The organism is Hymenobacter chitinivorans DSM 11115, assembly GCF_002797555.1.
In the GTDB taxonomy this organism is placed as follows: Bacteria; Bacteroidota; Bacteroidia; order Cytophagales; family Hymenobacteraceae; genus Hymenobacter; species Hymenobacter chitinivorans.
This window is the reverse complement of sequence record NZ_PGFA01000001.1, coordinates 2,975,384-3,206,069: the sequence shown is the minus strand read 5'-3', so window position 1 is coordinate 3,206,069 and position 230,686 is coordinate 2,975,384. Positions and strand designations below refer to the sequence as shown.

Annotated in this window: 199 protein-coding genes (1 of these 199 only partly in view); 92 read left to right on the top strand and 107 right to left on the bottom strand. The window is 61.7% G+C overall.

Annotated features, from left to right (window positions below):
• Positions 1-120: 120 nt before the first annotated feature.
• The 3 genes from CLV45_RS13530 (at position 121) to CLV45_RS13520 (ending at position 3,797) form a co-directional block, all read left to right on the top strand.
• On the top strand, positions 121-663 hold the full coding sequence (locus tag CLV45_RS13530; protein ID WP_245882849.1) for a glutathione peroxidase: 543 nt from the start codon (positions 121-123) through the stop codon (positions 661-663).
• A 332-nt stretch (positions 664-995) separates the two neighbouring features.
• Positions 996-1,118, top strand: a complete 123-nt coding sequence (locus CLV45_RS25475; protein ID WP_262496876.1) for a hypothetical protein — start codon at positions 996-998, stop codon at positions 1,116-1,118.
• A gap of 156 nt (positions 1,119-1,274) precedes the next feature.
• Positions 1,275-3,797, top strand: coding sequence for a DUF5686 and carboxypeptidase-like regulatory domain-containing protein (locus CLV45_RS13520; protein ID WP_157807475.1), 2,523 nt, complete (start codon positions 1,275-1,277; stop codon positions 3,795-3,797).
• Positions 3,798-4,006: 209 nt separating this feature from the next.
• Here CLV45_RS13520 and CLV45_RS13515 read toward each other — a convergent pair whose 3' ends face one another.
• Complete coding sequence (locus CLV45_RS13515) at positions 4,007-5,605, bottom strand: DEAD/DEAH box helicase (protein WP_170061867.1); 1,599 nt, start codon at positions 5,603-5,605, stop codon at positions 4,007-4,009.
• 261 nt (positions 5,606-5,866) lie between these two features.
• On the opposite strand from CLV45_RS13515, the gene CLV45_RS13510 reads away from it, so the two are divergent.
• The gene (locus CLV45_RS13510) at positions 5,867-7,036 is read left to right on the top strand and encodes a CaiB/BaiF CoA transferase family protein (protein WP_100336872.1); all 1,170 of its coding nucleotides are present in this window, start codon (positions 5,867-5,869) and stop codon (positions 7,034-7,036) included.
• 162 nt (positions 7,037-7,198) lie between these two features.
• Entirely contained in the window at positions 7,199-8,059 is an 861-nt protein-coding gene (locus tag CLV45_RS13505) for a hypothetical protein (protein ID WP_245882848.1), read from the top strand.
• Positions 8,060-8,307: 248 nt separating this feature from the next.
• Here CLV45_RS13505 and trpS read toward each other — a convergent pair whose 3' ends face one another.
• From trpS to CLV45_RS13465, 8 genes are all read right to left on the bottom strand, one after another.
• Positions 8,308-9,285 carry a tryptophan--tRNA ligase gene (gene trpS / locus CLV45_RS13500; RefSeq protein ID WP_100336871.1) on the bottom strand — a complete coding sequence of 326 codons (978 nt, stop codon included), beginning with the start codon at positions 9,283-9,285 and terminating at the stop codon, positions 8,308-8,310.
• Between the two features lie 15 nt (positions 9,286-9,300).
• Entirely contained in the window at positions 9,301-9,948 is a 648-nt protein-coding gene (locus CLV45_RS13495) for a hypothetical protein (RefSeq protein WP_100336870.1), read from the bottom strand.
• A gap of 29 nt (positions 9,949-9,977) precedes the next feature.
• Positions 9,978-10,724, bottom strand: a complete 747-nt coding sequence (locus CLV45_RS13490) for a queuosine precursor transporter (RefSeq protein WP_100336869.1) — start codon at positions 10,722-10,724, stop codon at positions 9,978-9,980.
• 131 nt (positions 10,725-10,855) lie between these two features.
• Positions 10,856-11,773 carry a ribonuclease Z gene (locus CLV45_RS13485; protein ID WP_100336868.1) on the bottom strand — a complete coding sequence of 306 codons (918 nt, stop codon included), beginning with the start codon at positions 11,771-11,773 and terminating at the stop codon, positions 10,856-10,858.
• 132 nt (positions 11,774-11,905) lie between these two features.
• Positions 11,906-12,280 (bottom strand): STAS domain-containing protein, encoded by a 375-nt coding sequence (locus CLV45_RS13480; RefSeq protein WP_044002696.1) that lies wholly within the window; start codon positions 12,278-12,280, stop codon positions 11,906-11,908.
• A gap of 100 nt (positions 12,281-12,380) precedes the next feature.
• Positions 12,381-13,211, bottom strand: a complete 831-nt coding sequence (locus CLV45_RS13475; protein WP_100336867.1) for a DUF4198 domain-containing protein — start codon at positions 13,209-13,211, stop codon at positions 12,381-12,383.
• A 134-nt stretch (positions 13,212-13,345) separates the two neighbouring features.
• Positions 13,346-15,190 (bottom strand): glycosyltransferase, encoded by a 1,845-nt coding sequence (locus CLV45_RS13470; RefSeq protein ID WP_100337036.1) that lies wholly within the window; start codon positions 15,188-15,190, stop codon positions 13,346-13,348.
• Positions 15,191-15,341: 151 nt separating this feature from the next.
• Positions 15,342-17,159, bottom strand: a complete 1,818-nt coding sequence (locus CLV45_RS13465) for an alpha-amylase family glycosyl hydrolase (RefSeq protein ID WP_245882847.1) — start codon at positions 17,157-17,159, stop codon at positions 15,342-15,344.
• Positions 17,160-17,333: 174 nt separating this feature from the next.
• On the opposite strand from CLV45_RS13465, the gene CLV45_RS13460 reads away from it, so the two are divergent.
• On the top strand, positions 17,334-18,035 hold the full coding sequence (locus CLV45_RS13460; RefSeq protein ID WP_100336866.1) for a hypothetical protein: 702 nt from the start codon (positions 17,334-17,336) through the stop codon (positions 18,033-18,035).
• A gap of 54 nt (positions 18,036-18,089) precedes the next feature.
• On the opposite strand, the gene CLV45_RS13455 is transcribed toward CLV45_RS13460, so the two are convergent.
• Positions 18,090-18,788 carry a DUF421 domain-containing protein gene (locus CLV45_RS13455; RefSeq protein WP_100336865.1) on the bottom strand — a complete coding sequence of 233 codons (699 nt, stop codon included), beginning with the start codon at positions 18,786-18,788 and terminating at the stop codon, positions 18,090-18,092.
• A gap of 75 nt (positions 18,789-18,863) precedes the next feature.
• Positions 18,864-19,586 (bottom strand): DUF421 domain-containing protein, encoded by a 723-nt coding sequence (locus CLV45_RS13450; RefSeq protein ID WP_100336864.1) that lies wholly within the window; start codon positions 19,584-19,586, stop codon positions 18,864-18,866.
• 369 nt (positions 19,587-19,955) lie between these two features.
• Here CLV45_RS13450 and CLV45_RS13445 point away from each other — a divergent pair, with 369 nt between their 5' ends.
• Positions 19,956-20,357: a DUF6960 family protein gene (locus CLV45_RS13445; RefSeq protein ID WP_100336863.1), complete on the top strand. Its 402-nt coding sequence runs from the start codon at positions 19,956-19,958 to the stop codon at positions 20,355-20,357.
• Positions 20,358-20,562: 205 nt separating this feature from the next.
• The gene (locus CLV45_RS13440; protein WP_100336862.1) at positions 20,563-22,044 is read left to right on the top strand and encodes a 2OG-Fe(II) oxygenase; all 1,482 of its coding nucleotides are present in this window, start codon (positions 20,563-20,565) and stop codon (positions 22,042-22,044) included.
• A 179-nt stretch (positions 22,045-22,223) separates the two neighbouring features.
• Here CLV45_RS13440 and CLV45_RS13435 read toward each other — a convergent pair whose 3' ends face one another.
• Entirely contained in the window at positions 22,224-23,570 is a 1,347-nt protein-coding gene (locus CLV45_RS13435; protein ID WP_100336861.1) for a YfcC family protein, read from the bottom strand.
• A gap of 130 nt (positions 23,571-23,700) precedes the next feature.
• Here CLV45_RS13435 and CLV45_RS13430 point away from each other — a divergent pair, with 130 nt between their 5' ends.
• On the top strand, positions 23,701-23,943 hold the full coding sequence (locus CLV45_RS13430; RefSeq protein WP_157807474.1) for a hypothetical protein: 243 nt from the start codon (positions 23,701-23,703) through the stop codon (positions 23,941-23,943).
• A 303-nt stretch (positions 23,944-24,246) separates the two neighbouring features.
• Here CLV45_RS13430 and CLV45_RS13425 read toward each other — a convergent pair whose 3' ends face one another.
• Complete coding sequence (locus CLV45_RS13425) at positions 24,247-25,905, bottom strand: M28 family peptidase (protein WP_100336859.1); 1,659 nt, start codon at positions 25,903-25,905, stop codon at positions 24,247-24,249.
• 310 nt (positions 25,906-26,215) lie between these two features.
• On the opposite strand from CLV45_RS13425, the gene CLV45_RS13420 reads away from it, so the two are divergent.
• Positions 26,216-26,776 (top strand): GNAT family N-acetyltransferase, encoded by a 561-nt coding sequence (locus tag CLV45_RS13420; RefSeq protein WP_100336858.1) that lies wholly within the window; start codon positions 26,216-26,218, stop codon positions 26,774-26,776.
• A gap of 14 nt (positions 26,777-26,790) precedes the next feature.
• Here CLV45_RS13420 and CLV45_RS13415 read toward each other — a convergent pair whose 3' ends face one another.
• The 5 genes from CLV45_RS13415 to CLV45_RS13395 all read right to left on the bottom strand — a co-directional run bounded on the left by CLV45_RS13415 (position 26,791) and on the right by CLV45_RS13395 (position 31,115).
• Complete coding sequence (locus CLV45_RS13415; protein ID WP_100336857.1) at positions 26,791-27,609, bottom strand: hypothetical protein; 819 nt, start codon at positions 27,607-27,609, stop codon at positions 26,791-26,793.
• Positions 27,610-27,722: 113 nt separating this feature from the next.
• The gene (locus tag CLV45_RS13410) at positions 27,723-28,172 is read right to left on the bottom strand and encodes a GNAT family N-acetyltransferase (protein WP_100336856.1); all 450 of its coding nucleotides are present in this window, start codon (positions 28,170-28,172) and stop codon (positions 27,723-27,725) included.
• A gap of 39 nt (positions 28,173-28,211) precedes the next feature.
• The gene (locus tag CLV45_RS13405) at positions 28,212-29,243 is read right to left on the bottom strand and encodes a S41 family peptidase (protein WP_157807473.1); all 1,032 of its coding nucleotides are present in this window, start codon (positions 29,241-29,243) and stop codon (positions 28,212-28,214) included.
• A gap of 156 nt (positions 29,244-29,399) precedes the next feature.
• The gene (locus tag CLV45_RS13400) at positions 29,400-29,759 is read right to left on the bottom strand and encodes a hypothetical protein (protein ID WP_100336854.1); all 360 of its coding nucleotides are present in this window, start codon (positions 29,757-29,759) and stop codon (positions 29,400-29,402) included.
• 48 nt (positions 29,760-29,807) lie between these two features.
• A complete protein-coding gene (locus CLV45_RS13395) occupies positions 29,808-31,115 on the bottom strand; it encodes a PAS domain-containing protein (RefSeq protein WP_100336853.1) in 1,308 nt (435 codons plus the stop codon).
• Between the two features lie 352 nt (positions 31,116-31,467).
• Between CLV45_RS13395 and CLV45_RS13390 the strand changes: the two genes are divergently transcribed.
• Both CLV45_RS13390 and CLV45_RS13385 read left to right on the top strand, forming a co-directional pair.
• The gene (locus tag CLV45_RS13390) at positions 31,468-33,279 is read left to right on the top strand and encodes a DUF885 domain-containing protein (protein ID WP_100336852.1); all 1,812 of its coding nucleotides are present in this window, start codon (positions 31,468-31,470) and stop codon (positions 33,277-33,279) included.
• A gap of 230 nt (positions 33,280-33,509) precedes the next feature.
• On the top strand, positions 33,510-35,480 hold the full coding sequence (locus CLV45_RS13385; protein ID WP_100336851.1) for an ATP-binding protein: 1,971 nt from the start codon (positions 33,510-33,512) through the stop codon (positions 35,478-35,480).
• 108 nt (positions 35,481-35,588) lie between these two features.
• Here CLV45_RS13385 and CLV45_RS13380 read toward each other — a convergent pair whose 3' ends face one another.
• Complete coding sequence (locus CLV45_RS13380) at positions 35,589-36,500, bottom strand: fatty acid desaturase (protein ID WP_100336850.1); 912 nt, start codon at positions 36,498-36,500, stop codon at positions 35,589-35,591.
• A 219-nt stretch (positions 36,501-36,719) separates the two neighbouring features.
• On the opposite strand from CLV45_RS13380, the gene CLV45_RS13375 reads away from it, so the two are divergent.
• The 4 genes from CLV45_RS13375 (at position 36,720) to CLV45_RS13360 (ending at position 40,188) form a co-directional block, all read left to right on the top strand.
• A complete protein-coding gene (locus CLV45_RS13375; protein WP_100336849.1) occupies positions 36,720-37,700 on the top strand; it encodes an aldo/keto reductase in 981 nt (326 codons plus the stop codon).
• Between the two features lie 37 nt (positions 37,701-37,737).
• On the top strand, positions 37,738-38,283 hold the full coding sequence (locus CLV45_RS13370) for a DUF4136 domain-containing protein (protein WP_100336848.1): 546 nt from the start codon (positions 37,738-37,740) through the stop codon (positions 38,281-38,283).
• A 98-nt stretch (positions 38,284-38,381) separates the two neighbouring features.
• Positions 38,382-38,828, top strand: coding sequence for a hypothetical protein (locus tag CLV45_RS13365; RefSeq protein WP_100336847.1), 447 nt, complete (start codon positions 38,382-38,384; stop codon positions 38,826-38,828).
• Positions 38,829-39,072: 244 nt separating this feature from the next.
• Positions 39,073-40,188 carry a glycoside hydrolase family 43 protein gene (locus CLV45_RS13360; RefSeq protein ID WP_100336846.1) on the top strand — a complete coding sequence of 372 codons (1,116 nt, stop codon included), beginning with the start codon at positions 39,073-39,075 and terminating at the stop codon, positions 40,186-40,188.
• Positions 40,189-40,290: 102 nt separating this feature from the next.
• Here the strand turns inward: CLV45_RS13360 and CLV45_RS13355 are convergent, their stop codons facing one another.
• The 5 genes from CLV45_RS13355 to CLV45_RS13335 all read right to left on the bottom strand — a co-directional run bounded on the left by CLV45_RS13355 (position 40,291) and on the right by CLV45_RS13335 (position 45,119).
• On the bottom strand, positions 40,291-41,499 hold the full coding sequence (locus CLV45_RS13355; protein WP_100336845.1) for a Gfo/Idh/MocA family protein: 1,209 nt from the start codon (positions 41,497-41,499) through the stop codon (positions 40,291-40,293).
• 89 nt (positions 41,500-41,588) lie between these two features.
• Positions 41,589-42,029, bottom strand: coding sequence for a hypothetical protein (locus CLV45_RS13350; protein WP_100336844.1), 441 nt, complete (start codon positions 42,027-42,029; stop codon positions 41,589-41,591).
• A gap of 19 nt (positions 42,030-42,048) precedes the next feature.
• Complete coding sequence (locus CLV45_RS13345; RefSeq protein ID WP_100337034.1) at positions 42,049-43,176, bottom strand: SDR family oxidoreductase; 1,128 nt, start codon at positions 43,174-43,176, stop codon at positions 42,049-42,051.
• A 227-nt stretch (positions 43,177-43,403) separates the two neighbouring features.
• A complete protein-coding gene (locus CLV45_RS13340; RefSeq protein WP_100336843.1) occupies positions 43,404-44,225 on the bottom strand; it encodes an aldo/keto reductase in 822 nt (273 codons plus the stop codon).
• Between the two features lie 15 nt (positions 44,226-44,240).
• Positions 44,241-45,119, bottom strand: coding sequence for a pirin family protein (locus tag CLV45_RS13335; RefSeq protein WP_100336842.1), 879 nt, complete (start codon positions 45,117-45,119; stop codon positions 44,241-44,243).
• A 231-nt stretch (positions 45,120-45,350) separates the two neighbouring features.
• On the opposite strand from CLV45_RS13335, the gene CLV45_RS13330 reads away from it, so the two are divergent.
• Positions 45,351-45,833 carry a hypothetical protein gene (locus CLV45_RS13330; RefSeq protein WP_100336841.1) on the top strand — a complete coding sequence of 161 codons (483 nt, stop codon included), beginning with the start codon at positions 45,351-45,353 and terminating at the stop codon, positions 45,831-45,833.
• 1,118 nt (positions 45,834-46,951) lie between these two features.
• Here CLV45_RS13330 and CLV45_RS13325 read toward each other — a convergent pair.
• Positions 46,952-48,061: an acyltransferase family protein gene (locus CLV45_RS13325; protein WP_100336840.1), complete on the bottom strand. Its 1,110-nt coding sequence runs from the start codon at positions 48,059-48,061 to the stop codon at positions 46,952-46,954.
• Between the two features lie 169 nt (positions 48,062-48,230).
• On the opposite strand from CLV45_RS13325, the gene CLV45_RS13320 reads away from it, so the two are divergent.
• Positions 48,231-50,477, top strand: coding sequence for a TonB-dependent receptor (locus CLV45_RS13320; RefSeq protein WP_100336839.1), 2,247 nt, complete (start codon positions 48,231-48,233; stop codon positions 50,475-50,477).
• A gap of 108 nt (positions 50,478-50,585) precedes the next feature.
• Here CLV45_RS13320 and CLV45_RS13315 read toward each other — a convergent pair whose 3' ends face one another.
• The gene (locus CLV45_RS13315) at positions 50,586-51,647 is read right to left on the bottom strand and encodes a hypothetical protein (RefSeq protein ID WP_100336838.1); all 1,062 of its coding nucleotides are present in this window, start codon (positions 51,645-51,647) and stop codon (positions 50,586-50,588) included.
• A gap of 792 nt (positions 51,648-52,439) precedes the next feature.
• Between CLV45_RS13315 and CLV45_RS13310 the strand changes: the two genes are divergently transcribed.
• The 3 genes from CLV45_RS13310 (at position 52,440) to CLV45_RS13300 (ending at position 55,525) form a co-directional block, all read left to right on the top strand.
• Positions 52,440-53,159 (top strand): hypothetical protein, encoded by a 720-nt coding sequence (locus CLV45_RS13310; protein WP_100336837.1) that lies wholly within the window; start codon positions 52,440-52,442, stop codon positions 53,157-53,159.
• Between the two features lie 138 nt (positions 53,160-53,297).
• Positions 53,298-54,410: a sensor histidine kinase gene (locus tag CLV45_RS13305; protein WP_100336836.1), complete on the top strand. Its 1,113-nt coding sequence runs from the start codon at positions 53,298-53,300 to the stop codon at positions 54,408-54,410.
• A 335-nt stretch (positions 54,411-54,745) separates the two neighbouring features.
• Positions 54,746-55,525 carry a LytR/AlgR family response regulator transcription factor gene (locus tag CLV45_RS13300; RefSeq protein ID WP_100336835.1) on the top strand — a complete coding sequence of 260 codons (780 nt, stop codon included), beginning with the start codon at positions 54,746-54,748 and terminating at the stop codon, positions 55,523-55,525.
• 289 nt (positions 55,526-55,814) lie between these two features.
• Here the strand turns inward: CLV45_RS13300 and CLV45_RS13295 are convergent, their stop codons facing one another.
• Genes CLV45_RS13295 through CLV45_RS13270 form a run of 6 tightly spaced genes read right to left on the bottom strand, consistent with a single transcriptional unit; the run spans position 55,815 to position 60,101 of the window.
• Positions 55,815-56,573 carry a LytR/AlgR family response regulator transcription factor gene (locus CLV45_RS13295; protein ID WP_100336834.1) on the bottom strand — a complete coding sequence of 253 codons (759 nt, stop codon included), beginning with the start codon at positions 56,571-56,573 and terminating at the stop codon, positions 55,815-55,817.
• A gap of 44 nt (positions 56,574-56,617) precedes the next feature.
• Positions 56,618-57,085, bottom strand: coding sequence for a DoxX family protein (locus tag CLV45_RS13290; protein WP_100336833.1), 468 nt, complete (start codon positions 57,083-57,085; stop codon positions 56,618-56,620).
• Between the two features lie 14 nt (positions 57,086-57,099).
• On the bottom strand, positions 57,100-58,140 hold the full coding sequence (locus tag CLV45_RS13285) for a sensor histidine kinase (protein WP_100336832.1): 1,041 nt from the start codon (positions 58,138-58,140) through the stop codon (positions 57,100-57,102).
• Positions 58,141-58,191: 51 nt separating this feature from the next.
• Positions 58,192-58,707, bottom strand: coding sequence for a DUF2867 domain-containing protein (locus tag CLV45_RS13280; RefSeq protein WP_100336831.1), 516 nt, complete (start codon positions 58,705-58,707; stop codon positions 58,192-58,194).
• Between the two features lie 29 nt (positions 58,708-58,736).
• Positions 58,737-59,609: a hypothetical protein gene (locus tag CLV45_RS13275; protein WP_100336830.1), complete on the bottom strand. Its 873-nt coding sequence runs from the start codon at positions 59,607-59,609 to the stop codon at positions 58,737-58,739.
• Between the two features lie 36 nt (positions 59,610-59,645).
• Positions 59,646-60,101, bottom strand: coding sequence for an ABA4-like family protein (locus CLV45_RS13270; protein WP_100336829.1), 456 nt, complete (start codon positions 60,099-60,101; stop codon positions 59,646-59,648).
• A gap of 158 nt (positions 60,102-60,259) precedes the next feature.
• Here CLV45_RS13270 and CLV45_RS13265 point away from each other — a divergent pair, with 158 nt between their 5' ends.
• Entirely contained in the window at positions 60,260-60,958 is a 699-nt protein-coding gene (locus CLV45_RS13265) for a hypothetical protein (protein WP_157807472.1), read from the top strand.
• A 93-nt stretch (positions 60,959-61,051) separates the two neighbouring features.
• On the opposite strand, the gene CLV45_RS13260 is transcribed toward CLV45_RS13265, so the two are convergent.
• From CLV45_RS13260 to CLV45_RS13240, 5 genes are all read right to left on the bottom strand, one after another.
• Positions 61,052-61,441: a hypothetical protein gene (locus tag CLV45_RS13260; RefSeq protein ID WP_100336827.1), complete on the bottom strand. Its 390-nt coding sequence runs from the start codon at positions 61,439-61,441 to the stop codon at positions 61,052-61,054.
• A 27-nt stretch (positions 61,442-61,468) separates the two neighbouring features.
• Positions 61,469-63,661: a dipeptidyl-peptidase 3 family protein gene (locus CLV45_RS13255; protein WP_100336826.1), complete on the bottom strand. Its 2,193-nt coding sequence runs from the start codon at positions 63,659-63,661 to the stop codon at positions 61,469-61,471.
• Positions 63,662-63,869: 208 nt separating this feature from the next.
• Positions 63,870-65,009, bottom strand: a complete 1,140-nt coding sequence (locus CLV45_RS13250; protein ID WP_100336825.1) for an AMP-binding protein — start codon at positions 65,007-65,009, stop codon at positions 63,870-63,872.
• Between the two features lie 137 nt (positions 65,010-65,146).
• The gene (locus CLV45_RS13245) at positions 65,147-65,854 is read right to left on the bottom strand and encodes a M949_RS01915 family surface polysaccharide biosynthesis protein (RefSeq protein ID WP_100336824.1); all 708 of its coding nucleotides are present in this window, start codon (positions 65,852-65,854) and stop codon (positions 65,147-65,149) included.
• Positions 65,855-65,930: 76 nt separating this feature from the next.
• The gene (locus CLV45_RS13240; RefSeq protein ID WP_100336823.1) at positions 65,931-66,647 is read right to left on the bottom strand and encodes a DUF1266 domain-containing protein; all 717 of its coding nucleotides are present in this window, start codon (positions 66,645-66,647) and stop codon (positions 65,931-65,933) included.
• A 189-nt stretch (positions 66,648-66,836) separates the two neighbouring features.
• Here CLV45_RS13240 and CLV45_RS13235 point away from each other — a divergent pair, with 189 nt between their 5' ends.
• Positions 66,837-67,052: a hypothetical protein gene (locus CLV45_RS13235; protein ID WP_100336822.1), complete on the top strand. Its 216-nt coding sequence runs from the start codon at positions 66,837-66,839 to the stop codon at positions 67,050-67,052.
• A 99-nt stretch (positions 67,053-67,151) separates the two neighbouring features.
• On the opposite strand, the gene CLV45_RS13230 is transcribed toward CLV45_RS13235, so the two are convergent.
• The 8 genes from CLV45_RS13230 to CLV45_RS13200 form a co-directional block, all read right to left on the bottom strand.
• Positions 67,152-69,338: an eCIS core domain-containing protein gene (locus tag CLV45_RS13230; protein ID WP_100336821.1), complete on the bottom strand. Its 2,187-nt coding sequence runs from the start codon at positions 69,336-69,338 to the stop codon at positions 67,152-67,154.
• Positions 69,339-69,483: 145 nt separating this feature from the next.
• On the bottom strand, positions 69,484-70,545 hold the full coding sequence (locus tag CLV45_RS13225) for an SdiA-regulated/phytase-like domain-containing protein (protein WP_157807471.1): 1,062 nt from the start codon (positions 70,543-70,545) through the stop codon (positions 69,484-69,486).
• Between the two features lie 54 nt (positions 70,546-70,599).
• Positions 70,600-70,734 (bottom strand): hypothetical protein, encoded by a 135-nt coding sequence (locus CLV45_RS25470; RefSeq protein WP_262496875.1) that lies wholly within the window; start codon positions 70,732-70,734, stop codon positions 70,600-70,602.
• Positions 70,735-71,100 carry a DUF6370 family protein gene (locus CLV45_RS13220; protein ID WP_100336819.1) on the bottom strand — a complete coding sequence of 122 codons (366 nt, stop codon included), beginning with the start codon at positions 71,098-71,100 and terminating at the stop codon, positions 70,735-70,737.
• A 127-nt stretch (positions 71,101-71,227) separates the two neighbouring features.
• A complete protein-coding gene (menB, locus tag CLV45_RS13215; RefSeq protein ID WP_100336818.1) occupies positions 71,228-72,052 on the bottom strand; it encodes a 1,4-dihydroxy-2-naphthoyl-CoA synthase in 825 nt (274 codons plus the stop codon).
• A gap of 124 nt (positions 72,053-72,176) precedes the next feature.
• Positions 72,177-74,072 (bottom strand): 2-succinyl-5-enolpyruvyl-6-hydroxy-3-cyclohexene-1-carboxylic-acid synthase, encoded by a 1,896-nt coding sequence (gene menD / locus CLV45_RS13210; RefSeq protein WP_100336817.1) that lies wholly within the window; start codon positions 74,070-74,072, stop codon positions 72,177-72,179.
• Positions 74,073-74,181: 109 nt separating this feature from the next.
• On the bottom strand, positions 74,182-75,414 hold the full coding sequence (locus tag CLV45_RS13205) for a chorismate-binding protein (protein ID WP_100336816.1): 1,233 nt from the start codon (positions 75,412-75,414) through the stop codon (positions 74,182-74,184).
• Positions 75,411-75,854 carry a hotdog fold thioesterase gene (locus CLV45_RS13200; protein WP_100336815.1) on the bottom strand — a complete coding sequence of 148 codons (444 nt, stop codon included), beginning with the start codon at positions 75,852-75,854 and terminating at the stop codon, positions 75,411-75,413. The genes CLV45_RS13205 and CLV45_RS13200 overlap by 4 nt, the downstream gene beginning before the upstream one ends.
• 77 nt (positions 75,855-75,931) lie before the next feature.
• On the opposite strand from CLV45_RS13200, the gene CLV45_RS13195 reads away from it, so the two are divergent.
• From CLV45_RS13195 to CLV45_RS13175, 5 genes are all read left to right on the top strand, one after another.
• A complete protein-coding gene (locus CLV45_RS13195; protein WP_100336814.1) occupies positions 75,932-76,558 on the top strand; it encodes a histidine phosphatase family protein in 627 nt (208 codons plus the stop codon).
• A 210-nt stretch (positions 76,559-76,768) separates the two neighbouring features.
• A complete protein-coding gene (locus tag CLV45_RS13190) occupies positions 76,769-78,535 on the top strand; it encodes a pyruvate dehydrogenase complex dihydrolipoamide acetyltransferase (protein WP_100336813.1) in 1,767 nt (588 codons plus the stop codon).
• Positions 78,536-78,690: 155 nt separating this feature from the next.
• Entirely contained in the window at positions 78,691-81,255 is a 2,565-nt protein-coding gene (locus CLV45_RS13185; RefSeq protein WP_100336812.1) for a TonB-dependent receptor, read from the top strand.
• A gap of 138 nt (positions 81,256-81,393) precedes the next feature.
• Entirely contained in the window at positions 81,394-81,930 is a 537-nt protein-coding gene (hslV, locus tag CLV45_RS13180) for an ATP-dependent protease subunit HslV (RefSeq protein WP_100336811.1), read from the top strand.
• A gap of 191 nt (positions 81,931-82,121) precedes the next feature.
• Positions 82,122-83,093 carry a deoxyhypusine synthase family protein gene (locus tag CLV45_RS13175; protein WP_100336810.1) on the top strand — a complete coding sequence of 324 codons (972 nt, stop codon included), beginning with the start codon at positions 82,122-82,124 and terminating at the stop codon, positions 83,091-83,093.
• 200 nt (positions 83,094-83,293) lie between these two features.
• On the opposite strand, the gene CLV45_RS13170 is transcribed toward CLV45_RS13175, so the two are convergent.
• From CLV45_RS13170 to CLV45_RS13135, 8 genes are all read right to left on the bottom strand, one after another.
• Entirely contained in the window at positions 83,294-84,205 is a 912-nt protein-coding gene (locus CLV45_RS13170; RefSeq protein ID WP_100336809.1) for a DUF3667 domain-containing protein, read from the bottom strand.
• A gap of 114 nt (positions 84,206-84,319) precedes the next feature.
• On the bottom strand, positions 84,320-85,630 hold the full coding sequence (locus tag CLV45_RS13165; protein ID WP_100336808.1) for a cystathionine gamma-synthase family protein: 1,311 nt from the start codon (positions 85,628-85,630) through the stop codon (positions 84,320-84,322).
• Positions 85,631-85,970: 340 nt separating this feature from the next.
• Positions 85,971-86,672, bottom strand: coding sequence for a hypothetical protein (locus CLV45_RS13160; protein ID WP_100336807.1), 702 nt, complete (start codon positions 86,670-86,672; stop codon positions 85,971-85,973).
• Between the two features lie 337 nt (positions 86,673-87,009).
• Positions 87,010-87,744: an ATP-grasp domain-containing protein gene (locus CLV45_RS13155; protein ID WP_100336806.1), complete on the bottom strand. Its 735-nt coding sequence runs from the start codon at positions 87,742-87,744 to the stop codon at positions 87,010-87,012.
• Between the two features lie 35 nt (positions 87,745-87,779).
• The gene (locus tag CLV45_RS13150; RefSeq protein WP_245882846.1) at positions 87,780-88,862 is read right to left on the bottom strand and encodes an N-acetylmuramoyl-L-alanine amidase family protein; all 1,083 of its coding nucleotides are present in this window, start codon (positions 88,860-88,862) and stop codon (positions 87,780-87,782) included.
• A 235-nt stretch (positions 88,863-89,097) separates the two neighbouring features.
• A complete protein-coding gene (locus CLV45_RS13145) occupies positions 89,098-89,952 on the bottom strand; it encodes an SDR family oxidoreductase (protein ID WP_100336805.1) in 855 nt (284 codons plus the stop codon).
• Positions 89,953-90,138: 186 nt separating this feature from the next.
• Positions 90,139-90,354 carry a hypothetical protein gene (locus CLV45_RS13140; protein WP_100336804.1) on the bottom strand — a complete coding sequence of 72 codons (216 nt, stop codon included), beginning with the start codon at positions 90,352-90,354 and terminating at the stop codon, positions 90,139-90,141.
• Between the two features lie 82 nt (positions 90,355-90,436).
• Positions 90,437-91,339, bottom strand: a complete 903-nt coding sequence (locus CLV45_RS13135) for a helix-turn-helix domain-containing protein (protein WP_100336803.1) — start codon at positions 91,337-91,339, stop codon at positions 90,437-90,439.
• 202 nt (positions 91,340-91,541) lie between these two features.
• On the opposite strand from CLV45_RS13135, the gene CLV45_RS13130 reads away from it, so the two are divergent.
• Positions 91,542-91,961 (top strand): helix-turn-helix domain-containing protein, encoded by a 420-nt coding sequence (locus CLV45_RS13130; RefSeq protein WP_100336802.1) that lies wholly within the window; start codon positions 91,542-91,544, stop codon positions 91,959-91,961.
• 77 nt (positions 91,962-92,038) lie between these two features.
• Positions 92,039-92,800: an SDR family NAD(P)-dependent oxidoreductase gene (locus CLV45_RS13125; protein ID WP_100336801.1), complete on the top strand. Its 762-nt coding sequence runs from the start codon at positions 92,039-92,041 to the stop codon at positions 92,798-92,800.
• 144 nt (positions 92,801-92,944) lie between these two features.
• Here the strand turns inward: CLV45_RS13125 and CLV45_RS24965 are convergent, their stop codons facing one another.
• The 4 genes from CLV45_RS24965 to CLV45_RS13110 form a co-directional block, all read right to left on the bottom strand.
• Positions 92,945-93,121, bottom strand: coding sequence for a hypothetical protein (locus tag CLV45_RS24965; RefSeq protein ID WP_157807470.1), 177 nt, complete (start codon positions 93,119-93,121; stop codon positions 92,945-92,947).
• Positions 93,122-93,337: 216 nt separating this feature from the next.
• Complete coding sequence (locus CLV45_RS13120; RefSeq protein ID WP_100336800.1) at positions 93,338-93,802, bottom strand: hypothetical protein; 465 nt, start codon at positions 93,800-93,802, stop codon at positions 93,338-93,340.
• 96 nt (positions 93,803-93,898) lie between these two features.
• Entirely contained in the window at positions 93,899-94,495 is a 597-nt protein-coding gene (locus tag CLV45_RS13115; protein WP_100336799.1) for a 2'-5' RNA ligase family protein, read from the bottom strand.
• A 92-nt stretch (positions 94,496-94,587) separates the two neighbouring features.
• Complete coding sequence (locus tag CLV45_RS13110; RefSeq protein ID WP_100336798.1) at positions 94,588-97,155, bottom strand: outer membrane beta-barrel family protein; 2,568 nt, start codon at positions 97,153-97,155, stop codon at positions 94,588-94,590.
• Positions 97,156-97,728: 573 nt separating this feature from the next.
• Between CLV45_RS13110 and CLV45_RS13105 the strand changes: the two genes are divergently transcribed.
• The 3 genes from CLV45_RS13105 (at position 97,729) to CLV45_RS13095 (ending at position 101,007) form a co-directional block, all read left to right on the top strand.
• Positions 97,729-98,091, top strand: a complete 363-nt coding sequence (locus tag CLV45_RS13105; protein ID WP_100336797.1) for a hypothetical protein — start codon at positions 97,729-97,731, stop codon at positions 98,089-98,091.
• A gap of 9 nt (positions 98,092-98,100) precedes the next feature.
• The gene (locus CLV45_RS13100; protein ID WP_100336796.1) at positions 98,101-98,640 is read left to right on the top strand and encodes a PAS domain-containing protein; all 540 of its coding nucleotides are present in this window, start codon (positions 98,101-98,103) and stop codon (positions 98,638-98,640) included.
• A gap of 177 nt (positions 98,641-98,817) precedes the next feature.
• Positions 98,818-101,007 carry a hypothetical protein gene (locus CLV45_RS13095; RefSeq protein WP_157807469.1) on the top strand — a complete coding sequence of 730 codons (2,190 nt, stop codon included), beginning with the start codon at positions 98,818-98,820 and terminating at the stop codon, positions 101,005-101,007.
• 56 nt (positions 101,008-101,063) lie between these two features.
• Here the strand turns inward: CLV45_RS13095 and CLV45_RS13090 are convergent, their stop codons facing one another.
• The gene (locus CLV45_RS13090; protein WP_100336794.1) at positions 101,064-102,083 is read right to left on the bottom strand and encodes a hypothetical protein; all 1,020 of its coding nucleotides are present in this window, start codon (positions 102,081-102,083) and stop codon (positions 101,064-101,066) included.
• A 116-nt stretch (positions 102,084-102,199) separates the two neighbouring features.
• On the opposite strand from CLV45_RS13090, the gene CLV45_RS13085 reads away from it, so the two are divergent.
• Positions 102,200-102,379, top strand: coding sequence for a DUF2256 domain-containing protein (locus CLV45_RS13085; RefSeq protein ID WP_100336793.1), 180 nt, complete (start codon positions 102,200-102,202; stop codon positions 102,377-102,379).
• A gap of 96 nt (positions 102,380-102,475) precedes the next feature.
• The gene (locus CLV45_RS13080; RefSeq protein WP_100336792.1) at positions 102,476-104,113 is read left to right on the top strand and encodes an amidase; all 1,638 of its coding nucleotides are present in this window, start codon (positions 102,476-102,478) and stop codon (positions 104,111-104,113) included.
• Positions 104,114-104,614: 501 nt separating this feature from the next.
• Here the strand turns inward: CLV45_RS13080 and CLV45_RS13070 are convergent.
• Positions 104,615-105,322, bottom strand: coding sequence for a GAF domain-containing protein (locus CLV45_RS13070; RefSeq protein ID WP_100336790.1), 708 nt, complete (start codon positions 105,320-105,322; stop codon positions 104,615-104,617).
• Positions 105,323-105,542: 220 nt separating this feature from the next.
• A complete protein-coding gene (locus CLV45_RS13065; protein ID WP_100336789.1) occupies positions 105,543-106,178 on the bottom strand; it encodes a PH domain-containing protein in 636 nt (211 codons plus the stop codon).
• Between the two features lie 92 nt (positions 106,179-106,270).
• Between CLV45_RS13065 and CLV45_RS13060 the strand changes: the two genes are divergently transcribed.
• Entirely contained in the window at positions 106,271-108,202 is a 1,932-nt protein-coding gene (locus CLV45_RS13060; protein WP_100336788.1) for an ABC-F family ATP-binding cassette domain-containing protein, read from the top strand.
• Positions 108,203-108,323: 121 nt separating this feature from the next.
• Here CLV45_RS13060 and CLV45_RS13055 read toward each other — a convergent pair whose 3' ends face one another.
• The 8 genes from CLV45_RS13055 to CLV45_RS13020 all read right to left on the bottom strand — a co-directional run bounded on the left by CLV45_RS13055 (position 108,324) and on the right by CLV45_RS13020 (position 116,765).
• Entirely contained in the window at positions 108,324-109,295 is a 972-nt protein-coding gene (locus tag CLV45_RS13055) for an SRPBCC family protein (protein WP_100336787.1), read from the bottom strand.
• 69 nt (positions 109,296-109,364) lie between these two features.
• On the bottom strand, positions 109,365-110,075 hold the full coding sequence (locus tag CLV45_RS13050; RefSeq protein ID WP_100336786.1) for a metallophosphoesterase: 711 nt from the start codon (positions 110,073-110,075) through the stop codon (positions 109,365-109,367).
• Complete coding sequence (locus CLV45_RS13045) at positions 110,047-110,583, bottom strand: hypothetical protein (protein WP_100336785.1); 537 nt, start codon at positions 110,581-110,583, stop codon at positions 110,047-110,049. The genes CLV45_RS13050 and CLV45_RS13045 overlap by 29 nt, the downstream gene beginning before the upstream one ends.
• The gene (locus tag CLV45_RS13040) at positions 110,580-111,014 is read right to left on the bottom strand and encodes a hypothetical protein (protein ID WP_245882845.1); all 435 of its coding nucleotides are present in this window, start codon (positions 111,012-111,014) and stop codon (positions 110,580-110,582) included. The genes CLV45_RS13045 and CLV45_RS13040 overlap by 4 nt, the downstream gene beginning before the upstream one ends.
• A 456-nt stretch (positions 111,015-111,470) precedes the next feature.
• Positions 111,471-111,923 (bottom strand): nuclear transport factor 2 family protein, encoded by a 453-nt coding sequence (locus CLV45_RS13035; RefSeq protein ID WP_100336784.1) that lies wholly within the window; start codon positions 111,921-111,923, stop codon positions 111,471-111,473.
• 425 nt (positions 111,924-112,348) lie between these two features.
• Positions 112,349-114,172 carry a cytochrome-c peroxidase gene (locus tag CLV45_RS13030; protein ID WP_100336783.1) on the bottom strand — a complete coding sequence of 608 codons (1,824 nt, stop codon included), beginning with the start codon at positions 114,170-114,172 and terminating at the stop codon, positions 112,349-112,351.
• Positions 114,169-115,026: a leucine-rich repeat domain-containing protein gene (locus CLV45_RS13025; protein ID WP_157807468.1), complete on the bottom strand. Its 858-nt coding sequence runs from the start codon at positions 115,024-115,026 to the stop codon at positions 114,169-114,171. Before CLV45_RS13025 ends, CLV45_RS13030 begins: the two co-directional genes overlap by 4 nt.
• A 68-nt stretch (positions 115,027-115,094) precedes the next feature.
• On the bottom strand, positions 115,095-116,765 hold the full coding sequence (locus tag CLV45_RS13020) for an alkaline phosphatase PhoX (RefSeq protein WP_157807467.1): 1,671 nt from the start codon (positions 116,763-116,765) through the stop codon (positions 115,095-115,097).
• Positions 116,766-116,952: 187 nt separating this feature from the next.
• On the opposite strand from CLV45_RS13020, the gene CLV45_RS13015 reads away from it, so the two are divergent.
• On the top strand, positions 116,953-118,293 hold the full coding sequence (locus CLV45_RS13015; protein WP_170061853.1) for a type IX secretion system plug protein: 1,341 nt from the start codon (positions 116,953-116,955) through the stop codon (positions 118,291-118,293).
• 266 nt (positions 118,294-118,559) lie between these two features.
• Here CLV45_RS13015 and CLV45_RS13010 read toward each other — a convergent pair whose 3' ends face one another.
• Together CLV45_RS13010 and CLV45_RS13005 are read right to left on the bottom strand one after the other, a co-directional pair.
• Entirely contained in the window at positions 118,560-119,780 is a 1,221-nt protein-coding gene (locus tag CLV45_RS13010; RefSeq protein ID WP_100336779.1) for a hypothetical protein, read from the bottom strand.
• Positions 119,761-120,759 (bottom strand): DUF2157 domain-containing protein, encoded by a 999-nt coding sequence (locus CLV45_RS13005; protein WP_157807466.1) that lies wholly within the window; start codon positions 120,757-120,759, stop codon positions 119,761-119,763. Before CLV45_RS13005 ends, CLV45_RS13010 begins: the two co-directional genes overlap by 20 nt.
• A 320-nt stretch (positions 120,760-121,079) precedes the next feature.
• Here CLV45_RS13005 and CLV45_RS13000 point away from each other — a divergent pair, with 320 nt between their 5' ends.
• From CLV45_RS13000 to CLV45_RS12970, 7 genes are all read left to right on the top strand, one after another.
• Complete coding sequence (locus tag CLV45_RS13000) at positions 121,080-122,534, top strand: M48 family metalloprotease (RefSeq protein WP_100336777.1); 1,455 nt, start codon at positions 121,080-121,082, stop codon at positions 122,532-122,534.
• A 300-nt stretch (positions 122,535-122,834) separates the two neighbouring features.
• Entirely contained in the window at positions 122,835-124,292 is a 1,458-nt protein-coding gene (locus CLV45_RS12995) for a M48 family metalloprotease (protein ID WP_100336776.1), read from the top strand.
• A 209-nt stretch (positions 124,293-124,501) separates the two neighbouring features.
• Complete coding sequence (locus CLV45_RS12990) at positions 124,502-125,767, top strand: histidine kinase (RefSeq protein WP_100336775.1); 1,266 nt, start codon at positions 124,502-124,504, stop codon at positions 125,765-125,767.
• A 384-nt stretch (positions 125,768-126,151) separates the two neighbouring features.
• A complete protein-coding gene (locus CLV45_RS12985; RefSeq protein WP_100336774.1) occupies positions 126,152-126,892 on the top strand; it encodes a LytR/AlgR family response regulator transcription factor in 741 nt (246 codons plus the stop codon).
• A gap of 178 nt (positions 126,893-127,070) precedes the next feature.
• Positions 127,071-127,733: a CPBP family intramembrane glutamic endopeptidase gene (locus tag CLV45_RS12980; protein ID WP_157807465.1), complete on the top strand. Its 663-nt coding sequence runs from the start codon at positions 127,071-127,073 to the stop codon at positions 127,731-127,733.
• A 218-nt stretch (positions 127,734-127,951) separates the two neighbouring features.
• A complete protein-coding gene (locus tag CLV45_RS12975; RefSeq protein ID WP_100336772.1) occupies positions 127,952-128,851 on the top strand; it encodes an ABC transporter ATP-binding protein in 900 nt (299 codons plus the stop codon).
• Positions 128,852-128,861: 10 nt separating this feature from the next.
• Complete coding sequence (locus CLV45_RS12970; RefSeq protein WP_100336771.1) at positions 128,862-132,425, top strand: ABC transporter permease/M1 family aminopeptidase; 3,564 nt, start codon at positions 128,862-128,864, stop codon at positions 132,423-132,425.
• Positions 132,426-132,518: 93 nt separating this feature from the next.
• Here the strand turns inward: CLV45_RS12970 and CLV45_RS12965 are convergent, their stop codons facing one another.
• The 3 genes from CLV45_RS12965 to CLV45_RS12955 all read right to left on the bottom strand — a co-directional run bounded on the left by CLV45_RS12965 (position 132,519) and on the right by CLV45_RS12955 (position 134,829).
• The gene (locus tag CLV45_RS12965) at positions 132,519-132,728 is read right to left on the bottom strand and encodes a zinc ribbon domain-containing protein YjdM (RefSeq protein ID WP_100336770.1); all 210 of its coding nucleotides are present in this window, start codon (positions 132,726-132,728) and stop codon (positions 132,519-132,521) included.
• Positions 132,729-132,885: 157 nt separating this feature from the next.
• On the bottom strand, positions 132,886-133,986 hold the full coding sequence (gene ychF, locus CLV45_RS12960; protein ID WP_100336769.1) for a redox-regulated ATPase YchF: 1,101 nt from the start codon (positions 133,984-133,986) through the stop codon (positions 132,886-132,888).
• Between the two features lie 486 nt (positions 133,987-134,472).
• Positions 134,473-134,829 carry a DUF3276 family protein gene (locus tag CLV45_RS12955; RefSeq protein WP_100336768.1) on the bottom strand — a complete coding sequence of 119 codons (357 nt, stop codon included), beginning with the start codon at positions 134,827-134,829 and terminating at the stop codon, positions 134,473-134,475.
• 271 nt (positions 134,830-135,100) lie between these two features.
• Here CLV45_RS12955 and CLV45_RS12950 point away from each other — a divergent pair, with 271 nt between their 5' ends.
• Genes CLV45_RS12950 through CLV45_RS12940 form a run of 3 tightly spaced genes read left to right on the top strand, consistent with a single transcriptional unit; the run spans position 135,101 to position 136,525 of the window.
• Positions 135,101-136,018: a DUF58 domain-containing protein gene (locus tag CLV45_RS12950; protein ID WP_100336767.1), complete on the top strand. Its 918-nt coding sequence runs from the start codon at positions 135,101-135,103 to the stop codon at positions 136,016-136,018.
• Between the two features lie 3 nt (positions 136,019-136,021).
• Positions 136,022-136,279, top strand: a complete 258-nt coding sequence (locus CLV45_RS12945) for a hypothetical protein (protein WP_100336766.1) — start codon at positions 136,022-136,024, stop codon at positions 136,277-136,279.
• Between the two features lie 30 nt (positions 136,280-136,309).
• Complete coding sequence (locus CLV45_RS12940; protein ID WP_100336765.1) at positions 136,310-136,525, top strand: hypothetical protein; 216 nt, start codon at positions 136,310-136,312, stop codon at positions 136,523-136,525.
• A 1-nt stretch (position 136,526) separates the two neighbouring features.
• Here the strand turns inward: CLV45_RS12940 and CLV45_RS12935 are convergent, their stop codons facing one another.
• The gene (locus CLV45_RS12935) at positions 136,527-137,186 is read right to left on the bottom strand and encodes a DNA-3-methyladenine glycosylase family protein (RefSeq protein WP_245882844.1); all 660 of its coding nucleotides are present in this window, start codon (positions 137,184-137,186) and stop codon (positions 136,527-136,529) included.
• A complete protein-coding gene (locus tag CLV45_RS12930; RefSeq protein ID WP_157807464.1) occupies positions 137,173-137,829 on the bottom strand; it encodes a metallophosphoesterase family protein in 657 nt (218 codons plus the stop codon). The genes CLV45_RS12935 and CLV45_RS12930 overlap by 14 nt, the downstream gene beginning before the upstream one ends.
• Before the next feature lie 206 nt (positions 137,830-138,035).
• Here CLV45_RS12930 and nhaA point away from each other — a divergent pair, with 206 nt between their 5' ends.
• Positions 138,036-139,220 carry a Na+/H+ antiporter NhaA gene (nhaA, locus tag CLV45_RS12925; protein ID WP_100336763.1) on the top strand — a complete coding sequence of 395 codons (1,185 nt, stop codon included), beginning with the start codon at positions 138,036-138,038 and terminating at the stop codon, positions 139,218-139,220.
• Here the strand turns inward: nhaA and CLV45_RS12920 are convergent.
• Positions 139,217-140,257 carry a threonine aldolase family protein gene (locus CLV45_RS12920; RefSeq protein WP_100336762.1) on the bottom strand — a complete coding sequence of 347 codons (1,041 nt, stop codon included), beginning with the start codon at positions 140,255-140,257 and terminating at the stop codon, positions 139,217-139,219. The two genes, nhaA and CLV45_RS12920, sit on opposite strands and share 4 nt — an antisense overlap.
• Positions 140,258-140,372: 115 nt before the next feature.
• On the opposite strand from CLV45_RS12920, the gene CLV45_RS12915 reads away from it, so the two are divergent.
• Positions 140,373-140,675, top strand: a complete 303-nt coding sequence (locus tag CLV45_RS12915; RefSeq protein ID WP_100336761.1) for a hypothetical protein — start codon at positions 140,373-140,375, stop codon at positions 140,673-140,675.
• A gap of 300 nt (positions 140,676-140,975) precedes the next feature.
• Here the strand turns inward: CLV45_RS12915 and CLV45_RS12910 are convergent, their stop codons facing one another.
• Positions 140,976-141,488: a metallophosphoesterase family protein gene (locus CLV45_RS12910; protein WP_100336760.1), complete on the bottom strand. Its 513-nt coding sequence runs from the start codon at positions 141,486-141,488 to the stop codon at positions 140,976-140,978.
• Positions 141,489-141,693: 205 nt separating this feature from the next.
• Between CLV45_RS12910 and CLV45_RS12905 the strand changes: the two genes are divergently transcribed.
• Complete coding sequence (locus CLV45_RS12905; RefSeq protein ID WP_100336759.1) at positions 141,694-142,398, top strand: NUDIX hydrolase; 705 nt, start codon at positions 141,694-141,696, stop codon at positions 142,396-142,398.
• Positions 142,399-142,418: 20 nt separating this feature from the next.
• Positions 142,419-142,901: a hypothetical protein gene (locus CLV45_RS12900; RefSeq protein ID WP_157807463.1), complete on the top strand. Its 483-nt coding sequence runs from the start codon at positions 142,419-142,421 to the stop codon at positions 142,899-142,901.
• A gap of 5 nt (positions 142,902-142,906) precedes the next feature.
• Here the strand turns inward: CLV45_RS12900 and coaD are convergent, their stop codons facing one another.
• The 4 genes from coaD to CLV45_RS12880 form a co-directional block, all read right to left on the bottom strand.
• Entirely contained in the window at positions 142,907-143,383 is a 477-nt protein-coding gene (gene coaD, locus CLV45_RS12895; protein WP_100336757.1) for a pantetheine-phosphate adenylyltransferase, read from the bottom strand.
• Between the two features lie 88 nt (positions 143,384-143,471).
• Entirely contained in the window at positions 143,472-144,371 is a 900-nt protein-coding gene (locus CLV45_RS12890; RefSeq protein ID WP_157807462.1) for a DUF3822 family protein, read from the bottom strand.
• Between the two features lie 89 nt (positions 144,372-144,460).
• A complete protein-coding gene (locus CLV45_RS12885) occupies positions 144,461-144,976 on the bottom strand; it encodes an NUDIX domain-containing protein (RefSeq protein WP_100336755.1) in 516 nt (171 codons plus the stop codon).
• Positions 144,977-144,994: 18 nt separating this feature from the next.
• Positions 144,995-145,582, bottom strand: a complete 588-nt coding sequence (locus tag CLV45_RS12880; RefSeq protein ID WP_100336754.1) for a DUF4126 domain-containing protein — start codon at positions 145,580-145,582, stop codon at positions 144,995-144,997.
• 97 nt (positions 145,583-145,679) lie between these two features.
• Between CLV45_RS12880 and CLV45_RS12875 the strand changes: the two genes are divergently transcribed.
• The 5 genes from CLV45_RS12875 (at position 145,680) to CLV45_RS12855 (ending at position 150,157) form a co-directional block, all read left to right on the top strand.
• A complete protein-coding gene (locus CLV45_RS12875; RefSeq protein WP_100336753.1) occupies positions 145,680-146,117 on the top strand; it encodes a PaaI family thioesterase in 438 nt (145 codons plus the stop codon).
• A gap of 659 nt (positions 146,118-146,776) precedes the next feature.
• Entirely contained in the window at positions 146,777-147,208 is a 432-nt protein-coding gene (locus CLV45_RS12870; protein WP_157807461.1) for a hypothetical protein, read from the top strand.
• 34 nt (positions 147,209-147,242) lie between these two features.
• On the top strand, positions 147,243-148,673 hold the full coding sequence (locus CLV45_RS12865; RefSeq protein ID WP_100336751.1) for an ATP-dependent DNA helicase: 1,431 nt from the start codon (positions 147,243-147,245) through the stop codon (positions 148,671-148,673).
• Between the two features lie 112 nt (positions 148,674-148,785).
• The gene (locus CLV45_RS12860) at positions 148,786-149,448 is read left to right on the top strand and encodes a hypothetical protein (protein ID WP_100336750.1); all 663 of its coding nucleotides are present in this window, start codon (positions 148,786-148,788) and stop codon (positions 149,446-149,448) included.
• A 163-nt stretch (positions 149,449-149,611) separates the two neighbouring features.
• A complete protein-coding gene (locus CLV45_RS12855) occupies positions 149,612-150,157 on the top strand; it encodes a DUF1573 domain-containing protein (RefSeq protein ID WP_100336749.1) in 546 nt (181 codons plus the stop codon).
• A 294-nt stretch (positions 150,158-150,451) separates the two neighbouring features.
• Here CLV45_RS12855 and CLV45_RS12850 read toward each other — a convergent pair whose 3' ends face one another.
• The 5 genes from CLV45_RS12850 to CLV45_RS12830 form a co-directional block, all read right to left on the bottom strand.
• Positions 150,452-150,829: a DUF423 domain-containing protein gene (locus CLV45_RS12850; RefSeq protein ID WP_100336748.1), complete on the bottom strand. Its 378-nt coding sequence runs from the start codon at positions 150,827-150,829 to the stop codon at positions 150,452-150,454.
• Between the two features lie 125 nt (positions 150,830-150,954).
• The gene (locus CLV45_RS12845; protein ID WP_100336747.1) at positions 150,955-151,635 is read right to left on the bottom strand and encodes a YggS family pyridoxal phosphate-dependent enzyme; all 681 of its coding nucleotides are present in this window, start codon (positions 151,633-151,635) and stop codon (positions 150,955-150,957) included.
• Between the two features lie 259 nt (positions 151,636-151,894).
• Positions 151,895-152,944 (bottom strand): vWA domain-containing protein, encoded by a 1,050-nt coding sequence (locus CLV45_RS12840; RefSeq protein WP_170061852.1) that lies wholly within the window; start codon positions 152,942-152,944, stop codon positions 151,895-151,897.
• Between the two features lie 30 nt (positions 152,945-152,974).
• Positions 152,975-153,898 carry a hypothetical protein gene (locus tag CLV45_RS12835; protein ID WP_100336746.1) on the bottom strand — a complete coding sequence of 308 codons (924 nt, stop codon included), beginning with the start codon at positions 153,896-153,898 and terminating at the stop codon, positions 152,975-152,977.
• A gap of 1 nt (position 153,899) precedes the next feature.
• On the bottom strand, positions 153,900-154,748 hold the full coding sequence (locus CLV45_RS12830; protein WP_245882842.1) for a DUF58 domain-containing protein: 849 nt from the start codon (positions 154,746-154,748) through the stop codon (positions 153,900-153,902).
• A gap of 91 nt (positions 154,749-154,839) precedes the next feature.
• Between CLV45_RS12830 and CLV45_RS12825 the strand changes: the two genes are divergently transcribed.
• Positions 154,840-155,193: a DUF4296 domain-containing protein gene (locus CLV45_RS12825; RefSeq protein ID WP_100336744.1), complete on the top strand. Its 354-nt coding sequence runs from the start codon at positions 154,840-154,842 to the stop codon at positions 155,191-155,193.
• Between the two features lie 17 nt (positions 155,194-155,210).
• Here CLV45_RS12825 and CLV45_RS12820 read toward each other — a convergent pair whose 3' ends face one another.
• From CLV45_RS12820 to egtB, 6 genes are all read right to left on the bottom strand, one after another.
• Positions 155,211-155,558, bottom strand: coding sequence for a tRNA-binding protein (locus tag CLV45_RS12820; protein WP_100336743.1), 348 nt, complete (start codon positions 155,556-155,558; stop codon positions 155,211-155,213).
• A 24-nt stretch (positions 155,559-155,582) separates the two neighbouring features.
• Positions 155,583-156,143, bottom strand: a complete 561-nt coding sequence (locus CLV45_RS12815; RefSeq protein WP_100336742.1) for a DUF922 domain-containing protein — start codon at positions 156,141-156,143, stop codon at positions 155,583-155,585.
• A gap of 116 nt (positions 156,144-156,259) precedes the next feature.
• Entirely contained in the window at positions 156,260-157,627 is a 1,368-nt protein-coding gene (locus tag CLV45_RS12810) for an MATE family efflux transporter (protein ID WP_100336741.1), read from the bottom strand.
• Positions 157,628-157,758: 131 nt separating this feature from the next.
• A complete protein-coding gene (locus tag CLV45_RS12805) occupies positions 157,759-158,859 on the bottom strand; it encodes a pyridoxal phosphate-dependent aminotransferase (RefSeq protein ID WP_100336740.1) in 1,101 nt (366 codons plus the stop codon).
• 50 nt (positions 158,860-158,909) lie between these two features.
• Positions 158,910-159,899 carry an L-histidine N(alpha)-methyltransferase gene (gene egtD / locus CLV45_RS12800; RefSeq protein WP_100336739.1) on the bottom strand — a complete coding sequence of 330 codons (990 nt, stop codon included), beginning with the start codon at positions 159,897-159,899 and terminating at the stop codon, positions 158,910-158,912.
• A 59-nt stretch (positions 159,900-159,958) separates the two neighbouring features.
• On the bottom strand, positions 159,959-161,266 hold the full coding sequence (gene egtB / locus CLV45_RS12795) for an ergothioneine biosynthesis protein EgtB (protein WP_100336738.1): 1,308 nt from the start codon (positions 161,264-161,266) through the stop codon (positions 159,959-159,961).
• 301 nt (positions 161,267-161,567) lie between these two features.
• Between egtB and CLV45_RS12790 the strand changes: the two genes are divergently transcribed.
• From CLV45_RS12790 to CLV45_RS12740, 10 genes are all read left to right on the top strand, one after another.
• The gene (locus tag CLV45_RS12790; RefSeq protein WP_100336737.1) at positions 161,568-161,852 is read left to right on the top strand and encodes a KGG domain-containing protein; all 285 of its coding nucleotides are present in this window, start codon (positions 161,568-161,570) and stop codon (positions 161,850-161,852) included.
• A 163-nt stretch (positions 161,853-162,015) separates the two neighbouring features.
• Entirely contained in the window at positions 162,016-163,086 is a 1,071-nt protein-coding gene (locus tag CLV45_RS12785; RefSeq protein WP_100336736.1) for an o-succinylbenzoate synthase, read from the top strand.
• A gap of 222 nt (positions 163,087-163,308) precedes the next feature.
• Positions 163,309-164,442 carry an aspartyl protease family protein gene (locus CLV45_RS12780; protein ID WP_170061851.1) on the top strand — a complete coding sequence of 378 codons (1,134 nt, stop codon included), beginning with the start codon at positions 163,309-163,311 and terminating at the stop codon, positions 164,440-164,442.
• Between the two features lie 130 nt (positions 164,443-164,572).
• Positions 164,573-165,733: a lysophospholipid acyltransferase family protein gene (locus tag CLV45_RS12775; protein ID WP_100336734.1), complete on the top strand. Its 1,161-nt coding sequence runs from the start codon at positions 164,573-164,575 to the stop codon at positions 165,731-165,733.
• A 204-nt stretch (positions 165,734-165,937) separates the two neighbouring features.
• Positions 165,938-166,897 carry an alpha/beta hydrolase fold domain-containing protein gene (locus CLV45_RS12770; RefSeq protein ID WP_157807460.1) on the top strand — a complete coding sequence of 320 codons (960 nt, stop codon included), beginning with the start codon at positions 165,938-165,940 and terminating at the stop codon, positions 166,895-166,897.
• 223 nt (positions 166,898-167,120) lie between these two features.
• The gene (locus CLV45_RS12765) at positions 167,121-167,666 is read left to right on the top strand and encodes a phasin family protein (RefSeq protein ID WP_100336732.1); all 546 of its coding nucleotides are present in this window, start codon (positions 167,121-167,123) and stop codon (positions 167,664-167,666) included.
• A gap of 148 nt (positions 167,667-167,814) precedes the next feature.
• Entirely contained in the window at positions 167,815-169,497 is a 1,683-nt protein-coding gene (locus CLV45_RS12760) for an ABC1 kinase family protein (protein WP_100336731.1), read from the top strand.
• A gap of 191 nt (positions 169,498-169,688) precedes the next feature.
• Positions 169,689-170,756 carry a hypothetical protein gene (locus CLV45_RS12755; protein ID WP_100336730.1) on the top strand — a complete coding sequence of 356 codons (1,068 nt, stop codon included), beginning with the start codon at positions 169,689-169,691 and terminating at the stop codon, positions 170,754-170,756.
• A 473-nt stretch (positions 170,757-171,229) separates the two neighbouring features.
• Positions 171,230-172,174 (top strand): helix-turn-helix domain-containing protein, encoded by a 945-nt coding sequence (locus tag CLV45_RS12745; RefSeq protein ID WP_100337029.1) that lies wholly within the window; start codon positions 171,230-171,232, stop codon positions 172,172-172,174.
• A 92-nt stretch (positions 172,175-172,266) separates the two neighbouring features.
• Positions 172,267-173,019, top strand: a complete 753-nt coding sequence (locus tag CLV45_RS12740; RefSeq protein ID WP_100336729.1) for an SDR family NAD(P)-dependent oxidoreductase — start codon at positions 172,267-172,269, stop codon at positions 173,017-173,019.
• Positions 173,020-173,277: 258 nt separating this feature from the next.
• Here CLV45_RS12740 and CLV45_RS12735 read toward each other — a convergent pair whose 3' ends face one another.
• The 3 genes from CLV45_RS12735 to hppD all read right to left on the bottom strand — a co-directional run bounded on the left by CLV45_RS12735 (position 173,278) and on the right by hppD (position 177,673).
• The gene (locus tag CLV45_RS12735; RefSeq protein WP_157807459.1) at positions 173,278-173,799 is read right to left on the bottom strand and encodes a hypothetical protein; all 522 of its coding nucleotides are present in this window, start codon (positions 173,797-173,799) and stop codon (positions 173,278-173,280) included.
• A 754-nt stretch (positions 173,800-174,553) separates the two neighbouring features.
• Complete coding sequence (locus CLV45_RS12730) at positions 174,554-176,290, bottom strand: phospho-sugar mutase (protein ID WP_100336727.1); 1,737 nt, start codon at positions 176,288-176,290, stop codon at positions 174,554-174,556.
• A 249-nt stretch (positions 176,291-176,539) separates the two neighbouring features.
• On the bottom strand, positions 176,540-177,673 hold the full coding sequence (hppD, locus tag CLV45_RS12725; RefSeq protein WP_100336726.1) for a 4-hydroxyphenylpyruvate dioxygenase: 1,134 nt from the start codon (positions 177,671-177,673) through the stop codon (positions 176,540-176,542).
• A 298-nt stretch (positions 177,674-177,971) separates the two neighbouring features.
• Here hppD and CLV45_RS12720 point away from each other — a divergent pair, with 298 nt between their 5' ends.
• The 3 genes from CLV45_RS12720 (at position 177,972) to CLV45_RS12710 (ending at position 179,870) form a co-directional block, all read left to right on the top strand.
• Positions 177,972-178,370 (top strand): hypothetical protein, encoded by a 399-nt coding sequence (locus CLV45_RS12720; RefSeq protein WP_100336725.1) that lies wholly within the window; start codon positions 177,972-177,974, stop codon positions 178,368-178,370.
• Positions 178,371-178,499: 129 nt separating this feature from the next.
• A complete protein-coding gene (locus CLV45_RS12715; RefSeq protein ID WP_100336724.1) occupies positions 178,500-178,844 on the top strand; it encodes a DUF952 domain-containing protein in 345 nt (114 codons plus the stop codon).
• Between the two features lie 129 nt (positions 178,845-178,973).
• A complete protein-coding gene (locus CLV45_RS12710; protein WP_157807458.1) occupies positions 178,974-179,870 on the top strand; it encodes a hypothetical protein in 897 nt (298 codons plus the stop codon).
• Positions 179,871-179,931: 61 nt separating this feature from the next.
• On the opposite strand, the gene CLV45_RS12705 is transcribed toward CLV45_RS12710, so the two are convergent.
• Together CLV45_RS12705 and CLV45_RS12700 are read right to left on the bottom strand one after the other, a co-directional pair.
• Positions 179,932-181,851 (bottom strand): ABC-F family ATP-binding cassette domain-containing protein, encoded by a 1,920-nt coding sequence (locus tag CLV45_RS12705; protein ID WP_100336722.1) that lies wholly within the window; start codon positions 181,849-181,851, stop codon positions 179,932-179,934.
• 100 nt (positions 181,852-181,951) lie between these two features.
• A complete protein-coding gene (locus tag CLV45_RS12700) occupies positions 181,952-182,185 on the bottom strand; it encodes a hypothetical protein (protein ID WP_100336721.1) in 234 nt (77 codons plus the stop codon).
• Positions 182,186-182,305: 120 nt separating this feature from the next.
• Between CLV45_RS12700 and murI the strand changes: the two genes are divergently transcribed.
• The 10 genes from murI (at position 182,306) to CLV45_RS12640 (ending at position 201,245) form a co-directional block, all read left to right on the top strand.
• Complete coding sequence (gene murI / locus CLV45_RS12695) at positions 182,306-183,139, top strand: glutamate racemase (protein WP_100336720.1); 834 nt, start codon at positions 182,306-182,308, stop codon at positions 183,137-183,139.
• Positions 183,140-183,328: 189 nt separating this feature from the next.
• Complete coding sequence (locus CLV45_RS12690) at positions 183,329-184,177, top strand: hypothetical protein (RefSeq protein ID WP_100336719.1); 849 nt, start codon at positions 183,329-183,331, stop codon at positions 184,175-184,177.
• A 1-nt stretch (position 184,178) separates the two neighbouring features.
• Complete coding sequence (locus CLV45_RS12685; protein ID WP_100336718.1) at positions 184,179-185,519, top strand: DUF4280 domain-containing protein; 1,341 nt, start codon at positions 184,179-184,181, stop codon at positions 185,517-185,519.
• 3 nt (positions 185,520-185,522) lie between these two features.
• The gene (locus CLV45_RS12680; protein WP_100336717.1) at positions 185,523-186,170 is read left to right on the top strand and encodes a hypothetical protein; all 648 of its coding nucleotides are present in this window, start codon (positions 185,523-185,525) and stop codon (positions 186,168-186,170) included.
• Positions 186,171-186,185: 15 nt separating this feature from the next.
• Positions 186,186-186,854, top strand: a complete 669-nt coding sequence (gene nfi / locus CLV45_RS12675) for a deoxyribonuclease V (RefSeq protein WP_100336716.1) — start codon at positions 186,186-186,188, stop codon at positions 186,852-186,854.
• A gap of 144 nt (positions 186,855-186,998) precedes the next feature.
• A complete protein-coding gene (locus tag CLV45_RS12670; RefSeq protein WP_100336715.1) occupies positions 186,999-187,679 on the top strand; it encodes a hypothetical protein in 681 nt (226 codons plus the stop codon).
• 19 nt (positions 187,680-187,698) lie between these two features.
• Positions 187,699-188,877, top strand: a complete 1,179-nt coding sequence (locus CLV45_RS12665; protein ID WP_100336714.1) for a glutathionylspermidine synthase family protein — start codon at positions 187,699-187,701, stop codon at positions 188,875-188,877.
• A 1,869-nt stretch (positions 188,878-190,746) separates the two neighbouring features.
• Complete coding sequence (locus tag CLV45_RS12650) at positions 190,747-193,893, top strand: T9SS type A sorting domain-containing protein (protein WP_100336711.1); 3,147 nt, start codon at positions 190,747-190,749, stop codon at positions 193,891-193,893.
• An 834-nt stretch (positions 193,894-194,727) separates the two neighbouring features.
• A complete protein-coding gene (locus CLV45_RS12645) occupies positions 194,728-199,743 on the top strand; it encodes a T9SS type A sorting domain-containing protein (RefSeq protein WP_157807457.1) in 5,016 nt (1,671 codons plus the stop codon).
• Positions 199,744-200,048: 305 nt separating this feature from the next.
• Positions 200,049-201,245, top strand: a complete 1,197-nt coding sequence (locus tag CLV45_RS12640; RefSeq protein WP_157807456.1) for a T9SS type A sorting domain-containing protein — start codon at positions 200,049-200,051, stop codon at positions 201,243-201,245.
• Positions 201,246-201,346: 101 nt separating this feature from the next.
• Here the strand turns inward: CLV45_RS12640 and CLV45_RS12635 are convergent, their stop codons facing one another.
• From CLV45_RS12635 to CLV45_RS12620, 4 genes are all read right to left on the bottom strand, one after another.
• Positions 201,347-201,673 carry a HesB/IscA family protein gene (locus CLV45_RS12635; protein WP_100336708.1) on the bottom strand — a complete coding sequence of 109 codons (327 nt, stop codon included), beginning with the start codon at positions 201,671-201,673 and terminating at the stop codon, positions 201,347-201,349.
• Between the two features lie 87 nt (positions 201,674-201,760).
• The gene (locus tag CLV45_RS12630) at positions 201,761-202,168 is read right to left on the bottom strand and encodes a hypothetical protein (protein ID WP_100337028.1); all 408 of its coding nucleotides are present in this window, start codon (positions 202,166-202,168) and stop codon (positions 201,761-201,763) included.
• Between the two features lie 105 nt (positions 202,169-202,273).
• Positions 202,274-202,690, bottom strand: coding sequence for a Fe-S cluster assembly scaffold IscU (gene iscU, locus CLV45_RS12625; protein ID WP_100336707.1), 417 nt, complete (start codon positions 202,688-202,690; stop codon positions 202,274-202,276).
• A gap of 98 nt (positions 202,691-202,788) precedes the next feature.
• Complete coding sequence (locus CLV45_RS12620) at positions 202,789-204,003, bottom strand: IscS subfamily cysteine desulfurase (protein WP_100336706.1); 1,215 nt, start codon at positions 204,001-204,003, stop codon at positions 202,789-202,791.
• A 163-nt stretch (positions 204,004-204,166) separates the two neighbouring features.
• Here CLV45_RS12620 and mce point away from each other — a divergent pair, with 163 nt between their 5' ends.
• The 3 genes from mce (at position 204,167) to CLV45_RS12605 (ending at position 206,918) form a co-directional block, all read left to right on the top strand.
• A complete protein-coding gene (gene mce / locus CLV45_RS12615; RefSeq protein ID WP_100336705.1) occupies positions 204,167-204,589 on the top strand; it encodes a methylmalonyl-CoA epimerase in 423 nt (140 codons plus the stop codon).
• Positions 204,582-205,175 carry an L-threonylcarbamoyladenylate synthase gene (locus CLV45_RS12610; protein WP_100336704.1) on the top strand — a complete coding sequence of 198 codons (594 nt, stop codon included), beginning with the start codon at positions 204,582-204,584 and terminating at the stop codon, positions 205,173-205,175. The genes mce and CLV45_RS12610 overlap by 8 nt, the downstream gene beginning before the upstream one ends.
• Positions 205,176-205,487: 312 nt before the next feature.
• Entirely contained in the window at positions 205,488-206,918 is a 1,431-nt protein-coding gene (locus tag CLV45_RS12605) for a CCA tRNA nucleotidyltransferase (RefSeq protein ID WP_100336703.1), read from the top strand.
• 188 nt (positions 206,919-207,106) lie between these two features.
• Here CLV45_RS12605 and CLV45_RS12600 read toward each other — a convergent pair whose 3' ends face one another.
• Positions 207,107-209,794: a PspC domain-containing protein gene (locus tag CLV45_RS12600; protein WP_100336702.1), complete on the bottom strand. Its 2,688-nt coding sequence runs from the start codon at positions 209,792-209,794 to the stop codon at positions 207,107-207,109.
• Between the two features lie 58 nt (positions 209,795-209,852).
• The gene (locus tag CLV45_RS12595; protein ID WP_100336701.1) at positions 209,853-210,212 is read right to left on the bottom strand and encodes a PadR family transcriptional regulator; all 360 of its coding nucleotides are present in this window, start codon (positions 210,210-210,212) and stop codon (positions 209,853-209,855) included.
• 316 nt (positions 210,213-210,528) lie between these two features.
• Between CLV45_RS12595 and CLV45_RS12590 the strand changes: the two genes are divergently transcribed.
• The 3 genes from CLV45_RS12590 (at position 210,529) to CLV45_RS12580 (ending at position 218,538) form a co-directional block, all read left to right on the top strand.
• A complete protein-coding gene (locus tag CLV45_RS12590) occupies positions 210,529-211,641 on the top strand; it encodes a putative type IX sorting system protein PorV2 (protein WP_100336700.1) in 1,113 nt (370 codons plus the stop codon).
• Between the two features lie 77 nt (positions 211,642-211,718).
• Complete coding sequence (gene porU2, locus CLV45_RS12585) at positions 211,719-216,887, top strand: putative type IX secretion system sortase PorU2 (RefSeq protein WP_100336699.1); 5,169 nt, start codon at positions 211,719-211,721, stop codon at positions 216,885-216,887.
• A gap of 406 nt (positions 216,888-217,293) precedes the next feature.
• Complete coding sequence (locus tag CLV45_RS12580) at positions 217,294-218,538, top strand: acyltransferase family protein (protein ID WP_100336698.1); 1,245 nt, start codon at positions 217,294-217,296, stop codon at positions 218,536-218,538.
• On the opposite strand, the gene CLV45_RS12575 is transcribed toward CLV45_RS12580, so the two are convergent.
• The 3 genes from CLV45_RS12575 to CLV45_RS12565 form a co-directional block, all read right to left on the bottom strand.
• Positions 218,510-218,995 (bottom strand): dihydrofolate reductase, encoded by a 486-nt coding sequence (locus CLV45_RS12575; protein WP_100336697.1) that lies wholly within the window; start codon positions 218,993-218,995, stop codon positions 218,510-218,512. The genes CLV45_RS12580 and CLV45_RS12575 overlap by 29 nt on opposite strands.
• On the bottom strand, positions 218,992-219,930 hold the full coding sequence (gene fmt, locus CLV45_RS12570) for a methionyl-tRNA formyltransferase (protein WP_100336696.1): 939 nt from the start codon (positions 219,928-219,930) through the stop codon (positions 218,992-218,994). The genes CLV45_RS12575 and fmt overlap by 4 nt, the downstream gene beginning before the upstream one ends.
• Positions 219,931-220,031: 101 nt before the next feature.
• Positions 220,032-221,267, bottom strand: a complete 1,236-nt coding sequence (locus tag CLV45_RS12565; protein WP_100336695.1) for an exo-beta-N-acetylmuramidase NamZ family protein — start codon at positions 221,265-221,267, stop codon at positions 220,032-220,034.
• Positions 221,268-221,381: 114 nt separating this feature from the next.
• Between CLV45_RS12565 and CLV45_RS12560 the strand changes: the two genes are divergently transcribed.
• The 4 genes from CLV45_RS12560 to CLV45_RS12545 all read left to right on the top strand — a co-directional run bounded on the left by CLV45_RS12560 (position 221,382) and on the right by CLV45_RS12545 (position 226,668).
• Entirely contained in the window at positions 221,382-222,530 is a 1,149-nt protein-coding gene (locus CLV45_RS12560) for an ABC transporter permease (protein WP_245882840.1), read from the top strand.
• A gap of 276 nt (positions 222,531-222,806) precedes the next feature.
• On the top strand, positions 222,807-223,433 hold the full coding sequence (locus tag CLV45_RS12555) for a (2Fe-2S)-binding protein (RefSeq protein WP_157807455.1): 627 nt from the start codon (positions 222,807-222,809) through the stop codon (positions 223,431-223,433).
• A complete protein-coding gene (locus tag CLV45_RS12550; RefSeq protein WP_100336692.1) occupies positions 223,430-224,413 on the top strand; it encodes an FAD binding domain-containing protein in 984 nt (327 codons plus the stop codon). The genes CLV45_RS12555 and CLV45_RS12550 overlap by 4 nt, the downstream gene beginning before the upstream one ends.
• A 14-nt stretch (positions 224,414-224,427) precedes the next feature.
• Positions 224,428-226,668, top strand: coding sequence for a xanthine dehydrogenase family protein molybdopterin-binding subunit (locus CLV45_RS12545; RefSeq protein WP_100336691.1), 2,241 nt, complete (start codon positions 224,428-224,430; stop codon positions 226,666-226,668).
• A 265-nt stretch (positions 226,669-226,933) separates the two neighbouring features.
• Here the strand turns inward: CLV45_RS12545 and CLV45_RS12540 are convergent, their stop codons facing one another.
• Positions 226,934-227,710, bottom strand: a complete 777-nt coding sequence (locus CLV45_RS12540; protein ID WP_100336690.1) for an SDR family NAD(P)-dependent oxidoreductase — start codon at positions 227,708-227,710, stop codon at positions 226,934-226,936.
• A 213-nt stretch (positions 227,711-227,923) separates the two neighbouring features.
• Between CLV45_RS12540 and CLV45_RS12535 the strand changes: the two genes are divergently transcribed.
• The gene (locus CLV45_RS12535) at positions 227,924-229,012 is read left to right on the top strand and encodes a PAS domain-containing sensor histidine kinase (RefSeq protein WP_100336689.1); all 1,089 of its coding nucleotides are present in this window, start codon (positions 227,924-227,926) and stop codon (positions 229,010-229,012) included.
• Between the two features lie 145 nt (positions 229,013-229,157).
• On the top strand, positions 229,158-230,686 hold the 5' portion of the coding sequence (locus CLV45_RS12530) for a carboxylesterase/lipase family protein (protein WP_394338484.1). It continues 184 nt past the right edge of the window; the window shows 1,529 of its 1,713 coding nt (coding positions 1-1,529); the start codon lies at positions 229,158-229,160; its stop codon lies off the right edge, out of view.

The following is a 230,686-nucleotide window of genomic DNA, read 5'->3' as shown; positions in this document are numbered from 1 at the left end:
GCCAGGCCTTCGTGCTCCGAGGGCCGCCATTTTCTCTCACTTCCAGCCGGATTTGCCCGGACCTCTTCGCCTATGCCTTCATTTCGCCAAAAACTCCTCAAAGCGCTATACCCGCTGATTATGCGCCTCTCCAAGTCGGGCGGCCGCGGCAAGGTACTGGCAAGCCCACCCACCCAGGACGCGCCCGTGCCGTTCTACGAGCTGGCCGGCGCGCTCAATACGGGTCAGGAACTGGATTTCTCCCAACTGAAGGGCAAGCGGGTGCTGCTGGTGAATACCGCTTCCAACTGTGGCTACACCAACCAGTACGAGGAGCTACAGCAGCTTTCCGAGCAGTTTGCCGACGACCTGGTCATCCTGGGCTTTCCGGCCAACGATTTCAAGGAGCAGGAGCAGGCCGACGACCATGCTATTCAGCAGTTTTGCCAGGTTAATTTCGGCGTGTCGTTTCCGCTGATGAAAAAAAGCGTGGTCGTCAAACAAGCAACGCAAAACCCGGTTTACCAGTGGTTGACCCAAGCCCGGCAGAACGGCTGGAACGAGCAGGCGCCCGACTGGAACTTCTCCAAATACTTGGTTAGTGCCGACGGCCGCCTGACTCACTATTTTGGGCCGGCCGTCTCACCCCTGAGCGAAACTATCATCAGCCACCTCCAACAGTAAAAAACTGATTTAAACGCTACCCTCTCACCCACGCATATCCCCAACCGGGCTCTCGCTAGTCACTTATAGGACGTGTAGAGCCTCTGCCGCCGAGCCCGCCACCCACCCCCCTGGCAGCTCCCCGGCCCGCCCCCGCGGCTTTCTTCCCGCGGTGCCCCACCCGGGCCAGATTAAGAAATAGCTGATGCAGCCCCTGGCGGCCCCGCGCCGCCCGGTTTCCCGCGTGCTTACTCGCGCCGGGCGGGCTGCCCTTGCAGAAGCGTTTGGCTGCCCTGTTCAGGCCCGGTAGCAAAGCGCTTAGGCTCCCGCAAACTTTCAAGTTGAGCTGTGCTATGCGCCTCGCCTCTGACTCCCAAACAACTACGTTTTACTCAGCCCTGTTCTATGCCACGCTGCTGGGGCTGGCCTTCCTTTCCGTCTATTCTATACCTCTGATTGAGTTTTTGGCCGATTAAGACCTGCGGTTTATCGATTCATTAAGACGGTTCCCGGCAAGCATGCTCAACTTTGTTTGCGGGGACGCTTCACCGGTATATCCAATTTCGCCTTGGCGCGCTGTTCCGAAGGCCTGGTTATTGTTGTGCCCGGCAGCGGCTGTTTTTCGCTACTTCATGAAATTCTTTTTCTCGCTGCTCCTGCTCACGCTGGGCCTGCTCACGCACCTGACGCCTGGCCTAGCGCAGCAGCTGGTCCTTAGCGGCCAAATCACCGAGGCCGCCACCGGGCAGCCCGTGCCGTTTGCCTCGGTCTTCGTGAAGGGCAGCACCGTGGGCACCACCGCCAACGACAACGGCCGCTACCAACTCAGCCTGGCCCAGCCCATCGACTCAATTTCGGCCTCGGCCATGGGCTTCCGGCCCAAGAGCCGGGCTGTGGGGCGGCAGCCCCGCCAAACTATTAACCTGGCCCTGCCCTCGGCGGCCGTGTCGCTGGGCGAAGTGGTGGTGCGCTCCACCGAAAACCCGGCCTTCACCATTCTGCGCCGGGTGCAGCAGCACAAGCGCCAGAACGACAAGGCCCGGCTCGAGGCCTTCGAGTTCGACAGCTACAACCGCATTGAGGCCTCGCTGTCGGATATTACCGACCGGCTGGCCCGGCGCAAGGTTATCCGTGACATGACCGAGCTGGCCGGCTCGATGGGGGAGATGGAGCGTAACGCCCAGGGCCGGCCCACCGTGCCCGTGTTCGGCTCGGAAGTAGTGTCGCGCTACTACGTGCGCCACCGGCCGGTGCGGGAGCGGGAAGAAATCCGCCACTCCCAGCTCTACGGGGCCGCCCCGCGCGACGGTACGGTGTTGTCGCAGCTGCTGGGTTCCTCGTTTCAGGACTACGACTTCTACCCCAACTGGCAGGTGGTGATGGGCAAGGACTTTATTTCTCCCATTGCCGACGGCTGGCGCATTACCTACGACTACGACCTGGAAGACTCGGTAATGGTGGGGCAGGACCGCTGCTACCAGCTCAAAGTGTTTCCGCGCCGGGCCCAGGATCTGGCCTTCACCGGCCGCATCTGGATTACGACCGGCACCTACGCCCTGCGCAAGCTGGATCTGACCGTGGACCCCAAGGCCAACATCAACTTCGTGGACCAGATCCGGATTCAGCAGGAGCTCACGCCCACCGCCGCCGGGCCCTGGCTGCCGAGCCGCACGCAAGTCGTGGTAGGCCTCAAGCCCACGCCCAAGCAAACCGGCCTGCTGGTGCGCTTTACTACCATCAACTCGGCCTTCGTGGTGCAAAAGCCCCGGGAGCTGGCCTTCTACGACCAGCCCCTGGCTACCGCCGCCGACGCGCTGAAGGTGCCGGCTGGCTTCTGGGCCCAAAACCGCCCCGATACGCTCTCGGCCCAGGAAGCCCGCACCCTCACCGTGCTCGACTCGGTGGGCAAGCTGCCCTCGGTCCGCACCTTTCTGGAAGTGGCCGACCTGGTCGTGAATGGTTACCAGCCCCTGGGCAAGCGGGAGCTGGTGGAGTTTGGGCCCGTGGCCTACAGCTACAACTGGAATAACGTGGAAGGCAACCGCCTGCGCGCCGGCCTGCGCACCACGCCCAACCTGAGCCCCGACTGGCTGGCCCAGGGCTATGTGGCCTACGGTACCCGCGACGGGGAATTCAAGTACGGTGTGTCGGCCGACCGGATTGTGAACCGGCCCAACTGGACGGTGCTCAGCCTCAAGCACAGCCGCGACGTGGATCTGGTGGCCCTGCTCGACAACGATATTGCCCTGGAAAGCCCCCTGTTTGAGGTGGCGGCCCGCTTCGGCAACATCAAGCCCCTGCTGCCCCTGTGGCGGGAGGTAACCAGCGTCTCGGCCCAGTCCGACCTGTTTCACAACTTCACCCAGAAGGTGACCCTGCGCCACCAGCGCTTCGACCCGCTCTACAACTTTGCCTACTACACCGGCCCCGACCAAACGCCGGCCGCGCCCACGGCCCACCGCTTTCAGCTCTCGGAAGTGGTGCTCGAGTCGCGCTACGCCCCGGGCGAAGTGCTGGTGCAGAACCAGAACCACCGCACGGCCGTGGGCCTGATGAAGTGGCCGGTGTTTACGCTGCGCTACACGGCCGGCCTCAACAACGTACTCGGCAGCGACTTCGCCTACCACAAGCTGAATCTGGCCGTGAGCCAAAGTCTGCCCCTGGGCCAGCTGGGCCGCACCGAATACGTCCTCGACGCGGGCTACATCCCCAGCACGGTGCCCTACCCGGTGCTCAAGGCCCACCTCGGCAACGAGTCGCCCATCTACACCTCCAACGCCTACAACCTGATGGGCTACTTCGAATTCGTCAGTGACCGGTACGTGTCTTTGCACGCCGAGCACTATTTCGAAGGCCTGCTCATCAACTCGGTGCCCCTGCTCAAAAAGCTGGACTGGCGCCTGGTAGCCACCGGCAATGTACTGCAAGGCAGCCTGCGCGAGGCTAACCGCAGCACCACGCCCCTCATCGACGCCAGCGGCCTGCCCACGCCCACCTTCCGGGCCCTGGGCGCCGCGCCCTACGTGGAGGTGGGCTACGGGGTCGAAAACATCCTCAAGTTCATCCGCGTCGACTTCCTGCACCGCCTCACCTACCGCGACCTGCCCGACGTGCGCACCTTCGGCGTCAAAGTCTGCGCCCAGTTCAAGCTCTAGCGCTTCCGCGGCGCATTCCAACATGCAGAGCGGCCTGCTGAACGTTCAGGGACGCATTCTAAAACGCGGAATGCGTTGCGGAAGCCTTTTTTAGTCATTTCGCATTCCGGAATGGCGGCTCTGGCCGCGGTAACGGGCTTGGATAGCCGGAGTAGAAAACGAAAAAGCCCCTGAGCAATCAGGGGCTTTTTGCGGTGCTAGCGAATGGTCTACTCGGCGCTGGGCGCGGCGGGGGCAGCCTGCGGAGTCGTTTCGGTGGAGCCTTCGGGGCGGGGGCCGCGGCCGCTACGGTTACGGCCGCCGCGCTTGCGGCGCTTGGGCTTGTCGCCGCCTTCCCCCTCAGCCCGGGGGGCACGGGGGGCTTCACCTTCCGGCCGCGGGGCGCGGGGCTCCCGGGGTGGACGGGCTTCACCTTCGGGGCGGGGCGCCCGGGGCTCGCGCGGGGGGCGGGCTTCCCCCTCGGGGCGCGGCGGGCGCTGGTAGGGCACAGCCGGAGCCCCGCCCGCATCAATGGCGGCTAGCGCGGCCTGGGCGTTGGCAATGCGCTCCTTGTGCTTTGGGTCTTTCGGGTCGGCGTCGCGGCGGGGCGGGCGGCCGCCTTCGCCCCGGGGAGCCCCACCTTCGGGCCGGGGGCCGCGGCTGCCGCCGCCGGAACGGCCACCCCGCTCGGGCCGGCCGCCAATCTTGCCGCGCAGGCCGCTGAAGCGTTTGGGGTCAAACTCGGGCGCCTCGCCCAGGCCCAGGGCCTCGGTGATGCTTTGCTTTTCGACCTCGCGCTCAATGAGCTTCTCAATCTTAAGGACGCGGTCCTGATCCTGGTCGGCAATGAAGGTAATGGCCGTGCCCTTGGTAGCGGCGCGGGCCGTGCGGCCAATGCGGTGCACGTAATCCTCGGCGGCGCGCGGGATGTCGTAGTTCACCACGTGGCTCAGCGAGTCGATATCAATGCCGCGGCTGAGTACGTCGGTGGCTACCAGAATCGGGAACTGCTTGTTCTTGAAGTCGCGCATGATCTGCTCCCGCTCTTCCTGGGTGCGGTCCGAGCTGATGCCCTGGGCCACGTAGCCCAGCTTATTGATGGCCCGCACGATGCCGGCCACGGCGGCCTTCTGGGAGGTGAAGAGCACCATGCTCTGTACTTCCTGGGTCTTGAGTAGGTGTTCGAGCAGGTGAATCTTCTGGCGGTCGAAGGCCATGTAGAACTGCTGGTCGATGCCGGCGGCGGGCTTGGATACGGCCAGGCGGATTTCCTCGGGCTCGTTGAGAATCTGCTTCGAGAAGTCCCGGATTTTGTTGGGCATCGTGGCCGAGAACAGCAGCGTCTGCCGCTGCTTGGGCAGCTGGCGCACGATGTTGAGAATATCGTCCGAGAAGCCCATGTCCATCATCTTGTCGGCCTCGTCGAGCACCAGGTACTTGATCTGGTCAAACTTGACGTAGCCCATCTGCAAGTGGGCAATCAGCCGGCCGGGCGTGGCAATGATAATGTCGGCCCCGCTGGTGAGGGCGCGCTTCTGCTGCTCCCAGTTCTCGCTTTTGCCGCCGCCGTAAATGGCAATGCTGCTGGCCTCCACGAAGTAGCCGAAGCCCGTGACCTGTTCGTCAATCTGGGTGGCCAGCTCGCGCGTGGGCACCAGAATCAGGGTGGAGGTGGTGCCGTGCTTGGCGTGGGAAATCTTGTCGAGCAGGGGCAGCAGGTAGGCGGCAGTTTTGCCGGTGCCGGTCTGGGCGCAGGCAATCAGGTCTTTGCCTTCAATAATTTTGGGAATGGCCTGCTCCTGGATGGGCGTGGCATTCAGGTAATTCATGGCATCCACGCCGGCCAGCAGGTCGTCGTGAAGGTTAAAATCGGAAAACTTCAAGGTTCAGCGAAATAGTGGTGAGAAAAGGCTGACCCTGTTTTTCGGCCAGCGAACCGCTTGATTTGGGAGTAAATATACAGGATTTCCTAGGCCTGCTGCCGAGTTCGGCTCCGGCCGTTGGCAACGGGTAAAACCCGGTAGATTTGCCGGCGGAGCCCACCCGGAGTGGGTAAGGCCCTCAGTCAATCGTCACGAGCCCAACAACCGATGCCGCTTTCCAGTTCTGCCGCGCCCCTTGCCGCCCCCTTACCGTTTGCCGACCTACGGGTGCTGGAGCTGGCCAGCGTGCTGGCCGGGCCCCAGGTAGGGCAGTTTTTTGCCGAGCTGGGCGCCACTGTGCTCAAGGTAGAAGCCCCGGCCGGCGACGTCACCCGCACCTGGAAAACCCGCGCCGAAGCCGCCGCCACCGACGTGTCGGCCTACTTCAGCTGCGCCAACTGGGGCAAGCAGTCGGTGGTGCTGGACCTGACCACCGAAGCCGGTAAGGCCCAGGTGCAGCGGCTGGCCGCCCGCGCCGACGTGGTAATAGCCAGCTACAAGCCCGGCGACGCCGAAAAGCTGGGTGTGGACTACAACACTCTCCAACTGCAGAATCCCCAGCTGATTTATGCCCACCTCACCGGCTACGGCCCCACCGTGGCCCGGGCCGGCTACGACGCGGTGCTGCAGGCCGAGGCGGGCTTTATGTACCTCAACGCCCAGCCCGGGCAGGAGCCCCAGAAAATGCCCGTCGCCCTGATTGATCTGCTGGCCGCCCACCAGCTCAAGGAAGGCTTGCTCACGGCCCTCTACCACCGCTGCCGCAGCGGCCAGGGCAGCCTGGTACAAGTTTTCTTGCTCGACAGTGCCCTGGCTTCGTTGGCCAACCAGGCCGCCACCTGGCTCGTCACGGGCCACGACCCCCAGCCCCTGGGTTCGGGCCACCCCAGCATCGTGCCCTACGGCACCGTGTACCGGGCCGGCAACGGCCGCAGCCTGGTACTGGCCGTGGGCGCCGACCGGCAGTTTCGCCACCTCTGCCAGGCCCTGAGCCGGCCGGAGTGGGCCCAGGATGCCCGGTTCCAGACCAATGAAGCCCGGGTAGCCCACCGCGCGGCGCTGGAAAGCCTGCTGCAGGCCCGCATGGCGGAAGTAAACGGCGACGAGCTGCTGGCGGCATTGGAACAGCTCGGCGTGCCGGCCGGGGCGGTGCGCACGGTGGGGGAGGCCCTGGCCCGGGAGTCGGGGCAGGAGATGCTGCTGCCGGCGGGGGAAGCCGGTTTTGCGGGGCTGCGCACGGTGGCTTTTCAGAGCAGCAGCTGGCCCCGGGCTGCGTCGTTGGCCCCGCCGCCCCACCTGGGCGAGCATAGCGCGGCGGCAATTGCAGACCAGGAATAAGAAGTTGGATACAACTGCGAAACCGACTATTTGCGTAGGTAAAAGCAGCGAATAGCCTTGCAACTACGGGTTGCGGGGTGCTAAATTCCCATTTGGATGCCTCAGAATCAGGCGGCTGCCGGTTCTGAAGTAGTCTTTTTGTTCATCGAACTGCTCTGCTCTATGCCCCATACGACCCCGCCACTTGTAACGTCCCTGGTTGAAAATCCGGCCGCGGCCCCGGCCACGTCGGCCCCCGAGCCCACCGCCGAGAAAAGCCTGGAATCTACGGCCGGTGCTACGGCCACCAACAACCTGCCGACCTCGGCGCCCGGTTCGCCGGCCGAGGCTCCCGCCGACCGCCTCGACCAGATTTTCGAGGGCCTGCAGCAGAAGTCTATTGCCAAGCAGGCCATCTTCCGCAACACCCGCGCCGCCTTCGACATGCTCCGCCTCGTCTCGCAGGAGCTGGTCGTGGAGCTCAGCCGCAAGATTACGCCCGTCGACTCGAACGTGCTGATTGAGTACCGGCCCGTAAACGATATGGAGTTTCACATCAAGTTCTCGGGCGACCTGCTCATCTTCGTGATGCACTCCAACATCGTCACCTTCGCCGAGGACTATGGCCCCATGGCCTCGAAATACGTGGAAGAGGACTTCCGGCGGCGGTTTTTCGGCCACATTATGGCCTACAACTTCATGGCCGACAGCATCAAGTACCAGCGCATGAATGACCCGGGCTACCTGGTAGGCCGTTTGCTGATCAACATCGAAAACCACTACTTCCTCGAAGGCGTGCAGCAGCTCGAGCTGCCCGACAACGACATGGCCGATAACCTCGTCACGCCCGACATGATGCGCCTGTTCGTGGAAAGCGCCATGATTGCCGCCGTCAACAATGACCTGATTGCCCCGCCCATGCAGGACATTCAGAAAATCACCGTCAAGCAAAAAGTTGAAAACCAGCAGGTCAGCCGCGGCAGCAAAGTCGGCTTCAGCTTCTCCAGCGAGCAGCACCACAGCGTCGACGGGCTGCTGTATTAAGGTGCTCAGGTGCTAATGTGGGTAATATGCTCAGGTGACTGAATGTGTCATTGCGAGCGAAGCGGAGCCATCCGTCCTCTGAAACGTAGCAAGCTTCCTTAAGCGAAAAGCCCTTTCCCACGCAAGTAGGAAAGGGCTTTCTGGAAAAGGTCAGGTCGTACTGCGCAGAGGACGGCTGGCTTCGGCTCACGCCTCGCAAGGACACGTCTTTTGCATTAGCGCATCAGCATATTCCTCACCTTAGCACATTATCTTCTGCCGTAGCCCACTTTTTCCCGGACTTTGTTCAGCACTTCGCTGCCGTAGGCCTGGGCTTTGCGGGCGCCTTCGGCCAGGCGCTTATCGACTTCGGGCAGGTTGCGGATGTAGAAGGTGAACTGCTCCCGCTCCTGGGCAAAACGGGTGCGGATAACTTCGTAGAGGGCCGTTTTGGCGTGGCCGTAGCCGTAGCCGCCGCGCAGGTAGTTCTGGCGCATTTCCTCTACTTCACTTGGCGCAGCCAGCAGGGAAAACAGCTTGAAAGTGGTGTCGGTATCCGGATTTTTGGGGTCTTCCAGCGGGGTGCTGTCCGAGACGATGCTGCGGATGGTTTTGAGCAAAGCCTTGTCGTCCTGGAAAATGTCGATGATGTTGCCGTAGCTCTTGCTCATCTTCTGCCCGTCAAGGCCGGGAATGGTCATCAGCTCGGCATCCACGCGGGCCTGGGGCAGCACGAAGGTTTCGCCGTAGCGGTTGTTGAAGGTGGAGGCAATGTCGCGGGCAATTTCCAGGTGCTGAATCTGGTCCTTACCCACGGGCACGATGTCGGCGTCGTAGAGCAAAATGTCGGCCGCCATGAGCACGGGGTAGGTAAACAGGCCCGCATTCACGTCCGAGAGCCGGTCCGACTTGTCCTTAAACGAGTGGGCGTTGGCCAGCATCGGGTAGGGCGTAAAGCACGACAGATACCAGGTCAGCTCCGTCACCTGGGGCACATCCGACTGGCGGTAGAACAGGTTTTTCTCGGTGTCGAAGCCGCAGGCCAGCCAGGCGGCGGCCACCGCGTAGGTGTTCTGACGCAGCAACTCCGCGTCGCGCACGGTGGTCAGGGAGTGCAGGTCGGCAATAAAGTACAGGGACTCATTGGCCGCCGATTTCGACAGCTCAATGGCGGGCAGGATGGCGCCGAGCAGGTTGCCCAAATGGGGGCGGCCGGTGCTCTGAATGCCGGTCAGGATGCGGGACATGGGAAAGAAAGGAAATCAGTTGTAGTAGTTGTAAGGGGCCGTAATGGCGTAGGGCTGCCCAGTATTCAACGCGTGAATAAGGCCCACAATATTGTCCAAAGTCACGGTTTTATCTTCCACGAGCTTTATCAGGTCGGGGCGCTGGGTCAGGTAAGGCAGGATGGCGTCCCGAAACTTGGTGCCGCCGCCGGTCAGGCGGTTGCCGGGAATCTGCTTGAGGGTCCGCTCATTGGCCCGGCGCAGCAGAAAAGTCGCGTAGCTCGTGCTGCCGCCCCCGCTCATCCCGCCCGCCGGACTCATAGTCATGGGCCGGTTGAACGATACATCGTAGCGCAGCAGCTGCACGCTGCCACTGTCGAGTAGCTCCACAAAAGCATCTTCCACCGATTCGCCGCCCAGGCCTAGGGAAACGTAGAAGCTGCCCACGCTAACGTACTTGCGCCGGCCGAGCCGAAACGAGGATACGTCGCTGGGCGTGAACTGGGCTGTTTGGCCCGCCGCATTTTTCACCACCAGCTCATCGGAGCCCCGGAGCTTGAGCTTGGGAGCGGCGTGCACCGTCTGGTCGCTGCTGAGCACGTAGGAGCCGGGTTGAAACGAATTAAACTGCGCGGCTGCTACCTGAGGAAGCAACAGCCCGAGAGCTACGTAGAAAAAGCGCATTCGAGGTACATAAGGGAAGAACAGAATACTTACACGCTCACGTCGGCAGCGGCTTCCTGCTGCAGCTCCACGGTTTCTTCCGCGCCCAGGTATCGGTCAATCAGGAAGTGGGCCAGGTAGAGCACGGGCGTGAGCAGAATAGCGGCGGCGAATTTATACCAGTAGTTGGTGTTGGCCACGTCCAGCACCTGGTCGAAGCTCCAGTTGCCGAACACGTAGAAAGCCACGAACAAGACCACGAAGCTGTCCACGAGCTGGGAGACGAGCGTGGAGCCGGTGGCGCGCAGCCACACGTAGCGGCCCTTGGTGGCGCGGCGCAGGGCCTGAAACACGGTGGCATCGAGCACCTGCCCGATGGCAAAGGCCGTCAGCGAGCCGGCAATAATGCCCAGGCCCTGGCGGAAAATCATCTGGTAGGCAAAGTCGATATTGATGGGCTGGCCCTGGGGGTCCTTATTGTTGACCTCGAGCCAGAAAGCGGCCGGGGGCAGCTTGGTGGTGGCATAAATGACTAGGAAGGCAAACAGAATCAGGGCGGCCGTGAGGTAGCTCACCCGCAGCACGCCTTCCTTGCCGAAGTACTCGTTGATGATGTCGGTGGTGACGAATACCACGGGCCAGATCAGGACGCCCGCCGTCAGGTTGTCGGGCCGGCCGATGAGGGGTTCCAGGGAAAAAATCTTGACGCCAATAATTTCGGCCAGCAGGGCATTGACGATAAAAATACCGCTGAGGACTAAGTAGAGCTGGTTTTTCTTATGGGCAAAAGTCTTCAAGGAAGCGGTCTTAAAAGGTAGAGGTGAGAGCTGAGAACTTAGATGCCAGAACTTAGAACTGAGCGCCAAGAGCTCGAATAGAGAATAACAATGTCTGAGTTCTGAGCTCTAACTTCTCAGCTCTGAAAAAACTACTCCGGAATGCTGACCGTTTTGCCTTCGGTGGCCAGTTCCACGGGCTGAAACACCGCTTGAGCTTCGAGCAGGTGGGGCTCTAAGTCGCGGTAGCGGGAGGAGAAGTGGCCGATAAGCAGGCGGTGAACCTGGGCTTTGCTGGCAAACAAGGCTGCCTGCCGGGCCGTGGAGTGGTGGGTGGTAGCGGCCCGCTCCCGCATGTCGTCCAGGAAAGTGGCCTCGTGGTAGAGCAGGTCCACGCCGCGGACCAGCTCGGCTAGGCTTTCGGTGTAGAGCGTGTCGGAGCAGTAGGCGTAGCTGCGCGAGTGGTTGGGGGCCGTCGTCACGGCCTCATTGCTGACCACTACCGTCCCGGCCTCGTCGATGATATCGTCGCCCTGGGCCAAGCGGCCGAGCTGGGCGGGCGTGAGGCCTTCGGGTAGGCGTTCCTTGTCGAGGTGGCGGCGCTTGGGCTTTTCCCGAAACAGGTAGCCGCAGCACGGAATCCGGTGGCGCATGGGCAGCGTGTGTACCGTCAGGTAGCGGTCCTCATACACCAGGCGGTGCTGGTCGGGCTCGACGGCGGTAAACTGCAGGTCGAAGCTGAGCTGGGTATGGGAGTAGCGAAACTGGGTAGTCAGAATCTCGTCCAGGCCGGCGGGGCCGAAAAGCTGCACCGGCTCGGTGCGGCCCTGCAGGTGCATGGTACTCAGCAGCCCAAACAGCCCGAAAAAATGGTCGCCGTGCAGGTGGGAGATGAAAATGGTGTGCAGGCGCTGGTGCCGCACTTTGTATTCCACCAGCCGGCGCTGGGTGCCTTCGCCGCAGTCAATCAGGTACGACTGGTTGCCGACGGTGAGTACCTGGGCCGTGTGGTGCCGATTCAGAAAGGGCGTGGCCGAGGCACTACCCAGGATTTTCAACTCAAACTCCAAAATAAGCTGGTAGCTAGTAGCGGAGGGCCATTCGCTTTTTTAAAGATGAGAAAAAGAAAAAGCTGCTGGCCGTTAGTCGCTAGTTTGAACAACTAACAGCTAACCGCCAACAGCTTACAGCTTCTAGTTAAACTACTCTTTGCTGGTCAGGTCCCGCTCGATGGCGTGCAGGAAGATCCGGTCGATGCCTTCTTCCACGGTGGGCAGAATGTGCAGCACCGACTCCAGCTTGGAGATAGTGATAAGCTTCATGACGTGGTCCTGCAGGCCGGTGAGCACGAGCAGGCCGCCGGTCGAGTTGCACAGGCGGTTGGCAATAAGGATGGAGCTGAGGCCCGACGAGTCCGTGTATTTCACGTTGCTCAGGTCCAGAATCAGGTTGTTGATGCCTTCAGCATTCAGCTTCACGAATTCCGATTTCAGATCGGGAGCTACTGTGGTGTCGAGCTTCTTCTCGTCAATGGTGATAATCGTGTAAGTTTCCTTTTTATCAATCGAGTACTTCATGCCGTCGGTGGTTCGAGTTTAATAGAGTTGCGAAGGTAAGAAAAAAATGTTCGAGTACAGAAGGCCTGTAGGGCACTCAAGGTAGACAAAAAAATAGAAATTATTTTGTGCTCCGCCCGGCAATTCCGAAGGTAAGCGTGGCCCAGGTACTCTGCCAATCGGCGGCCTTCCGGTCGGGGGCTGATTCCATATACACGGAACTAACCATGTAGTTGCCGGGGCTGCTAAGGCGAAACAGCACGCGGCCATTTTTGTTGGTGTACATTTTACTGACCCGCGTCGGTTCACTGCCGGTGCGCTGCCATACCTGCACCAGCGTGGCGGGCAGGGGCTGACCTTTATACAGCACCAGGCAGGTCAGGGAGGCATCGGGCTTGAGGGCGTAGGGATTTTGCTCGGGAATAATTTCCAGGGGCTGGCCCGTAGCTCGGCTATGCACGCGGCTCGGGTCGGGGCGGCTGGGGCCCACTTGCAGCAGAGTTTTGGCGCAGCGCCGGTACAGCTCCCGGCCGGGCTTCCGGGTTTCGCCGTGCTGCTGGCGCAGGTAGCTAACTCGCTCTAAGTCATGTTCTTTCAGGTAGGCGTTAAACTTCTCTGCGTCGAGCTCGACGAAGACGTTGGTGGTGCTGAAGGCCAGCAGGTGCACGCCGGGCTGCGCCACTTCGACTGTTGTGCTGAGCGTATCCTGGCGGGTGGCAATTGGGGTCAGGTCCACGGAGTCGGTGGGGGTGTAGTGCACAAAGCGGGTAAGCCGGCTGGATTTGCCGGGCCAGCGGCGGCCGGTAAAATTTTCACCCACAAATACATGCAGATTAAATCGGGTGCCGGGCACCACAAAAAACTGCGGCGGCAGCAACCAGAATTCCTGGGCCAGGGCCGTAGTGGCAACTACCAGAAAAAAAAGCGTGGTAATTTGTAGTCGACCCGACACAGGCTAAAGTGAGAAAGTAAAAATTAAGAAATAATGAAGCCCCAATAATTGCATTACCGGAATTTTCTGGCAATTAATTAGTGGGGCTTCGGGTAATTAATACGGAGGTATAAATCCGTATTAATCGACTATAATTACTGTCTTTCCAGGGCCAGGGTGTAGGCCCGGTCGTAATGCACGCGCAGGTTTTTCCAGTCGTAAAGCTCGGCGGAGCTTTCCACGTTGTTGCGCTGCATGATTCGCTCCCGGCGGTTGAGCTGCACGAAGTTCCAGAGCATGTCGGTCAGCTCTTCGGCCGACTCGTCGAAGCTGCGTTCCTGCCGCTTGACCACGTAGATGCCCTTGGCCTCGTGGTCGGGCACGGTTTCCATGACGTAGTCGCCGAAGCCCGAGAGGTCGGAGGTAATGGCCGGCACGCCGCGGGCCACGCACTCGAGCGGGGTGTAGCCCCAGGGCTCGTAGTAGCTCGGGAAAATGCCCAGGTGGCAGCCCCGCACAAATTGGCCGTACTCCATGCCGAACAGGGGGGAGGTGGGCGAGACGAAATCGGGGTGGTACACGATTTTAACCCGGTCGTGCTGGTTGTTGACCAGGTTGGCCCGGCGCAGGAAGTTCAGGATGTCGTCGCCGGCATCATCCACCAGGTTGTGGGTGATGACCGGGGGCAGATTCGTCGTTTTCCAGCTTTGCAGGGTGCGGCGGTAGCGCAGCTTCCAGTAGTCGTCGACCATGCTGCTCAAATCGGGCAGGCGGTGGTCGGTGCTGGCGGCGGCGGCGTAGAAGAGCCGCTCGCCCACCTGCCGCTCAATGGCCTCGCAGGTTTCGTGCACTTCCTCCAGAATGGCCCGGCTTTGCAGCACCTGGGGGTTGATGCTGTGAAAGGGCCTTTTGGTAATGAAAAACATGACCACCTGACCTTCCAGGCCGCTTTGCTGCAGGCGGTAATTGAGGCGGGCCAGCGCTTCGAGCGTGAGGTCGAAGCCCTTGTTGTGGTACTCGTAGCGGCCCGAGGTGAACAGGTAGAGCGTGTTATCCAGATCAAACGAGTAGCTCTGGAAGAAGTGCGCCATCACGAACTCGTGGATCTTGGACTTGTAGAGCTGGTGCAGGTTCTGGAACTCGTGCAGGGCCACAAACCGCTCGATGTTCAGGCCGTTGGGCAGCACCGCGTCCGGAATCCGGTCGAGCAGATAGATACACTCGCGCACGGTCAGCTCGGAAACAGTCGTAAATACGTGGCTGCCGTGGGCGGCGGCCCGCTCGATGCGCACGGCGGTTTCAATGTTGAAGTGTACAGCTTCCGCGGCCCAGTTTACCTGCATCAGGTGGTCGTAGAAGTTGGGGTCGTTCATGGCCAGGTAGCGGCCCAGCAGCGTGGCGTGGGTGGTAAACACGATGTGCAGCGGCACCTGCTCGCGGCGCAGATCAGGAATGGCCACGCCGGTCATCCACTCGTGGAAGTGGGCAATGACGCGCTTGGGCGGCACCACGGCGGCCGTGAGCAGCTGCAGAAAGTGCTTGACCTGGTGACCGAAGGCTTCTACCTGGTGGAGCAGGTCGTCGTGGTCGGGCGTCGGGATGCCGTGGTGGTGCCAGAGGTCCGATTTGATCTGGCCGAGCCGGTCGTAGGCCTGGTAGGGGTTGATGAGCACCACCCGGGGCTTGCCCGTCACGAGCCAGTGCCCGTAGTGCACCTCATAGCCCTGGGCCCGCATCTGGCGCACGGCGGCGGCAAACGGGTCATCGGCGGGCAATTGGTGAAAGGCATAGTCTTCCAGGGGCTCAAACTCGCTCTGGGCCTGGTTGGCAAAGTAGGGGCCCAGCAGACAGTACCGGTCGTCCCAGCCCAGCACCGTGGCCGGCACTTTCGAGCGAATCACGGTGTAGATGCCGCCGACCTGATTACAGACTTCCCAGGCAACTTCCACGAGCAGGGCGTCGGGCGAAATGGCTTCGGGGGTGGGGAGCGGAACTTGCATGCGGTGGGTTTTGGCGTGGACTGGCAAGATAGGTTTCTGGCGGAGTTTTGACGTGAAAAAAACGCAGGGCTTAGCCGGGACCGGGCTTTTTACCTCCGGCTTCGGCCAAACCCTGCGCTAGAGTACTACGCAGCGGGGCGGAAAAGTGTCGTTACAAAGCCTGCTGGGAAATAATGAGCACCGAGTACGGGGCCAGGCCAAACGAGGCGTGGAAGGGCAGTCCGTCGTATTCACCCGCGGCAGCCTCGGTGTCCAGGCTTTCGAAATTGCCGAACTGCTCGTCGTAGCCTTCCCAGTCGCTGTTGAAGCGCACCCGCCACTGCCCGCCGGCCGGCAGCCCGATGGTATAGGCCGGGTGGGTCTGGTCGGCGAAGTTGGCCAGGATGATGGTTTCGTCGCCGGCGCCGCCCTGGTCCCAGCGCCGGAACGCCAGGATTTTGTCGGCCTCATTCAGGTGCAGTATTTCCGTGTGCTGGCCCAGCAGGCCGCGGGTGTGGCCGGCCAGGTTGCGGCGCAGCGCAATCAGGTCGCGGTACAGGTGCACCAGGCCGGCGTGTTGTTCGGCGTGTTCCCACTCCAGGGGCTGGTCGTCGGAGAAGTAGCCGTCGGCCAGCATTTCCTGGCCCTGAAACAGCATCGGGATGCCGGGGGCGGTAAAAACCAAGGCCGCCCCGAGCGTGGCGCGCTTCTTGGGAAACCAGCTGTGGGCGTCGCCGGGCATGATTTCCTCGGTTACCCGCGACTTGCCGTTGGCCACTTCGTCGTGCGACTCGGTGTAGATGACGCGCTGGAAGGCGTCGCCGTTGTAGGTATGGGCCAGAATGTCGGCCACGGCCGCGAGGTGGCGGTCCGCATCGTGGGGTGTGGTCAGGGCGTCGCGCACGATGTTGACGAAAGCCGCGTCCCACTGGGCCGAGAAGCCCTGCCCGTCCTGCTCGGTGGCGCGGGTGATGTAGGGGTTGCCCTGCAAATCCTCGGCAATGGTGATTTTCCAGGGCATTTTCTGCTGGATTTCCTCATTGATCCACTTCATCAGGCTCCAGCCCTCGGGCAGGTCGCGGCTGGGGTCGTTGGAGCCGTCCACGTTGCGGATGTGGGAGATGGAGTCGCAGCGCAGGCCATCCACGCGGTAGTCTTCGAGCCACATCAGGGCATTGTCGCGGATGTAGCGGCGCACCTCGGGGCGGCCGTAGTCGGGGCGGTTGTGGCCCCAGGGCGTTTCGGCCCGCCAGTCGTTGTAGAAGTAGATGCCGCCCCCGTCGTTTTCCTGCCAGCCGTCGAACTGCCAGAGGTCCAGATCACCGGGCCCGAAGTGGTTGTAGACCACGTCCAGAATCACGGCAATGCCGTGGCGGTGGGCCTGCTTGACCAGCTCCTTGAACGCCAGCGGCCCGCCGTAGTCGGTTTCCAGCGCAAAGGGATGAGCCGGGTTGTAGCCCCAGCTGCGGCCGCCGGGAAACTCGGTGGGCGGCATAATCTCAATGGCGTTGATGCCCAGCTCGCGCAGGTAGCCCAGCTTTTCCACCACGTCCAGAAAAGTGCCGGGGCGGCTGGGGTCGGGGGCGTTGAAGGTGCCCACGTGCAGCTCGTAGATGACCAGCTCATTCCAGGCCGGCATCTGAAACTGGTCGTCTGCCCAGTCGAAGTCATGGTCGGGCACCACGGAGTTACCGGCCGAGTGGGTCACTTCGCGGGCGTAGGGGTCGTGGCGGGTCAGTTCGTGCTTGCCGTTGCGCAGCCAGAACTTGTACTCGGTGCCGGGCGGCAGGTCGGCTACGTCGGTGGCCCAGTAGCCGTCGGCTTCGTGGGTGAGCGGGTGGGCGGTAGAATCCCAGTCGTTGAAGGGGCCCACGACGGAAACGGCATCGGCATTGGGGGCCCACACCCGGAAGGTGGTGCCCAGGGTATGTGGCAAAGCGCCCATGCCGGCTTGCAGCGTGGGAGTAGGGGATAGTTCGGTTTCGGGCATTGGAAGCAACGGTAAAGCGGCCCGTACAGCTGGGCGCTACCGGCTTCTAACTGATTATATAGTGTTGAGGTTATCGGGTCCAGTCCAACGAATTGAAGCTGAAGCAGAAAGCCTGAAACGGCAACTAACGGACTGCTCGTTGCGGGGCAACGGAAAAATACCGTGCTTGGCTTTATGAACGTACCCGCCGCCGCTGCTCCCGACCGAATTACGCTCTACCCCCAGCGCCACGCCCGGCGGCAGCGGGGCAAGGCCCTCTCGCACATTGTGCCGGCCCTGGTGCTGCTCACCACGGCCATGGGGGCCATGACGGGCCGGGAGCTGCTGACCTGGGTTACCATCCTGGAGTTTGTGGTGGGCGCCGCCTATCTGGGGCTGATGGTGCGCGAGCTGCTGCAGCTGCGGCGCCACGCCCACCACCACGAGCGGGTGGCGTGGCTGGAGCTGGCTGCGGCCGGCATTCTGGCCCTGGAAGGCTACCATATTATGCACCGCCACCACGAGGCCGACCTGGCCCGCGGCACCCACAGCTTCCACGTATTACCGTATCTGTACTTTGCCGTGGCCGGTTTTTTCGTGGTAATGGCCTTCACGATGCACCGGGCCATCGAGCGGCGCCACCTGCACCTGCACCCGGCTGGCTTTGGCGGCCGGACTGGGTTGTTGCAGCCCGCGTTTCGGTTTGATTGGGCCGAAATTGAGACCGTAGAGCCCGTGGGCGCGGCCGACGTGCTGGTGCGCTGCCTCGACGGCCGGCAGCAGCCAATTTCCTTCGCCAGCCTGCACGACGGCCCCGCCCACCGCGACCGGCTCGTGGCCCACGCCCGGCAGCTGCACCGGCCCTCGAGCCAGCAGCAACAAGGCCGGGAAGCGTAGCCTGTGCTACACCGCCCGGCCTGGCCGTAGTTAATTCAGCGCCCCGGCCCCGTATTAGGCCGCCACCACGGCCGGCGACCATTCCTGGTGCTGGCAGCGGGTGCAGGCCGCCGGCTGCTGCTGCCGGGCCGCGTGCTGCACGTTGCCGCAGTGGCAGCAGGCGTAGGTGTCGGGGGCGTGGTGCTGGTCGCGCAGGAAGTCCTCGTCCCAGCTCGGAATCAGCGTCAGGCCGGGGCGGGGTGGGTTCTGGGGCACGATGGTAATGGCCCCGCTGGCTTCCATGTACAGGCGCCGGACCTTGCCCAGGTTGTCGATACCCTTCTGGCGCAGCTCGGCAAAGAGCCGCTCCTGCGAAAGGACCGCGTTTTGCATGGCGTCGTAGCACAGGCAGCCGTCTTCCACCATGGTATCGACGTAGCCCTGGGTGGTGATTTCAAACGTGCGGCTGCGAAACGACTCCCGGAACACGAAGCGCTGCACCAGCACGATGACGGCCGCAATGAGCAGGGCGGGCAGCAAGCCCCGGTCGGGGGCCTGAATGGGTACCCCGACGGCGGCGGCAATGGAGGCAATGGCGGCCAGCTCGTGCCGGCTCAGCTGCGACGACATCCGCTTGCCCATCAGGCGCATCGACACCAGAATCAGGGCGTAGAGAAAGACGGCGCGGATGGCCACTTCCAGCAGAAAGCTCCAGGGCACCTGCCCCAGCAGGATGCGCATGTAATCGGTAATATGGATTTCTTCGGGTTTCATAGCGAAAGAGGATCAGTACTGCCCGGCGGGCGGTTTAAGGTTTCGGCAGATCAGATAAGAAGCTAGCTGGTTGCGTTAGTGAAGCACGGCTTCCTGCTCGACCAGGCTCTGGGGCTGCACGGCGTAGCTCCAGTGCTGGTGGCCGCAGTTGGTGCACTGGGTTTTGGCCGACACCTGGTGCTGCACGTTGCCGCAGTAGAGGCAGGCACTCAGGTCGGGGGCGTGCTGCTCCTCGTCGCGCAGGTGCTCGTCGCGCTCGGGCAGCACGCTCAGGCCCGGCCGCGGCTCCTTGTAGCGAAACACGCTGAAATGCCCCCCCGATTCGAGGTAGACCCGGCAGAGCTGGCCCAGGTGGAGCACATCCTTGGAGCGCAAATGGGCAAATACCTGCTCGTGCGAAATGCCCATCTTCTCCATTTCGGCCGTGTTCAGCACCCCGTTTTTGAGCAGCAGACTCACGTCGCTCTGCACCACGACTTCCACCTTGCGGTTTTTCAACGCCAGCAGGTTGACGCCCCGCTGCAGGAGCAGCACCACGCCCAGCAGCACGGCCGCCGGCAGCAGGCCCCGGTCGGGAATCTGCATGGGCACGGCCACAATGGCCCCCAGGGTGAGCATCACGGCCATTTCGGTGATAGTGAGCTGGGCGCCCATGCGTTTGCCCAGCAGCCGGATTACGACCAGTAGAATGACGTAAATAACCAGGGTCCGCAGGACCACTTCGAGCATGTACTCGCCCGGGGCGTTGCCCAGGATAATGCGTTGCCAGTCACCTAAGTGAATTTCTTCCTTTTTCATTGTTTCCCCGCTCTTTTTTAATGGTTTAACCTGCGCCGGTTCCTCCCTGAGCCGGCGCAGAATTCCTTGAACGACAGGGGGACGGGCGGGAGTTATAGGGAAAAAAGCGGAATTTGACTCCGTAAAAAAACGGGTTGCACGGCGGCGGGAACCTGGGAATAGTCCCGGCGGACTTTGCCCGAAACCCGCCGGGGTTTCACCTAAAATTCCGGTAGTTTTTAGGAAGCGGCCGGGCGGAATAGCGGCTCAAACCTTGCCGGCCGGGAATAAATAGCGGAGTTTTGTTGTTATAATCTGCTGCCGGGTAAGCTGCCGCAAAACGTGGCGCAGCGGCCGGCAAGGCCCTTTCCAATTCGTATTTCTGCATTCATGCCCCGTCCCAAACCCGTCACCTACGGCCTGTATTCCTGGACGCCGGATTTCGGCTTCCGCTACATTCACCCCGCCAACCGCCGCACCTTCGAGTGGCTGGAGCCCATGGGCAAGCTCTTCGAGAAAATCGACGAAACCGAGGACTGGATTCTGCTCCGCTACGACGAGCAGCAGTTCAAAGTCAGCGGCGAGTTGTTCCAGGAGCTCCACGACAAGCCCCCCTTCAGCTTCGGCGACCTGGTGGAGGAAGCCAACCCCGAGCCCGGCCGTCCCGCCCACCGTGGCCTGATTTCGGACGTCTACTGGAACGAAGCCCAGCACCGGGCCAGCTTCCAGCTGGTCGAGAAAAAGCGCAAAGTGAAGCGCGTTTTCGAAGCCGAAGAGCTGCGGCTAAGCTAATGTGGGGAATGTATCCTTGCGAGCTTGCGAAGCAATCTGTCCTCTGAAATGTGCTGAGCTGCCTTTACTCAGAAAGCCCTTTCCTGTTTGTTACGGGGAAGGGCTTTTCACTTTAGAGGGCTCCGCGCATTTCAACGGACGGATGACTTTTTCCTGCCTCCTCCCATAGACGGGTACGCCGCCGGTAATTGTATCATCTTCGGGTATGAAAGCTGCTCTTCACCAGGTGCGCCATTTGCTGCCCGACAGTGACTTAATCTGTTTCATTGTACCCGGGGCCTTTAGTGCCAGCGCCTGTGCGGCGTTGCTTACCGCCGATATACAAGTGGGTTTGCACTCGGCCGCCACACATTACCCCACCTACTACCGCAACAACGAGCGGTGCGTGGTGGATGACGAAGAACTGGCCCAGCAGCTTTTCTCAGTAATTGGGCCGGTGCTGCCCGCGGAATTGCCCGCCGAACAACCGGGTGGGCAGCCCTGGCAGCTCAAGCAGCTCAATACCCGGCTGCGCTTCTGCCGCTACGCCGCGGGCCAGTACTTCCACCGCCACCTCGACGGCGTGTACCACGAATCCGAAACCGTACAGTCGCGCCTGACTTTTATGGTGTACCTGAATGACGCGGCCGAATTCCGGGGCGGCCGGACCCTATTTTACCGCAGCAAGGACGACCCGCAGGTGTGGGCCGAGTATGAGCCGGCCAAGGGCGACTTAATCGTTTTTGACCACCGGCTCTGGCACGAAGGAGAGCAGCTGGAAGCCGGGGAGAAATACGTGCTGCGCAGCGACATTCTCTACGAAACCACGCCGCTGGGTGCGCAAGCGGGGCCCTACGCCCCGGGCCATTTGGGCTATATCTGGCAGGTGCTGCCGTTCGGGGAAGAGGTTCTTAGTGCGGGCCGCGACAAACTAATTAAGGTCTGGAGCCGCCGGGGAGAGTTGCGGCAGCAGTTGGCCGGGCACCAGAACTCCATTCTGAGCTTGTGCCAGCTTAACGCGACGACGCTGCTTTCGGGCTCCCGGGACATGAGCATCAAGGTGTGGGAGCGGGGTCCGAATGGCTTCGTGCTGCGCCGCAGCCTAGCCCTGCACCGGGCTACCGTGCTTTCCCTGCGCCGGCTTACCGACCAGCTGTTTGTCAGCTCGGCCGCCGATGGACTTATCAAAATCAGTGATGAGCACGGGCGCGTGCAGCACACTCTGGCCGGGCACACCGACTGGGTCTGGCAGGCCATTCCCGTAGCCGCCGAGCTGCTTGTATCCTCTTCCGAGGACGGAGCGCTCCGGCTGTGGCACTGGCCCACTCAAGCCAGCCTGGCAGTTATCGGCAACGACTTACCACCGGCGCACACCCTGTTGTTTGAGCCTGGACCTCGGCGGCTATATGCCGGCACCCAGGCCGGGGAAATCCAGGTGTGGCAGGCCGACCACACGCTGCAACATTGGGCGTTGGTGTCGACGCTGGCGGCCCACCGGGGCATTGTCCGCACGCTGACGTTGCTGCCCGGGGGCCGGCTGGCCAGCGGGGGCGAAGACAACCAGGTGAAAATTTGGGATTTAACAACCGGCAGCTGTCAGCAGGCAATGACCCACGACGATTTTGTGCAGTCCACGGCCTGGCTGCCGGAGAGCGGGCAGCTACTCAGCGCCTCGTATGATGGCCGGCTCCGGGTGTGGGATGTATAGATTGAGGACTGAGCGGCGAAAGGCTTGCTACAAGGCAAAAGCCCTTTCTCGTCGCAACGGGAAAGGGCTTTTTAATAAAAGAGCGGGACTACCTGTGCAAATGACGGATGGCCACGGCTCACGCCTCATAAGGACACATTCTCCACATTTCTCACATTCCCCACATTCCACCACATTAGCTACGCCAGCCCAATAGCGACGCCGATAACCACGGCCACGGCGGCCAGGGCCAGCAGGGTGAAATATAGGGGCAGCACGAATTTCCACCACTGGTCGAAGCGGACCCCGCAGGCGGCCACAATGGCCACGAGGGCCCCGTTGGTGGGGGTGATGATTTCGCACAGGCCGGCCCCGTACTGGTAGGCCAGCACCGTGACCTGGCGGGGCAAGCCCAGCAAATCGGAGAGCGGGGTGAGGATGGGCATGGTCAGCACGGCCTGCCCGCTCACGCTGGGCACGGGCAAATGCAGGGCCGTGTGCACCCCAATCATGCTCAGGGCCGAGAGTGTGACGGGCAGCTGAGCCAGGGGTGCCGACAAGCCGTTGACGATGGTATCGACGATATGGCCCTGCTCGAGGACCACGAAAATGGCCCGGGCAAAGCCGATGAGCAAGGCCGAAAACGCCAGGTCCCGAAAGCCGGTGATGAAGGCCTCGGCGGTGCCGTTGAGGCCCAGGCCGCCGATAAGGCCGGCCAGCACGCCCAGCACGAAAAACAGGGCGCCCATCTGCTCAAACTCCCAGCCCAGGTTCAGCACCCCGTAGGTAAACACGGCAAAGGTCAGCAGCAAAAGCAGCAGCACGATGCCGTGGCGGCCGGCCCGGGCAGTGGTAGCGTCGTCGTCGGTGCCTAGCTCCGGAACAACCCGGTTTTTGGCCGCGTAGCGCATCGTGCCCCCAATCCAGACCACCAGGGCCAGGGCTAGAAACGTGAGCCGGAACCAGGCGCCCGAGAGCAGCGGCAGCTGGGCCAGCTTCTGGGCAATACCGACCTGAAACGGGTTCAGGGGGCTGAACGAGGCGCCCACGGCCGCGGCCCCGATGCTGACGGCGGCCGCCGTAATGACGGGGTAGCCCAGGCGGCGCATCAGCACCAGCAGCACCGGCACCAGCGGAATAATTTCCTCCTGCATGTTTTCCAGCGCCCCCATCGTGGCAAACAGCAGGGAAATAATGGGAATGACCAGCACTTCCTGCCCCCGCAGCTTGCCCAGCAGCCAGTCGACGCCCCGGCGCAGGGCCCCGGTCTGGTCGATGACGGTGAAGGCCCCGCCGGTCAGGAAGACGAAGAAGATAACGGCCGCCGCATCGGCCATGCCCTTGGGAATGTCGACCATGGCGTCCAGGGGGGAAACCGGGGTGGCGGGCACGCGGTGGTAGGAGCCGGGCACCACTACGTCGCGGCCGGTGGCGGCATCGGCGTGGCGGGCAAATTCGCCGGCGGGCAGCACGTAGCTTAGCAGGGTAGCCAGCAAAATAAACCCGACGAGCAGCACGAGCGGGTGGGGGAAGCGGAGGGTCTTCATCCAGGAGACTAAGGTGGGAAAGGCAATTATTCGCGAAAAATAGAAGTTATCCGCGAGCTGCTGCCGAACTTTCCGGGGAAGTGCCCCCGGCCGGAACCCGCATTAGGCCGGGCCGGTTGTGTCTGCTCGTATGCGTTTAGTTTCCTTCAAAGAGTTGCCCATGGGCCAGCAAGCCGACGTTCTGCGCCGGAGCGGACACTTCTTGTCCGACCGGCGGCAGGACAGCTTCGAGCTGCAGCTCTACGCCCTCGGCGACTTCTACGCCGAGGTGTGGCGCAGCAAGGGCGAGGAGCACATCCTGTTTATTCACCTCTTCCAGGACTCCCACAACCTGACGCCCTATATCGAGCACATCCGCCTGCCGGAAGTGTAAAACGCTCCAGTCCTCCTGAGGCGCAGCCGAAGGACCTGCCTCACCCACCCCATTACGGGCGGTGCCAACGCGTAAAAGCCCTTTGTCCTCCTGGCTGGCAGGTAGACGACCCTCCGAAAATAGTGAGGGTCTTCTACCTGGTTAGGTAGACGACCCTCCTAAAATAGCGAGGGTCTTCTACCTAGGTTGGTAGAAGACCCTCCTAAAATAGCGAGGGTCTTCTACCTAACCAGGTAGAAGACCCTCTGTAAATCACCCTGGCCTTCTACCTGCGTAGCGGCCAGCAGGGGTGGGAGCAGCCAGCTACTTGCTGCCGAACCGGGTGCCGAAAAAGTCGCCGGGGTTCCAGCGGGGGCGCTGCGCGGCCTGGGCCACCTGGTAGCCGATGAGGAAGTTGAGCTGGACGTATTTTTTGCCCGCTTCGAAGTCGAAGGTGCCGTTCATGTCGTCCTGGGGCTTGTGGTAGGTGGTGGCGCGCCAGGCCTGCACGGTTTTGCTTAGGTCGTTTTTACCGTCGGCGGTTTTGTTGCCGTATTTGATGTGTAAGGCCGGAATGCCCTGGAGCACGAAGCTGTACTGGTCGGAGCGGATAAAGCGGTTTTGCTCGGGCTCGGGGTCGGCCTCCACGCTTAGCTTCAGGTACGCCGCGGCCTTGTTCACCGGCTCGGCCAGGGTCGAGTGCTGGGCGCCCAGGGCCACAATGGACAGCAGCGGGGCAATGATGGTGGGCATGTCGGTGTTAATGTCGGCCACGATTTGCTCCTTGGGCACCGTAGGCCGGGCCGCAAAGTAGGCCGAGCCCAGCAGGCCCAGCTCCTCCCCGGTTTGGAGCACGAGCAGCACCGAGCGTTTGGGCTTTTCACGCTCCGGCAGGCGCGCATAAATCCGGGCAATTTCCAGCACGCTGGCCACGCCCGAAGCGTTGTCGTGGGCCCCGTTGTAAATCGAGTCGCCTTTCACGGGCACCCCTACGCCCAGGTGGTCGAGGTGGGCGCTGTGCACCACGTATTCGTCGCGCAGCCGGGCGTCGGAGCCGGGGATTTTGCCCACCACGTTGTAGCTGTCCAGGTCCTGGTAGGTGGAAACGTTGGTGGCCTTCATCGTGCTGCGCAGCGCTACCGAGGCCGGCTGGCCCGCGCGCAGGGCCGCGTAGGCGGCCGTGGTATCGGTGGCGGCCGTGCGCAGCAGGGTTTGCAGGGTGCCGGCACTCACGGCTCCGAGCAGCTGCACGCCGGGTGCGAAGGAGCGGGAGGCGGCCACTTTGCCCTCGGCATCGAGCACGCTGAATACGCCCGACTTAAAGTTGGGCAGCGGCGTTTTGGGCGTGGGCGAAGCCAACAGCACCCCCACCGCGCCGTGCTGCACGGCGTTCTGCAGCAGGGCCAGCACATCCTGGCTGGCGGCGGCCACGGTGGAGGGAAACGCCTTGGGCGCCCCGCGCAGCACCACTACCACCTTGCCGCGCGCGTCGAGGCCGGCGTAGTCGTCGTAATTCAGCTCGGGGGCGCTGATGCCGTAGCCGGCAAAAGCCAGCGGGGCATGCACGGTTACGCTCGGGGCTTCGGGGTTGGGGTAAAACACGAATTCCTGGGCCGGGGCCAGGGGCACGGGCGCCTCGGAACCAGTGCTGAGCAGCAGCTTGGTGGTGGCCGGATTGCTAAAGGCTTTGCGCAGGCGCACCCGCTGCACGAAGGTGCCCGCGTCGCCGGCGGGCTGCACGCCCAGGCTTTGCAGCTGCCGGCTCACGTAATCCACGGCCAACTGGTAGCCGGGCGTGCCGGGGCGGCGGCCCAGCAGCTTGTCGTCGGCCAGGTACTGAATATGAGCCTTGAGGTCATTGGGCTCGACCTTTTGCAGGGCCTTGGTTACTTTTTTGTCGAGGCGCAGCTCCTGGCCGGTCGCCGAATAGGAAAGCAAGCCGCTGAAAGCCAGCAGCAACAGGCGTGAAGAAGAGGAAAGCATAAGCGGTAAGCAGAGCAGGTGGTACAGTAGCCCGCGTTGCAATACGACCGGCCACTCCCACAAAAGTTGTTTTAAACGGGAAAAAGCTGCCCGCGTCGGAAATTTTCTCGGCAAACCCAGAGTTAGGAAGGAGGCGGCCCGTTTTGCGCTTCAGCTTGGGCTGGGAATTGTTTAACTTGCCGCCAATTGGGCCCGGGCTCAATTACTTCCCCAAACGTCCCGTTTTGTCAGCTCAAGCATACAATTGCTCGTGAGCTTGGCGGTAGCCTGACCGTTAGATTTTTTTTCCGAATTCAAAAAAATACTATTCATGATTAGACTGGAGCAATTCACCCAAGCCGACTTTAAACAGCTGATTGAGTGGATTAAGGATGAAGAATTATTGATGAACTGGTCGGGCTCCCTGTTCTCGTTTCCCCTGACCGAGGAAAGCCTGGCCTGGTACATCGAGGATACCAACGACCCGCTGACTTCCGACGCCTTCGTGTACAAGGCCGTCGATGAGGCTACCGGCGAGGTCGTGGGGCATATTTCCCTGGGCGGTATCAGCCGCAAAAACCGCTCGGCGCGCATTAGCCGGGTGCTGGTGGGCAGCACCGCCCACCGGGGCCGGGGCCTGTGTCAGGAAATGATAAAGGCGGTGCTCAAAATTGGCTTCGAGCAGCTGGACCTGCACCGCATCGACCTGGGCGTGTACGACTTCAACCAGGGCGCCATCGGCTGCTACACCAAGGCCGGCATGACCCTGGAAGGCACCTCGCGCGAGAGTCTGTACTTCAACGGCTCGTACTGGAGCCTGACGGAGATGAGCATGCTGGAAGCGGAGTGGGAAAAGCTCTACGGCCGGCACAAGGCACTGCAGGCCGTGTAGGCAAAGCCGCGCGGTTACGTAGTTTTGAACAGGTACCAGCCCTTGCCCAGGGGCTTGAGCACAATCAGGGACCCGGGGCTCATGGCGGGTACTTTGCTTGCGTCGGGCTCGTAGAGCAGGCCCACGGTGTTGTCAATCAGCCCGCCGATGACGAAGGCAAAGCAACTGTCGCAGTCGGTGCTTTTGCGCGTGACGCGGCTGATAAACAAGGATTTGAGCAAGGCGTTGATGGCCGGGTCGGCGTTGGCCGCGGCTTCGTTGGCGGGCTCGGCGGCGAAGTAGGTGCCGGTTTGCAGCAGGCGCACGGTTTTCTCAAAATCGGCCTGCCGGCGGGTAAAGTGGGCCGCAATGTCGGCGTCGGAGCCCACCCAGAGCCGGATGTTGCCCACGGTGAAGTCGTACTCGGCCTTGGGATGGGTCTGGTTGTAGCGGGCCCGCTCGGCGGGCGGCAAGCCTTCGAGCACCGTGAGCATCTGCCGGCCGAAGTTGGTCATGCCCAGGCCGCGCACGGCCTGCAGCTGCCAGGTGTTTTGCCGGCGGAAGTGCAGGTAAAAATCGTTGCCGCCGAGGGAGTCACGCAGCTCCACGGCCACTACGGCGGTGCTGTCGGTTTGCTGCACCAGCGCGCAGGTGCGGCGCAGGTGGGCCGGAATCTGCTGGCCCAGGGTTTGACTTTTGGCCTGCTGCTGCACTTCGCCGCACAGGTAGTGGTGCAGCTCGGGCCAGCCTTCCCGGGCCACGAAGCGCTGGGCAATATCGAGGGGGAGCAGGTCTTGCTGGGCCCGGCCGGGCCCGGCGCCGAGCAGCAGTAAAAACAGGAAAACGTATTTCATTAGTCAAGGAGCCAACCCCGCGCGCCGCCAACCGATTAGCGCCTTGTTGAACTCCTAAACTTACTATAATCCAGAAACATTCCCGCCCCAGCGCAGGCGCAGTTGCTCCCGAATCAGGGCCGCAGCATGTAAATGTGCGGAATGTCGTCTTCCAGGTACATTTCGCCGCGCTGCTCAAATCCAAAACTCTGGTAAAACTCCGTCAGGTACTGCTGGGCCCCGATTTTGATGGGCTGGGCGCCAAACAGCTGCTCGCAGTGGGCCAGGGCCTGGCGCATCAGCTCCCGGCCCAGGCCGAAGCGCCGAAAGGCCGGCGCCACCACCACCCGCCCAATGCTGACCTGCTCGTAGCACTGGCCCGCGTCGAAGAGGCGGGCGTAGGCGGCCAGCTGGCCCTGGGGCGCGTAGCCCAGCAGGTGGTAGGCGGCCTGGTCCTGCCCGTCGATATCCTGAAACGGGCAGTTCTGCTCCACAATGAATACTTCGGTGCGCAGCTGCAGCAGGGCGTAGAGCTCGGGCAGGGTCAGGTCAGAGAATTTTTTGCTGGTCCAGGTCAGGGTCATGGGAACGGGAGGGAAAGGCGGCCGCGGCGGAAAAAGTGGTTAGCGCACCTTTTTCAGCCACTTCAGCGCGGCCTGAATTTTTTGGTCGGCCGCAAAAGTAGTGAAGTTGTCCCCGCCGATAATCTCCACGTCGGGCTTGACCTGCTCGGTATAGGCTTTGTTGCGGCGGTCCACCTCGTAGGATTCGGCCAGGGTGAGGCCGGCGCCCCCGGGCAGCTTATGGCCGTCGTTGGCGGTGGTGTAGCCGGCCGTGGGCTCCCCGAAGCTGCGGGTGTTGGGCCGCCCCACCAGACTGATGGCCACCACCTCGCCGGCGCTGGCCGTGCGGCCGCTCAGCAGCACCGCAATGGGCACGTTGGGGCGGGGGCTACGGCACTTATCCTGCACCCGCGACACCCGCGTGGTGTCCAAATACAGGTTGCCCTGGCGGATAATCCACAGCGGGCCCGGCGCGGCACTGCCTTCCACGAAGCCGCCCAGGGTGCCCTCGCCGAGCAGGGTGCCCAGGCCGGCCAGCATGGGGTACATATTGCCGCCAGTGTTGAGGCGCAGGTCAATAATCCAGCTCTTGACGGGCTTGCCGGGCAAGGCGCAGAGGGAGTCCCGGATGGCCTGGGCATTTTCGTTGAGGCGGCTCATGCCGAAGTCCGAGTTGCCGGGCAGCAGCAGGTAGCCCACGTCTTTGCCAATGCGCCGCACCCGCACGCCGGGCTTTTTCTTGAGCTCGTCGAGCACCGCGGCGTTGGTGTAGGCCGGGGCGGACTTTTGCCAGCCGTACTTTTTGCCCCGGAAGCTGTACCAGCCGTGGTGGTCGTCGAGCTGCTCGAACAGGTAGGGGTAGAGCGGGGTCAGGGCCTCGTAGGTGGTGGCCCCGGCCGCCCGGGCGTAGGCCGTTTCGCGCAGCTTGGCCCAGTCGACCCGGTCCCGGTGCAGGGCGTGGCGCTGGAATACGTCCAGGCTCTGGTCGAGGTAGACCTTGACGCTGTCGGTGATGTTGTAGGCATTGTGCTGGGCGGTGGCCGAGTGACTTGCCAGCCCCAATAATAGGCCTGTTACTACGCTACGCTGCATAAAATGAAGATAAAAAGCCTATAACTGAGCGGCAAGCTACGCCAATATTTCAGCTTGCGAAAACCAGTTCCGGCGCCGGAGTAGCCCCCTAAAAAAGCCCCGGACTCTCCTCGAATCCGGGGCTTCTGCTGGTGGGGCACCAGGGCGCGCGGCGGGTTATAGCACCACGCCGGACTGCTCAATTTTTTGCAGCAGCTTCTCGATTTGGTCGGAGTAGATGTCGACCTGCTCCAGGCCCGCGCGCGACTCTTCGATGAGGCCCCGCTGGTACTGGGTTACGAGCTTCTGGCTGGCGTTGAGCATGTTCTGAATGACGCGCTCAATCTCCAGCACCTCGGGCCGGGAGCCGTATTTGGGCTTTACCACCGCGGTAAGCCACTGGCCCAGCGGGTTGTCGCGCAGGGAGAAAAGCGACGGTTCGGCCTCGCGCACCCCGTAGAGCACGGAGCGCAGCCGCGACTTGAACAGCACCTGCTTGATGCGGGCCTGTTGAAAATCCAGGGCGGTTATATCCATGGCTGGGGAAGAATGGGGCCCGAAGGCAAATAGAAAGTAGCCACGGAATTAGGAAGCATGCGCCGCGCCCCCCTGACCCTTTTCAATGGCCTTGCGGGCCTGTACCAAGTCGGTTACGTCGTAGGCAAACACGGTGATGCCGGCCTTCTGCCCGTGCTCCGAAAACAGCTGGTAGGTGAAGTTGAGAAACAGCTGCCGGGTCGGCTCCCCGGCGGGGCCTTCGAGCATAATGGAAATTTCGTTGCCGTAGAACGTCTCACCGGTGGCGTACACGTTGTCGAGCAGTCCGATGAAGCCTTGCTCCACCACTTCGGGCAGGGCCTCGGCCACGGAGCTGCCCACCAGCTGCCGGCCCCGGAACAGCTCCTGGTAGCGCGGGTTAACAAACTCGAAGGTGTGCTCGGGGCCGCGTAAAATGCAGATCAGGGCCGGAGCCTGCTCAAACAGGTTGTGGAAGGTTTCCTTCTGGCTCTGGGCCAGCTGATACGCCTGATACGCCTGATCCGACAGGGCCGACTGCTGCTCATTGGCTTCCAGCAGCTCCTGCACCAGCTGTTTCTGGTCGTGAATATCGGTGCCGCAGCCCACCCACATGGTGATGTCGCCCGCGGCGTTGCGGCGGGGCGTGGCCCGCACCAGCACCCAGCGGTAGAGCCCGTCGTGGCGGCGCAGGCGGTATTCGGCCTGGTAGACCACGCCCTGCTCCACGGAATGGGCCCAGTTGCGGCGCACGTTGGCCTGGTCGTCGGGGTGAATGTCCTGCATCCAGCCGGTGCCCAGAATAGCGGCCGGCTCGCGGCCGGTAAAGGTGAGCCAGCGTTGGTTGAAAAAGTCGCGCTGCCCGTCGGGCGTGGCCGTCCAGATCAGCACCGGCAACGACTCCAGGATAAAGCGGGTGCGCTCCTGAGCCTCGGCCAGCTCCCGCTGGGCGGTCAGCCGCTGCTGCTCGGCCCGGTACTGCTCGGTCACGTTTTGGGTGCGCTGCAGAATGTAGAGCAGCTCGCCCTGGTCGTCCAGAATCGGGTAGTGCGTGGCCTGCCAGTAGAGCTCCTCGAAGCCGCCGCCCCGCTCGGCCGGCACTTCCAGGTCGTAGCGAATTACGGGCATGGCGTGGGGCTCCCGGAAGCGGCGCACGTGGTCCTGGGACTGAAAGATGATGTCGCCCTGGTTCTGGTCGACCGAGGGGAAGGCGTCAAAAAAGTCGCGCCCGACAATCTCCTCCCGCTTTTTGAGCGACACCTGCACGTGGCCGTCGGTATTGTCGATAATGGTGACGTCGGGCGTCATCAGCATCAGGTTTTCGGGCAACGAGCGGAACAGCTGTTGGTAATCGACGGGGGGAATAGAGGCAGGCATACGAGAAGAATCAGGGAACGAAGCCGGAAGCCCGAAAGAAGCGGGCTGAGCTAAACTCGGCAGTGGCGGCAAAGTTACGATTCAGCCCCGGAAGAAGCCGAAACCAGCCGAAAATAGAAAGCCGTGGGCGGGGCCCGCCCCAGCACTACAGACCTGGAGAAGTGGATGGTAAGTTGGGTTGGTGGGTAAAACTCTGTTAGTTAGTGCTTTGTGTTGTGTCTGGCTGCTGGTTTACGCCTCGCCGGTAGTTGTGCGGCCGACTGGTTTCGGCCGGGCCGCCCAGGGCGCTAAAGCCCAACCGTAGGGCGGCTAACCCAGTTGCCAAACTGTCAGCAAATGTTGTTCTTGGACCATGAAAAAAATTATCCTGCGAATCCTGGGCGCGGTCCTGCTGGTCGTGGCCGCCCTGGCCGTCAATACCATCTGGTTTAAGCCCGTGTTCATCCGGCTCTTCTATGAGAAGGTATTCGTGCAGTTGGCCTTCGACTCGCCCGAGATGCTGTCTGCCCTGCACCTCGTGGAGGGCTTGGGCATTCAGGGCCACAACCGCCGCCTCAACGACGCCTCCGACGCCGAGGCCACCCGCGTGCAGACGCGCCTGCACAACGACCTGGCCACTCTGCACCGCTACGATACCACCGGCATGCGCGGCCAGGACCGTCTCAACTACCAGGTGCTGGAGTGGTTTATGACCAACGCCGACGCAGCCGCGGCCTTCCGCTACGACAATTACCCGGTCAACCAGCTGTTTGGGGTCCAGAACGAGTTTCCAGACTTCATGGCCAACGTGCACCAGGTGCACAACCGCCGCGACGCGGAGTATTACAACGAGCGGCTGGCGGCGGTGGGCCGCAAGTTTGGGCAGGTACTCGAAGGCCTGCGAATTCGGGAGCAGCACGGGGTGGTGCCGCCCACCTTCGTCATCGACAAGGTGCTGGCTGAAATGCAGGCCCTGGTGGCCCAGGCGCCCGAGCAAAACATTCTTTACACGTCGTTGGCGGAAAAGCTGAAAAAAGCCGAGGACCTGGACGCTGCCGCCCAAGCTGAGCTGCTGGCCGAAGCCAAGCGCCAGATTCAAAGCGCGGTATACCCGGCCTACCAGCAGCTGATTACCTACTTCACCGAGCTGCGCCCCCGCTCCACCACCGACGCGGGCGTGTGGAAATTTCCCAACGGGGCCGCCTACTACGCCTACTGCCTGCGCACCAGCACCACAACCAGCCTCAGCGCCGCCCAGATTCACGCCTTGGGCCGGAGCGAAGTGGCCCGCATTACGGCCGAAATGGCGACAATCCTGCGGGCCCAGAACGTGCCCGGCGCCGACAGTGTAGGACCAACCATGGCCCGCCTGGGCGAGGAACCCCGCTTTCTGTACGCCGATACCGACAGTGGCCGAGCCCAGATTCTGGCCGACTACCGCCGCCTGCTGACCCAGGTAAACGGGGGGCTCGACAAAGCCTTCCGCATCCGGCCCAAATCGGTGCTGGAAGTGCGCCGGGTGCCGGTGTTCAAGGAGAAAACCTCGGCCGGCGCCTACTACGAGCGGGGCACCCTGGATGGCTCCCGCCCGGGCGTGTTCTACGCCAGCCTGTACGATGTGAAGGCCACGCCCAAGTTTGGCATGCACACGCTGGCCTACCACGAAGGTATTCCGGGCCACCACTTCCAGATTGGCATTCAGCAGGAGCTCAAGGGCTTGCCCACGTTCCGTACGCTGGTGCCCTTCACGGCCTACACCGAAGGCTGGGCCCTGTACGCCGAGCGGGTGGCCTCGGAGCTGGGCTTCGAGCAAGACCCCTACGACAACCTGGGCCGCCTGCGGGCCGAGCTGTTCCGGGCCGCCCGCCTGGTAGTAGATACCGGCCTGCACGACCAGCGCTGGACCCGGGAGCAGGCCATCCAGTATATGCGCCGCACCACGGGCATGGCCGAGTCCGACGTGGTGGCCGAGGTGGAGCGCTACATCGTGATGCCGGGGCAGGCCTGCGCCTACAAGATTGGCATGCTCAAGATTCTGGAGCTGCGCGAGCAGGCCCGGCAGCAGCTTGGCTCCCGCTTCGACCTGCGCGACTTTCACGACGTGGTGCTGCAGAACGGGGCGTTGCCGCTGGAAATTCTGGAACAAGTGGTGCAGGACTACATTCGCCGCAAAAAAGCAGCTTAACACGGGGTAAGACAGTTAGGCTGCCCGCCGAAAAAAGCTTGTGGCTGACGGGGTTGGGGCCAGGGGCAGGGCAACGTTGGCACTTCCTGCGGCAGCCCGCCGGGGCCCAATAGTCGGCATAGCGAGGATTACGCTATTTAACCGGATATTCGCAGCTGCAACCGCGGCGCTTGGCCGCTGGTGGTTGGCTTGCCGCGCTATATTGCCTGGGCCCTGTTTCTTACCTGTGCATGTTTTCTTGCTTCCGCCCGCTGCGGACTTTTTGCCTGTTTCTTGTCTTACTCGCCGTTGGTAGTCGCCAGGCCGCCCTGGCCCAAAGTCCGGCCCTGGACAGCCTGCGCCGCCTGGCCCGGCAGCCCCAGCCCGATACGAGCCGCGTGCTACTGCTTTGCGCCATCAGCGACCAGTACTGGGTGCTGCGCACCGACTCGGCCGAGGCCTACGCCCGCCGGGCGCTGGCCCTGGCCCGCCGGGCCCGCTACGTGCACGGCGAGGGCGAGGCCCTAAACCGCCTGGGCGCGGCCCTGCGGGAGCGGAACCTGGCCCAGGCCCTGGAGCTGTTTCAGGCGTCGCTGCACCTGGCCGAAACCCACCACGACCTGCGCCTGCAGGCCCAGAACCTGCGTAGCATTGGCATTATCTACGTGTACCTGCGCGACCGGCAGCAGGGCCTCTCGTACTATTTCCAGGCCCTGCGCATCGGGGAAAAGCTGCACGACGAGCGGCGCATGGTCATTGAGCTAAGCAACATCGGTCTGGCCTACGACCTCTACAACCAACTCGATTCGGCCGGCTACTACCAGCAGCAGGCTTACGCCCTGGCCCAGCGCCTGCACTCGTCTACCAACTACATTCTCTACGGCCTGGGGCAGGTGGCGCGCAAGCAGGGGCGCCTGGCCCAGGCCCAGAGCTACTATCGGCGCAGCATTGCGGAGTCGGCCGCCCTGGGGCACCAGCGTAGCAGCAACTTTGCCTACGTGGGACTGGCCACGCTTTACCAGCAGCAAGGTCGCCTCGATTCCAGCATTTACTACGCCCGCCTCGGCAACCAGGCCGCCCAGCGCAACGGCTTTCTGCGGGGCGTACTCAACGCCAGCACCCTGCTGACCCAGAACTTCAAAACCCGCGGCCCCGCCGACAGCGCCCTCAAGTACCAGACCCTGCTGCTGGCCATGAAAGACACGCTGTTTGGGCAGGAAAAGGTGATGCGTCTGCAAAACATCAACTACCAGGCCCGGCAGCGGGAACAGAAAGCCGCCGCCGACCAGGCCGCCCTCAAAACCCGCTACCACACCTACGGGCTGGTGGGGCTGCTGCTGGGGCTGCTGGTGCTGGTGGGCTTGCTGGTGCGGCACTACCGGGTGCAGCAGCGGGCCAACGCGGCCCTGCAGGCCTCCCTGGCTGAGCTCAAAACCACCCAGTTTCAGTTGGTGCAGCGCGAGAAAATGGCCTTCCTGGGCGAGTTGACGGCCGGCGTAGCCCACGAGCTCCAGAACCCGCTGAGCTTTGTCAAGAAGTTTGCCGAGGTCAGCACCGATTTGGTCGACGAAATCAACGGGGCCCAGCGCCTGGCCCGCGACGGGAAGCTGGAGCGCGAAATTCTGGATGGGCTGAAGCAGAACATCATGAACATCAGCACCCACGGGCAGCGGGCCACGGCCATCATCAAGGGCATGCTGGAGCATGCCCGCACCGGCAGCACCCCGCGCGAGGCCACGGACCTGAACCTGCTCATCGAGGAAAACCTGCGCCTGGCCTACCAGGCGGCCCAAAACCAGCACCCCGGATTTGAGGCCACGCTCACCAGGCAACTCGCCGCGGCCCTGCCCGCGGTGGCCGTCGTGGCGCCCGACCTGGGCCGGGTGCTCCTCAACCTGTGCACCAACGCCCTCTACGCCGTGCGCCAGCGCCAGCAGCAGGAGCCGGCCGCGGCCTACGAGCCGGCCGTAGTGGTCAGTAGCCGCCAATTGCCCGCCGCCGTCGAAATTCGCGTCAGCGACAATGGGGGCGGTATTCCGGCCGCGGTGCGGACCAAGATTTTCCAGCCGTTTTTCACTACCAAGCCCGTCGGTGAGGGCACGGGCCTGGGCTTGTCGTTGAGCCACGATATTATCAGCACGGGCCACGGCGGCACGCTGACGGTGGAGTCGGCGGAAGGGCGGGGCACCGAGTTCATCATTACCCTACCGTGGCCAGGCTAAGAGCCGGCGCTTGGGAAACACCCGAAAAGCCGTAAAAAAGGCTGGTCAACAAGGAGAGTTACTCTTCTTAGTTGACCAGCCTTTTTAGTGAGGGCTACGGGCTGCCGGCTACTCCTGCCAGGGCCAGCGCCAACGGTAGGCCCGGCTTCGGGCGGTGGGTTTCTGGGTATTGGTTTGGCCGGCTACCTGCACGTCCCACACCAGGCCCAACTGGCGTAGGCCCCGAATCAGGTACCAGCCCAGGTCAACCTCGTACCACTCGGTGCCCATGCGGGCCGAGCTGGGGTGGGCGTGGTGATTGTTGTGAAATCCTTCGCCGAACGACAAAGCGCCCAGCACGAAGTTGTTGTAGCCGTGCTCGGCGGCCTCGTCGATGTCGTAGCGGGCGTAGCCGTACTTGTGGGAGATAAAGCCCACAAACCAGTGACCCAGAATGGTAACGCTGATCCGCAGGCAGACGCACACAATCATGGCCTCGAAGCTGAACAGCGCCCAGATCAGGCCGGCCGCGCCGAGCACGTGCCAGTACCAGGTTTTCTGCAGAAACACCAGCCAGGGGTCGTGCAAATCTTCCGGCGGAATGGCGTACACGTCTTCATCGGCGGGGGTAAGGGCCAGGTGCAGGTTCCAGCCGTAGTCCTGCACAGCGGAGTGGTCGTAGCGAAAATAAGCGGGGCAGTCGGCCCGGTTCTGCCAGTAGTCGCGGTAGAAGTGCACCCGAATCCAGGACAGCGGCCCGCCCAGGCCCGAGTGCACGAAGCAGTAGGCCAGCAGGCCCCGGGTAAGGCGCGAGCAGCGGTAGGCGCGGTGAATAATGCCGCGGTGCAAGCCAATGGAGTGGCCCAGGCCCACGGTCACGACCGTGAGAACCACCGAGGCCAGGCTGCGCGACAACGACAGCGACGACCAGCCCCACCACAGGGCCGGGAGCAGCATCAAGTACAGCCAGCCGGATTTCAGCCAGCCTAGGGTCAGCCGGTCGCCGGGGGCCACGCTGGCCGTGGGATTAAATAACTGCATATGGCCTCGGGGCTTACGTAAAATTGTACTTACCGAAGGTAGCTCGCGCAGCTGGCAAGCGCAAGGCCCCGTCTGAAAAAAGCGCCGGCGGGGCCCGTTTGGTTGCCTCCCCCCAGGCGTGACCAGCAACCTCAACTACAGCGTTTGCGCCGCGCCGCGCGTATAGAGGGTAGTTGCTACCGGCCCGCCGGGGCATTTTCTTTCGCTATTTTTTTCAGTATGGACTACGTACGCTTGGGGGCCTCGGGCCTCAAGGTTTCCCGAATCTGCCTCGGTACCATGACCTACGGCCGCCCCACCGACCGGTGGCCCTGGGCCCTGAACGAGGAGCAAAGCCGGCCCTTCATTCAGAAAGCTCTAGAGCTGGGCATCAACTTCTTCGACACGGCCGACGTGTATTCCAACGGGGCCAGTGAGGAGGTGGTGGGCCGGGCCCTGCGCGACTTTGCCCGGCGCGACGAAGTGGTGCTGGCCACGAAAGTATATAACCCGATGGGGCCGGGGCCCAACGCCAAAGGCCTCTCGCGCAAGCACATCTTGAGTGCCATTGACGCCAGCCTGCAGCGCCTGGGCACCGACTACGTGGACCTCTACCAGATTCACCGCTGGGACTACGACACTCCCATCGAAGAAACCCTGGAGGCCCTGCACGACGTGGTGAAGGCCGGCAAGGCGCGTTACATCGGGGCCTCGTCCATGTTTGCCTGGCAGTTTGCGCAGGCCCTGTACCTGGCCGACCAGCACCACTGGACCCGCTTTATCAGCATGCAGCCCCACTACAACCTCGTGTACCGGGAAGAGGAGCGCGAAATGCTGCCCCTGTGCCAGAATCAGGGCATCGGCGTGATACCCTGGTCGCCGCTGGCGCGGGGGCTGCTCACGGGTGGGCGCGGCAAGGAGCGCAACGAAACCGAGCGGGCCCGCACCGACGCCTTTGGCAAAAGCCTCTACGGCCGCGACGACGACTTTGCCGTGGCCGACCGGGTAACGGAAGTGGCCCAGGCCCGGGGCCTGCCCAATGCCCAGGTGGCCCTGGCCTGGCTATTGGCCCAGCCCGGCATTACGGCGCCCATTGTGGGTGCCAGCAAGCCCGGCCACCTCGAAGACGCCGTGGCGGCGCTGGACGTAAAACTCTCGGCCGAGGAAATTCAGCGGCTGGAAGCGCCCTACCAGCCCCACCCGGTGCTGGGCTTTTCGTAAATGCTACGGTAATCTGCTGCACGCGTAATTCCTGATTATGAAAGCCTTCGTTATTGTTTCCCTCTTGCTGCTCGGCGTGGCGGCGTGTTCTCCGGTGCGAGTCGAGTCGACGAGCCAGACGCCGAGCGTTGACTTTACGGCCTACAAAACCTACAACTTTCTGGACGTAACGGCCCGCAACGAAGCCGCCTTTGCCGGGGGCAGCGGCCTGGGCATCGACCACCTTAAGCAGGCTGTGGCTCGTGAGATGGAGCGCCGCGGCTACCAGCGCGCCGACTCGCCCGACCTATGGGTGAATATTGGGGTGGTGAGTGAGCAAAAGACGCAAACCCGGGAAACCACCATCCGGGATGCGCCCCGCTACATCGGGCAGCGCCGCTACCACTGGGAAAGTGAGCAGGTGCCCGTCCGGGAATACACCGAGGGTACGGCCACGGTGGACGTGGTAGATGCGGCCCGCAACGAGCGAATCTGGCAGGGCGTGGCGGCCAGCGCCATCGGCAAGGATGCCAGCAAGCTGGTAGAGCGTATCAACGAGGGTATTGCAGCCATGTTTGCCCAGTATCCCGTGCTGCCCCGGTAGGCCGGGCCGCCCCCACCCGGTGGGCAACTGACCACCGCAGAAGTGAACTACGCAACCGGGAGTTTTGTATTATTGTAGGCATTTTCTTTCCTATCCGAATGACTACAAAATTTGTTTCTACCTGCTTACTGGCCGCCGCTCTGCTGAGTGGCTGCTCGAAAGACGCGCAAGTTGTGCCTTCCGGAATTGACAACTCGAAGACGGAAATAACGGTGCTGGTTTCCGAAAAAGGCGCCCCATCCTACGCCCTGAGTGAAGCCCACGTGTTGTCGGCCAACTACCAGTCGGCGGTTAGCTCGATGACGATTGTCGGTAAGCTCAACAACGGTAAGGCCGTGCAACTCGACTTTTCCCGCAACCCCGGTTCTACCGCACCCAACACTACGACCAACGTGCTGGAAGCTTACCTGGACGGGGCCAGCGGCACCGACGCCAGCGGCACGACCACCTATAATACCACGGCCAAAACCGTGGATGGCAGCTTCACGGCTACTTTTCCCAGCACGGGCACCATCAAGGGCTCCTTCACCAAAGTGCAGCTGTAGGCTAATCTGGCCCGCTGCTTTATCCGCTTCCAACGCCCCGGCCCCTGTGGCCGGGGCGTTGTGTTTTAGGGCCGTCCAGCCCACGGCCGCCAGCTAGCCGGATGGGCTACTATCACAAACGTTTACGGTAGTTTATTTGCTGAAAAGCCCCATTTGCAGTAGTTGAGGCCAGTTGCGGGGTTCTATATTTGACTAGAGCAAGGGTGTTTGCCCCGCTCTGTCGACCCTCTAACCCCACTCTTAAATGCCCGCCCTTTCTTTTCCGTCGGCCCCGGTGGCTTTGCTTGCTGGCCTGGCCTGGCTCGGTGCCTGCCAAAGCAACCCGGCCCAAACCGAAGCCTCAACTGCCGCTGCGGCCCCCACTACTGCCCAACCCGATTCGGCGGGTAAAAAATACCTGGCCCAGCCCCTGATAAAGGACATTTATACCGCCGACCCCTCGGCCCACGTCTTCAACGGGCGCATCTACATCTACCCCTCGCACGACATCGAAACCGGCATGCCGGAAAACGACAACGGCGACCATTTTGCCATGCGCGACTACCATATTCTGTCCCTGGACAGCATTGGCGGCAAAGTCACCGACCACGGCGTGGCCCTCGATATCAAGGATATTCCCTGGGCCGGGCGGCAGCTCTGGGCCCCGGACGCGGCCTTCAAAAACGGCACGTACTACCTGTATTTCCCCGTCAAGGACAAGCAGGACATTTTCCGCATCGGGGTGGCCACCAGCAAGTCGCCCACCGGGCCCTTCAAGGCGGAGCCCAAGCCCATGGCCGGCAGCCTGAGCATCGACCCGGCCGTGTTTACCGACACCGACGGGCAAACCTACATGTACATGGGCGGCATCTGGGGCGGACAGCTGCAGCGCTGGCGCACCGGCAAATACGACGGCAGCAAGCCCAAGGAGCAGGAGCCGGCCGCCACTGAGCCTTCCGTAGGCCCGCGCGTAGCCCGCCTAGGTGCCGATATGAAGCAGTTTGCCGAGCCCGTGCGCGAAGTCAAAATCCTGGACAAGGACGGCAAGGAGCTGCTCTCGGGCGACAACAAGCGCCGCTTCTTTGAGGGCGCCTGGATGCACAAGTACCAGGATAAGTACTACCTGACCTACTCCACCGGCGACACCCACTTTCTGGCCTACGCCACCGGCACCTCGCCCTACGGCCCCTTCACCTACCAGGGCACCTTCATGAACCCCGTGCAGGGCTGGACCACCCACCACTCCATCGTCGAAATCAAGGGTAAGTGGTACATTTTCTACCATGACACCCAACTGTCGGACAAGACCTGGCTGCGCAACGTGAAGGTGACCGAGCTCAAGCGCGGCGCCGACGGCAGCCTGGCGCTGATTAATCCGTAACGCCTATTTGCTAACGAAAAAAGCCGCCTGAATCATGGTTCAGGCGGCTTTTTTCGTTTTGGGAAGTAAGACGGGCTACTGCCAACAACTACCCCCGCTTGGTTACCGGCTGTTGGTTTTATCCAGCACGGCTACCACGTCCTTGGTCGAAACTTTCTGGCCGGTGGCGGCGGCGCGGTAGATGGCCTGCAGCAGCTGAATGTCACGCAGACCCATTTCGCCGGGTACGCGGGTGGGCTTGTTGTTGAGGATGCAGTCGGCAAAGTCGTCCATCTGCCGGGCTTGCTGGGGCACGTTCTGGATGTTCATCGGGCCCTGGCTGGTGCGGCCCTCGATGCCACCGTAGCCGAAGGCGGGCTGCAGCTCCAGAAAGCCCTTGCTGGTTTCGGCCCGCAGGCGGCTGTTCAGGTTTTCGGCGTAGCTCGTGCGGCAGTCGGCCACCGAGCCGTCGGCAAACTGCATCTGCCAGCTGATGCCCGCCTCTACTTCCTTGAACAGGCCCTTGGGGTCGGGGTTAGGAGCCAGCTTGGCCGTGACGGACACCGGAAGTTCGCCCTTGGTGTACACCACGCCCTGCAGGCAGTAGATGCCCATATCCATCAGCGGCCCGCCGCCCGACAGCTCTTTATCCACCCGCCAGGGCGTGTCGTTGTTGAAGCGGAAGCCGTTGTCGGCCACCAGGCTTTTGATGGGTCCCAGCTCCTTTTTCTGGCCCAGGCGCATCATTTCCTGGTGGTGGGGCTCGAAGTGCAGGCGGTAGCCGATGCTGAATTTCTTGCCGGCTTTCTGCATGGCCGAAATCATGCGGCGGCAGTCCTCGGCCGTGGGAGCCATGGGCTTTTCGCAGATGACGTGCTTACCGGCCCGGGCGGCCCGCTCCACGTACTGGGCGTGCAAGCCCACGGGCAGCACCACGTAGACGATGTCAATGGCGGGGTTGTCGATGATCCGGTCGAAGGTCTGGTAGTCGTAGACGTTCTGGTCGGGGATGTTGTACTGCTTTTTCCACTGCGCGGCCTTGGCCGGCGTGCCCGTCACGATGCCGGCCAGCTTGCAGAGCTTGGTTTGCTGCAACGCCGGGGCCAGCTGCCCGCTGCTGTACTTGCCCAGGCCCACCAGGGCCACGCCCAGCTGCCGGCCGGCTTGCAGTGCCTCGAGGCTGGCCGGGCCGTACGAGAGGTCTTCGAGCCAGCCCAGGGGGCCGCCCAGCGCCGAGGAACCCACGAGTGTAGCGCCCAGGCCCAGGGACAAGGTGCGGATAAACTCGCGGCGGGAAGCCGGGGATAAGGAGGTAACGGATTTGGATTTCATAGCGCAGTAGCTTAGTTTCCAGATACGTACCGCGCAAAGCAGCGGCGGGTTGCGAAACTACCCCGGTGGGGCGCCTGACCCGCCGCTGCTTACCGACCCGCTGGCGCCGGTTCCACCGGGTTGCTCAAGCTGTTCAGCACGATGGGGAGCACGCCCAGGCCCAGCACCACGGCCCGGCGCGGCCCCGGAATGCCCGGCACCAGGCTGCCGACGAGCAGGTAGAGCGGCGCCCCCAGCAGTCCGATGCGGATGTGCTGGCGGAAACTGAGGCGCGGAAACGGCCCCGGGGGCGGGAAGTTGGTAAACGCCGCCGTGGTGCCTTCCAGCAAACCATTGGCGGCAATGAGCAGGGCCGCTTTACGGTTGCGGGGCCACATCCAGGCCGCCAGGCTCATAATGGCCGGAAACGCCAGCAGGTCGAAGTAGGCGTGGGCCCGGGGCGAAACGGGCCGGGGCCAGTGCGGGGGCACCAGGCGCTCCGCGGCCAGCCAGGAGCCGGCCGCGGGCTGCCGTGACGAGTTGGTAGCCATTTTGAAGCTGCATCCGAGCCTAATACTCCAGCACCGGAATTTCCACCGGTGCGGGGTGGGCCGCCGCCACATCATTGGTGTGGGCCTGCCCGTCGGCTTGAGAACTGGCAGCTTGGCCATTGGCGCGGCCGTTACCGTTCCCCGACTTAGTCAGCAGCCAGGCGGCAGTGCCCACGCCCGCCACGGCCAGGGTAGCCAGCCAGGGCTGCTTCTGGGCTTTCACGTACAGGCTGCGGGTGCGGAACCAGCCCTCGTGGGAGCCCCGCTCGTGCAGGCCGTAGCCGGCGTGGTATAAGGCGCTGGTTTCGGGGTTGCGCGAGGGGCGCTTGGGGTCTACCTGGCCGGGAGGGGTGAGGGCCTCCATTACTTTATCCATGATGCGGGGGGCAAAGTCGCCCAGCATTTTCAGGATCTTGGCCTGCACGCCCACGTACAGGTCGCGCTTGGGGTGGGCGGCGGCAAAGAGGATGGCTTCGGCCACGGCCTCCGGCGGATACACCATGCCCCGGTGCGCCACCTGGTGCTGGTAGTAGCTTTGGGCGTGCTCGTTGTAAGGCGTATCGATGCGGCCGGGGTGAATGAGCGTTACCGACACGGGCGCCTTTTCCATTTCCAGCTCCATGCGCAGCGCGTCCGTCCAGCCGTGCAGGGCATGCTTGGCGGCGCAGTAGGTCGACTGCACCGGCGTGGCCCGGTCGCCGAAGAAGCTGCCGGTGTTGATGAGGGCCCCGGCTATGCCGCGCTGCTTGTAGTGCGCCACCGCCAGCCGGGAGCCGTACACCGCCCCCCAGTACACGGTGTCGAACATGCGCTTCATGTCCGGAATGCTGACCTCGTCGCAGTACCCGAAAATGGAAACGCCGGCGTTGTTGACCCAGGTATCGAAGCCGCCGAATTCGTCGATGGCCGCGTCGGCCAGGCGCCGCATGTCTTCCTCCCGGCCCACGTCGGTGGGGACGGCCAGGGCCTGCCCGCCCTGGCTGTTGATTTCGGTGGCCAATTCCCGCAGGGCCTCGGCGTTGCGGGCGGCCAGCACTACGGCGGCGCCCTGCCGGGCCGCCATGCGGGCCGTGACCAGGCCAATGCCGCTGGAGGCCCCCGTAATGACAATAACTTGCTGGTCGAGGGGCTTGAGACGAAGATTCATGCTATTCATAAGCGTAGAAAATGAGGAGGTAGGATAAGGAAAATACCGAACAGGCCGGCCCCGGCCTATTCGGTGGTGAATAGGTTGGTACGGCTTGATAAACTGAGTGTTATAGCCGAGTAACGATAAAAAGAGCCGTAGCTGGGCGGTGGCCAGCGGCTAGGGCAGCGCTTGGCGCCACGGCTACTGCCGGGCCGGCTGGGCCCCGCGGGGATGGGCCGCTGCCGCTACAGGCCGCGCACGTAGGCCGCCATCTTCTCGCGCTGGGCGGCGTCGGGTAGTACCCCTGAGGCGGCGGCCAGGTTGTCGGCCAGGTGGCCGGGCTGACTCGTGCCGGGAATGACGCAGGTGACGGCCGGGTGGGAAAGAATGAACTTGAGCAGGAACCCGGCCCAGCTCGTGATGCCCAGCTCGGCGGCCCAGGCCGGCAGGGGCTGGCTCCCGAGCTTGCTCAGCAGCACGCCTTCCGAAAAGGGCCGGTTGATGAGCGTGGCCACGCCCAGGTCGGCGGCGGCGGGCAGCAGGCGCTGCTCGGCGTGCCGGTCGAGGATGGAGTAGTTGAACTGCACGAAGTCGAAGGGCTCCTGGCGCAGCACCCGCTCCAGCTCCTCGTGCCTAGAGTCGGTGTAGTGGGTGATGCCCAGGTAGCGGATCTTGCCGCTGGCCTGCCAGTCGCGCAAGAGCGGCAGGTGGGTTTGCCAGTCGAGCAGGTTGTGAATCTGCATCAGGTCAACCTGCTGGCGGCCCAGCTTGCGCAACGAGTCCTGCATCTGGCGCCGGCCTTCTTCCCGGCCCTGGGTCCAGACTTTGGTGGCATAAAAGAAGCCGTCGGGGTCGGGCAGGCCGGTCGTAATGGCGCCCACTACCGCTTCGGCCCGCCCGTACATGGGGGAGGAGTCGATAAGGGTGCCGCCCCCGGCCCGGAGCGTTTCCAGGGTCTGAACGTGGCGGGAAGGCGGCACGTCATCGGCCACGTCGAAGGTTTGCCAGGTGCCCAGGCCCACGACGGGCAGGGCTTCCTGGGAGGAGGGAATCAGGCGGGTCAGCATGCGGGGGGCGAGGCGTTATTCGTCTTCGGGGAAGGTGCCCATACCGCCGCTTTCGAAGTCGGCAATGGCCTGCATGAGCTCCTGGTTGGTGTTCATCACGAAGGGCCCGTAGGTGGCCAGGGGCTCCTCAATCGGCTCCCCGGCCAGCACCAGCAGCACGGTGTCCTCGGTGGCGCTGAGCTGCAGCGTGGGCGAGTCCCAGCCAAATACTACCAGCTGCTTGGTGGTGGCGGCCCGGTTGTCGTGCAGGCGCAGGCCGCCTTTTACCACGTAGATGCCCACGTTGAACTCGGCGGGCAGGCGCAGCTCGATTTCGGCGCCGGCCGCCAGGTGCACGTCGAGCAGGATGATGGGGGAGAAGGTTTCGGCCGGACCCACCACGTCGGCGTAGCTGCCGGCAATGACGCGGATCTGGCCCCGGCCCTCGGCCACGGGCACGCTGGGAATGGCCGCGGCCCGGATGTTCTGGTAGCGGGGCGGGGCCAGCTTGTCGCGCCGGGGCACGTTTACCCAGAGCTGGAGCAGCTCCAGGGTGCCGCCCCGCCGGGCGAATTCGAGCTCGTGGCGCTCCTCGTGGAGCAGGCCCGCCCCGGCCGTCATCCACTGCACGTCGCCGGCCCCCAGGGTGCCGCTGTGGCCGGCCGTGTCGCGGTGCGAGAGGGCGCCTTCGTACACCACCGTCACGGTTTCGAAGCCGCGGTGGGGGTGGGGCGGGGTGCCCAGGGGGTGCTCAGTAGGGGCTACCGGCATGGGCCCGGTGTGGTCGAGGAGCAGGTAGGGACTCAGCTGGCGGATGCGGGGCCCGGGCATGGGGCTGGTCACGTCGAAGCCGTCGCCGACTTGCTTTTTGTTACCGTCAATGATCTGGAAGATGCGGCGAAAGGAGGTTTCCATAGAAAGTGAGGAGCTGGTCCGGAAGGGCGAATTCTAGCAATACGAAGAAATAGCCGGGGCGAATTGTTTTCCGGGTTGCCGAATAGGCCCCCGGCCCCGGGGTGGGACTTGCACGGTTCAGCTATTCGCCGCATCTTACTTCCCTTACTATCCTATCTGATTATCCCTCGCTTAGCACACCGAAAGAGGGCCGTGCCTTTTCCCTTCTTTCATCCTTTATTCCCCTACCCCATGCTTAACCGCATTTCCGTTACCATCCCCGCCGACGTTAAAAAGAGGGTCGAGGCGGCCTTTGCCATCATTCAGCAGGAGCTGACGCCCTACCTGCACCCGCTCACGCCCGAGCAGCGCCAGGAAATCCCGAAAATGGGCGACAAGTCGGTGGCCTTCATGCAGAAGATTGAGGAGTACGCTACGGCCACGGCCGGCTTCGTGCCCGCCTTCGTGAGCCTGCCCGACCTGCGCGCCGACATCCAGGCCACCGCCGACCTGGGCGACATTCTGCGCCCCCTGCAGCAGGTGACTACCGACCTGGAAAGTACCATGATGCAAACCGGCGGCGAGGCCTACACCGATGCTTTAGCCGTGTACCGCACCATTCAGAGCGCGGCCAAGGCCAACGTGCCCGGTGCCCAGGTGGCCCAGGATGAGCTCAAGCAGCGCTTTGCCGGCCAGGGTCGCAAGCCCGCCGCGCCCGGCAAGCCTAAGGCCTAGGCCCGTCCCGGACTACTACCGCGGCCCCATCCGGTATTACCGGGTGGGGCCGTGTGGCTTCGGAGGATAACCAGTTGGCTTCGGAAGCTACTGCGGTACCTTCCGAAGGTATATCGGTGGGCTGGAAACCCAATCAGGTAGCTTGCGAAGGTATATTGGTGGGTTCCGAAGCTACTTGGTTGGGTTCGGGAGCTACAGCGGTAGGTTCGGAACCTAATTAATTAGCTTCGGAAGGTATATCGGTGGGTTCGGAAGGCAGTTGGGTACCTTCCGAAGGTATATGGGTCGGTTTTGAAGGTAGTCCTCTACCTTAGCACACTGAATTTACCCTATAAACCCTATAAAGATACCTTGGACATGCTTTCTCCCTATTCCGAGCAAACTCTAGCCGTTCTTGTAAAGGCGCTACCTGATTTGGCCCCGCTGGTTACCGTAGTGGATGATACGTTTCTAATAGAGCAGGTTAGTCCGGCCGGCTGGGAATTCTGGGTACATTCAGATGACATAGACCGGCTCACCGTTGGCTTTGCCGAATACCATTGCCACTTTGGAGGCTACGCGAATGATACGCCGGCAAGGGACGCCACAGCGGCAGTTGATTTTATTCAGGCACTACGAAGAGGGAAAACGTGGTTGGCAGCCTGGTATAGAGGGGAGGAATACCACCAATCCTGCCCATTTGAGTCGACGGCAGCGTCGTTACCCGAGCCGTGGGTGTATGAGCATGACTCCCGACCGGCCCCGGCATTACCTCTCACGCTACGAGTCAGAAAGTGGGCGGAGTAAGGAAAGAACAAGTACCGTTGTCTATACTGTAGGGACTCTGCCCAAGCAGTCGCTCGGCTATGCCGAGTGACCCCTACGCCGGAGGGGCTCTGCCCCGAGCGTCCCGCGCCAGTTGGGCTGCTGGTATCCATACCCTTTAAACGCTGTAGAGACGCATATTTGCGTCTCGTCGTTGAATGACTCGCCCCGCCACAAATCAGAATAAACAACGATTGAGACGCAAGTATGCGTCTCTACACGCAGGCGGCGTGGACCATATTCGACGCTTCATCCCCTGATCCGACGCTTCGGTAACCTTTGGTTTTCGCCGGGCCGGCGGCCAGCCCCGGGCCTTACGCGCCCCGCCTGATAACCCGGTGCAAGGGCAGTTCCACGTACTGATACAGCGCCAGGGAAAGGCCGAGCAGGGCTATAAACTGCAGGCCCGGTTTGGTGGTGACGTAGCGCTGCAGGGCCAGGCTGAAGATGCCCATGTGCACCAGGTAAAAGGCGTACGAGGACTTGCCCAGCCGCTGCGCCACCGGGGTAGCCAGGAGGCGGGAAAGCCAGGTGCGCTCGGTCAGCAAGCCGTAGAACAGGCCTCCGATGCCAATGGGGAGCAGCAGATTGTTAAGGGCAATACCGGACCAGCGGTTCCAGCTAAAGGTCTGCTCCGTGGACAGCAGGGCCAGGCCCAGCACACTAGCCCCGACCCAGGCCGCTCCCATACCCGTGAAGCGGAACCCCGACCGGGCAGCCGGCGGCCGGCGCATAAAAACGGCCAAGCCGACACCTACCATAAACTCGAAGGTCCGCCCGAAAAACGTGCGGTACGCCATAAAGCGGTAGTCGGCGAAGAACCCGTACCGGCCCGCAGGGGAGCCATAGACCAGCGCGATTCCCAGGCCTATACTGACCAGAGTCGCGGCTAGTAGCAGCCGGTAGGGGGCCCGGCTCCGGGCCAGGGCCACGAGCAGCAAGGGGGCCAGGCAGTAAAATGATTCTTCCACCGTGAGCGTCCAGCCCTGCATAATGCCCGAGCTCAGAAACTCGGTGAACAAGCCACGCGTCAGCGTCAGGTTGGTCAGCACCGCCGCGGCCTTGTCGGCCGGGGAGTAGCCCGGCCAGGCTCCGGTGCCGTCCAGGGCCGGGTTGAGCTCGAAGGCCAGCAGCGTGATGACCGTCAGCAGGCAGTACAGGGGATAGATGCGGGCCAACCGGTTGCGGAAGTAGCGCCCGGCCCAGGCCCGGGTAACAGAAGTCAGCCCGAAGTAGCGGGTGGTAATCAGAAAGCCGCTGAGCACGAAAAACATAGTAACCCCCATGTGGCCCTCGTTGGCCAGCCGCCACGGCCCGCTCCAGGCCGGGAAGGGGTTGAAGTGGTGGGCGTACACCAGATAGGCCGCCAGGGCCCGGATTCCGGTCAGGGCAGGATAGTACAACGGGGCTGGGCGGTGCGGCATGGGCGCTGGGGCGGGCAGTAGACTGCAAATAAAGGCGGCCGAAAGTTGGAACCGGACCTAGCGGGGCCCCAGCCGACGCTTCATCCCCCTGATCCGACGCTTCGGTAACCTTTAGTTTCAGCCGGGCCGGCGGCGGCTCACCTTTGAGCATCACTTCGCCGCTACCCCCATGAAACGCCTGCTACCTTTTCTGCTCCTGCTCCTGACCACGGCCTTTACCACGCAGGCCCAAACTGCTACCACCCTCAGCGGCACCGTCCGGGACCAGAGCGGCCAGCCCCTGCCGGGCGCCAACGTATTTCTGAAAACCACCTTCGACGGGGCCAGCACCGACTCGCTGGGCCGCTTCCGCTTCAGCACCCGCAGCACCGGCACGTTGCCGTTGGTGACTACCCTGCTCGGCTACCAGGCCCAGGAGCAGCCCGTAACCCTGAGCGGCACCGCCCAGCGCTTCAGCATCACCCTGAAAGCCGTGCGCAACCAGCTCGGCGACGTGGTCATCACCTCCGGCACCTTCGAGGCCGACGACAGCAAGCGCAACACCACCTTCTCGGCCCGCGACGTAGTCACCACGGCCGGCGCCTCGGCCGACGTGGCCGGGGCCCTGAACACCATGCCCGGCACCACCCGCAACGGGGAAGAGGGCAAGCTGTTTGTGCGGGGCGGCGGGGCCGGCGAAACCCGGCAGTACCTGGATGGGGTGCCCCTGCAAAGCCCCTACAACGCGGCCGTGTCGGGCATGCCGGCCCGGGGGCGCTTCTCGCCCATGCTCTTCAAGGGCATGGCTTTCAGCACCGGCGGCTACTCGGCCGAGTACGGGCAGGCGTTGTCGGCGGTGGTGGCCCTGACCTCGGAAGATTTGGCTCCCGAAACCCAGACCGGTATTTCCCTGCTCTCGATTGGCAGCCTGAGCCTTTCGCACCAGCACCGCTTCGAGCGGGCCTCGGTGGCCGTCACGGCCGATTACATGAACATGAAGCCCTACTTCGGCCTGGTGCCCCAGCGCATGCTCTCGGCCTATGCGTCGACGGGCGGCTCGGTGGCCCTGCGCCAGAAAACCGGCGAAATGGGCATGCTCAAAGTGTACGGGGCCTACACCCGGCAGCGCATCGGGGCCCGGCAGCCCAGCGCCGAGTGGGAAGGCGGCCAGCCGGTGCACCTGAACTCCGACAACTCCTACCTCAACACCACCTTCCGCAGTCCGCTGGTCCGGGGCTGGTCGGTGCAGACCGGCGTGGCCGCCACCCGCGACTACCAGGCCTCCAGCATCACGGTGCGCACCGACAACGTTGGCACTACCCAGGAGCAAGGCTTGCGGGAGCTGGAGCAGAGCCTGGTGGGCCGGCTGATGCTCACCAACGACTCGGCCAGCGCCTACTGGAACCTGAAGCTGGGCCTGGAAGGCCTGGTGCAGCGCAACGAGCAGCGCCTAGTGGCCGAGCCCTACAGCCGCCGCTTCGCCGTGGATGAGCAGCGCCTGGCCGGCTTTGCCGAGTCCGACATTGCCTTCAGCAACAAGCTCGTGGGCCGCGTCGGGGGCCGGGGCGAGTACTCGGCCGTGCTGGGCCGCTGGAACGCCGCTCCCCGCCTGGCTTTGGCCTACCAGGTGAATGAGAAAACCCAGCTCTCGGGCGCCTGGGGCTACTTTTTCCAGAACCCCGGCACCGACCTGCTCCTGCGCGCCGCCGACCCCGCTACCCTGCGCTTCGAGCGGGCCCAGCACCTGCAGGCTACCTTCCTGCGCAGCCACGACAACCGCACCCTGCGCGTGGAAGCCTACGCCAAAACCTACGCCCACCTGGTGCGCTACGACTTGCAGGGCGTGTACAACCCCCAGCAGGCCACCTTCGCCGACCCGGCTTCCTACCGCAGCACCGGCACCGGCTACGCCCGCGGCCTGGACGTGCTCTGGCGCGACAAGAAAACCGTGAAGAATGCCGACTACTGGGTGAGCTACGGCCTGATTGACACCCGCCGGCAGCAGCGCTTCGACCCGGTGCTGGCCGTGCCCACCTTCGCCGCCCGCCACAATCTGGCCGTGGTAAGCAAGTACTGGGTGGCTAAGATGCACACTCAGTTTGGGGCCACCTACACCTACAACAGCCCCCGGGCCTACTACAACCCCAACCGCACCGACGGCTACAATCAGGACCGCCTGCCCAGCTTCCAGGACTTCAGCCTGAACGCCAGCTACCTGACCAAGCTCTGGAACAACTTCACCATTGTGCACGTGAGCTGCACCAACGTGCTGGGCCGCCAGAACGTGTACGGCTACCGCTACAGCAGCACCAAGGACGCCAGCGGCCAGTACGCCAGCACGGCGGTGCTGCCCTCGGCCCCCCGCATGGTGTTCGTGGCCCTGCTGATTTCCATCAACAAGAAAAACCCGGCCGATACCAACGTGGCCCCCGAGTAAGTCTGGCCCTGCATGAGCGTGAGCGGCACGCAAACAGCCCCGCGAAAAAGCGTTACCACATTCGGCAACGTTCTTTCGCGGGGCTGTTTTGCGGCGCGGCCTTAGAGTTTATAGCGGTACGGCGTTGGCGTCGCAGATCTGGCTGTGGGTGTTCAGGCAGCGGGAAATCAGCTCGGCGTCGGCCCGCAGCTGGGTGTGGGTAGCGTCCTTAGTGCGGTCATTATTGAGCGAGGTGGCGTCCTGCTTGGCCTTGCCGGTAAAGTAGGTGTTGATGCGGGCCAGGGCCGCCAGGGCGCCGTAGCACTCGTCGCCGGGCTGCATGGCGCCGAGGATGGCCGCCAGGCTGGGGTTGTTGTCCAGGCTGAGCTGCAGGGCCGTGCCTTGCAAGAAGGCCTGCTTGGCGTCGGTTTTGCCGTTTTTGTTGGAAGACGAGAAAATAGCCCGGGCCTCGTCGCGGCTGTAGCTCTGGCCGCCCATGTTCACGCTGCCGCAGCTGGCGTAGTTGTCGGGGGTGCAGCCGGGCCACACCACGTTGGGCTTGGCAAACCAGTAGCCCTGGGTGAAGAGGCAGGAGCTCGTGGGCGGAGGACCGTCGCAGCGGAAGGTGAAGGTAAAGTACCGGTCGAAGGGGTATTTGCCGTTCAGGGTCAGGTTGCCGGCCCAGCTCTGCCCGCCTACCGTGCCGCTGCTACCCGTAATCTGGGCTTCGGCCGTCATGTAGAGGGTTTGCCCGTTCAGGGGCACATCGGGGAAGAAAGCGGCAATATCGGCCAGCGGAATGCACATTTCCGCCGTAGCCGTCGACTGGTGTTCGGTTGCGTAGAACTTGGTGGGCGAGGGGTTGCTGTAGTTGGCAATCATGTCGGCTTCCGAGGTAAAGAGGCCAATCTTGGTGGAGGTCAGCTTGCCTCCGGCCGCGGCAAAGCGGCAGCAGAGCCCGTCGGCCGTGGCGCACACCTCGACCGTGCCCAGCACCACGGGCTTGCCGGTGCGGTCTTCCCGCTTGATCAGGTCCAGGGGCTTGTCCAGGCAGTTATTGCAAACGATGTCACCATTGGTAGCCTGGCTGGCGGGCAGTGCCTGGTCCCCGCGCAGGTTTTCCTTGGCGCAGGAGGCCAGCAAAATGCCGAAGAGCAGGGTGAGCAGCGGGAGTTTGGGTAAATGTTTCATGTGCAGGTAGGTGTGTGGGTAAGAAGGTTGAAAAAATGACCCGGGCGCGGAGCCGGGGCAAAGCCGAAGCAGCAACTGGCCAAGCGGCCCACCTGCTGCCGATGAAAGGACATGGCTCCGCCAGCGCGGCGGCCGCGCGGGCAGCGGCAAACCGGTAGCTGCCAAAGCTTAGTGGTCTGGCGACAGTACCGGGCCGCAGATGGCTGGAGGAAGGAAGTAGGAGCCGGTCAAGGGAAGACCTCGGGCATAGGGTCAGTGGGGACTACAGGTGGGGAAAGCCAAAGCGGGGCCGCCCGCCGTGGCCAGGCGGGGCTGCGCGCAACGTGCGAAGCGGGCAAACTGGGCCATTGGCGGTACGGGCAGTGCTTGCTGCCCGGCCAAAGCAGTACTGGTGCTACCGGGATGATATCCTGTCCCGTACCCGCGGCCTTTGCTGCAGCAAAAGCCGGCCCTCACGTGCTGCAGGCGGCGCCCCTGAAGGGCGGCGAGGGAATACCTGCGGTGGTTCTTTTGATAAGAATAAGCTAAGTTAAAATTTAAATTATTATAAAATATAGAATATCATAAAGTTTAGCGGCTAATTTTTCTGCGGAGCATCAGCCAGGTCGTTTGCGGGACTGATAGGCAGAAAAAGGGGCCGGGGAGTTGACGGCACAAAGACGGAATCTGACGCTTCATCGGGGCCAACCGACGCTTCGGCAACCTTTAGTTTCGGCCCTGGCCGCTACCGGCCACCTTTGGAGCATCCTCTTACCCCTGACCAGAAATCATTCATCCTAAACCTTCTCCGTCATGAAAAACACGCTGCTCATCCTCGCCCTCACCGCCGCTTCCTTCTCCGCTGCCGCCCAGCAGCCCGCTCCCAAAGCAGTTTCCGCTGCCACCACTGCTGCCCCGGCCGGCTACGCCGACCTGCTGGCCGCCACCATCACGGAGCTCAACAGCACCGGCGACCCGGCCCAGCTTCAGCAAATCGTGAGCAAGTTTGAGCGGGCCGCCGCCGCCGTGCCCACCGACTGGCTGCCCCAATACTATCAGGCCTACGGCCGCCTGCTGGTTAGCTTCCAGAGCAAGGAAAGCGGCGACGTGAAAGACAAGTACCTCGACCAGGCCGAGGCTGCCCTGGCCCAGGCCCGCAAGCTGGGCGGGGAGGAGTCGGAGCTGCTGGTGCTGCAGGCCTACATTCACCAGTCCCGGCTGGGCATCTCGCCCATGGCCCGCTCCATGAAGTATTCGGGGCTGGTGAAAGAAGCCTTGGCCCAGGCCAAAAAGGCGAATCCGGCCAACCCCCGCATCTATTTGGTGGAAGCCAACAACCTCTACTTCACGCCCAAGATGTTCGGGGGTGGGGCCGACGTGGCCAAGCCCGTGTACGACGAAGCCCAGGCCCGCTACGCCGCCTTCAAGCCCGCCAATGCCCTAGTGCCCAACTGGGGCGAGCGGCAGCTGCAGAGTCGCCTGAAGGCCTACGCCGCCCAACCCGCCGCGGCGGCCGCGCCGGCCGCCAAGTAAAGCCGACCCCCAAACGGCTGCCGCGCTTCGCACCACTACGGGCGGGGCGCGGCAGTTTGACTTGCGGCGAGGACTGGTTTACCAACACACAATAGGGTACCGGCTACTCCGGATCCTGCCTTTCAGCCCTATCTTGCCATGCGTACCACGTTCCTGTCCGGCACCCGTGCCCGCGCCATGCCCTTGTTCAACTATTTTCATCCTACGATGCCCCCTTTGCAAGCCCGCCGCCCCTGGCTGCGCCTGCTGCTCACGCTGCTGACCGTGGCGGTTACCATCAGCTTTTTTACCTGCCTGGATTGCCTCAACAACCCCCGGCACTTGCTGGTCAACTTCGGGTTTACCTCCATTTATACCGTGGGGCTGTGGCTCACCAATGGCTACGCCGTCGATTGGCTCGACAAGTACGTAGGCTGGAAGCAGGCGCCCGGCAGGCGCCTGGTGTACACGCTGCTGGTTTCGTTGGGCGGCTCGTTGGCAGTGATTGTGCTGGTCCAGACGCTGATTCTGCTTTACGAGCAGCGCAGTCTGAGCGAGCTGTGGTCGGTGCGGCGGGCGGGGGCTTACTTCTTTCCGCTGGCCACCACGGCCATGATTTCCCTGTTTCTGCACAGCCGCTCGTTTCTGATGGGCTGGCGCGAGGCTCTGGTACGCAACGAGCGGCTGCAGAAGGAAATGGCCCAGGCCGAGGCTGAGTCGTTGCGCCAGCAGCTCGACCCGCACTTTATGTTCAACGCCCTGAACGCCCTGACTTCTCTGGTCGAGGAAGAGCCCAAGCTGGCCGTGCGCTTTATCCGCCAGCTCTCCCAGGTGTACCGCTACGTGCTCGACGCCCGGCAGCGGGAAGTGGTGCCCCTGGCCGACGAGCTGGAATTTGCCCAGTCCTACCTGTTTCTGCAAAATATCCGCTACGGCGAGGCCCTGCACGTGGAATTGCCCACGGCCCGCGAAGTGCCCAGCAATTTCGTGGTGCCGCCCCTGAGCCTGCAGCTGCTGCTGGAAAATGCCCTGAAGCACAACGCTGCCAGCGCCACGCAGCCCCTGCACCTGCGCATTGCCCTCGACGAAGCCGGCAAGAGCCTGACCGTGCGCAACACCCTGCGTCCGCGCCGCCTGGCCCCCGGCGAATCCCTGGGCATTGGCCTGCCCAACCTGACGGCCCGCTACGCCCATCTCACCGCCGAGCCCGTGCGCGTGGAGCGCACCGAAGCCGAATTCGTCGTAACCTTGCCGGTGCTGGTAATGTGCTAAGGTGTTGGAATGTGCTGAGGTGCTAATGTGGGAAATGTGCTACTGCATAATGTGAAGAATGAGGAGGGAATGTGGGGAATGTGTCCTTGCGAGGCGCAGCCGAAGCAATCCGTCCTCTGCGCAGTACGAAATGACCTTTTCCTACAAAGCCTTTATCGTTCTTACATCCAGAGGCTCGTCAAAAAAGAAGGCGCGGCACATTTCAGAGGACGGATTATTTCGCTATGCTCGTAATGGCACATTTCCCACATTCAGCACATTCGATCCACATTCAACCCACGTTCAACCCACATTAGCACCTCAGCACATTCCAACACCTTAGCACATTAAAAAGAATGATTGCCTTTGTTATTGAAGATGAGCCGCTGGCGGCCAAGCGTCTGACGGATTTGCTGCGGCGTCAGAACCCGCCGGTGGAGGTACGCGCCACGGCCGACTCGGTGGAAGCCGCCGTAGTGCTGCTCCAAACTGCGCCCACCCCGCCCGACGTGCTATTTCTGGATATCCACCTTTCGGATGGGCTCAGCTTCGAGCTGTTTGAAAAAGCCGAGGTACGCTGCCCGGTCATTTTCACCACGGCCTACGATGCCTACGCCCTGCGGGCTTTCAAGGTCAACAGCATCGATTACCTGCTCAAACCCATTGATGAGGAAGAGCTGCAGGCGGCCCTGCACAAGCTCCAGAACCTGCAGCGGGCCCCGGCCGCCCCAGCCCCGGCCTTCGATGCCAGCCTGCTGACCCAGGTCTTGCAGCAGCTGCAGCCCCAAAACCAGTACAAGAAGCAGTTTGTGGTGAAAGTGGGGGAGCACCTGAAGGTAATTCCGGTGGAGAATATCAGCTACTTCTTCAGCCTGGAAAAAGCCACCTTCCTGCAAACCCGCGAAAACCGCCGCTTCGTTATCGACCAGACGCTGGAGCAGCTCGAAAAGCTGCTGGACCCGCGCCAGTTCTTCCGCCTCAACCGGGCCTACTACGTGCAGCACGACGCCATCCAGGACATTATTCACTACACCAACAGCCGCCTCAAAACCGTGCTGGCCCCCACCGCCCCCGACGGCGACGTGCTCATCAGCCGGGAACGAGTCCCCGCCTTCCGCGCCTGGCTGGAACGGTGAGATGGTGAACTTGGGAAATGGTGAGTTTTTCGTTCAGCTGGCACGCCTGGCGCATTCTTTGGCCTTGTAAGACGTAAGCCGTAGCTAATGCATCTTCTGCGCAGCACGTCCTAACATTTACCAGAAAGCCCTAATGCTAGAGCAGGCGTTAGGGCTTTTTATATCAAGTGGCTCGGCATATTTCAAAAAGATGGGCCGCCGCTTGAGGCGCGGAATCTCGTGCATCTTCGCAAAGACAGCGCACTCAGAACGTCAACTCACCATTTCACAAGTTTACCATCTCACCGCCTCACCCCTCCAGCCAATTCTTGAAGGGTGACGCTTTTTCCTTGCTGACCAGGACTTCCTCGCTGGGGGCCGGGGCCAGGTCGAGTTTGAGCTTGCCGTTGAAATAGGGGTGGAGGCGCTGCACGGCCTGCAGGTGGGCAATGTACTGGCGGTTGAGGCGGAAAAACTGGCTCGGGTCCAGCAGGCTTTCCAGTTGCTCGAGGGTGTAGTCGATGACGAAGCGGCGGCCGTCGGTGGCTACCAGAGTCGTGACTTCGTGGCGGCTCTGGAACCAGGCCACCGCGCCCACCGGCAGGGGCAGGAGCTGCTCGCCGCTGCGCACCAGAAAACGGGTCTTGTACTGCCGTTCGGCCCGGGGCAGACTGTCGCGCAGGCTTTCCAGCTGCCGGGCCGGGGCCGCGGGCTGCTGCCACTCCTGCAGCTTGGTCAGGGCCGCGCGCAGCTCCGTGAGCTTGATGGGCTTGAGCAGATAATCGATGCTGTTGGCTTTGAAGGCGCGCAGGGCGTAGGCGTCATAGGCCGTGGCGAAGATGACCGGGCTGCGTACCACGAGCTGGTCAAATACGTCAAGGCTTAGGCCGTCGGCCAGCTGGATGTCGGAGATAATCAGGTCGGGGGCGGGGTTGGTGGTCAGCCAGGCTACGGCCCCGTCCACCGTGTCGAGCACGGCGGCTACCCGGGCTTCGGGGGCGGCTTGCAGCAGCAGGCGCTGGAGCCGCTCGGCGGCCGGGTACTCGTCTTCGAGCAGCAAAACATTCATGAGAGAAGCAGAAAAGGCGGTTTTGGCGCCGCAAGCAAGTTTTATCAGAGGCCAGAATCGGCGAGGTAAAGTCCAAAGTACCAGACCCAGGCAATAAAAAGTAGCTGCAGCGGCACGCGGAACCACAGATACGCCGGGCCCGGGCCGTCGGAGGTGCCGGTTTGGTAGTTGAGCCCGCGCCGGGCGGCGTGAATATTAGCCGGCAGAATCAGGACGAAAAACCCGATGAGCAACCAGGCGGTGGCAGGGCGGAGGGCCGGCAGCAGCAAGCCAAAGGCCGCCGCAATTTCCAGCCCGCCCGTCAGCAGCACCAGGACTTTGCGGGCCGGCACGAAGGCGGGCAGCATCTGCATCATGCCTTGGGTGAAGGCAAAGTGCCCGGCGCCGGTAAAGAGGAGCATGGCGGCCATGGCCCCATTACCGGCCAGCACGTAGTTGGGTTTGGGTAGCAGCAGAAAGGAGCCCAGGGCCAGCAGGCCAAAGGTGACGAGCAACACGACGAATGGTTTCATAGCTGAACTGCTTCTTATAGCGCGGCTGGCGGACCCGGCAGCAGGGGCAAACTGACGGTAAAGGCCACGTCCGTGGCCTCGATGCGCACCGGCAGCGGGGCCTGCAGCAGCTCGTAGCGGTGCTTCGTGTTTTGCAAGCCCAGACCGGTGCTGGGGCCCAGGCCGGCGGCCCGGGGGCGGAAGGTATTCTGCACCACAATGTAGCCGCTGGCCTCATCGGCCGAAATGTCAATATCCAGCGGATGTTCCCTACTCACCACGTTGTGCTTCAGGGCGTTTTCCACCAGCAGCTGCACGCTGAGCGGGGCCACCTGCAGGGCCAGCAGGTGGGCCGGAATGTGTTGGGTAACCCGCAGGTTGGCGCGGAAGCGGGTTTTTTGCAGGGCCACGTAGGTTTCCACGAAGGCCAGCTCCTCGCTCAGGGGCACGGTGGCTTTGTCCCGGCTCAGCAGCACGTAGCGGTACACGTCGGCCAGCTGCTCCACAAACTGCTGGGCCGGCTCGTTGGCCTCGTCGATGAGGGCGGCCAGGGTGTTGAGGCTGTTGAAGAGGAAGTGCGGGTCGAGCTGGTTTTGCAGGGCTTCGAGCTGACTTTGCACTCCGGCCCGGCTCAGCTGCTCGGCCCGGCGCACGTTGTGCTCCCACTGCTCGAAGAAGTGGATGCTTTCGTAGAGCATCATCACCAGCACCGTCGGAATCAGGTTGAAGGTAACCTGGGTGAGCAGGTCCCGGGGCGCCAGGGAAAAGTAGGGCGGCATGAGCTGGTGCATAAACGCCACCAGGGCCACGCTGGCTGCGGCCGTGTAAAGCACCGCCAGCAGCGTGAGCAGCCAGAGTCGGCGCCGGGTCTGATCCACGTGGGGCAAGTACCGCAGCAGCCGGTTCCAGATGGTGCTGGTACCCAGCCAGAGCGTGGTCGTAAACAGCAGCGACACGCCCAGGTGCGACCCGACCAGGCCCAGATCCGGCTTGGCGGGCAAGTCATTCAGGGTGAGCAGGGTAATGAGCACGGCCAGCACCGGGATGCCCAGCAGCCGCAGACGACGGTCGTTCATAGGTGTAAAGATGAAAGGGCCGCCGGAAAAAGCGGCCGGGAGGCGGCCAAGTTACGCCGCCGGCTGCCTCCCGGCCGCGCGGCGCAGCAGCGCGGGCACCACCAGGTGGTGGAAGGGCTTGATGAGGGTGAAATAGGCCCGCCCAAACCAGTTGTGAAACTGCACCACCGTCGTCACTACGGCCGCCGGCCCGGCCTCCTCCACTAGCACCGACACCCGGAAGTCGAGGTGCCGGTCGTTCTGACCCAGAATTATTTCCCCCGGACTCACATCAAACACCCGGAAAGGACCCAGCTGGCCGCCGGTTGTCAGCGGAGTTCCGGGAGCTGGGCGAGTGGCGGCGGGGAATGTGCGCAGGCCGAAGGGGCGCACCAGCCAGTCGCGCAGCCGCATCAGGCCGCCCACCCAGGCCGGGCCCGGGCCAAACAGCCACTGCGCCACGGCCGGCGCCTCCTGGGGCGCGTGAGCGGGCAGCACTACGCGGTAGGCGTCGGTGTAGTGGGCCGGGGTGGCGGCCAGGGCGCTGCGGCCGGGCAGGGGCACGAGGTCAACGGCAGTTCGGGGCATGGCGGTGGCGGAGGCTCGGTGAAACGGGATTAGCTGAGTTTCCAGAAAGGCAGACCTTGTAGGGCGTGCACGTACAGCCAGGCAATAATGGCCGAGTAAAGCAGGGCAAAGCTCAAGATGCCGAGCAACTGGGTGCGGTGCCGCAGCCCGGGAAAGTAGCGCGTCAGCAACCAGCCGAACAGGGGCAGGGCCTGCAGGGCGTGCAAGCCCAGAAAGTGGGCCGCCCGCAGGTCGCCGTGGCGGGTGCTCCAGCCCAGCCCGGGCAGGCCCGGCCCGCCGTCGGCGCCGCCGAAGGTGTGACCCAGGTGGTGAATCATGGCCCCACCCACGGCACTGCCCACCAGAAACAGGCCCAGCCCCAGGCGCAGGCCCCACACGTAGGACACGGAGCCGAAGGGCCGGTGCCGCAGCGACAAAACCAGGGCCCAGCTCAGCAGGCCCGTGTTGAGCATAATGAACACGCCCATCAAACTGAACAGCAGCCCATCCAGCGGGGAAGCCACGTTGAAGTGGGAGGTGGTGCCCCGGGCCGCCTGCAGGTAAATAACCCCGATTTCGACCAGAATACTGACGGCCACACCCCAGCTGATACGCCGCACGCTGCGTTGGGCCGGGGCGGGCAAGTCAGCCAGCAGCCAGCCCAACGACCAGAGGTAGATAATGTCGGACAACGCAAATTTCAGGGGCTTAAGCCACACGTTCAACCCCAGCACGACCCGGTCGTCGAAGGGTAGCAGGGCCAGGGCCAGCACCACCAAGGGTACGTGCACCCACCCGGCCCCGGACAGAACGGGGTTGACGCGGTGCAGTACCGTAAGCCACTGGCGCAGCGGGCCGCCGGTGACGGGCGTGGGGGCAAGGGACGAAGTAGACAAGCTGGAAGAAAGAACGAGCGTTTTCATAGCCAAAACAGGAGTGAAGGTTGGAAAAGCAGACAATCAGGCCAGGACCGGGGCCACTGGGGCCGGCTGCGGGTAGAAGCGGCGCAGGGCGTGGTAGAGCAGAAAGCCGACCGGGCCGAAGAGGAAGGTCAGCACCAGCGTGGGCACCAGCAGCAGGTGAGGTACGGCCCGGCGCTGGGCGTCGCGGCTAGCCCAGGCGCCCACGGCCAAATCGAAGCAGAGGTAGTGCACCCAGCCCGCCAGCAACGCCCACGGGTCCTGAAACAGGGCCGCCACTTCCGGCAACGACCCAAAGCCGCCCTGCGAAGCCGCGCCGCCCAGATAGTGCCAGCCGATGCAGGCGGCATAGAGCCCGGCCAGCAGCAGGGGCAGTGCCCCGCTGCCCACCACCCAGCGCGTGACGCGCCAGCGCGGGGCAAAAATCAGCAGCAGCCAGCCCGGCAGCACCAGGTTGCCGGCCACGTGAAACAAGGATTCGGGAGTCAAAACCATCGGGGTCGAGTAACGGTTAGCAAGGCCCAAACTTCGGCAGCGGCCGGCGGTTATCCAGCCGCAAACCGGGTGAAGCAACCCGGGCCGGGGGTGAACCGGCCAAACCAGCGGGGTGAGTTATGTACAACTCCCCGCTTCTCCTTTCGTACTTTGCGCCCGTGAACCACGCGTTGAAGAGTTGGCTGCTCCTGGGAGCGTTGGCCGGAGCCTTGCCCGCGGCGGCCCAGTCGGCGGCGGCGGCTGAGCCCGATTCAGTTTCGGCCACTACCCGGCAGGCCCACCGCCGCATCGTATTTCAGTTTGATAACCGCTATTCCATCATCGACGGTAAGCTTGTGGGCATCAATGGGCTCAAGCTGGCCGTGGAGTGGCGGGGGCGGCTGCGGGCCGGGGCCGGGGGCTATTTACTCTCGAACGGCATTCCGTCCCAGGAAGAAGTGCCGGCCCACTACCCCAGCGGCACCCGGGCCGAGCTGCGTTTCCGCTACGTGGCCGCCTACGCCGAGTACCTCTTTATTCGGTCCAACCGCTGGGAGCTTAGTGCCCCGCTGCAGCTGGGCGTGGGCCGCTTCTTTACCAGCTTTGAGGAGCCCAACGGTGCCAAAAGCAAGGACGCCAAATCCACGGTGTGGGTGCTGGAGCCCTCGGCCTCGAGCCACTTCCGGGTGTTTCCCTGGTTTGGCATCGGGGTGGGAGCGGGCTGGCGCGAAACCCTGTTCGTGGAGCACAGCCTCGACGAAGCCCTCGACGGCCCCATCTTCTACGGCCGGGTCAAGCTGTTTCTGGGCGACTTGTACAAAACCGCCCGCTTCAAGCGCAAGCTCTTCTCCCAGCAGCACTTCCGCTACGAAGAGTGAGATGGTGAGTTGCCAGTTTCTGCAAGCTCATATGGACGCAAAAAAGCCGGCTTTCCGTACGGAAGGCCGGCTTTTTTTGTACGCAGTGGAAAACTACTTCGGGCCCGAGGAGGTAGTCAGGCGGCGGAGCAGGATGTGGGTGGCCTGCTGGTTTTTCACGCCGTTGGGCAAGGAGTACACCTGCACCACTTCCCAGCCCAGCTTGCCCATGTAGTTGAGCGTGCTGAGCGGGGTCGAAAACACTTCCAGCTTGCCTACTTCCCGCTTGGCCATGTCACTGTCGCCGAGCTTTTCGTAGCCAAAGCCGAAGTCGACGAAAATGTCGCCGCCCTTGGTTTTGGTGGGCTCGTTGAGAAACTCGGTTTTGAGCAGCTCGCAGTACTCGTAGCGGGCCGCGTTGAGGTTAGTGGTCTGGGCCTGGGCCGCGGGGGCCGCCAGGGTGCCGGCCAGCAGCAGGAAGGCCGGGAAGAGCAGTTTTTTCATGGGGAAAGTAGGTGTCGGCCCGAAGCCTTAGTTGTAGTTAGGTAAGAACTTGTACTTGCGGCTGTACTCGAGCATCTGCTGGGCAAAGTCGGAAGGGTATTCCAGCTTCACGTCCACGATTTTGCCGCCCTGCTCCACGGGTACCAGCTTGGGCTGGATAAAGCCGGCGTAGGGCGCAATGTTGAGCTTGGCGTAGCGCTCCAGCACTTCCTTGTGCAGGGCCGGGTCTACTTTCACGCCGTAGGTTTCAATCAGGTTTTTGGCCGCCGCGTAGTCGCCCTCACTGGTCAGGCGCTGCAGCTCGCGCAGGAGCTGCCCAAACAGGCCCCGCAGCTTCTGGTAGTCGTTCACCTTGAAGTAGGTTTTGCCATTCTTGGTCACCTTCTCAATGACGTTGGCCTTTTTGCCCTTCTCGTAGGCCCATTTGGCCACCATCTGGCGGTTGCGCATGTGGGCTTCCTCCACGGTTTCGCCCAGGGGCAGGCGCACCAGCTGGCCCATCAGGCCGTTGCGGATGTAGTTGTCGTACTCGGCCTTGCCCACTTCCAGGCTCGGCACCACGCCCAGCTGCACCAGCTTGGGGTCCATCAGGTAGTAGAGGGCCACCAAATCGGCGCGGCCTTCCTCGATGGCCGAGGCGTAGCTTTTCAGGGTTTCCTTGGGCGTGCCCACGCCGGGGTTTATCTGCCCCGAAGCGTGGCCGATTACCTCGTGCATGTCGGTGTGGAGCTTGCCGGCCAGGCCGGCGTACTTGCGGGCCCGGGCTTTTTCCTCGTCACTGTAGGCAAACTCGTCGAGCGAGCCGCCGGCGTCGGCCAGGCTGTAGGCGTCCACGATGTTGCCCAGGTTTACCGACTTCGAGCCGTGCTCCTTGCGAATCCAGGTGGCGTTGGGCAGGTTGATGCCGATGGGCGTGGCCGGGGCCGCGTCGCCCGATTCCACCACGGTCGTAATGACCTTGGCCGTGATGCCCACCACGTTCTTTTTCTTGTGTTTGGGCAGAATCGGGGAGTTGTCCTCAAACCACTGGGCCTGGTCGCCGATAGCCTTGATACGCTTGGTAGCCTCCAAATCCTTGAACGACACCACCGACTCGTAGCTGGCGCGGTAGCCCAGCGGGTCGCCGTAGACCTCGATAAAGCCGTTCACGACGTCGGTGCGGCTCTTTGTGTCGCGCACCCAGGCCGTGTTGTAGTCGTCCCAGGTTTTCAAGTCACCGGTGGTGTAGTACTGCACCAGGCGCTGCAGGGCCAGCTTTTGCTCGGGCGTTTCGGCCACGTCCACGGCCTTGCCCAGCCAGTACACCACCTGGGTGAGGGCCTCGCCGTACATGCCGCCCACCTTCCAGGTGCGCTCCACAAGCTGCCCGTCGGCGCCCTTCATCAGCTTGGAGTTCAGGCCGTAGGAAATAGGGCGCGGGTCTTTCTTATCAATCTTCTTGGCGTAGAAATCCTCGGCTTCCTTCTGGGTTACGCCCTCGTAGAAGTTGTTGGCCGAAGTAGTCAGCAAATCCTGGCCGGCTTCCTGGTTGACGCGCTTGGCCGATACGTTGGGGTCGAAGATGATGGGCGTAATAGTGGCCAGAAACTGGTCCACGGTTTCGCCCTTTTCCAGGGGCAGGCTGCCGGGCTCCACGCTTTTCACCAGCTGGGCAAAGTAGGCCGGGCTGCACTCGGGCACAAACTTGCGGGTGGAGTAGTGGTGGTGCACGCCGTTGCTGAACCACACCCGCTTGGTGTAGATGTTGAGCTTGTTGGCCTCATCCACGCGCTGGGTGTTGGTGGTGCCCGCAATCTGCTGCTGGTTGGCGGGCCAGATGGCCTCCAGCGTGCGGCGCACCCGCAGGTTGTGCTTGAAATTCTGGTCGTAGGAAATTTCCCGGCCGCACAGGGCCGCTTCGTAGAGGTAGTAGAGCAGCTCTTTCTGCTGGGGCTCCAGGGTTTCAAAGCCGGGCACCTGGTAGCGCAGCACGCGCAGGTCGGCAAATTGCTCACTGACAACTTGGAAGCCGGCGGCGGGATTAGCCGCCAGCACTTCGGAGGGGGCTGCGCTGAGGGTGCCGGCGGGGGCCGGAGCTGGGCGCTGCTCGGAGCGGGTTTCGCCGGGAGCGGTGCCCGCAGCGGCCGTTGATGATGCTGTAGTAGCCGTAGTGCTGGCGCAGCCGCCGCCCAGCTGGGCAGCCAGCAGCAGCGCGGCTACCGAAATATAGGTACGCTTCATTAGTGGAATTGCGGTGGAAAGTTGTACAAATCAACGTCTTTTTTCACATAAGTGAGAAGTTGATTTGCGCTAAACGTCCGGGCGTGGGCCGCACCGAATGGCCTACACCGCGCCAGACGGCCTGCGGCGGCGCGTAAAAGCCCCGCGGCCCCGGTAGCCCGCGCAGGCTTCCGCCGCCGCTTGCTCCGCCCGGGCAGCTGCGCTTCGGTTAGCGGTGGGGCGCGTCGGGGCGGGAGGCGGCGGTGGCCCGAAGCGTATTAAGCCGGTCGAGCTTGCCCGAGGCCGTGGTCCGAAACTGGGGCACGTACACCAGCTCCCGGGGCCGCTCGTAGCGCTCCAGGCGCTCGGCCAGCAGGGTCATAAGCTGCTGGGCCTGAGCTTCGGGCAGCGGCGTGCCTTCCAGAAATGCCGTGACCTGCTCGCCGAGGCGGGCGTCGGGGCGGCCGGCCACGAAGGTGCGCCGATTGGGCAGGCTGAGCTCGGCCAGGGCCACTTCCAGCACCTTTTCCACCTTTTCGGCCTGCACCTTTACCCCGCCCGAGTTGATGACGAAGTCGGCCCGGCCCAGCCACTCGAAGGTGTGCTCATCAAGCAGGTTTACCCGGTCGTTGGTCGTAATCAGCCGGTCGTCGGTTACGTCGGCCCGCACGGTGAGGCAGCCGCGCGCGTCCTGGTCGATGTGAATACCGGGCAGGGCGCGGTAAGAGTGGGTGGCGTCGGGGCCGTTGAGGCGGCGCAGGGCAATGTGGGAGGCCGTTTCGGTCATGCCGTAGGTCAGGTACACCGGCACTTTTAGGGTTTGCAGGGCTTTTTCCAGGCTGCTTTCCACCGTGGCCCCACCCACCAGAATGGCCTTCATGCGGTTCAGGCGCGGCAGGTTGGCCGGGGTTAGCACCTCGCGCATCTGCAGGGGCACGAAGGAGGCAAAGTCGAACTCGGCCGTGGGCGGCACCAGGGCCAGCGGGTCGGCGTGGGGCTCCACAATGGTCAGGTGCAGATTTAGCTCCAGGCCGCGCACGAGCATCATCATGCCGCCCACAAACTCGCAGTTCAAGCACACCAGCATCCGGTCGCCGGGCCCCAGGTCGAAGTAGTCGCCGGTGCGGCGGGCCGAGGCCACCAGCTGCCGCCGCCGCATCGTCACCGACTGGGGCTTACCGGTGGAGCCCGAGGTGCGCAGCCCGAATTCCAGGGCCCCGTTCAGCCACTGCCGGCAGAAATCCAGCACCTTGGCCTCGTAGCCGTTCAGATCCACGGGGCTGTTGGCGGGGTATTGCTTGATGTCGGCGTAGCGGAACTCGCGGCCATTGAGCAGCAAAGAATCGGGGAGCAGGGGCGTAGTGGGCATAGAAAAAGTGGAAAAGTCGGCGGCAAAGATTCACGGAATACAACCAGAACTGCATACGAAGCTCCCGCCGGAAAGCTTCCCCGATGTGGCGTGGGTTGAAAATCAGGCATGTATCGTCGGGAACTGCGCCCGGACGGCTACTTGCTGCTGTAGTACGAGTCGTTGATGAAGGTAGCCTTCTTGGTCATGGCCTGCTGCCAGCCGTGGGGCAGAATGGTTAGCTCCCGCTGCTCGAGCAACGCCAGTTTTTGCCGCACGGCCGCCTGCAGCGGGGCCGGCAGGGTGTAAAAGGCCTTGTCGACCTGCAGGTTGCGCTGAATGTCCAGGTCGCCGGCCTGGTGGCGCAGGGCTATTTTCTGCCCCCGGTAATAGATAATGACTTTGATCCGGCCGTCATCGGCCCCCCGGGCCGCGGTGCCATACACCAGAATCGGGTCCAGTACCGCGTCGTGGTCGTAGTCCTGGAAGCTGGCGAACTTGGTCCAGAACCAGATGGACTGCTCCTCCTTCTCGGGTGCCAGAAAGTCGTTTAGCTCCCAGCTCTTGGTTAGCTGGCGGCCGTTCTGCCGCAGCGTCACGGCTTTGATCCGGCTGCTGATGGGCTCCTTTTTCTCGTCGAGCCGGTCCCGGCTTTCCAGCAGCACGCAGTAGCTGACTCCCGTTTTATCCGTGTTTTTGTACACCCGGAAAATGGGGTAAGCCAGGCTCAGCTCCTGTTTGGTGGCCTCGGGCAGCAGGGCCGCTACCTCGGTCGGGTTGAGAATAACGCTGGTCACGGGCGGGTTCTGGGCCTGGCCGGAGCCAGCGGGCCAAACGGTCAGCAGCAGTAGGGTGCGAAGGTTCATGCAAAAGAACTGAGGGAAAGGTGCCGCCCTTGCCGCGGCCGGGCGGGGAGCCGCAAGGTAAACCGGGGGTGGGCGCTTATGCTACCGGGTAGGGCTGCCAGGGAATGTCGCGCCACAGGCTCACGGGCGACTCCAGCAAGTAGCGGGCTACTTCGGCAATGTCGGCGTGGCTGTCGTTGTGCACGTCCCACAGCAGGCGGCCCGCCACGAAGCCGGCGGCAAAACTGTCCCAGGAGTCGTAGTCGCGCAAGGCCAGGCGGGTGCCCGCGTCGATGAACGGCCAGGCCTGCTCCCAGCTCAGGTAGCCGTAGTCGTAGCACCAGCGGGCCACGTTCACCAGCCGGGCGTAGTCCCAGGCCCCCACGTTGGTCACCGTGCGCGACTTCAGGAAGGGGTGGGCCGCAAACCGGTTGTACCACTGCAGCGACTCGTGCTTGAGCTGCTGCTGAAATTTGTGGCGGTGGCCTTCCCGGCGCAGGTTCTGCAGCACTTCCAGCGCATCCTCGGTGCCGTAAATGCCCCACCACTGGGCCGTGGCGGCCTTGCGCTCCTCCCGCTCAGCGGGCTTGAGCTGGGGCAGAAGCTTGATGGGGTTGTCGCCGTAGAAAAACAGAATGGCGCCGGTGGCCAACCCCCGGATTTCGGTGGGCGTGGGCTGGCGCGCGGGCTGGGTCAGGTCGAAGCCGTCCAGGTCCCGGGCCCCATACTGCCGCAGGTTCTGTTTTCTGACTTCAATGGCAATAATTTTCTTGTTACTCAAAAAGTTGGACACGGAGCGGAGCCATTCGCGCATACAGTAGGAGGGGCTAATCAGACGAATAAAAATGAGCGGACACAAGAATTACGGCCGCTAAATAGCCAAAACTCCCGCACTTGCCCGCCGCAGCAAGCCAGGACGGCCGCGCTGCCCCGCCCGCTTGGGCTTGACATTACCGCGGATAAAATCGTATCTTAGGTAAGCTTCACCAACTCGTCAAACGCCATGCAGCCCACCACCTCCCGCTCGTTTGCCTTGGTCCGGACCTTCGTGTTCCGCCGCTACCTCACCCTGCGCAACCACACCGCGCCCCTCTCGGACCGCGCCGCCGAGGCCGCCCGCAAAGCCCGCAAGCGCCTCAAGAAGCAGGCGAAGCACGAGCGGCTGCGTAACTTCTTCGGCTGGTGCGAAGGGTGTGCGGCGTACGCCTCGATATTCTAGCCTGGGGCGCTCCGAAAATGGCCCCTGCCCCTTTATTTCAGCGGCTGGCCGACCGGTAAGCCAGTCTTGGTGGCCATGCGCGGCTGCCTGTTCGGCATCCTAGCCACTGTAGTTAGTTCCCTCAAGTTTTCCTGCGGTATTACCCGCCGCCCGGCCATCATTTTGGCCGGCCCGCCGGCCCGCCCCGGTGGGGATTGAGCCCGGGTCAGGGGCTTCGGGAACGTTGATGGCCGTGACGTCAGCCGCATGCGTTGCGACGTAAGTAGATTCCCAAGCGGCATCCTCATAACCGGCAGTCCAACCATCGGCGTAGCTGGTATTGTATGCTTCGCCATACTCGAGTAAGGGCTGCGCCGCCACGCGGGCTTCCTCGGTAATGGTCGGTACATCAATATCGGTCCGGGCCTGCACTATGCTGTAATGGTCTTCCCGGTATGGAATGACGGCCGGGTCCGGTGCGACAATGGCCCCGAAATCCAGCTCCGAATTCTGGACTACCTGCCGGTAAAGCTCCTTGAATTTAGACGTGTAAAGCCGGCTGAATTCCTGCTCATAGGCCTGGCGCTCCGGCGTATCCTGAAGCTCGGCTACGGCGGCGCTGGGAATTTCACTCAGTAGCAGCTCCCGGTTACGTAGCACCGTTTCATTAGCCCGGTTGGTTTCCCAGTCGAGACGGTGGTGAATATTACCGGGCCGCCCAACTGTTGTACTCAACGCCCCGGCCGTAAAGGCGGGTTGTTTGTAATGGTGGGTAATGTTGATCGTGGGTACCCGCGCCAAATCAACCTTAATGCGGCCGTAGCCCGCGAAGCTGGCCCCGTGGTTGGAGGTAATCGGCTTAGGAGTTGAGGTGGCGGAAAGAAGCTTGCCCACACCCTTGCGGGTTTGCATAAACGCCAGCAGCCGCTGATCCATTGGCACGGCGCCCAGGGCAGTACCCGCATGGCTATTGAGCCACTCCAGATCTGTAACGCTCGTGCCGCTACGGGTGCGCTCTATGGGCCTGCCGGTTCTGTCGTCGAAATTATATCCTATCTGCCCCTGCGTTTCCCGGCCCGAGTTCATAGGGCGTAAGGGAGTATTGGCGCGGAAAGCGGCCCGTTCGGGGGGCGTGATGCCGCGCCAGGCATAGCGCCGCAGCTTTTCCCCGCCGACATCCACAAATTCGTTTGCACTGGGGCCGTTGAGGGTGTGGCGCTTGTAGACGGCCGCCACGCCGCCGGCCGCCGGAGTGCTGACGTGATAAGCCGCCGCCCCGCGCCGGATACGGGCCACTTCCTGCCCCTGGTAGGAAATGATATCATTATCTACTGTCAGGCCCCCGGCCAGCTTGTCGATCAGGCCTTCCGGGGTCATTTCGGCGGCGGCTAGCGCCGTGCTGTATTCAGTTTGCCGGGTTACGTCGGCCTGGTCGCCCCCGCTGAAGGTGAGCGCCGCCGCTTGCTTTGCCTCTTTGATTTCCCGTTTGTAATCGGCTTGAACTTGCTTTAACCGCACTAATCCTTCTGCAACGGTGACATTATCTGTAGCGCCGGTCACTTGCAAGCCAAATTTTTTGCCGCCCACACACTGCACCGGTAAGCCAGAAGCGGCGGCCGGAGCCGGGCGGGCACTCCCTACGGCTTCAAGCGTCCAGCCGGGTTCCTTGGCCAAAACAGCCGAAGCCGCAGTCGCCTCTGGTGCGGCCCGCATTAGTTGGCGGGGCAAGATCTGGCGCTGGACCGGTCCGGTCCGGGTGGCAGCAGCGGTTGGCCCGAGTGCCCGAGCGCCCATCACGTCGGCTTCTCTCTCCAGCCCAGCATCATCGTTCACTGCCACTTCGTTTGGGAGCTGCCTGGTGGGCTGCACGCGGCCCTGCTGTTGCTGGACCACGTGCCAGGCTTCGTGGGGCAGGTGCTGCTCCTGGCCGGGGGCGAGGTGAATGTCGGTGCCCTGGGCGTAGGCGTGGGCCTGCAGCTGGGCGGGCTGGCTGGAATTATAATGCACCCGCACCTCGTCCAGGGAGTGACCCGACAGGCTTTCCACCCCCGCCTTGAGCTCGTCGGGCAGGCCCGTGCGGTTGGCCTTCTGCGGCACCGGTGCTGCTCCCGTGTCGGCGTGCGCCTGGAGCTGGGCGGCCTGCTGCACCCGTGGGCTGTTATCGGCCAAGGTCTGCAGGCGGCGCTGAGCCACGGCTGCCGGGCGGTTGTCGGCCGCGGTAAGTGCGGCACTAGGAGCATTGGAAAGCGGAGTTGCGGCAGTGGAGCGGGGCGCGGGGGCGGTAACTTTAGCGGAGCGGCTGGCCATACGAATACGAGTAAGCAGATTACGATAAATCAGGTGGGCCACGTAGACTGGCCGATATTTCGTGAGTAAGCTAGAAAAAACTGCTGGCTCAGGCACTATTGCTAGCCGCTAAAGCGTGGCAGCGCGGCAACTCAAGCCAGTGGTTTCAGGGCCGCCCGGGTTGCACGTAGAGCAGCGTCGAGCGGTAGGGCTTCTGGGGCGTGTAGGTGTCGTTGATGACCAAATAGCCCTGCTGATAGGCCGCAATTCCTTCCCAATTGTAGCCCATGTACTCGGCCGGAAACTCGCCCAGGGGCTGCCAGGTGTAGGATTTGCCCCGGCGCCGCAGCACAATCAGGCGGGAGTAGCTGCGGTAAGTACCCGCGGGTTTTACCAAGGCGCTGTTCGGGTCGGCGTCGGCGGGGCGGTACACCTTGTCGTCTTCGCCGCGGAAAAAGTAATTCAGGGCCGTAAAGCGGTTTTTGCCCGTCGCCGTTACGTCCGTAATGCGGAAGGGTAGGGGCTGCACCGGCTGGGGTAGAAACAAACGGGCCGGGCCCTGGCGCGGGGTGCGGATGGGGTAGGCATAGCTGCCGGCGGGAAAGGAGTTGAATTCAAAAAAGGCGGTGAGGCCCCGTTTGCTCGGCGCCAGCGCCTCAAAGCCGGCATTGTAGATGTGGGCGCCGTCGGCGGCGGTAGGCTTGGGCACGGGAAGTAGAAAAGCCGGATTCATCTGTATCACCGAGTCGCGCAGCTGGCCTTGCAGCAGGTAGCAAGTGGACGAGGCCGTGGCCGTTTCCACCGACAAATACACCGTCGAGCCGGTTATTACCAGGGCTTCCAGGCCTTCGTACACTTGTCCGGCCGCCGCAATCCGGGCCTGGAGCTGCTCCAAACCCGCCAGGTGGTATTTGCGGTAGGGCAGCACGTAGGCCGTGTCGGTGAGCTTGCGTGCCAGGTCGGGCAGCGCAATGCTGTAAATTTTGCCCTCGGGCCGGTCCTGGTCCAGCAAACGGCTTTCCGACAGCAGAAACAGCTGATTGTGGCTGATATAAAGCCCCGAAAACTGGTTGTTGTGCGCGGCTAGCTCGGCGGGCAGGGTGAGGCGCTGTACTTGCAGAGGGGCGGGCTGCTGGGCCCGGCCGCTCGTTGCCAGCAGGGCCAGCAGCACTAAGGCGGCGCCGCGAGTCGGGAGGCCGCAAAAACGGGAAAAGGCAGAATTTGCCACGCGAGAAAAACGAAAAGGAGCCAAAAACTGGAGCCAAGATAGAGCCGACGGGCCCTACCTCGTGGTGGTAATACAGGTAGTAGCCGTGGTCAGGTCGTGGTTGGTACAGTGGATGGCGGCCAGCCCCAGGGCATCTTTGGCGGCGTAGGTTCCGAACTGCTGCCCGAGTAAGGCAACGAGGTCTGACAACTATTTACCGCTGGGCGCGGCGGGCAGCAACTGAAAGTAAGTGGCCCGGAACCGGTTGTCGACGATTTCGCCCTGCACCCGGGCCTGGCGAATGGCCTGGCAAAAGCCGTCCGCGGCGTGGGCGTCGCCGTGCGAGTCGATGGTCGTGCCGTCCACGAAATAAGCTTTGCCGTCCAGGCGAATGGCCAAATCACAGCTTTTGCCCGGCAGCCCCAGTCGGCATTGTCCGCACGCGGCGTCCACGACGCGTACTGCCTTGCTGGCGTCCGGCCCGGCGGGCGCGGCGGCTACCGGAGCGGCCTGCTGGGCGCGAGTCATTGAAACGGCCGAAAAGCTGAGCAGCAGCAGGATAAATAAGGATTTCATGGGGCCGGAAATTAGGACGTGAGGCGGCGGCAATATAGCGAGGGACCAGCCCCATGTGAAAAGAAAACGGCCAGCTCCTGCGAAAAGAGCTGACCGTTGCTAAAATAGCCGAACGAGCGACGGTCGGTTACGGAAACTTGGGGTACTTCGAGAAGTCGGGCGTGCGCTTCTCGATAAAGGCATTTTTGCCTTCCTTGGCTTCTTCCGACAGGTAGTAGAGCAGCGTGGCGTTGCCGGCCAGCTCCTGAATCCCGGCCTGCCCGTCGAGCTCGGCGTTGAACGAGGACTTGAGCATGCGCAGTGCCAGCGGGCTTTTCTCCAGAATCTTCTTGCACCAGGCCACCGTGGTAGCTTCCAGCTGCTCGAGCGGCACCACTTTGTTTACCAGGCCCATGTCCAGGGCTTCCTGCGCGTCGTACTGGTCGCAGAGAAACCAGATTTCGCGGGCTTTCTTCTGTCCCACCACCCGGGCCAGGTAAGAAGCGCCGAAGCCCCCGTCAAAGGAGCCGACTTTGGGGCCGGTCTGGCCGAAGCGGGCATTTTCAGCGGCAATGCTCAGGTCGCAGACGACGTGCAGCACGTGGCCGCCGCCAATAGCCCAGCCAGCCACCATGGCAATGACGGGCTTGGGAATCGAGCGGATCATCTTCTGCAGGTCCAGCACGTTGAGGCGGGGCACGGTGTCCTCGCCCACGTAGCCGCCGTGGCCCCGCACGCTCTGGTCGCCACCCGAGCAGAAGGCCTTGCCGCCCTCGCCAGTCAGGATGACCACGCCGATGTCGGTGCGGTTGCGGCAGATGTCCATGGCCTCAATCATTTCCTGCACCGTGAGCGGGGTGAAGGCATTATGGACCTGCGGACGGTTGATGCTGATTTTGGCGATGCCCTCGTGGAAGGTGAAGAGGATTTCGCGGAACTCCTTAATCGGGGTCCAGGTAATTTGTTCAGCCATAGTTGGTCAGATTTTTCTCCGGGGGCCACAGCGTTTACCTCAGCGGCCCTCGGCGGGAAATGTCGTTGTTACGAAATTAACCCGGGGAGGAAGCAGAGGTTTTCGCGGCGGCCGGCAGAGCTATTCAAGAGAAGGAAGTGCGGACTGCTTTGCGGTATTCTTCGAAGAAAGCGGCGTTGGTAGCGCTGTCGGTGGTGATTTCCAGCAGCGCCGCGCCGCTTACGGGTGCAAAGAAAGCGGATAGCGCCAACTTCAGCTCGGCAAAGGTGCTGGCCGTGAAATAACGCAGCCCAAAGTCGCGGCAGGTATTTTCGGCCGTCAGGGGCTGGTGGGTTTCGAAGAATTCCTCCAGCTCGGGCTGCTGCCGTGGCCCATCAATAAGGCGGAAAATGCCCCCGGCGTGGTTGTTAAACAGAATCACGCGCAGGTTGGGGGTGGGGTAATTCTGCCAGAAGGCGTTGCGGTCGTAGAAAAAGGCCACGTCGCCAGTCAGCAGCACCACGGGCCGGTCGGGCTGGGCCAGGGCCGCGCCCACCGCCGTGCTGGTGCAGCCGTCGATGCCGCTGGTGCCACGGTTGGCGAATACCTCCACGCGACGGTTTCCCGGCAAGCCCAGAATGTTGGCGTAGCGTACGGCCATGCTGTTGGCCAGGTGCAGAGCCGTGCCGTCGGTGAGGTGGCGCAGGGCGTGGTGAAAGGCCGTGAATTCGTTGAAGGGCTGGTCGGGCCGGGCCAGAAACTCGGCCAAAAACTCCTTAGCCCAGCTTTCGGCTTTGTACCAGGGCGTCAGGTAAGCGGCTTTGGCCGCCGCGTCTTTTTCCGTCAGGGCCCAGCCGCTGGTCGGCCAGGTCAGCCGCGGCGGGGGCACGCTAGGAGTCGAACCAGCAGCACGCTCAGGGCTTTTTATATTATCCGTGGTACCAATTCCTTTCGCCGCGGCCGTATCCTCGGCCGAGGTCAGACCACCAAACAGGGAATAGTCGGTGGCTACCAGCAGCTCAAAAAACGAGGTTGGCTCCAGGCGGATAATGCGGGTCAGAGACTTGAACGTGTCGGCCACGGGACCGGCTTCCTGCACGTGCCAGTGCTGGGTGGGCTGGGAGTCGCGCAGGTAGAGCTTCAGGGCCTTGGAAATTAAGGACTGGCCGAAAGTAATGAGCAGATCGGGCCGCAGAGCTTCCTTCAGACCCCGCTCGGGCACGGCCATAAACACGTCCTGCTTGCTCAGGGGGGCCGTGCGCAGGTCGTAGTTGGCCCCCACGGGCTGGTGTAGGTTGGCAATAACGTCGCCCACGACCGGAATCTGGTAGGCGGCCGTAAATTGACGCAGGGCCAGCAGCAGGGCGTCGGTGTGGTGGTGCTGCCCGGCCACGACCAGCACCCGGGGCGTTTGGCGCAGGGCGTGGCGCAGGGCTACCAGTTCGGGCCCCAACAGCATAGGCTGGCTGCCCGTTTCCTGAATCACGCGCACTGTTTCAAAAACCAGCTCCTCGCCGGCTTTGGGGTAAAAAGGCTCCCGCAGTGGCACGTTTACCTGCACGGGCCCGGCCGGAAACTGCTGGGCCAGGTTAATGGCTTCGGATACAATCCGGGCCGAGTGCCATTTGGCGTCGGGATGCGAGGTGTCGGCCGGAAACGTGAACGTGCCCTTGGCGTGGGCCCCGTAGAGGTCGGTTTGCCGGATGGTCTGGCCGTCGAGCTGGTCTATCCACTCCGGGGGCCGGTCGGCGGTAAATACCACCAGCGGAATCTGCTGAAAATAAGCTTCGGCCACGGCCGGGGCATAGTTGAGGCCCGCCGTGCCCGAGGTGCACACCAGGGCCACGGCCCGCCGCTGACTCTGGGCCAGGCCCAGCCCGATAAAGGCCGCGGCCCGCTCGTCGGGCACGGTGCGCACCTGGATGCGGGGGTGGCGGGCAAAGGAAATCGTCAGGGGGGCGCACCGGGAGCCCGGCGACAACACCACGTCGGTAATGCCCATCTGCGCGCAGATTTCCGCAATATTATAAACAGCCTGCATCGGGGAAGTTGTGAATGAGTGAAGTTGTGAAATAGGTAAGGAGAAGCAGTTGTTCTGCGCATATTGGCGCCAATGGAACGACGACTCACTCATTCACCACGTCACTCATTCACCGTAAGATGGCGCCAATCGTGCTTAGTTTCATTTCCGTTTCCTGCCACTCGCGCTCGGGGTCGGAGTCGACGGTGAGGCCGGTGCCCGCGTACAGAACGGCTTCGTGGGGGCGAAGTTGCAGGCAGCGCAAGTTCACGAATAAGCGCGAAACGCCAGCCTGGGGTAGGTTCACGGGGCCCAGAAAACCGCTGTAGTAGGCCCGGTCGTAGCCTTCGTGCTGCTGCAGAAAGTGCAGGGCCGCCTGTTTGGGCATGCCGCCCACGGCCGAGGTGGGGTGGAGCAGGCGCAGCATGTCAGTGCCCAGGGTGGGGAAGGGTACCTGGTGCAGGTTCACGGCAAAGTCGGTGCGCAGGTGCAGCAGTTGGCCCGCCACCACCGTGCGGGGGCCCGTTTCCTCGTATTCGCGCAGGCGCAGCTGCTTAAAACAGCTCACGATGTAGCGCGCCACCAGGGCCTGCTCCTCGATTTCCTTTTGCCGCCAGATGGCATGGTGGGGCAGGGCCCCCGGGGCCAACGCCTGGGTGCCGGCCAGGGCCATAGTCCGGAACACGCCCTGCTCATCTACTTCCACCAGCACTTCCGGGGTGGCGCCCAGCCAGGTGCCCGCGCCCGGCGCACTCACCACCGATACAAAGGCCCGCGGGTAGCGGGAGCACAGCTCGCCAAAGGCCCGCAGCGCGTCGAAACCTGCCGGCAGAGGCCGCCGTGCCGCCCGCGACGACACCACTTTCACCACCTGCCCGCTTTTAATGGCGTCCACGCCGGTTTCGACCAGCTCGTAATATTCCTGCTGGCTGGCCGTGTGCGGCACCGGCTGGGTGCTCTGGTGCCAGGGCAGAGGGGTCAGGTCGTCGGTGTGCTCGGTGGCCAGAAACGCCAGCAGCTGGCTGGCTCCGCTGTCGGCGGGGTCGAGGTGGAGCTGGTCGGGAGCTTCGGCGTGCCAGTACACGTGGGCCGGCAGAAACAGGGCCGGGTTGTGGTCCGAGTCGCGGAAGGGGAAGAAGGCGAAGCCCGCCGGGGCCTCGGCCGTCAGAGCCGGGGGCAAACCCGTCAGGGCCGCGTCGGCCGAGAGGCTCAAACACAGCTGCACGTGCTCGGTGCCGGGCAGCCGCCAGGCCGCTACCGGCAACTGCTGGCGCAACGCAAAGGTGAGCAGCTGCCGCAGCTGCTCCGGCGGGGCGGGCACCGGGCCCGGCCAGGCTGCCACCTGCGGCTGCGCCCGACTCATGCTTTGGGCTCGGCGCTGGCCGGCAAGTCAATTACGGCCATCGTGATGCGGCTGATGCAGACCAGCACGCCGGTTTCCTCGTGGGTAATGCGGATTTCCCAGACCTGGGTGCTGCGGCCCACGTGCAGAGCCGTGGCCCGGCCTACCACCCAACCCGAGTGCACGCCCTTAATATGATTCGCGTTGATTTCCAGCCCTACGCAGGCTTTTTTGCGTACATCCACCTGCAGGGCGGCCCCAATGCTGCCCAGCGTTTCGGCCAGGGCTACCGAGGCCCCGCCGTGCAGCAGGCCCATGGGCTGGTGCGTGCGGCGGTCGACAGGCATGCGGCCCACCAGCAGCTGGTCGCCGACTTCAGTTATTTCAATACCAAGGTGTTCGCCCAGCGTATTGCGGCACCAAGCGTTGAGCTGGGCCAGGTCGGCGGTAGGATGTGCCATGCGGTAAGTGCGGAATTAAACGGATTCAGGGCCCAAAAGCAGTACTTTCGGGGCCAAACAACAAAGCTAGCGGGAAAGTGAGCGTCAAAAAAATATACCTCATCCGACACGGGCAGACCGACTTCAACGTGGCCGGCATCGTGCAGGGCTCGGGCGTCGATTCGGACCTGAACGCGGCCGGCCACCGGCAGGCGGCCCACTTCTTCGCAGCCTATCAGCACCTGCCCTTCGATAAGGTGTATACCTCTACCCTGAAGCGTACTCACCAGTCGGTGCAGGGCTTTCTGGACCTGGGTTTGCCCCACGAAGAACACGCGGGCCTGAACGAGATTAGCTGGGGCGTGCGCGAAGGCATGCGCATCACGCCCGAGGAAGACGAGGAATACAACGGCGTGCTGCAGCAGTGGAAGCGGGGCGAAACCCACGCCCGCCTGCTCGGCGGCGAGAGTCCGGACGAGGTAGCGGCCCGGCAGCGGCCCTTTATTGAGCTGCTGCGCAGCCGGCCCGAGGAGGAAACCGTACTGGTGTGCATGCACGGCCGGGCCATGCGGGTGCTGCTCTGCCAGCTGCTCCACTACCCGCTCAGTGCCATGGACAGCTTCGAGCACCGCAACCTGTGCCTTTACAAGCTGCACTACACGGGCAGCCTGTTTTCGGTGAGCAGCTTTCTGGATGTGACCCACCTGCAGAACTGCCTCAGCTAGGAGGCCGCCGGGCGGAAGTCGTTGGGTTAAAAGCTCCTAAAGCGCGACGGGCCCGCCTGACCGGCAAATAGCAATATGCCAATACTGCGGTTGGCTGCTAAGAGGGCGAAAATTCGCTGTTGGGCCTCAGCAGCCGAACCCTACGTTATTGTTTGCACCCGAAGATTTTCGGGCTAATTTTGACCCTACACAACACACTCGAAGACGCAGATGGCCGAAATCATAAAAATGCCCAAAATGAGCGACACCATGACCGAAGGGGTCATTGCGGCGTGGCTCAAAAAGGTGGGTGATAAAGTCAAATCCGGGGATATCCTGGCCGAAGTAGAAACCGACAAGGCCACGATGGAGCTGGAAAACTACGAAGACGGCACCCTGCTCTACATTGGTCCCAAAGAAACCGAGTCCGTGCCCGTCGATGGCGTGTTGGCCATTGTCGGCAAGGAAGGTGAAGATATTTCCGGCCTGCTGAGCCAGATTCAGGGTGGCAGCGCCCCGGCGGCCGCTCCGGCCCCCGCCGCAGAGCCTGCTCCCGCTCCAGTGGCGGCTCCGGCTCCTGCGCCCGCTGCGGCACCCGCGCCGGCCCCGGTAGCGGCTGCTCCGGCTGCCTCGGCCCCGGCCGGCAACGGTAAAAAAGCCACCGTCATCCGGATGCCCAAGATGAGCGACACGATGACGGAAGGCACCATTGCCTCCTGGCAGAAAAAAGTTGGCGACAAAGTGAAGTCCGGCGACGTGCTGGCCGAAGTCGAAACCGATAAGGCGACGATGGAGCTGGAAAACTACGACGATGGTACGCTGCTCTACATTGGTCCCAAAGAAGGCGAAGCCGTAGCCGTGGATGGCATCCTGGCCATCATTGGCGAGGAAGGCGCCGACATTCAGAGCCTGCTCGGCGGGCAGTCGGGTGGCGCGGCCGCTCCGGCTCCGGCTGCCGCTGAGGCTGCTCCCGCTGCTGCTCCAGTGGCTTCGGTCCCGGCGGCGGCGCCGGTGGCTGCCGCTGCTGCACCCCAGGCCGCTACTACCACCGGTGGCCGCCTGTTTGCCTCCCCGCTGGCCAAGAGCATTGCCCGCGAGAAAGGCATCGACCTGAACACCATCAAAGGCTCGGGCGAAAACGGCCGTATCGTGTCGCGCGACCTGGAAAGCGCCCAGCCCGGCACCGCCCCGGCTGCTCAGCCCGCCGCTGCTCCGGCTGCCGCGCCCCAGGCTGCTCCGGCTCCCGCGGCCGCTGCTCCGCAAGCTACTGCGCCAGCCGCCCAACAACCAACAACTAACAATCAACAACCAGCCGACGGCACCTACGTCGACACGCCCGTGTCGCAGATGCGCAAGGTTATTGCCCGCCGCCTTTCGGAAAGCCTGTTTACGGCCCCGCATTTCTATCTGACGATGGAAATCCTGATGGACCGGGCCATGGAGGTGCGCACCCAGCTCAATACCCTGTCGCCGGTGAAGCTCAGCTTCAACGACCTGGTTATCAAAGCTGCCGCCGTAGCCCTGAAGCAGCACCCGGCCGTCAACTCCTCCTGGCTCGGCGACAAAATCCGCCAGAACAAGGTGGTCAACATTGGCGTGGCCGTGGCCGTGGACGAAGGCCTGCTGGTGCCCGTGGTGCGCAACGCCGACGGCAAAGGCCTGGCTACTATTGCCACTGAGGTGAAAGAGCTGGCCGGCAAAGCCAAGAGCAAGAAGCTACAGCCCGCCGAGTGGGAGGGCAGCACCTTCACCATCTCCAACCTGGGCATGTTCGGCATCGAGGAATTCACGGCCATCATCAACCCCCCGGATGCCTGCATCCTGGCCGTGGGCGGCATCAAGCAGACGGCCGTGGTAAAAGACGGGGCTCTGGCCATCGGCAACGTGATGAAAGTAACCCTGTCGTGCGACCACCGCGTGGTGGACGGCGCGACGGGCGCGGCTTTCCTGCAGACGCTGAAGGCTCTGTTGGAAGATCCTATGAAAATGCTGATCTGATAACGGGAAGCTTGCTTTCTTACCAATCCCCAAAAAACCAGCCCTAACCGGCTGGTTTTTTTATTGACCAGCCTACTTCATTGTAAAAAGCCTATACTTGCCGCTAGGGGCTGTTTTTGCCACGGTCCCGCAGTATTCACCAGTGTAATCGGAGTATGCGCAAGAATGTAGTTGCAGTAGCCATGTGCCTGACCAGTGCCACGGCCTGGGGGCAAAGTCAGACGCTGAGTGGGGTGGTAAAGGATGCCGCGGGTCGGCCCATCATCGGGGCCACGGTGGTCGAAAAGGGAACCAACAACGGCACGGCCACCGATAATGCGGGCCGTTTCACGCTTTCGTCGCGCGCCAGCAGCCCGCGCTTGCTCATTAGCTCCATCGGGTTTACCTCCCAGGAAGTAACGGCCGGCAGCGGGGAAATCAGCGTGAGCCTGGCCGAGGCTACCACCAGCCTGGGCACGGTGCAGGTGGTGGGCTCCCGCAGCCAAAACCGCTCGGTAACCGACTCGCCTTCGCCAGTCGACATCATCGATTTGCGGGAGGTGACGACTAAAACCGGCCAGCTCGATGTGAACCAGCTGCTGCAATTCGTGGCCCCGTCCTTCAACTCCAACCGCCAGACCGGCTCCGACGGGGCCGACCACGTGGACCCGGCCTCGTTGCGCGGCCTGGGCCCCGACCAGACCCTGGTGCTCGTCAACGGCAAGCGCCAGCACCAGTCGGCCCTGGTAAACCTGTTTGGCTCGCGCGGGCGCGGCAACACCGGCACCGATTTGAACGTCATTCCGGCCGCCAGCATCGAGCGAATCGAGATTCTGCGCGACGGGGCCGCCGCCCAGTACGGCTCCGATGCCATTGCCGGCGTCATCAATATCGTGCTCAAAAGCTCGGTGGATGAGTTGACGGCCAACGTAAACTACGGGGCCTACGACGCCAAATACCGCCGCGACGACCAGAAATTCGACGGCGGCAACTTCAACGCTAACCTCAACTACGGTATTGGGCTGGGTCAGGGCGGCAGCTTTGTCAACGCCACGCTCGATTTCAACCAGCGCCAGCACACCCAGCGCGCCGCCGTGCCGGCTCCCGACGGCCTGGCCCGCCGCGAGTACGGCGACCCGAAAGTGTCGAACGTCTCGGCCTATCTCAACTCCAAGTTTGCTCTCAGCGACCGGGCCCACATCTACGTGTTTGGTGGGGCCAACAAGCGTCGGGGCGACGCCTACGCCTGGACCCGCTTTGCCGACGACGACCGAAATGTGCCCGCCATTTACCCCAACGGCTTTGACCCCGTCATTACCAGCGACATCTGGGACGCCTCGGCAGTAGTAGGCGTGAAAACCCTGCTCGGCACCGCGGGCTGGGAACTGGATTTGAGCAATAACTTTGGCTCCAACCGCTTCGAATACGGGGTGGAAAACTCCCTGAATGCCACCCTGGGCGCGACTTCGCCCACCACCTTCGACGCCGGCGGCTTCCAGCTGCAGCAGGACGTGGTGAGTCTGGGACTGACGCGCAACTACAAGACCGTGCTCCAGGGCCTCAACCTGGCAGCCGGGGCCGAGTGGCGCCGCGAGTGGTATTCGCTCTTTGCCGGGGAGCGGGCTTCCTGGGACACGTTTTCGGTAAACCCCGAGGCGGCTCCCGGTTCCCAGGGCTTCCCGGGCTTCCAGTCTAAGGACGAAATCAAGGCCCAGCGCGACAATTTCGGGGCCTACGTGGATGCTGAGCTGAGTATTACCCCTCAGTGGCTGCTGGCTGCCGCCCTGCGCTTCGAGAACTACACCGACTTCGGTAGCACGCTCAACTACAAAGCCTCGACCCGCTACAACCTGACTGAGTTTCTGACCTTGCGCGGCACCTACAGCACCGGCTTCCGGGCCCCGTCGTTGGCTCAGATCAACTTCAACTCCACCTTCACCAATTTCATCGGTGGCGAGCCGGTGGAAGTGCTGCTGGCCCGCAACAACAGCGCCGTAACCCAGAAGCTGGGCATTCCGAGCCTGAAGCAGGAAACTTCCAACAGCGCCAACGTGGGCCTGACCAGCCGCATTGGCTCCTCACTCAGCCTGACCCTGGACGGCTACTACATCAAGGTCAAGGACCGGGTGGTGCTCACCAGCCAGTTCTCCTCCGACGACCCCGTCATTGGCCCCGACCTGGAGGCTTTGCGCGTGGGGCAGGCCCAGTTCTTCGCCAACGCCGCCGATACCCGCTCCCTGGGCCTGGACGTGGTGCTGAACCACACGGCTACGCTGGGCGCCGGGGGCCGTCTGAACTCGACCCTGGCTGCCAACTTCAACGAACTCAAAATTGACCGGGTGCAGACCTCGGGCCGCCTTACGGGCCGGGAAGAGGAGTTTTTCGGGCCCCGGGAGCAGGCCTTCGTGAAAGCCTCGGCTCCGCCGTCCAAAATCAACCTGACCTTCGACTACAAAGTCAGCAAGTGGGGCGCCCTGCTGCGCTTCGTGCGCTTCGACAAAGTCACGCTCATCGACTGGAACGGCGACCCGATGAACTACCAGAAGCGCATCACCACCGACCTTACCCTGAGCTACTCGCTCAGCGACCATATCCAGCTGGCGGTGGGCAGCACCAACCTGTTTAACCGCTACCCCACGCTGTTTGATCCGCAGCTCACCGAAACCGGCGGCGCCTGGGACCCGGTGCAGATGGGCGCGAACGGTCGGTTTTACTTTGCTAAATTGCAGGCCCGTTTCTAAGTCACTGGTTGATTGTTGAAGGCTGATTGTTGGCAGCTGGCTGTCGGTTCGGGTTGAACTGAGAGCCAGCTGCCTTGTTTACGGCCTTACGCAACACCAATCAACAATCAACAGTCAACAATCCGCAAGCAATAAATAATGAGAATCCGCTCCACTACCGTGCTTGGCATCCGCCACAACGGCGAAATTGCCCTCGGCGCCGATGGCCAGGCCACCATGGATAAGCACGTGGCCAAAAGCAACGTACGCAAGGTCCGCAAGCTCCAGGATGGCAAAGTCGTTACGGGCTTCGCCGGCTCCACCGCCGATGCCTTCATGCTGCTCGACAAGTTCGAGGAAAAGCTCAACGGCTACGGCGGACAGCTGCGCCGGGCCGCCATTGAGCTGGCCAAGGAGTGGCGCAAAGACCAGTACCTGCGCAAGCTCGAAGCCATGATGGTGGTGGCCGACAAGGACGAGCTGCTCATCATTGCCGGCACTGGCGACGTGCTGGAGCCCGACTCCGACGTGGCCGCCATCGGCTCGGGGGCCATGTACGCCCAGGCTGCCGCCCTGGCCCTGAAAAAGCACGCGCCCCACCTCACGGCCCGCCAGATGGTGGAAGATGCCCTGCACATTGCCGCCGACATCTGCATCTACACCAATCACAATCTGATGATTGAGCAGCCCAGCTAAGGCTAAAAAGCTAGTCCGTTTCCCTCCTTGCTGAAAGGAGGGGAACTGGCTTTTCACCCCTACTTTTGTGAGCAACCCAGCCGCAATGGTACGCTATTCAGAATCTTGGGTATAGCGCCCCGCCATTGAACGATTCCCGGTTGTAATTTGATTGTAAACCGCACACCCACTACCTCAGAACCTCTGATTCGATGAACGTAACGAACTTCCTTAAGCACCACTACCGCCACTTCAACGCCGCTGCCCTGATTGACGCCGCCGAAGGCTACAACAAGCACCTGGCCGAAGGCGGCAAGATGATGATTACCCTGGCCGGGGCCATGAGCACCGCCGAAATGGGCATCCAGCTGGCCGAGCTCATCCGCCAGGACAAGGTGCAAATCATCAGCTGCACCGGTGCCAACCTGGAAGAGGATATCTTCAACCTCGTGGCCCACGACTTCTACGAGCGGGTGCCCCACTACCGCGACCTGACGGCCGCCGACGAGCAGGCCCTGCTCGAGCGCCACATGAACCGCGTAACCGACACCTGCATTCCCGAAGAGGAGGCCATGCGCCGCCTCGAGCACTCGGTGCTCAAGTTCTGGGAGCAGGCCGACAAAGCCGGCGAGCGGTACTTCCCCCACGAGTTCTTCTACCAGATCCTCAAGTCGGGCGAGCTGGAGCAGTACTACCAGATTGACCCCAAGGACAGCTGGATGCTGGCTGCCGCCGAGAAAAACCTGCCCATCATCTGCCCCGGTTGGGAAGACTCCACGCTGGGCAACATCTTCGCCGGCCACGTTATTTCGGGCGACATCCAGAACGTGCACACCGTGCGCACCGGCATCGAGTACATGATTTACCTGGCCGACTGGTACACCCAGCAGGCTACCGAGGAAAGCAAAGTGGGCTTCTTCCAGATTGGCGGCGGCATTGCCGGCGACTTCCCCATCTGCGTGGTCCCCATGCTGCACCAGGACCTGGGCCGCACCTCGGTGCCGCTGTGGGGCTACTTCTGCCAGATTTCGGACTCCACCACTTCCTACGGCTCCTACTCCGGCGCCGTGCCCAACGAGAAAATCACCTGGGGCAAGCTGGGCCAGGACACGCCCAAGTTCATCATCGAGTCGGACGCTACCATCGTCGCGCCGCTGGTGTTTGCCATGGTGCTGGGTCAATAGGTTGTAGCGCGTCGTAGCGCGAACTTTGTAGTTCGCGTGCCCCGCGCCGGTAGCGTTGTTCTGGTACGCGAACTACAACCGAAGGTCAGCGAAGCTAAAGTTCGTGCTACTGGCCAGCCGTTACAGAATGAATAGAAAAGCCCGGCGCTGCGCTGCAGTGCCGGGCTTTTCTATTGTAGGTAGTCCGAAAGCAGGGGCGCTTAATGGGCGGGAACTGCCGGCTTGGCCTGCTGCTGCTGAAGCCGCTGCTGTTCCTGCGCGTTCTTTTTGAAGGCGTCCCAATTCAGGCCCACGGCCAGCATTCCAGCCAGCATGGATGGCAGGAAAACACCCAGCACGAAGGGGAAGAAGCCCCGCAGCAGCCGCCCCACCAGGCCCAGGCCGGTATGGGCCAGCATGGAGCCGTAGGCCCAGGTAGCGTAGCCCAGGCTGATGGCGGAGACGAGGTAGGTCACCTGCTGCACCTGCGCCGTGCCGGAGTAGAAATATATAATGGGCAGGGACAGCAGAGTCAGGAAGTTGCAGACCGCCGTGATAAAAGCTGCAATGACCAGGCACTCCGCGTAATTATAGCCGCCGCGCCGCAGAAACAGGCGGGCAAAGGCGGCTATTACCGGCACCAGCGCCACGTACACCCAACTCATGTATTTGGCCATAAAGCTGGTCACGTCCTTCTGCATCTGCCACATGGCCTCGGGCATGGCCGGGTCGCGGGGCGGCATCATGTCGATGTGCAGCACGGCGGAAACAAAGGCGAAGGTCCCGGTCACGAGCAGCAGCAGGGACAGGGGCGGGAAGTGGTACTTGCGCTGCCCGGCCAGGTAGCTCCGGATGGTGGGGCCGGGGCGGGTCAGCACGTTCCAGAGCGAGTACTGAATGCCCTTGTCCACGTGCCAGATGCTGTGCGGAATCTCGTGCAGCATGTGGGCCAGGTTGAGGCGGTGGGTATGGTGGGCATCCTGCCCGCAGTGCCCGCAGAACCGCTCGGGCACCGGCGTGCCGCAGTTCAGGCAGGTGGTCGGGCCGTGTCCGGGGGTGTGGGCTGTGGCTCCGGGCCCGGGTTGGGCCAGGGCGAGGTCAATAGCAAAGGTGGAGGCCGAAGTGCTGTCCATATAGGGCGGAGTGGATATTTTTGAAAGAAAGCCACTTATTCCAGCAATTGCAAACAAAAAAGCCCGCCGCTGACGTCCAGCGGCGGGCTTTTGGGCCCATGGTAGGCAATGCTTCTACGCCAGCTCGGCCACGCGCACCTCTTTGGGCAGGCCCACGGCCGCAAAGGCCTGGCTCAGATCCAGCATCAAATCCTGCGGGTCTTCCACCCCGATGCTGAGGCGAATCATCTGCGAGGTGATGCCCATTTCGAGCTGGTCGGCGGGGGTAATGTCGGAGTGGGTCATGGTGGCGGGGTGCTCGGCCAGGCTTTCGGTGCCGCCCAGGCTCACGGCCAGCTTGATCAGCTTCAGGGCGTTGAGGAAGCGGAACGCCTCGGCCTCGCCGCCCCGGATGTCGAACGAAATCATGGAGCCGGGCGAGAGGCAGTGGCGGCGGTAAATGTCCTGCTGGGCCGGGCAGTGCTCGAGGTGGGTCAGGTAGTAGGTGCGCGCTACCAGGGGGTGGGCCCGGAGCCAGTCGGCAATAACCTGGGCCGAGGTGGCGGCGCGCTCCATGCGCAGCTTCAGGGTTTCGAGGCTGCGCATCAGCATCCAGCCGGTGTTGGGGTCGCACATGGTGCCCATAAAGGTGCGCATGGCCTTGATTTCCTTCATCAGGCTTTTGCTGCTCAGCGCGGCCCCCGCAATCAGGTCGGAGTGGCCGCCCAGGAACTTGGTGGCCGAGTACAGGACCACGTCGGCGCCGTGCTTGAGGGGGTGCTGGAACACGGGGCCCAGGAAGGTATTATCGACCACGAGGCGCACGGGCTTGTCGGGGCTGCCATACTTGCGGGCCAGGGCGGCGCAGGCTTCCAGGTCCACGAGGTGGTTGGTGGGGTTGGCCGGCGTCTCGACGAAGATCATGGCCAGGCGGCCGGGGGCAATGGCCGCGGCCTGGGCCTCGAGTTCCTGGGGCGTGGCGGTGGGCAAAAAGCCCTGGGCCTCGATGCCGAACTTGCGCAGCACGTTCTTGAGGAAGAAGTCGGAGCCGCCGTACACGGGCTCGGAGTGCAGCACCACGTCGCCGGGCTGGAGCAGGGCCAGCAGGGTGGTGCTGATGGCGGCCATGCCCGAGGCGAAACTCGCGGCTTCCTCGGCCCCGTCCCAGAGGGTGAGGCGGTGCTCCAGGATTTCGAGGCTGGGGTTGTTGAGGCGGGAATAAATCAACCCCATTTCCTCGTCGGGGTTGGCCTGGCGCAGCCCGTAGGCCAATTCAAAAAAGGCTTTGCCCTCCTCGGCGTTCTTAAAGACGAAAGTTGAGGTCTGGAAAATGGGCGGCTTGATGGCGCCTTCGCTCCAGGCGGGGGTGTAGCCGTAGCTCATCATCAAACTCTCGGGGTGGAGCGGCTGCCCGTTGATGTGGGCATGGTCTTGACGGTTGGTCATGACGGGAAAAGGTTGGGTGGGTGGGAAAATTGGGTGCTGCGAAGGTAGCCTTTCTGGGGGAGGTAGGCCCCCGGGCCGTAGCGCGACCAGTAGCGCGAACTTTGTAGTTCGCGTACCCCGCGCCGCTGCAACGATTATCGTTCAGCCACGCGAACTACAAAGTTCGCGCTACGTTCCGGCGGGCCAACCGCACGCAAAAGGCCGCCGCTGAATCCAGCGGCGGCCTTTGAGTTAGCAGCACGGGGTAGAGACGCAACCTTGCGTCTCAATCGTTGCGGATGTTGTTTACCAGACGATTGTCGTTCAACGATGAGACGCAAGGTTGCGTCTCTACATCGTTCTACGGCTGTTTCGACTTTTTCTCAGAGGCCTTGGCCGGCTTCGTGAACCACTTGGGGTCATACAGGGCCAGCACGGCCTCGGGCTCGTCGATGTGGAGCTTCACCTGGTCCAGCAAATTGAGCTTAAGCTGGCGGGCGGTGGCTTTGCGGAGCTTTTTCTCTTCCTTGGAGTCGCCCTGCACGTCGCCTTTGGCCTCGCCCTGGTCGTCGCGGGCGGTGGTGTAAGCGGCTTGCAGGGTGGCGGCGCGCTGGGCCAGGGCCTGGCCCAGGTCGTCCTTATACTGGGCGGTGAGGGTGGCCGTGCGCTGGAGCAGGGTGGGCAGGGTGAGCAGCGTAGCCGCGCTGTACTCCTTGCGGCCCCGGGGCAGAAAGGCCGTCAGGGCTTCGGAGTTGGGCTTTTTGCGCTTAAACTGGTACTCTACTTCTAGGATCAATTCTTCTTTGGCAAAGCTCTTAAACTCGGCCAGCAGCTCTTCCACGGTGTCGGTTTTGCCCAGGCGCTGGCCCAGGTTTTCGTCCTGCGCGCCCAGCAGGGCGTGGTAGGCCGCCTGGTGGGGTTGCAGACTGCTAATCATGGCCGAGTAGCGGCCCGCCTTGTTCTGGCTGGTCAGGCGACTGAGGTGGCCCTGCAGCAGGTCGCGGAAATTGTCGCGGCTCAGGTTTTTGCTAGCAAACGGATTCTTTAAGAAGGGTAAAAACATAGGATGGGAGGAATATGGTTGAGCCGGTAAGGTAGAAAAATATCGGATTCGCTATCAGGAGTTTATCGAACGAAAAAGCACGGCGGTAGGGCCGCCTTCCAAACGTTTGGAAGGGCATGCTACGCGCGTAGACCCGCGGCCAAACGTTTGGCAGGCTCCCCTGCGCCCGTAGACTCGTTGCCAAACGTTTGGAAGGCCATCTTACGGGCGTAAACTCGTCTTCCAAACGTTTGGGAAGGCATCTTACGGGCGTAAACTCGTTGCCAAACGTTTGGAAGGCCATCCTACGGGCGTAGGATGGCGGCCAGCGGTTTGGAAGGCATAGCGCCGGGCCACCTTAGAAGTTGCAGGCGTCGGCGGTGCCGGTCAGCTCGGCCCAGCGGGCACTCAGAAACTTGGCGTAGCGCAGCGGCGGCAGCCCGTAGCTGCCCACCGAATAGCCCTCGTTGACTTCGATGACTAAGGTGGCGCCGGCGGCCGTGCGGCCAATATCGAGGGCGTAGGCTTTGGGGGCTGCCGGATAAGCCGCCACGGCGGCTTCCACCACGCCGGGGTCGAAGTAGGCGCGCCAGTCGCCGCGGTAGGGCTGGGCGGCCAGCACCTCGTCGTAGCGCACGAAGCAGCGCCACTCGGCCACGAACTGCACCGGCTCGGCGCACCACACGGGCGTATTTTCGGCCTGGTCGCCGCAGCCCAGCAGGTCGCGGAAGTGGCGCACCAGCACGCCGGTAAACTTCTTGCGGGCCAGCATGGGCTTCACGAATACCGGCCACTGCGAAGGGTCGGCCGCTACCTCGTTGATGGTAGACTGCCACAGGCGCCGCCCCAGAAACGGCAGTAGCTCCTGCGGGTAATCCAGGGCGGGCGGCACGGCGCAGCCCAGGGCCCGCAGGGCGCCTTCCACGTCGTCGATATGGCTGACGACAATATCGTCCGGCTCGGTATTGGGCAGCTCGCTAAAGCGGTGGAAGGGCACGATTTCCCAGCCCATCTGCCGAAAGCCGTCGGCGGCGGCAAAGCAGTTGGTATTGGCCCATTCGCCGGCCGCATCCTGGTTGATATAAGCGCGCATAAGCAGGGCGGGAGTTTTACGGACCGAAAAACGAGCTACTGCTTGCCCCGATAATCGGCAATCAGGCCCTCGGCAATCCAGTTGGCCAGGGCCTGGCGGTTGTCGGCCACCACGAAGCGGCGCTGGTCTTTCTGGTTGCGGATGTTGCCCAGCTCCATAAATACGGCCGGGGCGTGGCTGTTGCGCACCTCATACAGGGTGCCCCGCTCCGAGACGTTGCCCGAGTAGGGGCGGTTGGGCTGGGCGCGCTTGTAGCGGTTGGTAAAGACCTTGTGAATGTTCTTGGCCAGGCGCAGGCCGGTGGCGCTGGTAGGGTGGTGGTAGAAAAACACGTCGATGTTCTGGCCCACGCTGCGGCTGTCCACGTGCAGGGCCAGCAGGCGCTGGTAGGCGCCCTTGTGGCGGGCGTGCAGCTTATTGACCTGGGCAATGCGCTGGCGCAGGCGCTGCACCTGGCTCAGGGGAATGCGCAGGTTGGGGTACTGCACCTCGTCGTAGTCCATGGGCAGCACGTTCTCGTCCCGGATTCCGTCGTTGGGGTCCTGCACCATCACGTACACCAGGGCCCCGTAGGAAAGCAGCACCCGGGCCAGGCGCACGGTCACGTCGTAGGCGTACTCGTCCTCGGCCAGCTTATAGGAGCCGTACTGGCCGATGGCGCCGGGGTCGGGGCCGCCGTGGCCGGAGGAAAGGTAGTAGACCGCGCCCCGCAGCGGGCCGCTGGCCGCCCGGGCCACGTTGTAGCGGGGCCCAAACAAGGCCGCGTTGCTAATCGGCGTTTTGCTTACCACAACGGGCGCCTCGGTGGCAAGGCGGGTCCGGCGGGCTGTAGTGTTGCTGGCCGGGGCTTTGCGGGCAGTGGTCTTGCGGGCTGCCAGGGGCTTGGGCAGCACGTAGGTGCGGCCGGTAATCAGGCCGTGGCGGCGGGTCAGGTTTTTCTGGTTCAGCTGCTTAAAGGCGGCCCCGTAGCGGCGCGGGTTCAGGCCGTGGCGCAGCAGCAGGGTTTCGACCCCGTCGCCGTTGCGGGCTTTCACGCGCCGGTAGGAGGTCTGGGCAAAGGCCGGCGCGGTCAGCAGGCCCAGCAGCACTAGTAGGAGGTAGACAGTTCGCAAAAGCAAAAGGGTGTAGGAAGGCTACTAAAGGCGGAATTGGCTGATTGACCCCAAGGCAACCCGCTGGATTCCGACCACAAACAAAAGCCCTCCATACGTGATACAGCCGGCTCTTGCCATACGATAGTACAAAAGAGGCAGTAAATCTTCAGAATATAGAATATAAAGCAAGCCCTTTACCACGGTCGTAGTAAAGGGCTTGCCGGTAAAAAGGGCCGCTCGGGCCGCCTCATCTTAACGCTTACAACGCTCCGCTGGCGAAGCCCGTGGCCGTGGCCCGGGCCTGCCACTGCTGCATATCGTGCTGCACGGCCTCGATTTTCTGGCGGGCGGTCTGGTAGGCATCTTCGCCCAGAAACAAGTGCACCGGCGGGTTGTCGGCTTCGCTGAGCGCCAGGAGCACGGCGGCGGCTTTGGTTGGGTCGCCGGGCTGGTTGCCGTTGATCTGCTGCTCGTGCAGCAGCTGGGAGTCGCGCACCGCCTGGTAGGCCCCGATGGGCGCGGCGGGCCGCCCCATCGAGCCCGGGGCCAGGAAGCTGGTGCGGAAGTAGCCGGGCTTCACCGTCGTCACGTGGATGCCGAAGGGCCGAACCTCCTCGGCGTAGGATTCGGTGAGGCCATCGACGGCAAACTTGGTGGCGCAATACACGCCCCAGCCCGGAAACGCGCCGGAAAAGCCCCCGATGGAGGAAATGTTGAGCACCCGGCCCCCGCCCTGGGCCCGCAGGTGGGGCGTGGCGGCCCGCAGCACGTTGAGCACGCCAAACACGTTGACGTCGAAATTCTGCCGGGCTTCCTGGTCGGATAGCTCCTCCAGGGCCCCGAGCTGCCCGTAGCCGGCATTATTGACCACCACGTCGAGGCGGCCAAAGGTGCTAATGGCCTGGGCAATGGCCTGCCGCACGCTTTGCTCACTACTGAGGTCCATGTGCAGGGGCAGGAAATTGGGGGTATCAGGCGGCGCGGCCTGCTGCAGCTCGCTCAGGTTGCGGGAGGTGGCGGCTACTGCATAGCCGTGGGCCAGCAGGTGCTGTACCAGGGTCAGTCCCAGGCCCTTCGAGGCGCCGGTCACGAACCATATATTCTTGCGTGTCATGTTGTGGATTGTTTTCTTGATAAGTCAGCGAGTCGCTCAGGGCGAGGCTTGCGAATTGGTAGAGCATAGGAAAAGCGGTTAAGGCGTGAGGTAACTACAAAGGCAGACGTGCTGGTCCCCATTTTATTGCAGGCAAAAGCAAAATCGTAACATAGAAGCCCCAGCCGCTCCGCTTTTCGGCCCCTGCTACTGCCCGCCGAAGCCGGTGGAAACCGTAAGCGGCGGCCCGGCTTCGATTTCCTGCGGGCGGGCCTGGAGCTGGTGGGTGGCGCGCTGGTAGGCGTCTTGGCCCAGCAGCAGGTGCACCGGCGGGGCGGGTTCGGCCGCCAGCAGCGGCCGGGCCAGCGCCAGCCCCAGGCCCGGGGAGGCGCCGGTAATAAACCAGGTTTGAGAAGTACTCATCGTTGCGTGTTTTGGTACACTGCAAAACTAGAGCAGGGGCGGGGCCAAGGGCTTACCCCATTCAAACCAATGCTTGCGAAAATCAAACAGCCCGCACGGCCGTGGGCGTGGCGCCGGCCTGCTTGCGGAAGAAGTTGTTGAAGTGGGCCGGTTCCTCGAAGCCCAGGCTGTAGCTGATTTCCGACACGTTCCAGCTCGTGTGGCGCAGCAGGGCGTGGGCTTCCTGGGTGAGGCGGGCGGCAATGAGCTGGGTAGTGGTTTTGCCGGTCACTTCCTTCAGGGCCCGGTTCAGGTGGTTCACGTGCACGGCCAGCTGGGTGGCAAAGGCATTGGCCGTGCGCAGGCGCACCTGCTGGCCGGGCGTCTCAATCGGGAACTGCCGCTCCAGCAGCTCCGCAAACAGCGAGGCAATGCGCGTGGCCGCGTTGCTGTCCTGATAGAGCGTGGTGGCGGGCTGCAGCTTCAGGGCCCCGTGGATCAGCTCGAAGACGTAGTTGCGCAGCAAATCGTACTTATAAGCGTAGTCCGAGCCGATTTCGGCCTCCATCTTGACAAACAGCTGGGCCGCCGCCTCGCGCTGGGCGTCGGTGAGGGCGTAGAGGGGCTGCCCGCCGGGCCGGAACAGCGGCAGCTCCAAAGTGCCGGCCAGCTGGTGGCGCTGCAAAAACGCCTCGGTGAAGATGCAGAAGTAGCCCGATTGGTCGTCGTCGAGCGGCTCCCACTCGTAGGGCACCAGGGGGTTGGCAAACAGCAGGGCATTGCCGCGGATTTCCACCGTCTTGTCGGCGAAATGGTAGTTGCTGCGGCCCGTGACGAGCGTGATTTTGTAGAAGTCCTTGCGGCTGTAGGGCAGGTGGCAGGCCGAAGGACCCACGAAGTCGTCGAGGCGAAACACGTTGAAGTGGCCGATGTCCTGCTGGAGGTTGTCGGGCAGCCAGTGAATTTTCTGCTGGTAGAACTCGGCGAGGGTCTGCGGCTTGAGCATGGAGCGAAGTTACGAGAATCAAACTATTGGCTGGCTGCTTCCCGCAAATCCAGTAGCTTGCCGGCCCCAACGCAGAAGCCCACCCAGTGGACTAGGGGCCAGGCCTGGCAGCCCCGCCCGGCCAGGACTACACGTTTACTGTCCGTCGGCTAGAGTCAACGCTTATTAAGTTTCTATCAACGGCTAATAATTCTTTTGCCTTATGCCCACCACGCCCATCCCGAAGAAGCTGCTGGCCCGCCAGCACGAAATAACGGCCGACTTCCTGCGCCTCATCGACCAGCACCTGGACGATATTACCACGGGCCGGGCCACCGAAATGTTCGAAATCCGGGACTTTGCCGGCCAGCTCTGCATTCATCCCACCCACCTGAGCAACACTATCAAGCTCACCACCGGCCACGCCCCGTGCTACTTCTTCGAGGCCCGCATCCTGGACGTGGCCCGGCAGCTGCTCCAGGACCCCCGCCGCTCGGTGGCCGACGTGGCCCAGAGCCTGACCTACGACCCGTCGAACTTCACCAAGTTCTTCAAGCGCTTTGCCGGCCTTACGCCCAAGCAGTACCGGGAGCAGGTGTGGGAGCAGCGGCGGCTGGCCAATTCGGAAACTGTCACCATTTAAACTGAAGCTCTCACCATACGGCGGGCCGGGCCTTGCCCCACCTTTGTCTTGTTCAAACTCCATAAGCAAGACAAGTCATGAGCACTCCCCAAATTGCCCTCGTCACGGGCGGCAGCCGCGGCCTGGGCCGCAACAGCGCCCTGCATCTGGCCCAGGCCGGCCACGACCTGATTCTGACCTACCGCACCCAGCAGGCCGAAGCCCAGGCCGTGGTGGCCGAGATTGAAGCCCTGGGCCGCCGGGCCGTGGCCCTGCCCCTGGACGTGGGCCGGGTCAGTACTTTTCCCGCCTTCGGGGCCGCCGTAACCGAGCAGTTGCAGCGGCACTGGCGGCGGTCCACGTTCGACTTTCTAATCAACAACGCCGGCATCGACGCCCGCTCGGTATTTGCCGAAACCACTGAGGAAGATTTCGACAACCTGCTCAACGTGCACTTCAAGGGCGTGTACTTCCTGACCCAAAGCCTACTGCCGCTGCTGGCTGACGGGGGCAGTATCGTCAACTTCTCCACCGGGCTGGCCCGCTTCACCACGCCCGGCTACGCGGCCTACGCCTCCATGAAGGGCGCCGTCGAAACCCTGACCAAGTACCTGGCCAAGGAGCTGGGTGGGCGCGGCATCCGGGCCAATATCGTAGCGCCGGGCATTGTCAAAACCGACTTCACGGCCGCGGCCCGGGCGGCTCATCCCCAGCTGGAAGAGTACATGAGCGCCAACACGGCCCTGGGCCGCATCGGGGAGCCCGACGACATCGGCGGGGTGGTGGCCTTCCTCTGCTCCGACGCGGCCCGCTGGGTGAATGCCCAGCGCCTGGAAGCCTCGGGCGGCTATTCCCTGTAGGCTCCTGGCCTTAAATAAAAGCCCCGGCTGAAGCGCAGCCGGGGCTTTTTGTTGTGAGCAAGAAGCTAAGCAAGTGCGGTACCAACGAAAACTGCCAGTCCCAAGGCGGGAATGGCAGTTGCTAAAGGGACTACTGAGTAGGCGTTAGGCCTTGCGCAGGCGGGATTTCTGAAAGGCCTCAAAGTTGGAGCGCAGGGCCGCCAGCACCGCCGCGTACTGCCGCCGGGCATCCTGGCTGGATTCCAGCTGCTGCAGATGCGCGTCGATCAGGTCGCAGAACTCATCCCGGGAAAAGCGGGAATTCGAGACGTTCTTTTGCACGGGACAAGGAGAGAAAAAAGGCGGCTATTTGGGAGGGCGTAAAGTGCAATAATAGCAATTTATTCTACGCAATATGGGACGAAGCGAAGCGCTTCTCAAGCTCAACCGTGGGAAAAGGCGTCGGACGCGGCCCGCTACCCGATAAACAGAACGGCTCCCGGATAAACCCGGAAGCCGTAGTAAGCAAAGCAAGTTGTAAGAGTTGAGCTGCGCCGCCTAGAAGCGGAACAGGGGGCGGGCCGGATTCCAGATGCCCCACGGAATCATGAGCAGCACCAGGAGCAGGGCCACGGCAAACCACACGAAGGCGCGCTTGTGCTTGAGCACCGGGTCGGTGGCTTTCTTGGAGAGGGTACGGCCCACCTGGGCGGCAATAACGGCCAGAATCATCGTGGCAATGTGCTCGACGCCCCAGAAACGGCCAATCGGGTCTTTCATCACCGCGCCGCCGGCCGTTTCGAAGGCTTTCACCCCGAATGGGCTCAGGCCGAAGTACAGAATCAGGCCCAGCAGCAGCTGCAGGTGCATGGAGCCCACGAAGGCGGCGCCCATGCCGTTGTCGGCGCCCAGGTAGGGCTTGCGGCCCTGCCAGCCGCCCAAGGCGCGGAATACGGCAATCAAACCAAAAATCACCACCAGCCAGCGGCTCCAGGAGTGTAATGTGAGTACGGCGTTGTACATAAGCAGAAAGGAAGAGTGAAGCGGTAAAGGTCGGATGCGGAAACCAGAATGCCGCGCCCGGCCGGCAAAAAGTGGCTGCCGGCCCGGCCCGGGCCCCTACTGCTTGGTCACGGAGATGCTGATGCGCTGACTGACCACGGTAAGGGGAGCGGGCGGGACACTTTCGAAGGGAAACAGCTCCTCGCACAAAAACAGGTCGCCTTCCTGGCGCAGGATGGCCAGGTTGTCGAGGGTGAGCTTGAGGTTAAAGGTTTGCTGGTTGAGGTACTGCAGCACGGGGCCCAGCAGCTCGGGCGTAGTATCGTGCAGGGCCAGGGAAATATGGGGCAGCCAGCACTCGGGGCCGCTAAACTTATCGGTGCGCAAGCACAGCGGCGCCGTGGCCGAAATAATGCGCTGGTGCAGGTGATTAAGCTCGTTGGTGCGCAGCACCGGAATGTAAATCACCGGGTTGGGCCCCGGAAACACGCCCAGGCCGGTGGTGTGCACCTCGAAGGGCGCGGTGGCGGCGGCCACTTCGCGCAGCACATTCTTCAGGGAAGAGAGCTTGCGCACTCCGGCCAGCTGGTAGGTAATGTGCGGGTCGGGCGTGGCCTGCACGTCATCCAGGCCAAACTCGGTTTCCAACCCCTTGATGATGCGGTTGATGCGGGCCGCGTACTGCGGCGTGAGCAAAGTAGTAATGGCGAGCATACTCTGCTAAACTCCGGAAGAGCCCGTGGGGTTGAGCCGGCCGCGCATTTGTTGGGCGAATAACGTCCGGAACCGGCTCAGCAGGGCTTGCCTCAGCCGTTGCCGCCGCCTTCCTTCTGGTCGTCGTTGCGGATGCTCTTCTTGGGCCGGGCCGGGCGGTTGTCGAGCTTGCCAAACTGGTAGCTGAAGCTCAGGCGCAGGTTGCGGTTCAGAAAGTAGGAGTTGTCGGTGTAGGCAAACCGGTCGGTGGCCAAGTCGTTGCGGAACACCAGCTGACGGTTGAAGGGGTTGATGACGGCCAGGGTCAGGCTGCCCTTTTTCTGGAACAGCTCCTTTTTCACGGCCACGTTGTAGCTGCGGTAGCCCGAGGAGCGGCCCTGGAGCTGAATCCGGCGGGAGTTGAAGAGGCCCGTAAACTGTGCGCTCCAGCCCTTGTCGAACTGCCAGGCCGAGGTGATGTTGGCGTTGTGCATGGTCCCGTCGTTGCTCAAACTCAGGGCCGGGCTTTGCACCCGCACGTAGTAGTAGTTCACGTTGCCGCTGAGAGTCCACTTGGGCGTGAGTTTAGTGGAGCCCGACACGCTCAGGCCGTAGGTGGCATTGCGGGCCACGTTCTGGAAGGTGGTGAACAGCAGCTGGGTCGAGTCGGCGGTGGGCATAATGTCGCGGGCCGCCACCGTGCGCGCCACGGCCTCAATGGCGTTGTTGGTCTGGCGGGAGTAGGCCGAGAAGGTAAACGAGCTTTTGCGGACGTAGGTGTTGAAGCCCAGCTCGTAGGCGTCGGTCAGCTCGGCGGCCAGGGTGGGGTTGCCCACTACGATATTGCGCGGGTTGCTGGTGTTGAGGTAGGGGTTCAGGTAGTAAATGCTGGGCCGCTGAATCCGGCGGGTGTAGCTGAGCTTGAGCTTCTGGTCCTTGGTTACGTCCCAGGCGGCCTGCAGACTGGGCACCAGGTTGGTGTAGTTCGTGCGCAGGGTGGTATTGTCGCTGCGGAAGTCGCCGTCGATGCGGGTGTGCTCCAGGCGGCCGCCCACTTTGAAGGTCAGAGTTTTGCCCAGCGCAAAGCCGTAGCTGAGGTAGCTGGCGTACACGTTCTGGTCGTAGCGGAAGTTGTTGGAGCGGGAAGGCACCAGCACGAAGCTGCGGCCGTCGAGGCTGTCGGCCTCCACGCGGTAGTCGCTGCTGACGTTGCGCAGAATCGTTTTCAGGCCGACTTCCACGGTCTGGGTGCTGTCCAGGGGCTGCACGTAGTCGGCCTGGAAGGTGGTTTCGCGGTTACGGTTGTCGTTGAAGCTGTTTTCGCGGTAGTCCACGTAGTCCCGCCCGTCGGTCCAGCGCTGCTGGGCCAGGTTGTAGTCGGTGTCGCCGGTATTGACGGTGTAGAGGGCCAGAAAGCTCAGCTCCTGCCGGGGCCGCGGCAAGGTCCGGACGTAGCCAAAGTTCACATCCAGGTTCTGGCTGCCGTTGTGGGTGTCAATGTCGCGGTTGTACTCGTCGACCGGGGCCGTGGGCAGGCTAAAGCGGGTAAACTGCGAGCGGGCGTTGGTGTAGCCAAACACGTTGCCCCGCACGCTCAGGTTCAGCGCGTCCCGGGGCGTCAGGTCGTAGTCGAGGCCCAGCTGCCCGTAACCGCCGCCGCCGAGGTTGGTGAAGTCGCCGCGCTGCTCGAGCACGCTCTGCTGGCCTTCGGGCAGGAAGTCGGTGCGCCGGCTGTCGTTGCGGGCCACGTTGTAAAACAGGTTGGCGCCCACGTTGGCATTCAACCCCAGCGGGCCGCGCCGACTGTTCAGCGTCAGGCTGTGAAATGAGCCCCGGGTGCCCACGGCCGAGTTTTCGGAGCCGTTCAGGCCTTCCAGGTTGTTCTTTTTCAGAATGATGTTGACAATGCCCGCCGAGCCCTCCGCGTCGTACTTGGCCGAGGGCGAGGTAATGACTTCCACGCTCTTAATCTGGTCGGCCGGAATCTGCTTCAGCGCCTCGGCCAGGTTGCTGGCCATCATGGCCGAGGGCTTGCCGTTCACCAGCACCCGAATGTTGGAGGAGCCCCGCAGCTGCAGGTTGCCGGTGAGGTCGACGGTGAGCAGGGGGACTTTCTGCAGCACGTCGGAAGCCGTGCCGCCCGAGTTGGTAATGTCCTTTTCGGCGTTGTAGACGAGGCGGTCCACCTTATTTTCCACCAATTCCCGCTCCCCGGTCACTTTCACCTCGCCCAGCTGCTGCACCGTTGGGGTCAGCTTAATCAGGTCCAGCGCCACTACGGCCTCGTTGGCGGCCACGACGACCCCCGTCACCGTGCGCGGCTGAAACCCGACGAAGCTCACCACCACCCGGTAGCGCCCGGCTGTAATTTTGGCTAATCCAAAGCGGCCCTGGTCGTCGCACACGGTGCCGTCCAGGGTTTTGCTGCCGGCTTCGTCGAGCAGGGCCACGGTGGCAAACTCCACGGGCAGCCCGGTTTTCTCGTTGACGACCCGTCCCGTCAGCCGGCCTTTGCTAACCGGCGCCACGCTGCTGGCCGGGCTCGTCGGGCCCTGAGCCTGGGCCGGACTACCGAATAGCGGGATAAGCAGCGCTACTACTGCCGCCAGCTGCCACCGGGGCCAGCCGGGAGCGGCTACGAACGAGCGGAAACTGCGGGTGGGGTAGCAGGGCGGAATCATAAAGCCGGCAGTAGGGTGTTACGAAATATTTCGTACTACAAACGTATACGAAATCATTCGTATTTCGAAATAATATGTACGATTTATTTCGTATGTATATTATTCCGGTACAGGCAGCCGAAAGGGGAGGAGTGCGAAAAAGACGCCGGCTGGTCTATATAGGCTGCGTAGAGTAGAAGAATATTTTTTAGAACCCCAACTTGACTTTCTAATGCCGTGAATGAAGGTGAAAAGGCGGCTGGGAGTTGGAAAGACCCGATTCGATGGGCTGGTGAGAGTAGTGTTACTTAAAACCGATAATGTAATTATTCCTAGCAAACTCTTGGAGGATTTAATTTGTCGGGCCGTTTAGCTTCGGAGCGGGAACCTAGAGCAGCAGTAAAATATATGCAAGTGAAAACCAAGTAGAAATGAATATTCAGTTGTAAGCTCGACAGTTGGGTGAACTTTTGCGGTTTGCTGACGTTGGGACCGGTAGTATATTTGTAAGAATCAACTTCATTCCAGATTGAGGTGCTGTCGGGCTTTTCAGTGGTCCTGCCGCAACCCGGAAGCTGATAGACTTCTCCCCGCATGGACGAAATTTTATTCGACGTCAATCTGCAGCAGCTCCCCGATGAGTACCTCACCGGCGAATGGTGCGTGGCCGACCGGGTGCTCAACCGCAACAGTCCGGACAGCGCCCTGGCCCAGGCCACCCGGCTGCTGCTGACGCCCGGGGCGGTGCAGGTGCACGCGCCTTTCCAGCACGATACCGGCCAGTGGTCGGTGCAGCGCGATACGCTGCTCAACCGCCCCTACCTGGAGCTGCAGCTGCTGCAGGAAGAAACCAAGGCCCTCATTACCCGGCTGCGGCGCTCCGCCGACGGCCTGCAGAGCCAGCTAAACTTATATTTTCAGTCAGGCATGGAGCTGCAGCTCGCCCAGCCTTGTTGAGTACAATTTATGGTCGATTCTGAATCCATTTCGAACGAGGAGCGCATCCGCCGGCAGGCTGAGGAGCAGTTCCGCTTTTTTGCCGATTTTATTCCCCAGCTGGTCTGGTTTACCGACCCCACGGGCTTTCATACCTACTTCAACCAGCGCTGGATTGACTACACCGGCTACTCGCTGGAAGACAGCGTAGGGCCCGATATGTGGAACAACCTGCTCCACCCCGACGACCAGCAGCGGGCCCGGCAGATCTGGGGCCATTCCCTGGCTACCGGCGAGTTCTACGAAATCGAGTACCGCTTCAAGAGCCGCAACGGCGACTACCGCTGGTTTCTGGGCCAGGCTCAGCCCCAGTACGACGAGGCCGGCCACATCCGCCAGTGGTACGGTACCTGCACCGATATTCACGACCAGAAGCTCACTGAGCTGGCCCTGCGCCGCCGGGAGCTGGAGCTGGAGCGCGCTTACTCCGACCTGGAAGTGAAAGTAACCTTCCGTAACCTGGAACTGGAGCGGGAGTTGCACGAGCTGCGCCAGCGCCTGGGCGAATAGTCGCCGCCAATCCACCCGCATCAGAAAAAGGCTTCCCTACCCGGGAGGCCTTTTTTCGTATCTGTCGGGAGGGCGGAATCGGGCGGGCAAGCTTTTTCGGGCGTTGGGTGCGGGTGCCGGAAAACCTCCGCAGTAAGGTTCTGCGTTAAGGTCATTTTTCTACTTCTGTCTTTTCTAGTGAATCCAGCCTCCACTGCTCCATCCCCACCCGAATCGTTGGTTTCGGCAGGAAAGACTAAGCGCCGCTGGCCCTACTGGGTTGGTGGGGTACTGCTGCTCGTGCTGCTACTCCTGGGCGTAGCCCTGCAGCTGCTCGACCCGTGGCTGCGTACCACCCTGGAAAAGCAGGTGGCCACGAAAAGCCAGGGCCGCTACCGCCTGCAAATCGGGGAGCTGCGTACCAGCCTGTGGCACCGCTCAGCGAGTTTGCGCAACATTCGCCTGCGACCCGCCGTGGCCGGCCCCGAGTGGAAAAACTCGAAGCTGCCGCGCCTGCTGGCCGATATGCCCGCCCTGCGCATCACCGGCGTAGGTCTCGGGGCCCTGGTGCGCGGCGCCGTCGTGCCCATCGACTCGGTAGTGCTGGCCGGGGCCCGGCTGCGGGTGCTCGACTTGCCCGGGCAGGCAGCAAGTGGTCCGCCCTTGCACGAGCAACTGCCCAAGCACCTGGATGGACTGCGCATCGGCTTCCTGGGCTTGCTGCGCTGGCAACTAGCCTACGGGCCCCGGCCTCAGCCCCTGGCCAGTGTGCGCCAGGCCAGCTTCACGGCCCACGATATCCTGCTCAGTGCCGCCGGGGCTGCTGATTCGCAGCGGGTAAGCTACGCTGCCGCCCTGGCCGGGCAGCTGAGCGGCGCCGTGGGCACTGTGGCCGAGCACCGCGTCCGGGTCAGCCGCGCCGCCTACTCCACCCAGGGCCAGCAGCTGACCGTCGACTCCTTACGCGTTTGGTCCCTGCGCGATATACAGCAGCAGGGCGCCGTCATTCGGGTGCAGCTGCTGCTGCCGCGGCTGCTGGTGAGCGGCGTGAGCAGCCCCGAACTGCGGCGCCGGCAGCTGCGCCTCGACTCGGTGGTGGTAACCCGGCCCTGGGTGGCGGCCGCCCTGCCGCTGCAGCCCCCGCCGCCGGTGCACGAACTCGTGGCTTCCGTGTGTAAGTATCTGGCAGTAGACCACCTGCGCGTCAGTGGCGGGCAGTTGCGGCTAACGGCCATCAAACCCCGGCCCCGGATTCAGGATATTCAGTTGCAAGCCGAAAACCTGCTGCTGACGGCCGCCGGCGCCAACGAGCAAAGCCGCATCTGGTACGCCCGCAGCTGGGCGTTGCGCACCGGCCGGGTTCAAAGTACGCTCTCGGCCCCGGTGTATTGGCTGGGCATCCGGAGCACCGAGCTGCGCACTAGTACGGGCTTGGTGCAAGTCCGCGGCGTCACGATCCGGCCCACGATGAGCCCGGCGGCCCTGGCCCGCTACAAAGGCCACCAAACGCCCCATATTACCGTGCGGGCCCCGAGCGTGCAGATTGCCGGCTTCGACTTTGCCGCCTTCAGTCACCGCCATGCCCTGGGGGCCCGGGCCGTGGAGCTGCCCCGGCTGCGCGTACTCATTGCCGGCGACGGCCGTTTCCCGCTCAATCCCAATCCCTCGCTCGTCACCCAGGAGTCGTTGGCCAAGCTGCCGGTGCCGCTCAACGTGCGCCGCATGGAAATAACCAACGGCTACGTGGCTACCTCTTATGTGGGACCCAAAACCGGGGAAAGCGGCAACGTGACTTTCAACCGCATCCACGTGACGCTGCGCAACGTGACCAACGACCGGCGCCTGATGACCAGCGCCACGCCCCTGGTAATTGAGGCCAACGGCTGGCTGCAAAACAGCTGGTACGCGGCGGCCACGTTCCGTATTCCGGTATTCGACCCCAACGGCGCCCACTCCGGGGAAGGCACGTTCGGGCCGGCTTCCATTACCCTGCTCAACCCCGTGACCGAGCCCAGCCGCCTGGTGCGCTTTGCCAGCGGCGACGTGCGCCGGGCCACCGTGCAGCTACGCGGCAACCGCCAGGGCATCACGGGCACCATGCGGGCCGAATATTCCAACCTGAAAATGACGCTGCTCAGCCAGCAGGGCGGGGCCGACCAGAAAACGCTGGCCACCAAAATCGGCTCCAAGCTGCTCAACGGCATCGTTATCCGGGACGAAAACCCGCGCGGCCTGGGCCCCGACAAGCTTAAAGTGGGCTCGATGCAAAGCCGCCGCGATTTGCGCGTATCAGTGTTTTCGCTCTGGCGGCAGGGGCTGGTCAGCGGCTTGCTCAACAGCATCGGGGCCCCTAAGAAAATAGCGCAAAGCATCAGCGAGAAGCCCTAGCGGCCCGGTACTGCGGCTTTGCGCTACTGGGGTAGCTGGGAAGAGTCGCTGCGCCGCTAAAATTTCAGCTTGGCAATAGTATAGTCCGCTACGGGCGGGGTTTTCTGGGCCTGTAGCGCGTTGAGGTTGGAGTACAGCACGTAGGTTTCGGCATCATTGCGGCGGGCCAGGGTGGTCGGGTACTGCGGCAGCGTTGCGAAGGTGCCGGTCACGGTGGCGTCAGCAAAGGCATTGGTGGTGACCAGGCGGTACACCTTGGCCTGCGTATTGGTCACGGCATACACCGTGTTGAGGTCCTGCAGCGACAAGCCGTCGAGGCCCACCAGGTTTTGGCTGATGGCGACTTTGGTGAAGGTAGTGGGGGCGGCCACGGGTACTTTAAACAAGCTGCCATCGTCGGATTTGGCCACCAGTAGGTAGCCGTCCGGGTGGTACTCGATGCCGTTGAGGCCAAACTTATCGGCCGGGGCCCGCAGACGCTCATCCTCCAAGAACACGGAGGCCACGCCCACGGCATCCACTTTGTAAATAATCGGGGCGAAGCTGTCGGTGATGTACGCGTTGCCGTTGCCGTCAACGGCCACGTCGTTGGCAAAGTGGTTTACGCCGGGCCGCAGCCGGCCCAGGTCTACGAAGTCGAGCGTGCGGCCCAGGTTGTCGAAGCTGGCCAGGGCCGCGAGCTTGTTCTTGGTGGCGGCGCTGGTGCGGTCCAGATTGTAACCCGGGTCGGCTACGGCTACCAGCAGGCGGTTGCGCAGCTCATCGATTTGCAGCCCCACCGACGAAATCAGCCGCCCGTCGGTGGCAAACGAGCTGTAGCCGTCGCCCCGCACCTGGCCGATACTGCCGTTGGTTTCGGAGCTGACCAGAAAGCGGCCGTTGTTGGTATCAAACTCCAGGCCCTCGGGGTAGAGGTTGGGCTGGTTGAATGGTAGCGTGTCGGGGCCGGCGGGAATTACGTTGCCGCCCGGGTCCACGGAGTTGTCGAGACAGGCCGATAAACTCAGGGTGCTAACGAGCAGCGCGGCCCGGGTGAGCGGGCCCCGCTGCCGGACAAGGGAAGAAATAGAAAGCATGCTAAATAACCAGTGGTTGAAAGGAGAATACGAACTGCGGCGGCCCAACGACGACCGACCAGGCCAAAACCTTCTGCCCCGGCTAGAAGTTGCCCACCCAGGTACTATTGGTTTGTATGGCCCCGTCCTCGTCGTCTCTGCCCCGTAAGCTGGTCAAAGGTAATCTGCCGACCAAAATCTGCCTGACCTGCGGCCGGCCGTTTGAGTACCGCAAGAAGTGGCGCAACTGCTGGGACGAGGTGCGCTACTGCGGCGAAAAGTGCCAGCGCAACAAGCCCGCCCCGCCCGCCACCTGAGTAAGCCACCCGGCGCGACCAGCTATTCACTGCTGCCACTGGCCGCGTATTGCTCAAAATGGTCAGCCAGGCGTATCTTGACCGCAAAAATTCCCCATGAACCGACGCCTTTTCCTGCGCAACAGCGGCTTGGCCAGCGTAGCCCTATCTACCTGGACGCTAAGCGGCTGCTCCGCCGAATCCAAAGAACCTGCCGCCGCCCTGGCCGTCGACCCCGACCAAGCCGCGGCTACCAGCAGCTTCGAGCTGAATGAAGCCACCATCACCGATTTGCAGGCCAAGCTCCAGAGCGGGGAATACACGGCCCGTCGTCTGACTGAGTTGTACTTGCAGCGCATTGAGGCCATTGACCGGAATGGGCCCCGCCTGCGCGCCGTCATCGAAGTCAACCCCGACGCGCTGCAGCTGGCCGACGCCCTGGACCAGGAGCGCAAAAACGGCAAGGTGCGCGGCCCCCTGCACGGCATTCCAGTGCTCATCAAGGACAATATTGACACCGCCGACCAGCTGCAAACCACGGCCGGTGCCCTGGCCCTGGCCGGCCACAAGGCCCAGCAGGACGCCTTTATTGTGCAGAAGCTGCGGGCGGCCGGGGCCGTGCTGCTGGGCAAAACCAACCTGAGCGAATGGGCTAATTTCCGCTCCACGCGCTCCACCAGCGGCTGGAGCAGCCGCGGAGGCCAAACCAAGAACGCCTACATCCTCGACCGGACGCCCAGCGGCTCTAGCTCGGGCTCGGGCGTGGCCGTGGCCGCCAACCTCTGCGCCGTGGCCATCGGCACCGAAACCGACGGCTCGGTGGTGTCGCCGGCCTCGTGCTCGGGCATTGTGGGCATTAAGCCCACCGTGGGTTTGCTCAGCCGCGCGGGCATCATTCCGATTTCGGCCACCCAGGATACGGCCGGCCCCATGGCCCGCACCGTGCGCGACGCGGCCCTGCTGCTCACGGCCCTCACCGGCGTGGATGCCAACGACGCTGTAACCCGGGAAAGCACCGGAAAAACGGCTCCGGACTACTCCGCCTTTCTCAAGCCGGGTGGGCTGCAGGGCAAGCGGCTGGGAGTGGAGAAAAACCACCTGAAAGGTAATTCCGACGCTATTCCACTGCTGCAGGCCGCTTTGGAAGTACTCAAAGCCCAGGGCGCCACCATCGTGGAGGTGGAAGTCGAAAAGCACACCGACCCGCTGGGCGAGGCCGAGTATGAGGTGCTGCTCTACGAGTTCAAGGACGGCGTCAACAAGTACCTGAGCACGGCCGGGGCCGGGGTCAAGACCGTGGCCGACGTTATTGCCTTCAACCAGCAAAACCAGGCCAAGGCCATGCCTTTCTTCCAGCAGGAAACCCTGGAGGCCGCCAACAAAACCGAGGGCCTGAGCAGCGCCAAATACCAGGCGGCCCGGAAAAAAAGCCAGGGCGGTGCCCGGCAGGCCCTCGACGCGGTGCTGCGCGACAACCGCCTCGACGCCGTGGTAGCCGTTACTAACGGTCCCGCGCCCTGCCTCGACCTGATCAACGGTGACTCCTGGAAAGGCCCGGGCTTTTCGTCGCCGGCGGCCATGGCTGGCTACCCGCACATTACCGTACCCATGGGCCAGGCCCACGGCTTGCCGGTCGGCCTCTCGTTTGTGGGCGCAGCCTACCAGGAAGGTCCTTTGCTGACGTTGGCCTACGCCTACGAGCAGGCTTCGAAAAAACGGGTGGCGCCGCAGTTTGCGGCCCCGTTTGTGGGCTAAGGCAATGGTAGCAAGCAGTGTCGCTCGGGGATGCTGTTTGCTACCAGGCTACGGCGGCGTGCGTTAGGGCTATGGTGAACAGCAAGGTCAGCAAGCCGACCAGCGCGAAAAACCAAACTGGGCTGTACGATTCGATAAGCCTGATTTTAAACAAGCCATACGCCACGCCCCCGGCCAGCAGGAACCCCGCCCCGCCGCACAACGCTGACCCCCAATTGCTTCCCAGGCAACCCTCGGGCGTTAGCATCAGGAGCAGTATAAGGAGGTACAGCAAAATTATACTGCCCAGAACCAGCATCAGGAGTACGTATCCGACCAATCGGGCCGGCGTTGTGGGAAATTTGGCCGGTTTGGAAGGCGTATTAGCTAGAAGTAATAGGTCGCTGAGCGCGCCTAATGCGTCAAGAAAATCCATTGCCTGTTGATTGACAGTATTTTATAACGAAAACCGCTGGCTTGTAAAGCTGGCTAAGATAGGAAGCCCAGCGCCTAACCAAAAGCCTACGCGACCAGCGTTTCCGCAATTGTGCGGTTGAGTAGGGTCGTAAGCTGGGCGGCTTCGTGGTGAATGGCTAATGCCCCGACTGGGTTGCCGGCAATATCCACGGCGGCGCCGGAGCTGCCAATTTCGGCCAGCATCGTCAGGCTGTGCACCAGGGAAGGTACGCTCAGGTAAGGTTGTCCGGCGGCCGCCAGCAGCGTAATCCCCAGCCGACGCAATTCCAGCAGCAGCATTACCGTGGTGGCCAGCTGCCGCAGCAGTTCCTGCTCGTCAGAGGAAAAGGCGCGGGTCTGGTGGTCAATAACGCAGAGGGAGCCGATGTTGAAGCCGTCGGAAGTTTGCAGCGGATAGCCGGCGTAGAACTCCAGGCGCAGGGCCTGCTGCACGCCGGGCTCAATCAGGGTGCACGGGTTGGTGCTCAAGTTCTCGAATACGGTGGCCTCATTGTGCAGCACGGCCACCGAGCACAGGCTTTCCGAGCGCCGCACCCGCCCGGCGTCGGGCAGGCCGAAGTTGGCCTTGAACCACACGCTGTCTTCCTCTACCAACGAAACCAGGGCAATGGGTGCCCGGAAAAGCTTGGCCGTAAGGGCCGCCAGATCGTCAAACAGGCTTTCCGGAGCCGTACCCACCACCTGGTAGCGACTCAGTGCCAACAATCGGTCCTCTTCGTTGCTGGGAATTAAGGACGAGGGCGAAAAGGGCATGGAAAAACTACGTAGCAGCAATACGTGTTTGTACGGGTAGAAAATTAATTAGATGAATAGGATTTGTTGAATATTTTGCGAATAGAGCAGCCTATATCACCTCCAGGGCTACTCCGCGGGGCTGGTAGCCTATCTTTACCCCTATAGCACCCATCACGCTAGCCATGCTGCCGGAGCTGCAGCTGGAGTAGGCAGGGGTATTTGAGGGGGTGAGAGAAGCTTACTCTTTAGAGTACTTGGTCGAATAGCCCGGATTAGTTTCTGGCCGGAGCGCATTGGGATAATTATAGTCGGTTTTGATATCTACAATAACTTCTTTGACTTGTTTGAACACTTCGTACGGAAGGCGGATGGCGTGCCAGTAGTCGTAGAGTTTGGTCACGTTGCCTTCGTCTGATTGGGTGCGGCCAGAGAAAAACTGAATAGAACCCACATTGTAGAAGCGTTCAATAAAATTAACTGTCACTTCAATATCGGATACTTTATCGAAGTCTATTGCTTTGAAACTGGTGCCAAAAAAGCCCGTTCGCATCATGATTCGGCGGTTGGAATAGGCGTAGTACGTATTGCTGTAAGAAAGCAGGCGGTTCATAACCGACCATATTCCCTGCGCCAGTGGTAGCAAGCCAAACAGCCAGAAGAAGCCCGGGCCGGAATCTGAACCGGATGTTTCTGATTGGTGGTTAAAATTAACGGACAGCCAGATGATGCCGAATGCTAAGCCCATAAAGCCCATGAGCAAGCCGCCGGCCACAAAAGGCAGAAAGACCGGTTTGCCTGACCACAGTATCTGTTCATCCTTGCCTCGTACACTTTCAAACTCGGGTAGTAAATTTTGGTCGAATATCGAAGGCATCAGAATACGGCTCTAATAGTTAGGTTTCCAAAGAAAGAGTTTTCCCTACTTTAAACCCGTACCTTTGCGGCTTCAAAGCCCCGCAAAGTAGGATGATTTCCATTACTGACCTCGATTTCCATTTCGGCTCGCGCACCCTCTACGACAAGGCCAGCCTCCATATCAAACCCAAGGATAAGATTGGCCTGATCGGGCTCAACGGCCGGGGCAAATCCACGCTGCTGCGCATTCTGGTGGGCGAGTACAAGCCCGACGGCGGCTCCATCTCCATGAGCAAGGACGTGAGCCTGGGCTTTCTGAACCAGGATTTGCTCAGCTACGACTCCCACGAGCCCATCCTGATTGTGGCCATGCAGGCCTTCGGCGAGGCCCTGGAAATCCAGAAGAAAATCGACGAGGTGCTGCTCGAGTTCGAAACCAACTACACCGACGACCTGGTCGAGAAGCTGGCCGATTTGCAGGAGCGCTTCGAGGCCCTGGGCGGCTACACGATGCAGGCCCGCACCGAGGAAATCCTGGAAGGTCTGGGCTTCACGACCGAGGAGCTGCAGAAGCCGCTGAAGCAGTTTTCGGGCGGCTGGCGCATGCGCGTGATGCTGGCCAAAATCCTGCTCCAGCAACCCTCGCTGCTGCTGCTCGACGAACCCACCAACCACTTGGACTTGCCCTCCATCAAGTGGATTGAAAACTACCTGGCCGGCTACGAAGGCGCGGTTATTATCGTGAGTCACGACCGGGAATTCCTGGACCGCACCACCAACACCACCGTGGAAGTAACCGGCGGCAAGCTGGTGCCCTACGCCGGCAACTACTCGTTCTACCTCGAAGAAAAAGAGGAGCGCAACGCCATTCAGAAGGGTGCCTTCGAAAACCAGCAGGCCCAGATTCGGCAGGCCGAGCGGTTTATTGAGCGGTTTAAGGCCAAGGCTTCCAAAGCCAAGCAGGCCCAGAGCCGGGTAAAAGCCCTCGACAAGCTGGAGCGCATCGAGGACGTAGCCGCCGACGACGCGAAGGTGAACATCAAGTTCAACTTCACCGTGACGCCGGGCCGCCACATCCTGCGCATGGAGCACGTGGGCAAGAAGTACGGCGAGAAGCTCATCTTCCGCGACACGCACGTGCACATCGAGCGGGGCGACAAAATTGCGCTGATCGGGGCCAACGGTAAGGGTAAATCCACGCTGATGCGCCTGGTAGCGGGCCAGGAGGCGCCGAGCACCGGCAACCACCAGCTGGGCCACAACGTCATCATGTCGTTCTATGCCCAGCACCAGCTCGAAAGCCTGCGCATCGACAACGAGATTCTGCAGGAAATGGTGGAAGCCGGCTCCAAGCGCTCCGAAATGGAGCTGCGCTCAGTATTGGGCTCCTTCCTGTTCACCGGCGACGAGGTCTACAAGAAAATCAAGGTGCTCAGCGGGGGCGAGAAAAGCCGGGTGGCCCTGGCCAAAACCCTGATTTCGGAGGCTAACTTCCTGCTGCTCGACGAACCGACCAACCACTTGGACATGCAGTCGGTGAACATCCTGATTCAGGCCCTGGACCAGTACGAAGGCACCTACATCGTGATTAGCCACGACCGGTTCTTCGTCGAAAACGTGGCCAACAAGATCTGGTACATCGAGGACTACCAGCTCAAAGAGTACCCCGGCACCTACGCCGAGTACGAGCAGTGGCAGGAAGACCGGGACAAGGCCGCCAAGAAGGCCGGCCTACCGTCGCCTTCGGTGCCCAAACCCCTGCCCAAGGAGGATAAAAAGCCGGTTTCCAGCTCCGAGCGTGAAGCCAATCAGCAGGAGCTGAAAAAGGTAAACAAGGAGCTCAAGGAAATCGAGGGCAAGATTAACACCCTGGAAAAGGAGCTGGCCGTGTACGAAAAGCAGCTGGCCGACCCCAACATCTACAACAACACCGCCCAGCTGAAAGACGCCACGGTGAAATTCGAGCAGGTGAAAAAGGAGCTCAACCGCACCAACGACCAGTGGGAAAAGCTGGCCGAGCGGGCCGAGCAACTGGAGAAGTAACCCGCGGCCCTTTCCTAAAAAGCCCCGCCCGTAGCTATGTGCTGCGGGCGGGGCTTTTTATTGTTCAACGGGTTCGGGCTTCGCGTTCGGGCGGGTTACGGCGCCCTGCGCTTTACTCCACCTACCGGGTCATTGGGGCTGGTTGTGCCAGCACGTTCAGCTCACCTTCCAGGATGTCGGTCATCAGGTAGTGCGCCCAAATGCCTGCATACCAGTTGAAAGGCGTGTTGATGTAGAACCGGCTGGAAAGTACCAGCCGGGTGCGGCCACCGGGTAAAGGGCGCAAGTCATACACGTCTTCCAGAATGTCGAGATGCTTGCCCCCAATCAGGATGTGCTCGTCCATGACGGCCGCAGGGGTGGCGTTGGGATTCGCATCGACGCGCAGCACTAGCAGGCGCTCCGGCTGGTATTTGGTCACGGTTTCCTTGAAGTAGAGGCCTTTCTCGTAATAAGCCATTCGGGTGCCGCCCACCCGCAGCGTATCCAGGGTGGTGCTCACGTGTTTGGGAAATCCGAGCAGCGCTGCAAAAGACGTTTCATCGGCGGGCTGGCCGAGCTGCTTGTTGCTGATTAGCTTTTGCCATACGTCCGCCGCCGGCGCGTTTAGTACGACGGCTTTTTCAATCACCATTTGCTTGGGGGTCAACGCTTTTTCCCCTTCAATGGAACCCAGCAGTAGCGGTACAATAAAGACCAAGGACACATTCAGGGTGTTGGGTTTTTGCCAGTTGTTTGCGTTCGGGTCGTTGCTTTTGGGCTTGCGCAGCCAATAGGCTACTATGCCCCCAACGCCAGCGGCTATCGCGAAAATGGGGAAAGCCATCAGCCAACAGATAGCTCCCTCCATATTCAGAAGAATAGTAATTACCAAGAGTGCCAAGCTGGTAAGCCAGGGCGTGAAAAAGGCCTCGGCGCCAGTGGTTATTTTCCTGGCCGGCATCAGAATAACGGTTAGAAACCCGATTATCGACGGCACGAAAAACAGGAAGGTGACGCTCATAATTTCCATCAGGCCACTTGCGGAGCCAAACAACAGCCGAATCAGCAACCCATGCGCAGTGGCCAGGGCAATAGCAAACAAGAATTTCATAGGCTTGGTAAAAGAGGGGGTGAGAGACTGTAAGTGCTGGGCTAATGTGTTAGCTGCGGGCTATTTGATTCAGGTTAGGCGCTTGACGGTCACGAAAACCACGTCCTTCCGGCAATTGTATCGTACCGGGAGCGTATCGCCCAAGCCCTTGCTGATGAGGTAGAGGCAACGGCCAACCGTAGCTTTTAGAATATTCCACCGGTAGAAGAACCGGCCGGGGAAAAGGCCCTGGGCCGACTGCCAAAACACAAATTGGCTGCCGTGTAGATGGCCGGCGAATGCCAAGTCGGGGAGGCAACGGAGCGTGGTTACATCCAGGGGCTTGTGCAGGCACAGAATGCTAAAGTCCACGCCCTCAGTTGGCTCGGTAATAGGGACGGGGGAAATCCGGACCCGGTGGCCGTCGAGCGTAAGCTCAACTGCCGTATCCGTCAGCCACACCAGGTTGTTGCGTTCGGCCAACTGCCTGAGCCGTTCCAAGCCAAAGAAGGTGTCATGATTTCCCGCCACCGCGAAAACCAGTTCCCGAGTTGCCAGAAACTCCATGAGCCGGGCGAAGTGCGGCAGGCCCTTGGCGTAATCCACGTAGTCGCCGCCGAGCAGCAGTAGCCGGGGGTTCAGCCGGGTGATAGTCTGCTCGAGCTTGCGGATGGTGGGGCCGCTCCAAGGGGTCAGGTGCAGGTCGGAGAGGTAGAGCACCGTGAAGGTGGGCCCGGTGGCAGTCAGGTAGGTTTCTTCCCGCACCTCGAAGTCATGATTGTACCCTATTTCTAACCTCATACTTATACCAGAGAACTATCGACAAACAGCCGATATGCCATTTACGCCACGGATTCCGATGATTCAGCAGCCCCGACAGCATGTACATGGCGATGGTGAACACCCAAAGCAGGGCCTTAACAAAACCGATTCGGTAGGTCTGTTCGATGCTGGTTTGAATGGGATTCTCGACCCGGTCGAGCAGCAAGGGAAACAGAAACAGGAAATGCACCTCGAACCCGTAAAAAACCAGGACTGCCAGCGGCATCAGCCACAAGTGGATCTGCCCGAGGACGAAACCAGCGGTTAGGAAAGCCAGAAGGCTAAGGCCGTATTTCAAGTAGCCGTAGTAGCTGAAATTGATGGAAGCATCAAACGCCCCGGCGGTTTCGGGCTCGTCTTCGTGCAGTTTCTGGAACATCCAGCGGGCCCCCGCGTCGAAAACATTGCTGGAAAAGACCTGCTGCACCTGCGCCGGCCGCTTATCGAACTGCCTTTCACTCTCGCTCAGTAAGCGCCCGACCGTCATGGGCAGAAGATGAAATGAAACCAGGCCAGCCAAGCCGCGCCGTTGCCAAACACCAGCATTCGATGATAGGCGGTTTCCCGCGGCCCGCAACGTTTGATGTGAAAAACAAACTCGTCGTAGCTGATGGCCACTACGGTATAAATCAAGACCAGCAGGATGGGAATAAGCCAAATGGTGGGGCTGGTATGCATCATGGCCAGCCACATCAGCACAAACATTGGCACGCCGCCCAGGCCCAGTGCCGCCGCTTCGGCGTCCCGCTCTTTCTTCGGAATTTTCATATTGAGCGGGTTGCGGTGGTAGCGCCAGTCGAGCACCCCGCCAACCGTGGCAATGCCCCCCGCAACACCCATCACCAGAAATTGCCACGGCAGGTAAGGCAGGGCAGGCGTAAGCCTCAGCTTGTCGTTGCCTTGGAATAGCAGCAGCAAAAGCCCGAATAAAACGGGCGGGACAAAGAGCAGAACCAGGGAAATATAGGGTCGATACGACTTGAGGAAGAGCATTTTATGGAGCTGCGCGGGTTAGGAGGCGTGGCGGATGGTCGAGGTTGTGAAGGGGCGGACGGGCGCGCCTGATTTCTTGCTATTAAAGTTTCTCGGAGAGCAGCAAGGAAGGTTGCTTTTGCTATAAAAGAACTTTGTGTTTCAAAGTAAATGTATTCTCGGGTAATTACCAAGTGAGTCGTCGCGCAAATTTGAGCAGGTAAAAAAAGAGCTGGCCCCACTCAATGAGCGTTGGGAAATGCTGGTGGAAATGTAAGCGCCAGCAGGCTTTAAGAAAACCAACGCCCCGCCGGCAGCCACGTGCTGCCGGCGGGGCGGGGGGGGGGGGCTATGGACTTGCGGCCTGGTAAGGCTTGTGGCACCCCAGGCTTTCTGCCTAGCTTAGCTATGCGCCCTGGTTTGGATTCTTTCCGTGGCTTTCGACGGTAAATCAGTGTCGCCCGACTGACCTGAAAGGGTGAATTTTAATTTGTTGATTCTCCAATTGCCTCCCGTATATACCAGCGTCGTTTCGTAAGTTCCTTCCACAGTCCAGACTCGGTCGTCGATGAAATGGTCGGCTTTGCCGGTGTAGGTTACAACGGAAGTATCGTGGTCAACTGTAATAGCGAAGCTGCTGATTTTATGATTGGTTTTGTCGAAGCCCGGGAGGAAACTGGCCCAACTCGCAGTTATCTGGCGTGGGGAAAGATGCAGCGGCTCGCCGCCGGTCATCGAGGTATAGTCCAACAATACGACGTCAGCCATTGTGTTTTCGACCTTGCTCCAGTCACGTTCGTCCGCGCCTTCGAAAAGGTGTAGAATAGTTTGCTCAATTACTTGGTGGTCTTGCATAAGTAGGGAAAAAGCTACTGGCTGGTATTAATTACAGTGTATGACGGTGGCTGGACTTAACGAAAATGACGACAGACAGCACGGCGGCGAGAGTAGACGAGAGAGAGGCGTACAAACAGGAATCGTATAGATCAGTGTGTGTAGATACAGATGATTGAGCCGTAAAAACACAAAGAGGCCGCCTGCTCCGGAAAGTATTGTGTACGTAATGAAAACGAACCTATCGGCCTTATACCTGCCTTGCTCACGCTGGTAATTTGCCATTATGCAGCAGCTGCATGATGGGTTGTAAATGGCTACAATATAAAAGAGTTGTTTGCTGCGGCTTGATAGTAAGCACTATAGCGTAGCGTCTTCTTTATTGTGGCTCAGGTGCCGAATGCGCTGCCCGTCATTCTAAGCGCTGACGGTCTGCTCTGCCGGGCTCAGTAAACAGTGGTTGGAGTATCGGTCAGCGCTTTGAGAAAAGCAATAACGGCCTGCTGCTCGGCGGCGCTCAGGTTGAGCGGGTCGGCGGGCAGGGTTTGGGTGGGCACGGCCAGGCCCAGGCCCTGCCCGCCGCCGCGGTTGTAGAAGTCGAGGACCTGCTCCAGGGTTTGGTAGGCGCCGTTGTGCATGTAGGGCGCGGTGAGGGCTACGTTGCGCACGGTGGGGGTTTTGAAGGCGTGCTGCTGCTGGGCAATGCCGTAGAGCAGGAACTTGCCCTGGTCGGCGTCCAGAGCGGGGTGCTGCAGGTCGGCGGCCCCGGGCACCCCCAGCACTTCACTTTCGGTTTTGTCGTAGAGCGGGGGCACGGAGCCGTTGAACAGGGGCATGTAGTGGCAGGTGCCGCACTGGGCCTTGCCCATAAACAGGTTGAAGCCCCGAACTTCCTGGGCGTTCAGCACGGCCGTGTCGCCGCGCATGTACTGGTCGAAGCGGCTGTTGAGGCGCACCAGGCTGCGCACGTAGGCCGCCACCGCCCGGCGGATGTTGGACTCCGAAACGGGCTGGGCTTCGGCGGCAAAAGCCTGGGCGAAGAGCTTTTGGTAGAGGGGCTTTTTGCGGAGCAGGGCTGGGGCCTCACTCAGGTGCCCGCCCATTTCGGCCTTACTAGCTACCACGGCGTGGACCTGATCTTCCAGAAAATGCACCCGACCATCAGCAAACTGCTCGGTTTGCAAGCCGGCGTTGAGCAGCGTGGGCGTGTTGCGGGCCAGCTCGGCCCCGGCCACCAACGAGCGGTTGGCGCGCAGGCCGTCGGTGTAGGCGCGGCCGGGCACGTGGCAGCTGCTGCAGGAGCGGCCCCCGCGGCCCGAGAGCAGCGGCTCCCGGAACAGGGCTTCGCCCAGGGCCAGCACAGAAGGTGTGGGCGCAGCGGCATCGGTGGGAGCAAAGTAGGCGGGGTCGAAAGCATCGGCGGCAAAGTAGCTGACCGCCGCGGGCCGGACGGCACGGCGGGCGGCCACGTACGAAACCTGCAGTTGGTGCTGGGCCCGCTGTAGGCCGGCCAGGGCGGGGTTGAAGCAGCGCACCAGAAACCGGGGCCGGTCGAACTGCTCGAAGCTCACGCCCGGGGCCGTTACGGCTGCCTGGCAGCGGGCCAGCTGGGTCAGCAACGTTGGGGGCACGTTGAACATAGCCAGCACTTGGCTGGTGGCCTGCAGCGTCACGGCGGCCTCGGGCAGGGAGGCGCGGGCGGCGGGCGAGTCGAAGCCGGAAATGCCCTTGGAGGCCAGGCGGTAGAGGTTGAGCCGCAGCGCGTCGAATACTTCCGCGTCGGTGAAAGCCAGCATGGGAGCCTGCTGCTCGAGGTGGCGCACCTGGTAGAGCAGGTTGTCGATTTCCTGGTGCACCAGTTCCCGGTTGGCCCGGTCGTCGGGGGCGGCGGCAAACACGTATTCTTCCAGCACCTGAAAGCCGGTGGGCGGAATGACTTCGTCGGGGTCCCCGGCCTCGGTTTCGGGCAGGTTGGCCCCGTTCAGGCGCTGGGCGGCGTGGGGGTAGTAGTATTCGACGGCAAATTCGAGGTGCTTATACTCGGTGCGGCAGGTGGCAAACTGCCGGCGCAGGGCCGTGGTATCGGCCGAGTACGCCAGGTCCTGAAACCGGGTGAGCTGGGTGTGGAGCTGGCGCAGGTGGCGCGCGTAGTAGTCGTGCAGCTGCTCGACGGGCGTTTTGAGGAGCACGGCAAAGGAAAACAGCAGCCCGGCCAGGCCCAGCAGCAGGGCCCGCAGAGCGCCGGAAAAACGAAGCAGGGGGCGGTTCATTGAAAGTAAAGGTGAGCCTGGGGCAACCGGGCCTCGGCGCGCTGGCGGGCCGCCGGGGTAAAGGCGTTGCCTCTCACAATGATGGTTTTGAGCTTGGAAAGCTTACCCAACGAGCGGGGCAGGGCCCGGAGCTGGTTGTCGTTGGCAATCAGGATTTCCAGGTTTTGCAGCTCGCCCATGCTCTTGGGCAGGGCCTTGAGCTGGTTGCCCGACACGATGAGCACCTTGAGCTCCTGGCAGCCGCCGAGGCTGCGGGGCAGGGCTTCGAGCTGGTTGTTGGCCAGGTTGAGCTCCTGCAGAAGGCCGAGCTGCCCTAGTTGCTCGGGCAGGCGCTGGAGCTGGTTGTCGTTGAGGTACACGTAGCGCAGGCGGCGCAGGTTGGGCAAAGAGGCCGGCAGAAACAGCAGCTGGTTGTGGGAGCTGTCGAAGTACTCGAGCTGGCTGAGCTGGCCCAGCTGCTCGGGCAGGGAGGTGAAGTGGTTCCAGGCCGAGAGCAGAAAGTGCAGACTATCGAGCCCGCCAATGCTGGGCGGCAGCTCGCGCAGCTCGTTCTGGTCGATTTGCAGCTGCTGGAGGCGGTGTAGGCGGCCCAGGTCGGCGGGCAGCTCCAGCAGGCCATTCTTATTGACGAAGAGCACCCGCAGGCTGTCGAGCTGGGTGAGACTGGCCGGCAGGTGGCGCAGGTGGTTTTCGTGGGCGTAGAGGCGGCGCAGGCTTCCGAGCTGGGCCACGCTGGCCGGCAGCAGCTCCAGGCCCTGGTTGCGCACATTCAGCTCCTGCACGCAGGCCGGGCGGCCCAGGGCCTCAGCCAGGGTAAAAGCGGCCGGGGCCCCGCAGGGGGCCGCTTGGGCCAAACAGGGGTTGCCCCGCAGAACCAGCAGGGCAACCCCAATTACAAAACAGAGCTGAAAGCCAAGGCGCACTATTGCTTGATAAAGGGCCGGGTGGTGGTGGTAGTGGTGGTTTTTACCACCAGCGTGTAGTGGCCGCTACGCAACTTCCCCACCGGCACGCGCAGGCTGTTGAGGCCCGGGCTGAGCACGGTCGTCTGCTCCAGCACCCGGGCGCCGAGGCTGTTGAAGACCTGCAGCGTGGCGGCTTCCTTACGGCTGTTGGTCAGCGCCACGGTCAGCTCGGGGCCGGTGGTGGGGTTGGGAAACACGTCGGCCTGGGCTAGCTCGGGTTGAACATGGTCGGCGGCCAGCACTGTACCCAATGAGCCTTTACGGCTGATAACGATGGTCGACGACTTGTTGAACACCACAGCTTGCCCGGCGGCATCCGTCGTAGACTGGGTGTTGGCGGGGGCCGGGTGTTGAAGGGAGATGAACATAAACTTCTCGTCCGGCGACAACGTCATGCCCGTGGGTTCACTGCCGGCGGGCGTCGTGGCAAACAGCTCCACGGCGGGAGCGGCCTGGGTGTGGCAGGGGCGCACCAGCCACACGTGGTTGCGGCCGCCGTCCTGCAGCACGTAGAGGTTGCCCTGGGAGTCGAACGTCAGGTTATCGTTGCCGGTGGCCCAGGCTTCGGCTACCGTGCCGCTGCCGTAGTTGATGGGGTAGCTGCGGGTGGTAATGCCGGGCGAGTTGCCTACAAAGACCTCAAAGCCGCTGACCGTCGCCCCACCGTCGGTGAAGCGGTAGACGGAGCCGGGGCTCTTGGCCGAGAAGTACACCTGGCCGGTAAGGGGGCTAATGTCCACGTCTTCCACGCCGCTGAAGCTGGTGGCGCCCAGGGCCAGGGCCGTGGCCGAAATATTATTGCACTCGGCCGGGGTAGTGTTGGGCACCGCCAGCCAGGTGCCGGTGGTGGCCGCCCCGATGGCCCCGTTGAGCTTGAGTACGTAGAGGGTGCCGTTGCCCAGCTGCCCGGGCGCGTCGGCCACGTACTTGTATACGAAGCTGTTGACCGAGCCTTCGTCGGCGCCTTCGTACACGGTGCGGCGGTCGGGGGCCACCACCACGTTTTCGTGCCGGAAACGGCCCAGGCGCCAGAGCTTGTCGGGGGCCCCGTCGCCGTCCTGGTCTTTCACGGTGCGGGTGGCCGGGTCCAGCTCCACGGTCCACCCAAAGTCGAGGTAGCCGTCATTGTTGCTGTCGGTGGGGGCGGTGGGCGTGTTTTCCTCGCAGGTAACCACCGTATTCCAGGGCGTGAGGCCGCCCGAGCAGTTGTTGTAAGTGCCCACCACCGGGCCGAAGTTCACCGGGTTTTTGGCCGTGACGTTCCACAGCCGGGTGGCCGGGTTGAAGCTCAGATTCAGCACGCTCACGCCCGAGGTGGCCGAGGAGGAGCCCTCGTGGTTGATAGACAGGTAGCCGCTGGTGCTGCTGCCGTTGATGGGCACGTAGGCGGTAAAGTCGAAGGACTCCCGCAGGTTGCCTTCGGCGGGCGAGGAGTAAGGCATTCCGCTCTGGGCCAGCAGCTGGAAGGTATGAGTGGCCGGCAGGCGCAGTTCCTGACTCTGGGTGGCCGGCTGGATGGAAGTGAAGCGGCTGATGTGGTCCGGGGGCAGGGTGGGGCAGGGGCTCTGGGCCCGGGCGGCCAGGCTGGTCAGCAGCGCGGCCGCAAGCAGAGTACGTGTCGGGGTCATGGGAAGCTGGTGGGGTGAAAACGGCCGCAAGTACGAATCCGACTATTTCGCTTGGTTTACGGTCGGTTTAAGCGTTGGTAAAGCTCCCGTGAAGTTAACGTTATCTGCCCGCACCAGGAAATATTGCCGACCACCAGGCGTTCAGATCGTATTATATAAACTCCCCGTTCGCGCTACCTTCGTGCCTATGCTCCGTTATTTCCTGCCCGCTGCTCTGCTGACCACCTCTGCCTGCGTGCCGCTGGGCACCCCCATCACCGACCCCAACGCCCCGCGGGGCAGTCAGGCGCAGCGTCCCCCGGAGTATTATGCCGACAAAACCCTGCGCTACGAGGACTACACCTACAACCCCGACGTGCGCTCGGTGCAGTGCTACGTGGCCACGGGCCAGAACACCGAGATATTTCAGCCCCCGGTGGTGCCCATCAGCCAGCAGCAGCCCATTGTGCTGGAGTTTGACATTCTGGGTAACGGCTCCCAGCGCCTCACGGCCAAGCTCGTGCACTGTGACCTGGACTGGAAGCCCTCGGTGCTGACGGACCTGCAGTTTCTGAGCGAAATCAACGAGTTTCTGATTACCGACTACCGCACCGGCGTCAACGTGAAGGTGCCCTACTACCACTACCGCATGCAGGTGCCCCGGGTCAAGCTCAGCGGCAACTACCTGCTGGTGGTGAGCGGCGCGGGTGGGGTGCCGGTGGTGTCGCGCCGCCTGCTGGTGTATGAAAACGGCGTGGAAGTCGGCATCCGGCAGGGTATTCCGGTGGCCGGGCAGGAGCGCTACACCCTGCAGCAAGTTGATTTCTCCATTAGCTACAACGGGCTGAACCTGGTGAATCCGAGCCAGGAGGTGAAGGTGATGCTGCGCCAGAACTTCCGCTGGGACAACGCCAAGACCAACCTGCGGCCCACCTTCGTGCGCGACGCCGAGCGCCGCCTCGACTACCAGTACTTCAACTTCGAAAACGCCTTTCCGGCCAGCAGCGAGTTCCGCTACTTCGACATGCGCTCGGTGCGCACCATGGGCGCGGGCATGGCCGAGCTGGACCCCACCACCGCGCCCCGCACCGTGGTGCTGAGCCCCGAGGCCAGCCGCAACGGGCAGAGCTACACCCAGTTCGACGACATCAACGGGCAGCGCGTGTTTGAAAGCCGGGAGTACGGCAACGGAGCCACCAACGGCGACTACGCCAACGTCACGTTCCGGCTGCGCGCCGACCAGCCCGCGCCCGGCCCGGTCTACGTCTTCGGCGCCCTCACCGACTGGAAGCTCCAGGACGAGTTTAAGCTCACCTACAACGTCGAGCAGAAAGAGTACGCGGGCACGGCCCTGCTCAAACAGGGCTACTATAACTACTACTACGTGGTGGGCAAGCCCAGCGGCGCCCCCGACGACGTGTACTTCGAAGGCAGCCACCAGGAAACCGAAAACCAGTACGACCTGCTCGTCTACTACCGCCCGCCCGGCACCCGCGCCGACCTGCTCATCGGCTACCAAAGCATCGACGTCAACAGCCGCAGGCCTTGAGGTGAATGAGTGAGTTGTCGTTCTGACGGCGCGAGTGGCGCAGACTGTGCCATTGCGAGGCCCCACGAAGCCCGCCGTCCTCTGCTAGTACTTTCCTTTTACCAGAAAGCCCTTTCTCGTACACAACGGGAAAGGGCTTTTCACTTTAGGGCACTCGGCACTCAGTGGGCGGATGGCTACGGCCTGCGGCCTCGCCATGACAGCGCAATTCTCGCCATGACAGCGCAATTAGAACAACAAACTCACTCATTCACCAAATCACTCATTCACCATTGCCCCTCCGCGCCGCCGCCGCCCGACTGGCCGCCGCCGAACTGGAAGCCGGGCTCGTGGGGCTGCATGGTGGTTTCGGTGACGTGCGACATCACCAGCGACTCCAGGTTGAGCTGGCTGAAGGCGGGGCTGTCGGCGGGCTCGGAGGAGAGGCCGTACCGGGCGGGGCGCAGGTAGCGCAGGGCCCAGCCCGAAAAGACGATGAGCACCGCCCCGCCCAGCGTGAGGGCCCATTCCGGGGGCATCACCGAGCGGTAGAAGCGGTAGGTGTAGAGCGAAAAGCCCAGGCTGAGCAGACCGGCGTAGAGAAAAATCCGGTCGGCGCGGCGCAGGCCCTGGAAGATGTAGAGCAGGGGAATGGCCACCGTGAAAAGGTAAAACAGCGGGGCGAAGGGAATTTGGACCGATACCGGCAAGTTGTTGAGCAGGGCATTTGTTTCGCGCACCACCAGGTAGTTGCCGGCCAGGTAAAAGCAAGCCAGGGTCAGGGCCTTCACCGTGCGCACGGCCGGGCGGTAGTAGAGGTAGTCGGGGCGGCGGGTGAGCTGCTGCCCCAGCCAGTAGCTGCCCGCGCAGGCCAGCATCAGGGCGAAGGGCAGCAGAGCCCGGCCCAGGGGCAGGCGCAGCACCACCACGCCCACAATGCCCAGGTAGAGCAGCAGGGTGAGGGCGGCGGCCAGCGGGTCGGCGTAGCGGACGACGGCCGTGAGCGTGACCACCGCCATCAGGCTCAGCAGGGGCCAGCGCAGCCCGAGCTCCTGCAAATCGTCGATATCAACGGAGTGGGGCACCAGCAGGCCGTAGCCAATAATGACCGCCACGGCCAGGTAGCCCACGCCCATGTAAAGCAGGGCATTGTCGGCCCCGGAGCGGTAGAGGTGGTTCGAGGAAATCAGCAGCTCCAGCAGCAGCAGCGTACCTCCGCCGCAGAGCAGGCAGGCCAGCAGCCCACGTACTTCCTCGGCGTGGCCGCCGCGGGCGCCTTCCATGAGCACCAGAAACACCAGTCCGGCCGCCGTGGCATTGGCCAGGCAAGTGAAGATAAACAGGGCAATGCGCACGAACAGGTGAGGCTCGTAGAACTCACTGGGAAACGCCGCCCGGATGGCCCCGACCTGCGTGGGCTGCAGCAGGGCGGCTTTAGCCCAGCGCCGGGCCGTGTCCTGCACTTCCCGGTTGAAAATCCACTCCTCGTTATACGCCTTCTTGCTCATGGCTTCCCACAATTTTTTTCAGGTTCAACAGCAATAACACCACGCCCACGGCCGAGGCCGGGAAGTACACGAAAGCCAGGCCCACCATGTCGCGGCCCGATTCTTCCAGCTGGAAAAAGAGGTAGGTCACGGCAATGTAGCCGTAGAGGGCGCCCAGCAGCACAAACACGTAGGAGTGGGTGTGGCGGGCGTACCAGTACAGGGCCCCGCTCAGGACGATAATGAGCAGGGCGGCCAGCACGGGCGGCAGAAACCCCGCCTGCTCAAAGCTGCCCCGAAACATGGCCGTCAGCAGGGCTACCAAAGCCAGGTTGCTGCCCAGCAGCAGGTAGGTGTAGCTGAAGTGCTTTTTGCGGTCCAGGTACTCCGAGGCCAGCCCCACGCCGGCCAGCAGCAGGCCCAGCCCGATGGCAATGGCGTCAAGGTGGGGCAGTTCGTAGTCGTTGGAAGTGAAAGCCGACACCGGGGCCACCGACACGCCCACCCAGGCCGCCAGCCCGGTCAGGGCCATCGACAGCACCCCGCGGTGGTCGAAGCGGTAGGCGCAGTAGAAGAACACCAGCGTGGGCAGGAGCACCAACAGGCCGTAGCGCGTCCCGAAAAAGGTGTACTGGTACTGCAGGTAGCCCACCAGGGTCAGCAGCGTGAGGCAGGCCAGCAGCAGGGCATAGTCGGCGCCGGTGGAGTTGCGGGCCATGCCCCAGGTGAAGGGCTGCCGCTTGCGGAACGCATACGTGAAGCCCGCCGCCGACAGCAGGGCAATCAGGGCTACTAGCACGCCGTGGCCCAGCGTATCGATGTTCTTATAAATGAGCAGGCCCAGGCCGGTACTCAGCAGCGTGACGCCCAACGAAAGCAGGGTCCGCAGCTCGTAGTACAGCGAAAAGGGTTTTTCCCGCTCGTAGGTGGCAATGGCCGCGTCCTGCTCGGCGGAAATCAGGTTGGCGGCCCGTAAAGCCGCCAGGATTCTATCAGTCATGCAATAGGTGGGTAAGGATGTAGCGTGAGCCGGGCATGCCGCCCCGGACTGGGTAAACATAGGGCTTTCTGCATTGTCAGCCTCCGCGGCATTCTGGCGCGGGCTCAGTAAGGCTCCTGAATTATTTTTTTCGGAGGCCTTACAAGACAGTAGGGTACCTGATTTATTTTTTTGCAGTGCCTTACTCAGGCGAGTAACACAATTGATTTATTTTTTTCGATTGTGTCACTTAGATCCGGCATAGGGGCTGATTGAGCCGAAATCGAAGATTTCGCGTAGCATTACGCCAACGCACCTGTGTACTTCTCACTCCCCACCCGATGAAACCAATCCTACCCCTAGCCGCCGCGCTGCTGGCCGTGTCGGCCTGCTCGACCAACCCCGTAACCGGGAAAAAGGAAGTCATGCTCGTCTCCAAAGGGCAGGAACTGGCCATGGGCCAGCAGTCGGACCCGGCCGTGGCGGCCCAGTTCGGCATCTACCCCGACCAGAAGCTGCAGAACTTCATCAACGAGAAGGGCAAGGCCATGGGCGCCATTTCCCACCGCCCCGAGCTGACCTACAACTTCCGCGTCGTCGATTCGCCGGTCATCAACGCCTTTGCCATTCCTGGCGGCTACGTGTACTTCACCCGTGGCATTATGGCCCATTTCAACAACGAGGCGCAGTTTGCCGGGGTGCTGGGCCACGAAATCGGCCACGTCACGGCCCGGCACTCGGCCAAGCAGCAAACCAACGCCATCATCGGGCAGGTGGGCTTGATGGGGGCCATGATAGCCTCGCCCCGCCTGGCCCAGTTCGGGGAGCAGGCCGCCCAGGGCATGCAGCTGCTCTTCCTCAAATTTGGGCGCGACGACGAAAGTCAGTCCGACGAGCTGGGCGTGCAGTATTCCTCCAAAATCGGGTACGACGCCTCCCAGATGGCCGACTTCTTCCAGACCTTGCAGCGGGAGCAGGAGCAAAGCGGGGCCGACCCGATTCCGGACTTTCTCTCGACCCACCCTAACCCGGCCGACCGTTACAACCGCGTGCACCAGCTGGCCGACCAGTGGAAGCAGCAGAACGGCAACCCCAAGAACCTGAAAATCAACCGGGACCAGTACCTGCGCATGATTGACGGCATCGTGTACGGCGAAGACCCGCGCCAGGGCTTCGTGGAAAACAACGCCTTTTACCACCCCGAGCTCAAGTTCCGCTTCCCCGTGCCCGCCGGCTGGAAGCACCAGAACACGCCCCAGCAGTTTCAGATGGCCGACCCCGCCGGCAAGGCCCTGATGATGCTGGCTCTGGCCCCCGGCGCTTCCCTCGACGAAGCCGCCCAGGCCCTGGTCAAGCAGTTCAGCCTGCAGCCCACCGACTCGCGCCACACGACGGTGGGCGGCTTCCCGGCCCTGGCCTTCGTGGCCGACCAAGTGCAGCAGGACCCCCAAACGGGGCAGTCGGTGGCCGGTGTGCGCACCCAGGTCTACCTGATTCAGGACGGCAAAACCATCTACGCCCTGCTCGGCGCCGCCGCCCCCGCCGACTTCCCGGCCTACCAGCCCACCTTCAGCAGCACCATGGAAGGCTTTGCCCGCCTCACTGAGCCCGACAAGCTAAACCGCCAGCCCGAGCACGTGCGCGTCAAAACCTTGAAGCTGCGCAGCACCCTGAGCCAGGCCCTGAAAACCAACGGCGTGCCCGAAAAGCGCCTGGAGGAAATGGCCATTCTCAACGGCATGCAGCTCAATGAGCAGGTAAATGCGGGGTCGTTGATTAAGGTGGTCGGCAAGTAGGCCGTGCGGTCAGTCGTCTGTCATCCTGAGCTTGCGAAGGACCTTATGGGATACGAACGACAACCATTAGTACGACTTGTTCTTCGGTGATAAGGTCCTTCGCAAGCTCAGGATGACAAGTCTGTTTCTAGCAACTAAATACCAAATCGTAGTTGGCAGGTTTTTTGGCTTGGCGGAGGAATCCGCCGTTTCTTGCGGCCGTTAGGGTGATGGTTCACCCGGCTTGCAACCCTGCCCACGGGCGGGCCGTTGCAAGCTCATCCTTTCCCACTCTACGCGGCTTTGGCTGCTTGTCTACCTATGAAATCTCCCCTGTTGCGCGGCCTTTCGACCGGCGCCCTGCTGCTGGCCCTGCTGCCCCTGAGCGGCTCTACCACCTCGGCGCCCACCGAAAAGCCCTTTCGCTACTACCTGGCCCCCTTGCAAGGGCCTAAGCCCGACCCGGCCGTTATTGCCCAGTTTGGCCTCTACAACAACGCCACCCTGCAAAAGCTCATCGACGCCAAGGGCCAGCAGATGAACAAGGTGTCGGACCGCCCCGGCGACTACGGCTTCACCATCGTCGACTCGCCGGTTATCAACGCCTTTGCCACCCCCGATGGCCACGTGTACTTCACCCGGGGCATTATGGCCTACTTCAACAACGAGGCGCAGTTTGCCGGGGTGCTGGGCCACGAGCTGGGCCACATCACGGCCCGCCACGGCCAGAAACAGCAGACGCGCAGCACCATCAGCAGCATTCTGCTGGGCGTGGGCTCGGTCGTGTCGCCGGGCGTGGTCGGGCGTTTGGCCCAGCCCTTGTCGCAGGTGGTGGGCCTGGGCCTGCTCAAGTACGGCCGCGACGCCGAGAATGAAGCCGACGGGCTGGGCGTGAAGTACTCGACCAAAATCGGCTACGACGCGGCCAACATGGCCGACTTCTTCCAAACCCTGCAGCGCACCGAGGAGCAAAGCGGGGCCGGCGGCATTCCTACTTTCCTCTCGACCCACCCCAACTCGGCCGACCGCTACACCCGCGTGAAGGGCCTCGCCGCCCAGGCCAAGCAGCAGACGGGCTCGGCCAAGCTGGCCGTCAACCGTGACTCCTACCTGCGCTCCATCGAGGGCCTGCCCTTCGGCGAAGACCCGCGCCAGGGCTTCGTGGAAGGTGGCGTGTTCTACCACCCCGACCTGAAATTCCGCTTCCCGGTGCCCTCGGGCTGGAAAACCCAGAACTCGCCCGAGCAATTCCAGATGGCCGAGCCCAACGGCAAAGCCATTATTGCTCTGCTGCCCGCCCCCGGCAACTCCCTCGATGCCGCCGCCGAAGCCCTGGTAACCCAGCTGAAGCTGCAGTCGGCCCAGGCCAGCCGGACCACCATCAACGGCTTCCCGGCCGTCGCCATCCAGGCCGACCAGGTGGGGCAGGACCAGAGCGGGCAGCAGGGCGTCACGGCCCGCACGCTTACCTACCTCATCCAGGACGGGCAGAGCATCTTCGCCCTCATCGGCCTGACCTCGCCCTCGGCTTTTGGCACGTATTCCGGCACGTTCAGCAGCGTGGCCCAGGGCTTCAGCCGCCTCACCGACGCCAACAAGCTGAACCGCCAGGCCGAGAAAGTCCACATCCGGACCGTGAAAACGGCCACCACGCTCAGCGCCGCCCTGGCCGCCAACGGGGTGCCCTCGGCCCGGCGCGAGGAAATGGCCATTCTCAACGGCATGCAATTGACGACCAAACTGCCTGCGGGCACGCTGTTTAAGGTGGTGGGCAAATAGTAGCTCCTTCCCCCTTTCGTAAGAAAACCCGCTGAGTTCCTGCTCAGCGGGTTTTCGTTTTTACAGGCGTTGCTCGGAATAAACTAGTCGGGCAGGGACAGAGTGGGCATTGCCACAGGCTGAAATAAAAGTGGCACCTTGCGGCCGAGGTCAATATTCGTACTTCCCTCCGCCTTTCGCCGTCTACTTTGGGTACACTGATACAGAAGATGCTTCCGCGCCGGCTCCGACACCTGCTGTTTTACGCTTCTCTAAGCTTTGTACTGTTCTTCGCCCCGGCCGCCCTGGCGCAGCAGCACGTCCTCCTAATTGACCAACAGGGCCGCGTATGGGAAGCCGCCGCGCCCGGTTTGCGGCTAACTGAGCCGACAGGCACTACCCGGTTTACTACCCGCAACGGCCTAAGCAACGACACCATCACTGCTCTGGCCCAGGACGCGGCCGGGCAGGTCTGGGTTGGTACGCGGGAAGGGCTGCTGGTGTACGAAGGGGCCGGGTTTCGGGAAGTCACCTATCAGGAAGGCCTGCCTAGCAAGCAAATAACCGCTCTGTATCAAGCCGCTGATGGCCCGCTCTGGATTGGCACCCGAGCCGGCGCGGTGCGCTCCGAAAACCGCCGCCTGACACCCGTAGCCGAATTGCGCGGCCTCGACGTGCAGTTTATCGGCGAGGACGCGCGCAGCTGGGTGTTCGTGACCCGGCAGGGCATCCGGCGCCTGCCCAAGGAGCCGCCTTTCAGCTGGCAGTGGCTGGGCTGGGCCGCGGCCGGGGCCCTGCTGCTGGGTGGCGTGCTCTGGACGCGCCGCCGCAGGCATCGGGGGCAGCACGTGCAGCTGCGCCTGGCCCAAACCGAGCAGCAGGCCCTGCTGGCCCAGATGAACCCGCACTTCGTCTTCAATTCCCTGCAGTCCATTCAGAAGTACATCCTGCGCCACGAGTCGGAAGCGGCCCAGCACTACCTGGCCCGCTTCGGCGGCCTGATGCGCCTGATTCTGGAACAGTCGCGCCAGCCCCAGCTACCCGTGCGCACCGAGTTGAACCTGCTGCGCACCTACCTGGAACTGGAGGCCCTGCGCTTCGAGCAGCAGTTTACCTACGCCGTGCAGGCCGACGAGCATCTGCTGGACGAGGAAATTCCGGCCATGCTGCTGCACCCCTTCGTGGAAAACGCGGTGTGGCACGGCTTGGCCCACCATACCGGGCAGGGCCACGTGGCAGTGCGGATCAGCGGGGAAGGGGAGTACCTGGTGGCCGTGGTGGAGGATAACGGCGTCGGGCGGCAGCGGGCCGCCGGCCAGAGTGGTACCCACGCCGGCTTTCCATCCCGGGGCATGGCCATCGTGCAGGAGCGTGTGGCCTTGCTCAGCCGCCAGTCCCGCCTGCCCATTTCCATCGAAATCGTTGACCTGGCCCAGCCCGGCAGCACTGCCCAGGGTACCCGCGTGGTGGTGCGCATCCCGCGGCAGCATTCTTGAAGCAGAACGTCATGCTTAATCTGTCGTCCGCCTGCCGAAGCATCTCTCCCGCTTCGTTGCTGCAAAACTGCCGGTGGTCATCTCGAGCCGTAGCGAGACATTTCGCGTGCAGTAGTAACTGTCATCCTGAGCTTGCGAAGGACCTTATAGGATACGAACGACTGACGTTGTTACAACTCGTGCCAGCGTGAGAAGGTCCTTCGCAAGCGTACACTAGATGAAGGATGACAGATAGTGTGGCACACTCAGCAGGCAAGCTGCCTCCTGTCGGCTTGAAGCGCAGAATGGTCGACCTGACCGGCAGTTTTCGGCTGCTATTGGCTTTTCCTATATAGTCTAGCTTACCTTGCTGCCAACTCCGCTATTTACTGCCTACCTCTGCCCGTGATTCGCACTATTCTCATCGACGACGAAACCAATACCCGGAGTGCCCTGCGCGCCTTGCTGGAGCATTATTGCCCCGACGTCACGATAATTGGGGAGGCAGCCTCGGCGGAGGATGGCTTGCGGTTGTTGCGTGAGCAAACGCCCGACTTGCTGTTTCTGGACGTGGAAATGCCCCTGGGCTCGGGCTTCGATTTGCTCGACACGCTGGGCAGCGCTTCGTTCGACATTATCTTCACCACTGCCCACGACCGGTACGCCCTGCGCGCCATCAAATTCTGCGCCCTCGACTACCTGCTCAAACCCGTGGGCGTGGCCGACCTGCGCGAAGCCGTAGCCAAAACCCAGCGCCAAAAAGCCCCCGTCGCCTCCCAGCTCCACACTCTCTACGACAACCTGCGGGAGCGGACCGGCCTGGCCGGCAAGGTGGTATTGCCCACTATGCAAGGCTTCGAGGTGGTGGAAATAACCCGGGTAGTACGCTGCCAGGCCGACGACAACTACACGCTCTTCGTGCTCGAAGGCAAGGAGCGGATTCTGGTCAGCCGCACGCTCAAGGAATACGAGGAGCTTTTTGCCGATTACGGCTTTATCCGCATCCACCAGTCGCACCTGATCAATGCCGCCCACGTGAAGCGCTACATCAAGGGCAGCGGCGGCTACGTGCAACTCACCGACGAATCCATCATCGAAGTCTCGCGCCGCAAGAAGGACGAGCTGATGAAGCGGTTCCAGGCCTGAGCGGACGGCTCGATACCACTGCCCCGCCGAAACCGGCCGGGTTTACCCCATTCAACTCCCCTCTCGCCGTATGATGCCACCCGTACCCGTCCCGACTATACCGCATTTCAAGAAATTTGTCGGCCACCGGTTACGCCTTGATGCTAAAACCGGCGGTTGGCTGTTGGCCGTTTTCAGCGTGATACGCTTTGCGCTGGTGCTCCAGGCCAACGTTACCAGAAGCTACCAGGTAGTCGCACTGGTTTTTGTGGCCATGATTCTGCTACCTTTTTTGTTGTTGACCCGGGCCGGCCGCCGGCAAATCGGCTTGGTGTGGCCGGCCCGGTGGTGGAGCGTGCTGCTGGGCGGCGTAGTGGGCGTGGTGAGCTGTGCGGGGCTATTTTATCTGGCTTCGCTCTGCTTTGGCCTGACGGAAAGCAACCCATTGGTTTACATCTCCCGCACCTACAAGGTGCCGACCGTGCTGACTGCCGACACCCGCCGGCTGTTTTTTCTGATTTATGCCGGCACCAGCATGGTGTTCAGCCCCATCGGGGAAGAGCTGTTCTACCGGGGGCTGGTGCACGAATGCTTCCGGGCGAGCTTGGGCAACGCCCGGGCTACGCTGCTCGACAGCGCCGCGTTTGCGGTGGTCCACCTCGCGCATTTCGGCCTCGTGTACTCAGGCTCGGGCTGGCACTTTCTGCTTGGGCCCAGTTTGCTCTGGGTGGCGGGGCTCTTCATCAGCTGCCTGCTGTTTTCCCTGGCCCGCGCTTGGAGCGGCTCGATTCTGGGCGCTATGACGGCGCACGCGCTGTTCAACGTGACGATGAGCTACTTCATTTTCTACCACATTCTTTGAGTGACGAGTGGCCGGTGCGGGCCGCGCCGGCCGGATGGCGCAAGGCCCGTACTTTGCCGCCGAGGCCGGGCTAGTGGAAGCTCACCCAAGCCGGCCGGATTCTAGCCCGCGGCTACCACTTACTCATTCTACGTTGCCGGGCGCGCACAAGAAAGGCATGTTTACGGCAGAAAACCGCGTGGCAGGCGCCACGACACCGCTCCTAAACTCCTTTCAGCATGGACCTAATCATCAAAAACCTGTCGAAAACCTACCCTAACGGGGTCAAGGCCCTCGACAACGTGAGTCTGACCATTCCGCAGGGCATGTTCGGCTTGCTTGGCCCCAACGGCGCCGGCAAAAGCTCCCTGATGCGTACTATTGCCACGCTGCAGGCTCCCGACAGCGGCAGCATCCACCTCGACGCCATCGACGCCCTGCACGACCAGATGGCCCTGCGCCGGGTGCTGGGCTACCTGCCCCAGGAGTTTGGCGTCTACCCCCGGGTGTCGGCCGAAGATTTGCTCGACCACATGGCCGTGGTAAAGGGCATTGTGAACCGCGGGGAGCGGCGCGAGACGGTGAAGGCCCTGCTGGAGCAAACCAACCTCTACGAAGTGCGCAAGCGCAGCATCAGCACGTTTTCGGGCGGTATGAAGCAGCGCTTCGGCATTGCCCAGGCCCTGATTGGTCAACCTTTGCTCATCATCGTCGATGAGCCCACGGCCGGCCTCGACCCCGGGGAGCGGAACCGGTTTTACAACCTGCTGAGCGAAATCGGGGAGAACATCATCGTCATCCTGAGCACTCATATTGTGGACGATGTGCGGGAGCTGTGCCGCAACATGGCCATCATCAACCAGGGTCGGGTGCTGTTTGCCGGGCAGCCCCAGGCGGCTATGCACGAGCTCAAGGGCCGGATCTGGGAGCGGACCATCGACAAGGCCGAGCTGGCCGAGTATCAGCAGCAGTACAGCGTGATTTCGACCAAGCTGCTGGCCGGGCAACCCCTGCTGCACGTGGTGGGCGAGGAGCTGGAGCCGGCCGGTTTTCAGGCCGTCGAGCCCAGTTTGGAAGACGTGTTTTTCTCCACCATTCAGGGGAAAGCCGCCGCGCAGTCAGTGTCCGTTCCCGCCTAAGCCCACCGCCATGTTTACCGCCTTTCTTCGCTTCGAGCTGGCCACCTGGCGCAAGCAGCCGCTGACCTACGTCTTTCTGGCCGTCACCTTCGGCCTCACGTTTCTGGCCATGCTCTGGCCCAACCTGCAAATGGGCCAGGACTTGCGCAACCTGCACGTCAACGCGCCCTTTGCCATCCTGAGCCGGGCCGGGGCCATGACCATGCTCTGCCTGCTCTTCATCACGGCCATCATGGCCAGCACCGCCACCCGCGACTCGGGCTCCGGCTACGCGCAAGTGCTGTACGCCGCCCCGCTCGAAAAAGCCGGCTACCTCTGGGGCCGCTTCACCGGCGGGGTGCTGGTAGCCGTCCTGGCTTTGCTGGGCCTGGTGTTGGCAATTCTGCTGGGCACGCCGCTCAACGAGCCGGCCCGGGTGGGCGCGTTTCAGCTGCTGCCTTACGTGCAGGCCGTTGGGCTGTTCATCGTGCCCAACGTGGTGCTGGCCGGGGCCATTATCTACTGCCTCACGGTGCTGACGCGCAACACAGTCTACGCCTTTATTGCCGCTCTGGGGCTGATGGTGGGCTTTCTGCTGGTGGGTTTGCTGACGCCCAACCTCGATACGCCCACCAGCGTGCTGCTGCTCGACCCCTTCGGCCTGCGCACCCTGCACTCCCTGACTAAGTACTGGACGGTGGCCGAGAAAAACACCGCCTTGCCGGAATTCGTCGGGCCACTGCTCACCAACCGCCTCGTGTGGCTGGGTATTGCCGGCGCCCTGATGGGCCTCACCCACGGCGTATTTTCCTTTACCACTGCCACCGGCAAAGTCAAAAAGCAGCGCTTAGTTGAGCCCGTAGCCCCGGTGCGGGCCTCAACCCCTACGCCCCGGCCCCGGGTGCAGCCCCGCCACGACCGAAATGCCGCCCTGGTGCAGCTCCTGCAGCAGGCCCGCCTCGACTTGCTGGGCATTCTGAAAAGCGTGCCGTTCTGGATTCTGCTGGGCCTGGGCATGCTCAACCTGCTCAGCATTGCGGCCACGGCCTCGGAGCGGGAAGGCGGCCACTTTTACCCGGTCACCTACACCATGCTCGACCTGATTAACGGTACCTACGGCCTGTTCGTCATTGCCGTGCTGGTGTACTACGGTGGGGCCCTGGTCTGGAAGGAGCAGGACGCCCGCCTCGACGGTATTCTCGACGCCTCGCCCCGCCCGTCGTGGGTGCCCTACACGGCCAAAATGCTGACCCTGGTCTTCATTGCGGCCTTTCTGACGAGCATGGGCGTGCTGGTGTGCGTGGCGGCTCAGGCTCTGCAGGGCTACACCAATTTCGAGTGGAGCCTCTACGGGCAGGCCGTGTTCGGCATCGAGTTTACCCGCTACGTGATGGTGGCCGTGGGCACGGTGTTTTTGCACGTGCTGCTGCGCAACAAGTTCCTGGCCTACGGCCTCACGGTGGCCATCATTCTGCTGCAGGCCATCAGCGGCGCCGCCCTGGATTGGAACAACAACCTCTTCCGCTTCGCCGATACGCCCGCCTTCACCTACTCCGACATGAACGGCTTCGGGCCCTTCGCCGAAAGCATCGTGTGGTTCAAGCTCTACTGGACGGCCTTCTGCGTGCTGCTGCTGGCCCTCACCGCCGGCCTCTGGGTACGGGGCCGGGCCGTGGGCGGGGCGTTCAGTGCCGTGCAGCTGCGGCAGTCGTTTACCCCTGCGTTGCGGGCCGTGGCCGCCGCCGGCCTGCTGGCCTGGCTGGGCCTGGGCGCCTGGATTTACTACAACATCGACGTGCGCAACGACTACACCACCGAGCACGAGGACCAGAGCCTGCCGGCCGAGTACGAAAAGCGCTACAAACGCTACGAGCACGCCCCCCAGCCCCGCATAACGGCCGTAAACCTGCAAATCGACCTCACACCCGAAGCCCGCGCCGTGCAGGTGCGGGGCCAGCTCACGCTCACCAACAGAACCGGCCGGCCGCTCGATACCCTGCGTTTGTCCTACGGCAGCTACCTGGAAGACTTCCGGTTCACCATTCCCGGCGCCCGGCCCGTGCTCAACGATGAGCGCCTGCACTTCCGCAGCTTCGCGCTGCAGCCCGCCCTGGCTCCCGGCGACTCGCTGGTGCTCGGCTACTCGGCCCAGTATCGGGCCCGGGGCTTCGAAAATAAGGTTTCCCGGCCCCTGATTAACGGTAACGGTACCTTCCTCAACAACTTCGAGCTGGCGCCCACCATCGGCTACACCCGGAATATGGAGCTGGAAAGTGCCACCGACCGGGCCAAGTTCAACCTGCCCGAGCGGCCCCGTATGGCCCCGCAAACCGACTCGGCGGCCTACGCCAATACCTACATTTCCACCGATGCCGACCGGCTGCGCTTCGAAGCCACGCTCAGCACCAGCCCCGACCAGATTGCCGTGGCCCCCGGCGCGCTGCTGAAGGAATGGCAGCAGAACGGGCGCCGCTACTTCCACTACCGTTTGGCCGCGCCGGTGCTCAACTTCTACTCCATCACCTCGGCCCGCTACAAAGTGCGGCGGGAACGGCAGAACGGCGTCGACCTGGAAATCTACTACCACCCCGGCCATCCCTACAACCTGGACCGGATGATGCGCTCCATGCGCACTTCCCTGGCGTACTACGGCCAGCAGTTTGGGGCGTATCCGCAGCAGCAGGCCCGCATCATCGAGTTTCCGCGCTACCAGAAGTTTGCCCAGGCGTTTCCCGGCACCATGCCCTACTCCGAAGGCCTCGGCTTCATTGCCCAGACCAGCCCCGACGACCACGACGTGGACCGCACCTACCGCGTCGTGGCCCACGAAATGGCCCACCAGTGGTGGGGGCACCGGGTAACCGGCGCAGCCGTGCAGGGCGCTACTTTCCTCTCGGAATCGGTTTCCGAATACCTTTCGACCTTGATGCTGGAGCGCCGGTATGGCCCGGCGCGGGTGCTCACCATGCGCCGCTACGCCCTCGACTACTACCTGCGCGGCCGGGCCAGTGAAAAAGTGCGGGAGCTGCCCTTGCTCTACAACGAAGACCAGCCCCACATTCACTACGCCAAAGGCTCCCTGGCCTTGTACTCGTTGCGTAGCTACCTGGGTGAAAAACGCCTCCACGGTGCCCTCGGCCAGTTTATCCGTGACTATCAAGGCCGCCCCGCCCCGTACCCCACCTCGGAAGACCTGTACCGCTACATCCTGCGCGCCACCCCCGACTCGCTCCAGTACTTCGTGGCCGACCAGCTCAAGCGCATCACGCTCTACGACAACCAGGTGCGGGAAGTAGCCTACCAGCGCCTGCCCGACGGCCGCTACCAGGCCATCATCCAGCTCGAAGTTCATAAGCGCTACGCCGATGAGCTGGGCAAGGAAACCGAGGCCCCCCTGCACGACTACCTCGACCTGGCCCTCTACGGGGCTGATGAAAAAGTGCTGGCCCGCCAACGCCTGCTAGTCGATAACCACCGCAAAGTGGTGAAACTGATTGTCTCGTCGGTGCCCGCCAAGGCCGTCATCGACCCGGACAACCTGCTCATCGACCGGCGGCCGGAAGACAACAGCCACGCTGCTTTTGCCCTGAAGTAAGCCAACAGCCTAGCTCTGAAAGCAAAATGCCCCGACCAATTTCTGGCCGGGGCATTTTGCTTTATGCATTGTGCCGCAGGAAATAGCCCGAAGCTAAGCCTTCTTCAGAAACTCGGTTTTGAGCACCATCGTGGAGCCGCCCGCGCGGCCCTCGATTTCGGCGGGGCTGTTGGTCAGGCGAATGTTCTTCACCATTGTGCCGCGCTTGAGCGTCAGCGAGGAGCCTTTCACCTTCAGGTCTTTGATCAGCGTTACTGAGTCGCCCTCGGCGAGCAGGTTACCGTTGCTGTCTTTTACGTCCATAATAAGGGTGGGGGAGAAGCGCGAATCTTAACATTTCAGAACGTCATGTCGAGCCTTAGCGAGACATCTCGCGTGTAATGGTAATTGTAGTTATTACTACTGCACGCGAGATGTCTCCCGCTGGTCGACATGACAGCCGAAAAAAGACGTTCCGCAATTACACGTTGAAGCGGAAGTGCATGATGTCGCCGTCCTGCACCACGTAGTCCTTGCCTTCCACGGCCATTTTGCCGGCTTCCTTGATTTTTACCTCGGTCTTGTATTCCTGGTAATCGGCCAGCTTGATAACCTCAGCCCGGATAAAGCCCTTCTCGAAGTCGGAGTGGATAACGCCGGCCGCTTGGGGAGCCTTGTCACCGCGGTGGATGGTCCAGGCCCGTACTTCCTGCACGCCGGCGGTGAAGTAGGTAATCAGGTTGAGCAGCTCGTAGGAAGCGCGAATCAGCTTGTTCAGGCCCGACTCGGTCAGACCGTACTCGGCCAGGAACATTTCCTTTTCCTCGGGGTCTTCCATGTCGGCAATCTGCTCCTCAATGGCGGCTGATACCAGCACTACCTGAGCCCCTTCGGCCTTCACATGCTCGCGCAGGGCGGCCACGTGCTTGTTGCCATCGGTCTTGATGCTGGCCTCGTCCACGTTGGCCACGTAAATCACGGGCTTGATGGTGAGCAGCTGCAAATCGGCCACGGCTTCGAGCTCTACCTCGTCGGCGGCTACGGCGCGGGCGTTTTGCCCGGCTTCCAAAGCCGCCTTGAAGCGCTGCAGAATAGCTACTTCCTTCTTGGCCGCCGCGTCGCCGGCCTTGGCCGAGCGCTCCGACTTCTGGAGCTTCTTGTCGATGCTTTCCAGGTCCTTGAGCTGCAGCTCGGTGTCGATAACGTCCTTGTCGAAGACGGGGTCGACACCGCCGGCCACGTGCACGATGTTGGGGTCGTCGAAGCAGCGCACCACGTGAATGATGGCGTCGACTTCGCGGATGTTGGCCAGGAATTTATTCCCCAGACCTTCCCCTTTGGAAGCTCCTTTCACCAGACCGGCAATGTCCACAAACTCGATAATGGTGGGCAGCACGCGCTTGGGGTTCACCAGAGCTTCCAAGATCTGGAGGCGCTCATCGGGCACGGTAATCACGCCCACGTTGGGCTCGATGGTGCAGAAAGGATAGTTGGCCGATTCGGCCTTGGCGTTCGAAAGGGCGTTGAACAGCGTGGACTTACCCACGTTCGGCAAACCGACGATTCCGCAGCGGAGACCCATATAAGTGAAATGGTGAGTTGGTGAAATGGTGAGTTACGCCCGCTGGGCGCAATTCGAGGGGCAAAGGTACGGCTGTTTTTCGGGGAATCCTTGGCTAGCGCGAAGGTGGCCTAGAGAAGGGAGAAACCCGGACGTCATGCTGAGCGCAGCCGAAGCATCTCTACCGCAGTGCTAACCTCTTCGTCTGTCATCCTGAGGCGCAGCCGAAGAACCTTCCTCACCTCAGTGACAATCTTCCTTCAATGTAGAAAGCCCTTAACCACGCCGGTAGTCAGGGGCTTTTGTGCGTTGGCATGAGCTATAGTGGGGTAGGCGAGGAAGGTCCTTCCCTACGCTTCCCTACACTTCGTTGCGTTCAGGATGACAGACGGAAAAACGGCTGGCCCAAACAAAAAACGGCGCGCTTCGACCCGAGAGCCAAAGCGCGCCGCGCGAAGGAGCTGAATACAAATGAAGAGTAAAGCAGTGTTTCGCTAAGCTTCGGGGCTAGTAGTTGTCGTCGGAGCGGTTGGGGTTGAAGCCGGGATTGTCGCCTTCGTAGTTGTCGTAGGCGGGGCGGGGGCGGTCGAGTTCGGCTACTTCCTCTTCGGTGAGCAGCTCCTCACGCACGTAATCCACGGCGTCCTGCAGGGCATCGACGAACTTAGCGAAGTCTTCCTTGTAGAGGAAGATTTTGTGTTTCTCGTAGGAAAACGTGTCATCATCCCGCAGCTTGCGCTTGCTCTCGGTGATGGTGAGGTAGTAGTCCTGACCGCGCGTCGCTTTTACATCGAAAAAGTACGTGCGTTTGCCAGCTTTAATGCGTTGGGAGTAGATTTCTTCCTGATCGTGACGGTCTTCCACGGTGCCTTCAAATAGGTTGATTTATTCCAAGATGATTGAATTGCAACCCAAAGTAAAGTGTTGCAGTCGTATATAAAAATATTGAGGTCAAATTTTTTGCACAAAATGCCGGGTATCTTTGTTTTACGCCTTGCAGCGCTTAGAAGCAGGATTTTTGGACAGAGCCGGGAAAAAATTAGGGAATTACCAAAAGCTGGATTATATCTGGTAAAAACTATGTATTGCACTCTCTAGCGGTACTTTACTCATTCACTCATTCACCATTTCACCCATGTCCCAACCACTTGATCTGGCCGCCGTCCGCTCGTTTGAGAACCTGGAATTCCTGGCCCGCCAGCTCGTGGAAGGCTTTATTACGGGCTTGCACCAGTCGCCCTACCACGGCTTCTCGGTCGAGTTTTCGGAACACCGCCTCTATAACCCCGGCGAAAGTACCCGCCACATCGACTGGAAGGTGCTGGCCCGCACCGACAAGCTCTTCGTGAAACGCTACGAGGAGGAAACCAACCTGCGCTGCCACATTCTGCTCGACGTGAGCCCGAGCATGTACTACCCCGCGCCCAGCCACGACAAGCTGCGCTTTGCCGTGCTCTGCACCGCGGCCCTGGCCACGCTCCTGCAAAAGCAGCGCGACGCGGTGGGCCTGGTCACGTTTGCCGACCAGATTGAGCTGCAAACGCCCGTGCGCTCTACTTCCTCGCACCGCCACACCCTGCTGCTGACCCTGCAGCAGCTGCTGGAGCGGCCCGCTGCCCCGCGCCGGGCCACCGACGTGTCGGGCGTGATTCACCAGATTGCCCAACAGATTCCCAAACGCTCGTTGGTAGTGCTGTTTTCCGACATGCTGGGCCGCAGCCCCGAGGAACAAACTGCCAGCCTGGCCGCCCTGCAGCACCTGCGCCACGCCCAGCACGAGGTGTTGCTGTTCCACATCATGGACCGGGCCACCGAGGCCGATTTTGCCTTTGCCGAGCGGCCGTACTTGTTTGAGGACGTGGAAACCGGGGAGCAGGTGAAGCTGCAGCCGGCCCAGGTGCGCGAGCAGTACCGGGCCGCCATGCAGCAGTACGAGCAGGAACTGGCCCTGCGCTGCGGGCAGTACCGCATTGATTTCGTGCCAGTCGACATCCGGGAGACGTTCGATAAGGTGCTGTATGCCTACCTGGTCAAGCGTGGTAAAGTCCGGTAGGGAATGAGCACGTGGAACTGCCGCGTCTGCGGCCTCGACTACGACTACTCGCCCTGGGGCCCGCAGGGCGACACACCCGACTACGGTACCTGTGAGTGCTGCGGGGCCCAGTTCGGCGTCGATGATTACTCGGTGGCCAGCAGCCGCAGCTTCCGCCAGCAGTGGCTCAGCGGCGGCACTGCCTGGTTTTACCCCAACCTGAAACCCGCCGACTGGCAGCTGGAATCCCAGCTGAGCCAGATTCCGGCGCACTACCGCTAGCGGCTCACTTCATTTCTTAAGCCCCCAATTTTGATTGATTACGTTTTTTTGCTGGTCTTCGTGTGTTTGCCCTCGGCCCTGATTACGGGCTACATTGCCCACATGAACAACCGCTCGTTGTGGCGCTGGATGCTGTTTGGGCTCTGCGTGCCGTTCGTGGCCATTTTCGTCACGATGGTCGTCACCTACCTCGACCAGAAGCGGGCCGCCGGCAACAACCCCGATTCGGGCTCCGACCAGCGCTAGGCTACTGCTCGTCGGCGGGCGTATTGTCCAACGACTGCCAGAGGTACTTGCTGGCCAAAGTGCGGTAGGGGCGCCAGGGCTCGGCAATTTCACTCATGCGGCGCAGCAGGGCCCGGCCGGTTTCCAGTAGGCCGTAGTGCTTGCGCATGGCGTTCTGAATGCCCAAATCCCCTTCGGGAAACACGTCGGGCTGGTCCAGGGCAAACATTTGCAGCATCTGGGCGGTCCAGCGGCCTACGCCTTTGATCTGGGTCAGGTGCTGGGTAAAGGCCTCGGCTTCGAGCTGGCTGAGGTGGGCGTGGTCGAGCTGGCCGCGCTGGGCAAACTCGGCAATGGCGCGCAGGTAGCCGGCTTTCTGGCGCGAAATCCCGGCCGCGCGCAGCTCGTCGTCAGTGAGCAAAATCAGGACGGCCGGCTCGGGGTAGCCCTCGGGCAGAAACAGCGTCTGAACCTTTTTCCAGATGGCCGCCGCGGCCTTGGTCGAAATCTGCTGGCTGACGATGGCGCGCAGCAACGCCAGGTACAAATCCTCGTGGGGGCGGGGCTCGATGGCACGGCCCCGGGCAATAATGGCCGCCAGGACTGGGTCGGCCTGGCTGAGGTGGCGCCGGGCGGCTTCGGAAGCAGAAAGGGGGGCGGAAGTCAACTCAGGCTCGGTCACTGTCGAGGGGGTTAGTAGGCACGGAAATTACCCGCAGCACGTCGCCGTTGGCCTTGATTTTGACCCCGGTCAGGGCCTGGCCATACACGGCGCCGGTGTCGATGTTCAGCACGTGGTGAATTGGGTCGAAGTCGGGGCTGCCATCGGTGGGCGTGTGGCCGATAACCTGGAGCTTGCCGATGTTGCGCAGGGGCCCGCGCCGCCACAGAATTCCGTCGGGGTTGTCCTCGTCGAGCGGGTTGGGCGTGTCGGCCAGCCCGGCGTGGCTCACCAGTACGGCGTCGTTTTCCCAGAACAGCGGCCGTTGCTGCAGCCAGCTCAGGTGAGCTGCCAAGAGCTCTTTGTGCCGGCTGTATTGGTGCAGGGTGTACCGCCCGCCCCACTGCAGCCAGCTGGGGTAGGGGCCCTGCGGACCGTAGTGGCGCGTCATGCCCACCTCGTGGTTGCCCTTCAGAAACACGGTTTGCTGCGGATGCTTTTCGCCCAGGCTGATGGCCAGGCTGATGGTTTCGGGCGCAAAGTTGCCGCGGTCCATCAGGTCGCCTACCTGCAGCAGTAGCTCCTGCTCGGGCTGCCAATGCTGGAGCAGCTCCAGAAAGGTGTGGTAGCAGCCGTGGACGTCACCGATAACAAACAGGTTCATAGAAGGAAGCAGAGCTACTACCGGGCAGAAAAAAGAAAAACGCGGCGCGCGGGCCCGAATGGCGTAAAGATGGGAGTAAGTTCTTAGTAGTAGGTTTACGGACCGGACCATTTCGCGGCTACCCTGCGCGCGGAACGCCAGCCGGCCCGCTTTTCTGCTTCCACCCCCGGCCTTTCGGCGCAGAGGGTTTACTTTGCCGTTGCCCGATGCCCCTCCGTAAAATCCTCGTCCCGATTCGGGAACTGTCCGAAAGTGGTAAGTTGTCCGGGCTGCTGCTGCTGCTGGCCACCGTTGTGTCCCTGCTGGTCAGCAATTCCGTCCTAGGGCCCAACTACCTGCATTTCTGGGAAACTCCGCTGGGCTGGGCCCCGCTGCAGAAAACCCTGGCCCACTGGGTCGACGACGGGCTGATGGTCGTGTTTTTCTTTTCCGTGGGCCTGGAAATCAAGCGGGAGGTGCTGTATGGGGAACTGACCGACGTGCGCCAGGCCCTGCTGCCGATTCTGGCCGCCGTGGGCGGCGTGGCGGTGCCGGCCGGTATTTACCTGGCCTTCAACGCCGGTACTGCCACCGGCCACGGCTGGGCCGTGCCCACGGCCACCGATATTGCCTTTTCCCTCGGCATTCTGTCGTTGCTGGGCGAGAAAGTGCCGCCCGGTTTGCGCGTGTTCCTCACCGCCCTGGCCATCATCGACGATTTGATAGCCGTGCTCATCATTGCCCTTTTCTACACCCAGGGTCTGGATTTGACCTATTTGCTGGCCGCCGGGGGTATCATGGCCGTCCTGGTGCTGCTCAACCGCCTCCGGGTAACCTGGCTGCCGCTCTACTTTCTGCTGGGCTTGGCCTTATGGTTTTTCGTGCTCAAATCAGGTATTCACGCCACCATTGCCGGCGTGCTGCTGGCCCTGACGATTCCCACCGACGCCATCGAAAAGCTGGAAGCGGCCCTGCACAAGCCCATCAGCTACCTGATTCTGCCCGTGTTTGCGTTGGCTAACACGGCCATCGTCGTATCGGCCGGGGCGGTGAGTGAGCTGCTGAGTCCGTTGGGGCTGGGCGTGGCCCTGGGCCTGCTGCTGGGCAAGCCGCTGGGAATTTTCGGGGCCACCTGGCTCACGGTCAAAGCCGGTATTTCGGCCCTGCCGGAGCGCGTTACCTGGTTTAAGATGCTGGGGCTGGGCCTTACCGCCGGCATCGGCTTTACCATGGCCATCTTCATTGCCAACCTGTCCTTTCACGACCCCGGCCGGGTCGACGTGGCCAAGCTGGCCGTTATTCTGGGCTCCTTGCTGGCGGCTCTGGCCGGCCTATTCGTGCTCCACCTAGCCGACAAGGCCGACGACAGCGAAGCTCCCGTCGGCCCTACTGAGTCGGAAATAGAGGTTTAAGCCGGTACGCTCAGGCTGTGCAAAGCCTGATTCACCCGCTCCACCATCGAGTCATCCACGTCGAGGTGGGTGACGAAGCGAATCATCTGCGGGCCAAACGACGAAGCCCGGATGCCCTGCTGCTCCAACTGGGCCAGGAAGGTTTCGGCGGGCATTTCGTCCCGGAGGCGGAAAATGGCCAGGTTGGTTTCAATCGGCAGCACCTCGGCCACGTAGGGCTGGGCGGCCAGCGTAGCGCCTAATTCCTGGGCCCGGCGGTGGTCGTCGGCCAGGCGCGCCACGTTGTGCTCTAGGGCGTAGAGGCCGGCCGCGGCCAGAATCCCGGCCTGCCGCATGCCCCCGCCCATTACCTTGCGGATCCGGCGGCACTTGTGAATAAACGCCTTGGAGCCCAGCAGAACCGAGCCCACCGGCGCACCCAGACCTTTCGACAGGCACACCGAAATCGAGTCGAAGTACTTGCCGTACTCGGCCGCGTCCTGCCCGGTGGCTACCAGGGCGTTGAAAATCCGGGCTCCGTCGAGGTGCAGGGCCAGGCCGCGGCGCTGGGCTACTTCGGCAATGCTGGCAATGGCTTCCATCGAGTAGCAGCTGCCCCCGCCCCGGTTGCTGGTGTTTTCCAGGCAAATCAGGTTCGAAGTCGGGTAGTGCACGTTGTTGGCGGGCCGGATGGCAGCTTCCACCTGGGCGGCCGTCACGCGGCCCCGGTCGCCGGGCAGCAAGGCCACCGAAGCGCCCGAGTGAAAGGCAATGCCGCCCACTTCCCACAAATACACGTGGGCCGTCTGCTCGCAGATAACTTCCGACAGCGGCTCGGTGTGGGCCTTGATGGCAATCTGGTTGGTCATGGTGCCGGAGGGGCAGAACAGGCCGGCCTCCAGGCCGAAGCGGGCGGCCGAGGTTTCCTCCAGCTCCCGCACCGTGGGGTCTTCCTCGTACACGTCGTCGCCGACGGGGGCGTGGAGCATGGCGTGCAGCATCTCGGCCGTAGGCCGGGTGACGGTGTCGGAGCGTAAATCGATAATGGGTTCAGGCATAGCTGGGAGCAAAACGAAAGGATGAAGACAAGGAAGAAGGAACAACTGTTTCCCGATTCAAAAATAAGACTTACTTTTGCCCCTCCTTTACAAAAAGACTTTAACCGACCCGGATATGAGCGTCACCCGACTGAAGCGTAAGCACCGCAAGAACATTGCGCGTGCCAACAACAAGCAGCGCATCATCAAGCAACTGCTGTTGACCCCCGTTCTGAAGAACGTGGACCTTGATGAACTGAAATCCCGCTTCAACGGCGGTGCTGCTCCCGTAGCCTCCGCCCCCAAAGCTGCTCCCGCTGCCAAAGCCACTACGGCTCAGGACAATGCCGCCGCTTTCGATGATGCTGAGGCCGTAACCAAACCCGTCAACGAAGACGGTCAGGAAGGCGAGCATCCCAAGCCGGAAATCGCCCTCTAAATCGGCTTGCCACCCGCGTCGGTTGGCTTCTATAGATTTCAAGAAAGCGCCCTTTCTCCGGAAAGCGGCGCTTTTTTGTTTTTTAAGCTTTCTGCAAAACGGAGGTCCTTGCGAGGCCGAAGGCCGTAGCAATCCGCCCTCTAGAAATGTAGAAAGCCTTCTAATGTAAAAAGCCCTTTTCCCGTGCCAACGAGAAAAGGCTTTTTGGTGAAAGGGCATTGGTCACTGGCAGCGGACGGATGGCTTCGTCCCTCACCATGACAGGAAGGACTGCGCCAGCAGAACAAAAAACTCACCATCTCACAATTTCACCATCTCACCTCTTAGTCCCAGCTCAATGGCCTGTAGCTGCTGCACTTTGCCGTTGGCCACTTCGAAGCGCAGCATGGTCCGCACTTTGTGGAAGCCGTGCATGCCGGCCGCGCCGGGGTTCAGGTGGAGTAGGCCCAGCTTGGGGTCGGGCATGACTTTGAGAATGTGGGAGTGGCCGGAAATAAACAGGCCCGGCCGCTCCTGGGTCAGCAGCGGGCGGGCGGCGGGGGAGTAGTGGCCCGGGTAGCCGCCGATGTGGGTCATGAGCACCCGCAGGCCCTCTATTTCGAAATTCTGCACCAAAGGCTGGGTCTGGCGCACGTCCCGGCCGTCGATGTTGCCGTACACGCCGCGTAGGGGTGCTACGGTCTCCAGGGCCTCGATGACGGCTGCGGTGCCGAAGTCGCCGGCATGCCAGATTTCGTCGCAGCCCGTGAGGTGGTGCAGGATGCGCTCATCCCAGTAGCTGTGGGTGTCAGAAAGTAAACCGATTTTTTTCATTGCTGCGTAAAAGTAAGGCCTGCTGAAGGCTTACGACGACTCTTGATTTTTGAAAAGCGCTGTTGGGCTGCGGGCCGGCAACAGAACCGGCTGCATCCCGTATCTTGCCCAGCTTTCCCCGATTTCCGTTTGCCGAATTTTATGCTGTGTTTTGCAATGGACCTCGGCGCCACTTCCTCATTTTCTGCCCTCTGATTACCCTGCGATGAACGTCTTCATCAACGATATTCCGCTGATCATCAAAAAGAACAGCGAGAAAGTATACAAGCACCGCTACGACCTGATTCTGAACGCGGAGGATGAGTTCAGCTCCAAAGATCTGATCGGCGACGTGCTCGTGCGCGACGTGACGGACCCCTTCATCGACCGGATTCTGCGGCTGATGGAAGTCAAGAAGCTCAAGAAGCTCAAGTCGCTGACGCTGCTGGCCCGCAAGAAAAAACGGCTGATTCTGCACCTCAAAGACCAGTTCCGCATCGTGAAGGCCGCCGGTGGCCTGGTGGTAAAGGACGGCATGGTGCTGATGATTTACCGTCTCGGCAAGTGGGATTTGCCCAAGGGCAAGCTCAAGAAAGACGAAGACCCCGGCCTGGGCGCCCTGCGCGAAGTGGAGGAAGAGTGCAACATCAAGGTGGAAATGGGCGAAAAGTTGCCCAGCACCTGGCACTCCTATGCCTACAACGGCAACAAAATCCTGAAAAAGACGAATTGGTACATCATGACCTGCTCCGACGACTCGTTGATGAAGCCTCAGGCCGAGGAATACATCGAGGAAGTACGCTGGATGACCCCCCAGGAAGCCCTGGCCGTGCTCGATGAAGCGTATGCTTCCATTGCGCTGGTCGTGCGGCACTACCTGGGCGAAACGTCCGGCAAGGAGTCGACCAAAGAATCAGCCAAGGAAAAATAATTCACCCCAATTCTCTGCGTATGCGCCCATTCCGTTACCTGCCCCTTGTGTTGTTGCTGAGCGGTTTTGCCGCCTGCACCGGCAGCCAGAATGCTTCCGAAAACAGCGCCCCCAAAGTTGGGCAGGGTACGGCGGCCAACCCCAGCCAGCTGGATTTGCCTTCTCTGGTTGGTAAAAACATCGACCAGGTGCGCCGGGCCCTGGGTACGCCCCAGGAAGGCAAGGATGAGCCCATTGGCCTGGAGCCCACGGCCGCGCAGATGAAGTCCACGAAGGGCGCCGACTGGATTAACACCTTCGAAAAGAACGGCTCCACCATCGTGGTGACCTTCAACGCCAAGTCGCGCAAGGTGCTGGACATGGTGCTCATCGGCTCCGACGAGGACGAGCTCATGCGCCGCGGCAACCTGGTAATGACCGCGCCCGAGTACATTGTGCTGCCCGTACCCGACCCCAAGCGGCCCGCGGCCATTTCGGGCGTCCGGATGGTATCGCGCCGCTAACTCGGCTAGCTGGCGGCCGGGGCCCGATAGGCGGGTAGCGGGAAGGGCACGAAGTCGTCCACGTTGCCGCCGAAGCGGTGAATTTCGCGGATAATGGTGCTGCTGATGGCCGCCAGAGCCGGGGATGTAATCAGGAACACGGTTTCCAGCTCGGGGTTCATGTGGCGGTTGGCCTGGGCAATGGTATTCTCGTACTCGAAGTCGGTGGTGTTGCGCAGGCCGCGGAGCAGGAATTTGGCGCCTACTTCCTTGGCAAACGTGGCCGTAAGCCCCTTGTAGGACTGTACCCGCACCCGCGGCTCGTCGGCAAACACACCTTCAATCATGCTCACCATCTGCTCCACGGGCAGGTAGCGCGACTTGCTGCTGTTGTTGCCGATGGCAATGATGACCTCATCGAAGAGCTGAGTGCCGCGCCGCACCACGTCGAGGTGGCCATTGGTAAACGGGTCAAAGGAGCCAGGAAAAAGAGCAATGCGCATACTGTGAATAAGTGAATAGGTGAATGAGTGAATGAGTGAAGTATTCAATTGGCGCGGTTTTGCGCCGTAGGCTACTCCACTCATTCACTCATTCACAGAGGTGCAGGCTGTAGAGCTCGAAGTAGCGGTATTCGAACACGTCGTTGAGGCGGTAGCTGTAGGCCACGTCGAAGGGGCGGTTGCCGAAGCGGATGTTGCGGATGTACTTGCGCAGGATGGTGAACAGCTCCGAGTCGTGCATCAGGTCGCCCCAGACGACGACGCCGTCCTGGTCGGGGTTGAGCTGCAGCTCCTGCATGACCAGAATCGTGTAGTAAATCAGGTCCTCAGCCGTGGCGAAGGCAAAGACGTTGCAGAACTCCAGGCGCTTGTCGCGCACGGCTACGATGGTGACTTCCTGGTGGCCCAGGCTCAGGTAGAGCCGGCGCGGGGCGCCTACTTCGCTCTGGTGAATGATGCCTTCGAGCAGGGCGCTGGTTTGGTGCAGAATTTTGCCAGTGGGGTAGGTCGCGCGAAACCAGTTGGTCAGGGCTTTTTCGGCGGCAAATACGCTGACCATTTCCAGGCTGGAATGAGCGTAGCGGCCCACGGTTTCGTGCTCGGCATCGAGGGCGTGGTGCAGGCGTAGGTAGGCGGCTTCGTCGCCGGGGCGTAGCAGGGGTGCGGGCAGCAGCGTGAAGGCGCGGTTTTGCACGGCCAGGCGCACCTGGTTCCAGCTGGTTTGGCTCAATAAGTCGTGCTCGGCAGTAAGAGACTTAAATTGGTCGGCCCACGAAGCTTCGGGGTTGACCGGGTAGTCTTCCAGAGCCACAAACTTGTTGCGGCGGATATCGGCCACGCCCAGCCGCAGGCCGTTGGCCCCGGCAGTCAGGTAGAGGTTGCAGCCGGCCGGCGAGGCTGTTTCCAGCGTTTCGTCGCGCAAGGACTGCAAGGCAACAGGCGGGGCGGGAAGTGGCAAGGTGGCGACAGACAAAGTGTTAGAGGACACGGCGGGACGGGCAAGAAGCGGCAAATAGGCCGTTAAAGGTACGAAAGGCCCGCAAACCACTCCGCAGCTTGTTTTGAGCCGGAAGGGTTTTACTGAAACAGAATGTGGGGAATAAATACGTCGTCGGGGCTGATGACGTGGCGCATAATGGGGTGCACCTGAGTTGGGAGCAGCAGGCCCAATTGCCGGGGCGTGAGAAAGGCCAGTTCAGTGAGCAGCTGGGTGTCGGGGCCGTGCTCGGGGTCGGAGCCCAGGCGCGGGGTGGCAGTTTCGTCCACCAGCTTCACCTCGAAAAATAGCTCTAAGGCCTGCAGGGCATCAGTTTTGAACTCGTGCAGGTGCAGGAAGCGGCCCACGGTTACTTCCAGACCGGTTTCTTCCCGGTACTCCCGGCGCAGGCACTCCTGGATGGTTTCCCCGAACTGCCAGCCCCCACCCGGCGGCGACCAAAATGGCAGGCCCGCGGCCAGCAGGCCCCGGTGGGCCGTGAGCAGCATGGCGCCCTGGTGAATCAGCATACCGCAGGCCCGCACCCGCACCTGGCCGGTGTAGGCCTGGAGTAGCGAATCAGAAACGGCCTCGGAAGGTGAAGAAGGAGGTTGCATAGGCGTGTAGAAGTAGAATTAGGGATTGGTAGGCGGGGTGCTCCGGCGGAAAAACAGGCGCCGGAACCGGCCGGCCAAATACAGCAGCAGCACTACCACCAGCCCGGCCATGACCAGCGGCAGCAGCAGGCCCAGTACAGAACCGGCAATGGCCAGAAAGTTTTCCAGCGTGGCCAGAATCGGGTTGCCGAACCCGGCCGTGGTGGCCGTGGAGCCGGCCCGTAGCAGGGCCGTGCCGCTCTGCACCATGCCCGCCGTGCCGCCGCCCACCAAAATACCCAGGCCCCAACGCACCATCGGGTCGAGGTTTGGCAGGGCGGAGGTCATGAGCAGGGTGCCGGCAATAAACGAGGCCGGGGTGGTAATCGTGTCCAGGGCATTATCGATTACGGGCACGTAGTAGGCCAGCATTTCGGCCACGGTGGCCGTGGCCAGCACCCCGAAGGCGGCCCAGGAGCCCAGCCACTCAAAGCCCGCCGACGGGGCCATAAAGCCGGTGAGGTAGGCCAGGTTAGCTGCCAGCAAGGGTACAAAGACCCGGAAGCCGCTGCAGGCCGCCAGCGCCAACCCCAGGCCGCCGGCCACCAAATAGTCGAGTGTAGTCATAACGCGTGTTGCTGGGCCCGATGGAAAAGCTGCGCCGGGAAGATACGCAAGCCCGCGGATTGCGGCTACCGCCGGCCCGGTGCGTACCTTTGCGGCAATGAGTACTTCTGCCCAATCCGAACTGAACGTCGAAAGCCTCGAAGTTCGCATCCGCCGCAAGCTGCAACGCCAGCATTTTATGCACCTCATCGGAGCCGAGCTGACCACCGTGGAGTCCGGCCGGGTGGTATTTGAGCTGCCCCTGGAGCAGCGTCACCACCAGAACCTGGGTTTTGCCCACGGCGGCCTGGTGGCTACGATGGCCGATCTGGCCGCCGGTTTTGCCGCCGTAACCCTGGTGCCCGACGGCACCGGCGTGGTCACGGCCGAGCTGAAAACGACCTATCTGCGGCCCGGGCTTGGTAGCACGCTCCGGGCCGTGGGCTGGGTGCTCAAGCCGGGGCGCCGCCTGCATTTCTGCGAGGCCGAGGTGTGGTGCGACGACGTGCTGATTGCCAAAGCCTCGGCCACGATGGCCGTAGTGGAGCCGCAGTAGTAAAGTAATTGAAGATGCTGATTGAGCAGATTGGTAAAAATAGTATTCGGGTAGGGGCTATTGAATGTGAATAGGGTTCCGAGGCCTGGACTGCATTCGTGGTGAGTATGGTTCAATGGGCCTGTGTAGGCAAGTCTATCTGCCTACTGTCTTATTACACAGAACCCGACTCATTGGCCTGTGAGCTAGGAACGCCTTCCTTAATTCGACTCCACAAACACACCTTTGGAGTAAATAGGATATCAGCTTGTTCCTCAGACCAGGCTGATAATATTGCCCGGCATTGGAATTTTTCCCTGACTAGCGCCGTGGTTGGTTTTATACATCCGCATCAATCAGGTGCTCTACCATTGTTGCAGATTTTTGATGCCGTAAACGCTGTTGATGAAGCCTTGGTACATCAGTTTGATGCCTCACTGCTTTATATGTGTAATGATGGTTATTGGCTTGAGTGGCTTCGCTTTACTCAGCCAATGAGTGAAACATTAGCCCAGATCCAACAGCTAAGTCAGGTGCATGGCCTACACTAGGTATAGCTCATGATTCAGCATACACCTCGACGCTTTTTACCCGGAACTGTAGTCTCAGCGGCAAGATCATGGCCGCTGCTGCTGCTTTCCCTGGCAAGCTGTGCCCAGGAAAAACCGGCTCGGGAAACAGTGCCGGCAGCAGTAGTATTGCCCGAGCCGCCGGCCCCCGTTATCGATGATAAAGTCCTGGCTTACATCGACAGTCTGGAGCAGGCTATAACGCAGCACAGGTCGCTGCCGGCGCTGCAGAAGCTGGACTCGGTGGCCTGCATCAGCGACGGGTACGTAACCGAGGCCGTGGATAAGGCGGCCGTCACTATCTGGGCCCGGCAGTTTACGCTGACCGTAAGATACCTGCACCAGCTGCCCACTTCCTTGCTGCGGCACCAGCTTATCTGGGGCCTCAGCGCCGATATGTTTACGGCTGATAACCGGGCGCAGGCCCTGACTACTTTCCGAGCCACGGCGCTAGATAGTGCGCGCCGTGCGGGACTTTCTAGCGCCGAAATGGTGTTCTTGCAGAAGATTCTGGGCGAGGTCAATCCGGCCCTGCTCGATTAAATGGCCGTTGCGGCCCGCTTCCCTTTTCCAACCTATGCTTTCTGTTCGCACCCCGTCCGTTCGCGACTTTTTTCCCTTCGACCCCACCCAGGACCAGGCCACGCTGTTTTATAAGCTCGACGAGTTTCTGAAGGACGATCTGCCGGGCCGCAAGGTGTTCGTGCTGCGCGGCTACGCTGGTACGGGCAAAACCACCGTGGTCAGTGCCCTGGTGCAGTGGCTGCACCGCATGCAGCGTAAATACACCCTGATGGCGCCCACCGGCCGCGCCGCCAAGGTGATGAGCGCCTACTCGGGCGTGGCGGCCAGCACCATTCACAAGAAAATCTACCGCCAGACGTCCGGCACGCCCTCCGACAGCCTCTCGTTTCAGCGCCAGCCCAACCGTACCACCGACACGCTCTACATCGTGGACGAGGCCTCGATGATTTCGGACGAGAAATCCTTCGGCGAAAACGGCCTGCTTGATGACTTGCTGGGGTTTGTGTTCGAAAAGCCCAGCAACAAGCTGCTCGTCATCGGCGACACGGCCCAGCTGCCGCCCGTGGGCCAGCTGCTCTCGCCCGCTCTCGACCCCGAGCTGCTGGCTCACCGCTTCCGGGCCAAGGTCGACGGGGTGGAGCTGCGCCAGGTAATGCGCCAAGCCGAGGAATCGGGCATTCTGATGAACGCCACCGCCCTGCGCGAGGAGTTGCGGCAGGAGCACCCCAGCATCCAGTTTTTCACCAAAGGCTACCCCGATATTTTCCGCGTCGGCGGCGACAAGCTCGAAGACGGCCTGCGCTGGGCCTATAAAAACTTTGGCCACGAAAACACGACTATCATCTGCCGCTCCAACAAAAACGCCAACCTCTACAACCAGATGATCCGGCGCACCTTGTTTGATGCCGAGGAGGAAATCGAGGCCGGCGACTACCTGATGGTGGTGCGCAACAACTATTTCTGGCTGCCCAAAGACTCGGAAATGGGCTTTCTGGCCAACGGCGACTTTGTGCAGGTCACCAAAATCGTGCGGCGGCAGGACGAGTTCGGGTTCCGCTTTGCCGATGCCCGCGTGCGGTTCGTGGACTACCCCGACGAGGAGGAGCAGGAAGTAAAGCTGCTGCTCGACACGCTGCACACCGAAAGCCCGGCCCTGCCCGCCGACCGCAGCAAGGAGCTCTACAATACTATTTCCGAGGATTACGCCCACCTTACCACCAAAAAGGACAAGAGCGCGGCCCTGCGTAAAGACCCGTACCTGAATGCCCTGCAGGTGAAGTTTGCCTACGCCCTGACCTGCCACAAAGCCCAGGGCGGGCAGTGGCAGGCCGTCTTCGTCGACCACGGTTTTCTCAAGGATGAGATGGTCAACAGCGAGTTTGCCCGCTGGCTTTACACGGCCATCACCCGCGCCTCCGACCGGCTGTTTCTGCTGAACTTCAACCAGAAGCTCGTCGGCGACGCGCCGGTGGAACGGGATTAAGCGAGAATTTTGTAGCACATAAATGTGATTCGGTATCACATAAAGTGGGCATGTGAAGGAGTGAATGGGGCTGCAACTTGCCGCCGCATTCACTTCCTAACTCTTACCCGCTATGAAAAGCTACCTTCTGACCGCCCTGTGTGCCCTGCTACTAATGACGGGCGCCGCGGCCCAGACCCGCGAAATCTACACCAGCCCTAAGTTTGGGGCCCTGGCCAAAACCCACCAAACCCTGGCCGTGCTGCCCTTCGCCGTGACGCTGCAGCTGCGCCCCAACGAAGTAACCAAAAACGGCGGGCCCGATGGGGTAGCTAAGCTGGAGCAGCGCGAGGGCCTGGACGTGCAGAGCGCCCTGCAGTCGTATTTCCTCAAGCGCAAAGCCGAAAACGACATGACCGTAGACGTGCAGGACCTGGCCCGTACCAACGCCCTGCTGGCTCAGCACCACGTCACGGCGGCCAACGTGGCCACCTTCACGCCCGAGCAGCTGGCCAAGTTCCTGGGCGTCGACGGCATCATCTCGGGCACCTTCACCAGCACTCAGCCGATGTCGGCCGGGGCGGCGGTGGCCATGTCGATGCTGGTCGGCGTGAGCGGGCCCACCAACACGGGCAAGCTCATGATCAGCATCAACGACGGCGCTACCGGCGAACTGCTCTGGAAGTACGACAAGGCCTTGTCGCGGGGCTTCGGCAGCGACACGAATACTATCGTCACCACTATCATGCGCAAGGCTTCGCGGCAATTTCCTTATTCCAAGGAATTTAAGGGGTAGGAGGGGGCCGATGTGGTTTCGAGGCTGCATCTGAACCTCACGCGGCGGAAGCAAGTTGTGGTTAAAAGAATGGTGGCCGTCCCGCTGAAAACTGGCAGGATAGTTGGCTCGCACCTTGAAATTCTTAAATTTGTTAACCTCAACTTACTAACGAAATCACCTCATGAAAAAAGCACTCATTCTGGCTTTGTCGCTCTCGCTGACGGGCTTGGCCGCGCAGGCGCAGTCGGCAGCCGTAAAGCCGGCCAATGCGCAGGAGAAAGTAGCTGGCCCCCAGATTCAGTTTGACGAAGTGAAGTACGACTTCGGCTCCATCAAGCAGGGCGACGTGGTAGACCATACTTTCAAGTTCAAGAACGTGGGCACCCAGCCCTTGGTCATTTCCAACATCGGCGTAAGCTGCGGCTGCACCACCCCGGACTGGACTAAGGACCCCATCATGCCCGGCAAAACCGGCTCTATCTCGGCCAAGTTTAACAGCGCCGGCAAGATGGGCATGCAGAACAAAGTGCTGACCATTGAGTCGAACTCGGCCGGTGGCAACGCCATGGTTTCGCTGGTAGGCGAAGTGAAAGACGCCGCCTCGGCTAACGCTGCCCCCACGATGACTGTTGAGTCGAAATCGAACGGCGTGATGGACGAGAAAGATGCCAAGCAGAAGTCCAAAATGGGCGACAACAAGATCAAAGCCAAGCGCAAGTCGTCGTAATCGGCTGCGTTTGCAGAACATAGAAAGGGCGTTTCGCAGCTGCGAAACGCCCTTTCTATGTTCTGGTAGGATGGAATGTGCGTTCTTGCGGGAGGCGTGAGTCGAAGCCAGCCGTCCTTAGATATGTGCGGAGTGCCTTCAAGTGAAAAGCCCTTTTCCGTTCGATACGAGAAAGGGCTATCTGGTAAAAGGATGCTAGTCACAAGCAGAGGACGGATGGCTGCGCTTCTCTCGCCATGACACATTCTCCCACATTTAGCACATTCCTCACATTAGCACTTAAGCACCTTAACCCTACACTTGGCGGGCGGCCAGGAGCAGGCTGATCCAGCCGGCGATGAGCAGCAGGCCGCCGATGGGGGCTACGGCGCCGAGTTTGGTAATGCCGGTGAAGCAGAGCGTGTAGAGCGAGCCGCTGAAGATGAGCACGCCGCCCAGCCAGAGCCAGGCCGTGGTGCTCAAGGCTTTCAAATCGGGGCGGAAAGCCAGCAGGATGCCCACGGCCAGCAAAGCCAGGGCGTGGTAGAACTGGTAGCGGACGGCGGTTTCGAAGGTGTCGAAGCGGTTGGAGGCTTCCAGCATCTTGCGCAGCCCGTGGGCCCCGAAGGCCCCGATGGCCACGCCCAGGCCGCCAAGCAGGGCCGCGAGTTGAATGATGAGTCGAGCAGTCATGTTTAGTTGTTGGTTGTCTGTTGTCCGTTGTTAGTTGTTAGTTGGTCATTGTTAGTTATTAGCTGTCCGTTATCCGTTGGAACTGCCGCCTTCCCTAGCAACGGACAACTAACAACGAACAACTATCAACCACTAACCCCATAGTTGCGGGCGCCAAAAATAGCGCTGCCGACGCGAATCAGCGTGCTGCCTTCCTCCAGGGCCAGGCGGAAGTCGGAGCTCATGCCCATGGAAATTTCCCGGAAAGCGGGCTGCTGAGCAAAGTACCGCGTTTGAAGCTGCTCGAAGTAGCCGCGCAGCTCCCGGAATTCGCGGCGTAGCTGGGCCTCGTCGGTGGTGTTGGTGGCCACGCCCATTACGCCCGCAATTTGCACGTGGCGCATGGCCTGGTAGGCCGCCGACTGCAGGATTTCCTCGGCTTCGGCCAACGACAGGCCGAACTTGGTTTCTTCCTCGGCAATGTGAAACTGCAGCAGGCCCTGAATGACGCGCCCGTGCTTGGCGGCCTGCTTCTCGATTTCCTGGAGCAGCTTGAGACTGTCGATGCTCTGAATGGTGTGCACGAAGGGCGCCACGTACTTCACCTTGTTGGTTTGCAGATGCCCAATGAGGTGCCACTCAATATCCTGGGGCAGCTCGGGCTGCTTGGCCACCATTTCCTGCACCTTGTTTTCGCCGAAAAGCCGGGCCCCGGCGTCGTAGGCTTCCTGCAGCCGCTCGACCGGGTGCGTCTTGGTCACGGCCACCAGCCGGGCCTTGCTGCCCAGCAGCTGTTGTTCGAAGTAGCGGAGGTTATCGGCAATCATTTGGTAATGTGGGAATTGTGCTGAATGTGGAAGAATGTGAGAAATAAAACCCCGTGTCATTGTGAGGCTTGGGCCGAAGCAATCCGTCCTCTGAAGTGTGCGGAGCTTCCTTCTATGCTGATACTTAGTTCTTAACAACGAAAAGGGCTTTGTGGTAAAAGGCTGGGACTACCTGCGCAGAGGACGGATGGCCGCCCTTCACTCGCCATTACACATTTTCCACATTTCTCACATTCAACCACATTTCCCATATTAAACCCTAGTCTTCCAGGGAGTTGGTGAGAAAGGTGTTTTTCAGAGCCAGCCAGAGCAGCCACAGGCCCACGCACCAGAACAGGTAGATGCGGTAATAGTCTTTGGTGTTGCGGTAACGGGTCTGCTTGATTTCGGACTTTTCGTACTGGTCGATGCGGCGGAACACGTTGCGCAGGGCGTTGTTGTCGGAGGCGCGGAAAAACTGACCCTCGGCGGCCTGGGCCAGCTGGCGCATGGTGGTTTCGTCGAGGCGGGTTTCCACGTAGCGGGGGCGGCCGGCTTCATCCTTTCCGTAGGGCACGTAGCCATCCTGACCCAGCCCGATGGTGTAGATTTTGACCCCAAAGGCGTGGGCCAGCTGGGCCGCCGTGAGCGGGTCGAGGCTGCCGGCCGTATTCTCGCCGTCCGAAATCAGGATGCAGACCTTGGTGCGGCTGCGGGAGTCGCGCAGGCGGTTGGTGGCCACGCCCAGGGCCGTACCGATGGCCGTGCCGTCGTTCTGGATCATGCCCAGCTTGAGGCTTTGCAGGTTTTCGCGCAGCAGCTCATAATCGGTGGTGAGCGGGGCCAGGGAGTAGGCGTCGCCGGCAAACACCACGAGGCCGATTCGGTCCCCGCTGCGGCCGTCCACAAACTCCCGGGCCACGCGCTTGGCCGCCTCCAGGCGGTTGGGCCGCAAGTCCTGCAGCTCCATCGACGAGGACACGTCCACTAAGAGCAGAATGTCGATGCCCTGGCCGGTTTGTACCACCCGCTCGTCGGTGCGCTGGGGGCGGGCCAGGGCCACGAGGCCGAATGCCAGGCTCAGGCCCAGCACGATATCGGGCACGAAGCGCAGGGCGGCACTGTAGTCGCGGCGCAACTCGCCGGCCACAAAGGCCACGCCCAGCCGCGGCCGGCGCCGGTGTACCAGCAGCCAGCGGCCCAGAAACAGCACCGGAATCAGGAAGATCAGCAGCAGCAGGCGGGGCTGCTGCCAGGTGTAGCTCGTGAGCGTGGCGTAGCGCAGTCCATCTACCACGGGGGCCAGGAAGCGTTGCCAAAGCTGATTCATGCCGGAAAGGTAAGGGAAAAAGAGGACCGGCTATGCCCGCAGCCGAGCCGACACCAATTCGTAGCGCCGCTCGGCAAAGTCGCGCAGCAGCACGAAGGCCATATCCGTTTCGGCTTCTTCCTCCGAAAACTGATTGCCGTAAATGACCCGGTCGGTGATGCGCAGGGCGGTATTCACGTCGTGGTCGTTTTCGTAGTGCGCCACAATTTCGCGGGTCGTCAGGCTGTTGATGGTGTTGTCTTCGAGGCCGGTGAGGTAGTTTTTCCAGAGCGTAATGGCCCGTTCCATGTTGGTCAGGGACCGGGATAGGGTAAACCGCTCGATGTGGCGGGCGTACTGGGCCAGGAAGTAGACGTGGTTTTTGCGCAGCCGGTAGCGTTGGTAGCGCAGGCGCAGGGTGCGGCGGAAGCCCACGAAAAAGCCGCCCAGCGCCAGCGCCAGCACCCCGGCGCCAGCCAGCCAGTAGGGGTAGTTAAACTGGGTGGGCACCGGCAGCGGAGTCGTGTTTTGCTGCAGTACCGGGGCCTGGGCCGCGCCGGCCGCCACCGTGGCCGTGCGCAGCAGCCGCACCACGGCCGCCGTGCTGGCCACCGCCACCGTGTCATTGCCGCGCAGAATGGTGACTGGTAAGCTCAGGCGCTGCACCGAGTCCAGGGCGAAGGTGCGCAGGTGGTAAACCGTCCGGTCGATGCTTTGGCCGCGCCGGGTGCGGGTGGGGTAGAAGGTCTTGCCCACGTACTCGAAGGGCTTGAACTCGGCCGTGGAGTCGGGAAAAATAACTTCCAGATCCGGGGCGTGGGCGTAGCTCAGCTCGTAGTCGATAATTTCGCCCACCCGGGTGCCGGGGCGCATAAAGCGGCTGCGCGGCACATCCTGCTCCGCGGAGGAAACAGCTGCCGCAGCGTGGCTCAGCAGCAAGGCCAGGCCCAAAAACAGAGAAGAAAAGCGCCGCATATCAGGCCCGGCCGCCCCGCTGGTTACGCCGCCGAAACAGCCGCACCAGCTGGGGCACGAAGTCGACGTCGGTGGCAATGGAGAGGTACTCGGTGCGGTGGCGGCGGCAGATTTGCCCGATTTGCTCCCGATTCTGCTCGTAAGTGGTCCGGTACCGTTTCCGGAAAGCCTCAGCCGAGGTATTAACCCACACCGTGCGGCCGGTTTCCTGGTCGAGCAGGGGCACGATGCCCAGGGGCGGAAACTCCTGCTCCCGCTTGTCGAGCAGCTGCACCACAACCAAGTCGTGCTTACGGGCCAGCATGGTCAGTTCCCGCTCGTAGTTGGTGTCGATAAAGTCGGAGATGAGCAGGATGATGCTGCGGCGCTTGAGCAAGCCCAGGGCCTGCTTGATGCCGCCCGCCACGGCCGTTTGCCGGGACTTGGGCTCCAGCTCAAACAGCCGCTTGATCAGCGAGTAGGCGTGCCGGATGCCCTTGCCCGGGGCCAGGTACATTTCTTTCTGGTCGGAAAAGGCCAGAATTCCGAGCTGGGCATCCTGGCGGGCGGCGGCCAGGGCCAGAATGCCGCAGATTTCGCGGCCCACGTCCAGCTTGCGCCTCCCTTCGGCGCCCACCTGCTGGGAGGCGCTGACGTCAAGCAAGAGCAGAACGGATTGCTCCCGTTCTTCCTTATAGGTCTTGACGAAGGTCCCGTGGCCTTTGCTCGATACGGCCCAGTCGATGGCCCGCACCTCGTCGCCGTACTGGTAGAGGCGCACATCGTCGAATTCGAGGCCGGTACCTTTGAAAACGGAATGAAAATCGCCCTGCAGCTGAGCATCCGCCGCCTTGAGGATGCGTATTTCCATCTGCCGAAGCTTCCGGACAAGTTGTTGAAAAGGAGTGGCGGCCTCTGAATTCATTTCGGCTAAACTACGGGTTCCTCCTAACTTTGCGAGCGTGAAAAAGCTACCTGTCTGCCTGGCCCTGATTCTAAGCGCTTTGTTGGCCTGCTGCCAACGGCCCGAAGAAGCCGTGCCGCCCTCGTCCTTGCTGCCCAAAGAGAAAATGGTGCAGTTGCTGGTGGAGCTGCACCTGAACGAGAGTCGGGTGGAGGCGGCCCACCTGCGCGCCGATTCCTCCCAGGCTTTGTTCAACCAGCTGCAGAAAGATATGCTCTGGCGACACGAAGTAACGGATTCGGCCTTCTGGCAGAGCTACCGCTACTACGCCGTGCACAACAAAGACCTCGACGAGCTCTACGGCATTGTGCTCGACAGCCTGGCCATGCGCAAGGCCCAGTTGCAGCACTAGCGGCCGTAAGCCCCACCCTACGCCAGCCGGCTGCCGTTGGGCACCGGGCCGGCCAGGCTGGCCAGCACGATGTGCCCTTCCGCGTCGGGGGCGCCGGTCACGAGAACTTCGGAACGGAAAGGGCCGATTTGCTTCGGCGGGAAGTTGACTACGCACAGCACCTGCCGGCCCACCAGGGTTTCGGGAGTGTAGTGCCGGGTAATCTGGGCGCTAGAGCGTTTCGAGCCGATTTCGGGGCCCAAGTCAATCAGGAGCTGGTAGGCGGGCTTGCGGGCCTGGGGAAATTCGCGGGCCTCCAGGATGGTGCCCACGCGCAGGTCGACGCGCTCAAAATCGGCCCAGGTGATGGTGTTTTCGGGGTTCATGGCCGCAACTTAGCAAACCCCAGGCTAAGGTTGGGCGGCAAATTTATCGAGCAACGTCAGGCGCTGCTGCACCTGGGTTTCCCAGTACGTTTGCTTGGCCGTGTTCAGGCCATGGTTGGTTTCCTGGTCGTAGCGGGCCATTTCCCGCTTCCAGCCCGAGTACATGGCGTTGGACAGGTTCTGGAAAGCCGGGTTCAGGTGTTCACAGTCGAACTTGGCAATGCTCAGCTTCTGGCGCATCATGCGGGCGTGCACCTCGGTCAGGTCGAAGTGGAGCTGCTCGTGGCGCAGCAGGGCCGGCGTGGCCTTGGCCGGGTCCCGCACCCACGACTCGTTCGGAATAAAAACGGCAATGACCTGCGACGAAAACACGTAATCTTTGCAGCCGATCTGGGTATCAATCGAGGCCGAAGTCAGGGCCGCCATTTGCTCAATGGGCTGGGGCTTGCTCTTGAAGTCGGCCCAGGTTAGGGGCCGGGAGGCCGACCAGGTAATCTTTTCCACCGGCGGGGCCGCTACTGCAGGGTGCTTAGCGGGAGAAGTCAGCAGCGGGAGCAGGGAGATGATAAAAGAGAGAAAAGGCATCGTAGTAGCGGTAAAGTGCAATCCTGAGCGGGGAAATCAGCCGCAAGAAACAAACTACTTTCGGTACATTTCAATTCCGGGCTAACCAAAATATCCGGCCGCCGGCAAGGTCTGCGCTAATGGCTGGCCACGGGCAGCGCGGCCGGCACGACCAGGGAGGCGCTGTGCTGGCGAAAGCGCCATAGCAGCAGCCCCGCCACCAGGCTCAGGCCGGTCAGCAGCCCCACCCAGATGCCGGTGGCGCCCAGGCCCTGGTGGAAACCCAGCCAGTAGCCGAAGGGCAGAGCCACGGCCCAATACGCTAGCAGGGCCACGATAGAGGGTATTTTTACGTCCTGCAAACCCCGCAAGGCGCCCAGGCCCACCACCTGCAGGCCGTCCGAAATCTGGAACAGGGCCCCAATGAGCAGCAGCGTGGAGGCCTGGGCCAGCACCTGCGGGTCGTTGTTGTAGAAGTGGGGAATCAGGCCCCGGCCGGCAATGAGCAGCAGGGCCATGGCACTCATGAATAGAAACGTAATGAGGTAGGCCGCAAAGCCGGCCTGCCGGGCACCGGGCGCATCGCCGAGTCCCCGGAAATTACCAACGCGGATGGTAACAGCTGCCCCGATGCCGCTGGCGGCCATGTAGGTCACCGAGGCAATGTTGATGGCAATCTGGTGGGCGGCCAGGGAAGTGGCACCCAGCCAACCAATCATGATGGCCGAAAAGCTGAAGGCGCCCATCTCGAACATCATCTGCACGCCAATGGGCGCACCCAAGCTCAGTAAGTGCCGCATCGTGGTGCCGTCGGGGTGCAGCCAGTGGGTGGCGGCCCGGTACGGAGCCAAACGTTTGGCCCGCAGCACGTAGGCCCCCATGAATACGGCCATCAGAATGCGGGCCACCAGCGTGGCCCAGGCGGCTCCCATCATACCTAGCTTGGGGGCCCCGAAGTTGCCGAAAATAAGCACGTAGCAGAGCAAGGCATTCACCAGGTTGGCAATCAGCGAGAGGACCATCGACTGAAACGTGAGGCCCAGGCCCTCGGCGTACTGCTTGAAGCCCTGAAAAACCATCAGCGGCAGGAAGGACACGAAAATGACCCGCACCCAGGGCGCGGCCAGCGCTACTACCTCGGCGGGCTGGTTGAGGTAGTGCAGTAGCGGGGCCACCCCAAAGCCCAGGCCGGCCAGCGCGAGGCCGGCCAGCGTGCTAAGCCAAACTCCGCCGTTGAGCAAGTGACCCAGGGCCGGAATGTCGCGGCGGCCGTCGGCGGCGGCTACCAGGGGCGTAATGGCAAAGGTGAGGCCCATGCCCAGAATCATGAATACGGTGCTCACGCTGATGCCCAACGACACGGCCGCCAGCGGAACCTTCCCGATTTTGCCCACCATCATACTGTCGCACACGCCCACAGCTATGTGCCCCAGCTGGCTGACCACGACGGGCAAGGCTAGCAGCAGGGTAGGAACAATGTGGGAGCGGGTTTGGGCAAGAGACATAAAACGGGGCAAAACGAGGCGCAAAGGTACAACAACGCGCCGGCCCGGCTGGTGTTGGCTCCAAATAAGCAGGGGCTTATTCCAGCATCAGCCCGGTCTGTAGCCGCCCCTGGGTTTCGGGCAGCACAGGCTTAGTCCGCCGTCAGCGCCGCCCGAATGCGCCGCAGAGCTTCGCGCAGTAGCGGCTCGGGCACGGCGTACGACAACCGGAAAAAGCCCGGGGCGTCGCAGCTCCCACCATCTACCACCTCGGCGCCCCCGGCCCGCAGCCGCGCCGCCAGTTCGGCCGAAGCTTCGGTGAGCGGTAAATCCGGCCGTAGAAACCGGCGGAAATCGGGAAAAGCATAGTAGGTGCCCAGCGGAAACGGAGGCTGGGGCGGCAGAGCGGCCAGCCACTGGCGCATAATTTCCCGGTTGGTGAGCAGGCCGCTGCACAGCTGCTGGCTAATGGCCGATGCCTGCTCGGTAGCCGCCTGGGCCGCCGCCTGCGACAACGCTGCCACGGCCGCGCTGGTGCTGAACTGCCAGGCTGCTGCCCGGCGAATCAGCTCTTCCGGCGCCACTAGGTAGCCCACGCTCCAGCCAATGAGGCCTAGGGACTTGGAATAGCCACTGACTACCACGTGCTGCCGGTGCGGGTCGGGTAGGCTGAGCAGGGAGGTAAACGGCTCGGGTCCGAAGTGGATACCGTCGTAGATTTCGTCGGACACAACCAGTAGCCCGGGCCACTGCCGGGTAATGCGCAGCAGGCCTTCCCACTCGGCGCGGGTGTACACCCGGCCGGTGGGGTTGTTGGGGTTGCTCAGCAGCAGAATCCGGGTGCGGGCGTGAATAGCCGAGCTCAGCTGCTCGGGCTGCCAGGCGTAGTCGGTGGCCGGGTCCAGGGGCAGGGTGCGCAGCGTGCCGCCGGCTTTTTCCACCAGGCCGCGGAAGCCAAACCAGTTGGGCGTGAGCAGCAGCACTTCGTCGCCGGGCTCCAGCGCTGCTTTGAACAGGGCAAACAGGGCCGGCTTGGCCCCGGGCGTTACCAGCACCTGCTCCGGCCCGGTGGCCGCGCCCTGCTGCTGGTAGCGGGCGGCAAGGGCGGCCCGCAGTTCGGGCATTCCTGCAATGGGACTGGTGGGCAGCGGGCCGGCCTGTAGCAGCGCGGCAGCCTGGGCTACGGCCGCCGCGGGGGGCGCAAAGTTGCCGTAGCCCGAGGCCAGACTGATTACGTCAGGAAAAGTTTGCATGCCCAAAGCTACTGGCCGCCGCCGGATTGCAAAGCCGAAGCGGGCCTAAGCTAAGGCTGGGGCGCCAGCACCACGTCGGCAAAGTAGTCGTGCTCGTCGGTGAAAAAGTGCTGCACCTGCAGGCCCGCGTCGGTGGCCAGTTGCTCGATGAGGTGGCGGGTAAACTTGTAGGAATTCTCGGTGTGAATAACTTCCCAGGCCTCAAATTCGACGCGGTGCTGCAGGGCGCCAAACGCCACTTGCTGGCGGCGGGTGCTGACTAGGAACGAGCGGACGGCGCCCGAAAGCGGGTCGTAGTCGGTGTAGTGCTGCCAGGCGGCCAGGTCGAAGTCCGCGTCCAGCTCCCGGTTCAGGCGGGTAAGCAGGTTCAGGTTGAAGGCGGCCGTCACGCCCTGGGCGTCGTCGTAGGCGGCGCGAATCTGGCGCGGGTCTTTCTGCAAATCGAAGCCGATGAGCAGCCGGTCATTGGCCGACAACGGCCGGGTGAGCTGCTGCAGAAAGGCGTGGCGGTCGGCGGGCAGGAAGTTGCCGATGTTGGAACCCAGAAACAGCACCGCTTTGCGGCCCGGCCGCGCGGCCATCAGCGTCAGGGCCGTGCTGTAGTCCGACACCTGGGGCTCGACCTGCAGCGCGGGCAGTTCCTGCTGCAGGCTGGCTACCAGCCCGTCGAGGGCGGCCGCCGAAATATCAACCGGCACGTAGGTGAAGCGGGCCCCGGTTTCGAGCAGGTGGCGCAGCAGAATCTTGGTTTTGAGCCCGTCGCCGGCCCCGAGTTCCAGCAGGAAAAACGGCTCGGCCGGGTCGGCGGGGCGCAGGGCCCGGCCAATGGCTTCCTGATGGGCTTGCAGCAGCCCAAACTCGGTACGGGTGGGGTAGTACTCGGGCAGGGCCATAATTTGCTGGAACAGCTCACTGCCCGCGTCGTCGTAGAAGTACATCGACGACAGGGTTTTGGGCGAGCGGCGCAGCCCTTCCGTGACGTGGCGGGCCAAATCAGAAGAAGCAACCGGGGAAAGAGTAGGAGCGGGGGAAGCCGACATGAACGGAAATGGGGGAGTGAGAGAGGAAATGAGAGAGGACGGGGTCGGCCGCTTCGGGCCTAGCGGGCCAGCCGGATGCCGGTAAACTGCCAGCGTTTGTCGGGGTGGAAAAAGTTGCGGTAGGTGAGCCGGATGTGGCTTTCGGGCGTGGCGCAGGAGCCGCCGCGCAGCACCAGCTGGTTGAGCATAAACTTGCCGTTGTATTCGCCCAGGGCGCCGGGGGCCCGCTCGTAGCCCGGGTAGGGGTGGTAGGCCGAATACGTCCATTCCCAGGCGTCGCCGAGCAGCTGGTGGCACTGGTCGGGGTCGGCGTCGGCCGGCAGCGGCTGCGGGTCGAAGCTACGGCTTTCTAGGAAAGTGCCCGTCGTCGCTTCGGGCCGGTAGCGGCGGGCAACTACTTCCCACTCCTGTTCGGTGGGCAGGCGGGCGCCCTGCCAGTGGGCGTAGGCGTCGGCCTCGTAAAAGCTCACGTGGGTTACCGGGGCGTTCAGGTCGAGAGGGCGCAGGCCGTGGTGGGTAAACCGGAACCAGCCCTCGGGCCGCTGTACCCAGTACAGCGGGGCCTGCCACTGCTGGGCCTGCACCAGCTCCCAGCCTTCGCCCAGCCAGTAGCGGAAATCGGAGTAGCCGCCGGCCTGCATAAACTCCAGGTACTCGCCGTTGGTCACCAGGCGGTTTTGCAGGGCAAAGTCGGGCACGAGTACCTCGTGGGCGGCCTGCTCATTGTCGAAGCAGAAGCCTTCCCCCTCGTAGCCAATACGGTACACGCCGCCCGGCACGGGCAGCCAGCGGGCCGCCGGCAGGGGCGGGGCGGCCGCAACCGGCGCGTCGGTGGAAGCCGGCAGGTAAGCCGGGGCCAGCGGACTGGTGCTCAGGATATACTTAATGTCGGTGACCAGCAGCTCCTGGTGCTGCTGCTCGTGCTGCAAGCCCAGCTCCATTACCTCGGCAAAGGCCGCCGGTAACTCCAGATTGGCCAGCAGCAATTCTTCCATGCAGGCGTCGACGTGGGCCCGGTAGGCGTACACCTCGTGCAGGGCCGGGCGCGACAAGGTGCCCCGGTCGGCCCGGTTCACGCGGCTGCCCAGCGAGTTGTAGTAGGAGTTGAACAGGAAGGCGTAGTCGGGGTGAAATACTTGGTAGCCAGGTTGGTATTGGGTTAGCAGAAACGTTTCGAAAAACCAGGTGGTGTGCGCCAGGTGCCACTTCGGCGGGCTCACGTCAATGACGGGCTGCACCACCGTGTCTTCGGGTAGCAGGGGCCGGCACAGGGCCTCGGTTTGGTGGCGCACCGCGCGGAAGCGGGGCAGAAACGCGTCGGTAGCCGGGGCGGCGGCCGCAGGAGTGAGCAGGGGGGAAGAAGTCATGAGGCAGGGGAAGAGGGCGTGGAAAGGTAACCGGAAAGTAGAAAATGGGTTTTGAACTGCTCTAATTCCTGATGGTACTTATACGCTATTGGCTGGGAAGAATGCTACCTCCTGAGCTCAGCCATAAACTCGGGTGGGTACTTATCGCGCAGCTTCCCTATTAAGTACGCAGAGCTCATCAGTAGTAGTTGGTATTTTGGGGTTTAGAGGCGGTTTTTGGGGGGAAGATGCCTATCCTTGTTACAGGTCGCCCCGTTAGAAGGGGCAAGTCAGTCATCCGTTCTCCAAACCCTACAAAACTATGATTACGAACAACTCAACCCGCAGCGGCTCTTCGCAGCAGAGCCAGGCCGGCCGCCAAGGCGCCCGCAGCACCAACAGCAAAACTTCGCCTGCCGGCAAGAGCCTCCGCGGCTTTGCCGCCATGGACCCCGCCGAACAGCGCCGCATCGCCAGTGAGGGCGGTAAAGCCTCGCACGAGAGTGGCCGCGGCCACCGTTTTACTTCAGAGGAAGCCCGTGAAGCTGGCCGTAAGGGGGGCCAAGCTAGTCGCGGACGGAGCAACCAGGGCGGTGCCACCCGATAGTTTCCGTCTGAAGTATCGACGACTCTAACCCGTCGTCATTAAGCCGACAAGCCTCCGTGTTTTGCACGGGGGCTTGTTCTTTTTTTGGCAATTATTAGCCGGCGGCCAGCAAAACCGGGCTCTTGCCTGTTGCTTCGCCGCGTATCTGCCTTCCTTTGCCCCCATGCTGCACCTTTCCTACTCCCGGCGCGTGCTGCGCTTCAACTTCCCGGCCCGCACTTCCCGCGGGGCCCTGACCGAGCACTACGCCTACTACCTGCAACTCACCGACCCGGTGCAGCCCGGCCGGGTGGGGGTGGGCGAAGCAGCCCCGCTGGCCGGCCTCAGCCCCGATTACGGCCCCGCTACGGAAACCCAGATTGCCGACTTCTGCCGGATATTCAACCAGCAAAACCATCCGGCGCTAAGTCCCGAAACGGCGGCGGCCCTGGTGCCGGCGGAGCTGCCCGCCCTGCGCTTCGCCCTGGAAACGGCCGTGCTCGACTGGCAGCAGGGAGGCCGCCGGCAGCTCTACGACACGCCCTTCAGCCGCGGGCAGGCCGGAATTCCCATCAACGGACTGGTATGGATGGGCGACGCGGCCTTTATGCGGGAGCAAATCCAGAAAAAACTGGCCGACGGCTACTCCTGCCTCAAGCTCAAAATCGGGGGCATTGACTTTGCCACCGAACTGCGGCTATTGGCCGAAATCCGGGCCGTGGCGCCGCCCGCGCAGCTTACCCTGCGCGTGGATGCCAACGGGGCCTTTGCGCCCGCAGAAGCCTTGCACAAGCTCCAGCAGCTGGCCCAATTTGAGCTGCACTCCATCGAGCAGCCCATCCGGGCCGGGCAATGGGCGGCCATGGCCGCCGTGTGCCGGGAGTCGCCGGTGCCGGTGGCCCTGGACGAGGAGCTCATTGGCATTACCGAGGCGGGGCAGCAGGAGCAGTTGCTCGACCAGATCCGGCCCGCCTACATCATTCTCAAACCCACGCTGGTGGGCGGCCTGGCTGCCACCCGCCGCTGGATTGCTCTGGCCGAGGCCCGCGGTATTGCCTGGTGGCTCACCTCGGCCCTGGAGTCCAACGTGGGCTTAAACGCCATCAGCCAGTTTGCCGCCCAGTTTGCTCCGCCCGACTTTCCGCAGGGCCTGGGCACGGGGCAGCTCTATACCAACAACATAGCTGCTCCGTTGACCATTCAGCGGGGCCACTTGTATTACGAGCCGGGCGGCGTCTGGGGCGACTTGGAATAACCATACCGGTGGGGCGTGCGGGGAGGCGAAAAATTTGCTATCTTACCAGGCCGCCACGTTCCCACCATGACCTGCTCCCGCCCATATACGTCGAGTTGCTGTAGCCTGCTCGGGCGGGGCGGGTGGCTTTTGCTGCTGGTCCTGGCCTTGGGACTAACCGCCGGGCCCGCCGCGGGCCAAGTCTCCGTGCCGTTTCGGTTTGTGAAGCCGAAGACCCACAAAGTGAAATTTCACTTTGAGATGGAGCGCAACCTGATTGTCGTCAACGCCCGCCTCAATGGGCAGGGGCCGTACAACTTCCTGCTGGACACGGGTGTGGGTACTTCCCTCATCACCGACCCTGCGCTGCGCTCGGCCCTGCAGCTGCGCATTGGCCGGAGCTTCCGGGTGGCGGGCGTCGGCAACGAAGCCCCGCTCGAAGCCTCCGAAACCAACAACGTGCGGGTGGAGCTGCCGGGCGTGCAAGCCCAGTCCATGCTATTCCTGATTCTGTCGGAGGATATTCTGAATCTGTCGGGCTACGTGGGCATGCCCATTCACGGGATTCTGGGCTCCGACGTTTTTCGCAGCTTCGTGGTGGAGGTGCGGCCCGCCGAAAGCCTGGTGGTATTCCACGACCCGGCTCAGTACCGCAAGCCCCGCGGCCGGCGCTGGGCTTCGGTACCTCTGGATCTGGAAGGCAACAAGCCCTACCTCACCGCCGAGGTCCAGGTCACTGACTCGCTGCACTTACCGCTGAAGCTGATTCTGGACACCGGGGCCGGCCACGCCCTTTCGCTCGAAACCACTTCCAACGACCAACTGCACCTGCCGCCCAAGCGGCTCCGCTCCCAGCTCGGGAAAGGCCTCAACGGCTTTATCAACGGCTACCTGGGCCGGGTGACGGGCTTGACGCTGGGCCGCTACCAGCTCAATTCCCTGCTCACCTCCTTTCCTGACTCGACCGACGTGGCCATGCGCGCCGACGTGCCCCGCAACGGCAACATCGGCTTCGAGCTTCTCAAGCGCTTCGATATTATCATCGACTACACCCACAACTACCTGCTGCTACGGCCCAACATTCTCTACCGGGAGCCTTTCGAGCACGACATGTGCGGCATGGATCTGGTGGCCGCCGGCCCCGACTACCGCCGCTACGTCATCACCCAGGTGGTACCAGGCTCCCCCGCGGCCAAGGCCGGGTTGAAGGTAGACGACGAGATTTTGTCCATCAATCTGCTGCCGGCCAGTGCTTTCTCCCTGACCCAGGTCAGCCGCCTGTTGCACTCCGCCGACGGGCGCAAGATCCTGCTCATCGTGCAGCGGCCCAACGGCGAGCTGACCACGGCCCAGGTGCAGCTCAAGCGCGAAATTTAGGCGGCAACCATGCCGGCAGTAAAGGAAAATGCGGGGCCCCACACCGCTGGCGGACTCCCGACCGTATATTTCTCTACCTTAGAAGCCCGTCCGTTTCCTTGCCACCCACCTTCTCGCTCGTTTTTGCCTGATGCCCACGGCTCCTTCGCCCGCGCTGCCGACCCCGCCACCCGAAATCCGGGCCAATCAGCACATCTACGCCGATTACTTCGACGAGGAATTCGTCTGGGAGCTCGATAAGAACATTCTGCAGCTGCTCGACCGGGTCTGGTTCCGCTCCGAGCTGGTTGGCTTCGACAATTACCCCCAGCGCAACAACCCCGACCGGCCCCTGATTTTTGCCTCCAACCACTCGGGCATGGCCTTTCCCTGGGATGCCATGGTGGCCCTCTCGCACCTGTGGCGCAAACTGCCCGACCTCCAGGATTTGCCCCGGCCGCTGTCGGCGCCCATGTTGTCGCAGTCGGCCCTGATGAACCCGTTTCTGGTGCGCGACTTCTGGAAGCGTTGCGGCTGCGTGGACGCCACCACGCTCAACTTCGAGACGATGATGTACTACCAGGAGCACAACCTGATGCTCTACCCGGAGGGCGTGCCGGGCATTGGCAAGGGCTTCAACCGCAAGTACGAGCTGCAGCGCCTCGCCACGAGTATGATCCGGCTGGGTATTCAGCACCGCACCGACATCATCCCGTTCTATACCATCAACGGCGAATACCTCAACCCCTACGCCTACAGCTGGGACTGGCTCAACAATTTGAGCAAGAAAATCGGCATTCCTTTTATTCCCGTGGGCCCCATTGTGCTCATGGTGCTGCTGCAGCCCTGGTTTTTCTACATGGCCTTCCCGGCCAAGCTCACCTTCGTGCTGGGCTCCCGCATCAAGCCCTACGAGCTGACCAACAAAGCCCACGACGAACTGAGCCGGGCCGAGTACGAGGACCTGTCGAACCAGGTGCGGGCCCGTATGCAGGCCGAAATGGACGCCGCCGTGCAGCAGCACGGCCAAAAGCCCTACCGCTGGGGCGAAATGTGGCAGCGGATCCGGGAAAATTGGCGCTCCTTCCCATTTTTCCTGCCCTTCGCCTGGCCCGCCCTGTTCACCGAGTTCGAGAAGCAGTACACCCAGAAAGGCAAGCGCGGCATCCGCCTCGACCTGACCAGCCCCGGGGCCTGGCTGCGCATGATCTGGCGCAATCCGTTTACGCTCAGCTTTTTTATTCCGATTCTGGGTTGGATTCCCATTGCCATCCGGGGCTATAAGGGCCATAAGCTGGGCCAGAAAATGTAACGCGGAAGGTATAAAGTATAAATCGGGCGCGAATTGCGAAACCTGTTCTGGCTCAGTCAGTAAAAGACAATATCTTACCCGGGTGCTGCCCCCGCGGCGGCCGTTTTGCCTCCCATAAGTACCACGTCCGGGCGCGTGGTAGCGCTGCCCTGCTTCCGATTTTCTGCCTCTAATTCCCGCTTTCAAATGCCTTCCCCCCAGCATTTGCTCCTCAAACAATTCCTGACGGCGGCCACCGCACCCCTGGCCCGGCGCCGGCCCAGCATTGCGGCCATGCGCCTGAGCCTGGAAATTGGGAGCCTGTTCCAGTTTCTGCCCTGGGGCGTCCACCTCGACTGCTTCTCCCTCGAGGGCATGGCCGCCGAGTGGATCAAGCCCGAAAATGCCAATCCGCGTCGGGTGCTGTTGTATCTGCACGGCGGCGGCTACGTGCTGGGCTCCCTCAATACCCACCGCAGCGCGGTGGGGGCCCTGGCCCAGCGCTGCGCGATGCACGCCCTGACCATCGAGTACCGCAAAGCCCCCGACTTTCCTTTCCCCGCCGCCCTCGACGACACGCTGCTGGCCTACCGCTGGCTGCTGCGGCAGGGCTACCGCCCCCACGACATCATCGTGGCCGGCGACTCGGCCGGGGGCGGCCTGGCCCTGGCGTTGCTGCTGGCCCTGCGCGACAACCGGGAGCCGCTGCCCGCCGCCGGTATCGGCCTCTCACCCTGGACCGACCTGGAACTGCCCACGGCCACTATCCGGCGCGTGGCCCACGAGGAGCTGCAGCTGCTCGAAGCCCTGGCCATCCGGGGCTGGGGCGGCCTCTACGCGGATACTACGCCCCTTACTGCCCCGCTGGTGTCGCCGGTGCAGGCCGACTTGCACGAGCTGCCCCCGCTGCTGCTCCAGACCTCGGATTCGGAGGTGCTCTATGACGACGTGCTGACTTTCGCCGCCAAAGCCCGGTGTGCCGGCGTACCCGTGACGCTGCAAACCTTTGAGGGACTGGTGCACTGGTGGCATCTGTTCTGGCGCTTCGTGCCCGAAGCCCGGCAGGCCCTCGACCAGGCCGCCGCCTTTACCAACGGCATCTGGGCGGCCCAGCAGGCCGCCGCCCGGGTGCTCCACTCTCTACGCGCACCGGCCCGCCGGCCCGATTCCCGGGCCCGGGTTTAAGCCCTGGTTAGTGATTCTTCACCCGCCGGAATGGGACAACGGCCTGTAAAAAACCCGCTCGATGAGAAAGCCGCCGGAAAATTTCATTCCTCAGCACCAACTATATAGCGTTGTTTTTGTAGGTTTGTCGAAAATAGTCGGCTTGCATACTACTTTTCTGGCCGGCCGTTGTTCCCGCGTTGTTTTCCCATCCACTTCAACCCTTTTTTAACCGTTTCGCACCATGGAAGATTTGTTTAAGAAATTCATCAATGCCGGCGTAGGCTTCGTGTCGCTGACCAGCGACCGGGTGCAAACCACCATCGACGCGCTGGTAAAGGAGAGCAAGCTGTCGGAGCAGGAGGGGAAGAAGATTATGGACGACCTGCGCAAGAACTCCGAAACCAAGCGCAAGGAGCTCGAGCAGCAGTTCAGCAGCATTGCCAGCAAACTCATGAAAAGCGTGGGTGTGGCTTCCAACTCCGACGTGGAAGAGCTCAAGCGCAGCGTAAAAGGCGGTTCCAAGTCGTCGGCTGCTTCCTCTTCGTCCGCTGCGGGCAGCAAGAGCGGCGCCAAAACGGCCGCCAAGCCCGCTGCGAGCACCACGGCCAAAGCCGCCGGCGCTACCAAGCAAGCCGCGGCCAAAGTAAGCTCGGCCGCCGGTACGGCCCAGAAGTCCTCGGCGGCCAAGGCGGGCGCGGCCAAGTCGTCGGGCGGCAGCAAGTCGGCCGGGGCCAAGAAGGAGACGCCCGCGGCCCCGGCCGGCGGCACCGACGCGGCCGGCGCTTAGTCGCCCGTGTTTTCTAGCTAAGAAAAGCCAGCGCCTGCCAATGCGGGACGCTGGCTTTTTTGTACCCGATTTGCCGTCTAGCCCCAATTGCTCGGGAGCAGCGCGTATTTTGCAGTTCTAAACCCGTCCTTTTCCCGCCCCTGCCCGCATGTTTAAAAACACGATTTCCAATCTGAGCCGCATCCGGCAGGTAGTGGAGGTGCTGGTGCGCTACGGGTTCGAGGACGTGGTGACGTCCACGGCCCTGCGCCGCCTCGTTACCCAGAAGCGCCGCCTCTCGTGGCAGCACGCCGAGCGGCCGGTGTTCGAAACCAGCCGCTGGGAGCGGGTTCGGATGGTGATTGAGGAGCTCGGGCCCACGTTTATCAAGCTGGCCCAGGCCATGAGCAACCGCCCCGATTTGCTGCCCGAGGCCCTGATTGACGAGTTTCAGAAGCTGCAGAGCGACGTGCCGCCCTTCGACGTGCGCCTGGCCCGTGAGATTATCGAGCGGGAGCTGGGCCGGCCCATTACCGAAGTGTTCGGCGAGTTTGAGGAGAAGCCCCTGGGCTCGGCCAGCATCGGGCAGGTGCACAAGGCCAAGCTGCTCACGGGCGAAGATGTGGTGGTGAAAGTGCAACGCCCCGACGTGCAGGAAAAAGTGCGCACCGATTTGAGTTTGTTGCACGAGCTGGTGCGGCTGACGGCCGGCTTTCTGCGCAACCACGGCCTGAGCAACCCCCAGGACATCGTGGACGCCTTCGAGCGGAGCATGATGAAGGAGCTCGACTACACCTCCGAAGCCCGCAGCATGGAGCAGTTTCGCAAGCTCTACGAGGCTTACGAGACCTTCTACATTCCGAAGCCCTACCGGGAGCTGTCGACGGCCAAAATCCTGGTTATTGAATTTGTCTCGGGCTGTAAGATTACCGACAAAGCTCAATTGCTGGAGTGGCAGCTGAGCCCGGAGAAGGTGGCCGAAACCGGCATGGATATCTACCTGACCCAGATTTTCGAGTTCGGTATCTTCCACGCCGACCCCCACCCGGGCAACGTGCTGGTGCGGCCCGACGGCACGCTGGTGCTCATCGACTTCGGGATGGTGGGCAAGCTCAGCAAGCAGCAGAAGTACGCTTTTGCGGGCGTCTTCATTGGCATGGCCCGGCAGGATGCCCGCAGCATGGCCCTGAACTTCCGCCGCCTGGCCCTCACGGCCGACATTCCGGACATGCGCACCTTCGAGGCCGACCTCAACGATTTGATTGAGGATTTCACCATGCTCGACGTAAAGGAAATGAGCATGAGCGACCTGGCCGACCGGCTCCAGGTCATCATCTACGACTATAAGCTGCAGGTGCCCGGGGCGGTGTTCCTGATCCTGCGGGCCCTGGTGATACTGGAGGGCATTGGCAAGGTGCTGCACCCGCGCTTCAACACCTTCGAGTTTGTGCGGCCCTACGGGGCCCGGATTATTGCCGAGCAGTACTCGGCCGACAACATCCTGAGCGAGGCCCAGTACACCGGCACCCAGCTGCTGGCCCTGATTCAGACCCTGCCGGCCGACGTGCGCCAGATTATGCGCAAGATTTCCCGCGGGGATTTGCGCCTGAAAGTGGAGCTCAGCGGCTACCAGGCCCTGATGCGCACGGCCGACCAGCTCGTCTCGCGCACCATCATTGCCCTGATTGCCGTGGCCTTCCTGCTCTTCTCGGGCCTGAGCCTGCTGGGGCGCTACTCGCCCGACATGCGCTACTCTCACGGCATCCCGGTTATTACCTGGTGGAGCCTGGGTATCACCGGCTTTTTGTTCTTGATCCTGCTGATTCTGGGCACCAAAAAGCGGAAGGATTAACTTTTTTGAGGTCGAAAGAGAGTGGGGGTAAGTTGTTGATTATTAGAGGCTGATTGTTTGCTACTAGACTGGTTGAAAAGTCTGATCTGCTTGCCTTTTGCTGGCGCCACGTATATAGCTATTGGCGAATGTCGTCCACCTTTGCCTTCGTCTACCGCTGATTGGTAGAGAGCCTTAAGACGACCCCCGCCATGTATTCCCTGACTTCCTTCGCCGCCGCGCGCCGCTGGATAACGACGCTGCTCCTGAGTGGCAGTGTACTGCCCGCCCTGGCGCAGTCGGGCCACGACCAGGAGCTGTTCGAAACCCAGAAGCGCCTGACCGTCGGCGTTACCAAGTTTGCCGAGGCCCGCACCGCCCTCAAAACCTTTATCGGCCGCCGGGCCGTGTGGGTGCAGAAGCAGGAGGAAACTCCCGACCAGCTGACGGCCGAATTTGCCCTGCCCACCCGCGCCCTGAGCAGCCTCGACTCGCTGACGGCCAACCTGGGCTACGTGCTGGAAAACAACCTGAACGCCCAGAGCCTGACCTCCCGCCTGCAGGAGCTGGAGGCTGAGGAAGCCACCGAAACGGCCCAGCTAACCCGCCTGGAAAAAGAGCTGCGGGCCCCGCGCCTGGAGGAAGCCGAGCGGAGCCGCCTGGAGGCCGAGCAGGAACGGCGCACCAACAGCCTGACCCGGCTGCGGCAACGTCAGCAGAGCATCCGCAGCCACGCGGGGCAGGCCTACGTGACGCTGCGCCTCTACGACGAGGTGAGCTTCCCGACCGGCAACCGCAAGGTGAGCTTCGTGAACATGCCCGGCGTGGAGTACAGCTACCTGCGCCTCGACAACCCCAAGCCCGGCCTAACCAGCCGCGCCTACCAGGGCTACGCCATCAAGTACATGTTTACCCGGGGCAAGAGCTACTTCAACCTGGGCGTGTATAAGCCGGTGGTGAAGGCTGATGAGCCCGATTTTGTCAACGAGCTGTTCGTCATCAACTTCGGCCAGGACTTCTACCCGCGCAACTTCGGCCGGGGCCGGCGCAAGTTCCTCAACCTGTATACCAGCTACCAAATCGGGGGCTTTATTCTGAACCGCAACAACGACGAGCAGAACGAGTTTATCCCCAACCTGAACCTGGGCCTGGGCGTGGAGCTGATCAAAACCCGCCACATCCTGCTCGATACCAAGGCCAGCTACTTCGTGCCCCTCTACGACCACAGCCGCGACCTGCGCGGCATCCTGGGCCAGGCTTCCTTCAATTTCGTGTTCTAACCCCGCCCCAGCTACCCTGCTTTTCTGAGCTATTAAACCTCGCGGGGCCCGCCCATATCCATGGCGGGCCCCGTTGGCGTTTAGAACATTGTTGCCGCCGTTTAGAAGGTCGTTACCACCGCTTAGAAGGTCTTTACCACCGTTTAGAACATCGGTACCACCGCTTAGAAGGTCGTTACCGGCCTTTAGAACATCGTTCACGCCGTTTAGAAGATCGTTAACACTGCTTAGAAGGTCGTCAACGGGCTTTAGAAGATCATGCACGCCGCTTAGAACGTCATTCACGCCGCCGGGTAGGCCGTTCTGCCAAAGGGCGGGGTGGGGGAGACGCAACATGAGGCCGCGCCGTGGCCCGGGGAGCGGCCGGCAAGGCATGGTGCCGCCAGCCGGACCGGTGGGGGAGGCCGGCGGCAGCAAACTTTTCCCTGCCCGGCGGGTTGCTGTGCTTTGAATCCTACAAGCCCCGCCCTGCCATGACCAACGCCGCGCTCAGCACCAGCTACCAGGAGTTTACGGCTTGCCTGGGCCTCGACCTGGGCCCGCTACTGCCCACCGGCATTCAGCGCGAAGTGGGCCACTTCAACGCCTTTGATATAGCCCACCTCTGGGAGTCGGCCCCCGCGCAGTCGGCCCCGCCCTACGCCTGCCGGTCCTTCTACAAAATCAGCTTCCTGCGCAGCCACAGTCGCGCCGAATACGCCGACCAAACCATCGACATTGCCCCCGATGCCCTGGTGTTTTCGACGCCCAAGGTGCCGTTTCAGTGGCTGCCGACCGAAACCCAGCAGGGCCATTTCTGCTTCTTCACCGCCGAGTTTCTGCTGCCCGTGCTCGGCGGCCTCACCCCCGACGAGCTGCCCCTGTTCCGGGCTGAGGGCTACCCCGTGTTTCAGCTCACGCCCGCCGAAGCCGCGCAGGTTGCCGCTCTTTTTGCCCGCATGCACGAGGAACTGGCCTCCGACTACGCCCACAAGTACGACCTGCTGCGGGCCTACGTGCTGGAGCTGCTGCACCTGGGGCAGAAGCAGCAGCCCTCCACTAGGCTGCACCCGGCCCACTCGGCGGCCGCCCGGCTCAGCTCACGTTTCGTGGAGCTGCTGGAGCGGCAGTTTCCGCTGGCCAACCCCCAGCAGCGCGTGCAGCTGCGCACGGCCAAGGACTTTGCCGACCACCTGGCCGTGCACGTCAACCACCTCAACAAGGTGCTCAAGGACAGCACCGGCCGCACCACTTCCGACCTCATCGGCGGGCGGCTGGCCCAGGAGGCCAAGGTGCTGCTGCGCGACACCGACTGGACGCTCTGGCAAATTGCCGACTGCCTGGGCTTCGTCGACGTGGCGCACTTCTCGCACTTCTTCCGCCGCTACGCCACCGTGAGCCCCGGCGCTTTTCGCACCCTGGAAGCCGTGCCGGTTTGATTTATACATAAAGCTGATTGGCGCCTACAACACTGCCGGGAGCGAAGTAAGAGACCTTTGTCGTGTTCTATTAACGCCACAAACCTCTTAGCATGAGTACTTCCAAAATAGCCCTGGTAACCGGCGGCAGCCGCGGCCTGGGCAAAGACATGGCCCTGAAGCTGGCCCAGCAGGGCATCGACGTGATTCTGACTTACCGCAGCCAGCAGGCCGAAGCCGCCGCCGTAGTGGCCGAAATCGAAGCCCTGGGCCGCCGCGCCGTGGCCCTGCCGCTAAACTCCGCCGACAGCAGCACGTTTGACCCGTTCTTCGCCCAGGTTACCACGGCCCTGTCCGCTACCTTCGGCACCGACCGGTTCGACTTTCTCATCAACAACGCCGGTACCAGCCTCACGGCCCCCATTGCCGAGAACACCGAGGCGCAGTTCGATGAGATGCTCAACATCCATTTCAAGGGCGTCTACTTCCTCACCCAAAAGGCGTTGCCGCTCCTGCGCGACGGGGGCCGGATTATCAATATTTCCTCCGGTACCACGCGGGTTACCTTCGCCGGCAGCTCGGCCTACGCCAGCATGAAGGGGGCGGTGGAAGTATTCACGCGCTACCTGGCCCTGGAGCTGGGCCCGCGGGGCATTGCCGCCAATGTAGTAGCGCCCGGGGCCGTATTCGGGGGCGGCGCCATGACGGACACGCCCGAAATCCGCGCCTACGTGGCCCAGATTACGGCCCTGGGCCGCGTGGCCGAGCCCGACGACATTGGCGGCATCGTGGCCTTCCTCTGCTCCGATGCCGGCCGGTGGCTCAACGGCCAGCGCCTGGAAGCCACGGGCGGCATGATGCTCTAGGGCTCGGCTCTGAGCCCCGACCCAGCCGGTAGGACATCGTGGCCGCTGCGCCTGCCCTCGTTCACGCCGTCCCTGCGATGCTTCACGGCGTCCCTGTGATGATTCACACCGGTGGGTAAGAGAGAAGCGTAAAACAAAAAAGCCCGGACAAGCCGGGCTTTTTTGTTGGATTAGAGCACTCCACACCCTACCGCAGCTGCATGTCCTCGATGATGAGGTTGATGTAGTCGGTGAGCTTCTGGTTGACCAGAACGGGGCTTAGCGAATCATGATGGTGCCGGGCGGATATTTTGTGCTGTCTGATTTGAGTACGGTCAGTTGGATAGCCAGCGTGGTTTCCGCCGAGTCAGCGGTAGCGCGAGTAACCTGTACTTGGTCGATAGCCTCCGGGGCAATGCGTAGGGTGGCTGCTTGCTCGGCGCTCAGCTTATGGCCGTTGAGTACTATGCTTACCGGACCTCGTACGCCGTGCTGCCGGGCTACCTGGGCAAATGACTTGCTCTCAATTGGTCCTTCGTAGGTAATAGCGATAATACCGCCGGACGTTACGTTCTTGAGTATCTCGGGCGCTGTTGGGTTCCTGTATACCATTATATCCTTATAATCTTTCGGGTCAATAGTGGTAATTCTTCCGTTAGCAATAATGGTTGAATTGATGATAAACAGCGGCTCGGGTATTTGTTTTAATGCCTTGCTCGTGGCGGTTTCCTGGCCGTAGGCTGTTGCAGAACAGAGGCTTAGAGTAGTAAGGAATAGCAGGCGCAGAAAGTAGGTTTGCATGGCCAATGGCATTGTAAAGTGAGAAAAGGAAAGCTGAATTCATTTACCCTCCACTCTTTCCCGCCTCTCTTTAATGTAAATTTCACTTGATACCACCGCGGCCTATTCTAGGCAAGAAGCCATTAGTTGTTTTTAGCCTTTCTATGAGTAATAGGTGGGCCGATAGGAAGTTGGAAGTCGAGCCGGACCGAATCGCCCATAGCAAGTCTGACTTTTTCGCTTTGTACGTCGGCAAACCCAACGCTACGTGCTAGAAATCTGTAAGCGCCTGGCTGTCCTTGCCAACGGTATGTACCAGTCCTATCAGCAGATAGAAGGGTGCTCCCTGTCTTGACAACACCTATTTGCAAAGGAATCTGATCAATTCCACCGGTAAGCCTGCCTTGGACGATAGGCGGTAATGTTTGATTTTTTCGCTTCAGCTTTACTAACTGGTATTGAGGCGAGCTGTCAGACGAATTAGGTCGTTGAACTGGGAATCCTTCCCTACTAGTCCACCCGTAGCAGCTAGCGAGGAGAAGTGGTAGCAACGCAAATACTGTCATAACATCAGCAAGTTTAGGTTAAGGTGTCTATTGTAACCCGATTAGCATCCTGATGGATTACCTTTTTGTGAGGCCCCATTACCCTCAGAGTCCTTGCCCGTGAGTTCTTGTTGCTAGAGCGTAACACTGTCGGGTATACGAACTGATAGAAGCCAAACAGCCCGGCAGGGTGAGTGCCGGGCTGTAAGCATAGCGGGTGAAAGCTGACCTTACCGCAGCTGCATGTCCTCGATGATGAGGTTGATGTAGTCGGTGAGCTTCTGGTTGACCTGGTCGTAATCCACGGCCGACTGCAGGGGGTGCTTCACGCTGAAGTAGAACTTGATTTTGGGCTCGGTACCCGAGGGGCGGGCCGAGACCTTGCTGCCGTCGGCGAGGATAAACTGGAGTACGTTGGAGCTTTCCAGGCCGGTGGCGCGCTCCTCGCCGGTTTGCAGGTTCCGGATTACGCCGGTCTTGTAGTCGCGCAGCTCCACTACCGGCGAGCCGGCAATGGTCTGGGGCGGGTTGGCGCGCAGGCCGGCCATCATTTCCTGGATTTCCTCGGCTCCGCGCTGGCCCTTCTTGGTCAGTGAAATCAGGTCTTCCTTGTAGAGGCCGTAGGTGGCGTACATCTCCACCATGGCCTGGTACAGGGTCTGGCCGTTGTCTTTGGCTACGGCGGCCATTTCGGCTATCATAGCGCAGGCCGACACGGCATCCTTGTCGCGCACGAAGGAGCCAATCATGTAGCCGTAGCTTTCCTCGCCGCCGCCGATGTAGTTTTCCTTGCCCTCCAGTTCCCGGATGATGCCGGCAATGTACTTGAAGCCGGTCAGGGTCTGGTAGGCCTTCACGTGATGGGCCCGGGCCACGTCGCCGAGCACGTCACTGGTCACGATGGTGTAGACGATGAAGTCGTTGGGCTGCATCTTGCCGGCCTGCTGCCGGGCCGAGAGCAGGTAGTGGGTCAGCAGGGCGGCGGTTTGGTTACCATTTACCAGCAGCCACTCGCCGCGGTTGTCTTTCACGGCAATGCCCACCCGGTCGGCGTCGGGGTCGGTGGCAATAACCAGGTCGGCGTCCTGGGCCTTGGCCTGGTCGAGGGCCATTTGCATGGCTACTTTCTCCTCCGGGTTCGGCGACTGGACGGTGGGGAAGTTGCCGTCGGGCGTGGCCTGGGCCTCCACGATGCTCACGTTGGTAAAGCCCAGTTGGGCCAGGGCCTTGGGCACGAGCGTGATGCCAGTGCCGTGCAGGGGCGTATACACGATTTTCAAATCGTGCTGACGCTGAATAGCGCTGGGGTTGATGCTCAGGGCCTTGACCTGGGCCAGGTAGGCCGCATCCAGCTCTTCGCCCAGCAAATGAATCCGGGACTCGTCGCCCTGGAACTTCACCTGGTCGGGGCTCTGAATGGCGTTGACTTCCTGAATAATGTTCTTGTCGTGGGGGGCTACTACCTGGGAGCCATCCTGCCAGTATACCTTGTAGCCGTTGTACTCCTTGGGGTTGTGGGAGGCGGTAATCACGCAGCCGCTCTGGCAGCCCAGGTGCCGGATGGCAAACGACAGCTCGGGGGTGGGGCGCAGGTCGGAGAAGAGGTAGGCGTGAATGCCGTTGGCCGAGAAGATGTTGGCCGCAATGCGGGCAAACTCCCGGCTGTTGTTGCGCGAGTCGTGGGCCAGGGCCACCTTGATTTCCTGGCCGGGGAAGCACTTGAGCAGGTAGTTGCACAGGCCCTGGGTGGCCATGCCCAGGGTGTAGCGGTTCATGCGGTTGGAGCCGTTGCCCATGATGCCGCGCAGGCCCCCGGTGCCGAATTCCAGGTTGCGGTAAAACGCGTCGTTGAGCGTTTCTTCATCACCCGCGTCGAGCAGCTGCTGAATGTTGGCTTTGGTATCGGAGTCGTAGTTGCCGGTCAGCCAGGTGTTGATTTTGGCTTGGATGTCGGAGGTCAGGGCCATGAATGGGAATGGTAAGTTGTGCGGGTAACAGAACGAGCGTAAAGAAAAGAGGTTTTTTTTATGTCAGGGCCAGGAAGAAGGCCGAAGCAATCCTGCCTCCGGAATGTAGAAAGCTCCCTGAGGCGAAAAGCCCTTTACTCCGGGGGGAATAAAGGGCTTTCTGGGGAAAGAGCGGGCCTACCTGCGCCGCGGCCGGATGGCTTTGACTTATGCCTGGCCACGACTGGCCTCGCAAGGACAGCCCAGGGCTTACAGGTTGCCGCGCAGGGCCTGCTCCCGCTCGATGCTCTCGAACAGGGCCTTGAAGTTGCCCTTGCCGAAGCTCTTGGCGCCTTTGCGCTGAATGATTTCGAAGAACACCGTGGGGCGGTCCTCCACGGGCTTGGTGAAAATCTGGAGCAGGTAGCCTTCCTCGTCGCGGTCCACGAGCAGGTTCAGCTCCTTGAGCGACTCCAAATCCTCGTCGATGGCGCCGATACGCTCCAACAGGTCTTCGTAGTAGGCTCCGGGTACGGTCAGGAACTCCACGCCGCGGCGGCGCAGCTCGGTTACGGTAGCCCGGATATCCTTGGTGGCAATGGCAATGTGCTGCACGCCGGGCGAGTGGTAGTAGTCGAGGTATTCCTCAATCTGGGACTTCTTCTTGCCCTCGGCCGGCTCGTTGATAGGGAACTTCACGTAGCCGTTGCCGTTGCTGACCACCTTGCTCATCAAAGCCGAGTACTCGGTGCTGATGTCCTCGTCGTCGAAGGTGAGCAGGAGCTTAAAGCCCATCACGTCCTCGTAGAACTTCACCCACTGGTTCATTTCGCCCCAGCCCACGTTGCCCACGCAGTGGTCCACGTGCAGCAGGCCCACGGGCTTCTCCTGGGGCACCAGGCCGGTTTTGGCCACGAAGCCCGGCATGAAGGCGCCGGTGTAGTTGGTGCGCTCCACGAAGGTGTGCACACTCTCGCCGTAAGTATAAATGCCCGACAAGGTCACGCTGCCAAACTCGTCCTCAATGGTGTAGGGCTCGAAGGCCGACTTAGCGCCGCGCTTGGTGGTTTCCTCCCACGAGCGGCGGGCGTCGTCCACCCACAGGGCCATGACCTTCACCCCGTCGCCGTGCTGGGCCACGTGGCGGGTAATGTCGGAGTCGGGCAGGAGGGAAGTGGTGAGCACGAAGCGGATTTTGCCCTGCTGCAGCACGTAGCTGGCCCGGTCGCGCAGGCCGGTTTCGGGGCCGGCGTAGGCCACCAGCTCGAAGCCGAATGCGGCCTGGTAGTAGTAGGCGCTCTGCTTGGCATTGCCAACGTAGAACTCCACGTAGTCGGTCCCTTTCAGGGGCAGGAAGTCGTGGGCGGGGTGGGCCTGCACCTCAGGCGAAGTCATTGTTTGCATGGCTGGATAGGAAGTTAGGATTCGGGTGGAAACGAGGAGTTGTGTGGGTAAAAATACGGGTTTGCCGTAATTCGTTCCTATTGGTCGGAATAAGAGCCCGGGCCCAGCCCACTTGCGGCCGGCTGACCACGAGCCGGGGTCAGCCGGCCGAAACGACCGGGCAAACGGCGGCCGGCCGGCGCGGCTGACTGCGAAGTTCGGGGCCCTCGTCGGGCCGGATATGGCGTTTGCCGGTTTTGCTGCGTACAATTGCAGAATCCTACGCACCTTTGCGCATTAACCCTTTTGTCCCGTAGCTATGAATAAGGAGGAACTCAACCAGGCCCTCGTTGCGCTAATCGAAAAAAAGCAGGAGCTGCACAAGCTGACCTACGACGACGCCCGCTACGACGACGTGGAAGAAGAACTGCACGATCTGGAAGATGATTTCAATGACCAGTACGGCCAGTACCTGGAGGAGGTACTAGAGAAGGTACACGAGCAGCTCTGCCCCGACACCGACGTGCTGCTGCCCACGGCCTATTTGCCCAACGACATCAAGGGCGACACCGGCTATCTGCCCTCCCACAAGGAAGGCGTCTGGGTCGACTCCGACGAATTCCCCGGCAAGGAAGCCCGCCTCGTGCTGGTGCCCAACCCCACGCGTCTGATTTTGTCGGTTGGCAAGAACGTGCGCAAAGAGGTTTGGAAAGCGTAGGCTTTTGCTTCTGAATTGAGAATTCGGAAGAATGAAGTAGCCGTTCAATGATCCACGCCGGATTCGTTGAACGGCTACTTCGTTTTAGGCCGCTCAATTCCGAATTTACAACTCCGAATTCAACAGAATATGATTTACCGTATTGCCAGCCTAGCCGACTGGCAGCAGGCCCAACGCACCGGCTTCTTCGCCAGCGCCGACCTGGCCGCGGAGGGCTTTATTCACGCCTCCGACCGGACGCAGGTTCTGGAAACCGCGCGCCGCTACTACACCGGCCACCCCGACCTGGTGCTGCTCGAAATCGACGAGGAGCGGCTGACGGAAGCCGGGGTGCGGCTAGAACGGGAGTGGGTGGCCGCGCGGCAGCAGGCCTTTGCGCATGTCTTCGGGCCCATTCCCGTGGCGGCCGTTATCCGGCAGTGGGATTTTCGGCCGGCTGCGGCCGGCGCATTCACCCTGCCCGCCGATTTATAATATCCCGTTGCACGGATATGCGGCCAAGTGCTTATGTTTGAGCAGAGGCGGACGGCGCGGAAAAAATATTGCCCCGCCCGCCACCTTTGGAGTCCCGCCGGGCTCTGCCCTTTATATACTACTTGGTTTATGAATCATCAGTATGCGTTACGCTGCGGGGTGCTGGCTGCCCTGTTGGCCCTGGGCGGACTAGCCAGCTGCGGCCCCACCCACTACCTGACGGTGAAGCCCGTCCGCCCCGACAGCGAGTGGCCCGATGGCCGCCCGTCGATGAGCACCAACTTCGACAGCGTGGAGGTGCAGGTCTGCTATTCCCACGTGCGCGACAAAGAGCTGATGTTTGAGGTCGAAATCCGCAACGGCTCGGGCCAGGAAGTGGCCGTCAACCCCGGCACGTTCTACTACATGCCCGTCATGCTGGACCGGAAGGCCGCCAAGCGGAATGCCGTGAAAATGAATGCCAACGTGACCTACGTACCGGCTCAGGTGTACGCCGTAGACCCCGAGCACCGCATTCAGGCCCTGGATGCCAAGCTTAGCTACGAAGCCCGCAAAGCCAATGGCATCAGCTTTATAGAGTGGATGGATATTGCCTCTTCCATTACTGAGGTAGTGGCCCCACCCAAAGGCACCGAGCAGGAAAAGCAGGCCGAGGAGCAGCGGCGGGAGGAGCAGCACGTTAATAATGCCCTGATAGCAGAGAGCCAGCACATGGACCACGCCGTAAAGGCTGACCGGGCCGTGCTGGAGAAGCAATATTGGGAAACGAAAGTGCTGCGCAAGCACATCCTGAAGCCTGGGGAACTGGTGCACGGCTACGTGACCTTCCCCGTGTACGACCAAACACTGCTGCTGCGCGTGGCCATGCCCGTCGGCGAGCGTACCCTGCTCTTCGACTTCGACCAGCAACGCCAGAAGGTGCAGTACAAGCCCGCGGTGACTCCAAAGCCGGTGTTGGCGTCCCAGCCCTTGCCGCCCGCTGATGTAGTACCCATTCCGCCGGCAGGCGCTCCGGCCCGCGACTAAGCCCCAACCAAAAGCCCCGCCAGAGTTCTGGCGGGGCTTTTGGTTGGGGTTCAACGCAGGGCTACACGAAGTCGGCCAGCTCCAGCCACCGTTCCCCCTTGCTGTCGAGGTCTTTGTCGGCCTGCTTGAGCTCAGCGGCCCAGTCGGCTAGTTCCTTGTGGGAACCGGTGCCGGCGTTGAGCTTCTCAATCAGCTCCTGCTTGCGGACTTCGAGCTGCTCAATTTCCTTTTCCAGGGTTTCGTACTCCCTCTTCTCGGCGAAAGTCGCCTTGCGCTTGGGCGCCGCGGCAGTGGAAGCTGCTGCCGGAGGCGCTACCGGGGTAGCGGAAGGGGCGATACCCGCGGCGGCCTTGGCGCTCTGGGCTTTCTCGCGGGCGTATTCCTCGGCCTGGTGCTCCTTCTGCCACTCGCGGTAGTCGGTGTAGTTGCCGGGGAACTGGCGAATGTGCCCGCCGGGCTCCAGGACAAACACGTGCTCCACCAGGGCATCCATGAAGTACCGGTCGTGCGAGACGATGAGGATGCAGCCGGCAAAATTCAGCAGGAAGTCCTCCAGAATGTTGAGCGTGATGATGTCCAGATCGTTGGTCGGCTCGTCCAGAATCAGGAAGTTAGGGTTCTTGATGAGCACGCGCAGCAGCTGCAGGCGGCGCTTTTCGCCCCCGCTGAGCTTGCTGACCATGGTGTACTGCTGGGCCGGCGGAAACTGGAAGTGCTGCAAAAACTGCGAGGCCGTCACGACTTCGCCGTTGGCCATTTCCACCACTTCGGCAACTTCCTTCACGATGTCAATCACGCGCTGGGTTTCGTCGAACTCCAGCTCGGTTTGGGTGTAGTAGCCGAATACCGTCGTCTGGCCCGCATCCACGGTGCCGGAGTCGGGCTGGAGCTTGCCGGTCAGCATGTTGAGCAGCGTGGATTTGCCCGCGCCGTTGGGCCCAATCAAACCGATCCGGTCCTTTTTCTTGAAGACGTAGCTGAAGTCGTCGAGCACGACATGGTCGCCGAACTGCTTGTGCAGGTGCTCCACTTCGATGATTTTGCCACCCTGGCGGGTAGTTTTCACGCTCAGCTCCATCTGGGGGCCGCTGATTTTAGTCTTGGCCTTTTCCTGGGTTTCGTAGAAGGCGTCGATGCGGGCTTTCTGCTTGGTGCCGCGGGCCTGGGGCTGGCGGCGCATCCAGTCGAGCTCCTTGCGCAGCAGGTTGCGGGCTTTTTCGACTTCGGCCACTTCAATCTGCTCCCGCTCGGCCTTTTTCTCCACGAAGTAGGAGTAGTTGCCCTGGTAGCGGAACACCCGGCCCTGGTCCATTTCCACAATTTCGTTGGCAACCTTGTCCAGGAAGTACCGGTCGTGGGTCACCATCAGCAGCGTCAGGGAAGGGGAGGCCAGGCGGCCTTCCAGCCACTCGATGGTGTCGAGGTCCAGATGGTTGGTGGGCTCGTCGAGAATCAGCACTTCGGGCTCCTCAATCAGAACCCGGGCCAGGGCCACGCGCTTGCGCTGCCCGCCCGAAAGCATGCTCACCTTGCGCTCCAGCAGCTCGCCCAGAATACCCAGGCGGCCCAGAATCTGCTTTACCTGAGCTTCGTAGTCCCAGGCGTTGAGCGAATCCATGAGCTCCATTACCCGCTGCAAATCGTCGGGCTTGTGGTTGGGGTCGTTCACCACGTGCTCGTAGTCGCGGATGGCGGCCAGCGTGTCGTTCTGGGAGGCGAAGATGGTTTCTTCGACCGTCAGGTTCTCGTTGAAGACCGGCTGCTGGCCCAGGAAAGCCACCCGGATGCCCTTACGCACGCTCACCGAGCCAGTGTCGGGCTGCTCGAGGCCGGCCAGAATGCGCAACAGAGTGGTTTTGCCGGTACCGTTGATACCGACCAGCGCCACGCGCTGCCCTTGATTCAGACCAAAGCCCAGCTCGCGAAAGAGCCAGCGGTCCGCGTAATTTTTTGAGAGGTTTTCTCCGGAAAGCAGATTCATGCCGCAAAGGTACGGCGCCGAACGCGGGATGCCAGAGGCGGCGGCCAAATAACCGAGTAGAAGGCTATTACTATAGGACAGAACTGGCCGGGGCTACGATTCAGATAACCCGCACCCGGTCCACGTTCCGCTCGTCGCGCAGAATTTCCAGGCCCCGGTAGGCCAGGGGGCGGCCGGTATTGGTCGTCAGCTCGCCGCCGGCGCTGTGGCGGTCGGCCACATCGAGCACCAGCTGGGTGTATTTTCGCTCCCCGAGCTCAATGGCAATCGGGCGGCCGTGGCTGGAATCGAAGGCACCCAGGGCGCGGTCAATTTCTTCCAGTATTTTACTCATGGGTAGGACTATGGGCGTACGGAATTGACGTAAGATAGAATTTTGCCCTAATAATTTGTACTGCGCCGCATTTATTTCCCGGCGGCCCCACCAGCCGAAAAGGCCTTACCTTCGCCCCGTATGGCACCTTCTTCTTCTTCCGACCTCAGCAGCCGCCCCATCGGCGTGTTCGACAGCGGCATTGGCGGCCTGACCGTGGCCCGGGCCGTCAATCGGGTCTTGCCCCACGAGCAGCTCGTGTATTTCGGCGACACGGCCCACCTGCCCTACGGCGACAAATCGACGGCCGCCATTCAGGCTTACAGCATCAAAATCTGTGACTTACTGCTCAAGCAGCACTGCAAAGTCATTCTGATTGCCTGCAACTCGGCCTCGGCCGCGGCCTACGAGCTGGTGCGCGAGTACGTGGGCTCCAAGGCCCGGGTGCTCAACGTTATTGACCCCATCGTGGCCCACGTGGGCGCCACCTACGCCGAGCGCACCGTGGGGTTGATTGGCACCAAGCAAACGGTCAACTCCAACGTCTACAAAAAGAAGATTGACGACCTCGACGCGGGCGTGGAGCTACGCTCCTTGGCCACCCCACTGCTGGCCCCGATGGTGGAGGAAGGCTTCTTCAACAACACCATCAGCGAAAATATCATCAGCTCCTACCTGGCCCAGCCCGTGCTCGACGATATTGAAGCCCTAGTGCTGGCCTGCACGCACTACCCGCTGATTCAGGACCAGATCAAGGCCTATTATAAGGGTGATGTGGCCGTGCTCGACGCTTCCGACGTGGTGGCCAGCCACGTGAAGCAGTACCTGGAAGAAAACGGCTTGGCGGCCAAGGCCCAGAAAACCCCGCCCCGCCACCAGTTCTACGTCTCCGACTTCACCCGCTCGTTCGAGGAAAGCACCCGTATCTTTTTCGGGCAGGAAGTGCACCTGGAGCATTACCCGCTGTGGGAATAAGGTTTGCACCGGCCTAAGGGCGCTGCCGGGCCGCTAGAAGCTGCGTGGTAATGCGTTTAGAATGGGGGGCACTACCGAAGCTTCTGTCCACCGGGGCTTTAAGCTCCCGGCCTGGCCGGGTGAGGCGCATGGTTAAGAGAAAACGCTAAGTTTACGGCTTCCAGCTAGTGTTTATCTTATTCAGAGTCTATGCAGCCATTTCCTGCCCCGGTAGCCCTGCCGCCCTTGCAGACGTCGCGCACGTTTCAGGTCCAAAGCGACACCAGCACCCGCGTCCGCGCCCAAACCGTCAGCAATTCTATTACGACGACGCTGCGCCAAACCTATTATGGCCGAAGCCCGGCCGGTAGTACGGCCCTGCTGGTTGAGCAGCTCGGCTTTGCACAAACGGACCAGTCGCCCCTGGCCGTATTACTGGCCGACCTGAACCCGGTAAACAATCAATTGCTCTTCGAGGTCGGCACGTATGGCGACCTGCTGGCCATCCGCAACCTGGAGCAGGTGCGGGAGCAGTGGCTGGGCCTCAAGCCCCAGATCATGCATACCTATGGCAGTACGCCAGAAGGCGAGGCATTTATTCAGGGGTTCGAGCAGCAATTAGCCTCGCCTACGCTCCTGGATAGTTTTCGCAACAAAGGGGGCTACGGCATCCTGTTTCCGGGGCTGTTTAGTCCGGTTGGCCCGGCGGAGGCCGTCCGGGCGGGCTATAGTGAGCGGCTGATGGTAGGCTTTTTTGGCAGTATCGACCTGCCGTTGCGGCTGCATACAGAAGTTGTAACGAGCAATTCAGTACCCAGTGAGTATCAATTGCGCGTAACCGGGGAGCTGGATGCGGCCCGCTTCGATGAGCCCGGCCTGCAGGGCCTGGTGAAGCAGGCCATGGACATGCTCAACTTCCGGGTAACGCATTCGTTGAACTGCAAGGAAGAATACACCCTGGACGAGAATGGCTGGCTGACGGCCGCCCGGCAGGAGCTGACCTTCACAATCGAGAACTTCTACCACCAACATATTCAGCATGAGCTGAAACTCGCGTAGAATGGCAAACAACGGCGATAAGTACATCACCAGCGGCGTGTGGCTGCTCTGCGACAAAGGGCCGGCCCCGGGCTCATTGACCATACTGCCCAAAAACGTGAAGCTTTACGGCAAAGACTGGGCCGCCCAGCTGGATGCGGTGCCCTTGGTCAACATTCCCAGCTTTGGGGTTTGCCTGATGACGCGCACTCCCTGCGCCCCCCTCACGGTGATGTGGGAGAATGTGATGGACAACGTCAGCGTGCTGGGGCAAAAGCCGCTGCTCGATACCTCTACCTGCCGCTGTACGGTGGGGGGCAGTATCAAAATCTTCTTTAGTCAGCAGGCCGCCCTGGCTGCCGGGGCCGCCCAGCAGCAAGCCGCCGACAATGCCGCTGCCGAGCAGGAAGCCAAGGAGGATGCCCATTTCTGGGGCAATGTCGGAAAGGGCCTGCTGGTAGCCGCCGCCGTTGTGGGCACGGCGGCCATTATTGTGGGCACGGGCGGCGCGGCCCTGGCAGTGCTGGGCGCAGCGGCGGCTACCGGCGCGGCGGTGGGCGGTGTTGGGGGGGCCGTAGCCGGGGGCATCAGCGGGGGGGCGGAAGGAGCCGTCAGCGGCTTTTTTCAGGGAGCCGCTTTCGGGGCCCTGGGCGGTATTGCCGTAGCCAGTGGGGCGGGCGTGGTGGCCGGAGCGCTGGCCCTGGGGGCCGCCGGAGCCAGTGTAGCCAGCCTGGGCTTTTTGGGCAAAGCGTATTATCACAATCCCAGCCGCGAAAACGGCTTGGTGCTGGTGGGTGCCGGGGCCGGCATGCTGGCCGGGGGCCTCACCGCCAAGGGCATTAGCGTCGCGACCAGACCCGTGCCGGGCAAGTACTTATACCGCGAAGATAACTTCCCCTACTCCAGCCAGGGCAAAACGGCTGACCGCGTCAAATCCCACGTGGACACCGAAGGGAATCTGACCCCGGCCAACCCTAATGGCAAAGCCACGATTCAGGACCACGTCCGCGGGTCGGAGCCGCGCAAAAGTGACAGCCCCTACACGTCGACCTCCGCTGAGCGCAACACCGGCAAAGCCTACGGGGACCACGAGATACGAATAAACGCCAAGGATTTGGAGCGCGACATTCAGAGTGGCAAAGTCAAAGACGTGGAAGTCATCAAGAACGATGAGGTCGTGCGGCAGCTGGACGTCAAACGGGCGGAGGCCCAGGCTAAGTACGACCAGAACCCCACCGCGAAGAACAAATTGAGTCTCGAACGGGCGGAAGGCGACGTTGCTAATGCTACGCGCGACAAGGAAGTATTGGTGAAAGGCACAGTGCCCGCCAAGTACGTGAAAGTAACTAAGAAGAAGCCCTAATACATGGCTAAGCCAACGGAATATCCGCCCCACGTCTTCCAGGCGCTCTACACTGATGAAGCAGGGGAGGTGATAGGACTCGACGAAGTGCAGCTCCTGGACCCGGTACCGGCCGAGCGCATCCCGGCGCTGACGGCGCTGCTTGCCAGCGAAGATGTGTATCTGGCCTACCAGTGCGGACTGGTTTTGGCCGCCTGGGGCGTCGAAGCAGGTGTCAAGTATTTGGGGCAGCTAGTTGATACCCGCATCGATAAGCTGGTGGAACTAGAGCCCCACCGGCTCTGGGGCGAAGACAATGTCTACGATGTCATTGCCGAAGCCTTGGGAATCGCCGTGCTGTCAGACTATGACCCGGGCGAGATACTGCTCTTGTTGGGACGGATTCTAGAACTGTACGGGGAGTGTTACTTCGAAAGTAAGCTCAAGGCTACATTGCTTCGCAGCGAGGTATCGGCCTTGCTACCCGCCATAAAAAAAGCCCTGCAGCTAGCCCTGGAGCACAACCGTTACTATCAAGCCAGCCAGTTGCTGCCGGTTTTGGCTAAGTACGACAAAACCTATGCCCTGGCCCAGGTAGCCCAATTCGAGCAGCTGGTGGGCAAGGATGACCGTATTCGGTATAACCTGGAGGAAATGCGCGAATACAGCTAAATAGCCCATGACCTTATGCTAACTGAACCGCAGGCCGTAGCCTTGCAGCAGCAACTCCGCCAGCGGGTAGTGCCGGAAGATGCTTTTGTCGGTCCTATCCGCATTGTGGCCGGTGCCGACGTTGAGTACGACAAGCACAGTGACCTGATTGCCGGCGCCATCGTGCTGCTCGACGCCGACACCAAAACGGTGCTCGAAGTAGCTACCCACGTAATGAAGGCCCCGTTTCCCTACATTCCGGGTCTGTTTTCGTTTCGGGAGATGCCGCCACTGCTGGCCGCCTTCCGCCAGCTGCAGCACCGGCCCGACGTGCTCATCTGCGACGGGCACGGCTTGGCTCACCCGCGCCGATTTGGTCTGGCCTGCCACCTCGGCGTAGAGTTGGACCTGCCCACCATCGGCTGCGGCAAAACCCGGCTGCTGGGTCAGTACCCGGATCTGGCGCCGGAGCGGGGCGCCACGGCTCCGCTTACTGATGAAGCCACGGACGAAGTACTGGGCTTGGTAGTGCGCACCCAAACCGGTATCAACCCGGTATTTGTTTCCGTGGGGCACCGAATCAGCCTGGCCTCAGCCACGGCGCTGGTGCTGGCCATGAGCGAAGCGGTGCGTCTGCCCGAAACTACCCGGCAGGCCGATGCCCACGCCCGGCAGGCATTGCTGGCAGCGCTACAGCAGCAGTAGTGCCGGGCATAAGCTCTGGGTCGAAATCAGTGGGTCCGGTGCTGCAGTAGTGCAACCCCCAAGTCTGGCGCCGGACTTTTATTTTGCCGGCTGTGGCGGCCATTACCGGCCGAATGCCGTAACGCTCCCAAACTGCCCACCGCTATGAAAAAGAACTATTACCGCCTCGGCGACTGGCGCCGCAACGTATTGTTGGCCGCCGCCGCTACCAGCCTGGGTCTGGGCGTGCTGCCCGCCTGTTCCTCCGATTCCAACCGCAACGAAGACCAGCAGGAGTGGGGCAGTGGCAACGAGGGCAGCTACTCCGAGGGCGTCATTACCGAAATGACCGAAACCTCGCCCGGGCAGTGGAAGATTACCGCCGAGCGGCCCGCTGGCAAGGAAGAAGTAGCGGCCATCATGCGCCACTACGACGGCAAAGTGGATACCCTGCAGGGCGCGGCCTTGCAGCGGCAGATGCAGGACTACAGCCGGCAGTATCCCGAAAACCGGGTGGGCGGCACCAGTATGATGGACGTGCTTATGTGGAGCGGCATCGGCTACATGGCTGGCCGCTTCCTGACGCCCAACCCCGGCTACTACGCCAATCCCGGCCTGATTCAGGGCAACCGGGGCTGGCGGCAGCGCGTGGATGAGGAGCGCAACCGGGGCCGGGGCTTTTTCGGGCGGGGCTTCAGCAGCAGCTCGGCCGGCCGCAGCGCCTCAGGTATCCGGCCCAGCACCTCGGTGTACCGCTCGGCAGTGCGCAGCAGCAGTGGGCCGCGCTTTGGGCGCAGCAGCGGGTTTGGTAGCCGGGGCGGCTTCCGGGGCGGATTTGGCGGTTAATTTCTAACGCCTAGCTGTTATGACGACGATACAACTGTTGCCCCTGGCCGGCAATGTGGGGCCCGCCGTGCGCGCCCTGGGCTGGGAGTGGGCCGTGGAAGAAGCCTGCGAAAACTACGTGGCCCGGGAAGCCGTGCGCCTGCCCGAAGCTGAAGCGGATGCCCTGCTCAGCGCCGCCGATACACTCTACGAGCTGATGGTGCAGTCTATTCCCGACCCTGTGCCCGACCAGCTACTGCAGCTATTGGCCATTCCGCCCAACCTGTGGACCGCCGTGCGCCACTCCTGGAACGACGACCGGCACTGGCATCTCTACGGCCGCTTCGATCTGGCTAGCACGCCCCAAGGCCCCAAGCTCATTGAGTTCAACGCCGATACGGCCACGAGTATTCCCGAAACGGCCGTAGTGCAGTGGGCCAGCCTCGTTGCCGCTGGCCAAGACGACGAAGACCGGCAGGCCAACGGCTTGTTTGAGGGCCTGGAAGCGCAGCTCAAACACTGGCTGAGTTTGAACTCGGACCTGGCCGCGGCCTTGCTGCTGGTGCACTTGCCCGACAGCGCCGAGGACGAAGCCAACTGCACCGTGGTGGCCGAAGCCGCCCGGGCTGCGGGCTTCCGCCAAGTGCACGTCTGCCCCGTCGATGCCATGCAGGTGTCGGTAGTGGGCGAGGAGCGCGGGGTGTGGGCCGAGGTGGACTCCGGCGAATGGGTCCGGTTTGGCTTCGTGTTTAAGCTGGTACCCTGGGAAATTCTGGCCGACGAGGAGCCGGCGCTAACCGCCGACCTGACTCAGTTGCTCCTGAGCCGGGACGTAATAATTGCCAATCCGGCCTACGCGCTGCTGTTTCAGAGCAAAGGGCTGCTGGCCTGGCTCTGGCAGGCGTATCCGCAGCATCCGCTCTTGCTCGAAGCTGCCTTTGAAGACCTCACGGGGCACTATGTGCGCAAGCCCCTGCTGGGTCGGGAGGGCCAAAACGTGACCGAAATCGAGGGGCGTGAGCTGCAGCAGGAACAGCCCGGGGAGTTTGGCCAGCAGCCCCAGGTGCGGCAGCGTTGGGCGCAGTTGCCCCCGGACGCCCAGGGCCGACTGTATCAGGCCGGTGTGTTCTGGGCTGGAGAGGCCTGCGCCATCGGCTTTCGGCGCGAAGCCGGGGTTATAACCAATCTGTCCGAGTTTGTGCCGCACGTACTGCAATAGCCCATCCTGAACTGTCTAGTCATGACGGCTCCGTTTTCCACCCGGGTTTCGTGCCGGCTGACGACGTGAGGTTAAAGACGTTTGCATAATGGCCACGTTTTATGACTGTTTCATTAAATTATTGAATAAAAACTTTGCAGAAGAGCTTGTATTATTCTTTTAAATAATTAAGTTTATCCCGTAAAATGGCGGGCTGGAATTCCAGTAGCTACTCGTACTTATTGTTCTTGTCTCGTTTTTCAGTAAAAGCTCCTGAGCTATGGCTACCCGTGTCTCTACCCCAAAGAATACTGTTTCTACCGTCCCGGCCGTGGCTCCGGTAATGCTTATGGCCCTCTGGTGGCGCCCCTGGATGATGGGGCTGGGCTGATAGTTGCTGGTTTTGCCGACTTTAGCGACCGGGTAAGGCCACCCGCTTCCTGCTTCGGTTGCGCCTAAGAATACCAGGGAAGTGGCAACTGCGCCTGTCCCGGCCAAAAAGCTGGAAGGAGCCCTGCAGCAACTGCTCCAGGCCACTGCCAAGCAGCGCCGCTTCCGCCGTGCCGAGTTTAAGGGCCTGGTTGCAGACCAAACCATTACCGAAGTGGGGCACGATTTTGTGGTGCTTTCCACAACATTCGGACGGCGCCCGCCGGGGCCGGCAGCTTTACCGCTGTGATTCGCAGAAAGCCGGCCTGCGGTATGAGTACCTTAACCTTGGTGCAAGTAGATATATAATAGTGAGGAGCTGCCGCTACAGCCCAAGCCCAAGGTAATTTAAGAACCGGCCAGCTACGCCTTTGAAATAGCCACCCAGTGTATGCTGCCGATGCAGAGCGGCAGCGGGCAACTCGCGGTAGAAGTCGGGTTGGTCTGCGCCTCCCTGCTGGCCGGGCTGACCAGCTACCGGGCTAGGCCCCCAGGCCGACCACGACCCGGAGGATAGACGATATCAACCAGGGCAGTTGCTGGGGCCGCAAGCCGGGCCGCAGGGGCAGTCAGTTTTCGAAGTCGGTTCTCAGACCAACCGGGCGGTATTGCAGTAGGCCGGGAGCCTGAACCAGGGCAGCATCGACTAGCTCCTGCAAGGAACAGGCTGGGGCAGTGAGGCCGCCATCATGCAGGACAAAACCACTAACGCGGCGGGTAATGAACGTGGATGGGCGCAACCGCACCCGGCTTTTCCAGAATGCCCAGCATCCCGGCTGGAAATAGTTCTGCAGCTCGTTTTCTTCAGAAAATATGCCCACTACTGTACCTGCATTTTGTCAGAGAAATGGGTGAGGTATATTATTTTAATAATTTCATAGGGCTTATAAAAGATTGATTAGAAGTTGACAAGCAATTTGTGAGGGATTTAGCCCGTCCAAATTCGTTGTGAAGCTGAACTACTTGCCATAGTTCCTTGTATCAACCCAGCTTAACGAATCACCGGCTGGGTATAAGATGGCCGAAAACTCAACGGCAGTTCTCCAAAGCAATATTCTATCTAACACCTCCCGAACGAAAGGTATAATTTTGCCCACCGGTAAATGACTAGCATGTACGAAAAATGATGCAACTTTGCGCGATAAAAGAAAATATCATGTTAAATACATATTTGCCGGAATACTATAATTTAACTATAAAGTTAAATTTGAATACTCAATCTAAAATTGCCAGTTATTGCACACGAGTTCGAAGAACCATGCCTTTGGCACGAAATATGGTCGCAGAGTACGTCTTGAATAAAGTAACCGGTCCTTTTTTATCACGAAAAAATACCATCTAACCTGTGAAATTTAGTAATCTATTCACTGGTTTTACGCGTAATGACGTTGAGTTTCGACCATGGGTCTAACCTGTTCATCTTTCCTTTTTCTTCTTTCGTAACCCTTACCTGAACATACTATGAAAAACACTTACAAGAGTGCCCGGCAGTGGGTACAAAAGCCGCACTGGCGGTTTTTGCTGCTGCTCCTGCTGGCATTGCCATTTGTAGGGCATGCACAGTCCTTTAGCGTAGTTCCTGCTGACCCTGCTAACCCCCAGAACTTTGGTTCGGTAGCAGTGGGCTCCTTTTCGGCCGCTAAGTCGTACACCGTAACGGGGGCTAGCCTGACTATGCCCGTTACCGTAGCGCTAAGCGGTACCGGCTACGAAATCAGCCGCGACAATATCACCTTCAGCGGTAGTGCTTTCGACTTGGCTCCGGACGCCAGCGGAAATATCAACACGGTAGTATATGCTCGTTTCCGTCCTACTTCCGGTACCCCTGGTACAACCATCAACCGGACGCTGAGCTTCACCTCAGATGAAGCCAGCACAATTACTTTCAACCTGACGGGTACCCGTGCCGCTGGTACGCCAACTGTGACGGCTGATCCTACCTCGCGTAGCTTTGGCAATCAGGTGGTAAACTCACCTTCGGCTCCGCAGACGACGGTTGTATCGGGCACTTCGTTGACCGGCCCTATCACTGTAACGGCTCCGGCAGGTTTCCAGGTAAGCGTTGGCAGCGGTGCTTATGCTTCTTCCGTAACGCTGACGCCAGTTAGCGGCGCCGTTAGCTCCACCACGGTTAATATTCGTTTCCTGCCCACGGCTGCCCAAAGCTACGTGGACAATGTTGTGGTATCTAGCCCCGGTGCCAACACGGTAAATGTAGGTGTTTCGGGTACGGGCGTGCTGCCCACGCCCGTTCTGACGGCAACTCCCAGCACCTTAGCTGATTTTGGTCAGGTAACCGTTGGTTCTTCGAGCTCAATTATCCGCACCTTCAACGTAAGCGGTGCTGACCTGCAGGGCCCTGTGACCATCACGCCCCCCAGCGGCTTCCGTATCCGGACCGGCACGAACTTCTTCTCGACCAGCGCTCTGACGCTGACCCCAACCAACGGCACGCTGGCCACGACGGCAATTGACGTGGTGTTCAGCCCGACGGTCGTGCAGCAGTATGCCAATGACATTACGGTAACTTCAACCAACGCCACCACGCAGCTGGTGCGCGTAACGGGTGAAGGTACGCCGAGCTCGGGTATCCCGGTCGTAACCGTAAACCCCGGGGCTCTGAACTTTGGTACGGTAACCAGCAGCGGTGGCACCAGCACCCGCAGCTTCGAGGTTAGCGGTACTGATCTGACGGCCGGTATTGTTTTGTCGCCCAGCAGCCCCAACATCGAAATCCGCAACGCCTCGGCCGGTGGCAGCTTTACGAAAAGCCCGCTGACCATCAACCCGGTTAGCGGTACGGTTTCGTCGCAAATCATTGAAGTGCGCCTGGTAGCCCTCGTGGCCGCCGGTAATTTCAACGAGCGTATCGACGTGACCAGCACCGGTGCCGAACCGAAACTGGTATCTATTACGGCTGTCAACACCAGCGGTGCTATTTCGGATATCTCGGTTTCGAACCCCAATGGTAACGAATTTACCTTCGTAACCCGTCCTACTACGCAGTCGGTTTCGCAGTCATACTTGCTGGCCGGTACCAACCTGATTGATCCGCTGATCGTGCAGCCCATTGGTCCCAATGCTAGCTACTTCCAGGTTTCGGCGGACAACATCAATTTCGTGTCCCAGCTGTCCTTTACGCCCGATAACCAGGGTAACGTAACCCAGCGTCCTATTTACGTACGCTTCGTACCGGGTGTAAACGCAATTACGGTAACGGCCGACATTCGCAACTCCAGTGCTCCGGCGCCTAACTTCGACGTATCGGTAACCGGTATCAGCGAGCCTACCATCCGTTTGGACCGTGCTATCGGCACCTTCCCCGACAACATCGTGAAAGGCACCACGTCGGCTTCGACGACTGTTCGTCTCGACGGCTTCCTGCTGGCGGGTGATGTAACGGTACAGTTCCCGAATGAAAGCAACCCGCGTAACCCCACTGGTATTCCCCAGTTTGAGTTCTCGCTCGACAATGGTGTTACCTACGTCAAAAGCGCTTCTATCACCCCGGATGGTGAAGGTAACTTCACTCGTAACCTGCTGGTTCGCTTTGCGCCTACCCGCGTTGGTAACGCCGCCCAGGAATTGCTCTTCACCAATGCCAGCTTCTTCAACGGCAGCTCCTTCGCGCTGACCAGCGGCTTTGGCCGGACTTCGGGCTTCTCGATTGCCACGGAGCCTACGGTGCAGTCGACGGCTACGATCGTGCGCAACGGCACCTCGGCCACGATTACCTTTAACCTGTCGAATCCGCCCGCTGGCACTAGCTATGGTCAGAACCGCTTGGTAATTGCCAGCAGCACCTACACGAAGCTGCCCGTTAGCCTGTTCCCTCGCGACAAGCAGAACTTCAACCCCGGTACGACGGTGAACGGTGCTTACGTGTTCGGTAGCGGTACTGTCATCGAAGCTTCTTCGAACACCTACGTAGTATTCAGCGCGGCTTCGGACAACTTTACCGTGACCGGCCTGGACCCCAACTTGACCTACAACTTCTTTGCTTTCGAGTTCAACAACGACAACGTACTGAATGCAGAGAACTACCGCGTGCCGAACAACGAGCCCCAGAACCCACTGCCCGTGGAGCTGGTCTCGTTCACGGCCAAGGTGCGTGATAACAGCGTAGTGCTGAACTGGGCTACGGCCAGCGAAACCAACAACCGTGGTTTTGAGGTGCAGCGCAGCTCGGATGCCAAGACCTTCACAACGATTGACTTCAAGCAAGGTGCTGGCACAGCCACTACCCGCACGAAATACGAGGCCATCGATACCAAGCCCCTGGCCGGCGTATCGTACTACCGCTTGAAGCAGATTGATGAGGACGGCACGGCTTCTTACTCGAAGACGCTGGCTGTTACGACTAAGCTGACGGAAGTGAGTGTGTATCCCAACCCCACGCAGGGCGCTGATGTAGTAAACATAGCGCTGCCCTCCGGTACCACGGAAGGTCTGCTAGTTCGCATCACCGACCTGTCGGGTCGTCAGATTCGCCAGGCTCGCTTGAGCAGCCAGGGTGAGCTGAGCACGCAGGACCTGAAGCCTGGCACCTACATCATTGTAGTAGGCGAAGGCGAAACGAAAGTGAGCCGCAAGCTGATCAAGAACTAGGCAACTGGTTTTATCAAAACAAAAAAAGGCCTCCCGGTTTCGGGAGGCCTTTTTTTGTTGCCCAACGACGGTATTAACTATTGCTTAACAAGGACTATAGTAATTATCAATAGTATAATATCTACTTTTAAAGGTTAGATTGCTTCCTTTCCATCTTCTTCTTTATCTGCCTTTTGCATGATTAAAAACACTACTCAACCTAAACGCGAAAACTGGGTTAGGCTAGCGCTTAGGGCGGCTTTTTCATTGCTGATATTGCTCAGCCCGCTGTTAGGGCAGGGGCAGGTGCTCCTAACCGGGCCGAATGAAGTTCAGTCATTTAATACTCTCACCTCTGGGTCCTGGACCGATAATAGCACTTTACTAGGCTGGTACGCCCGCACAGACAATACAGCTGCCATTACTACATATGGAGCAAATACCGGTAGTACCAGTTCCACTGCCGGCCTGTATGCTTTCGGTGTAGCGGGCACTAACCCGCTTAGCGACCGGGCATTAGGCTACACACCCACCAATACTTTTACGGGGAGCTCAGGTATTGGTAAAGGCTATATAGGCCTGCGGTTAAAAAATACAACTGGCGCTGCAATATCCTCTTTCACCATCACCTACACAGGTGAGCAGTGGCGACGGGAAAACGCGGGAATTCAAAGCTTAACCTTCGACTACCAGACTGGTACTACGGTTACAGCTGTGACAGGCGGAACGTTTACCTCTGTATCGGCGCTAACGTTTAGTAGCCCAGTGATTGGCTCTAGTTCAGCAGTATTGGATGGAAACCTGCCTGCCAACAGAGTGGCTAACATTTCGGCAACCATCACATTAGCCAGCCCATTGCCGAACGATAGTGAGATAATGCTGCGGTGGGTTGACCTGAACGACAGTGGTAATGACCATCTATTGGCCATTGACGATGTGACGGTAAGCTACGTGGTTGAAGCACCCACTATTTCCAGTATTGACCCGAGCACAAAATCGGCGGGCAGCAGCGCCTTTACGCTGACTCTGACTGGCACCAACTTCGTGAGTGGGGCCACGGCCTACTTCAATGGTACGGCTCTGACGACCACCTTCGTGTCGGCTACCCAACTCACGGCCAGCGTACCGGCCAGCGCCGTGGCTACGGCGGGCACCTTCCCCGTCACGGTGAAAAATACCAGCACGGGCCCGGCTTCAAATTCGGTGGACTTTACCGTAACGGCGGGCGCCAGCAATTCAGTTACGACTACCGCTATTCCGGCCTCCACCTACTGCGTAGGCAGCACCGGCGCGGTGGTTTCGGTGCCGTTTACTTCCACGGGTACGTTCAGCGGCAACACCTACACGGCCTACCTCGGCACGACCAGCATTGGGACCTTGGCTAGTGATGCTAATTCGGGAACCATTAATGCTGTAATTCCCCCTTCAGTAGCTTCAGGCGCGGCGTACCGGATCCGGGTGGATGCCAGCAGCCCCGCCACTACGGGCTCCGACAACGGAGCCAACCTGACGGTGGTGAACTACCAAACCAATGAGGTAACCAACCTGACGGCTACGGTGGGCGATGCCCAGGTGCCCTTAAGCTGGACCGCGCCAGCTTCTTGCGTTACCCAAACGGTAATTGTCGCCAGTACGGCCAGCGTCACGGCTACGCCCACGGGTACCCTGACGGCCAGCGCCACCTACGGCGCGGGTACCGACCTGGGCGGCGGGCAATTTGTGGTGTACGCCGGCCCGGGCGCCAGTGCTACGGTAACTGGCCTAACCAATGGTACGACGTACTACTTCAAGGCATTCACCACCAACGGGGATGGGTATAGCACCGGGGTGCAAACTTCGGCCGCGCCGGTTACGCCCCCGCCCGCGCCCACCACGTTTGCCCCCCTGGCCGGTCCGGTTGGCACGGTTATCACGATTTCGGGTACCAACCTGGGCACCGTTACTGGGGTGACGGTGGGAGGCGTGGCGGCCACCAGCGTGTCGGCCACGCCGACGGCCGTAACGGCTACCGTCGCGCCGGGCTCCATTACCGGCCCGGTGGTCCTGTCCAACGGCGGCTCGGCCACGTATTCGGCCACGGGCACATTCACCGTAACGACTGCCCCAACCGTGACGACGGCTGCCGCAACGAACATTTCCTTTAACTCGGCTACGGGCGGCGGGAACGTGACGGCGTCGGGCGGGGCTACTATTACGGCCCGTGGGGTTGTCTACAGCCTCTCGCCTAGTCCTCGTCTGGGGGGCAGCGGCGTGACTTCCGTAACCGCCTCGGGCACGACGGGGAGCTTTACCAGCAGCTTAACGGGCCTTACGGCTAGCACTACTTATTACGTAGCCGCCTACGCCACCAATAACGTAGGCACCAGCTACGGCGCCGACGAATCATTCACCACCACGGCAGCACCGTTGCTGGGCTACAACTTCGACGCGGCTACTAACCCCGAAAACCCGTCGACGGTAGGGGCCAACGTGAGTGGCAGCGCCTTCAAGCGCAGCACCGGCCTGACGGCCACTTCCACCGGGGACTTCCGCTCGTCGGGCTTCCCCATCACCACCACGTTGTCGGACACGACGAAGGGCTACTACGAATTTCGCCTGACGGCGGCCAGCGGCTACCAAGTAACACCCACCAGCCTGACCTTGCAGGACCGGGCTTCGGGCACCGGTCCCCAAAAGTGGGAGCTGCGTACCAGTCAGGATAACTTCGGTACCACAGTCGGGGGCGTGCAGAATTCGAGCAGCGCGTACGGTACGGTTAAAACGGTGGTCCTGACCAGTCTGACCGCCTTTTCCGGCACGGTCGTGTTCCGCATCTACGGTTATTCGACAACCGCGGCCGCCGGTACTTTCGGCGTCGACAACGTTAACCTGTACGGCACGGCGCTGGGCGCCGCCAACACGATTTCGGCCCCAGTTTTCGTGGGTAGGGCCTTTTGCGCCGGAACTACGTTTAGCGCCACGTTTACTCCCACGGGGCCTTACGGGAACACCAACAGCTTCGTAGCCCAACTGTCGGACGCCAACGGCGTTTTCGGCAGCACCCCCACTGAGGTGGGGCGCCTGGATAACATCAGCGCTACCACCGAGCAAACCATCAGCATCACCCTGCCGGCTACTACGCCCAACGGAGCCGGCTACAAACTGCGGGTTGTAGCCACCAACCCCAGCGTAACCGGACAAACTTCGGTAGCGGTAACAGTGGTAAACAACCCCACCGTAAGCGTGACGCCCGCGGCCGACCAGGCCATTGGAGTGGGCGTGAACGGCACGCCGCTGACGGCCAATGAAACCCCAACGGCTACTTCGCGGCAGTGGTATTTCGCCCCCGCCCCCGGTGGCCCGGTTACGGCCATCAGCGGGGCCACGGGCAGCAGCTACACTCCAAACTTCGCCACGGCTGGCGACTACTACGTGACGGTGGTTTCCAGCTTCGCCGCCTGTGGTCCCGTGACGAGCAATGCCGTGAAAGTAACGGTGGCCGCGGCTACTCCCACGCTTACGGCTACTACCTCGCCGGCCACGGCCCCCACGTCTATCAGCGGGCTGACCACCTTCGAAGGCGCGCCATCAACGGCCAAAACCTATACCTTGGCTGGCTCTAACCTGGATGGCACGCCGGTGACAGTGACGGCCCCAGCGGGCTTCCAGGTGTCGACTACGGCGGCCTTTACCGGAATTACAACCGATGCCAACACGCTGAGCCTAACGCCCGCTGGTAGCAGCCTCAACCAGACTATTTACGTGCGCCTGACTGGCACTACGGCCGGCTCCTACAGCGGCACGGTGACCAATTCCAACGGTACGCTCTCGGCGCCGGTACTGGTATCGGGTACTGTGTCGGGCGTGGTCCTGACCCGCTGGGATGGGGGAGGGGACGGAACCAGCTTCGCCGACCCGCTCAACTGGAGCACCGACCAGGTGCCGGCGGCCGGGGAAGACCTGCTGCTTGACCACACCTTTGTGAGCGGGGCCTACACGATGACTCTGCCCGCCGTAACTACTGGTACTCTGTCGCTGGGCTCCCTAGTTATCAACCCCAACGGTGGGGCCGGCATTACGGTACTGCTGCCCAATACCAATACGGTGGTCGACTACCTGCGCTTTACCAAAGCCACCAACGCCCTGGTAATTTACGGCGGCGGCGTGTTTATCAATAACTCTGGCGCGGCCTCGGGCGGCTCGGGCAATTCGGTGGACATCACTCCGGCCGGCCCGAACTTCGTCATCTACAACGGCGGAACCTATGTGCACCGCACCGTCCGCGGAATTGGCGCGTTGCTGGACAACTTGTCGACGGTCAGCGGTACTGAAACTGGCCTCGTGCAGTTCGACGTGCCAGCCGGGAGCAGCTACAGCATCCCGACTACGGGCCGTACCTACGGTAGCCTGGCCCTGACGTATCCGGCCACCAGCACTCTGCCGGCTTCCGGCTTCTTTCCTTACCTGACCAACGGCAGCAGTCCGTTCATTGTGCGCGGCAACCTGACGGTGGCGGCCAACGCAAGCTTTACCGCTTCGCTCAATAGTGATATTACCGTGCGGGGCAACCTGGTTAATGCGGGCCGCTTTAAGTTTGAGCCGGCTTCCCTTACTACGGCCCGCCGCCTGATCCTGAACGGAACCACTCCCCAAACCATCAGCGGCACCCCTCTGACGCAGAGCAATACCGGCACGTCCTACCTGGGCCTGAACGTTATTCTGCAGATCAACAACCCGGCCGGGGTAACCTTGGCTACGGGCGTCGTAGTAAACGCCCTGAGCAATGCCAACAGTGGCGGTCTGGAGCTGCTCAATGGGGTGCTCACCACCTCGCCCTCGGCCATGCTCAAGCTAGCCGCCGACGCCGTACTGTTGCCCGCCCAGACCAGCGCGGCCAGCTACGTGGAGGGGCCAATGCAGCGCGAAATTCAGCCCACGCCCGCTACGGCCGCCGTGGCCGATTATGTCTTCCCCATTGGGGCGAATGGCAAGTTCCGGCCCCTAACGCTGAGCGTGGCTACTCTGGACGCGCAGACTACGTTTACGGCCACCCAGAACGACGCTTCCTTCCCCGACCGGCGCCTCAACGGTGACCTGACCCGGGTGTCGCGGGTGCGTTACTTCAGCCTGGTGCCCACGGTGGCCCCCACTGGCTTTAGTGGTACCGTTACCCTGAGCTTTGGCGCCGACGATGAGGTAACCAACCCGAGCCTGGCTTCCCTGGTCATTGGCAAAAACAGTGGTAATGGCTGGGACAACATCGGGCGCAGTGCTAACACCAGCACTACCCTTACGTCGGGTACTTTTACCTCCTTCAGCGACTTTGCCCTGGCCAGCACCGACCCCTCCGCGGCTGACAACCCCTTGCCAGTTTCGCTGACCAGTTTTTCAGCCCAGCGCCAAAGCACCGGCGTTGTCGTGCGCTGGGCTACGGCTTCAGAAACCAACAGTGCGCATTTCGACGTGCAGCGCAGCCTCAACGGCCGTGAATTTACTACCGTCGCCGTCGTGGCCGGGCAGGGGCAGAGCAGCCATCAGCAACTGTATTCCGTGCTGGACAAGCAGGCGCCGACTGCCCTGGCTTACTACCGGTTGCGCCAGGTCGACCAAAACGGCAAAGCCGCGTACTCGGCCGTAGCAACGGTGGACGGAGTAGCAGAGCTGCAACTCTTCCCCAACCCGGTGCAGCACCGCCTCATAGTCCGGGGGGCGGAGGTGAATCCGCAGGCTATGCAGATCATTATCACCGACCTGACGGGCCGCGCCGTATGGTCGGGTGCCTGCGCTCCGGATGGGTCGATAGACATGAGCCAGCTTCCGCAAGGAGTGTACTTCGTCAAGATTGCGCAAAACGGGCGGGTAACCACGCATAAAATTACCCGCGCTGAATAGCAGCAGGATCAGTTTCGGTGAAAAAAGGCCCCTTTTACGAAGGGGCCTTTTTTTATGTTTTTAATTTAGTGGTAAGTTGCGGCCAGTATGGCACTAATGAAAGCTTGAATTGCACCTGACTCATTGCCGAATAAATCAGGTACTAACGCTCATTAGTACTATTCGAAGTTCGCCAGCATCCGGGCAGTGTCCTTGCTGCTTAATGGCCTCAGCCCAGCCGAACCGACCTCTTCGCAAACCTTACACGCACATCTATGAAACCTACCGCAACTCTTTTTCTGCTTCCCGGCTTACTAATTTCTGCTTTGGCGAGTCAAGCCCAGTCCTACCGCTTACAGCAGGGGTTTGAGACAACCAGCGCCCAGAACGAACTGCTGTATACGGTCGGCGCCACTGACCCCGGCTCGGTGGCAACGGGCACTTTGGGGGCTGCTACTACCACCAATACCAACGCCGCCCCCAAAACGAGCAACGTCTATAGCGAGGGCAGCCAGGCCTGGGGCGTGGTCAACAACACCGGTGGCGGTACTACTACTTCGGTCCTGACTTTTAATAACACCACATTTGCCACGGGTTCGTCATCCAACTTCTTCCGGTTCCGGCTGGCTTCGTACCAAACCAATAACAACGGTGGTATCGACAACGGTTCGGCGGGTGTTTTGGTAAGCATAGCTTACAATGGCTCGACGACTTTTGTGCCCACCCTGCGGATTAACGGACAAGCCAACGGGTCGGTATTCAACTACACCGGAACGGGAGTGGCCGGCGCTACGATCAACACAACAAGCCCAACGCTAGCCACCGTGACGTCGCCCAATGACCTGACCGGCAGCGGGCAAGGTACCAGCCTGACGGGCACCGGGGGCTACTCTACGGCTAGCATCAGCTTTGGCTCGACCATCACCCAAATCCAAGTGCAGATTAGCCTGATTGCCAACGGTAAGACGGCCCTGTACATCGACGATGTGGTCATCGGCAGCAACAGCCCCTTACCCGTGGAGCTGACCTCGTTCAGCGCCGCGCGCCAGTCCGGGGCCGTATTCCTGCAGTGGGTCACGGCCAGCGAAAAAAACAACGACCGGTTCGAAGTGCAGCGCAGCGCCGACGGGCAGGTGTACAGCACCATCAAATCAGTACGAGGCGCGGGCACCACGGACAAAGCTACTTCCTACAGCAGCAAAGACCCTGAGCCCCTCTCGGGCGTGAGCTACTACCGCCTGCAGCAGATAGACCAAGATGGGCAGACGTCGTACTCGCCGGTGCGGGTGGTGGGAGCAGTACTGGCCGTGGCTTACCCCAGCCCAACCTACGACCAACTCAACCTGCCCGCCACGATGGTCGGTACGCCGTACCGGGTATTTAACACCCTGGGCCAAACGCTGCTGGAGGGCAAAGTATCGGCTCAGGGGGCCATCAACGTGCAAAACCTGCGCTCCGGGGGCTATTTCCTCGAAGTCGGCAGCGGCAAGGAGCGGGTTACCCAGCGCTTCGCCCGCGAGTAGGTTACGGAGGCAATAGTCACAAAAAAGCCCTATCCCGCGCGGGGTAGGGCTTTTTTTGTGCGGTAAGCTGCGCTGCCTCGAATGCGTGCAGGCCCGGCAAACTACACGGAGAAACTCTCGCCGCAGCCGCAGGTGCGCGACGCATTGGGGTTGTCAAAGTAGAAGCCTTTGCCGTTGAGCCCATCCGAGAAGTCGAGCTGGGTGCCGGCCAGGTACAGGAAGCTTTTCATGTCGACCACGACGCGGACACCTTTGTCCTCGAACTCCTGGTCCATGGGCTTCACCTCGTTGTCGAAGTCGAGCTTGTAGGACAGGCCGGAACAGCCGCCACCCGCCACGGAAGCCCGCAGGCGGTAGGTTTCGTCGAGCTGAGCGTCGGACATCAGACGCTCTACTTTCTCCTTGGCTTTATCAGAAACGGTAATCATGGCTTGGGTAGTACTGGGTATGGCGTACTTGGTAGAGAAACAGAAAACGGCGGCAAATAGTGTCCGCCTGCGTTATGCTACCGGTTGTTACGAGGAAGGATTGAGCACAACACTGAACACGGTGATAGTGTTTAGGTCGCGCCCGTAATAGAGCTTGTCCAGGGCCTCGTAGGTATTGTGCGCCCGGAAATAGGAAGTCTGCAGCTCTTTGTCGCCGCGGGCCCGCCATTGAATCGTGTAGGAGCTTTCCGTGTCGCGCAGGCGCTGCACGTAGGTCAGCATCTTGCGCAGGGCATCCAGCTTGTCGTAGCCTTCCTCGTAGCGAAACAGGAAGCTCTGGTGGTGGCGCGGATTAACGGTAATCAGATCCAGCCGCACCAGATGGTCCAGCTGCCGAAACTCGAACAGCAAGTTGCCCGGGCCCATGCCCAGGTAATCCTCAATCTGCTTCTGAATCCGGCTGCTTTCGACGTGAATGTCGGGCGAAACTTCCATTGGGTACTTGTTAAAAGCTAATTGCTGATTGTCGATTGGTAGTTGGCCCACGGTTTTGCCGGAGAACAACTACCAATTACCAATCGACAATCAGCAATCAAACAATTAATGGTGAGCCTTCGACTCTTCCAGGGCGGGCATGCCGTTTTTCACGCGGTAGTCGTTGATGGCCGACTTGATGGCGTCTTCGGCCAGCACCGAGCAGTGGATTTTTACGGGCGGCAAAGCCAGCTCTTCCACAATTTCCATGTTGTCGATGGCCAGGGCCTCGTCCACGGTTTTGCCTTTCAGCCATTCCGTAGCCAGCGACGACGAGGCAATAGCCGAGCCGCAGCCGAAGGTTTTGAACTTGGCGTCGGTGATGGTATTGGTGGTTTCGTCGACCTCAATCTGCAGACGCATTACGTCGCCGCACTCGGGGGCGCCGACCAGGCCGGTGCCCACGTTTTTTTTGCTCTTGTCCAGCGTGCCCACGTTGCGGGGGTTGCTGTAATGGTCGATTACTTTATCGGAGTAAGCCATGGCTTTGTTTGGTTGTCAGTTGATAGTTGTTGGTTGTCAGTTTTCGGCGTGTTCATTGTTTCCTAACAACCAACAACTACCAACTGACAACTGAGATTTTAGTGCTCAGCCCACTCAATCTTGCTGAGGTCGATGCCTTCCTTGAACATCTCCCACAGGGGCGACATTTCGCGGAGCTTGGTCACAGCTTCTTTTACGTGGCCGATGGCGTAATCGATCTGCTCTTCGGTGGTGAAGCGGCTCAGGCCAAAACGCAGGGAGCTGTGGGCCAGGTCGTCGCTCAAACCCAGGGCCTTGAGCACATACGAGGGCTCCAGTGAAGCCGAGGTGCAGGCCGAGCCCGACGATACGGCCAGGTCCTTCACGCCCATCATCAGGCCTTCGCCTTCCACGTACTTAAAGGAGATGTTGGTCACGTGGGGCAGGCGGTGCTCCCGCGAACCGTTCACGTAGCTTTCTTCCAGGGTCAGCAGCTCGCGCTCCAGCTTGTCGCGCAGGGCCGAGAGACGGGCCGTATCGGCGGCCATTTCCAGGCGGGCCAGCTCACAGGCTTTGCCCAAACCCACGATGCCGGGCACGTTCAGGGTACCCGAGCGCATGCCGCGCTCGTGGCCGCCGCCGTCCATCTGGGCGGTTACTTTTACCCGCGGGTTCTTGCGGCGCACGTACAGGGCACCCACACCCTTGGGACCGTACATCTTGTGGGCCGTGAAGGCCATGATGTCGATGCCGTCAGCAATAACGTCAACCGGAATCTTGCCCACGGCCTGGGTGCCGTCGGTCATGAAAAGGGCGCCGTGCTTGTGGGCAATGGCGGCAATTTCGCGAATCGGCTGAATGGTGCCGGTTTCGTTGTTGCCGTACATGATGGTCACCAGGACGGTCTGGGGCGTCATGGCAGCTTCGAGGTCTTCGAGGCTGATGAGGCCTTCCGAGTTGACGGGCAGGTAGGTTACCCGGCCGCCGAGCTTCTCGATGTGCTTGCAGGTATCGAGCACGGCTTTGTGCTCGGTGGTAGCAGTGATGATGTGGTTGCCTTTCTGGGCGTACATCTCAAATACCCCCTTGATGCCCAGGTTATCCGACTCGGTAGCGCCCGAGGTGAAGATAATTTCCTTGGAGTCGCAGTTGATGAGCGAAGCAATCTGCTCGCGCGCATAGTCGACGGCTTCCTCGGCGGCCCAGCCGAAAGGGTGGTTACGGGAAGCAGCGTTGCCGAACACCTCGGTCAGGTAGGGCATCATGGCCTCCAACACGCGCGGGTCCAGCGGAGTGGTGGCGTTGTTGTCGAGGTAAATAGGTAGCTTGAGCATGGCTCGGAGTATGTAAATCAGCGAAAAACCAGAGTAAGCGGGCGAATCCTAGTGGAGAATGATTCGCAGGTAGAACACAAAAACCGATGAACAGGTTTTACTTTGCTCCCACAAAAGTAGATATATTCCAAATAGAGTCCACCAGCTTCCCACCCCAACTTTCATGTTTACCAATCTGGAACACCTCGGCCTGGCCGTCCACGACCTTGAAGCTGCCACCGCCTTGTATACAACCCTGCTCGGGGCGGCGCCTTACAAAACCGAGCACGTAGCCAGTGAAGCCGTGGATACGGTGTTTTTCCAGGTCGGCGGCTCCAAAATTGAGCTGCTGGCCGGCACCTCGCCCGACAGCGCCATTACCAAGTACCTGACCAAAAAGCCCGAGGGAATTCACCACGTGGCCTTTGAAGTAGACGACATCCGGGCCGAAATGGCGCGGCTGCGGCAGGAAGGCTTCACCCTGCTCAACGAGGAGCCCAAGCGCGGGGCCGACAACAAGCTCGTCTGCTTTGTGCATCCCAAAAGCGCGGCTGGCGTACTAGTTGAGCTCTGCCAATCCATCAGCCCCACCACCGACCATGAGTAACACTACCAACAGCAATTTCTTTCGCCAGGAAGTAGACGCCGCCGTCGATGCCTTACTGTTGCAGCAGGTGATTCTCTACCCGACGGATACGGTCTGGGGCCTGGGCTGCGACGCGGAAGTGCCGCCGGCCGTGGAAAAGGTGTACAAAATCAAGAACCGGCCGGCCGAGAAAGGTTTTATCGTGTTGGTGGCCGATGAGGCCATGTTTGCCAAATACGCCGCCGTGGTGCCGCCCAACCTGAGTGAGCTGCTGGCGGCCCAGGAGCGGCCCACTACCTATATAGTAGCGGGCAGTCGCCACCTGGCGCCCAACCTGCTGGCCCCCGACGGCACCGTGGGCCTGCGCGTGACGCTGCAGGATGAGTTTACCCGCAAAGTAGTGCGCCGCCTGGGCCACGGCCTGGTCTCGACCTCGGCCAACCTCAGCGGGGAGCCCACGGCCGCCATTTACCCCGAAATCAGCCCCGCCATCGTGCGCGCCGCCGACTACGTGGTAAGCTGGCGCCAGGACGACGAAACCCGGGCTCAGCCTTCCCGCATCGTGCGGGTGCTGCCCGACGGCAGCCTGGAAGTAATCCGGGGTTAATGTGAGTATAATGTGCTGATGTGCTGATGTGCTGATGTGGGGAATGTGGGGAATGTGAGAATGAAGGCCTCGTGTCCTTGCGAGGAAGAATGACAAAGCCATCCGTCCTCTGCGCAGGACGACTTGCCCTTTTACCAAAAAGCCCTCAATCGTTGCATACGATTGAGGGCGTTTCACATAAGGCCACGCACCACATTTCAGAGGACGTATTAGCTTCGCTTTGCGTCCTCGCAAGGACCCGGGTTTAGCACATCCGCACATTCTCCACATTAGCACATTACCTTTGCGGCCGTTTTACTTACCCCGTTGCGCATGACTACTCCCCAGCTTCCCGAGAATCCGTTGTTTGAGACCATTGCCGAGGCGGCGGGGGAATTGGGCTACCCGGCCTACGTTATTGGGGGCTTCGTGCGAGATTTGGCCCTGCAGCGGCCCAGCAAGGACGTGGACGTGGTGTGCGTGGGCGACGGAATAAAGCTAGCCCAGGCCGTGGGGCGCAAGCTGCCGGGTAAGCCCCGGGTGACGGTATTCAAGAACTTCGGCACGGCCATGCTACCCACCGAAACCGTGGAGCTGGAGTTTGTGGGGGCCCGCAAGGAAAGCTACCGGGCCGAAAGCCGGAAGCCCGAAGTAGAGGCCGGCACTTTGGAGGAAGACCTGGCCCGCCGCGACTTCACCATCAACGCCCTGGCCCTGAGTCTCAATCCCCAGGACTTTGGTACGCTCGTGGACCGCTACAACGGCATGGGCGACCTGCAGCAGAAAACGATCCGCACCCCGCTCGACCCGGATATTACCTTCTCCGACGACCCGCTGCGCATGATGCGGGCCGTGCGCTTTGCCACCCAGCTCGACTTCGACATTGAGCCCGACACCTTCGACGCCATTGCCCGCAACAAGGACCGGATCAAGATTGTGTCGCAGGAGCGCATTACCGTCGAGCTGAACAAGATTATCGAGGCGGCCAAGCCCAGCTACGGCTTCAAGCTGCTGTTTCAGACGGGCCTGCTCCAGCTGATTTTCCCGAAGATGGCCCAGCTCTACGGGGTGGAGAAAGTGGGGCAGCACGCCCACAAGGACAACTTTTATCACACCCTGCAGGTGCTGGATAACGTGGTGGCGGCCGGCGGCGACCTGTGGCTGCGCTGGGCCGCCATCCTGCACGACATTGCCAAGCCTGCCACCAAGCGCTACGACAAGAAAGTAGGCTGGACGTTTCACGGCCACGAAGACAAAGGGGCGCGCTGGGTGCCCGGTATTTTTACTGACCTCAAGCTGCCGCTGGGCGAGGAAATGCGCATGGTGCAAAAGCTCGTGCGCCTGCACCTGCGGCCCATTGCCCTGGTCAAGGAAACCGTGACGGACTCGGCCGTGCGCCGCCTGCTCTTCGAGGCCGGCGACGATATTGACCGGCTCATGCTCCTGTGCCGGGCCGATATTACAAGCAAAGACCACCAGCGCAAAGAGCGTTATTTACGCAACTTCGGGCTGGTGGAAGAGAAGCTTAAGGAAGTAGAGGCGAAGGACCATCTGCGCAACTTCAAGCCCGTTATTACCGGGGAAGTCATCATGGAAACCTTCGGGTTGAAGCCCTCCCGCGAAGTTGGGGAGCTCAAAGAGGCCGTGCTAGAGGCCATTCTCGACGGCAAGGTGCGCAACGAGTTTGAGGAAGCCTTTGCCTACCTGTTGCAGCTCGGCCAGGCAAAAGGACTTCCTCCGGGTCACCTTTTCACTCACCAGTAAGTAAACCCATTTTCTCGTGTTATTGCCGGAAAGATGCCGGCCAGGCGCCAAAGGTTGCCTGGCCGGCATTTCTATATACCGATAATGATGCCAAACCTACTCCGGCTTGGATGAGGCCTGGGTGAAGTTCAACTGAAGGGCAACTATAATTTTGATTCTCCGCTTGCTATTTAATGCGCGTAGAGCGGTTATTCCTCGTCCTTGGTCTTCAGGCGGGTAACGCGCGAGGAGCCCGACACGTCTTTCTGCACCCGGCTGGGCGAGCCGGCGTATTCGACCCGGCTGGCGCCACTCACTTCGGCCCGCAGGCGGTTGGCCACCCGCACCCGGGCCTTGCTCATGCCCGACAAGTCAAAGTCCGCGGTTTGGGTGCTCATGCGCAAGCCCTGCACCTGGCAGGCCCCGGAGCCTTCCACGTTCAGGTCGTTGGCCGTGCCGCGCAGGTCAGTGCGGGAGGCTCCGCTCAGGTCCAGGTCGAGGCGGGGTACGTTCACGTCGAGCATAGCGTAGCACATTCCCTCCTGCTGCACCTGCAGGGCTTGGTCTTTGAAGCCGGCCACGTTGGCCTTGGAAATGCCGCGCAGATGCAGAGCCGTCAGCTCGGGCATCTGCACCCGGATCAGTACTGGCTTATGGTTTTCTTTGAGGCCCGAAAAGAAGGAGTTGCGGTTCCGGTCCCGAATCAGCAGCTCGTCGCCGTCGGTTTCGACGCGCAGGTCGCGCAAATCACGCTCCTCGCCGGCCGCTTCCACCTTGAACTCGGGGCCCTGGCGCACATACACCCGGTAGATGCCACCGGCCTCGATGGTGCGGAAGCCCTTGAGGTTAAAAGTGCGGCGGGCCGAGCCGTAGCGGCCCGGGTCGGAAGAGAAGCCTTTGTCGTCGATGTCAATATCAACGCCCACGTTGCCGTCTTCATCGTCATCGGTATTAACCCGAATCCGGAAGTTTTCGTCGCCGGAGTTGATGTCGACCGTCGTGTCGGTGCTGTCGTTATCGGTCGTTTCCGAGTCCTCCTCGTCGTCGAAGCGGCTGAAGCTGTCCTCCAAATCGGCGCTGGTGCAGTTGAGGCATTCCAGCTTGTTGCCGGTGAGGCGGTAGGCGTGCTTGTAGGCATCGATGGGCCGCTGCTCGTTCAGGAAATCGTCGTCGTCGAGCATGGAGGCGAAGCTCTGGCTGATGCGGAACGTCTTGTTGCGGGGCAGGTGCACCAGCAGGCTCACGTCCTGGTCGCGGAAGGCCGCGCCCGGGCGGTACGTGAAGTGGTCATCGAAGAGCAGGGTGGTGTCGTTGCTTTGGCGCACGGTATAGGCTATGGAGCTAACAGCTACCTGGCGGGCATTTTCTTCCGTGGGGCCATTGGCCGAGAAGTTCTTGTCGACCCGTACGGCGGCACCGCTGTCGGCGGCGGCCAGCTCCACATCCACCCACTGCGACGAAGACCGGTCCATGCGGCGGGCATCCAGGAAGAGACTGGGCGTAGCGGCCAGGGCCGGGAAGTTTTGGTTTTGCACCACCTGGGCTTCTTCCTCAAAGTTGCGGCTCACCTGGGCAATGGCGAAGGACGAACCCACCAAGCCTAGCAGCCAGAGGCCAAACATGGTCAGGTTGGCCGTGCGGCTCAGAATAGAGCGGCGCAGCAGCAAACCCAGGCCGGCCAGCATCATGGCCAGGGGCGGAATGGCAGTAGCCAGGAAGAAGGGCAGCAACGACCAGGACGGAATGGCATTGAGCATCACGTAGGCCGGCGTATCGAAGAGCATGATGTTCTGGCTTTCCGGAATCATGCCCAGCCCGACGCCCAACGCAATGACCAGGGCCAGCAAAATGCCGAAGCCGGTGACGGTCATCAAAACCCCGATGAAGATGCGCACGATGGTACCCAGGAAGTTGAGCAGGGGCCGCACGTTGCGAAACAGCTCTTCCAGAAAAGTGCCCACGGGGCGGTTGTTGCTAGTCGCGTCAGCGCCGTCCTCGAAAGAGTTGTTGCGCAGGGTACTGTCGAGGCTGGAAAGCGTCAGCGCGTCGCCCCGCATCCGCATCCGGTCCGATACGGTTTTGGCCTCGGGCAGCAGAATCCAAAGGATGATGTAGAGCGGGATGGCGAAGCCGCCGGCGAAGACGAAGGCCACGAACAAAACCCGAATCAGGACCACATCGACCTTGAAGTAAGCGGCCAGGCCGGCCGAAACCCCACCGACTTTGCCGTTGTCGGTGTCGCGGTAGAGCTTTTTAAAGGTGGGGTCCTCGTCGCCCGAAATCGTGTCGTACTTCTTGGGCAGCGCAATCCAGAGGATAATGTAGCTGATAAAGGAGAGAGCCGCCAGGTTGCCGCCGAAGTCGTGGCGGCCGTCGTGGCTGTCGAACACAATCGGGGGCAGAAACAGGAAGGCCAGGAAGCCCAGCCGAATCCAGAGCGGGTTGATGGCAAAGTAACGGGCCACGCCGGCCGCTACGCCCGCAATCTTGCGGTTGGCCATGTCGCGGTACAGGCGCTTGGGCTCGGTTTCGGTGGCGGCAGCCGTGGCAGTAGCGGTACCAGCGGCCTTGGCGTAGTTGGTGTACACCTCGGGGCCGCCGGCCAGGGCTTCTTCCTCTTCCTCCGCCTCATCGGCCGACTGGAAGTCGCTGACGCGGCCCATCTTGCCGACCATTTCCTGCACGTCGTCCAGGGTGATTACCTGCTTCGTGGACGAGGTGCGAGCGGCAAACAGCTCGGCAATCCGGCCTTCAATGTCGGCCACGATTTCCTCGTGACCCCGGTAGCCGGAGAAATGGGCCCGCACTTCGGCCAGGTAGCGGCTCAGTACGTCGTAGCCATCTTCTTCGATGTGGAAGATGAGGCCTTGGAGGTTGATGCTGATATTCTTTTTCATCTCAGTGCTGCAAATCAAGAGTAACTCGAAAGGAATGGGCCGGGCCAACTAAGTGCCGCTAGGGCGTTGGGGTTGCGGCGCCATTGAGGTGAGGTTTTTGGCGGATGATGCGAATCGAATCCTGTACTTCCTCCCAGGTCAGGCGCAGCTGGTGCAGGAATTCCTGGCCGTCCGGGGTGAGGGTGTAGTACTTGCGGGGCGGTCCGGAGGTGGACTCTTTCCAGGTATAATCAAGCAAGCCGGCATTTTTGAGGCGCGTCAGCAGTGGATAGAGCGTGCCTTCCACTACAATCATGCGGGCGGAGGTAAGCTCCTCGAGCATGTCCGACGCATACACCTCGCCGCGGGCAATGATTTCCAGGATGCAGAACTCCAGGATGCCCTTCCGCATCTGCACTTGGGTGTTCTCTACTTTCATGGGCTGGGGCAGAAATCGGTGAAGAATGAAACAAAGATAATGGAAGGTACTATGCGACGCAAGGTACTAGTCAAATTTATTTTTAGTACCTGGCTATACATAGTTCCGGCAGACGGATTCGGCCAAGTTTTTTCGGACCAGATAACGGCTGCCCCCAGCCCGGTTAAGCGGGTGAAAACTGGGCTTCAGGCCGTTAAAGCCAGTTTTGGCCGGGGGTAGGGTGGGGGCCAACGGCCGGGCTGCTTCGGCAGCGCACTATTAATAAGTATCTTGCGTTGCTGCTGCGGACCAACCGCGTTTTTATTCATTCATCTCTATGCTGCACTTCTCCCGAATTGCCCCGGCCCTGCTTGGGGCAGGCCTTAGCCTGGGGCTGGCCACGGCCGGCTACGCCCAAACCAAAGACCTGACACCCAAGTACAGCAACGACTTTCTCAGCATCGGGGTAGGGGCCCGGGCCCTGGGTATGGGCAACGTGCAGGTGAGCCTGGTAAACGACGCCACGGCCGGCTACTGGAACCCGGCCGGCCTGCTGGGGCAGAAAGCCAAATACGATGTGGTGCTGATGCACTCCGAGCTGTTTTCGGGCATCGTCAAGAACGACTACGCGGCCTTTGCCATGCCCCTCGACGAGAAAAGCGCCATTGGGGCCAGCCTCATCCGCGTCGGCGTCGACAACATTGCCGACACCCGGGCCCTGGTCAACGAGTACGGGCAGATTTCCTACGACCGGATCAACTACTTCTCCGTGGCCGACTATGCGCTGCTGCTTTCCTACGCGCGCAAGCTGGGCAACATTGAGGGCCTGAAGCTGGCCGGCAACGGTAAGATTATCTACCGCAACGTGGGCAAGTTTGCCAACGCCTGGGGCTTCGGCATCGACGCCGGTCTGCAGTACGACTACAAGGGCTGGCGCCTGGGGCTGATGGCCCGCGACATTACCACCACGGTCAATGCCTGGTCTATCAACTCCGACGAGTTTCAGGGCGTGGCCGCGCAGAACGACTCGATTCCAACCAACAGCACCGAAATTACCCTGCCCCGCTTTATTCTGGGCGTGGGCCGCAGCGTGAAGTTGCCCGGCCAGATAACGGCCCTGGTGGCCGTGGATCTGGAAATGACCACCGACGGCCGGCGCAACACCCTGGTATCAACCGACGCAGTGAGCATCGACCCCAAGGCCGGCGTGGAAATCGGCTACAAGGACCTGATTTACCTGCGCGGCGGGGTGAGCAACTTCCAGAAGATTGACGCGGCCAAGTCCTTTGATGGCAAGGGCGGCTGGCGGCCCCAGCCCACCGTGGGCGTGGGCGTGGCCTTCAGCGGCCTGCGCCTGGATTTGGCCTTGTCACGCCTGGCCGTCGAGAAGGTGAGCAGTCAGAATGCCACCAACTCGGTTATTGTATCCCTGGGCTACGGCTTTAAGTAAGCCCCGTACCCTGCTTCTCCGCTAAGTAGCGCCGCGGCCCCGGCCCGGCGCCTTTTTTCGGTCTTTTTTCGGTCTTTATGACACACCCTTACCGAGTTCAACCTTTGCTGCGCTGGTGCCTGCTGCTCCTCATTGGGCTGCTGAGCCAGGTGGCGGCCATGGCACAGTCGGGCCCCTACGGCAACGAGTGGATTGTGCCCAACCAGCAGTACTACAAAATCAAAATAGCCCAGGACGGCCTTTACCGCCTGGACTATAACTACCTGACCCAGGCTGGCATCAGCGGCGTCAATCCACAGCGGTTTCAGCTCTGGCGCCGGGGCAAGGAAGTGGCCATTTACGTGGGCCCCAATAACCCCACCACGCTCACCCCGGCCACCTACATCGAGTTTTACGGGCTGCACAACGACGGGCAGCTCGACGTGGGCATGTACAAGCGGCCCCAGGACCACTCCCAGAAGCTCTACAGCCTCTACACCGACACGGCTTCGTATTTTCTGACCTGGTCGGCGACTACCAACGGCAAGCGCATGGCGGCCCCGAGCCTGGCCCCGGCGGGCGGCAACCACCCGTACTGGATCAAAAACGATTTGTACGAGCGCAGCGACGTGTATGCGCAGGTTAATGAAGAGCGGCTGATCTACCAGCCCTGGGCCGAAGCCGGAGAAGGATTTTATTCGGTGGCAAATGGTATAAAATCGGGGAAACCCGACTCGCTGACGCTAAATATTCCCTTCCTGGATCAGGCCGTGACCAGCGGTCCGCTGCCCCTGGTGGAAATTCTCTTTGTCGGGGCCAGTGAACGGGCCCACAACCTGGTTATCAATTATAAATCACCAACTACCGGTGCCTTCCAACCTCTTATTGCCCCCTTTACCATTCAGGATTTCGAAGGCCGGAAAGTTCGCTATACCGTGCCTCGTAATGTTGTTTATAGCGACGGGGTAGCCAGGCAGAAAGTTGCCGTTGACAACAGCGCAACCAACAGCCCCGTCAACCTCTTCCGCATTGCCTACACCCGGGTGCAGTACCCCGTCGTGCCCGCTTGGCCTACCGGAGGGCGGGAAGTGGCTTTCCGCAACGACTCAACGCTGGGTTCGGCGCCGGCTTTTTACCAGCTGAATAACATCCCGGCCTCCGTGCGGGGCCTCGACGTAACGGACCCCTACAACGTGCAGCGCATTGAGGGCGTAACCACCACCGGCACGCAGCGGGCTTATGTTTTCCCCAGCGCCTTGCCCGGTACGGCCACCCGCAACCTGTTGCTGACCGATGTGGAGCAGGCCCTGGTGCCGCCCTTGCCGGCCCGCCGCGTGCGGTTCCGTACTATCTCGCCGGCGGCTCATAACTTTCTGATTGTAACCCACCGGCAGCTGATGAAGCCCACTACGGGCTCCCAAAACCCGGTGCGCGATTATGCCACCTACCGGGCGGCCCGCTTCGATACCCTGGTCGTGACCAGTGACCAGCTCTACGACCAGTTTCACTATGGGGAGAAATCGGCGCTGGCCATCCGGCAGTTTTCCCAGTACATGCTGACCAATGCCCGGGCTAAATACCTGCTGCTGCTGGGACAGGGAGTTCAGCCGAGCGAGGCGTTAGGATCGGTGTATATCCGTAAGCAGCCGGAGCTCTACCGACTCACCGGTACTTCCCCAGTCGTGCGTGACCTAGTGCCGACCAGTACCCGCGGGGCGTCGGATATTTTCTTCACCGCCGACTGGATGCGCGACGACTATGCCGGGCGCATGGGCACCGGCCGCCTGGCCGCCAGCACCCCCGAAGAAGTTCTGGCGTACCTGGAAAAGCTCAAACAGCACGAGCAAGGGCTGGATGCCTCGCTCGAAAGCCAGGCCTGGCGCAAGAATGCCATCAACCTGCTCGGTGCTCAACATGACTACGAATACTCAGATTACTTGAGAAATCTGAATGCTTACAAGGCCCTGATCGAAAAGCCCTTGTTCGGCGGTAAAGTCACTAATACCTACACCCACATCGGCCTGCCGACTATCAAAAACGTTTCGGCGGATCTTAACGCCGGGGTTTCTCTGATTACCTACTACGGACACGGGGACCCCGACATCCTTCAACTGGATTTAGGCGACATCAACGACCCGTCGCTGGGCTACAACAACGTGGGTAAGTACCCCATGATGTTTGTGAACGGCTGCGCAGCCGGCAATGCGTACCGGGCCAACCGGGCCAAATACGCCCAGGATTGGGTATTGGCCAGTCAGAAAGGTTTGATTGGCTTGATGGCCGAAAGCAGCTTGGGCTTTGCCGGCGACGTGGATACCCAACAGCGGGTTGTGTATGCGGCCCTGCTCAATGACCCGGTCTGGTACGGCCGCCCGGTGGCCGACGTACAGAACGAGGCCATCCGCCGTTTGCAGCGCACTACTACTTCGCCTTCGGCCATTAGCAGCTGGATGAGTACCGTATGGCACGCCGACCCGGCCGTACGCCTGTACTCCCCCCCGCAGCCCGACTTTACCTTTGGCGCCCCGGCCCTGGAAATCCGGTCGGTGGACAACAACCCGGTGCGAGCCAAGTCGCCCACCTTCAACCTGCTGGTGCGAGTGAAAAACACGGGCAAGATTACGACCCAGAAGCTCGATATTTTAGTGGAGCGCAAGTACGATAATGGCAGCCCAACTACTACTGATGAGTTTCGCAACCTAAATCAGCCGGAGGGGCTGGGCGATACTACCTACGTGCTTCCGATAAGAAACCTGCCGGGTGCCAAAGTATTCGGCAACAATACTTTCACCGTCACGCTCGACGACCAGAACAAGGTGGCCGAGCTGAGCGAAACCAACAACCAGGCGAAGTACGACTTCGTGTTCCTGGAAGAGGGAATTACGCTGCTCAACCCGCCGGAATTTGCGCTGGTAGCTCCTGCCAACGTGCGCTTGGTGGGCCAGACCAACGACCCGGTGGGGGCCGTGCGCGGCTTCGAGCTAGAGCTGGATACGGTGCCGACCTTCAATAGCGCCCTGATTATGCGCACCAAAATCAACGCGGCACTGCTGGCCGACTGGCGCCCCAAGTTGCCCGCCCTGGCCGGCCGCGACAGTGTGGTGTGGTACTGGCGGATGCGGTTTGAAACGCCCGTCAACGGCGAAACCAAGGAGTGGAGCACCAGCTCCTTCCGGGTAGTGCGCGGCACCACCGGCGGCTGGTCGCAGAGCCACCACGGACAGTTTGTGCGCGACGAGCTGACGGGCCTGAGCGTGGCCGCACCCTCGGGCAAGTGGAGCTTCGATGCGGTTACCCAAACCGTGAGCCTGCAAACCAAGGGTGGCGGCGACGGCTCGGCCGTGACTTACCAGCCTGGCTACGGCATTCAACTGGGCTCGGAGCCGGTAACCAACGTGGAGTGCGGCGTGAACGTGCCCAACATCCTGGTCGCCGTGTACGACGGAACCACGCTCAGGCCCCTGCGCACCATCGGCGGCGGGCCCTACGACTCCTGCGGGCAGGCGCCCAACCCGTACTACCACTTTGCCAGTCAAGACCCCGCCGACAATGACAACATCAACACCCCGGCCCGGCAGGCTCAACTGCTGAGCCTGCTGACCAACATTCCGCAGGGGGCCTACGTGGCGCTGGTGTCGGTAAACAAGGTCAACTTCAGCTCTTTTTCACCCGCCCTGAAAGCGGCCTTTACGGCCTTGGGCGCGCAGCGCATCAATTCCCTGCAGGACAGTGACCCGTACGCTCTGTTTAGCCACAAGGTAGCCGGGCAGCCGGTAGCGCAGGAAGCCACGGCCAACACCAGCAGTACGGTGCCGCGCAACAGCCAGGTAATTACGCTGAGCGGCGCGCTGAACACCTTCGGTACCAGCGGTACGCTCACGTCGGTGCGCATCGGGCCAGCCCAGGAATGGACCACGCTGCACCACACCATCCGGGTGGAGCCTTCCGACAGCTATAAGCTGCAGCTGGTGGGCATCGACGCGCAAGGCAATAGCAAGGTGCTCGATGATAACATCACCCTGGCCAAGCGGGAATATCCCCTGGCCGGCATTAGCGCCGCTACCTATCCGTACCTGCAGCTGGTGCTCACGGCTACCGACAACGTCAACCACACGGCCCCGCAAATCAAGCAGCTGCTGGTGAGCTACCGTGGCTACCCCGAGGGCGTAGTACGGCGCGACTCGGTGGTGGCCAAGTCGCCCAAGGCCTACGACGCGGCGGCTCTAGCGGTGCAGGCTAACAACGGTTATATTGAGGTGCCGGTTATCTTCCAGAACGTGTCGGCCCTGCCTTTCGGTACGCCGCTGAAAGCCACCTTTACGCTGCGCAACGCCACGAAGGAAGTTTCGACCGAAATTGACTTGACCCCCCTGAACGCCAACGGCGCCGTAAACTTCAATGCTCGCCTGAACCTGGGGGGGCAAAACCTGTACGGCGACCTGAGCGGCTCCATCACGCTCAACATCAACAAGGAAGGCCGCCGCCTGCCCGAGCTGTATTACTTCAACAACGAACTGACCCTGCCCACCTTCCGGGTGGAAGACCGCAGCGTGCCGCCGGTGCTGGACGTGGCCTTCGACGGGCAGCGGATTCTCAACGGCGACATTGTTTCGCCCCGGCCCGTCATTTCGGTGATGCTGACCGATGAGGATCTGCTGCAACCCATTACCGACCGGAACGCCTTCGACTTAATTCTGACCCCGCGCAACGGCCCCCCGAAGAAAGTAGACCTGACCGCCTCGAACGTAACCTTCACCACCGACCCCGCCAAGGGCACGGCCCGCATTGACTTCGAACCCGGCCAAGCCACGCCGCTGCCCGACGGGCAGTACACGCTCGAAGCCCAGGGCCGCGACGCCACGGGCCGCACGGCCGGCACCGAGAACTACAAGGTGCAGTTTGAAGTCATCAACGCCTCGACCATCACCAACATCTTCCCGTATCCCAACCCGATTACCCACAAGGCCAAGTTCGTCTTTACCCTGACCGGGGCCGAGCTGCCGCGCAACATGAAAATCCAGATCATGACGCTGACGGGTAAGGTGGTGCGCGAAATCATGATGCAGGAGCTGGGCATGCTGCGTATCGGCAACAACATCACCGACTACGCCTGGGACGGCACCGATGAGTACGGCGACCGGCTGGCCAACGGTACCTACCTCTACCGCGTGGTGCTGGACGACCCGCAGAGCAAGTTTGACCGCCGCAACACCGTGGCCGACAAAGCCTTTAAAAACGGCTGGGGCAAGCTGGTACTGCTGCGCTAAGCGGCGCTAACTATTTGCAGAATAAAAGAGGCAGCCAAGTCGGCTGCCTCTTTTGCGTTCGTAGGGGCCTCGGAGGTCAAAAACAATCGTTGGGAAGCCCTGAGGCGGCCTCACTCCCCATAAACAAAAAAATACAAGCAGTGAGGAGTCCTCACTGCTCGAAAACAAAAAAATATAAGCAGTGAGGACTCCTCAGAGCCTAGAAACAAATGTTTTTGCCTAGTGAGGACTCCTCAGAGCTTAGAAACAAATGTTTTTGAGCAGTGAGGATTCTGGCCAGACCGAATCCGGCGGCGCCCCGGCCGGGAAATAGGTTTGCTGGCGGGAAAACACTTGTTTTATTGCCTTTTGAGCCTGGCCGCAGTTTGCGCCCGATGTGGCCAGCCCTTTCCCTTCAGCTTTGCGTATGGCCGTTTCTCCCGTTTCTGCCCCCACCACACTGCGCTACCTCGACGGGCTGCGCGGCCTAGCTGCTGCCGTGGTGGTGCTGCACCACTTCGCGGGCTTTTTCTACCCCGCCATGCTGTCCGGCGACGCCTACATGGCCCACCTCAACGGGGGCGTGGAGGTGGCCGTGGCTAGTACCCCGGCCAACATCCTGATTGGCGGCAACTTCGCCGTCTGCCTGTTTTTCGTGCTCAGCGGACTGGTGCTCAGCGAAAAATTCTGGCGTACCGGCGGCTCCCCGGAAGTTCTTCGGTCCCAAGCCTGCCGCCGCTACGTACGCCTGATGCTGCCCGTCACGTTTGCTGCCCTGGTGGCCCTGCTGCTGTGGGGGCTGGGCGCCTACCGCAACACCGAAGTGGCCGAAATAACCCTGGTCAAGCGCTTCGGGGAGTACTGGCCTGAGCTGCCGGGCGTCAAGCAGATTCTGCACGATTTGGCAGTTGGAATTCCGCTGGGCGGCGAGTCAAGCTACAACCCGGTGTTCTGGACGCTGAGCATTGAGCTGTTCGGCTCCTTTGTTGTGTTTGCCCTGCTGGCCTTGTTTGGCAAGGTGCGTCACCGCGGCGTGGTGTACCTGGTGGCGTTGGGTTTGCTGAGCGTTTCGGAGCTGAATTTTTACTACGCCGGCTTTATTCTGGGCGTCTGGCTCAACGACCAACGCCACCACGGCGGCCTGCTCCGCTCGGGCCGGCCGTGGCTCGGAATCGGGCTGCTGGCCGGGGCCGTACTGCTGGGCTCGTTCCCTACGGCCGACGTTATTTCCGTTGATGAGACGCTGTACCGCTTCCTCAAGCCCGACTGGTTGGGCGGCGAGCGGGCCATTCAGGTCTGGCACCTGGCCGGGGCCACCTTGCTGCTGCTGGCCGTATTTGCCTTGCCCGGATTGCAGCGGGGGCTTAGCAGCCGCGCATTGCGGGGCCTGGGTGCCGTATCCTTTTCGCTCTACTTGCTGCACTTTCTGGTGCTGGGCTCATTTTCCTGCGCCCTATTTCTGGCCTTACAGCCCCGGCTGGGTTACCATACTGCCGTGGCCCTCACGGGGCTAGCCACGGTGCCGGTATTGGCCCTGGTGTCCTACGCCATGTACCGCCTGGTTGATTTGCCCGGCATCCGTCTCGCGCAGAGGCTTTATAACCAGTTTTTCCGGCCTGCCGCTCCGGCCCCGGCTGCCGCGCCTACCGTCGCCGAAGCGTTACGAAGCTAAAGGCGTAGGCGTGCTTGTCGTCGGGCTCGTGCCGCTCCCGGTTTTCCTCGCGCCACTCCAGCGGCGAAAGGTCCGGAAACACCGTGTCGCCCTCGAAGTCGTGGTGCACTTCGGTCAGGTACACGGTGTCGGCGGCGGGCAGGGCCTGGCGGTAGATTTCCCCGCCCCCAATAACGAAGATTTCCTCGTCGGTACGGCGGGCCGTTGCCAGCGCGTCGGGCACGGAGTAGGCCGTTTCGCAGCCCTCGGCCTGCCAGTCGGCCTGCCGGGTCACCACGATGTTGCGGCGCTTGGGCAGGGGCCGGCCAATGGCTTCAAACGTGCGCCGCCCCATAATAATCGGGTGGTTGAGCGTCAGATTTTTGAAGTGCTTCAGATCCTCCGGCAAGTGCCAGATCAGCTGGTTGTCTTTCCCAATCACGCCGTTGTCGGCCACGGCTACTACTAAGGCTATCATACGGCCGGGGAGTTAAGAACGGCACTGTTAAACCCGCGCAGGAATTCCCCCACGGGCATCCGCTTCTTGCCTTCGAGCTGCACGTCGAGCAAGTCGAGCTGGCCCTGGCCGGTGTGCAGGCGCAGATACGTGCGGCCGTCGGTGGCCCAGGTACCGGGCGCGGCGGCAGCTTCGGGCAGGGCCTGGGCCCGGAAGATCTTGAGCGTGCGGCCGTCGGGCAGCTGGGTGAAAGCCGTGGGAATGGGGGAGAGGCCCCGCACCAGGTTGACCAGCGCCGCGGCGGGCTGCGCCGCGTCGAGGCGGCCGGTTTCCTTCTGAATCTTGGGCGCCGAGCGTAGCTCCTGGTCCATAACCTGCGGAATGCTCGGCGCGGTACCGTCGGCAATGGCCTGCACGGTGCGCAGGGCCAGCTGGGCCCCGGCCGCCTTGAGCTTTTCGTACAAGGCCCCGAAGTCGTCCTCGTCGGCAATGGGCACCACGTCCTGGAAAATCAGGTTGCCGGTGTCAATTTCGTGCTGCAGGAAAAATGAAGTAACGCCGGTTTGCTTTTCGCCGTGAATCAGGGCCCAGTTGATGGGCGCCGCCCCGCGGTACTGGGGCAGGAGCGAAGCGTGAATGTTGATGGAGCCCAGCCGGGGCATGTTCCACACGGCCTCGGGCAGCATCCGGAAGGCAACGACCACCTGCAAGTCGGCCGCATAGCAGCGCAGCTCCTGCTGAAACTCCGGCGACTTCAGATTAGTGGGCTGCAGCACCGGAATCCCGTGGGCCCCGGCCGCCTGCTTCACCGCCGACTCGGCCAGCTGCCGGCCCCGGCCCGCGGGCTTATCGGGCGCCGTAATGACGGCCACAATTTCGCAGCCGGACCAGCGGTGCAGGGTTTCGAGCGTGGGCACGGCAAACTCGGGCGTGCCCATGAAGATGATTCTTAGCATATGTAGTCTTTCACGCAGGGTCTCGCAGTGGCTTCCGCAGTGGCCCGCCAGAACGACACTGCGAGACACCGCGCCATCCACTGCGAAACCCTGCGTGAATTCTATTTAAAATCCGGGTACAACAGGTACTTCTTGCGCAGGGCCTTGTACTGGCTCAGCTTCGGTTCCCAGGCCTTGCGGATTTCCTTTTCCGACTTGCCGGCCACCACCATTTCCCGCAACGAGTTGGTGCCGGTGAGCTGCTCGAAGTACTTGCCGAAGAACTTGTCCTTGGCCGTGCTCTGCTTATAAAAGTCAATCAGGTAGCGCAGCGTGAAGCCGCCGGACTCGGCCATGGGCAGCTTACGCAAATCCTGGCCGTAGCACTTCTGCCCGTTCAAGGGCGGCTGGGGCGAGCCGGTGGTGGGACGGGGCGTGAAGCTGAACGGCCGGGAAGCGGGCTGGGTCGGCGCGCCAATCATTTCGAACGGGGCTTCCGTGCCGCGGCCCACACTCACGTTGGTGCCCTCAAACAAACAGATGGTGGGGTAAAGCAGCACCGCATGGGCATTGGGCAGGTTGGGTGAAGGCCGCACCGGCAGCTCGTAGCGCGTGTCGTGGGTGTAGCCCGCCACCGGCACCACCGTCAGGGGGCATTGCCGGCCGCCGGCCAGCCACTTCTCGCCGTTTATCATCTGGGCCAGCTCGCCCACCGTCAGCCCGTGCACCACCGGAATGGGGTGCATGCCCACGAACGACTTGTGCGCGGGCTCCAGCACGGGCCCGTCCACGTAGAAGCCGTTGGGGTTGGGCCGGTCCAGCACGATGACGCTCTTACCCTGCTCGGCGGCAGCTTCCATCACGTAGTGCATCGTGCTGATGAAGGTATAAAACCGCACGCCCACGTCCTGAATGTCGAAAATCAGCACGTCCACGTCGGCCAGCATGTCGGCGGAAGGCTTCTTGCTCTTGCCGTACAACGACTTCACCGGCAGCCCACTGCGCGTGTCGCGCCCGTCCTTGATGGTGGCCCCGTCGGCTTCTTCGCCCCGGAAGCCGTGCTCGGGCGCGAAAATGGCCTTCACCTGCACGCCCTGGCTGAGCAGCGTGTCCACGAGGTGGGTGCGGCCCACCAGGGAGGTTTGGTTGACGACCAGGCCCACGCGCTTGCCCTGCAACTGGGGCAGGTACTTACCGAACTGCGCCGCGCCCATCTGCAGGCCCGCCGCCGCGGCCGGAGTAGTCGGCGCGGACGTTTCGGGAGTCGTGGCCCGGGTGGGGACGCGGGCGGTTGAGGGGCTACAGTCGCCCACGAAGAGCGTCAGGCCGAGTAGGCTGCAGAAGATAGAAGATGCCATCAGGAAACGAAGCTAGGAAACTGAACGTAGACGCGTAGCTTTACGCCAGTGAACATCTCGCGGTACATATCCAATAAGATTGACGGAGCCGACACGGGGTCTTTTACCTCCTCGGTGACAAAAATAGCCATTATCAGTATTGCGCTGGGGGTGGCCGTCATGATTGTGTCGTTTGCCATCCTGGAAGGCTTCCGCAATGAGATTCAAAGCAAGATCTTTTCCTTCGGCGCCCACCTGCAGGTCAGCAAGTACGATACCAACAACTCGTTGGAGGTTGAGCCCATTGGCGGGCCCCGCCTAATCAAGGACTTACACCGCTTCAAGCAGGTGAAGTCGACCCAATCGTTTGCCCGCAAGACGGCCATCATCAAGACCAAGGAGGAAGTGCTGGGCGTGGTGCTCAAGGGCATCGACGAAAAAGACGGTATTTCGCCGATGCGCGAAAATCTGGTGCAGGGCAAGTTCCTCTCGTTTCCGGACTCGGCCGCTAGCACCGACGTGCTACTCAGCCGCAAAGTGGCCGACAAGCTCCGGCTCAAAGTTGGCGACGCGGCCCTGTTCTACTTTATCCAGAACCCGCCCCGGGTGCGCAAATTCAACGTCAAGGGCATTTACCAGACCGGCCTCGACGAGTTCGACGAGGTCTACATTATCGGCGACATCCGCCAGATTCGGGAGCTCAATGCCTGGCCCGATTCGCTGGTGGGCGGGGTGGAAGTCGTGCTCAAGGACTTCAACCAGCTCGACCCGGTTTCGGACCACATGTACGAAAACCTGCGCTACGACCTGAAGCTTGACAAAATCACCGACCAGTACGCCCAGCTCTTCGACTGGCTCAAGCTGCTGAACCGCAACGTGGTTATCTTTCTGATCCTGATCATCTTCGTGGCCACCTTCAACATGGTAGCCACCATTTTTATCATGATTCTGGAGCGCACCAACATGATTGGGGTCCTCAAGGCCCTGGGCGCCACCGACAACCAGATTCGGAGCATGTTCTTCTACCGCGGCCTGAGCCTGACGCTGCGGGGCATGGTCTACGGCAACCTCATTGGGCTGGGCTTCTGCGCCATCCAGTACTTTTTCCACCCCATCCCGCTCGACCCCGAGAACTACTACATGGACCGGGTGCCGATTTTCTGGGACCCCACGATGGTCGTGGTGCTGAACGTGGCCACCTTCCTGACTTCACTGCTGGCCGTGCTGATTCCGACCTACCTCATTTCCCGGATCCGGCCCGTGGCCGCCATCAAGTTCGACTAAGCCGGCTGCTCGGCCACGCAACATTCCCCAAAGCCCTTTGTCATTGCTTGGCAGAGGGCTTTGGCTTTTTGCAGCTTTCTGGCGGTCGTGCGTGGGGCGGGACAAAACGGTAATCAGCGCCGGGTTGGTGCTAAACCGTTTTAAAAGTGCCAAATTTTCCGCCGCTCCGGCTTAACCCGCCGGCCCATTCCGCAGTTACAAGAACCGGGGCCAAGCGCCGCCGCTGGCCGCCCCGCTGTTCCGGGCCTTCCTTTCGACTTTTCTTTTCCTATGGCTATGTCTTCCTCTTCTAATCAACCGACGCCCCGCGACGAGGGTCGCCGCACGTTTCTCAAGCAGTCGTCGCTGCTGACGGCTTTTACCTTGGTGCCGGGCCCCGTGGTGCAGGCTGCCAGCTTCGAGCTGGACGAAAAAGTGGCCGGGGCCTTCGAAAAAGTACCGCTCAAACTCGAAGTTAACGGCAAGAAGTACAAGCTCTCGGTGGAGCCGCGCACCACGTTGCTCGACCTGCTGCGCGAAAACCTGAACCTGACCGGCACCAAGAAAGGCTGTGACTACGGGCAGTGCGGAGCCTGCACCGTGCACGTGGACGGGCAGCGGGTGAATAGCTGTCTGAGCTTCGCGGTGATGCACGACGGCAAGAAAATCACGACCATCGAGGGCCTGGCCGACGGCGACAAGCTCCACCCCATGCAGGAAGCCTTCGTCAAGCACGACGGGTTCCAGTGCGGCTACTGCACCCCCGGCCAGATTATGTCGGCCGTGGCCTGCGTGCGCGAGGGCCACGCCGGCTCCGAAACCGAAATCCGGGAGTACATGAGCGGCAATATTTGTCGGTGCGGGGCCTACTCGAACATCGTGGCGGCCATTCAGGAAGTGAAAAACGGAGGACAGAAGGTATGAACCAGTTTCAGTACGTGCGGCCCACCAAGTCGCAGGCCGCCATTGAGGCCGTAGCCAAGGACCCGAACGCCACCTTCATTGCCGGCGGCACCAACCTGGTGGATCTGATGAAGCGCGGCATTGCCACGCCCCAGAAGCTGGTGGATATCAACAGGCTGCCGCTCAATAAGATTGAGCGCGAAAACAACGGCCTGCGCATCGGCGCTTTGGCGTTGAATGCCACCGTGGCCGACGACAAGCAGGTGCGGGAACGGCAGCCCCTGTTGGCCCAGGCCCTGAACGCCGGCGCCTCGGCCCAGCTGCGCAACATGGCCACCGTGGGCGGCAACATGCTGCAGCGCACCCGCTGCTCGTATTTCTACGACCTGGCCATGCCCTGCAACAAGCGGGAGCCGGGCTCGGGTTGCGGGGCCCTGGAAGGCATCAACCGGATGCACGCCATTTTCGGCTTCTCCGACAAGTGCATTGCCGTGCATCCCTCCGACATGAGCGTGGCCCTGGTGGCCCTGGATGCCACGGTGCTCGTGACGGGCCCGAAAGGGGAGCGGCGCATTCCGTTTGCCGACTTCCACCGCCTGCCCGGCGACACGCCGGAAAAGGACACCAACCTGGAAAAAGGTGAGCTGATAACGGCCGTGGATATTCCCGACGGGCCCTTTACGAAATACGTGCACTACCAGAAAGTGCGGGAGCGGGCCTCTTACGCCTTTGCCCTGCTGTCGGTAGCCGCCGCCCTCGACATTGAAAACAACACCATCAAGGCGGCCCGGCTGGCTATGGGCGGCGTGGCCCACAAGCCCTGGCGCCTGACGGCCGCCGAGCAAAGCCTGGTGGGCAAGCCCGCTACCGAAGCCTCGTTCCGGCAAGCCGCCGAAGTCGCCATGCAGGGTGCCAAGGCCTTCAAATACAACGCCTACAAGCTCAAGCTCGGGCCCAACACCATTGTGCAGGCCCTGCGCACCGCTGCTTCGGCCGCCTAATCCCGACTTTTCCCATGAAAGAGCAAGCGCAAAACAAGCAGATCGGGGCCCCGATGAACCGGGTGGACGGCCACCTGAAAGTAACCGGCGGCGCCAAGTACTCGGCCGAATACGAGCTGCCCAACATGGCCTACGCCGTGCTGGTGGGCAGCACCATTGCCAAAGGCCGCCTCACCAGCATCGACACCAAAGCCGCCGAGCGGGCCCCGGGCGTGCTGGCCGTCATTACCCACTTCAACTCGCCCAAGGTGCCCGGCTTCGAAACGGCCGGCAAAGACCCCTCGCAACCGGCCACGGTGGGCGGGCCGCTGAAGATTTTCAAGGACGACAAAATCCGCTACAACGACCAGGTTATTGCCGTCGTCGTGGCCGACTCCTGGGAGCGGGCCCGCTTTGCCGCGCGCCTGGTGAAAGGCCAGTACGCCCAGGAAACTCATAAAACCAACCTGGAAGCCAGTGCGTCGGAGGCCTTTTTGCCCACGGCGGCCAAGAAGAATCCCAAGCACCCGATGAACGACTACCAGCGCGGCAAAGTCGATGCCTACAAAACGGGCGCCATCAAGCTGGAAAGTGAGTACGTTATTCCGACCGAGGTACACCACCCCATGGAATTGCAGGCCATTACGGCCCACTGGGAAGCTCCGGACCGGCTCACGATTTACGACAAAACCCAGGGCACCATGGCCACCCGCCGCGACTTTGCTAAGGAGTGGAACCTGCCCGAGGAAAACGTAAAAGTCGTTGCCACCTTCGTGGGCGGGGCCTTTGGCAACGCCCTGCACAGCTGGCCCCACGAGTCGGCCGCCATTATTGCCGCCAAAGTCGTGAACCGGCCCGTGAAGCTGATGCTGACCCGGGAGCAGATGTTTACCAACGTGGGTTACCGGCCTTACACCTGGCAGAAGCTGGGCATGAGTGCTACGCCCGACGGTAAAATCACGGCCATAACCCACGAGTCCATCGGGCAGACTTCCAGCTACGAGGAGTTTACCGAGTCGACCCTGGCCCAGACGCGGATGATGTACCAGGCGCCCAACGTGACGACGCGCTACCGCCTGGCTTCGCTGGATATTTGCTCGCCCATCTGGATGCGGGGCCCGGGTGAGGCCACCGGCGCCTTTGCCCTGGAGTCGGCCATGGATGAAATGGCGCATCTGCTCAACCTCGACCCGCTCGAATTCCGCCTGCGCAACTACACCGACAAGGATCCGGAGAAAGACAAGCCCTGGAGCACCAAGTTTCTGAAGGAGTGCTACCAGCTGGGCGCCGAGCGGATTGGCTGGAACAAGCGTCAGCTCAAGCCCGGCTCCCTGCGCGACGGGGAGTGGCTAGTGGGCTACGGCATGGGCGTGGGCACGTTTGGGGCCCACCGCGGCGCGGCCACCGTGGGCGCCCAGCTGCGGCCCGACCGTACCGTGCTGCTCCAGTGCGCCACCACCGATATCGGGCCCGGCACCGGCACGGTGATGACCCAGATTGCGGCCGACACGCTGGGTTTGGACCCCAAGAAAATCCGGTTTGAGCTCGGTAACTCGTCGTTTCCCAAAGCTGGCACCCAGGGCGGCTCTTCCACCGTCAACAGCGTGGGCCCGGCTACCCAGGAAGCCTGCCTGGCCCTGAAAGACAAGCTGCGCCAACTGGCCGGCGCCGGCAACGCCGCTTTTGCCGCGGCTAAAAAGGAAGACGTAACCCTGGCCGACGGCTACCTCGCGCTGAGCAGTAACCCGGCTACCCGCGTGGCCTACGCCGACCTGATAAAGCAGGGCGGCGACAAAGCCGTAACCGTGGAAGCCAAGCCCGGGCCGGAAGGTCAGCAGTACTCCATGTACTCGTTTTCGGTCCATTTTGCCGAAGTGCGGGTGCACGAGCTGACCGGCGAAGTGCGGGTCAGTAAGCTGGTATCCTGCGCCGATGCGGGCACGATTATCAATGAGAAAACTGCCGGCAACCAGATGAAGGGCGGGGCCGTGGGTGGCATTGGCATGGCCCTGATGGAGGCGGCCCACATCGACGACCGGTTCGGGCGCTACGTCACCAAGGACTTTGCCGACTACCACGTGCCCGTTCATGCCGATTCCCCGGACGTGCAGGTGGCCTTCGTCAACCAGCCCGACCCCCACGTGAATGCCCTGGGCACGAAAGGCATCGGCGAAATTGCCATCATTGGCGTAGCCCCGGCCATTGCCAACGCCGTCTTCAACGCCACCGGCAAACGAATCCGCGAATTGCCCATCACCCCGGATAAGCTTATCTAACGTGCTAATGCTTAATGTGCTGATAGGCTAATGTAAAGGATGTGTCCTTGCGAGGCCGAAGGCCGTGGCAATCCGTCCTCTGCGCAGCACAACCTGACCTTTTACCAGAAAGCCCTTTTCCGTATCGAACGGAAAAGGGCTTTTCACTTTAGGGAACCTGGCACACTTCAGCGGACGGATGGCTTCGCGCTGCTCGCAAGGACACATTCAGCACATTTTCCACATTCCTCACATTCCCCACATTAGCACCTGAGCACATTAAAACTCAAGCTCCCTGGGCCAGCATGCGCATAAAGCCGCCGTCCATGACGTAGGTGGAGCCGGTGACGTAGTCGGAATCGGCGGAGGCCAGGAACAGGGCCAGCTTGGCAATTTCCTCAGGCTGCCCGGCGCGCTTCATCGGGATGCGCTGCTCTTTCTGCTGCCGTTCCTCGGGGTTGTCCATAGCCGACTGGTTCATCGGGGTCAGAATCATGCCCGGGGCAATGTTATTAACGTTGATGCCGGCCTCGGCCAGTTCCAGGGCCAGGGTCCGCATCAGGTTGCGCAGGCCACCCTTGGAGGCGCAGTAGTCGGCGGTGCCCGCCGATACCACTTCCTCGTGAATTGAGGACACGTTGATGATCTTGCCCCGGCCGCCCTGCTGCTGCCGGTGCTGAATAAAGAGCCGGGCGCAGTAAAACGGCCCCAGCAGGTTGGTGCGGATGGTCTTTTCGAAGTCTTCGGGCGCCATGTCGGCCACCGGCTTTTTGGCGCCCGGCGCCGCGGCATTATTGACCAGAATGGTAAGCTGGGAAAATTCCCGCAAAGCACTAGCAAAGACCTCAGCCACCTGGCCGGAGTCACTCACGTCGAGCTGCTGCACCAGGGCGCGGCGGCCGGCTTGTTCCACGGCTTGCCGGGTTTCGTCGGCCCCTTGCTCATCGGTGTGGTAGCAGATAACGACGTCGGCCCCGGCCTGGGCAAAGGCTATGGCCGTGGCCCGGCCGATGCCGGAATCAGCCCCGGTAATGAGGGCCACCTGCTGAAGGAGTTGGGACATTGTATCGTGGTTGAGGTTTGGAAAGGCAGGCTGAAAAGCTACCTTAACGACTTGTTGCGCTGGCCAGCCGTTGGAAGATACTGCCTCCACGGGGGAAGGTTATGTCGAGCTGCGGCTGCGGCCGCCGGATTCTACGGGCCTTGTTGCTGAGCTAGCTCAACAACTAAATAACCTTCGGCGTAGTAGACCATAAGATTATTCGCGCCCCGTGCTATGACCGATTATTATGCCCTCTTTCGTCCACTGCTGGAGTTGGGCCGAACCGCGTACTTCGTGTACCTGCCCGCCGAGCACCGCGTTGTTTACGTCAGTGAGGCCTTTCAACTGCTAACCGGCGACCCGGCTCAGCACGTCAACGAAGACTTGCCCCACCTGCTCAAGCGCCTGCACCCCGATGACCGGCAGTACGTGGCCCACCGCCTCGAACAGGCCGGCCTCGACGAGGTGCTCGAAGGCCTGGAGCTGCGCCTGTCCCGCTCGGATGGCAATACCCAGTGGCTGTCGGTGAATCTGTGCCGGGTGCTGGGCCCCGACGGGCAAGAATACCTCACGGGCAGCGCCCTGGACGTAACCCGGAGCAAGGAAAATATCATCAACCTGCAGAAGTTCGGCACCAAAAAGAACGCCGTGCTCGAAATTCTGTCCCACGACCTGGCCGGCCCGCTCCTGATGCTGCAGCAGCTAACCGAGCAGCTCGAACTGGATACCCAGGGCCACCTCTCGGCCCACGCCCAGAAAATGCTGAGCCTGATGCAGCGCACTTGCCGCGACAGTGTCAGCCTGATTCACGACTTCGTGGATGCGGAGTTTATGGAGTCGGCCAGCGTGGAGCTCCACCTGACCCGTACCGATTTGGTGGTGTGGATGAAAACCCTGGTCGAGGAGTATCAGCGCACCGAAACCTTACTGCACCTGCATTTCGACCTACAGGCCCCTGATTTCCCAGTCTACGTCAACGTAGACATGGATAAGTTTCACCAGGTAATTAATAACTTGATTTCCAACGCGGTGAAGTTTACCCCCGACGGCGGCCACATCACCGTGCGCGTGGAAGCCGACCAAGACCGGGTGCGGGTGATAGTAGCCGATACCGGGGTGGGAATTCCGGCCAGGTACCAGCCCGTGCTGTTCGACAAGTTTACCAAGGCCCGGCGGCCCGGCCTGCGCGGCGAGAAAACCACCGGCCTGGGCATGTCCGTGATTCAAACCATCGTGGAGCTGCACCAGGGCCAGGTTTCCTTTACCAGTACCGAGGGCGAGGGCAGCACGTTTGTGGTGGAGCTGCCGGCCGCTACAACTTAGTCTGCCGTGGGTTTCGCCTAGCCTTGAATTCCTGGGCTCCTGTCGGCCGAGGCTGCCCGTATTGTAACTTGCCCGGCAAGGCGCCCGCGCCTTGCCTCCCTACTTCCAGCGTGTTTCTGACCTTACTTATCCGTCGTTTATGACTATGACCCTGCGTCTTGCTACGGCCGACAGCCAGCTGGTTTTTCCTTCCGTCCGCTCGTGGCTGAAAACCGGAGTAAAGCTGCTCTCGGGTCTGCTGCTCCTGGGGCCGGTAGTGTCGCCAATGGTTGCTGCCCAGACCCCAAAGCTAGCCCAGCTGGCGCCCACTCAGGTTCGGGTAGCCGAAGGCATACTCGAAGGCTCGGTCACGGCGGCTGGTATCCGGGAGTTTAAGGGCGTGCCGTTTGGGGCTCCACCGGTGGGAGAGTTGCGCTGGAAAGAGCCCCAGCCCGTGCCCGCCTGGACCGGGGTGCGGGCCGCCAAGCAATTCGGCCCCCGCGCTATGCAGCTGCCGCTGTATGGCGACATGAGTTTCCGCTCCAACGGCGTGAGCGAGGACTGCCTCTACCTGAACGTCTGGACGCCGGCCAAAACCGACCGGGAGCGGCTGCCCGTGCTGGTGTACTTCTACGGCGGCGGCTTCCAGGCCGGCGACGGCTCCGAGCTGCGCTACGACGGCGAAAGCATGGCCCGGCGCGGCATCGTGACTGTTACGGTCAACTACCGCCTCGGCGTATTCGGGTTTCTGGCCCACCCCGAGCTCAGCCGGGAGTCGGGCCACAACGGCTCCGGCAACTACGGCTTCATGGACCAGAGCGCGGCCCTGCGCTGGGTGCAGCAGAATATTGCCGCCTTTGGCGGCGACCCGCGGCAGGTAACTATCGGTGGTGAATCGGCAGGCTCCATGTCGGTCAGCGCCCAGATGGTCACGCCGCTGGCCAAAAATACCTTTGCCCGCGCCATCGGCGAGAGTGGTTCCATGCTGAACACCAGCTTTGGGCCCGTGCCCCTGAGCGAGGCAGAGCAAGCCGGGTTGTCGTTTGCGGCCAGCATCGGCGCTCCATCGTTAGCCGCGTTGCGGGCCCTGCCGGCCCAGCAGCTGCTCGAGGCGGCGGGTAAGCCCGGTACTCCGCGGTTGGCGCCCACCATCGACGGGTACTTTTTCCTGGGTAAGCCCGCCGAAATCTTCGCCGCTGGGCAGCAGGCCCGCGTGCCGCTGCTGGTGGGCTGGAACTCCCAGGAAATGAGCCCCGGCTTCCTGTTGGGGAAAGAAGCTCCCACGGCCGATAATTTCCGCGCCGCGGTGCAAAAGCTCTACGGCCGCCGCGCCGCCGAAGCCCTGCAGCTCTACCCGGCCGCCACCGATGCCCAGGCTGAGCAGGCCGCCACCGATATGGCCGGGGACCGGTTTATAGCCTACAGCACCTGGAAATGGGCCGATGCCCACCGTCAGACCGGCGGGCAGCCCGTGTACCGCTACTTGTTTGCCCGGCCCCGGCCCGCCATGACGGCCGCCATGGGCAACGCCACGGCTGGCTTGGCCGGGGGCGTTATCAAGGGCTCGGGCGCGGCTCCCAAAGCCCCGGCGGCTACGGGCGCCGTGCATTCGGCCGAAATTGAATACGCCCTGGGCAACCTGGCCACCAACAAAGTATACGCCTGGACCCCGGACGACTACAAGGTTTCAGAAAC

Coding starts and splice junctions, on each gene's coding strand:
- CLV45_RS12535 (WP_100336689.1), top strand. CDS start 227,924: ATGACCGATTATTATGCCCTCTTTCGTCCACTGCTGGAGTTGGGCCGA.
- CLV45_RS13425 (WP_100336859.1), bottom strand. CDS start 25,905: ATGCTTTCCTCTTCTTCACGCCTGTTGCTGCTGGCTTTCAGCGGCTTG.
- CLV45_RS12835 (WP_100336746.1), bottom strand. CDS start 153,898: ATGCGGCGCTTTTCTTCTCTGTTTTTGGGCCTGGCCTTGCTGCTGAGC.
- hppD (WP_100336726.1), bottom strand. CDS start 177,673: ATGCAAACAATGACTTCGCCTGAGGTGCAGGCCCACCCCGCCCACGAC.
- CLV45_RS13305 (WP_100336836.1), top strand. CDS start 53,298: ATGCGTACCACGTTCCTGTCCGGCACCCGTGCCCGCGCCATGCCCTTG.
- CLV45_RS13440 (WP_100336862.1), top strand. CDS start 20,563: ATGAAAGCTGCTCTTCACCAGGTGCGCCATTTGCTGCCCGACAGTGAC.
- CLV45_RS12740 (WP_100336729.1), top strand. CDS start 172,267: ATGAGTACTTCCAAAATAGCCCTGGTAACCGGCGGCAGCCGCGGCCTG.
- CLV45_RS13300 (WP_100336835.1), top strand. CDS start 54,746: ATGATTGCCTTTGTTATTGAAGATGAGCCGCTGGCGGCCAAGCGTCTG.
- CLV45_RS13010 (WP_100336779.1), bottom strand. CDS start 119,780: ATGAGCAAGAAGGCGTATAACGAGGAGTGGATTTTCAACCGGGAAGTG.
- CLV45_RS12705 (WP_100336722.1), bottom strand. CDS start 181,851: ATGAATCTGCTTTCCGGAGAAAACCTCTCAAAAAATTACGCGGACCGC.
- CLV45_RS13140 (WP_100336804.1), bottom strand. CDS start 90,354: ATGAGTACTTCTCAAACCTGGTTTATTACCGGCGCCTCCCCGGGCCTG.
- CLV45_RS12580 (WP_100336698.1), top strand. CDS start 217,294: ATGGCCGTTTCTCCCGTTTCTGCCCCCACCACACTGCGCTACCTCGAC.
- CLV45_RS12850 (WP_100336748.1), bottom strand. CDS start 150,829: ATGACTGCTCGACTCATCATTCAACTCGCGGCCCTGCTTGGCGGCCTG.
- CLV45_RS12860 (WP_100336750.1), top strand. CDS start 148,786: ATGAAAAGCTACCTTCTGACCGCCCTGTGTGCCCTGCTACTAATGACG.
- CLV45_RS13155 (WP_100336806.1), bottom strand. CDS start 87,744: ATGCGCGCTTATATCAACCAGGATGCGGCCGGCGAATGGGCCAATACC.
- CLV45_RS12730 (WP_100336727.1), bottom strand. CDS start 176,290: ATGGCCCTGACCTCCGACATCCAAGCCAAAATCAACACCTGGCTGACC.
- CLV45_RS12710 (WP_157807458.1), top strand. CDS start 178,974: ATGAATCATCAGTATGCGTTACGCTGCGGGGTGCTGGCTGCCCTGTTG.
- CLV45_RS12685 (WP_100336718.1), top strand. CDS start 184,179: ATGGCAAACAACGGCGATAAGTACATCACCAGCGGCGTGTGGCTGCTC.
- CLV45_RS25475 (WP_262496876.1), top strand. CDS start 996: ATGCGCCTCGCCTCTGACTCCCAAACAACTACGTTTTACTCAGCCCTG.
- egtD (WP_100336739.1), bottom strand. CDS start 159,899: ATGTCGGCTTCCCCCGCTCCTACTCTTTCCCCGGTTGCTTCTTCTGAT.
- CLV45_RS12760 (WP_100336731.1), top strand. CDS start 167,815: ATGTTTAAAAACACGATTTCCAATCTGAGCCGCATCCGGCAGGTAGTG.
- CLV45_RS13470 (WP_100337036.1), bottom strand. CDS start 15,190: ATGCAAGTTCCGCTCCCCACCCCCGAAGCCATTTCGCCCGACGCCCTG.
- CLV45_RS13115 (WP_100336799.1), bottom strand. CDS start 94,495: ATGCTCGCCATTACTACTTTGCTCACGCCGCAGTACGCGGCCCGCATC.
- CLV45_RS13110 (WP_100336798.1), bottom strand. CDS start 97,155: ATGATTCCGCCCTGCTACCCCACCCGCAGTTTCCGCTCGTTCGTAGCC.
- CLV45_RS13105 (WP_100336797.1), top strand. CDS start 97,729: ATGGACGAAATTTTATTCGACGTCAATCTGCAGCAGCTCCCCGATGAG.
- CLV45_RS13030 (WP_100336783.1), bottom strand. CDS start 114,172: ATGAACCGCCCCCTGCTTCGTTTTTCCGGCGCTCTGCGGGCCCTGCTG.
- CLV45_RS13090 (WP_100336794.1), bottom strand. CDS start 102,083: ATGCTTTCTATTTCTTCCCTTGTCCGGCAGCGGGGCCCGCTCACCCGG.
- egtB (WP_100336738.1), bottom strand. CDS start 161,266: ATGACTTCTTCCCCCCTGCTCACTCCTGCGGCCGCCGCCCCGGCTACC.
- CLV45_RS13355 (WP_100336845.1), bottom strand. CDS start 41,499: ATGAAATCCAAATCCGTTACCTCCTTATCCCCGGCTTCCCGCCGCGAG.
- CLV45_RS12910 (WP_100336760.1), bottom strand. CDS start 141,488: ATGAAAAAAATCGGTTTACTTTCTGACACCCACAGCTACTGGGATGAG.
- CLV45_RS13420 (WP_100336858.1), top strand. CDS start 26,216: ATGATTAGACTGGAGCAATTCACCCAAGCCGACTTTAAACAGCTGATT.
- CLV45_RS13315 (WP_100336838.1), bottom strand. CDS start 51,647: ATGAAACATTTACCCAAACTCCCGCTGCTCACCCTGCTCTTCGGCATT.
- CLV45_RS13530 (WP_245882849.1), top strand. CDS start 121: ATGCGCCTCTCCAAGTCGGGCGGCCGCGGCAAGGTACTGGCAAGCCCA.
- CLV45_RS13085 (WP_100336793.1), top strand. CDS start 102,200: ATGGCCCCGTCCTCGTCGTCTCTGCCCCGTAAGCTGGTCAAAGGTAAT.
- CLV45_RS12875 (WP_100336753.1), top strand. CDS start 145,680: ATGAGTACTTCTGCCCAATCCGAACTGAACGTCGAAAGCCTCGAAGTT.
- CLV45_RS13380 (WP_100336850.1), bottom strand. CDS start 36,500: ATGCAGTTATTTAATCCCACGGCCAGCGTGGCCCCCGGCGACCGGCTG.
- nhaA (WP_100336763.1), top strand. CDS start 138,036: ATGCCCCTCCGTAAAATCCTCGTCCCGATTCGGGAACTGTCCGAAAGT.
- CLV45_RS13335 (WP_100336842.1), bottom strand. CDS start 45,119: ATGGAAACCTCCTTTCGCCGCATCTTCCAGATCATTGACGGTAACAAA.
- CLV45_RS12970 (WP_100336771.1), top strand. CDS start 128,862: ATGTTTACCGCCTTTCTTCGCTTCGAGCTGGCCACCTGGCGCAAGCAG.
- CLV45_RS13250 (WP_100336825.1), bottom strand. CDS start 65,009: ATGCCCACTACGCCCCTGCTCCCCGATTCTTTGCTGCTCAATGGCCGC.
- mce (WP_100336705.1), top strand. CDS start 204,167: ATGTTTACCAATCTGGAACACCTCGGCCTGGCCGTCCACGACCTTGAA.
- CLV45_RS13205 (WP_100336816.1), bottom strand. CDS start 75,414: ATGAGTCGGGCGCAGCCGCAGGTGGCAGCCTGGCCGGGCCCGGTGCCC.
- CLV45_RS12950 (WP_100336767.1), top strand. CDS start 135,101: ATGTCCCAACCACTTGATCTGGCCGCCGTCCGCTCGTTTGAGAACCTG.
- CLV45_RS13375 (WP_100336849.1), top strand. CDS start 36,720: ATGGACTACGTACGCTTGGGGGCCTCGGGCCTCAAGGTTTCCCGAATC.
- CLV45_RS13430 (WP_157807474.1), top strand. CDS start 23,701: ATGCGTTTAGTTTCCTTCAAAGAGTTGCCCATGGGCCAGCAAGCCGAC.
- CLV45_RS12865 (WP_100336751.1), top strand. CDS start 147,243: ATGCTTTCTGTTCGCACCCCGTCCGTTCGCGACTTTTTTCCCTTCGAC.
- CLV45_RS12605 (WP_100336703.1), top strand. CDS start 205,488: ATGACTACTCCCCAGCTTCCCGAGAATCCGTTGTTTGAGACCATTGCC.
- CLV45_RS13170 (WP_100336809.1), bottom strand. CDS start 84,205: ATGGACAGCACTTCGGCCTCCACCTTTGCTATTGACCTCGCCCTGGCC.
- CLV45_RS13245 (WP_100336824.1), bottom strand. CDS start 65,854: ATGAACCTTCGCACCCTACTGCTGCTGACCGTTTGGCCCGCTGGCTCC.
- CLV45_RS12995 (WP_100336776.1), top strand. CDS start 122,835: ATGAAATCTCCCCTGTTGCGCGGCCTTTCGACCGGCGCCCTGCTGCTG.
- CLV45_RS12610 (WP_100336704.1), top strand. CDS start 204,582: ATGAGTAACACTACCAACAGCAATTTCTTTCGCCAGGAAGTAGACGCC.
- CLV45_RS13165 (WP_100336808.1), bottom strand. CDS start 85,630: ATGACCAACCGTCAAGACCATGCCCACATCAACGGGCAGCCGCTCCAC.
- CLV45_RS12670 (WP_100336715.1), top strand. CDS start 186,999: ATGAAAAAGAACTATTACCGCCTCGGCGACTGGCGCCGCAACGTATTG.
- CLV45_RS13460 (WP_100336866.1), top strand. CDS start 17,334: ATGAACGTACCCGCCGCCGCTGCTCCCGACCGAATTACGCTCTACCCC.
- CLV45_RS12885 (WP_100336755.1), bottom strand. CDS start 144,976: ATGCAACCTCCTTCTTCACCTTCCGAGGCCGTTTCTGATTCGCTACTC.
- CLV45_RS12590 (WP_100336700.1), top strand. CDS start 210,529: ATGCTGCACTTCTCCCGAATTGCCCCGGCCCTGCTTGGGGCAGGCCTT.
- CLV45_RS13330 (WP_100336841.1), top strand. CDS start 45,351: ATGCTTAACCGCATTTCCGTTACCATCCCCGCCGACGTTAAAAAGAGG.
- CLV45_RS12845 (WP_100336747.1), bottom strand. CDS start 151,635: ATGATTGCCGATAACCTCCGCTACTTCGAACAACAGCTGCTGGGCAGC.
- CLV45_RS12975 (WP_100336772.1), top strand. CDS start 127,952: ATGGACCTAATCATCAAAAACCTGTCGAAAACCTACCCTAACGGGGTC.
- CLV45_RS12630 (WP_100337028.1), bottom strand. CDS start 202,168: ATGGAAGTTTCGCCCGACATTCACGTCGAAAGCAGCCGGATTCAGAAG.
- CLV45_RS13455 (WP_100336865.1), bottom strand. CDS start 18,788: ATGAAACCCGAAGAAATCCATATTACCGATTACATGCGCATCCTGCTG.
- CLV45_RS12565 (WP_100336695.1), bottom strand. CDS start 221,267: ATGGCATCTTCTATCTTCTGCAGCCTACTCGGCCTGACGCTCTTCGTG.
- CLV45_RS13285 (WP_100336832.1), bottom strand. CDS start 58,140: ATGAACGACCGTCGTCTGCGGCTGCTGGGCATCCCGGTGCTGGCCGTG.
- CLV45_RS13145 (WP_100336805.1), bottom strand. CDS start 89,952: ATGACACGCAAGAATATATGGTTCGTGACCGGCGCCTCGAAGGGCCTG.
- CLV45_RS12810 (WP_100336741.1), bottom strand. CDS start 157,627: ATGTCTCTTGCCCAAACCCGCTCCCACATTGTTCCTACCCTGCTGCTA.
- CLV45_RS12855 (WP_100336749.1), top strand. CDS start 149,612: ATGAAAAAAGCACTCATTCTGGCTTTGTCGCTCTCGCTGACGGGCTTG.
- CLV45_RS13510 (WP_100336872.1), top strand. CDS start 5,867: ATGCCGCTTTCCAGTTCTGCCGCGCCCCTTGCCGCCCCCTTACCGTTT.
- CLV45_RS13135 (WP_100336803.1), bottom strand. CDS start 91,339: ATGCTCAAGCCGCAGACCCTCGCCGAGTTCTACCAGCAGAAAATTCAC.
- CLV45_RS13395 (WP_100336853.1), bottom strand. CDS start 31,115: ATGCCTGCCTCTATTCCCCCCGTCGATTACCAACAGCTGTTCCGCTCG.
- CLV45_RS13350 (WP_100336844.1), bottom strand. CDS start 42,029: ATGGCTACCAACTCGTCACGGCAGCCCGCGGCCGGCTCCTGGCTGGCC.
- CLV45_RS13405 (WP_157807473.1), bottom strand. CDS start 29,243: ATGCAGCGTAGCGTAGTAACAGGCCTATTATTGGGGCTGGCAAGTCAC.
- CLV45_RS13515 (WP_170061867.1), bottom strand. CDS start 5,605: ATGAATTACCTGAATGCCACGCCCATCCAGGAGCAGGCCATTCCCAAA.
- CLV45_RS12965 (WP_100336770.1), bottom strand. CDS start 132,728: ATGGACGTAAAAGACAGCAACGGTAACCTGCTCGCCGAGGGCGACTCA.
- CLV45_RS13045 (WP_100336785.1), bottom strand. CDS start 110,583: ATGACGGTCGGGCGCTTACTGAGCGAGAGTGAAAGGCAGTTCGATAAG.
- CLV45_RS12830 (WP_245882842.1), bottom strand. CDS start 154,748: ATGGAAATACGCATCCTCAAGGCGGCGGATGCTCAGCTGCAGGGCGAT.
- CLV45_RS12920 (WP_100336762.1), bottom strand. CDS start 140,257: ATGCCTGAACCCATTATCGATTTACGCTCCGACACCGTCACCCGGCCT.
- CLV45_RS12785 (WP_100336736.1), top strand. CDS start 162,016: ATGCTGCACCTTTCCTACTCCCGGCGCGTGCTGCGCTTCAACTTCCCG.
- CLV45_RS12635 (WP_100336708.1), bottom strand. CDS start 201,673: ATGATTACCGTTTCTGATAAAGCCAAGGAGAAAGTAGAGCGTCTGATG.
- CLV45_RS13280 (WP_100336831.1), bottom strand. CDS start 58,707: ATGCCCCGAACTGCCGTTGACCTCGTGCCCCTGCCCGGCCGCAGCGCC.
- CLV45_RS13435 (WP_100336861.1), bottom strand. CDS start 23,570: ATGAAGACCCTCCGCTTCCCCCACCCGCTCGTGCTGCTCGTCGGGTTT.
- CLV45_RS12595 (WP_100336701.1), bottom strand. CDS start 210,212: ATGAAAGTAGAGAACACCCAAGTGCAGATGCGGAAGGGCATCCTGGAG.
- CLV45_RS13465 (WP_245882847.1), bottom strand. CDS start 17,159: ATGCCCGAAACCGAACTATCCCCTACTCCCACGCTGCAAGCCGGCATG.
- coaD (WP_100336757.1), bottom strand. CDS start 143,383: ATGCGCATTGCTCTTTTTCCTGGCTCCTTTGACCCGTTTACCAATGGC.
- CLV45_RS13220 (WP_100336819.1), bottom strand. CDS start 71,100: ATGAAATCCTTATTTATCCTGCTGCTGCTCAGCTTTTCGGCCGTTTCA.
- CLV45_RS13080 (WP_100336792.1), top strand. CDS start 102,476: ATGAACCGACGCCTTTTCCTGCGCAACAGCGGCTTGGCCAGCGTAGCC.
- CLV45_RS13345 (WP_100337034.1), bottom strand. CDS start 43,176: ATGAATCTTCGTCTCAAGCCCCTCGACCAGCAAGTTATTGTCATTACG.
- fmt (WP_100336696.1), bottom strand. CDS start 219,930: ATGCTAAGAATCATCTTCATGGGCACGCCCGAGTTTGCCGTGCCCACG.
- CLV45_RS13070 (WP_100336790.1), bottom strand. CDS start 105,322: ATGCCCTTTTCGCCCTCGTCCTTAATTCCCAGCAACGAAGAGGACCGA.
- CLV45_RS12680 (WP_100336717.1), top strand. CDS start 185,523: ATGGCTAAGCCAACGGAATATCCGCCCCACGTCTTCCAGGCGCTCTAC.
- menD (WP_100336817.1), bottom strand. CDS start 74,072: ATGCAGGCTGTTTATAATATTGCGGAAATCTGCGCGCAGATGGGCATT.
- CLV45_RS12745 (WP_100337029.1), top strand. CDS start 171,230: ATGACCAACGCCGCGCTCAGCACCAGCTACCAGGAGTTTACGGCTTGC.
- CLV45_RS12700 (WP_100336721.1), bottom strand. CDS start 182,185: ATGAGTAAAATACTGGAAGAAATTGACCGCGCCCTGGGTGCCTTCGAT.
- CLV45_RS13275 (WP_100336830.1), bottom strand. CDS start 59,609: ATGAAAACGCTCGTTCTTTCTTCCAGCTTGTCTACTTCGTCCCTTGCC.
- CLV45_RS13495 (WP_100336870.1), bottom strand. CDS start 9,948: ATGCGCTTTTTCTACGTAGCTCTCGGGCTGTTGCTTCCTCAGGTAGCA.
- CLV45_RS13125 (WP_100336801.1), top strand. CDS start 92,039: ATGAGCACTCCCCAAATTGCCCTCGTCACGGGCGGCAGCCGCGGCCTG.
- CLV45_RS13295 (WP_100336834.1), bottom strand. CDS start 56,573: ATGAATGTTTTGCTGCTCGAAGACGAGTACCCGGCCGCCGAGCGGCTC.
- CLV45_RS12790 (WP_100336737.1), top strand. CDS start 161,568: ATGATTACGAACAACTCAACCCGCAGCGGCTCTTCGCAGCAGAGCCAG.
- CLV45_RS13015 (WP_170061853.1), top strand. CDS start 116,953: ATGCTCCGTTATTTCCTGCCCGCTGCTCTGCTGACCACCTCTGCCTGC.
- CLV45_RS13290 (WP_100336833.1), bottom strand. CDS start 57,085: ATGAAACCATTCGTCGTGTTGCTCGTCACCTTTGGCCTGCTGGCCCTG.
- CLV45_RS12930 (WP_157807464.1), bottom strand. CDS start 137,829: ATGAACCTGTTTGTTATCGGTGACGTCCACGGCTGCTACCACACCTTT.
- CLV45_RS12650 (WP_100336711.1), top strand. CDS start 190,747: ATGAAAAACACTTACAAGAGTGCCCGGCAGTGGGTACAAAAGCCGCAC.
- CLV45_RS13260 (WP_100336827.1), bottom strand. CDS start 61,441: ATGAAAAAACTGCTCTTCCCGGCCTTCCTGCTGCTGGCCGGCACCCTG.
- murI (WP_100336720.1), top strand. CDS start 182,306: ATGGCACCTTCTTCTTCTTCCGACCTCAGCAGCCGCCCCATCGGCGTG.
- CLV45_RS13240 (WP_100336823.1), bottom strand. CDS start 66,647: ATGCGCGAATGGCTCCGCTCCGTGTCCAACTTTTTGAGTAACAAGAAA.
- CLV45_RS13340 (WP_100336843.1), bottom strand. CDS start 44,225: ATGCTGACCCGCCTGATTCCCTCCTCCCAGGAAGCCCTGCCCGTCGTG.
- CLV45_RS13400 (WP_100336854.1), bottom strand. CDS start 29,759: ATGGATATAACCGCCCTGGATTTTCAACAGGCCCGCATCAAGCAGGTG.
- CLV45_RS12715 (WP_100336724.1), top strand. CDS start 178,500: ATGATTTACCGTATTGCCAGCCTAGCCGACTGGCAGCAGGCCCAACGC.
- CLV45_RS12905 (WP_100336759.1), top strand. CDS start 141,694: ATGAACGTCTTCATCAACGATATTCCGCTGATCATCAAAAAGAACAGC.
- CLV45_RS13055 (WP_100336787.1), bottom strand. CDS start 109,295: ATGAAATTCTTGTTTGCTATTGCCCTGGCCACTGCGCATGGGTTGCTG.
- CLV45_RS13385 (WP_100336851.1), top strand. CDS start 33,510: ATGTTTTCTTGCTTCCGCCCGCTGCGGACTTTTTGCCTGTTTCTTGTC.
- CLV45_RS12840 (WP_170061852.1), bottom strand. CDS start 152,944: ATGAATCAGCTTTGGCAACGCTTCCTGGCCCCCGTGGTAGATGGACTG.
- CLV45_RS13020 (WP_157807467.1), bottom strand. CDS start 116,765: ATGACCCCGACACGTACTCTGCTTGCGGCCGCGCTGCTGACCAGCCTG.
- CLV45_RS12545 (WP_100336691.1), top strand. CDS start 224,428: ATGAAAGAGCAAGCGCAAAACAAGCAGATCGGGGCCCCGATGAACCGG.
- CLV45_RS13480 (WP_044002696.1), bottom strand. CDS start 12,280: ATGAAGTACTCGATTGATAAAAAGGAAACTTACACGATTATCACCATT.
- CLV45_RS13000 (WP_100336777.1), top strand. CDS start 121,080: ATGAAACCAATCCTACCCCTAGCCGCCGCGCTGCTGGCCGTGTCGGCC.
- CLV45_RS13185 (WP_100336812.1), top strand. CDS start 78,691: ATGCGCAAGAATGTAGTTGCAGTAGCCATGTGCCTGACCAGTGCCACG.
- trpS (WP_100336871.1), bottom strand. CDS start 9,285: ATGTCCCGCATCCTGACCGGCATTCAGAGCACCGGCCGCCCCCATTTG.
- CLV45_RS13320 (WP_100336839.1), top strand. CDS start 48,231: ATGAAACGCCTGCTACCTTTTCTGCTCCTGCTCCTGACCACGGCCTTT.
- CLV45_RS13005 (WP_157807466.1), bottom strand. CDS start 120,759: ATGACTGATAGAATCCTGGCGGCTTTACGGGCCGCCAACCTGATTTCC.
- CLV45_RS13235 (WP_100336822.1), top strand. CDS start 66,837: ATGCAGCCCACCACCTCCCGCTCGTTTGCCTTGGTCCGGACCTTCGTG.
- CLV45_RS12900 (WP_157807463.1), top strand. CDS start 142,419: ATGCGCCCATTCCGTTACCTGCCCCTTGTGTTGTTGCTGAGCGGTTTT.
- CLV45_RS13255 (WP_100336826.1), bottom strand. CDS start 63,661: ATGAAGCGTACCTATATTTCGGTAGCCGCGCTGCTGCTGGCTGCCCAG.
- CLV45_RS12990 (WP_100336775.1), top strand. CDS start 124,502: ATGCTTCCGCGCCGGCTCCGACACCTGCTGTTTTACGCTTCTCTAAGC.
- CLV45_RS13120 (WP_100336800.1), bottom strand. CDS start 93,802: ATGTACAACGCCGTACTCACATTACACTCCTGGAGCCGCTGGCTGGTG.
- CLV45_RS12665 (WP_100336714.1), top strand. CDS start 187,699: ATGACGACGATACAACTGTTGCCCCTGGCCGGCAATGTGGGGCCCGCC.
- CLV45_RS13390 (WP_100336852.1), top strand. CDS start 31,468: ATGAAAAAAATTATCCTGCGAATCCTGGGCGCGGTCCTGCTGGTCGTG.
- CLV45_RS13505 (WP_245882848.1), top strand. CDS start 7,199: ATGCCCCATACGACCCCGCCACTTGTAACGTCCCTGGTTGAAAATCCG.
- CLV45_RS13450 (WP_100336864.1), bottom strand. CDS start 19,586: ATGAAAAAGGAAGAAATTCACTTAGGTGACTGGCAACGCATTATCCTG.
- CLV45_RS13190 (WP_100336813.1), top strand. CDS start 76,769: ATGGCCGAAATCATAAAAATGCCCAAAATGAGCGACACCATGACCGAA.
- CLV45_RS12540 (WP_100336690.1), bottom strand. CDS start 227,710: ATGTCCCAACTCCTTCAGCAGGTGGCCCTCATTACCGGGGCTGATTCC.
- CLV45_RS12755 (WP_100336730.1), top strand. CDS start 169,689: ATGTATTCCCTGACTTCCTTCGCCGCCGCGCGCCGCTGGATAACGACG.
- CLV45_RS13410 (WP_100336856.1), bottom strand. CDS start 28,172: ATGACCCTGACCTGGACCAGCAAAAAATTCTCTGACCTGACCCTGCCC.
- ychF (WP_100336769.1), bottom strand. CDS start 133,986: ATGGGTCTCCGCTGCGGAATCGTCGGTTTGCCGAACGTGGGTAAGTCC.
- CLV45_RS13230 (WP_100336821.1), bottom strand. CDS start 69,338: ATGGCCAGCCGCTCCGCTAAAGTTACCGCCCCCGCGCCCCGCTCCACT.
- CLV45_RS12820 (WP_100336743.1), bottom strand. CDS start 155,558: ATGAACCCCGAAAACACCATCACCTGGGCCGATTTTGAGCGCGTCGAC.
- CLV45_RS12735 (WP_157807459.1), bottom strand. CDS start 173,799: ATGCAAACCTACTTTCTGCGCCTGCTATTCCTTACTACTCTAAGCCTC.
- CLV45_RS13100 (WP_100336796.1), top strand. CDS start 98,101: ATGGTCGATTCTGAATCCATTTCGAACGAGGAGCGCATCCGCCGGCAG.
- CLV45_RS13365 (WP_100336847.1), top strand. CDS start 38,382: ATGACTACAAAATTTGTTTCTACCTGCTTACTGGCCGCCGCTCTGCTG.
- porU2 (WP_100336699.1), top strand. CDS start 211,719: ATGACACACCCTTACCGAGTTCAACCTTTGCTGCGCTGGTGCCTGCTG.
- menB (WP_100336818.1), bottom strand. CDS start 72,052: ATGGCTGAACAAATTACCTGGACCCCGATTAAGGAGTTCCGCGAAATC.
- CLV45_RS12775 (WP_100336734.1), top strand. CDS start 164,573: ATGCCCACGGCTCCTTCGCCCGCGCTGCCGACCCCGCCACCCGAAATC.
- CLV45_RS12550 (WP_100336692.1), top strand. CDS start 223,430: ATGAACCAGTTTCAGTACGTGCGGCCCACCAAGTCGCAGGCCGCCATT.
- CLV45_RS12600 (WP_100336702.1), bottom strand. CDS start 209,794: ATGAAAAAGAATATCAGCATCAACCTCCAAGGCCTCATCTTCCACATC.
- CLV45_RS13060 (WP_100336788.1), top strand. CDS start 106,271: ATGATTTCCATTACTGACCTCGATTTCCATTTCGGCTCGCGCACCCTC.
- nfi (WP_100336716.1), top strand. CDS start 186,186: ATGCTAACTGAACCGCAGGCCGTAGCCTTGCAGCAGCAACTCCGCCAG.
- CLV45_RS13065 (WP_100336789.1), bottom strand. CDS start 106,178: ATGCCTTCGATATTCGACCAAAATTTACTACCCGAGTTTGAAAGTGTA.
- CLV45_RS13310 (WP_100336837.1), top strand. CDS start 52,440: ATGAAAAACACGCTGCTCATCCTCGCCCTCACCGCCGCTTCCTTCTCC.
- CLV45_RS12555 (WP_157807455.1), top strand. CDS start 222,807: ATGTCTTCCTCTTCTAATCAACCGACGCCCCGCGACGAGGGTCGCCGC.
- iscU (WP_100336707.1), bottom strand. CDS start 202,690: ATGGCTTACTCCGATAAAGTAATCGACCATTACAGCAACCCCCGCAAC.
- CLV45_RS13160 (WP_100336807.1), bottom strand. CDS start 86,672: ATGTTTTTACCCTTCTTAAAGAATCCGTTTGCTAGCAAAAACCTGAGC.
- CLV45_RS12880 (WP_100336754.1), bottom strand. CDS start 145,582: ATGACTACACTCGACTATTTGGTGGCCGGCGGCCTGGGGTTGGCGCTG.
- CLV45_RS13050 (WP_100336786.1), bottom strand. CDS start 110,075: ATGAGGTTAGAAATAGGGTACAATCATGACTTCGAGGTGCGGGAAGAA.
- CLV45_RS13175 (WP_100336810.1), top strand. CDS start 82,122: ATGAACGTAACGAACTTCCTTAAGCACCACTACCGCCACTTCAACGCC.
- CLV45_RS12815 (WP_100336742.1), bottom strand. CDS start 156,143: ATGCCTTTTCTCTCTTTTATCATCTCCCTGCTCCCGCTGCTGACTTCT.
- CLV45_RS13200 (WP_100336815.1), bottom strand. CDS start 75,854: ATGGCACATCCTACCGCCGACCTGGCCCAGCTCAACGCTTGGTGCCGC.
- CLV45_RS13445 (WP_100336863.1), top strand. CDS start 19,956: ATGCCCCGTCCCAAACCCGTCACCTACGGCCTGTATTCCTGGACGCCG.
- CLV45_RS12620 (WP_100336706.1), bottom strand. CDS start 204,003: ATGCTCAAGCTACCTATTTACCTCGACAACAACGCCACCACTCCGCTG.
- hslV (WP_100336811.1), top strand. CDS start 81,394: ATGAGAATCCGCTCCACTACCGTGCTTGGCATCCGCCACAACGGCGAA.
- CLV45_RS12945 (WP_100336766.1), top strand. CDS start 136,022: ATGAGCACGTGGAACTGCCGCGTCTGCGGCCTCGACTACGACTACTCG.
- CLV45_RS12720 (WP_100336725.1), top strand. CDS start 177,972: ATGAATAAGGAGGAACTCAACCAGGCCCTCGTTGCGCTAATCGAAAAA.
- CLV45_RS13270 (WP_100336829.1), bottom strand. CDS start 60,101: ATGGTTTTGACTCCCGAATCCTTGTTTCACGTGGCCGGCAACCTGGTG.
- CLV45_RS13360 (WP_100336846.1), top strand. CDS start 39,073: ATGCCCGCCCTTTCTTTTCCGTCGGCCCCGGTGGCTTTGCTTGCTGGC.
- CLV45_RS12575 (WP_100336697.1), bottom strand. CDS start 218,995: ATGATAGCCTTAGTAGTAGCCGTGGCCGACAACGGCGTGATTGGGAAA.
- CLV45_RS12805 (WP_100336740.1), bottom strand. CDS start 158,859: ATGCAAACTTTTCCTGACGTAATCAGTCTGGCCTCGGGCTACGGCAAC.
- CLV45_RS13035 (WP_100336784.1), bottom strand. CDS start 111,923: ATGCAAGACCACCAAGTAATTGAGCAAACTATTCTACACCTTTTCGAA.
- CLV45_RS13130 (WP_100336802.1), top strand. CDS start 91,542: ATGCCCACCACGCCCATCCCGAAGAAGCTGCTGGCCCGCCAGCACGAA.
- CLV45_RS12915 (WP_100336761.1), top strand. CDS start 140,373: ATGAGCGTCACCCGACTGAAGCGTAAGCACCGCAAGAACATTGCGCGT.
- CLV45_RS13370 (WP_100336848.1), top strand. CDS start 37,738: ATGAAAGCCTTCGTTATTGTTTCCCTCTTGCTGCTCGGCGTGGCGGCG.
- CLV45_RS13325 (WP_100336840.1), bottom strand. CDS start 48,061: ATGCCGCACCGCCCAGCCCCGTTGTACTATCCTGCCCTGACCGGAATC.
- CLV45_RS12690 (WP_100336719.1), top strand. CDS start 183,329: ATGCAGCCATTTCCTGCCCCGGTAGCCCTGCCGCCCTTGCAGACGTCG.
- CLV45_RS13520 (WP_157807475.1), top strand. CDS start 1,275: ATGAAATTCTTTTTCTCGCTGCTCCTGCTCACGCTGGGCCTGCTCACG.
- CLV45_RS12765 (WP_100336732.1), top strand. CDS start 167,121: ATGGAAGATTTGTTTAAGAAATTCATCAATGCCGGCGTAGGCTTCGTG.
- CLV45_RS13415 (WP_100336857.1), bottom strand. CDS start 27,609: ATGAAATACGTTTTCCTGTTTTTACTGCTGCTCGGCGCCGGGCCCGGC.